Here is a 225,822-nt window from a genome sequence, read left to right as displayed (position 1 = left end):
TCCAACGAGGCGGAAGTGCAGGCGGAGCCGCTGGATACGGCCAGTTCTTTCACGGCCATAATCAGGCTTTCGCCTTCGACGAAGTTGAAGCTCACGTTGAGGTTGGTGGGCACGCGCTGTTCCAAATCACCGTTGATATACACTTCTTCGATGCCTTCAATGCCTTTTAGGAACAGTTCGCGCAGTTTGAGGGCATGGGAGCGGTCTTGCTCCAATTCTTCGCGGGCAAGGCGGAAGGCTTCGCCCATGCCGACGATTTGGTGGGTGGCCAAGGTGCCCGAGCGGAAGCCGCGCTCGTGGCCGCCGCCGTGCATTTGGGCTTCGAGGCGCACGCGCGGTTTGCGGCGCACATACAGGGCGCCGATGCCTTTGGGGCCGTAGATTTTGTGGGCGGAAAGGCTGAGCAGGTCGACTTTGGCGGCTTCCACGTCAATCGGGGTTTTGCCGGCGGCTTGGGCGGCATCGACGTGGAAGACGATTTTGTTTTCGCGGCAGATTTCGCCGATGGCGGGAATATCTTGGATCACGCCGATTTCGTTGTTGACCCACATCACGGAAATCAGGATGGTGTCGTCGCGGATGGCGGCTTTGAGTTCGTTTAAATCAATCAAGCCGTTTTCCTGCACGCCCAGATAGGTTACTTCAAAGCCCTGGCGTTCGAGTTCGCGCATGGTGTCGAGCACGGCTTTGTGTTCGGTTTTCACGGTGATGAGGTGTTTGCCTTTGCTTTTGTAGAACTGCGCCGCGCCTTTGATGGCGAGGTTGTTGGATTCGGTGGCGCCGCTGGTGAACACGATTTCTTTGGCGTCGGCGTTAATCAGTTTGGCGATTTCGGCGCGGGCGTTTTCTACCGCTTCTTCGGCCGTCCAGCCGAAGCTGTGGCTGTTGGAGGCGGGGTTGCCGAACTGTTCGGTTAAATAAGGAATCATTTTGGCGGCCACGCGCGGGTCGACGGGGGTGGTGGCGGCGTAATCGAGGTAAATCGGGGTTTTGATGGTCATGGTTGGGTTCTTTCTTGATTTATGGGTTTTTAATGAATGTGGGTGTGGGAGAAGTCCACTATTTGGGCATGACCGGCGTTTTTGCGGTCGATAATGCTTTGCAGGGTAACGCTGCTGAGGTAGTTGTGGATGGTTTTGTTTAAGTTTTCCCACAGTTCGTGGGTAAGGCAGGGCGAGCCTTTGTGGCAGTCGGCCTTGCTGCTGCATTGGGTGGCATCCAAACAGTCTTCGGCGGCGGCGATGATTTGGGCGATGTTGATTTCGGTTGCGGGGGCGGCCAGAATGTAGCCGCCGCCGGGGCCGCGCAGGCTTTCCACCAGCTCGGCGCGGCGCAGCTTGCTGAAAAGCTGTTCTAAATAGGAAAGGGAAATATGCTGCCGCTCGCTGATGGCGCTGAGCTTCACGGCGCCGTTTTGGGCGTTGAGCGCCAAATCTATCATGGCGGTAACGGCAAACCGCCCTTTTGTGGTGAGTCGCATGGCAGTTGTTGGTATTGTGGTGGTTGTGTCCGGCGGATTGTCTAATATCTGAGTGTTTTAGTCAAGTATATGTTTTCAGACGGCCCCGGGTGTTTGATATATCCGGCAGCTTGGTGTAAATTGATAAAAGTTCTCAAATGGCGGCAGGGTTAAGGCCGTCTGAAAAGTATAAATAAATCAACATGGTTTTTAAGGTGGAGACTAAGATGAAACGTGATTTGAGCAAGATGACCTGCATCGAAGACCTGCGCCGCGTTGCCAAGCGCAAGGTGCCGAAAATGTTTTACGACTATGCCGATTCGGGTTCGTGGTCGGAAACCACTTACCGCGAAAACACTTCGGATTTCAAAAACATAAAGTTCCGCCAGCGCGTGTTGGTGGATATGGAAGGCCGCAGCCTGGCCACCAAGATGATCGGGCAGGATGTGAAAATGCCGGTGGCCATCGCGCCGACGGGCTTTACCGGTATGCAGCACGCCGACGGCGAAATTCTGGCCGCCCGCGCCGCCGAAAAATTCGGCATACCGTTTTCGCTTTCCACCATGTCGATTTGTTCGATTGAGGATGTGGCCGAAAACACCAGTGCGCCGTTTTGGTTTCAGCTTTATGTGATGCGCGACCGCGAGTTTATGGAAAACCTGATTAAGCGCGCGCAGGCGGCGAACTGTTCGGCGCTGATTCTTACCGCCGATTTGCAGGTGCTCGGCCAGCGCCACAAAGACATCAAAAACGGCCTTTCGGCGCCGCCGAAACCCACGCTCGCCAACTTAATCAATCTGGCCACCAAGCCCGAGTGGTGCCTGAAAATGCTCAACACCGAGCGGCGCACGTTCCGCAATATCGTCGGCCATGCCAAAAACGTGGGCGATTTGTCGTCGCTTTCTTCGTGGACTTCCGAACAGTTCGACCCGCGCTTAAGCTGGGATGACGTTGCACGCATCAAGGATTTGTGGGGCGGCAAGCTGATTATCAAAGGCATTATGGAGCCGGAAGATGCCGAGCTGGCCGTGAAGAGCGGGGCGGACGCCATCGTGGTTTCCAACCACGGCGGCCGCCAGCTCGACGACACCGTTTCCACCATCAAAGCCCTGCCCGATATTGTGGGCGCGGTGGGCAGCAATATCGAAGTGTGGCTCGACAGCGGCATCCGCAGCGGGCAGGATATCCTCAAAGCGTGGGCGCTCGGCGCGCGCGGCACCATGATAGGGCGGGCCTTTCTCTACGGCTTGGGCGCATACGGCGAAGAGGGCGTAACCCGCGCGCTGGAGATTCTATACAAAGAAATGGATATTTCGATGGCATTTACCGGCCACCGCGATATTCATCATGTAAACAAAGATATTCTGGTAAAAGGCACTTATCCCGAAGCGGATTGAGTGAAGTTGCCGAACAGGCCGTCTGAAAAGATTTTTTCAGACGGCCTGTTAATGTTTTGGCTGTTATCAGCCTCATCTACAGATTTCTTTAAATAAACCTGTAAAAAATTAAAGCAAAACATTAACTGTTGGTAAATAAAACATGTTATATTTAGCAAAAATTTATGCAGAAAACCTGAACATCTGCCGGGCGCATATTTCTAAAGCTGCGCACCGGCTTACACAGAAGCCACGATATGACTGCCGTTTCCGATTTGATCCGTTCCGATATTAAAGCCTTAACCGCCTACCAGGTGGCCGATTTGCCTGAAGGCTTTATCAAACTCGATGCAATGGAAAGCCCTTACCATCCGTTTGCAGACGATGAAGCATTATTAAACGAATGGTTATGTTTGCTGAAAAAAGCGCCGATACATCTTTATCCCAACCCCGCAACCAGCGGCCTTCAGGCGGTTTTGCGCGAAGCGTTCGGTATTCCGCAGGCGGCCGAAATTGCGTTGGGTAACGGCTCCGACGAACTGATCCAACTGATTACCATGCTGCTGGCCAAGCCCGGTGCGGCTATGCTGGCATTGGAGCCGAGCTTCGTGATGTATAAACACAATGCCGCTTTGTTCGGCATGGATTATATCGGCGTGCCGTTGAACGAAGATTTCACGCTGAATCTGCCGGCGGTGCTGGATGCCGTTGAAACGCATAACCCCGCGCTGGTTTTTATCGCCTATCCGAACAACCCCACCGGCACAGGTTTTAAGCGCGAAGAAGTGGAAGCCGTTATCCGCGCCGCCAAGGGCTTGGTGGTGGTGGACGAAGCTTACGGCGCGTTCAGCGGCGACAGCTTTCTGCCGCAGGCGGGCAGCATTGAAAATCTGGTGGTGATGCGTACCATCAGCAAAATCGGCTTTGCCGGCCTGAGAGTGGGCTATGCCTGCGGTTGTGCGGCGGTTATGCGCGAATTGGCGAAAATCGTGCCGCCCTACAATATGAACCAATTGTGTTTGGCAACGGCGAAATTCGCCCTGCAACATGCGGACAAAATCGAACGCACCACCGCCGCCCTGAAAGCCGAGCGCGAACGCCTGTTTCAAGGGCTGTCTGCCATAGGCCGTCTGAAAGCCTTTCCAAGCGAAACCAATTTCGTTACCGTGCGCGTGCCCGATGCCGACGGAGCGCACGAAACCTTAAAGCAAAATAAAATCCTGGTGAAAAAACTGCACGGTTCACATCCGCTGCTGGCCCAATGCCTGCGCCTGACCGTAGGCTCGCCGCAGCAGAACGATGCGGTTTTAAACGTTATCCGTGATTTATATGTTTAAAAAGCCGTTTGATAATGTTTTCAGACGGCATACCGGTTCGGCGTTAACGTGTTAACCCGATTTCATTAAATAAATATTGTTTGAATAGAAGGTTTGAATGATGAACAAAACCCAACTCCACCTGCACAACCTGCAACTGCTGGTTAAAGAAGCCGGTTCCATGGCCGAATTGGCACGCCGCTGCGGCTACGATAATTCCGCCTCGCTCTCGCAAATCAAGCGCCGCTTGGAGCAGCAAATCGAAGACGAAAACGGCCGCGGCATCCGCCCCTCGCTGTTGGCGAAACTCGAAGCCGGCATGGGCAAGCGCAAAGGCTGGATGAACCGCGAGCACGATCCCGAAGAAGAGCAACGCCGCAAAGAAGCCGCCGCCGCCCGTGCAGCGGCAGCCGAACAGGCGGCATTCTCCGCGCCTGCGCCCGCGCTCGATTTCAGCCATGCCGAAGGCCGTGTGGCCGTGGTCAGCCGCAACACTTGCGAAACCCAGATTACCGTGGCCATCAATCTCGACGGCACGGGCAAAAGCCGTTTCGATACCGGCGTGCCTTTCTTGGAGCATATGCTTGACCAAATCGCCCGCCACAGCCTGATCGACATCGACATCACCTGCAAGGGCGACCTGCATATCGACGACCACCACACCGTTGAAGACATCGGCATCACCTTCGGCCAGGCATTGAAACAGGCATTGGGCAACAAAGCGGGCATCCGCCGCTACGGCCATGCCTATGTGCCGCTCGACGAAGCCTTAAGCCGCGTGGTAATCGATTTGTCCGGCCGCCCCGGCTTGGTTTACAACATCGAATTCACCCGTGCCCTGATTGGCCGGTTTGATGTGGATTTGTTCAGCGAGTTTTTCACCGGCTTGGTCAACCACAGCATGATGACGCTGCATATCGACAATTTAAGCGGCAAAAATGCCCACCACCAAGCCGAAACCGTGTTCAAAGCCTTCGGCCGCGCCCTGCGCGCAGCGGTAGAGTTCGACCCGCGCATGGCCGGGCAGATGCCTTCCACCAAGGGCACGCTCACCGAAGAATAAACGGCCGGGTTTGCCGGATGTGAAAGCGTCGGGCAATATACGCAAACCGCCGGATGGGCCGTGAAGCAAAACGGCGGTTGTTTTTCCATACCCGGACTTACCCGGGTATGTTGCTGTTTGAATAAGACAAGGCCGTCTGAAAAGATTTTTTTCAGACGGCCTTGTTGCCAACCGAAACAGCGGTTAGTGGATGCTGCCTTTCAGCACCACGCGGCTGTTCCAAGTGCCGATGTGGCATTCGTATTGGTTGCCGCCGACGGTTTGTTTGTCGAAGTAGCTGGTAACGCGCACAGCCCGTTTACCTTCGCGGGCAGCGGTGGATTGGAAGCGTTTCACCGTGTTCAAAAACGCGCGTTGGCAGGTTTCTTCAGGGGTTTTGCCTACGGCGTTGGCCACTTGGCGGGATACCAGCGTTTTGCCGCCGGGATTGCCGTAAGACACGGAAATATTGGCATCCAACACTTCTTTGGCTTCGGCGGAATTCAATGCGGCGGAAGCCGAGCACATATAACCGTCGTTTTTGCCTTTGTTGTTGATTTTACGGCCTTCGCCGATGCTGCGGCAGTTGCTGCCCGCTGCGGCTTTTTCGGCTTTGGTTTGTTTCGGTTCGGCGGAAGCCTGTTGCGAAGTGCCGCTGCTGGAGCAGGCTGAAAGTGCCAAAGCTGCGGAGCAGGCCAGAAACAGGGCGGAAAGATGTTTAGCCATAAAACGTTCCTTTTCGGTGTAAATGTTTTAGAAATAGGGTGTAACGGTGTAAAGCTGTGTAATTGTACTTTATATTGTTTGAATACACCAAGCTTTAACGGGTGGTTTTTCAGACGGCCTCTGGCCGGCGTGAAACAGCCGGTTTATGTTTTTGGATAGCGTTTAAAAGGTTTCGTCGTGCCGCAGATAGCGCCATTTGCCCGGCGGCAGTCTGCCCAGTTTCACTTTGCCCATGCGGATGCGCTTGAGGCCGGTTACGCGCAGGCCGACCAGTTCGCACATGCGGCGGATTTGGCGTTTTTTGCCCTGCTTTAACACAAAACGCAGCTGGTCTTCGTTTTGCCATTCCACCTTGGCGGGTTTGAGTTTTTCGCCGTCCAGGCTTAAGCCGTGGTTGAGCAGCCTTAAGCCTTCTTCATCCAACTTACCGCGCACGCGCACGAGGTATTCTTTTTCGCTGCCGCTGTTTTCGCCGATAAGCTGTTTGGCGATGCGGCCGTCTTGTGTGAGCACCAACAGGCCGACCGAGTCGATGTCCAAACGGCCGGCGGGGGCGAGGCCGAATTTGTGTTTTTCGCTGAATTCGATGCGGCTGTCGTCGCCTTCCCAGCGGTTTTCGGGGGTGATCAGCTCAGCGGCGGATTTGTAGCCTTTTTCGGCCTGCGCGCTCACATAGCCCACGGGTTTGTTGAGCAGTATCGTTACCCGCTGCGCCTGTTTTTCATGTGCCTGTTTGTTGAGGTCGATGCGGTCGGCGGGGGTAACTTTTTGGCCGAGCACGGCGGTTTTTCCGTTCACTTTCACCCAGCCCTGCTCGATATAGCTGTCGGCTTCGCGGCGCGAGCAGAGGCCGAGTTCGGCCATGCGTTTGGAAAGGCGTAGGGGTTCTTGCGGGGAGTGGGGCATTTCAGACGGCCTGTTCGGTAAAAATAGTTATTTTATAGTGGCTTAAATTTAAAATAGTACAGCGTTGCCTCGCCTTGCCGTACTACCTGTACTGTCTGCGGCTCGGCGCCTTGTCCTATTTTAAATTTAAGCCACTATATTATAGCCGAGAAGCAGTTGCCGTTTTTGTTTTCAGACGGCCTTTTCCCTTTATATACCGTTATCGGCTATAATCCGAAACCCTTTACAGACAGATAATACAGAAGGAAGCGCTATGTCCCGTTTTTACCCGCACCCGATTATCGCCCGCGAAGGCTGGCCGTTTATCGGCGGCGGCCTGATTGCCAGTGTTTTGATAACTTTGTGGGCAGGTTGGTGGTCGCTGCCTTTCTGGCTGTTTACCGTGTTTGCATTGCAGTTTTTCCGCGATCCGGCGCGGACGGCGCCGCAGGATGCGGATGCGGTGTTAAGCCCGGTCGACGGCCGCATCGTGGTGGTGGAGCGCGCGCCCGATCCTTACCGCCAAGTGGAGTCGCTGAAAATCAGCGTGTTTATGAACGTGTTTAACGTGCACTCGCAACGCTCGCCCATCGACGGCACGGTAACGGCGGTGGAATACACGCCGGGCAAGTTTGTCAACGCCGATTTGGACAAAGCCAGCACCGAAAACGAGCGCAACGCCGTTTTGGCCACCACCCGCAGCGGCCGCGAAGTAACCTTCGTGCAGGTGGCGGGCCTGGTGGCGCGGCGGATTCTGTGCTACACGCAGACGGGCGACACGTTGCGCCGCGGCGAGCGTTACGGCTTTATCCGCTTCGGTTCGCGCGTCGATGTTTATCTGCCGACCGACGCGCAGGCGCAGGTGGCCATCGGCGACAAAGTCAGCGCCACCGAAACCATTTTGGCGCGCCTGCCGTTAACCGCACCGGAAGCGGTTGAAACGCAGCCCGCCGCAGCAGCAACGGTTGCGGCCGACATTGCGGACTATCGTGCGCAAGCGGAAGTTACTGCAACGGAAGCTTTGCCCCGCGCCGAAGTGGCGCAAACCGACATCGAAGCCTCTGCCGAGAAAGTGCGTCAAGCGGTTGAGAAAGAGTTTGGCACTTAACGCTTTAAAACAGGATTAAAATGTTCAACAGGCCGTCTGAAAAGGTGTTTCAGACGGCCTGATGTTTTCTTTCGGTATCCGCTTTGCTATCGTGCCGCAACACCTTTTATCGGCTTGAAAAATGTTCGCCATACTCGGGCCAACCCCGAGTATCTTTTTTTGGTTTTCATAAATTTTTCAAGAAAATGGACATTCGTGCCAAGCCGTCGTATGACGGTGGTTGGATATTTCAGGCGGCTGCGACAGAGTTTGCAAAGGTTTCGGCGAATAAAAATCGGCATTGTAAACAGGCCGTCTGAAAAACCTTTTCAGACGGCCTGAGTTTTTATTCTGCCTGATCAGGCAGCTTCTTTTTTCGGCCTGAACGTGGGTTTCAAACGGATATAAAGCGTGCGCTTGGCAATGGCGACGGTTTCGCCGTTTTTATCGAATACGCGCACGGGGATTTCGGGCAGGTATTTTTCGCCGTTTTTGGTGTGTTCGTAAATATCGTGCAGCATTTCGTCGGTGATGCGGCATTCGATAAACACCGCGCCGCGGCCGGGTTTGATAAAGTCGATATGGGCGGATTTGTCCCACACATAATACCGTTTGCCTATCATGCCGTTGAGCATGGCCGAGTAGGATGCGTCGGTTAGGGCGAACAGGCTGCCGCCGAATTGCGCGCCGTGTACGTTGCGGGTGCTCGACCAGTCTTTCAGGGTGGCCTTCATATAGCGGAAATCGTCGGAAAGCTCGGTGATGCGGATGCCGCTGAAAAAAAGCGGCGGCCAGAAGTTCAGCATCAGGCGCGTCCAGCGGGCGCTGTCGGTGCGTATTCTCATTTGAAACATGGTGGTGGTGCGGGCAGTGGTCGTAACGGGTTGCGGGTTTTCAGACGGCCTGAGCAACTTGCAAAGGCCGGGCCTTATTCGTTATCGGTTTTAAAAAATATTTTGCCGGTTTGCAGCGCATTGCCGTCGGCATCGGTTAAAGGGGTTTCTGCGGCGGAAAATTTAATCACGGCCAGATTGGCGCTGCCGTTGCCGGTTAAAGCGCTGTTGATGATGATGCCGGCTTCTTCGCCGCCGCTGTGCACCGCCACGCCGGCGGCTTCGAGCGAGGAGCTTTCGAGTACGGCCAAACCGCGTTTGACCTGGCCGCGGTATTGGGCGCGGGCGATGATTTCCTGCCCGGGGTAGCAGCCTTTTTTGAAATGCACGCCGCCGATGGTGTGCTGGTTGAGCATTTGGGCGACGCAGCTTTCGCTGGTGGCGGCGCTGATCCACGGATAACCGCTTTCGATTTCGTGCAGGTTCCAAGCGTTTTCAGCAGCGGCGTCGTATGCGGGCAAATCTGCCGCCGCGCCGATTTTCAGACGGCCTTGATGGGGCAGGGCGATGGTCCATACACCGTTGTTTTCTTCTGCGGCAAATGAGAGGGCAGGGCTGGCGGCAGGTTGCGGCGGGGTTTGCGGCGGCAGTTCGCAGGCGGCGGCAAAATCAGGCAGCGGCTCAAACACGGCTTTGGCGCGCAAAACAAACATACGCAGGCGTTTGGTTACGGTTTCGGCCAAATCGGCGGCCAGCGCCAGCAGCAAATCGTCGCCGCGGTTGAGCACCAGCATATTAGCAATCACGCGGCCTTTGGGGGTATTGTAGGTGGCGTAACAGGCCGAACCGGGTGGCAGATTGTTGATGTCGTTGGAAAGCTGGCCGTGCAGAAAGGCGGCGCGGTCGTCGCCGGCAACGCGGATCAGGCTGAAAAACGGTAAGCGGGTTTGCATGGCGGAAATCCTTTGTGTGCAGCCTGCATTTTAACTGCTGCGCTGTGCGGCTTAAAGGGGGCGGGCTGTTTTATAGCCTTTCAAAATAAAAATGATACAGCGCTGTTCCGCCTTGCCGTGCTGTTTGTACTGCCTGCGGCCTTGCCTCGTTTTTATTTTGCAAGGCTGTATCACCGTGGGCGCGAAAAAATCTTTGTTTGCCGATGCCTTATTTAAACGGCGGTCATAACCGTGCTCTGTTAAAATAGGGCAGATTTCCTGCGTTTTTCAGACGGCCCGGTCAGTTTATGTTTGCCATTCTTTCCATCACCGCTCCGGTGTTCATTATTATCGGCATGGGTTATTTTGCCGCCCGTTTCGACTTTTTTTCCCGCGAACAGTTTGCGGGTATGGGTAAGTTTGTTGTCCGCATCGGTATGCCGATGCTGGTGTTTTCGGCGATTGCCACGCGCCCGATTGCCGATGTGCTGAAAGCCGATTACCTCTACGGCTATGCGCTGGCATCGCTGCTGGCGTTTCTGGCGGGCTGGCTGGTGAGCCGTTGGCGCGGGCAGGATAAGGTGTTGGCGGTGCTCAACGGTTTGGGCACGGGTATGTCGAACACAGGTTTTATCGGCTATCCGCTGCTGCTGATGGCGGTGGGTACGCCCGCCGGTGTGTTTTTCGCCATGAATGCGCTGATTGAGAATATTCTGATTCTGCCGCTGATGTTCGTGTTGATCGATCTGGCCAAAGGCGGTCATGCCGATATTGCCGCCACTTTGCTGCGAATCGCCAAAAACCTGCTGAAAAATCCGATTATTATGGTGCTGCTGATTGCGCTGGTGTTTGCCGTCGGCAATATCCATGTGCCGGCGGTGCTGGAAAAACTCAGCACCATGCTGGCTTCAGCCACTTCGCCGCTGGCGCTGTTTGTGATCGGCAGCAGCCTGTATGGCTTGGAAATACGCGGCAATATCAAAGACATCAGTTTTATCGCCGCAGGCAAGCTGCTGCTGTTCCCTGCGTTGGTGGTGGCTTGTTTGTGGCTGTTCGGCGCGGATAAAGACACGCTGTTTGCCGGTGCATTGCTCGCCAGCGTGCCGATGGCGAGTATGTATGCCATTTTCGGCCAGCAATACGGTTTCGAGCGCCAAACCGCTGCCGCGATGCTGGCGGTAACGATAATTTCGTTTTTTTCGGTGTCGCTGGTTTTGCTGCTGGGGCATTGAAATGCCCACGTTGTTTTCTTTCAGACGGCATAAAATTGCGGTAAGCCTTTGGCGGATGTGGGTTTGCTGCTTTTATCCGTTTTGTCAACCGGTTAAATTTCTTTATCCACATAGGCCGTATCGGATGAAACGACCGCTGCCGCCTGAATGCTTGACAACTTAAAAATCATCATAACTTTTTGATAAATATAAACTTTACATTTGGGCTTAAATTTTGTGCAACCATGGCCGAAGCCCGATTTTTCGGGGAAAATACGCTGATTTCACAAACTTTCCACAAAGTTATCCACAGCTTTTGTGGGCAAACCGTAAAGGCTTGATTGGGTTTGTGTTTAAATGTTTGTCATAAAAAATCAAGAGGGAGAAAACAAACCGTTTGCCTTGGGTCGGGAGCAAAAAAAAGCGGGCAAAAGCCCCGCTTTTTTACATTGGTATGAAACCGCTGCGGTTAACGCTCTACCCAGTCGCCTTTAATCGGCCGTGCATAATAAGCAAGCACGGCAATCATGCACACTTCGATGGATACCGACCAATAAATATGGCCGAGAAATTCGCTGACATGTTCCGCTGCGTTGAGGTTCCACATCCAGCCTACCGCGCCGTCGGCATAGGCGGGGTTGCGGAAACCGAACATCGGAATCAGCAGCCCGTGCATCACCACGGTAATCAGAATGCCGTAAAACGCGCCGTACCACAGGCGGATTTTCGGCCAATACACCGAGCCCCACACATAAACAAAGGCGAACACGAAACTGAACAGCCAGTGATAAAGCGTTACCGCACCTAATACGCTGTTGCCCTGATACACATAATCGAGCGAATGCTGGTTGAAGCCGAGCCAGCCCAGCCAAGCGTCGATATTGGCGCCGGGCGGGGAAATTTCGCCGGGCATACGCGGCGGCATATTCACTTCGGAACCCCATTTCACCAGCGAGCTGAAAAAGCCGCCGATCAGGGTGGTCCAAAGAATTACTTTGCGGTTGGTTGGGGAAGCGCATAATTTGGTCATACTTTAAAGTCCTTTTTGTGGTAATTATTCTCATTTATGACTGGTCAAGAAAAAATAAGTTTCCGTGTGAGGTTGAGACCTTTGCAAAACCCTCAGATGTGGATGCAGTTCAAGGCGTAGCAGCACAGCGAGCGCAGACATATCAAGTAGATAGGCAAGCGAGCGAGCAGCGCACAACGAAGAAATGCGCCGCAGATGAGGGTTTTGCAAAGGTCTCAGGCCGTCTGAAAGCGGAAGGATGCCGGTTGTTTAATCTAAAGCAAACAGAAAAGCATGGCGGCTTGACAGCCGGATAAAAAAACGGCGCCAACCGAAAACACCGGTTGGCGCCGCTTTTGCAGAAAGGGTTTTGGAAAATTTAAAACGTTTCGCTCTCGCTCTAGGTATGAAGCGAAATAAATATTTTCAAGTTAGGGCAGGGTTTTGACAGGCTCCGGGGTGTGCTCAGGTTTTCGGCAGGGTAACGCCGGTTTGCCCCATATATTTGCCGTTGCGGTCTTTATAAGAGGTTTCGCACACTTCGTCGCTTTCGAAAAACAGCACCTGCGCCACGCCTTCGCCGGCGTAGATTTTGGCGGGCAGGGGGGTGGTGTTGGAAAACTCCAGCGTAACGTAGCCCTCCCATTCCGGCTCGAACGGGGTAACGTTTACGATGATGCCGCAGCGGGCGTAGGTGGATTTGCCCAGACACACGGTTAACACGTTGCGGGGAATACGGAAATATTCCACCGTGCGCGCCAATGCGAAAGAATTGGGCGGGATGATGCAGCAGTCGTCTTCCACCGTAACAAAGTTTTTCGGGTCGAAGTTTTTCGGATCGACGATGGTGCTGTTGATGTTGGTGAAAATCTTGAATTCGTTGGCGCAGCGGATATCGTAGCCGTAGCTCGACGTGCCGTATGAAATGATTTTACGGCCGTCGATTTCCTTTACCTGGTTAGGTTCGTAAGGTTCGATCATGCCGAACTCTTCGCTCATGCGGCGTATCCATTTGTCGGATTTGATGCTCATAAGGTTCTCTCAATTTGATTGCAAAGGTCTCAGGCCGTCTGAAAACATATTCTACCGTTAAACGCGTGGTTTTTCAGACGGCCGTGTTTTATTCCTGCCAGCCGCCCAGATAGCCCGCCAGTTCTTCCAGCATAGTGCTTAACGATTCGGTCATCAGAATCTGCGAGGCGAAAGCCAGGCTGGCCGCATCGTCGCCGTGGCCTTCGGCTTCTTCCTGCAATACGTCGAGATACTGGATGCGCTTGAGCGTGAAATCCTGCGTGAGCACAAACGCAATCTGTTCGCGCCACACCAAGCCCAGTTGGGTAACGGTTTTGCCGTTTTTAACGTGTTGGACCACTTCGTCGGCGGTTAAATCCTGCTTCGACACTTTCACCACCGGCGCCACATCGCCCGTGCCTTTCAGCTCGCAGTCGCTGTCCAGCTCGAAACCGCCCTCGGCGGCGCCCTGCAACAGCCAGCTCGTCATCAGGCTGCCCGGCGACTGTTTGGTGTTGGGCAGGCTCGCTTCCAAGCCGCCCAGTGCTTCGCGCAGTTTGGTGAGCATGCCTTCGGCTTTGGTTGCGGAGGCATTGTTCACAAACAGATAGCCGTGTTTGGTGTCGAAAACGGCCTGTGTGCGGCTGCTGCGGGTAAAGGCGCGCGGCAGCAAATCATCGGTAATCTGTTCTTTTAATTCCTGCTTTTCTTTACGGCCCACATTGCGCGCTTCGGCGTTTTGAATCTCGGCCACGCGCTCTTCCAGAATATCGCGGATAACGCCGGCGGGCAGCACCTTTTCTTCTTTTTTCAGCGCCACGCGCCAGGTGTAATCGGCGGGAAACACCGTTTCGGGCGAAAACGCCACCGGTGCGGCAAAGCCTTCGCTGAACCAGTCCAAACCCGAGCAGGGTGTGAACTGCGCTTCGGCCAGTTTGTTCGCCAGCGTTTCAAGCTCGGGCAGTTTGTTTTTGTTTAAAGGATAAAAGCTGATTTGTTTGAACCACATGGCATTTCTCTGAAGTGAAACCGCCGCATTATACAGCAGGCAAAGGCCGTCTGAAAGGCCGCGCCGCCCCGCCTGATTGACAAGCACAAACGGCATCGGTATAGTGCGCGCTTCGGTTACGCGCCCATCGTCTAGAGGCCTAGGACACTGCCCTTTCACGGCGGCAACCGGGGTTCGAATCCCCGTGGGCGTGCCAGTTTTCAGGAAAATCCGCTTGAGTTTTCAGGCGGATTTTTCTTTTTGTCTATTTTAATCATATTGTTATATGGTTAATTCAATGGTTTGTATCAAATCTTCATTTGTTGTTTATTATCTTGATTTATCCTGACTTATGGGTATGATTGCATCCGTTTTGCAACCAACTTTGCAACCGGATTATGGCATCTTTTACAAAAAAATCTAATGGTTCTTGGCTTGTGCAGGTTAGGCATAAGGCTAGCGGCGGGCGGGCGGCTTTTAATAAGTCGGCTGTGTTTGCGCGCAAGGTGGATGCGCAGCAATGGGCGGCGAAGGTCGAAGCGGAGTGGCAGGCGTTTCGGGCGGGGATTACGCCGTCTGTGCCGTTTTCGGATTTGCTGATACGGTATCGTGATGAAGTATCGCCCGGTAAACGCGGGTATAAGAATGAAATCAATGTGATTAATCGGGTGTTGGCTACGCCGCTTGCCGCTGTGATGCTGCCCGATTTGTCGGATTTGCAATTTAAGATGTGGGCTGACGAACGTCTGAAAGAAGTGCAGCCGGCCACGGTGCGGCGGGAATGGAATGTGTTGTCTGCGGTGATGACGGCGGCGGTAAAAGACTGGCGTATGTTGCCGGAAAACTTTTTGCTGCGGTTGCGCAAACCCGATGGCAGCCCGCCACGTACCCGGCGGGTTTCGGCGGCCGAAATTGACGCTATTTGCTATTGTGCGGGGTATTCTGCTGGTTGCGTACCTGAAAAGCAGGTGCAGCGCGTGGCGGCGGCGTTTTTGTTTGCGCTGGAGACGGCCATGCGTGTGGGGGAGATATTGGGGTTGCAGCCTGAAAACGTGCATTTGGATAAAAGGTATGTGCATCTGCCGACCACGAAAAACGGGCAGGCGCGCGATGTGCCGTTGTCGGGTCGTGCGGTGGCGATTTTAAAACAGGTGGCGGATTCGCACGGCGGGCGCACGGTGTTTGGTGTTACAAAGGGATCGTGCGACAGCCAATTCCGCAAGCTGCTGGATATGGCGCAAATAGACGGCCTGCATTATCATGATTCGCGGCGCGAAGCATTAACGCGGCTTGCCAAGATTTATCAGCCGATGGAGCTTGCGAAAATCAGCGGCCATAAGGATTTGCGCATTCTGCTGAATACGTATTACGCGCCAACGGCAGAAGAGTTGGCGGCGAAGATGCCGGAATAAGAAAGGCCGTCTGTTTTCAGACGGCCTTTTTTTACTGTAATAAGAAAGGTTAGGTTTAATTTAATACATTATGCAAAGCTGATGCTTAAATGCTTTCCCAGCTTTTCTGCTGCTTTTTCCAAAAAATCAATTTTGGTATTGTGACGCAAATCTAACAAGCGGTCTATTTGGGGCATGTGTACATCTAGACGGCGTGCCATTTCTGCTTTTTTTACACCTTGTGCGATCATTTCGTTAAGCAGCAATACTTTTGCAGTTTCCAAGGCGGGTAAGGTAACGGTGTCGCTTCCTTGTTCCGCTGATGGCAGCGGAATAGCGCGCCGATCTTCAAAGTAGCCATCGAGTGCGCACAACAAACCATCTAATGCTTCGATTGCTGCCGATTCTTTATCTTCACCCACGGCCACCGCTTCGGGAATATCGGGAAACGTAACTAAAAAAGTTCCGTTATCGTCCGGGGTGAGTTCGTAGCGATAAGATAACATATTAGTCCTTTAAGTAAGTTGAGTGATGAGATTGTAGGGTAAGCCCTTTCGGGCTTACCTTTACTTAAGGTTCAAGTCTTTTTTGATTTTTTTTACCAAGCCTGAGCCGATTTCTTTACTGCCGTGGTTTGGAAAAACCGATGTTCTATCACCTAATCTGATTAACTGATGGCTTCCGCGTTTTTGCGTGGTGAACTCTACACCTTGAGAGATAAGCCATCGTCTAAATTCACTGTATTTCATTTAACCTCCTTTCTTATGTACAGTGAAAGGAATGATACAACAAAAATGTTGTATTTGCAATAGCTTTATAACATTTTTGTTGTATTTATATCAGGAAAGGCCGCCTGACAACAGACGGCCTTTCGGTTTACCAGCTGCGGGCGCAATCGTTGATAAGACGTTGCAGTTTGGTCAGCTCGTAAACGGCGGTGGTTAATTCGCTTTTGCCTAGGTTACGGTTTTCTTCGTTGTAGTCGTAGTTTTCGGCGGCGGTAACGACAACGTGCAGGATATTGTCCATTTCATCCAACGCCGCTTGAATGATTTGCTCTTTATCCTGTTTGGTTTTACCGCTTGGGTGAAGCAGCAGTGCGCCGATATGGCTGCGGCAGCCGTGGTATAGGGCGTCGCGGTCGGGGTGCGCTGTTTCGGTGGGCGTGGCGGCAGGTTTTGCCGGCTGCGGCGGCAACCCGGCAGGGCGGTTGAAGCTGTATTTTTCGGCGTTTTTCAGACGGCGTATTTCGGGGTGTTTTTCCATAATCTGCTGCGGCATCATTTCCACCAGTTTGCGGATTAGGGCAGCCAGTTGGTAGAAATCCAAGTCGAAACGGCGTTTGCCGGTGAGTGCGCGGATTTGGTCGTTGAGGCTGGGGCCGCAGTAGGCTTTGGCCAAGGTGTTTTCTATGCTGGCGATGATGTCGAACATTTCCCGATTGGCTTCCATGTTGGCGGGGGTAGGTAGTGCGGGGCGTTGCGGCAGCGGTTTGTTGAAGTGGGCGTTTAATACCTCGAAGCATTCGGCTTGGTATTGTAGTAGCCGTTCGCGGATTTCGGGTTTCACGCGGTTAACGTCTATGCCGAACAGCCAGCCGTTTAGGTATTCGATAGGTAGGCAGGTAGTTTCATAGCTTTTACCGTCTGATGCAGTTGCCTTTATCATACAGGCAACTGAATTTAAAACTTGATTGCGTTGGATTTTTTGCCGTTGTGCTTCCCAGTCGATGCCGATGTTTTCGCAAATCGGCTTCATGGCGGCGTAGTGGGTTTGGTTTTGGGTGAATACGGGTACTGTTTGACCGTGGAAAGTGATGTTTTGAACTTGGTTCATTTGAAGTTTCCTACTGAAAGTTTTCTAAAATGCCCTTACGGGCGGCCACGCGGTTAGAAACCCTTCAGTAGTAGGGCGGACTTATTCCCCTTTCGGGTATTGTATTCGTCGCCCGCGCGGCCATAGAAAACTTCGGTTTTATCGAAACACAAAACACAAAGGAAACCAATAGAAACTATGGATACAAAAACGCCGCATTAACGGTGCGGTTCCGCTACTGAAAGTGGTTTCTACGCCACATGGTGTGTAATTTAAAGATGAATAAACCGCTTGTCAAGTGTAATTTTGTTTGGCATGATAACAATTTCTTAACAATTACATTACAAAGGTGGGTGTGATGAAGAAGGTTTTAGTATTTTTGCTTGGCTTTTTTCTTACTGGGGCTTACGCGGCCGATTCTTTGCCCGTGGTTAAAAAACGCATTGCTTCAAAGATGCGGGCTTGTATGCTTGATACGTCAACGGGCGGTAATTCTTATGTAAATGTATGCCGCCTTGAGGCGGCTGAAAATTTTGAAAAAGCAGCTTGGGGATATGCTGAAAATAATCTTGTTTTGGAGTTAAAGGAGGGTTATGAAGAGCCTGATGTTGTGCAAAATAATTATGTGAATGATATTGCATGGTTTAGGGCAATCTTATCTACCTGTAACAGTTTTGAGGCATCTATTAAGCCGAGTTCGTGGCAAGATTCTTATCATGTCGCTTGCCGTTTGTATTGGGCGAGACAAGCGGCAGAATATTTTTATAGGCCGTCTGAAAAGGAAATAAAGGCATCTGTTAATCGGAGTTGGAGTAAAACAGTTGATGATTGGATAAGAAAAGAAATATATTGACTAATGGCCGTCTGATATTCAGACGGCCTGTTTGTTACTGCTTCCTGCTGTGGATATATTTAATCACATCTCCGGCAATCCAGCGGCGGGATTCCTGCTTTTTGCGCCGGTCGGTCAGGCTGACTGGCTTGGGAAAATCGGGGTGTGATACGATTTCGCGGTAGGTGTGCTGGTAGCTTAATCCCATTAAGTCGGCGATGTCTTGGGTGTTGATCAGGATGCTGCTTTCTTTGGTCAGCCCGGCAAGGTGTGATTTTTTTGCTGTTGTTTCGAGCGTTTCCAGCTTTTGCATAATGGCTTTATAGGTTTCGGTTGTCATTGTTGTTTTCCTTCGCTTAATGGCGTAGACAACGGCTGCCAGTGTGTCGCTTTTAGGATGTCACCCGCGAAATTTACAAATGTTTTTTCCGGCAGGTTAAAGAAAGCCTGTTCCGCACCTGAATTGCCATCTACGGTTTCCCAAACAAGTACATATTGATCGTCTTCTGTGGGCAGTTTTTCTTCTACGCTAATCCACCCGCCTTGCTTGGCGGCGTGTTCTTTGGCGGCCATCCAGCCGAGCCGTGCGTCGAACCGCTCTACTTCCCATCTGAAATCGTCATCTTTGGCTGCTTTGGCGTTGAACCACTCTTCAAACGCCTGCTTTTCTTTTTCCAGTTGTTCGTTTGTCATTTTATTTTCCTTGTTCCTGTTTTATCCGTTTGTTGTGTCTGTATGCGATGTCGCTGATTACGGGTTCGCTGTTTTTAAACGCCTGCATGTAGTGCGAGTAGTTGGCTATGCCGAGCATGGCTTTAAACTTTTCGCAGCTTTGGGTTAGGTGGGTTAATTCGGGGCCGGTGGCGATAAAGCGGCCGCGTTGTTTTTTGCGTTCGCCGATGGCGTCGATGATTTGGGTGGTTTTGTTTAAGGCATCTTCGCAGGCCGTCTGAATTTCGAGCCTTGCCAGCATGTCGGTTTCGGGGTTGTCGCTGTATTTGTCCAGTCCGCGTAATACGCCTAGCAGGTGGATATACAGATAATGGTTTTCGATCAGGTGCCAAAACTGTGCTTCGGTGCATGTGCCGGTGCGGATGGCTTCGACGGCGGCGGCATAGGGTGCGGTGATGCTTGCTATTTCTTCGCTGCTTACCGGCTCTTTGCTGGTGGCGGCTTTAATGAGTATGTGCATCGGTATGCCGGTGTTGCTGTATGCGCGGTGTTTGCGGGGGTTGTAGCGTTTGCGGGGTTTCATGGTTGGTGCCTGTTTAGGGTTTCTATCAGGTTTTCTTTGGCGATGATGTCGCGGTGCTGCATTTCTTTTATTTCGTGCCATTGTGCGATGCGGTGGGCTGTATCTGCGCTTATGGTTTGGCAGCCTGCCAGCAAGGCGGTTAGGGCAAGGGCGGTTAGTTTGTGGTTAGTGGTCATTTGGATATGCCTCCGCATCACCATTGAAAAATTGATAATCCATCTCTTCGTATGCCTTTTCCGCTTGAATCACTTCGGCGATCGCGCGGGATTCTGCTGCGCTGATTAATTCGGCTGTGTTGTCGTTGGTTGCCGGGTTGGCTTGGGCGTATTGCTTTGAGGCCGTCTGAATGGCTGCGCTGGCGGTTTGTGCGCTGCATTTGCCTAAGATTGCAGCGATGCCGAACAGTATTAGGGCGATATAGGTGCACAGTGCGGTTTGGGCTTTCATAGGTATTTTCTTTCTTTGTAGGTTTTGGGGTTTTCGGCCTGCATGATGGCAATCAGGCGTTGTTTGTATCGTGCTATGGCTGAGGTTTCCGTTTGAGGGAATGTTTTGGCGTGGGTGCGTTTTATGGTGCGTTTCACTTTGCCTTCCCTGTTTACTTTTTGCTCGGTGCTTTGCAGCGATATGGTTACGGTTTGTTCGCGTTTGTTATAGGTTTCTACCAGCGTTTGCATGATTTCCCCCTTGTGCTTAGGCCGCTTCGATAACGGCTTGCAGGTCGTTTTCGGTCAGGTAGGTTAGGGCGCGTTTGCAGGCGTTGATTTTGGTGTTGTGGGTGGGCGGCAACTCTATGATGGTGTCGCCCCAGCCGTTGGTGATGGCGCATCCGTATGCGCTGTTTTCTTCGGTTACGTTGATAACTAAGCTGTGTGTTTCGATGGTTTGCATGGTTTTCCCCTGCGGTGGCCGTCTGAAAAGTGTTTTTCCCGGTTGTTTTCAGACGGCCTGTTGGTTAAGGTCTGCCGAAATAGATGTCGATGTCGGCAAAGGCGTCTTGCAGGGTTTTGGCGATGTCTGCGGTGGCCTGTTCGATCACGGCTTCAATCTGCTGCAATTCGTAACACAGCACTAATGCACCGCTGTTTTTGTCGATGCGGAATTTCAGCAATGCTTCGACGAAGTAGGAATCGCCGCCTTGGAACGGGGTAAAGGCGATGGCGAAACGTTCAAACGCTTTCAGGTTAGTTTCCGTTTTGCCGGCATCTTCGCTTTGGAAAGTGAAATTAATGCGGCCGTCTTGCTCGCGGTAGCCTTGCTTAAAGGTGGTTTTTTCGGTGTATTCAAGGTTTAGTGCGAAATCCAGCACTTCGGCGGCAGTGGGGTAAACGGCGTTTTCGTTATCGGGGTTTTTCGATACGATGTCTCGGGCGCAGTTGGTTAAAAATGCGGCAAATTGCGCCTGATTCATTTTTTCGCCGGTGTTGTCCAGCCATTTTTTTGCGGCAGGCGTGTGGCGCGGCGAATAAAAGGCGCGGTGATCTCCCCAATCGGCATCTTGTGCGGTGTTGCCGTCGATGATGGCGGTAACTTGGATGTTGCCGTTTGTGAAGTCGGCATCAATAAAAATCTGCGTGCCGTCTTGTTGGTGCTTTTGCACATACTTGATCAGGCTGGCGGTATCGTGCAGTTTCACCAGTTCTGCTTTTCGCAAAGGTTTGTCGAGTAATTGCCTTTCAAAGCTGAAATCCCATGAATCTTTTCCGTTGGGGTAGAAGATAACGGGCATGCCGTTTTGTGCGTATGTGATTACCGGTTGTTTGGCTGCGCTTAATGCGGTTTCGATGATGTTTTGCTGTTGTTTTTCCATTTCGGATTTTCCTGTTTAAAGGTTGGTGGATTGAGCGGGGATATTCCCCGCCCGGGTTATTTGTTGTTGGCGGCTAATTTCAGCGGGGTTTTTTCGCCGTTTCCCGTGCCCTTCAGATTGAGCGTTCCTTGGGCAGGGTCGTCGGCTTGGATGTTGCCGTCTGGCGTGGCAAATACGATGCCGCCTTCACGTTTTTCTTTCGGCAGTTTGCTGGTAACGTTGTGGCTGATTTTTACCGTGCCGTGTTGGATGTTTTGCAGCTGGATTTTCAGCTTCACGGTGATGTCGGCCTGTTTGCCGTGGGCCAATACGGCGCGTACCGCTTCGGCCATTGCTTCGCCGAGTTCTCGGTCGAGCCAGCCGCTGTTTACGGTGGGAATTTGTTGGCTGGCTAAGGCAAATTTTTTCTCTTCGGTTTTCATGATGGTTTCCTTGGTTGGTTGGGTTTGATGCCGTTGCTTAATCGGCATGGTTGGTTACAGCCTTTAAGGCGAATTCAAAATCATTCCACGCAGCTACACCTTCTGCGGTTATGCAACTGGCGGCAAAATTGATTGTGGGAATGAAGTGTTTTTTTAAATCAGCGGCGGTGGCTGCTAGGTGGGTGAGCCTCTCGTATTCTTGCTTGCTGATATTGATTTGTTCTTGCATGTTGTTTCCTTTGTGTTTTGTGTTTCGATGTGTGAATATTACCTAAGGGGAAAATAAATTACAATACCCAAAGGTAAATATTTTTATTTGTATTTGATTTTTAATGTGATTTAAATTTCCTTTGGGTAAAATTAAGGGTAGGAAAAGGCCGTCTGAAAAATGTATTTCAGACGGCCTTTATTAAATTGAAGAATAATTAGGAAGTTTTATATATCCATAAAGTCCAGCGGCAGCACTTTCCAGAATTTGCCGTGTACGGTTAATTGCTCGTATTCTTCGGGTGTGATTTGGAAGTCGGATTTGGCATAGGCGGGGTTGTCGCTGGTTACGAAGATTACCCCGCCTTTGCCCCGCGCCAACCGTTTGATATAGGTGTAGCCCTGAAAGGTAATCAGATATACGCCGCTGTTTTGGAACTCGGTTACGTCGGTTTTGATCAGCGTGACCGAGCGGCGCGGTATGGTCGGCTCCATGCTGTCACCGTCGGGCGGGCAGAGTTGTACGCCTTTCATGTTGGTGGAGCCAAGCAATTCTTGTAAGGCACTATTCGGTATTTCAATTGAACGGAGCAGGTCGGGCGCGTCTCCGTTGATATAGCCATGCCCGCATGATGCAGCTACGTCGAAAATGCGGAAAGTTGTTGTATCTTGGTTTTTTGATGTCATTACTGTCAGTATTTGGCTGCCTTCGCCATCCATCCATGCTTTAGTTACGCCGAAAGCTTCAACAATAATATCGAGCATGTCGTCGCCAATCCGTTTTCTGTGCGGATTGTCTTCTTCGTACAGCATCCTTGACACATAGGATGCGGAACGACCGAGCCTGTCGGCCAGTTCGCTTATTCTTCCGTTGCATACGGTGTCTTTGAGTTCTAGCAGACGTTGTCTGCGGTATTCGTATTTATCCATTCCTGTATTTTCCTGTTTTTATACCCTAGGGTAAATTCCCTATAGGTATTGATTTTAGTTTTACCTTTAGGTAAAATGACAGAAACAGTAACAGGAGTGCATATGTGCAAAATTGATTTCAGCCCGTTGCGCTTGCATTTGAAGGGTTTGAGCAATGAAGAGAAAAATAAATTTGCTTCGGATTGCGGAACCAGCCTCGGATACATGCGAAAACGGATGTCTTTAAACAGGCCGTTTGGTTTTTTGATTGCGAAAAAAATTGCTGAAAAAGGGGTTATGACACCCCAGCAATTAAGGCCGAATGATTATGAAAACTATATTTGGAGTTGATTTGTAACTAGTCAAACATCGTTTTAGCCCTTTTCCGCCATTCCCTGATACACAACACGCCGCATCGGGGTTTTTACCACCTGCCTTGTCCTTATAGGGGGGGGCAGGCTTTTTTTATGCCTAAATTTAGTAAGGCCGTCTGAAAATGAAGAAATTGGATTTTAAATCAGTTGCTGATGCTGCTCTTAATGCCGCCGATAATTTGTTGGCGGAATGGCTGCCCGGCGGCAAATATAAAGGCCATGAGTTTTTTGCATTAAATCCAACCCGTGCCGACCGGCATTTGGGATCGTTTGCCGTTAATACGCATTCCGGTGCGTGGGCAGACTATGCCACCGGTGATGCGGGCGGCGATTTAATCAGCTTGTATGCCTACCTGTTTACCAACGGTAATCATGGCGACGCATTTCGGGCCGTGGCTGATCGGCTGAATATTGGTAATTTTCAGCCTGTGCAGCGGGTGGAATGGGACGGTACGCCGAAAACGGGTAATGCTAAATCCAAGCGCGACAGCTGGCGGCCTGTGGTGCCGTTTGATGAAGAGCGTTTGCTTCATTTAAGCGGTTCGCGGGCATATTCTTTTGCGTGCAACGGGCGCGAAGAAGGTTTACGGGCGGTATACCGTGATGCCGAAGGCCGCCCCTTGTGTGTAGTGCAACGGTTTATTGAGCCGGGCGGCGGCAAGTCGGATTACCCTTTCTCGTGGTGCAAAAGCGCGGAAGGTGTGCAGCAATGGTGTAACCGGCGCGTTAACGACCCGCAGCCGTTATTCGGTTTGGATGCGCTGGCGGCGCATCCTGATTTTCCGGTGCTGGTGGTTGAAGGCGAAAAATGTAAGATTGTGGCCGATGCCAGCGGGTTGTTGGGCGGCTGGGTAGTGGTGTCGTGGCTGGGTGGTTGTAACGGCTGGAAAAAGGCGGATTGGCAGCCGCTGTCGGGTAGGAATGTGGTGCTGTGGCCTGATTGCGACAGCCAACGCGAGAAATTGACCAAAGCGGAAGCGGCGGCGGGCATCGACCCTCACAGCAAGCCGTTTTTGGCCAAGGCGGCGCAGCCCGGCTTTAAGGCTATGGCGGGTATCGCCGAAAAGCTGGCCGGTTTGGACTGCTCCGTGCGTATGGTGCAGATTCCCGAACCGGGTGTGTGGCCGTGCGGTTACGATATTGCAGATGCTTTTGCCGATGGCGGCAAACTGATAGACCCTGTGGCGGCTTTGGCCGATTCTGCCCTTATCCCGTGGCCGTCTGAAAATGCGGAATCTTTCCCGCACCTTTCTGATGATGAGCGCGTGCGCGAAACGACGCACGCGGCAAATGAAGGGGGAGCGGGGGCGGATTATGCCGAAAACAACGGCTGGCGGGATGATGAGTTGGCGGAATCTGATGATGAAATGCACGGTTTGATGGCTGATTTGTTGGAAAATTACAGCCAAATCGGTTTAAAAATGAAAGCGGTTAACCTGATAACGGGCGAAACTTTTACACGCTCGCAAATGGAAAAAATATTTACCAAGTTTGCGGTTAATGCTTGGTTTAATTCGCCGAGCCGTAAAACGATGGCTGAATTTCAGGCGGAGATCACCATTAAGCAACGCCGTTTGGAAGCGTTGGCGGAATATGACAATTTCGGCGGTATGATTGACCGCTACATCTATCTTGACGGTACAACCGATGCGTTTGATGTTGCTTTGGGTAAGATTGTTTCGCTGGCTGCGGTTAAGGCGGCGTTTCCGGAACAATGCGAGAATTGGCAAAAATCGTCGGCGCGGAAGGTGTGCCCGATGAGCAATTATGTTTTTGAGCCTGCCTTGCCACCCGGTATCAGTTATACCGAGGATGGCGAAAAGGTTAAATTTATCAATATGTTTAAGGGTTTGCCGGTTAAATCTGATGAACCTGATATGCTGTTTCCGTCTGAAACCCCGCTGGAGAAAATCAAGGCGGCTTATCCCAAATGCAAGCATATTATCGGCCTGATTGAGCATCTTTGCGGCGGCAACGGCAGGATGTCGGGCGATGTGACGGAATGGGTTTTAAATTGGTTGGCCTGCCGTTTCAGATGGCCGCAACGCAAACCGGCTACGGCTTTGGTGTTTATTTCCGAAACGCAGGGGGTGGGTAAATCGACGCTGGGCAATAAGGTTTTGAAAGAGTTGTTTGGTGATTATTTTGTGAAACTCAATCAAAATGCACTGGAAAGCCAGTTTAATGCACCGTTTCAAAACAGGTTGGTAACGGTGTTCGAGGAAATCAGCCCGTCTGACGAACGCAAAAACGTTATCGGCAAGTTTAAGGATATGATTACGTCTGAAACCATTATGATTGAGCGTAAAGGCAAAGACCCGCTGGAATATTCGGACTACAATTCGTTTTTGGTTTTTTCAAATGACGAAAAAGCGATACCTATCGAAGCAAACGACCGCCGCTTTATGGTGATGGAAATCCGGGAAAAGTTTTCTGATGCGCAATATGAGGCATTGCAGGCGGAAATCGATGCGGGCGGCATTCAGGCGTTTGCTGATTTTCTGTTTGCCTTGCCGTTGCAATACACGGCAGGTTATCAGCGGCAGGATAATGGCGGCAATATCCGCATGGTGCCTGTGCGGGCAACGTTTACGCCGCATACCAAGCCATTGCCAACTCCGATTAAAAACCGCATGATCGGGCTTAATAAATCGGGATGGGAAGCGTTTTTCGATGATTGGTATCAAGGCGAGCTTGGTTTGCCGTTTATAACCTGTGCCGCCGCGGATTTGTGGGCCGTTTATAAGGCGTGGTGTGCGGATACCAAAACTTTCAGCATGACGCAAAAGAATTTCTACGCCAGCATAGCCAAACGGTTGCAGGATATACGCACCCGTGTTAAGGTTGACGGAATTGAAAAACGGCTGCGGATTTTTATCGTGCCGCATTCGTGGATGAGCAAGCGCGATCAGGATAGATACCCGGAGCCGAATACGGGGGCAGTATTTAACGGTGATTCAAATACAATTAATAAGGCTGATTATTTCGGCAGACAAATATCAGCATTTAATGCGGCGGCCAGTGTTGATTTGCCACATTTGAAAAATTTGTAACACTTGTCCATATTTCTACCCCACTTGTCCACACTTGACCATACTTTAGGACAGGCTGAAAGCCTTTAAATTCGGCACTTGTCCAACTTGTCCACCTTTTTTGAAGTTCTATACGCGCGTGATAAAAATCATGCGCGTATTTTTTACTAGTGCTTTTTTTGATATTTATTTTTTATCACACATGCGGAGTATAAAAATTACTATGGACAAGTTGGACAAGTGCCGAATTTAAAGGCTTTCAGCCTGTCCTAAAGTATGGTCAAGTGTGGACAAGTGGGGCAAAAATATGGACAAGTGCAACATATTTGTTTTGGATGCTGCGATTTGATAAAATCAAGCCTTAATAAACAAAGCCCTGCAATAAATTAAGACGGGGCTAATGGCAAAATCCGTGCGGCGTGGAAAGCACGGGAAATGACAATAGACGGACTTTTAGAATATTGGGCGCGGTGGGCTACGGCGCGTGATGATGGGGGGCTGGGTTATGGTTCCAGTCGGTTGAATGTTTTGATGGGTGGCGGTGTGGCCTGTGGCAGTGGCAACAACCTGCCCTATGGTATTGATGGTGATGCTGTTGCAATGACGGTAAATAACTATATCGCAAGACAGCGGCCTGTAATGGCGGCAATAATCAAGCAAGAGTATTTGCACGGCGGCAGTCAGACGATTAAGGCGCAAAGAGTATCTCAACAGTGTGGCGTGATGGTTTCAGCGCAAAATTACCGTGTAACCTTGCATCGAGCCGTAAAAAAAATGCAATTACACCCTGAAATTGCCATGTTGTTGCAAAAATTATCTTGACACGGTTGTAACATTTGAAGTTTAATTGTGCTAAAGCTGTTTTTCGTGCGTCTGCGAAAAGCGGCTTTTTTATTGTCATTATCCTTGTGTGCTGTCTGAATCCTTTTCAGACGGCCTTTTCTTTGGTTTTTTATGGCGGTTGATGTAAGGGTGGATTTAAGCCGGGTGTATAAGCGGCTTGATGATATTCACAAACGGCAGCTTCCGTTTGCGGCCAAGAATGCGCTGAATAAAACCGCCGAAGCTGTGATTTCGGGTGAGCAGTCTGAAATGCAGACGGTGTTTTTTAATCCGACGCGCTGGACAATGAATAGTCTTTTTGTTCAGCAATACGCGCAAAAAGAAAATTTAACGGCTGTGGTCGATTTTAAAGACGGCGGCGGCAATCGCAGTGCGGGTAAATATCTTTCTGCGCAAATTCACGGTGGTAGCCGGCGAATAAAAGCGGTTGAATCTTTTTTTGTGGCAAAAGGCTTGATGCCGGCGGGGCATCGTATTGTGCCGGCGAAGGGTGCGCGGTTGGATAGGCACGGCAATATCACATTGACCGCATTTCGGTCGATGGTGCGCGGCGTTTCAGACGGCACGCATTTCGTGCTTCACGCTCAGCGAGGAAAACTTCCGCCCGGGTTGTATAAGCGGAAACGTCGTGGTGTAACGCCTTTATTGGTTTACGTTTCTGCGGCGGATTACGATAAATTGTTTAAATATTTTGAAACGGCGCAAAGGGTAGTTGATGATGAATGGGAACGGATTTTTGCTGCGGCCCTCGATCATGCTTTGGCAACCGCCCGTTAAGGTACTTCCGGCATTCCTGATATCGCGGGTAATTCGCGCCTCGTTTTTTGTTAAGCGACAGGGTGTGTTGGCTTCCTTACTTGGTTTGGTGTTATTTTTTTGTTTGTTGTGTGTAGTTGGTTTTTCATGATTTGGCGGTCGGATTTTTCCGACCGCTTTTTTTAAAAGTGTATTTCAGACGGCTTGTAAGGCGGGTTTGTTTTCATTCCTTTGCTTATTCCGCTGCGCAGGCCGTTTGAAGTGCATTTTGGAACTTGGATATGCTGGTAAACAAAAGACAGTTGTCCGAGATTTTAGGCGTTTCCGAAAGGTCGTTGACGGAGTGGCAGAAAGAGGGCTTGCCCGTTGCCAGTTACGCCGACAATCGCGGGCAGGCAAACGAATATGAGAGCGGAGATGTTATCCGCTGGATGATTCAGCGCGAATTGGAGCGTTTGAACAAAGAAAAGCCGCGCGATCGGCTCGACCGGCTGAAAGCCGATGCTATCGAGCTTGATATTAAAGAGCGAACGGGAGAGCTTGCCCCTGCCGCATTGTTTGAGCGGGCTTGGAGCGACCACATACTGGCCGCCCGTACCGAGTTTTTAACCATGCCGGATATGCTGGCTACGGAATTGAGTGCAGTATTGGGGGTTGCCGTCGATCCTGATGTGATTGCCATGTATATCAACCGTGCATTGGAAAAGCTGGCCAATTACGGAGATGAAAATGATGCAGACGACAGCAGCGGCCACGATGCAGGCGCGGATGGCTGAAACCGTTGCCCGCGTTATGCGGCAGGCGTGTCAAAAATGGCAGCCGCCGCGTAAAGTACAAACGCGGGATTGGGCGAACCGATACCGTTATTTGTCGAGTATCGAAGCCGCGCGCCCGGGTAAATACGTTTTGGGCGTAACCCCGTATCTTGAGTGGGAAAACAGCCCGCTTGATGCGTTGGACGACCCTAATGTGCAAGTGATTTGCTGCCAAAAATCGGCGCAGGTGGCGTGGACTTCAGGGGTATTGGGTAACTTTTTGGGCAAGACCATTGATGTCGAACCCAGCCCGATACTGGTTTTATTTCCGAAAGAAGGCGCGGCCAAAGAATACATGGACGAAAAATTCACGCCGATGGTGGAAGCAACACCCGCCCTGCGTGAAAAAGTCGATACCCGTATCCGCGCGCAAGGGCAGCGGCAGTTGTTTAAGAAATTCCCCGGCGGATTTTTAAAACTGGTGGGCAGCAACAGCCCCGCCAGTGTGAAATCATCGCCCGTGCCGATTGTGTGCGTGGAAGAGCCGGACGACTGTAACCTAAACCTGCGCGGGCAGGGCGACAGTATCAAGCTGGCGAAAGAGCGCACCAAAACCTACCGCCGCCCCAAAATCGTATTGGGCGGCACGCCGACTATTGCGGGTGTTTCGACGATTGCCGCCGAAATGGAGCTTTCAGACAAGAGGGTGGGTATGGTGCCGTGCCATGAATGCGGCGAAGCGCACGCCTTGAGCTTTGATTATTTGAGCTGCGACGAAGACCCGAACGGCAACCATCCGGTATTCGGGAAAAAATTGCCCGAAACGGCGCATTACACCTGCCCGCATTGCGGCGCGGGGTGGAACGATATGCAGAAAAACCGCAATGTGAAGCGCGGTTGGTGGCAAGCCACTGCCCCGTTCCACGGCACGGCGGGTTTCTACCTGAACGAGCTTTACAGCCCGTTTCCGGGAAGTGTGTTTTCGGAGTTAATGAAAAAATGGCTGACCGCCCAGCATGAAATGGATAACGGCGATATCGCCCCCATGATTGCGTTTGTCAATTCATCTATCGGCATCCCGTTTGAAATGACGAATGACGGTATAAAAGAAGACGAATTGGCGGAGCGCGGCGAAGACTACGAAGAAAACACCGTGCCGCGCGGCGGCTTGCTGCTGACGATGGGTGTTGACGTGCAGCACGACCGCTTGGCCATCATCATCCGCGCATGGGGCCGCGGCGAAGAAAGCTGGCTGGTTTGGTGGGGAGAACTCCACGGCAACACGGTTGACCCAAAATCCGACGTGTGGCGTAAACTGGCGGAGATGATTTTTCAGACGGCCTACCGCCATGAAAGCGGAGCCGGCATGAAAATCGCCGCCGTGTCGATAGACAGTTCGGACGGTAACACCTCCGACGCGGTTTACGGATTCGTTCGTGCCTGCCGTGGTTACAAACAGGTTAACGTTATGGCGGTTAAGGGTAGCGTTAACCCCGATAAGGAGGTTTTCAGTAAAGCCCGTGCGATTGACCTTAAGCACAAAAACACCAAGGCCGACAAATTCGGCGTGCAGGTGTATAGCGTCGGCGTGAGCCGTGCCAAAGATTTGTTAATCGACGAACACGCCCGAATCAACCTTGAGGGCGGCGGCCCGGGGCGGATGCACTTTTATAAAGACGTGCGTGCCGATTACTGCGGCCAGCTTTTGAGCGAAATCAAAGTGCCCAGCCGCATGAACAAGCACAAAAAGGTGTGGCAAAAGAAAGTGGGCGTGCGCAATGAGGCGTTGGACTGCGAAGTTTATGCACTACACGCGGCCCGATCGCTGGGCACGCATACCATGTCTGCCGCACGGTGGGCATTGTATGAAAACGCCTTGCTGCAATCGGAACTATTTGCCGAGCCTAAGCCTGCCGAAGCCGAAAGGCCGTCTGAAACGGCACATACGCAAACCGGAAACGGGTATGCGGCAGTTGGCAGAAAGCGCAAAGGCAGCAATTTCGCCACGAATTTTTAAACAACAAGCCGTCTGAAATTTCAGACGGCCTTTTATGGAGGTTAAGCGTTAACCGTACATCGCCTGAAAAACGCTTTTCTGCTTTTTATTTTTATCTGACTGGGGGCTGATACGGCGTGCCCCGCCCGTGAATGTAGCGCAGGGATATACCGAACCTGCCGTCTTGATAAATCGGTACAACCAAACAGGCCGTCTGAACAGCAGATTTCAGACGGCCTGTTGCATTTAACCATGCCATGAAACAACAGATTTTAGACTACATCCGCATCCATCCCGGCTGTACTTCCACGGGCATTAATGCCGCCGTGCGTAATAAGGCCAGTAGTACGGATTGGATACAGACCCGCGCCGAACTGGACGAGATGGTACGCGCGGGGGAAATCGAAGAGCGGTATTACCGCGGCATTATTACGTTTTATGCGAAAGATACACCATGAAAGATAACATCAACCCCAATCACTACCGCACACAGCCCGTTGAGTGTATCGAGTTTACGCGACACCTGAATTTCTGCCTTGGCAATGCCTTTAAATATATTTGGCGTTATCAGGAAAAAAACGGTCTTGAAGATTTGAAAAAGGCCGAATGGTATTTGCAGCATCAAATGAGCGAAGAACCGATTTACGCCGAATTGGACAACGATTTGTGGGTTAAAGGTGTGGAGCAGTTGCACGAATGTGATTTCAACGCACATCATGCATCTGCCCTGTTGAATATTTGGGCGGGTGCTTTTAACGATACAGGGCGCGAACTGCCCGCCGCGTTGAAATATGTGCGGAATTTAATTTGTGGTTATGATTGAAAGGCCGTCTGAAATGAATCAGCAATATACCGTTGAGCTTGAAGAAGCCCGCGAAATCGTGAAAACGCTGAAACAGGCTTACAAAGATCATATCGGCAGCCGTGGCCTGACCAAGCGTTATAGAATCAAAGACCGCGAAATGGAATTTGCCGATGCGGCAGATGTGCTGAAACAACTGCGCTTTTGGCAAAACGAAGTGCAAAGGCTGGAAACGGCAGTAGGAGAGCGGCCAAGCCGCGCGCGGCGCATCATTTCGCGTTTTTAGGGAAAGATTATGCCAACCAATCAACCAACCGTGCAAAAGCGCGGTTTTTTTTCGCGCATGTTCGGCAAAAAGTCAACGGAGCCGAAATCAGGCAACCGTCGCAGCTTTGCCGGGGCAAGGCCGTTTGGGTCGCTGAAATCTTGGCAGCCGCAAAACTGGTCGGCCGATGCGCTGGCCCGCACCGATTTGGACAAATTGCGCGCCCGCGCCCGCAGCCTTGCCCGCGATAACGACTATATGCGCAAGTTCTTGCAGATGGTCGAAAACAACATCGTTGGCCGTGAGGGATTTTCCTTGCAGATGCGTGTTCCGATGGATACCAGCGACAAACCCGACACGTTGGCCAACCGTGCCATCGAAACGGCTTTTTACCGCTGGACTCGGCGCGGGGTGTGTGATGTTACCGGCACATTGTCTTTTGCTGATGTGCAGCGGCTGTTGTTACGCTCGGTTGCCCGCGACGGCGAAGCGCTGGTGCGGCATATCGGCGGATTTGATAACGGCTACGGCTACGCCGTGCAGGTGCTGGATATCGACCGGCTCGATACCGATTACAACAGACCTGCGCAATACGGGCAAAACGCCGTGCGTATGGGCGTGGAATTAAACGAATACAGCCGACCCGTTGCTTACTGGCTGCGCACCACGCATCCGGGCGAAAGCCATTTAACGGCGCAGGTAGGCAATCTGCGCGAGCGTGTGCCGGCGAGTGAAATCAGCCATATCTACCTGCGCGACCGCCCCGAACAGCGGCGCGGTTTCCCGTGGGTGGCATCGGCGATTATCGGCCTGCAAAACTTGGGTGGTTATCAGGAAGCGGCGATTATTGCGGCGCGTATTGGTGCTTCCAAAATGGGCTTTTTCAAACAAACCGAAGAAGCCGATAACTTTTTACCGCCGATTGACGGCCAAGAGCAGGATAACGGCCGCGGCGGGGTGGATTTAATTGATTCAGCGGAGCCGGGAACGTTCCACGAATTGCCGCAGGGTTACGACTTCACGCCGTTTAATCCCGACTACCCGCACGCAAATTACGACGCATTCGTTAAGGCGAGCCTGCGCGGTATTGCCAGCGGTATGGGGGTGGCTTACCACTCTTTGGCCAACGACCTTGAGGGTGTTAATTTTTCCAGCATCCGTAGCGGGACGCTGGAAGAGCGCGACGCATGGATGGCTTTACAAAACTGGTTTACCGAAGCGTTTTTGTACGACGTATTTGACCGCTGGATAGCGGCGGCCCTCTTGAAAGGTGCGATTAAAACCGCCTCCGGCAATGCGCTGCCCGCTGCCAAGCTGGATAAATTCCGAAACCATCAATGGCAAGGCCGCCGCTGGGCATGGGTTGACCCGCTGAAAGATATCAACGCCCATAAAGAAGCAGTCGCTTTGAGTGTTAAATCCCGTCGCGCCATTGCCGATGAATTGGGCGTGGATTTTGACGACGTAGTGGCGCAAATAGAACAGGAAAACCAGCTTTTGGCCGAGAAAGGCATATCGGTGCAAAGGCCGTCTGAAACCCTAACACAGGAAAACCAAGATGACGAATAAAACCGAAAAACCGGATAAATCCAAATTGCAGAATCAGAGCCGATTTGCCGTTTTTCAGCGTGAAAGTGTGGATACCGAAAAGCGAACTGTAGAAGTAGCCTTTTCCAGCGAAGAGCCGGTAGCGCGGTGGTATGGCGATGAAGTGTTGAGCCATGATGCGGGGGCGGTAGATTTAAGCCGCCTGAATGACGGCGGCGCGGTGCTGTTTAACCATGATTGGGATAAGCATATCGGTGTAATCGAGCGTGCATGGATTGATGCCGATAAAAAAGGTCGTGCGCTTATCCGCTTCGGCCATAGCCCGCGCGCCGACGAAAAATGGCAGGACGTGCAAGACGGCTTGCTGCGCCATATCAGCGTGGGATACAACATTTCTGATCTTAAGCAGAGTGTGGAATCTGAAAAGCTGACGTTTACCGCGATGCGCTGGCAACCGTATGAAATCAGTTTTGTAACCGTGCCTGCCGATACCACCGTCGGCGTAGGCCGTAGTGTTGAACCCGTGCCGTCTGAACCTGCGGCAACCCCTGAAAACCCTGTTGATAACCCCGAATCCGATAAAGGAAACAGAAGTATGAGCAAAGAGCAAAACACCTCAGCGGCTGTTGTAGCAGCCGACCCCAACAACACCGCCGAGCGCGGTATGCAAGACGAACGCGCCCGCGTATCCGGCCTGCTGGCCATCGGCCGCGCCTACGAGTCGCATGGCGGCGTGGCGTTGGCGGAAAAAGTGATTTCTGAAGGCGGTAACGAAGCGCAATTACGCGCCGCCATCATGGAAAACATGAAAACCACGCCCACGGTAACGTCTGACGATATCGGCATGAATGAAAACGAAAAACGCGAGTTTAGTTTGCTGCGCGCATTGGGTGCGGCATCTAAAAATGATTGGTCGAATGCCGGCTTGGAGCGCGAAGTATCGCAAGAGCTAGCCAAGCGTTTCGGGCGCGATGCGGCGGGTTTCTTTGTGCCGACCGATTTGTTATCCGCCCGCGCATACAGCAAGGGTACGGCGGCCAACGGCGGCCATACCGTTGCCAACGAATTGCGCCCCGATCTGTTTGTGGAAATGCTGCGCAACCGTTTGTCGGTGGCGCAGCTGGGTGCAACCGTGTTGGACGGCTTGGTTGGTGATATCACCATTCCCAAACAGCTTACCGGCAACAGCGTAACGTGGGTGGATGAAAACGGCGCGGCGTCTGAAAGCAATGCTACGTTCGGCCAATTCAGCCTGAAACCGAAAACCGTTACGGCAAATACCGAATTGAGCCGCAAGTTTATTCTGCAAAGTTCGCTTTCCGCTGAACAGTTTGCCCGCGCGGAACTGATTAAATCAATGATGCTGGGCATCGATTTGGCGGCCATTGCCGGCACGGGCAGCAGCAACCAGCCAACCGGTATCCTGAATACCAACGGTATCGGTACGGTGGCTATTGATACCAACGGCGGTGAGCTGGAATGGAAACATATTGTCGCTTTGGAAACCGCTATTGCCGCCGCCAATGCCGATTTGGGCGATTTGGCTTACCTGACCAACACCAAAGTCCGCGGCCAGCTGAAAACCAAGCTGAAAGCCGACGGTGTGAGCGGTTACATTTGGCAGGACGGCGAAACGCCGTTAAACGGCTACCGTTGCGCGGTATCTAATCAAGTGCCTTCCAACCTGACTAAAGGCAGCGCAAGCGGTAAATGCAGCCCGCTGATTTTCGGCAACTGGGCTGATTTGATTATCGCGCATTGGGGCGTGTTGGATGTGATTGTTGACCCGTACACCCAAAGCAATAAGGGTGCGGTGCGTATCACTACCCTGCAAGACGTGGATATTGCCGTGCGGCACGCCGAATCGTTTGCTGCGATTAAAGATATCGTTACCGGCTGATTTAACGGCTGATTTTCAAACCGGCGGCAGGCCGTCTGAAACTTTCAGGCGGCCTGTTGCATTGATGGAGCTTAAATAATGAGTACACGTTGGATTAAAACAGCGCGCGATATTTTTGCCGGTGGCGAAGTAATCAAGGCCGACACGCCGACGCAAGTGCCGGTGCATATTGCCGATGCGTTGATCAGTCAATTGTTTGCAGAAGAAACTGAAGCACCGAAAAAATGCGGCGGCAAACAGGGTAACGGCGACAACAAACAGCCTGATGGCAATCCCGAAGGCGATAAACAGCCCGAAGGCGGCAAACAGCCCGAAGGCGGCGAAAATGTTTAAAGAGCCTTTGGGCGTATTTACCAATCTTGCGGATTTCGGCGAAACCGTGCAAATTGGCGGTGTGGAAGTGCCGGCGGTGTTCGACCGTGAATACGCGCCCGACGGCGCATACGGTTTTGCGGTGGGCAATGCTGATCCGCGGCTAATCGTTGCCGAATCGTCGTTGCCTGAAAACACCAAGTCGGCTGTGATTAACGTGCGCGGTGTTGAATATACTGTGGCGGAAATCGCGCTCGATGGCACGGGTATAGCCGTTATCCAGTTGCGGAGTAAGCAGCATGAAACACCAACTTACTGAAATCCGCGAAGCGGCGGCGGCCTTGCTGAAAACCAAGTTTCGGCGTGTGTATCACAACCGCGCCATAGCCCCTGCGCAGTCGGAACTGCCTTGCGTGGTGGTTTATATCGACGGCAGGCGCAGCGAGCGGAAAGGTATCAGCCCTGTCTACCGCCATGATGTTCGGTTGGTGGTGATGTTGTGCGTGCAGGCAAACGAAAGTGCCGATACAGTGGCCGAATCGATGCTGAAAGAAGCGGAAACGCTGTTTTTCAAACATCCCGATTTGCAGTTGCAACAATTTGAAATCGAAGCCTTTGAGCCTGAAAACCTGCAAATTGCCTATGATGACAGCGGCGAAAAAGTAACCGCCTACTATCAGCAAGTTTGGCATTTGGTTTGTTTTGAATCAGTTGAGGCCGTCTGAATTTTCAGACGGCCTTTTGTTTTTCCGCCCGCCTTTGTGTGGGCTTTTTTATTGGAGTTTACCTATGGCTTTGACCTTACCGAATGGCGCGACCGTCCATATTGGCGAGCTGGATACCGAGAAAAAGGTAACAGTTGCCACAAATGCAGCAGAAGCGGTGCTGACTGCCAACGCGCACGGCCTGCAAAACGGCGATTTTGTGCTGCTGACAAGCGGCTGGGGCGAATTGAGCGGGCGTGTGTTTAAAGTGAGTGGTATTACTACCAGCACTTTTAACCTCATCGGCATCAATACGACCGACGTTAACAAATTCCCTGCCGGCGGCGGTGTGGGCACGGTTCGCAAAGTTAAGAAGTGGACGCAGCTTACCCAAGTGCTGGACTTCACTACTTCTGGGGGCGACCAACAGTATTGGGATCACGGTTTTTTAGAAGATGATTACGACCGCCAAATGCCGACCACGAAATCGCCGATGTCGATTCAGATTGCTGTTGGCGACGATGTAACGTTGCCCGGCTATCAGGCAGCTTTGGAGGCGAGTAATTCCGGTCTTGAGACGCCTATGTTGGTGCGCTTGAAAAAAGGCGATCAGATTGCCTATATCGGCTATTTGTCGGTCAATGAAACGCCGACGATGACCCGTAACGAAGGCATGAAAATCAACATAGCGTATGCGTTGACGGGTAAGTTAAACCGTTACGCGGCATCTTAAACACAGGGCGGATTCCCGCCCTTTTGTTGGAAACAAACATGAATAAATTGAAATTGAAACCCGATGCAACTTTTAAGCATACCGTGATGATTCCCGTGGCCGGTTCGCAAGATGGCGCGGCAGTGGAATTTGATTTTAAGCACCGCGGCGCGGAAGAAATGAAAGCCTTTTGGGAAGGTTTGGACGACAAGCAGAATATCGACGTGGTGATGGATATTGCGTTGGGCTGGGATTTGCAGGAGCCGTTTAACCGCGAAAACGTGTTAATCATGTTGGACAATTACCCGATGTCGGGTGCCGTAGTGATTGCGGCCTACCAAGACGAAATATTTAAAGCCCGCGTGGGAAACTGACCGCCGCCGCGCGTGCCATGTATACCGAAACCACATCCAAAGCCGAAATGGATGCGTTCGGTTTCGGCGAAGACGACTACGGCGAAGAAGACGTGGTGGGCGTGTGGCCGTGCAACTGGCAGGCGGTGCAGCTTTTCGGGGCGGTATCGACGCAATGGCGTGTCGGTTTCGGCGGTGTCTACGGTTTGGATTATCAGGCGTTGGCGGCGGTGATGGATATGCGCGGCATTAAGCGCAAACGCCGTGGCGTATTGTTTGACGATATTCAGATTATGGAAGCCGAAGTTTTGGCGATGTGGCGGGAAAAAGAAAATGGCTGATTCAAAAATTGTCATATCTGCCGACGTTTCCGGCGTGGAACGCGGTGTAGATAAAGCGAAAAAATCACTGCATACCTTGGGCGGCGCGGGGCAGAGAGCGGGCGCACAGGCGGCGGCGGGAATCGACAAAGTTGCTGCGGGGGCGGATGGCGCTGCCAAAGCGGCCGATGCGGCGGCAAAGCGTGTAGAGCGCAGCAGCCGAGCATTGGAAAACAGCATCAAGCGCGATATCGCACTGCTGACTGCCGGCGGAAAAGCCAGCCGCGAATATTACGAAGCGTTGGCGAACCAGCGCGGCGTAGATCAATCCCGCCTTGACCCGCTGTTGAAACAGCTTGATGCGCTGAATGCCAAAACCAAGCGTAACACCATTTCTCAAGGCCAGTACAACAATGCCTTGCGGCAGGTTCCTGCGCAGCTTACCGACGTGGTAACCCAGCTTGCGGGCGGGCAGAATCCCTTGCTGATTGCCTTACAGCAAGGCGGACAGTTGCGCGATTCGTTCGGCGGCTTCGGCACGATGTTTAAGGGTTTGGCGTCGGTGATTACGCCCGCGCGCCTTGCGATGGCCGGAGCAACGGGTGCGGTAGGCGCGTTGGCGTATGCCATGTACAAAGGCGGAGAAGAATCCCGTGCCTATCAAAACGCCTTGATTTTGGCCGGAGAGAGCGCGGGTATTTCGGCAGGCCGTCTGCAAGATGCCGCCGACGCGGCGGGTAAAACCACCGGCAGTTATGGCGATGCGCGCGAAGCCGTGTTGGCATTCGTGAAAAGCGGTGCCGTCGGCGCGGAAAACTACCGACAGTTTGCCGAATCGGTAACGCTGCAATCACAGGCAACCGGAGACAGTATCGGCGATTTGGTTGAGAAATACACCGAAATCGCCAACGACCCGCTGAAAGCCGTGGTTGCTTTGTCGCGCACCTATCAAAGCATGACTGCGGACGTGTACGCCCAAGTGAAAGCCTTGCAGGAACAAGGCCGCGAACAAGAGGCGGTGGCATTGGTGCAAAAGAAATACGCCGCCGAATCCGCCGAAATGTCCAAGCGCGTGATTGAAAACTTGGGCTTTATCGAGCAAGGCTGGCTGAATATTAAAAACGCGGCTTCCGGTGCGTGGGAAGCCATGAAATCGGTAGGGCGAAAACAGACTTTGCAGCAGCAGCTTGCCGACGTGGAAAAACGGCTTTCAGCGGGCGGCGCAGTGCTTGGCGGCAGCGGGCTTTACGGTGGTCTGTATCAAACCTATTCGCCTGCCGAGAAAAAACGCTTGGAAGCTGAACGCGAACGAATCAAGCGTGAAATAGAAATCGAAGATGCGGTGGCGTGGGGCGAAAAGTATTTGGCCGACGCGGGGCGAAAGGGTGTAGAAGCGCAGGATTATTTTATGCGCTTGACCACGCAGAATTTAAGTAAGGAGCAACGGCGCGTTGAAGAGTTGACCGAAGCCCGGAAGCGTCTCAATGATTTGCGCAACTCCGGAGCCAGCCGTGAATCAGTGGCTGCGGCGGAAAAAGAAATCAAGCTGCTGGAAAAACGCCATGATGCGGAAAGGTTGTCCGAATCCAAGCGCGGCAGCGGCAAAGGCAGCAGCTTGAGCCAAAACCAGCAGAAATTGGCCGCGCTTGCGAAAAAATACGGCGAAGACCCTGCCAAATGGCTTGCGTTGTATCAAATCGAGAGTGCCAGCGGTAAAGACCTGTTGAATGAGAAATCGGGTGCGTTGGGGCATTTCCAAGTAATGCCGCAATATCTGCGCGATTACGGCTTGACCAGGGCGGGCGCATACGATTTGGAAAAATCGTTCTTAGCGGTACGAAAGCACCATGCTGCACAGAGTGCCAAGCTGCGCCGTCGGCTCGGGCGCGATTTGACGGCGGGCGAATACTATTTGGGCCATCAACAAGGCTGGGGCGGTGCTGCGGCTTTATTGTCCAATCCCGATAAAAACGTGATTGATGCGCTGGCTACCATCATGAGCCGCGGCAGGGCGCAGGCGGCGGTATCGCAAAACGGCGGCAACCGCCACATGACGGCGCGGCAGTTTGCCGATTTGTGGATTAAAAAGGCCAACGATTTGCAGCGGCAGTTTGCTGAAAAAGGGCACGGCAGCTTGGATTCGGCGAGTGCGGGCGGTTTCGGTGCGTTTGAGCCGTCGGCGTTTGACAAATGGGCGGAAAACTTTAACCAACGCATTGAGAAAGCCAAAATCCAAGCCAAATTGCAGATGGAAAACTTCGGTAAAACCATTACCGAGCAAGCCAATCTGTTGTCTTTGCCTGAATTTAAAACGTGGGATGAAGCGCGGCAGAAAGAAGCGTTGGAAGCGGCCAAAGCGGCCGATGCGCAAACCGATTTGAATAAGTCGGTGGCCAAGTATCTCGAATTGGTGTCGCAGTTTGCCAAGCCTTCGGGGGTGGTGGATTTTGCGGCGGAATTGGAGTTGGCTAACCGTGCCTTGTCTGAAGGGCTGATTGATTTGGAGCAATACGCGCACTGGTTGGAGCGTATTAAGGGGCAGAAATCTATTGACCCTGAAATCATGAAAATGCCGGAGGAAACGCCGTTTCAGAAATGGGTTGCAGATGCCCAAAACAGTGGCAAGAAGATGCAGGATGTTTGGGTGTCCGCTTTGGGTGGTGTAACAGATAATATGACGGAATTTTTCACTGGCCGCCGTGCTGATTGGCGATCGTTTTTGGTGGATATTCTGAAAATGATTGTCCGCATTCAGGCCGCTAAGTTTGCGGCGGGTATTATTACATCTGCAACCGGCGGTGCCCCTGCCGGCTGGGGAACCAACGCTAATATATCCAATAATCTTTTTGCTGATGGCGGCTATACCGGCCACGGCGGAAAATACGAGCCTGCGGGCATCGTGCATAAAGGCGAGGTGGTATTCAGCCAGCGCGATGTGGCGCGGCACGGCGGCGTGTCGGCGGTGGAGCGGCTGCGTCTGAAAGGCTATGCTGAAGGCGGTGCGGTGGGGTTTCCCGCATTCCGGTCGCCGCGCGGTGTGGCGGGCGGAGCCAATATCACGGTCAACATTACTGTGCAAGGTGGCGGCGAAGATACCGAAGGCCAAGTGAAGCGCGGAGTGGAAGCGGGAATGCTGCAAGCCTTGCGTGCGGTATCCAGAGAAGAAATCGCCAATAGTTGGCGGCCGGGCAATATCAGTTACAACATGGCAAAGGCCGTCTGAAATTTTCAGACGGCCTTTTGATTGGGTGTGAATATGTCAAAACAAACATTCCGCTGGCGGGTTGATTCCGCCGCGTCGGTAACGCACAAGTTTGCCGTGCGCACGGTTAAATTCGGCGACGGATACGAGCAGCGGCAGGCAACGGGTTTAAGGCCGAAAATGCAGATGTGGGACGTGCAGTTATCCGGCAGAAAAGAATTGCTTGAAGAAATCAAGGCGTTTTTGGATGCGCGGCGCGGCGTGGAATCGTTTTACTGGCAGCCGCCCGGCAGGCCGCGTTTGCTGGTAAAAACCGCCGACGAATACCGCGAAACGCACAAAGGCGGCAAGGTTTACCAGCTTGCCGTGAAATTTGAAGAGGTGTTGGCATGAATGCGCGTATCAATCAGTTGTCCGGTGTGATGCTGAAAGCATTAACCGCTGCCGAGCAAGATGTGTTGGTGGATTTGTGGGAAGTGGATTTCCGCGCTTTGGGCGGGCAGGTGCATTACTTCTGCAATCAGGTTAACGAAAAATCGCAAGCCGTTGTATGGAAAGGGCAGGCTTACGAGCCTTACCCTATTCAGGCCGACGGTTTTGAGCTGACGGCGCAGGGTGCGGGCAACCGCCCGCGCCTCACGGTATCCAACATCATGGGCTTTGTAACCGGCGCGGCGGAGCAATACAACCATTTTGCGGGTGTGGCGGTAACGCGCCGCCAAACCTACGCAAAATTTTTAGATGCGGCCAATTTTACGGCGGGCAACCCGCAGGCCGACCCCTCACAGGAAATCGTGTCGAAATATCTTGTCGAGCGGTTGGTGTCGCTGACGGCGCAATCGGCGGTATTTGAGTTGGCCGCGCCGTCTGAATCCGATGGTGCGGTGATACCGTCGCGCGTGATGCTGGCCAACGTTTGCTGCTGGCAGTATCGCGGCGAAGGATGCGGCTATACCGGCCGCCCCGTGGCCGACCGTTTCGATATGCCGACCAACGACCCGAAAAAAGACGATTGCAGCCGCGGGCTGCTGGGTTGTAAGGCGCGGTTCGGGGAAGGTGCGGTATTGCCGTTCGGCGGTTTTCCGAGTTCGGATAAGGTGTTGTCATGATAAAACTTAATGATGTTGTGGTCGATCACATCAACCGCCACGCGCTGGAGTGCGAGCCGCGCGAAATGTGCGGATTTGTGGTGCAAACCGAATCGGGGCAGATGTTTTTCCCTTGTGTGAATGTTGCGCCCGACCCGAACGAACATTTTGCGGTGTTGCCTGATGATTGGTTTGCCGCCGAAATGCTCGGCGAGATTGAAGCAATCGTACATTCGCACCCGAACGGCGCAGTTTTCTTATCCCCTGCCGACCGTTTGAGCCAAGTCAATACCGGCCTGCCGTGGATTTTGTACACGCAAGGCCGTCTGAAAACATTCCGCTGCTGCCCGCCGTTGCGCGGGCGTGTTTTTGAGTATGGGGAATACGATTGCGGTGCGTTAGTGCGCGATGCGTACATGTTGGCGGGAATTGATTTGCCCGACCACGGGCGCACGGATTTGTACGGCGATGCCGAAAATCAGCAACTGGTTAAACACATTGAGGCTTGCGGTTTTTTGCCGGTTTCAGACGGCAGTTTGCAGGCGGGTGATGTGTTTTTAACCTGCACATCGGGCCGTGCCGATCATGCCGCGCTGTATTTGGGCAACGGCGAAATGCTGCATCATGCCTACAACCAATTGAGCCGCCGCGAGCCATATAACGCCTTTTGGCGCGATTTCACGCATTCGGTGTGGCGGCATCCGCAATGGGAGCCTGCAATGATACAGGCAATCGAAAACGATTTGGTGTATTCGGCGGGATTATGATTACAGTTTGTTTATACGGCGGCCTGCGCAAATACGGCCGCCGTTTTGATTTGCACGCGGAAACGCCCGCCGAAGCCCTGCACGCGCTGTTTGTGCAGATTCAAGGCTTGCGGCAGGCGATTCGGGACGGTTTGTTTCAGGTGCGCTTCAAAGGGCAAGACCAAACCGAAGAGAATATCGAAAGCAATTTCAGACGGCCTGACAGCGGCATTCTGCATATCGTCCCGCGAGTGGCGGGTGCGGGCAAAGCTGGGCAGGTTATCGGTGGTGTTGTATTGATAGTGGTTGGTGCAGTCTTATCCTATACGGGTATTGGTGGGCCTATTGGCGGTTATTTGATTAATGCGGGTGTAGGTTTGTTGATAAGCGGCGTGGCGCAGATGCTGACCAAGCAGCCGAAATTGGATACCGAAAAACACGGCGTGCAGCAAAGCCGCAATACGTCGTTTTCCAATTTGGACAACACGGTGGCGCAAGGGCGGCCGGTGCCGTTGGCTTACGGTTTGGTGTATGCGGGTAGCCGTGTGGTGTCTCAAGGTGTCGAATCGCGGCGTTTGGAAACGTCGGGCGATGCGGTGTTGACCGACCCGACCGCCCGCGATGTAACGCTGGATATCGAAAAGAAATTTGTTACCGGCAAGGCGGCCACCGCGCCGAACGGGCAACGCTACAACACCGATTTTGCGAATGATTCGGTGCGGGCGCGTAATTATATATCTGTTTTGAAAAAGGTTTAGAAAATGGGCGGTAAATCAGGCGGCGGCGCACGCACTCCTTACGAAGCACCGAATACGTTAAGCTCGGCGCAAAACCTGCGCATTATCGATGCGGTGAGCGAAGGCGTGGTATCGGGTTTTGCCAACGGCAACGATGCGCCCTTGAAAAGCGTGTTTTTCAACGATACGCCCGTGCAAAATGCCGACGGCAGCTACAATTTCCACGGCGTAACGGCGTATTTCCTGCGCGGCGGGCAGGATCAGGCGTATGTGCCCGGATTTGACGGCAGCGAACGCACGGTGGCGGTGTCTGCCCAAGTGAAAAAGAATACGCCCGTGGTGCGCGGCATTTCAGACGGCCTTGTGAACCGCATCCGCGTAACGGTGGGCGTGGAGCGCAACGTATCCGTGCAGGATAACGGCGATGTGTTGCCGGCCAATACATCGTTGTTGGTTGAGTTGGTGGGCGCAAACGGTGTATCGGCCTCGCAGGTGGTTGCGTTTACCGAAAAAAGCAGCGGTGCGTATTATCACGATGTGGTGTTTGACAGCCTGCCGCCCGTGCCGTTTAATCTTCGTGTGTCGCGGGTAACGGCAGACAGCAACAGTGATAAGGTGTCTAACAAAACCTTTTTTGCGTCGTATGTGGAAATCGTCGATGCCAAACTGTGCTATCCGCATACCGCCGTAGCCGCCCTGAAAATCGATTCCGACCAATTCGGCAATCAGGTTCCGCGCCGCAATTACCTGCTGAAAGGCAAAATGGTTAAGGTGCCGGCCAACTACAACCCCGAAACCCGCCAATACAGCGGCCAAACGTGGGACGGCAGCTTTAAAACGGCGTGGACGAACAATCCCGCATGGGTGTTTTACGATTTGCTGACGAATCCGCGTTACAGCACCTTGGCGGGTCGTCTGAAAGTATCGGATATCGACAAGTGGAGCCTGTATCAGGTTGCCCGCTATTGCGACGAGCTTGTGCCGGACGGTTTCGGTGGACAGGAGCCGCGCTTTGTGTGCAATGCGTATATAACCGATGCGCGGCAGGCGGGGGAATTGCTTACCGACTTGGCCAGTGTGTTTACCGGTCTGCCGGTTTGGAACGGCAATCAGGTATCCGTGGTATTGGACAGCAACAGCGACCCTGTGGCGCAATACAGCAACAGCAACGTGGTGGACGGCCTGTTTTCATACAGCGGTGCGCCGCTGAAATCGGTGCATACCGCCGTGCATGTGCAGTATCTCGACAAGCACGACGGCTACCGCGCCAAAACCGAATACATTGCCGATGACGAAGCCATCAAACGCTACGGCCTGAATATCAAGCGGGTGGCGGCGTTCGGCTGCGATTCGCGCGGGCAGGCGGCGCGTTTCGGGGCGTGGACGCTGCAAACCGAATTGCGCCAGCAAAACACGGTAACGTTTACCGTTGGGCGCGAGGGATTGCGCCATCTGCCCTACGATATTATTCAAGTGATGGATAACGATTATGCGGGCGCCGAATTGAGCGGCCGCATTGCGGCGGCGGCAGGCAATACGGTAACGTTGGATCGCGAAGTGCAGGCAACGGTTGGTATGACGTTGCATATCGCGTCTGAAAACGGCGTGGTGTCGGCAAAAGTGGCAGCGGTTAATGCTAAAAACCAAGTGCGGCTGGATAAACCTTTGGTGGCCGATGCGGGCGCGGTATGGGTTTTGTCCGGCAAAGTAAAGCCGCGGCTTTATCGTGCTATCGGCATCAAAGAAAACACCGACGACGGCACTTATACCATTACCGCATTGCTGCACGACCCGCAGAAATACGGTGTGGTGGACGGTTGGGCGAATTTCGACCGCCAACGCCACACCTTGCATAATGTGCAGCCCGAGTTAATCAACGCCAACCTGAAAACCGAAAACGGCGCGGTGGTGATTACTTGGGACAACCTTACCGCCGACGGCACGGTGTTGACCTACGATATCAAGCTGTATAAAGACGGCAAGGTTTACCGCCATATCCCTGATGCCGAAACGCCCGAAATCAAGCTGCAAGGTTTGCCTAACGGCAATTACAAAGCGGAAATCCGCGGCAAAAATGCGCGGGGCGTGTTGTCTGAACCGTTGGTAAAGGCATGGTCGATTGATTACAACGTTACCGGTTTGCGCTGCACGCCTAAAACGCTGGCGATTGCCGTAGATTGGGTGTTGCCGCAAACAGTAGTGTCTGAATTGGTATCAGAACTGTGGTATAGCCGCAGTAGCGATTTTCAGACGGCCTCTAAGCTCGCAAGTCTGCCCTATCCGCAAAACAGCTATCAATTAACGGGTGTCGGTGTGGCCGATACCTATTATTTTTGGGTGCGTATGGTGGACGCAGCCGGTAACACGGGCGAATTTACCGCTGCGGTGCGCGGGCAGGCCGATAAAGACCCAGCGCCGATTGTGCAACAAGTGCAAGGAGCGATTGGCAAATCTGCCTTAAGCCAAAGCCTGATTGCATCGTTAAACAGCGATATGGCCGGCGCGGCAGAATCTGCGGCGGCGAAGGCGCAAATCGCGGCGGCGGTAGATGCTTCAAACAAAGTGGCGGCCGAAGCTGCCGCCCGGCAGCGGGCATTGCAAGCCGAAGCATCGGCCCGTAGTGTTGCCATACAGGCCGCGGCAAACAAGTCGGCGCAGGATTTGACGGCCAAAGCGGCTGAAATCGGTACGCGTATCGGTGCCGTGGAAAATGTTAACGCTACTCAAGCACAACAAATCAGCACCGTTACCGCTGCGCAGGCCGATACGGCAGCGGGTTTAGAAACCGAAAGACGGGCGCGGGCGGACGGCGATAAAGCCGCCGCCGCCGCGCGGGAAACGCTTGCTGCTAGAGTTGCAACGGCGGAAGGAAATATTACCAAAGAAACACAGGCGCGCGTATCTGCTGATAATGCACAGATAGCCGAAACCAATGCCTTGAAAACTCGAGTGGGTAATGCAGAAAGCGGCATTACCCGCCTACAACAAACGGTAGCGGATCAAGACCGTGCTACGGCTACGCAGCTTAACGCAATCACGGCCGGCCTGAACAACTTGGGCGGTGTGAATCTGTTGGTGGATAGCGAGTACATTAAGATGGGTGCATGGAACTCGTCCAGTCAGCTATCTGCGTCGGCATTTAGAGGTCGGCGTCTTATCCGTCTATCCCCTAAATCAGATGGAGTGGCACAAATTGGTGTTGTGCAATTGGCTGAAAAGGGTCTGACTAGGCTGGTTGCCGGATTTCAGTACACGTTATCTTTTAATGTGCAAGGGACAGCAGGCTTTTCTCGCAGTGGTTTAAATTACATCTATTTGGTTCGCGATGCTGCCGAAGGAGGCAACCACCGTTTAGAAGCTGTAAGTATTACGTCGAGCTTAAACAACCGTGTAAAACTGACGTTTACCTCACCCTTTACCAGTAATACGGTTCGTTTGCTGATTGCCGCGGCGGGTACGTTTGCCGCTGATGACTGGTTCGCATTCCACAGTGTGAAACTGGAGCGCGGGTCGGTTGCAACGGATTGGTCGGCCACGCCTGACGACTTGGATGCGGCGGTGTCGGCTGTTGATGCGGCACTGACCGAATACAAGCAGGCGCAGGCAACGGTTAATAAGGCGCAAACCGATGAAATACATTCAGCTCGGTCGGCGGTTGCTGCAAATGCGGCTGAAATCCAAACGCTTAAATCGACCAAGGCAGACAGCAACCGAGTTGCTGCGCTTGCCCGCGAATCCTTGCAAAGCGAGTGGAAAGGTTATGCAGATGAATTAAATAATGTTGAGTATGTAAACCAGCAAAACATAGCTGATTTACGCACGCCGGGCTATTTTGCAGCCAAATCCAAAGGTACTTACAAAATGTTGATTTTGTCTGATTTTGTGGGTATTGCAGGTTATGGCTTTTTGACGATCGAAACGGTTAATGCTTTTGGCGCATCGACGCATGTAACTCAACGGGCGGTATCTTCAAACGGCGGTATCTTATGGACGCGGTCGGGCAGAGATGCCGAAAACTGGAATGCTTGGGTGCGGTCGGAATCAACGGCGGGCGCGGCTGAAAAGGCCGATGCAGCCAAAACGGCGGCAATAGCCGCTGCGGCGGATGATGCCCAACGCAAGGCCGATGCAGCCAAAACGGCGGCAATAGCCGCTGCGGCGGATGATGCCCAACGCAAGGCCGATGCAGCCAAAACGGCGGCGGAGCGCGCGGCGCAGGCAAAAGCTGATGCAGCAAAGGCGCAAGCCATTGCGGAAGCCAGCGGTGATGCCACAAGTAAAGCCAATGCGGCCAAAGCCCAAGCCATTGCGGATGCTGCGGCCAAAGATGCGGTGCTGAAACAGCAGGCGGCGGCGGATGCCCAAGCTAAGGCTGACAAAGCCAAGGCGCAAGCCATTGCGGAAGCCAACCGCTTAAACGGTTTGACGGATGCAAAAGTTACCCGCCTGCAACAAACGGTAGCGGATCAAGACCGTGCTACGGCTACGCAGCTTAACGCAATCACGGCCGGCCTGAACAACTTGGGCGGTGTGAATCTGTTGGTGGATAGCGAGTACATTAAGATGGGTGCATGGAACTCGTCCAGTCAGCTATCTGCGTCGGCATTTAGAGGTCGGCGTCTTATCCGTCTATCCCCTAAATCAGATGGAGTGGCACAAATTGGTGTTGTGCAATTGGCTGAAAAGGGTCTGACTAGGCTGGTTGCCGGATTTCAGTACACGTTATCTTTTAATGTGCAAGGGACAGCAGGCTTTTCTCGCAGTGGTTTAAATTACATCTATTTGGTTCGCGATGCTGCCGAAGGAGGCAACCACCGTTTAGAAGCTGTAAGTATTACGTCGAGCTTAAACAACCGTGTAAAACTGACGTTTACCTCACCCTTTACCAGTAATACGGTTCGTTTGCTGATTGCCGCGGCGGGTACGTTTGCCGCTGATGACTGGTTCGCATTCCACAGTGTGAAACTGGAGCGCGGGTCGGTTGCAACGGATTGGTCGGCCACGCCTGACGACTTGGATGCGGCGGTGTCGGCTGTTGATGCGGCACTGACCGAATACAAGCAGGCGCAGGTTACTAAAGAGCAAGCAACTGCTAACCAAATAAGCGGCTTAAAAACCCGTCTTGGCACGGCAGAAGCTACGGTTGATCAAACCAGTTCGGCGGTCGCCACGTTGGGAGGTAAAGTGCAAGCGATGTACTCGCTGAAAACCGAGGCAGTAAGCGGTGGGCGGCGTGTTATATCAGGCTTGGCTTTGGGTGCAGACGGCCAAACCGGCGATAGTCAGGTGTTGGTCTATGCCAATAAATTTGCGATTGTTGACCCGGCCAGCAAGTCTGTGCAAACGCCGTTTGTGGTAGTAACCGAAAACGGTAGAAGCAAAATGGCATTGGATGGCGATATGATTGCCAGCGGTTCGATACATGGTAAGCATTTGGTGGCAGGGGCTGAAATTCAGTCTCCTGTTATTACTGGCGGCCGGGCATCTTTTGGTAACGGCAGATTCATAGTTGATGAAAACGGCTGGGTTTCCATCAATGGAAACGACAGGGTCGGTCTGAAAATGAACAGCGATGCGATAGAGGTTTATGATGAACATGGTCACTTAAAAATCAGAATCGGGAAATTGAGATAAATGTCTGAATACGGTATAGAATTTTTTAGCGGCGGCAGGCGGTTTAACCTGCAACAGTCCGCCCATGTGTGGGGAACGTGGCAAGGAACGGTGGAAACGGGAAATAATGATTTCATACCTGCCCGTTCTGTGCGGCCGGTGCCAAGTTGGGGCGGTACTGCCGTACATGGCACGCTTCATTCTTCGCCGCCTGTAAGAAGCAATCATTTTTCGGTGTTCGGGGTCGGCAGTCACAGGCTTTGGCACAGTTGCTATCATCTAATCGGCGGTGATGTCGGTCGTTATCCCGGATGGTGGTCGCCGTATGCCGGCGCAACAGTTCCGGGCTTGGCATCCGTGTATCACGAAGACAGCGGTTTTTTATACAGTGATACGGGTGATGCTTTTTTTTCGCCGCCCCGGTGTGTGGTGGGTGAAGTAAGCGATACCGGCAATGTATTAAATGGTGCAGGCGGCTACGGGGTGCAGCTGGGCGGTATCAACATTACAGCCAACCGCCGCATCATGCGGCTTGTTGCTTCCGGCCGCACTACCCATCATTCAAACGGTATTCACTCGTTCACTTTCCGTTGCACTACATTAGGCTTTGCTGTGTATTTCGCGCCGCTGGAAGCGGATGTGCCTACACGGCAGTCATTTGTGAGGGATGCGGGCGGCGGGCTGTATGAAGCGTTTTTTGTCGGTGCAGGCTGTAATGTGGCCGTCTACGAAATGAAGTCGGGATTAAACGGCGAATCGTACGGTATTCAGATTTTCAACGGCGAGCAGGCGGTTGCAATGGAAAGCGGCGACAAACTGATGATTCCCGAACAGGACTTGTATATTCCGCCCGCCGACCCCGGAACAATATACGACTTGGGCGGATATTCGCCGACCCGTATGGTCAATATGCACTGTATCCGTTATGCAATGCGGGTTTCGCCGCAGGAGAGACGGGTGGATGTGTGGCGGGATTGTGTGTTTTATGACCGCGCGGCGGGTCGTTTGCGCTATCAATTGCGCCACGTTCATACTTTTCACACTAATGATCATATCGTATCGGCGATGGACTGGGCGAGACCGTGGCGCGATCATGCCAAACTGTATACGCAGCATATTGCAACATCGGTGGGCGTTATCGACGCTTCAACTGCATTTTAAATCAATGGTTTGATGAACGGCCGTCTGAAATAGTTCAGACGGCCTTTTTTATAGAAAGGAGCCATCATGGCAAAAGCTAAACAGCAAATAGTTTTGGGCATTAAGCATGAAGTTTTGGATGAAGAAACAGACGTATTGACCGAATTCCACGTTGTGCGCCACGTATCTTTGGATTTGACCAATAATTACCATAGCGTGTCGTTAGACAGTTATTCGCATCAAAGCACTTATGATCGCGGCGGGCGGCCTGTTGGCAGCATCCAATTCAACTTATCGGGCGGCGTGCCGCGTGGTGTTGATGTGTTGGATTGGGCGTATAAAGCAATTGTTGCGCCTGTTGCCGATGGTGCGGTAGATGTTTACGGCCAGCCGCAAACGGGCAATAAATTTACCGGTGCGGAATTGGTTTATGCCGATTTGCCCGATGTGCAGGCAGCCGAATAACCCGCTTAGGCGGGTTTTTTAATGCCCGCCTGTTTTGGAGCAACAAATGAAAAACACATTAGATGCAACGGGAAGCGGTATCAGCCTGATAGGCAGTTTCACATGGATTTTTGCTTGGTTTAAGAGCATTGATTGGTTGACAACGGTCGGGGTGGTGGTGGCGGTGGGCGGCTTCCTTATGAATATGTATTACAGCCGCCAGCGCAACCAACGCGAAGCGCGCGAAACCTTAATCCGTGAAGAAGCGGCCAAACGCGAGCAGCGCAAACACGACTTGGAAATGTTGCGCTACGAATTGGAAATTAAGCGGTTGGGGAAAGAAAATGCAAAACAAGACTAAGGTTTGGGTAGGCTTGTTATCGGCCTCAATCGTCGCTATTGGTGGCATCAAAGCCCATGAAGGATACCGCGCCAAACCATATTACGATATAGGGCGTGTGGCAACGGCGGCATACGGCAGCACGGTTTACGAAGACGGCACACCCGTGAAAATCACTGATCCGCCTGTAAGCCGTGAGCGGGGCGAAAAAATGTTGCGTGCGCATGTGTCCAAAGACGAAGCCAAGCTGAAGGCCATGTTGCCCGGGGTCAAGTTGTCACAAGCGGAATACGATGTGTATGTTGATTTTGCCTATAACTTCGGCACGGAGCGATTCCGAACATCGTCGATGCGCCGCGAATTACTAAAGGGCGACCATATCGCAGCCTGTAAAGCCCTGTTGAAATACCGTTTTGCAGCGAAACGCGATTGCAGTAAGCCCGCTAATTGGGGGCCTAGGGGTTGTAAAGGCGTTTGGACGCGGCAGCTGAAACGCTATCACAAATGTATGGAGGCAAATACATGATTCATTTGCTTAAATATTGGAAGCCGGCAGCTATTATTTTAATGGTTGTTGTATTTGCGGTGTCTTGCCAAGTACAAAAATCAGGCACAAAAGCCAAAGTAGATGTGGCATACGAGCGCGGCTATGATGTTGGCTATCAACGGGCCACGCTCGAAATTGCCGGCCGTCTGAAAGATGCGGCCATCAAGCAGGCTGCCGAAGCGCGCGAACGGGAAAAAAAAGCAAGGGAATCATTTGCCCGCAAACAAGCTAATATCGAAAAGGAAAAGCAACATGCAGAAACTGTTATTACTGATTTGCGCCGTGAGCTTAGCCGCGTGCAGAAACACGCAGCGGCTGCCCGAAATCAAAGTAGCCGCCGAAACCTGCCCGCAGCCGATAAAGCCGCCGGCGCGCCTGATGAAATCGCTGCCAAAGGCTGGATATTATTCGCAGAAAGCGCAGCAAGATATGCTGAATTGGCAGAAATAGCAGATCGGCAGCGCAATGATTTGGCAGAGTGGCAGGCATACGGTACAACCGTAGCCGGAGAGTAGCGGCAGGCCGTCTGAAAATGTGTAATTTACAGATTTACACCATGTGTAAATTTGGGATTATGTGTTTTCAGATGGCCTTTTTTTGTTTGTGTTATATTGTTTATCTTAAATTAAGATGCAATTTAATTGCATTTTTTGATATATAGGTTTTTGAATTTAATTTAATTTAAGAATCCCCGTGGGCGTGCCAAGTTCTTTTTAAGAACCGTCAACCGCCGTTTTCCGAAAAGGCCCCGCAAAAAATGCGGGGCTTTCGTTTTGCGGGCGCAAAGGGCGGGTCGGTGTGTTCAAAGCCGCAGTCTGCGGTTTGCCGCCTTGTATCAAAAAATAATTTTATTGGCTATAATCTCGGTTTTCAGACGGCATTGTCAGGCCGCCTGAAAAATATCCGCAACCAACCCGGCCAAAGCCCGCCTGAAACCCTAACCATGCACATATAAGATGTGTGCATCATTAGTGTTTTAGCGGCGGCGGCCCTAACCGAAAGGCATAGAATGTTTAACAAACACGTTAAAACCTTCCAATACGGCGAACAAACCGTAACCATCGAAACCGGCGAAATCGCCCGCCAGGCCGCCGCAGCGGTAAAAGTGTCGATGGGCGACACCGTCGTGCTGGTGGCCGTTACCGCCAACAAAGACGTTAAAGAAGGCCAAGACTTCTTCCCCCTCACCGTAGATTATCTCGAGCGCACCTACGCCGCAGGCAAAATCCCCGGCGGTTTCTTCAAGCGCGAAGGCAAACAGAGCGAAAAAGAAATCCTTACCAGCCGCCTGATCGACCGCCCCATCCGCCCGCTGTTCCCCGAAGGCTTCTACCACGATATCCAAGTGGTGGCGATGGTGGTTTCCGTTGACCCCGAAATCGACTCCGACATTCCCGCCATGATCGGCGCATCCGCCGCCATCGTTCTGAGCGGCGTGCCGTTTGCCGGCCCCATCGGCGCCGCCCGCGTGGGTTATGTGAACAACGTTTATGTGCTTAACCCCACCAAAGCCCAGCTTGCCCGTTCGCAAATGGATTTGGTGGTAGCCGGCACGCAGAAAGCCGTGCTGATGGTGGAGTCGGAAGCGCGCGAGCTGCCCGAGCACGTGATGCTGGGCGCGGTGGTGTACGGCCACGAGCAGATGCAGGCCGTGATTAACGCCATCAACGAGCTGGCCGACGAAGTGAACCCCGAAGTGTGGGATTGGAAAGCGCCCGAAACCGACAGCGCGCTGGTGGAAAAAATCCGCGAAATCGCCGGCGCCACCATCGCCGAAGCGTTCAAAATCCGCCAGAAACAAGCCCGTTCGGCCAAACTCGACGAAGCATGGGCCGCCGTGAAAGACGCGCTGATTACCGAAGAAACCGACACCTTGCGCGCCAACCAAATCAAAGGCATCTTCAAACAACTGGAAGCCGATGTGGTTCGCGGCCAGATTCTCGACGGCCAGCCGCGCATCGACGGCCGCGACACCCGCACCGTGCGCCCCATCAACATCCAAACCGGCGTGTTGCCGCGCACCCACGGCTCGGCCCTGTTTACCCGCGGCGAAACCCAGGCGCTGGCCGTTGCCACTTTGGGCACCTCGCGCGACGAGCAAATCATCGACGCCTTGAGCGGCGAATACACCGACCGCTTTATGCTGCACTACAACTTCCCGCCGTATTCCACCGGCGAAGTCGGCCGCATGGGCGCGCCCAAACGCCGCGAAATCGGCCACGGCCGCTTGGCCAAGCGCGCGCTGGTGGCCGTGCTGCCTTCTCCCGAAGAGTTCAGCTACACCATGCGCGTGGTTTCCGAAATCACCGAGTCTAACGGTTCCTCTTCCATGGCTTCCGTGTGCGGCGGTTGCCTGAGCCTGCTCTCGGCCGGCGTGCCCCTGAAAGCGCACGTTGCCGGTATCGCTATGGGTCTGATTCTCGAAAACAACAAGTTCGCCGTATTAACCGACATTTTGGGCGACGAAGACCACTTGGGCGACATGGATTTCAAAGTGGCCGGCACCACCAACGGCGTAACCGCGCTGCAAATGGACATCAAAATCCAGGGTATCACCAAAGAAATCATGCAGATTGCTTTGGAACAGGCCAAAGAAGCGCGTATGCACATTCTGGCTCAGATGAAAGAAGCGGTTGACGGCCCGCAAGAGCTGTCGGCCCACGCCCCGCGCCTGTTTACCATGAAAATCCACCAAGACAAAATCCGTGATGTTATCGGTAAGGGCGGCGAAACCATCCGCGGCATTACTGCTGAAACCGGCACCGAGATCAACATCGCCGACGACGGCACCGTAACCATCGCCGCCACCACCGCCGAAGCGGGCGAAGCGGCGAAGAAACGCATCGAAGAAATCACCGCCGAAGTGGAAGTGGGCAAGGTTTACACCGGCACGGTGCTGAAACTGCTCGACAACAACGTCGGCGCCATTGTTTCGGTGATTCCCGGTAAAGACGGCTTGGTGCACATCAGCCAAATCGCCCACGAACGCGTGCGCAACGTGAGCGACTACCTGCAAGTGGGCCAAACGGTAAACGTGAAAGCGGTGGAAGTGGACGACCGCGGTCGCGTGCGCCTGTCTATCAAAGCCCTGCTGGAAGCTCCCGCACAAGCGGCCGCTCCCGCCGAGGAATAACGGGTTAACCGCTTAAGTGCGGAACAGGCCGTCTGAAAATGTTTTTCAGACGGCCTGTTGTTTTGCAGAATATGGGTGACGTGTTAAACAATTACGTCATACTCGGACTTGATCCGAGTATCTGTTATTTCTTGATATACAAAAAGATACCCGGGTCAAGCCCGAGTATGACGAAAGTGTCGTTAAAGCATCGCTCAAGTGCGGAGTATGGCGCACGGCTTCAGGCTTGCAAAGTTTTCAAATGTTACGCCAGCACTTCCACCTTGTCGCCCACGGCCACGCTGCCGGTATCCAATGCCACCATGTTTACGCCGAAAATGGCTTTGCGGGTTTTGGCCAACGTTTTCAGCGGTTGCTGTTGCGGATGTTTTTCGCCGCTGGTCAAATCCACCGTAGTCATCACGCAGCGGGTGCAGGGCTTGAACAGTTCGAATGCCACCGTGCCGACGGCGATGCGTTTCCAGCCTTCTTCTTCGTAAGCCTCCGTGCCGTCGAACACCAAGTTGGCGCGGAAGCGGCGCATTTCTACGGGCGTTTCCAAACTGCCGTTCAGCGCCTGCAACGAAGCCGTGTTGGCCAGCAGATAAGGTGCGCCGTCGGCAAACGACAGCGGCGTTTGCGAATAATCCAATATGCGTGCGCTGCGGCTGCCGAGCCAGTTTAAGCGGCAAGGCGTACCGATTTTTCCGCTCAGCCAGGCATCGGCGCGTTCGTCGCCGTGGTGTGCGGCGAAGGTGTCTTTCCAAACCGAAACTTCGCCGGTGCGGTTGAAACTGTTGTGGTAAACGGTGAGGCTGCCGCCGTCGGGCGCGGTTAGTTTGAGGCCGTCTGAAACCGGCTCGGCCTGCCAGAGCAGCAATTGCGGAAACTGCCGTGCGGTTATGAAGTGCCCGTCGGGCGAGCTGAGCAGCCATTCCCGGTCGTGCGGCAGCCCTTCGGGGCGGATTTCGGCGCGATCCACCGAAATGCCGCGCATGGATTTGACCGGATAGTAAGTGATTTCGATCAGTTTCATGACGGTGCCTTGTAATCGGAAATATGTTCCGCCAATCATACATGATTTGCAGCGCTTCAGGCCGTCTGAAAATAATTCACCAACAAAACAATATCTTTAAAAAGTTTTTTCAGCGCCGCTGCAAAAGCGCTTGCCAAAGCCGGCGAAGGCGGGCATAATACGCGCTTCTTTCAGCCGGTATAGCTCAGTTGGTAGAGCAGCTGACTTGTAATCAGAAGGTCCCGAGTTCGACTCTTGGTGCCGGCACCATATTAAAAACAGCCTGACCCCAGCGGTTGGGCTGTTTTGCTTTGGTTGCAATTTGCCGGAAAACCCCATAATATGCCCCGTCTTAACCCAGAGGCCGTCTGAAACATGATTACCGTCAACACCCTGCAAAAAATGAAAGCCGAAGGCGAAAAAATCGCCATGCTTACTGCCTACGAAGCCAGCTTCGCCGCGCTGATGGATAATGCCGGCGTAGATGTTTTGCTGGTGGGAGATTCGCTCGGCATGACCGTGCAGGGGCACCAATCCACTTTGCCCGTTACCCTCGGCGATATGTGCTACCACACTGCCGCAGTGGCACGCGGCACGAAAAACGCCATGATTATCAGCGACCTGCCGTTCGGGGCCTACCAGCAGAGCAAAGAGCAGGCGTTTGCCGCCGCGGCAGAGCTGATGGCCGCCGGCGCGCATATGGTCAAGCTCGAAGGCGGCGTGTGGATGGCCGAAACCACCGAATTTTTGCAGTTGCGCGGCATTCCCGTGTGCGCCCATATCGGCCTCACGCCGCAGTCGGTGCACGCGTTCGGCGGCTATAAAGTGCAGGGCAAAGGCGACAAAGCCCAAGCCCTGCTCAACGATGCCGCAGCGCACGACCAAGCCGGTGCGGCGCTGGTTTTGATGGAATGCGTGCCCGCCGCTCTGGGCAAGCAGGTAACCGAAAGCGTGCGCTGCCCCACCATCGGCATCGGCGCGGGCGCGGATTGCGACGGCCAAGTGCTGGTGATGCACGATATGCTGGGCGTGTTCCCCGGCAAAACCGCCCGTTTCGTGAAAAACTTTATGGAAGGGCAAACCAGCATTCAGGCAGCCGTGGCGGCTTATGTGGCGGCGGTGAAAAACAAAACCTTCCCCGCAGCCGAACACACGTTTTAATTTTTTCAGACGGCCTTTCTGAACGCTTCAGGCCGTCTGAAAATTTTTCAGGAAAAACCTATGCAAATCATCCACACGATTCACGAATTGCGCGAGTGGCGCAAAAACGCCGGAACGGTTGCTTTCGTGCCGACCATGGGCAATCTGCACGAAGGCCATCTGGCGCTGGTGCGCGAAGCCAAACAGCGCGCCGGCAACGTGGTGGTGAGCATCTTCGTCAACCGCCTGCAATTCGGCCAGGGCGAAGATTTCGACAAATACCCGCGAACCTTGCAGCAGGATGCCACCAAGCTGGAAAACGAAGGCGTGGCCGTGGTGTTCGCACCCGACGAAAAAGAGTTGTATCCCAATGTGGAGCAGCGTTACAACGTGGAGCCGCCCAACCTGCAAAACGAATTGTGCGGCAAATTCCGCCCCGGCCATTTCCGCGGCGTGGCCACCGTAGTAACCAAGCTGTTCAATATCGTGCAGCCCGATGCGGCCTGTTTCGGCAAGAAAGACTACCAGCAGCTGGCCGTGATTAAAGGTTTGGTGGAAGACCTCAACATCAACATCGACATCGTGCCGGTGGATACCGGCCGCGCTTCAGACGGCCTCGCCCTTTCCAGCCGCAACCAATATTTAAGCGAACAGGAGCGCGCCGAAGCCCCCCGCCTTTACCGCGAACTGCGCGCCATCGCCGATGCCGTCCGCAGCGGTAACCTCGCTTATGCCGTGCTCGAACAGGCCGCCGCGCAACGCCTCGGCGAAGCCGGCTGGACGGTCGATTACATCGAAGTGCGCCGCGCCGACGATTTGAGCGTTGCCCACGCGGGCGACAAAAACCTGGTGATACTCGCCGCCGCGCGTTTGGGCGGCACACGCCTGATCGACAACATCGAAGTGCATTTGGGCTGATTTATAGTGGCTTAAATTCAACACGTACAGCGTTGCCTCGCCTTAGCTCAAAGAGAACGATTTTGTAAGCCGCTAAAGCGGCAACAGAATCGGTTCCGTACTATCTGTACTGTCTGCGGCTTCGTCGCCTTGTCCTATTCTGAATTTAAGCCACTAGGTCCGCCCGCAATCGAAAGGCCGTCTGAAACGTTTCAGACGGCCTTTTGATTATTTTTTTGCGCCCGCCCTTGATTTTCCGTTTAGTATCATTACTTCAAAATCTATTAAAAGCACCGCCTTCCGGGGCGGGTGCATGAACAACATTTACACTAAAACAGAAAGCAATTATGGCAACCGAAAAAAACTATTACGAAATACTCGGCGTGTCTAAAGATGCGGATATTGCCGAAATCAAAAAGGCCTACCGCAAACTGGTGCGCCGATACCACCCCGACGTCAGCAAAGACCCCGACGCCGACCAAAAAACCAGCGAAGTCAACCTCGCCTACAACACCCTGAAAGACCCCGAAAAACGCGCCGAATACGACGAAATGCTCGCCAACCCGTTTAAAGCGCGGCAGCAGGCTGGCGGCGCGGGGCAGGGCGGGTTTGAAGGCTTCGGCGGATTCGAGGGCGGTTTCAACCCGGGCGCAGACGGCTATCAGTATTACCATTTCGACAGCAGCCGTTTCGGCGAAGGCCAGCCCTTCGGCAGCGGCGACTTCCGTTTCGACGACATCTTTTCCGCTTTCGGCCAAGCGCAGCAGCGCCGCGCGTCGCGCCCGAGCGGGCCCGTGCAGGGCGAAGACCAACACGCCGAACTCAGCATAGACATTGCCGCCGCCTATGCGGGCAGCGAGCGCAGTTTAAGCATTGATATGCCCACGCTCAATGCCGACGGCCACATGGCCTACGAGCGCAAAACCCTGCATGTGAAAATCCCCAAAGGCATCAGCGAAGGGCAGCAAATCCGCCTGCGCGGCCAAGGGTTGCCTGGATTTAACGACGGTGCCAACGGCGATTTGTATTTGAAAGTGCGCTTTCACGAATCGGAAAACCTGTATGTGAAAAACGGCAAAGACGTTTACCAGCGCATCGACGTGATGCCGTGGACGGCGGCCGCAGGCGGCAAAATGGAGGCGGCCACCCCCGCAGGCCGTCTGAACATCAATATTCCCGCCAACAGCCGCACCGGCCAAAACCTGCGCCTGAAAGGCAAAGGCATTCCGGCCAAAGAAGCGGGTGATTTGTATTTGACCGTCAACATCGTGCTGCCGCGCGCCGATAGCGAAGCCGACCGCACCGCCTGGCAGAAACTGGCGGAACATTACGGAGTGAAAGGATAAACCATGAACCAAGAATACGATGTACAGCTAACCTTCAACGAAATCGTCCGCGCCTGCAACGACGACCGCGATTGGGTGGTGAGTGTGATTGAAGAAGAAATCATTTCCGTGAGCGGCCGGCCCGACGAAGCCGTGTTCAGCGGCTTCCAGCTCGCCCGCCTGCGCCGCGCCCGCCGCATCAGCCGCGATTTTGAAGCCAGCATTCCCGCCACCGCGCTGATTATGCAGCTTTTAGACGAATTGGAAAGCCTGCGCAAAAACCGTTCCGGCCAATAAGCATTTTGCGGAGCCGGGCAAATATCAGGGAAACAGGGAAAAGTTGGCCGGTATTTTTAAAACCCCTTTTCCATGCTCGGGCTTGGCCCGGGCATTTTATTGTTTCAAAAGAAATGGCAGATGCTCGGATTAGGCACGAATGTGACGGCAGATATTATGTAGTAAATATCGGGGGAACTGATAAAACTGCTATAAGGCGGCGGGCTGTCGCGGTAGCGGTTTTTTTTATTGGGTGTGCAGAGAGGTTGGCCCGATTTCGGGCTTGGCATATTGATTTTTTCTGATGGTGAAGTAAAATCCGTGAAAGCAAATTCACAAAGGAAGCATCATGAGCAACAAACTGACGGCCCCCGCCGAGCTGCCCGCAGAAGACGATTTGCGCGCCGTGCTGGCCTACAATATGCGCCTTTTCCGCGTGAACAAAGGTTGGTCGCAAGAAGAGCTGGCGCGCCGGTGCGGGCTGGACCGCACTTATGTTTCGGCGGTGGAACGCAAACGCTGGAATATTGCTTTATCAAACATCGAAAAAATGGCGCTCGCCCTCGGCGTGCCCGCCTACCAGTTGCTGCTGCCGCCGCAGGCGCGGCTGGATATGATGGGGTAGGGCGCAGTCGGATGCGGAAGCCGCAAAGATAATTCAGGCCGTCTGAAAGGTTTCAGACGGCCTGAAATTTTTGCAAAAATACCTTAAAAGGCCATCTGAAATGTTTAAATTCCGTCATTCCCGCGTAGGCGGGAATCCAGATGGTAAAGTTGAAGTATTGATTAAACAAACACTTGAATGATAAACGTCTGGATTCCCGCCTACGCGGGAATGACGAAGAATAGGTATTTCAGACGGCCTAAACGACTTGCAAAGGTCTCGGCCTGTGGTTTTTACAAGCCGTTTCGGTATTTTAAAGTTTTGCGTCATGCCCGGGCTTGACCCGAGCATCTGTTATTTTTTTGAACAATAAGATACTAGAGTCAAACCCGAGTATGACGGTGTTTTTGGGGCGTTTCAGACGGCCTTAAGGCATTTTTGGCAAAGCCATCGGCCTGAATATATTTTGCAGGCTTTGGCGTTATTCCCACTCTTCATCGTCGTTCCAGCCGTTTTTCAGAGCGGTTTGGATGATGTCCATATCGAAACCCCGATAGGCGAGAAAGCGCGCCTGCTTTTGTTTTTCTTTCAAATCGGCGGCGGGGGCTTTGAACTTTTTGCGCAGCACGGCCACGGCGGTTTGCAGTTCGCTGTCGCGGTCGGGCAGGAAACTGCGCGCGGTGTCTTCGCTCACGCCTTTGGCCTGCAAAGCCTGTTGCAGGCGCAGGCGGCCGTGTTGGCGGCTTTTGCTGTGCACGTAGGTTTCGGCGAAACGCTCGTCGGACTGCCAGCGGCGTTCGGCCAGTTCGTTTAAAAGCAGCTCGAGTTCTTCTTCGCTTTCGGCGTGCGGGGCGAGCTTGCGTTTGAGTTCGGCGCGGCTGGTTTCTTGGCGGGAAAGAATGTCGAGGGCGCGGGCGCGCAGGGATTTTTGCGGTTTCATTGCGGGTTGGAAAAGGGTTTTTCAGGAGTGTTTGAGATGCTACTTTAATATTCAACAATTATTTTTTACTGATTTTATAAGTTATTAATCTAATTGATTATTTTATTGTGTCATTTTTAATAGATACACTTGTTTTAAACAGATTTTGCTTGACTTTCAGGCAATACCCGTTTTGTTATTTTACGTTAGTTTTCAGACTGCCTTATAGCGTTCCGGCTGATAGGTTGTTTTGTTTTTGTAAAGATTAAAGGCTATAACCGCCAGCTTCCGCATAATGGCCGTAATAATGACTTTCGGCTTTTTCTTCTTTTGTTTCAGCCGTTTTACAAATTCGGGAAAGTATCCGCGAGCATAAGCAACCATTGCAGGCATAAATAACGCAGCCCTTAAACGCCTGTTGCCAAAACGGGTTATGCCACTTTTGATATTAACACTGGTTCCCGACTGCCTTTGTTGCGGACTTAATCCGGCAAAGGCGACAAATTGAGCGGCGTTTTTAAATGTGCCGGATAAAAGATGATTGGTTAATATGGCCGCTGCTAATTTCCCAACCGAAGGAATGGTAACAAGGCCGTCTGAAACGTCTTTCAGTTCGGAATGTTGCATGACATTTTCTATTTCAAGCTTCACTAAGTTAAGCTGTTTTTGAATATGGATGATGTGTAGGAAAAGGTCGGGTTGTTTACACAACAGGTTGGGAATGAAGCCTGTAAAACCTCAAAAGGGGTGTCGCCTTTCAGGCTCTTGTGGGGCTTGACGGTTATAAAAGTTAACAAAACGACATAACTCTTTTTGCCGGTGCGCCGAATCCTTAAACGGATACTTGTCATGCCACATTTCCATTAAGGTACGGATAACCCGCTCGGCTTTACCATTGGTTTGCGGCCGGGCAACACGGGTGAATTTTTGGCTTATGTTGTTTTGCACACAGGCAATGCCAAACGGGTGCTCCGCATTGCCACGATATTCGACACCGTTGTCGGAATAGGCGCATTCGATGGTATAGGGACAACAATCTATCACATCGCGCAAAAGAAATTTGGCTGCGCTGGCTGCTGTACGGTCCGGCAATATTGCAGCATACAGCTCGCGGGAAAAATCATCAATGGCAACAAACAGATAATCCCGAGGGTCGGTTGCTTTTTGGTTTTGTAGCAAAGGCAGCCGTTTGGTATCGAAATGAACCGTTTCGCCGGGATAGGATTTGTTGTAACGCTTTGCCTGTTTTTTGAGTTTCTCTTCGATTTCCCGCTCAACTTTGGCCGGGCGTTTCATGCCGTATTTGGATGGATGTTCATGCAGTATTGTCTTTCAAATACTGTAAACAACGCTAGCTTTTCCTACATCTCAGGCCGTCTGAAAAAACGCGCGAACGCTTTCAGACGGCCTCCGAATGCCGTTGCGGCAGCCAACCTAAATCGCAAAATCAATCAGCTCGTTTTGCGAGAAGATATAAATCTGCTTGGGCGAAAGCGCGATGTTTTGGCCTTCGGCCAAGCCGAGGCGCACGGCGTCGCTGTCGGCGAAAGTGATGTGTACGTCTTGCCTGCCTTCTTTCACGGTAATGTGGGTAAGTGCGCCGGCGGGGTGGATTTTTTCGATGCGGGCGTTGAGCATGGGCGCGGTGCCGGCGGCGGCTACCGTCCATTCGTGGGGGCGCACATAGCCTATGGCGGTTTGCTCCTGCCATTTGCGGGCGGCGTCGAGCGGCCAGGCAAAACCGTTGTAGTGCCACGCGCCTTTTTCGATGCGGCCTTCAAAGGCATCGGTTTCTCCCAAAAATTCGGTTACGAAGGCGTTTTCGGGTTTGCGGTAGAGGCTCTCGGCGGTGCCGATCTGCTCGATTTTGCCGTGGTTCATCACCACGATCTGGTCGGACACTTCCAGCGCTTCTTCCTGATCGTGGGTAACGAGTATGCTGGTGATGCCCAATTCGTGGTGGATGTCGCGCAGCCAGGTGCGCAGTTCTTTGCGCACTTTGGCATCGAGCGCGCCGAAAGGCTCGTCGAGCAGCAGCAGTTTGGGGGAAACGGCGAGTGCGCGGGCAAGCGCGATGCGCTGGCGCTGGCCGCCCGAAAGCTGGTGCGGGTAGGCTTTGGCCAGATGGGCAAGCTGCACGAGTTGCAGCAGCTCTTCGACTTTGGCACGGATTTGCTCTTTCGAGGGGCGTTCGCCGCGCGGCAATACGGTGAGGCCGAAGGCAACGTTGTCGAACACGTTCATATGGCGGAAAAGGGCGTAGTGCTGGAACATAAACCCCACTTTGCGTTCGCGCACGTGTTTGCGGGTAACGTCTTGGCCGTCGAACAGAATGGCGCCGTTATCGGCGTTTTCCAAACCGGCGATGATGCGCAGGAGGGTGGTTTTGCCGCAGCCGGAAGGACCGAGCAGGGAAACCAGCTTGCCGGTGGGCACTTCGAGACTGATGTTTTTGAGGGCGTGGAAACTGCCGAAATGTTTGTTTAATTTTTGAATGGTAATGCTCATGCGCGGTTCCTTTCGGCGGCGGCAAGTTTGCGTTCTTGAATGCGGGTGATGATGTTTTGCAGCGCCAGCGTGGCCAGGGCGAGCAGGGCGAGCACGCCGGAGAGGGCGAAGGCGCCGGTGAAGTTGTATTCGTTATAGAAAATCTCCACCAACAGCGGAATGGTGTTGGTTTCGCCGCGGATATGGCCGGAAACCACGCTCACGGCACCAAATTCGCCCATGGCGCGCGCGTTGGTGAGAATGATGCCGTAGAGCAGCGCCCATTTGATGTTGGGCAGGGTAACGCGCCAAAACATCTGCCAGCCGCTCGCGCCCAAAATCAGCGCGGCCTGCTCTTCGCTGTCGCCCTGCGCCTGCATCAGCGGAATCAGCTCGCGTGCCACGAAGGGAAAGGTAACGAACAGCGTGGCCAGGATAATGCCGGGAATGGCGAAGATAATCTGTATGTCCTGCGCTTCAAGCCAGCCGCCGAGGGCGGTGTGCGCGCCGAACAGCAACACGAACATCAGGCCTGCCACCACGGGCGACACGGAAAAGGGCAAATCGAGCAGGGTGGTGAGAAACTGCTTGCCGCGAAAATCGAAACGGGTGAGCAGCCAGGCCATGGCAATGCCGAGCACGGCGTTAACGGGCACGACGATGGCGGCGGTAATCAGCGTGAGTTTCACGGCAGACCAGGCTTCGGGATCGGTTATCGACTGGACGTATAAATCCCAGCCGCCTTTCAAGGCTTCGTAAAACACCGCCGTTAACGGCACCACCAGCATCAGCAGCAGAAACGCCAGCGCGACGGCGGTGAGCGTGAAACGCAGCCAGCGCGGTTCGGTAAGGTTGGGGTTGGAAGTGTAGGTTTTCATGATTCAGGTGTTTTTTTATGGTTTGTGTGCCGGTAAGGCCGTTTGGGTAAAAGGCCGTCTGAAAAATAATTTGCGGTTTTTCAGACGGCCTCGGTGTCGGTTAAGCCTTCGCCCCCGCCCGTTTGCTCAAAGCCCATTGGCCTGCGTTTAAAAGAAACAGAATCGCAAACGAAATCATCAGCATAAACAGCGCCACCGCCGATGCGCCCTGCACGTCGAACTGTTCGAGCTTGCCGGTGATAATCAGCGGCAGAATTTCGGAAACCATCGGGATATTGCCCGCAATAAAAATCACCGAGCCGTATTCGCCGGTGGCGCGGGCAAACATCATGCCGGCGCCGGTGAGCAGGGCGGGGGTGATTTCGGGCAGCAGCACGCGGCGGAACACGGTGAGGCGGTTGGCGCCAAGCGTAGCGGCGGCTTCTTCATATTCGGCCGACAATTCTTCCAGCACAGGCTGCACCGAGCGCACGATAAACGGCAGGCTCACCACCACCAGCGCAATCCAGATGCCGACGGGGGTGAAAGCGATTTTGATGCCCAAGGGCGCAAACAGGCTGCCTATCCAACCCTGCGGCGCATACAGCGTGGCCAGCGCAATGCCGGTTACGGCGGTGGGCAGCGCAAACGGCAGATCAACCAGCGCGTTTACCAGGCTTTTGCCGGGAAACTCATAACGCACCAACACCCACGCCACCAGCGTGCCGAACACGATATTGGTGAGCATGGCGTAAAACGACATCCGCAAACTCAGCCACACCGCGGCCAAAACGTTAGGCTCGGAAATGGTTTGCCAAAACGCCGTCCAGCCGATTTCGCCCGCCTTCACGGCCATCATTGCAAACGGCAGCACAACCAGAAGCGACAGGCACAACACGGTCAGGCCGAGGCTGGTTTTGAAACCGGGTAACACGCTGGGGGTTTTGAGTAATAGCATAATCGGGCGGCAAACAAGCGCAATAAGGGAAACGGCGCTACTTTATCGAGGCCGTCTGAAAAAGGGAAAGAATGGTTGGTTTTAATAAAAGATGATTTCGTTATAACAAGCGGCGGTTTGCCCGGCATCCCGCGGATAGAGACCTTTGCAAAACCCCCATCTGCGGCGCATTTCTGCGTTGTGTGTTTATGCCCTTTAGGATACTGCCCGCTCGCTTGCCTGACTACATGTTATGTCTGCGCTCGCTGCGCTGCTACGCCTTGAACTGCATCCGCATCTAGGGGTTTTGCAAAGGCCTCGGATAATGTTTTCAGACGGCCGCTTGGTCTATAATAGCGGCCTTTTTCCGATTCAAATATGGTTATGATGATGAACAGTCCGCCGCCCCGGGCCGAATTCAAACGCGGTGTGAAAGATTGCCTGCCGGTGATTATCGGCATGTTGCCGTTTGCGCTGATTTTGGGCGTGCAGGGCGGGCAGAAAGGCATGAGCCCGCTGGAAATGTCGATGATGACCGGGCTGAATTTCGCCGGCGGCTCCGAGTTTGCCGCCGTGGGGTTGTGGGGCAGCCCGCTGCCGGTGCTGCTGATTATCACCGTAACCTTTATGATTAACAGCCGCCATATCCTGATGGGCGCAGCGCTCACGCCTTATTTGAAAGACCTGCCGCTGAAAAAAGCCCTGCCCGCGCTGTTTTTTATGACTGACGAAAGTTGGGCGATGAGCCTGGCCGATATCCACAAACGCAAACAGCTCGGCCTGCCGCTGTTCAGCCTGCCTTATTATATGGGTGTGAGCCTGACGCTTTATGTGGTGTGGGTGGCGTTTACCGGCATCGGTGCGGCGGTCGGCCCCAAATTCGGCGATGTGGAAGCCTGGGGCTTCGGCATGGCTTTCCCCGCTGTGTTTCTGGTGCTGCTGCGCGGTTTGTGGAAAGGCTTTGCCGCCGCCCGCCCGTGGCTGGTGAGCTTGGTGGTAGCTGCGGCGGTATATCTTACCGTTGACGGCGCGTGGTATGTGCCTGCGGGCGCGGCGGCAGGTTTGCTCACCGCTTATTTTTTCGGGGATAAAGTGGGGGATAAAGCATGATTTCGTGGGCTTCGTTCCTCACCATTATGGGTATGCTGGCGGTTACTTATTCCACCCGCCTGATCGGATTTTTCGCCCTGCGTAACCGCACGCTGGGCAAGCGGGCGGCGGCGGTGATGGAAGCTGCGCCGGGCTGTGTGCTGATTGCCGTGATCGCCCCGCATTTCGTATCCGACAAACCGCACGAGCTGGTTGCGCTCGCCATCACGCTGTTTGCCGCCAGCCGTTGGGGTATGCTGCCCACGGTGTTGATTGCGGTGGCTTCGTCGGGAGTGTTGGGTTATTTAATGAAGTAATTCAAAAAGTACAAGCAAACGCCAACAAAAGGCCGTCTGAAAACCGTAAATGTTTTCAGACGGCCTTTTGTTAAAAAAGCGTTTGTTTTAAAAGCATTTATACCGTATGCAGCAAATCCCAACCGAATTTACCGATTAACACGCACAACAGCGCCATAAAGCCGTAGCGCAGAAAACGGCTGCCGCCGCGTATTGCCAAGTGCGTGCCCACCAGCCCGCCGCACAGGTTGGCAGCGGCCAGCGGCAGCGCCCATGCCCAAACGATGTGGCCGTTGGGCACGAAAAACGTGAGTGCGGCCAGATTGGTGGTGAGGTTGATCACTTTGGCCGAGGCGGTGGCGGTGAGGAAGTCGTAGGCGAAAAAGCGCACGAACACAAACGCCAGCAGGCTGCCGGTGCCGGGGCCGAACAGGCCGTCGTAAAAGCCGATGAGGGCGCCGAAAAACAGCCCCCATGCGGTTTCTTTGCGGCTGAGCTGCGTGGTGCGGGCAATCTGCCCCAAATCTTTTTTGAAAAACGTGTAAACGAACATCACCGCCATAATCGCCAGCATGGCCGGTTTGATGTAGTGCACGGGCAGATAGGCCACCAGCTTGGCGCCGCTGTAGGAAGCCAAAAAAGCCAGCACGGCGGCGGGCAGCAGCATTTTCCACGGCACGCGGATTTTGCGGACGAACTGTATCGAGGCGGTAAACGTGCCGCTGAACGAGGCGAATTTGTTGATGCCCATCACCGAAGTAACGGGCACGCTGTTGGGCAGGGTGTTGAACAGGGCGGGAATCTGCAATAAACCGCCGCCGCCCACCGCGGCATCCATCAGCCCGGCCAGAAAGCCGATGACGAGAAGCGGGATAAGGTGGAAATCCATGATGTTTTCGGTGTTGTTGTTATGGTGTGTTGCGGCGCAGGCAAGCGGTTGCTTCTGATTGCGCGGAGCAGGCGGGAGTATGACGGAGTTTTCAAAAAAATGATACGGTTGCTTCAGCTGCTTTAAAAGCAAAAGGCCGTCTGAATGCTTTCAGACGGCCTTGAGGATTATTTGCTGCGGTTAATCATAGAAGGCGAGTATTTGCCCGCTCGTTCGGTAACCCGCTGCTGCAAAGCCTGTTGGCTGCCGGGCGTGCCGTCTTCGCAGAATGCGCGGAACAGGGGGCCGCGGACGGGGTCGGCGCCGCTGAGAATCGAACCTATGCTTTTCCAGCTGCCTTTGCTTGGCGCAATCCAGCGTTTGTTGACCGTATCGCCGTAACCGAACACTTTATATGACGAACGTTTGCTCTCGCCGCCGAAAGAAGAGGGCGAGCAGTAAATGCCTTCGGCGGTTAAGTTGTCGTGCCCCTGTTGCGACTGCACATTCAACACATAACGAATCGTGCCGTCTGGCGCGCGGCTGATGCTGTCGAGCAGGATTTTCGGCTGTTTGCCGAAATCGTTGCCCACATAAATATCGAACCAGCCGCCGCTTTTCGTGTCGGGAAAAGCGGGCAGGGCAACATCGGCTTCTTTGAATTCGCGCGCCGCTTTTTCGGCTTCGCTTTCCTGATAGCGGGTGTTTTCGAGGGTGTCTTTATCGTGGCGCGGGGCGGCGGAAACTTGCAGGGCGGTTGCGGCCAGCGCAAGCAGCAGAATACGGCGCATAAGGCTCTCCGTGGGTTGGAAACAGCCGCCATTGTAAGGTGGCGGGCAGGCGGGTGCAACGGCGCGCGGCGGCGGCGGGCGTTTTTTACGCAGCTTAGCATATGCTTGCAAATAGGGCTGGCCGTCTGAAAACTGCAGACAGAATTTAGTGGGTTAACACAAAAAACTGAATTTTTCAGACGGCCCTAGCAGCATTACACAAAATATCCCGAATGCGCCAATTCAGGCGCGTTTTATGCTAAAATGGCGCGAAATTTTTTCTATGAAATCACTATCCCGCTATGACCGACGCAACCACACGCAACGACCATCATTTCGCCAAAGAAACCCTCCCCATCAGCCTTGAAGAAGAAATGCGCCGCAGCTACCTCGATTACGCCATGAGCGTGATTGTGGGGCGCGCGCTGCCCGATGTGCGCGACGGCTTGAAGCCCGTGCACCGCCGCGTGCTGTATGCCATGCACGAGCTGAAAAACAACTGGAACAGCGCTTATAAGAAGTCTGCCCGTATCGTCGGCGACGTGATCGGTAAATACCACCCGCACGGCGACATTGCGGTTTACGACACCATCGTGCGCATGGCGCAGGATTTTTCGATGCGCTATGTGTTGGTCGACGGCCAGGGCAACTTCGGCTCGGTGGACGGCGACGGTGCGGCGGCGATGCGTTACACCGAAATCCGCATGGCGAAAATCGCCCACGAAATGCTGGCCGACATCGAAGAAGAAACCGTTAACTTCGGCCCCAACTACGACGGCAGCGAAAGCGAGCCGCTGGTGTTGCCCACCCGTTTCCCCGCCTTGCTGGTTAACGGTTCTTCAGGCATCGCCGTGGGCATGGCCACCAATATTCCGCCGCACAACCTGCCCGACACCATCGATGCCTGTCTGAAACTCTTGGCCGAGCCGCAAACCGACATCGACGAACTCATCAACATCATCAAAGCCCCCGATTTTCCCACCGGCGCCACCATCTACGGCCTCTCCGGCGTGCGCGAAGGCTATAAAACCGGCCGCGGCCGCGTGGTAATGCGCGGCAAAACCCATATCGAGCCCATCGGCAAAAACGGCGAGCGCGAAGCCATCATCATCGACGAAATCCCCTATCAGGTGAACAAAGCCCGCTTGGTGGAAAAAATCGGTGAACTGGTGCGCGACAAGGTATTGGAAGGCATTTCCGATTTGCGCGACGAATCCGACAAATCGGGTATGCGCGTGGTAATCGAACTGAAGCGCAACGAAAACGCCGAAGTGGTGCTCAACCAGCTCTACAAACTCACCCAGCTGCAAGACAGCTTCGGCATCAACATGGTGGCCTTGGTCGACGGCCAGCCGCGCCTGTTGAACCTGAAGCAGATTTTGAGCGAGTTTCTGCGCCACCGCCGCGAAGTCGTTACCCGCCGCACTCTCTTCCGCCTGAAAAAAGCGCGCCACGAAGGCCATATCGCCGAAGGCAAAGCGGTGGCCTTGTCGAACATCGACGAGATGATTCAGCTCATCAAAGAATCCGCCGACGCGCCAGAAGCCAAAGAAAAACTGCTGTCGCGCCCGTGGCAGTCGGGCTTGGTGGGCGAGATGCTGTCGCGCACCGATTTGGATATGCAGATGGCGCGCCCCGAAGGTTTGCCCGCCGGTTTGGGTTTGCAAAGCAGCGGTTATTTCCTGAGCGACATTCAGGCCGATGCCATTTTGCGCATGAGCCTGCGCAACCTCACCGGCCTCGACCAAGACACCATCGTGGCCGACTACAAAACCATCATGGGGCAGATTATTGATTTTCTGGATATTTTAGCCAAACCCGAACGCATCACCGCCATCATTCACGAAGAATTGGAAGAAATCAAAACCAACTTCGGCGACGGGCGCCGCAGCGAAATCAACCCCTTCGGCGGCGACATTGCCGACGAAGACCTGATTCCACCGCGCGAAATGGTGGTCACGCTTACCCACGGCGGCTACATCAAAACCCAGCCCACCACCGATTATCAGGCGCAGCGCCGCGGCGGACGCGGCAAACAGGCCGCAGCCACCAAAGACGAAGACTTTATCGAAACCCTGTTTGTGGCCAACACCCACGATTATCTGATGTGCTTTACCAATTTCGGCAAATGCCACTGGATTAAGGTGTACAAACTGCCCGAAGGCGGGCGCAACAGCCGCGGCCGCCCGATTAATAACGTGATCCAATTGGACGAAGGCGAAAAAGTGAGCGCCATCATGGCTGTGCGCGAGTTCCCCGAAGACGAATACGTATTCTTCGCCACCGCGCAGGGCATGGTGAAAAAAGTGCAGCTTTCCGCCTTCAAAAACGTGCGCGCGCAAGGCATCAAGGCCATCGCCCTCAAAGACGGCGATTCGCTGGTGGGCGTGGCCAAAACCTCCGGCACCAGCGACATCATGCTGTTCTCCAACCTCGGCAAAGCCATCCGCTTTAACGAATACTACGAGCGCAACGGCGAGGCCGACGATTTGGACAACGAAGATTCAGACGGCCTCGATGCGGAAGCCGAAACCGAACACGACGAAACGGACGGCGCCGATGCGCCCGTGCTGAAAGGCAACGGCGTGCGCCCGTCCGGCCGCGGCAGCGGCGGCCTGCGCGGTATGCGCCTGCCCAAAGGCGGCCGCATCGTCAGCCTGCTGGTTTCCGCGCCCGACAACACCGAGCAACAGGTGCTCACCGCCACGCAAAACGGTTACGGCAAACGCACGCCGATTGAGGATTACAGCCGCAAAGGCAAAGGCGGGCAGGGCATCATCGCCATCGACACCGGCGAGCGCAACGGCGAATTGGTAGCCGCCACGCTGGTTAACGAAAGCGACGATTTGATGCTGATTACCAGCGGCGGCGTGTTAATCCGCACCAAAGTCGAGCAAATCCGCGAAACCGGCCGCGCCGCCCAAGGCGTGCGCCTGATCAATCTCGACGAAGGCGAAACCTTGGTGAGCCTGGAGCGGATTGCCGAACCGGAAGAAGACGAAGACGTGCTCGCAGAAGGCGAAGGCGTGGAAAACGAGAGTGAAAACGCCGAAACCGAATCTGCCGCTGAAGATGTTGCCGGTGATGACGGGCAAGCGTAAACGGTAAGCGGCAGTTATTATCAAGGCCGTCTGAAAACTTGTTTTTCAGACGGCCTTTTGTGTCAATAACTATTTAATAGTCAATCAATCTAAGAAAAAGTACGCACGTCATACTCGGGCTTGACCCGAGTATCTTGTTAGTTTTCAGTAGTTTTTAAGAAAGTGAGATACTCGGGTCAAGCCCGAGTATGACGGAACGGTTACTAAGTAAGTGGTTTAATGATGGGCAGCAGCCAGTATCAAGGCCGTCTGAAAACCGTTTTTCAGACGGCCTTTTGTATCAATATTAATGGGTTGATGTGCCTTGCCTTTTACTCAAATAACCAGCCACAACACCACCGGCAGCGTTATCATCGCCAACAAGGTTTGCAGGCTGATGATGCTGGCCATCAAAGCATGGTTGCCGCCGAGCATTTTGGTGAGCGCATAAGCGCTCGGCGCGGTGGGCAGGGCGAAAAACAGTGTGATAATCTGGCGTTCCAAACCGTCCAGCCCGGCGAGCGTGCACAGCAGATAAGCCGCAGCCGGCGCGGCAATCAGGCGCAGCAAGCTGTTGGCGGCGATTAGGGCATAGTCTTTCTTATCGGCCATAAAAGTCAGACCCGCGCCGATGCACAGCAAACCCAGCGGCAAACTGGCCGACGCCAACAGTTTGATAAAGTCTTTCAGCCCCTGCCAAAGCGGCAGTGACAGCAGGTTAAACGCCAGCGCCACCACGCAGCTGATAATCAGCGGGTTTTTGATGATGTTCAACACCATAATCCGGACGGAAACGTGTTGGTGATGGCTGAGCGACAACACCGAAAACACATTAATCAGCGGAATCGAAAACGCGATAATCAGCGAAAACAGCCAGCCCCTGCTCTTGAAATACCGCCACGCTCAAGGCCAAACCGATGTAGGTGTTGAAGCGGATCAGGCTCTGAACATACACGCCTAAATTTTTTTCATTGATTTTAAAAAGAAATTTGCACAGATAAACCGCCGCAAACAACAGGCTGACAACGGCGAGTGCGGCGAACAGGCTGCTTTCAAACACGCCCAGCCCGATATCGGCGCCAGACAGACTGGAAAACAGCAGCGCGGGGAACAGAAAATAATAATTCAGCTTGTCGATGGAAAGCCATGTTTCGTGGGGGATAAACCGGTAGCGGTTGAGCAAAATGCCGCTGATGATGCACAAAATCAGCGGTATCAGGCCGGTAGCGATTAAGGCGAGCATGGCGGTTTTCCCAGGAAAGAAGATTTTTTGAGTTTAATCAAATCGGCCGGGCAGGACAAGACGGTTCACTATGCCGGATAAGTTTTTACAAGAGACAGAAAATGGTAAACGAAACGCGCAATATCCAATCGGTTGAACGGGCGATGTATCTGTTGGAACAAGTGGCGGCAGCGGGCGGGCGCGTGCGCCTGAATGATTTGGCCGAACAATCGGGGGTGAACAAAACCACGCTGCACGGTTTGCTGAACACGCTTTGCGCCCTCGGCTACATCGGGCGGGAAGGCAAATATTATGTATTGGGGCTGCGCTTGCGCGAAATCGCCCAGTTTTTGTCGGACGAAGACGAAAAGCTGCGTTTGCATTTTCGGGCTTTGGTTGAAAAACTGCACCATAGCAGCGGCGAAAACGTTTATTTGGCCGTGCCCTGTGGCACCCGCGGTTATCTGTATATCGATTTTTTGGGCAGTGGAGATTATTTCAAAGGCGTCAGCCCGCGCGGGCGGCGGGAGGGCCTGACCACTTCGGCCATGGGCAAGGTTTTTCTGGCCAATATCCCCGAAATGGCCCGCAGCTTGAGAAGGGCGGAAAAACTGCCGCCGGAAATAGGCGCGGAATTGCAGCAAATATCGGCATGCGGTTATGCCTTGGATTTGGAGGTGGCGGAAGCAGGGCTGAACGCATTTGCGGTTCCCTTGCGGCGCGACGGCAGAACGGTGGCGGGCGTTTCGGTGGCCGGGCCGGCGGAAAACCTGCCTCAAAAGCGCTTGGTTGCTTTGGCGGAAGAGGTCATGCGCTGGGTGGCGGCTTTCCAATAAAATCCGAACAGTTAGGGATTTGGCCGTCTGAAAGAATAAGCCTGTCTGAAAACATAAGAGACCTTTGCAAAACTCCCATCTGCGGCGCATTTCTGCGTTGTGTGTTTATGCCCTTTAGGGTACTGCTCGCTCGCTTGCCTAACTCTATGTTATGTCTGCGCTCGCTGCGCTGCTACGCCTTGAACTGCATCCACATCTGAGGGTTTTGCAAAGGTCTCATAAAGTTTGACCATGTCGAATTTTAAGCGGTTTTTCAGACAGGCCTATTTTTTCAGACGGCCTTTTTCGGTAATCTGAAGCCGTGTGCGATACGCATATGGTCAATTAAAAAGTACTCGCGTCATACTCGGGCTTGACCCGAGTATCTCAAGACTTGCTGAAACTCAAGATACTCGGGTCAAGCCCGAGTATGACGGAACTGTTACTAAGGCTATATAACACAAACCTAAAACCATCTTTAAAGGAGAAAACCGATGGCACATATGGAAATGCCCGCCGACGTAGGTGCAACCATCAAAGCAACCAAACAGCAATTGAAAGCCGCATTGCCCGATTACAAACGGGTGTTCGACGAAGTGGAAGCCGATATCCGCGCGCAAGTGGAGGAAATCAAAGCCATACGGGCCTCGGGCGGCAACCCGATTCCCCAGCTTCAGGCCGACGACATCGTTAACGGTAACATCACCGCCGAACAAATCGCCGATATCCGCAAGCGCGGCTGCGTGATTGTGCACGGCGTGTTCGACCGTGCCGCCACCGAGCAATGGAACCGCGACATCGGCGAATATCTCGACGGCAATAATTTTGAAGAAGCGCTGAAAAACGCCGCCGAAGACAATTATTTCGGCACGCTTAACGAAGGCAAGCCGCAGATTTACGGCGTTTATTGGAGCAAACCGCAGGTACTGGCGCGGCAGGACGAGCGCATGAAGAAAGTGCAATGCTTTCTCAACGGCTTATGGAAAACCGAATCCGGAGGCAAACAACATTTCGACCCCGACAACATCATCTCTTATGCCGACCGCGTGCGCCGCCGCCCGCCGCGTTCCAAACCGCTGGGCCTGTCGCCCCATGTCGACAGCGGCACCATCGAGCGCTGGCTGGATGAAAATTTCCGCTACGTTTACCGCAACGTGTTCAACGGCAACTGGCGCGAATACGACCCGTTCGACGGCGACGGCCGCACCGAAGTGCGCGAAATCCCATCGCCCGCCAATGCCTCGATTTTCCGCACCTTCCAAGGTTGGACTTCGCTGTCGCCGCAGCGCACGCATGGCGGCACCTTGAAACTGGTGCCGGTGGCCAACGGCATGGCGTATATCTTGCTGCGCGCCTTGCAGGACGACGTGGCCGAAGACGATTTTTGCGGTGCGCAGCCCAAGCGTGCCTTAGGTGTTTTCGAGCAATGGCACGGCCTCTTGCTGGAAGCCGAATGCCCGATTCCCGATATGGAAGCCGGCGATTGTGTGTTTTGGCATTGCGATCTGGTGCATTCCGTCGAAGCGGAGCACAACGGCGAATTCGACAGCAATGTGATGTATATCGGTGTGGCGCCGCGCTGCCCGAAAAACGAAGCCTATCTGGACGGCCAGTGGACTGCGTTTGTGGAAGGCAAATCGCCGCCGGATTTCGCCGCCGATGACTTCGAAACCACCTTCAAAGGCCGTGCCACCGAGGCGGATTTAACCGAGTTGGGTAGGGCGCAGCTGCAAAGATAACGGTGCGGTAACCAAGTGTCAGGCCTGTCTGAAAACCGGTTTTGCTGGTTTTCAGACAGGCCTGATATTTTTGCAACACTCATTGAGGCCGTCTGAAATGTTTGATTCCGTCATACTCGGGCTTGACCCGAGTATCTGTTATTGCTTGTGGAACAGAGAGATGCTCGGGTCAAGCCCGAGCATGACGCAAAGGTTTAAAGATGTTGGCAGGAATTTTGCAAAGGTTTTAGGATGCCTGTCTGAAAGAATAGGCCGTCTGAAAGAATGCCTGTCTGAAAAAAATATAGCCCCGATCGTTTGGCCGCAACCGCTCAGACGGTATCAATACATCAAACGCTTACAAAATTACCGGCCGGGCTATTTTTGATTGCCGGTTTAAATTCTGCTTACACCGTGCAAAATAATCCGCCCGAAGTTTTCAAATCTTTGCCGCTAATAAGGCCGCCAAACGGTCGGTTGCCGCTTCGGCGTCTGCCAACGATTGCACCAGCCGCTCGTCGGCAAATTCGTCATATTCGACGGCGATGCCGTGCTGTTCGGTAATGCCCAAATAACTTAAAGCGGTGAATACCGAAGGCTCGACATGGTTTTTGCCGTACATTTTGCCGCCGTCGTAACCGTAGTCGCCGCGGGCGCTCAGCAGCACCACACGTTTGCCCATGTCCGCCAGCAGCGGCCAGTAAGGATCGCCGGAGCGGTTGCGGTCGAAGCCGAAAGTGCGGCCCACGCGCACGATGTTGTCTATCCATGCTTTGAACTGGGCGGGCGGGCCGAAGTTGTACATCGGCACCCCGGCCACAATCAAATCGGCGGCCAAAAGTTCATCAACCAACGTATCACTTTCGCGCAAAGCTTCGCGCATCGTTTGATCGCGGTAGCTTTCGGGCGTGAATGCGGCGCGTATCCATTCGCCGCAAACGGGTGAAGGCGGGTTTTGGCCGACATCGCGGTAAATCACGCGGGTGTCGGGGCGGTGTTGCAGCCATTGCCGCACAAAACGCGCGCTCAGGCGGCGGGTGTGCGAGCCGTGTGCATCGGTGCCGGAAAGGCCGCTGCGGGCGCTGGCATCAAGATGGAGCAGGGTGGTCATAATGAATCCTTTCAGATGAATATAACTTGTTTGTTTGGTTATTATCCGGTTTGCCAAACAAGCAAACAAACGATATATTCTCAAGCAATAAATAACTTATATTCATCTGTTGTGATGGCAGAACCATTAAATTTTCGTAACAGTTCCGTCATGCTCGGGCTTGACCCGAGTATCCCGAACTTGTCTGAAACTTGAGATACTCGGGTCAAGCCCGAGTATGACGTGTGTACTTTTTCTTAAGTTGATCAAATAGATGGCCAGAATCCTACCTTCGCTCGATGCCCTTTATGTATTCGAGGCTGCCGCACGCTTGGGCAGTTTCAAAGCGGCGGCCGAATCGTTATCGGTGAGCGCCACCGCGGTCAGCCACCGTATCCGTGCGCTGGAAGAGGCTTTGGGGTGTGCGTTGTTTGTGCGCAGGGTGCGCGCGGTGGCATTGACTGCCGAAGGAGAGCTGCTGCTGGCGGCGGTAACGGAAGGTTTGGACGGTATTTCCGCCGCCATCGAGCGCATCCGCAGCGGCGGCCGTACCAAAGTTACGGTGTCGGTAACGCCGGAATTCGCCGCCAAATGGTTGGTGCCGAAGCTGGCGGATTTTCAGACGGCCTGCCCTGGAATCGATTTGCACGTTCACGCCTCATATGCTGCGGCAGATTTGAATGGTGGTGCGGCGGATTTGGCCGTGCGCTACGGCGGCGGCACGTTTGCGGGCGCAACGGCCGAGCCGCTGTTTCAGGAATGTTTCGCACCGGTGGCTGCGCCGTGGCTGAAGCGGAAGCTGCCGGCAGATGCCGCGCAATGGCCGTTAATCCACCTAAACTGGTATCTGCCGCAGCAGCAAGCGTTCGATTGGCCGGCATGGGCGGAGCAGGCGGGATTGCCGCCGGCGTTGTTCCGGCACGGTACCCGTTATTCGGACGGTACGCATGCCGTGCAGGCGGCGGTGGCGGGGCATGGCGTGGCTTTGCTCGGCCTGCCGCTGCTGGCCGAAGAATTGCGTTTGAATTTGCTGGAAGTGGTTGCGGAGCCGGTTTTGCACGGCCAGTTTTATTATGTGTGTATGCCCGACAAACGGCAGGTTGGCGCGGCGGTGCAGACGGTGAAAAACTGGTTGCTGAAGTCGGTTGTTTGAAAGGCTTTAGGCCGTCTGAAAGTTTTGGCTGCGCAGAAACTGCGTGCCGCTTGCTTTCAGACAGGCCTGTGGTTTGTGTTTCAAAACCTGCGTCATACCCGGGTCTGACCCGGGTACTTTTTGTTGAAAAAGAAAAACGGATATTCGGATTGAGCAACATCCCGATATTTCTGCGGCTACATATTGCCCACCAGCGCATACACCATCGTGCCGATGTAGTTGCCGATGATGTAACCCACTGTGCCGATTACCAAAATCGGCCCTACCAGCGTGCGCCAGCCTTTGCCGATGGCCAGCGCGGCGGCGGTGGTGGGGCCGCCGATATTGGCATTGCAGGCCAGCATGATTTCTTCGATGCCGAATTTCAACAGCTTGCCCGCCAAGAGAGTAACCAGCAGATTGGTCAGCGCGACGGTGAGGGTGAACACGAACAATAGCGGTGCGTTTTGGATAATCAGCGGAATCGACGCGGGGATGCCGATGACAACGAAAAACAGATAAATGCAGTAGGCGCCGAGCTCTTGGCTGCCGCTGAGTTTGGCTACGCCTTTGCGGCAGAACACAATGGCGGCGAAGGTGAGGGTGGTGAGCAGCAGGTATTTGTCCGTTACCAAGCCGATCAGCATATCCAAGACGATGTGTTCGCTGCTGCCCAACACGGTTTTCAGCCATTTGGAAACGGTGAACGACACCGCCACCAACAGTATCGACGCACCCAAAGACAAAGCGATGCTTTGCAGCGACATGGCTTTCGGCTGTCAATAAGCGGCGGCTTGGTTTTGGTTTGAGCCGTTATTGCTGTTTTCAAGCGCATCCTGATGCGGACTGCCCCAAAACCGGCGCACGGCGGGCAGGGCGGGCAGTGTCATCAGAATAAAGAAATAACAGGCCATCATCAGGTTGTCGGCCACGATGGTGGCGGCGGTGATGCTTTGGCTGGGCTCGAGTTTGGCGGTCATGGCGGCGAAATTGACCCCACCGCCGGTATAGGAAGCGGCGATCATGCCGGAAATTTTATCCAGCTCGGGAATATGGCGGTGCAACATGGCAAAGCCCAACAACACACCCAACACGGTGCCGACGGAGCTGATCAGGAAAATCAGCAGCAGCCGCCCGCTTTCTTTCAACACGGAATGCAGATCCAACTGGAACAGCAGCAGGGGAATCGCCAACGGCACGATATAGCCCCACACCGCATCGTAAACGGGTGATTCCGTGGGGATCAGGCCGAGGTTGGAAGCAGCAAGCGCAATCAGCAGCGCAATTACGGCACCGGGCACTTTCGCCGCCCAGCGCACGTTTTGCTCGATAACGATCGCCGCAGCGGCGGCGAGCATGATAAACGCCCATAGTAACAAATGGTTGTCGGCGGCAATCAGCGGCATGATGGTTCTCCTTTCTGCGGCGGTGTAAACATAAGGTTTTTTTGAGGTGCGGCAATTTTTCAGACGGTCTGAACAGCTTGCAAAGGTTTCGGCCTGGGTTTCTCACGCCGTATCAGATAGAGCTGCCCGGCCTGTTTTTATTTTGTTTCACTATACAAGCCGGGCTGCAATCTTTGCAATACTTGCATTAGCGGCTTTTGCAAAACGACCTTGAGGCCGTCTGAAATGCTTAAATGCCGTTATTCCCGCCTATTCGGAGAGAGCGCAGCGGGCTTGCGAAGCTAATAACGGCATTTGGTAGGCCAAACGGGCTTAAATATTTTTAAAGGTCTACATACAAAAGGCCGTCTGAAACGTTTCAGACGGCCTTTGATTGATGATAGCGGTTGTCCGGTTACAGCTGCTTCAAGCGGGCGATACGGTTGTCTAAGGTGGGGTGTGTGCTCATTAAAGAATCGCGCGCTTCGCTGGCGATGCCCATGGCGGTCATTTCTTTGGGCAGGTCGCTGGCGTTGCCTTTCAGGCGTTGCAGGGCGGCGATCATTTTGGGCGCGCCTACCAAGCGGGCGGCACCCGCATCGGCACGGTATTCGCGCTGGCGGCTGAACCACATCACGATGAAGTTGGCCAAAAAGCCGAACACGATTTGCAGCACGATGCTCACGAGCATATAAGTGCCTTGCGAGGTTTCGCCGTTGCCGCTGCGCGCCACGATGCCGGAAACCACGCGGGCAAGAAACACGACGAAAGTGTTGACCACGCCTTGAATCAGCATGAGCGTAACCATATCGCCGTTGCCGACGTGGGCCATTTCGTGTGCAAGCACGGCCTCCACCTCATCGCGGGTCATGTTGTCGAGCAGGCCGGTACTCACGGCCACCAAAGAGTTGTTTTTGCTGGCGCCGGTGGCGAAGGCGTTGGGTTCGGGCGAGTGGTAAATCGCTACTTCGGGCGTTTTCAGGTTCCACTGGCGGGCTTGGTTTTCAACGGTTTGCAGCAGCCACGCTTCGGTTTCATTGTGCGGCTGGGTAATCACTTCTGCGCCGACCGAGCGTTTGGCGATGGTTTTGGACATCAGCAGCGAAATGATTGAGCCGGTAAAGCCGACAACCGCCGAATAAATCAGCAGACTGACCATGTCGTTGGAGTTGGCGCTTACCCCGAGTATGCTCAGAATGATGCTGATAACGGCCAAAACGGCGATGTTGGTTAGCAAAAACAGAAAGATGCGTTTCACAGGTTTTCCTTTGATAGTGCGGTTTGTGTTGTTGTTTTCCGGTTTTTTCGTTCCGAAGAACGCGGTTATTGTCTCAAAAAGCCTTGATACCGCAAAGATACGGTATGGCAAAGGTATGCAAATTTGTGAATAATTTTAAACGGTTTGATTAACAGATAAAAGGTATTCGTGAGGCAGGACGGAAAAAGGCCGTCTGAACGCCTGTTTAGGATTGTTCAGACGGCCTGTAAACGGCGGCAGGGCCGTTTTAAATCGTGCTTCTGTGGGCAACGCGAACATGGGTGTTGTAGTTGTTGCCTTCTTCGTCGTATTGGGGTTTGAAGCCTTTCAGAATCACGTTGATGTTGTGTTCTTTGGCGAAGATGTTGGCAAAGTCTTCAATCAGCTCCAAAACGTCGCTGGCGATGTAGGAAGAGCGTTCGGCGTTGATGGTGATTTGGGAGTGCGGGCAGACATTTTTCAGGGTTTTCTTGATTGCGGCCTTGCACGGCAGCGTTTCAATCGGGACAGCGATGGTGATACTGATAGCTGCTGCCGAAGCCTGAAAAGTCGGAAAAGGTAGCCAGGCAGGCGGATTCCTGCAAGGTATGCGGCATAGTCAGTTACACCGGCTGGCCGGAGGGAATGGATGGGCTGCTGTCTGTTGAGATAATGAAAATGCCGTCTGAAATTTCAGACGGCATCATCGTTTTCAAATAAACGCTATTCGAAATCAAGCGGTTTGCTCGTCGGCTTTATAGCCTTTGGTAGCAAAGAACAGGATATACAGATAGCAAAGGGTAGGCACGAAGAACGATACCAACAGGCCGATGTGGTCGGCAAAGAAGCCTTGCACCACAGGCACGATTGCGCCGCCCACAATTGCGGTACAGATAATGCCCGAAGCCGCACCGGTAAATTTACCCAAGCCTTTAGTGGCCAGAGAGAAGATGGTCGGGAACATGATCGAGTTGAAGAAACCGATCAGCAGCAGCGACCACATGGTGATAAAGCCGCCGCCGGCCAGAATGGCGATAATGGTTAAAGTGATGGTGGAAATGGCGTTGAATGCCAGATATTTGTTGGGTGCGATTTTGTTCATCATGGCAGAGCCGATGAAACGGCCTACCATTGCGCCGCCCCAATAAACCGACAGATAGAATGCACCAGTGGTGTGGTTGAGGCCGGCGGCCACTTCCAGCACGTTAATCATCAGCGAGCCGATGGCTACTTCGGCGCCCACATAACAGAAGATGGCGGCGGCACCGAGCACCATGTGTTTGTATTGCCAAACGCTGGTTTTACCGTCGTGGTTGTGTTCGGTTTCTTCTTCGGCGATTTTGCGCGCGTCGGGCAGGTGGAGCATTTTCACCACCACGGCCAGCAGAATCAGAAAGCCGGCCAAGCCCAGATAGGGAATCTGCACCGAAGAAATGCGCTCGGCCTCGCTGGCGGTGGCGTCCACGAAAATCAGCATCGCGCCCAGCGGCGGGGCAATCATGGTGGCCAGCGAGTTAAACGCCTGAATCAGCGTGAGCGTGGCGGACTCTTTGCCCGGTTTGGCCAGCAGGGTTACATAGGGGTTGCCTGCAACCTGCAACAGCACGATGCCCGAAGCCAAGATAAACAGCGCGCCCAAGAAAATCGGGTAAGAGTGGCTGCCGGCGGCGGGGTAAAACAGCAGGCAGCCCACGGCGGCAATCAGAAAACCGCCGATAACGCCGTTTTTATAGCCCACTTTTTCCACCAGTTTGCCCATCGGAATCGACATCACGGCATAGGCGGTGAAGAAGCAGAACTGAACCAGCATCGCCTGAGTGTAGGAAAGCTTGAAAATTTCTTTCAGGTGGGGAATCAGGATGTCGTTCATGCAGGTGATGAAACCCATCATGAAAAACAACGTGGTCAACACCGACAACGCGAAGTTGTTGTTTTGTTGTGATTGCGCAGACATATCAATATCCTCGTTGAGATTTAAAATGGTGATAATTCTTTTAAGATATTCAGCAGTTTTATTGATGATTCATCTTAAAAGAAAGCGGCAGATAATACCGATATTCCAATATTATGAATACTGTTATTTTGCTACATTTACCACCTTGCAAACAGGCCGTCTGAAAGACGTTTTTTCAGACGGCCTGATTCTTCAGCACTCTCCCGCTTTGTCGCAATTGGCGTTGCGGTAGAGGCGGATCAGGCGCTCGGTCGAGCTGTCGTGCTGCTGCACGTCGGTTTTGCCTGTTAATTCGCCCAAAATGGTTTTGGCCAGCTGTTTGCCCAGTTCGACGCCCCATTGGTCGAAACTGTTGATGCCCCAAATCACGCCCTGCACGAAGGTTTTGTGTTCGTAGAGCGCAATCAGGCTGCCCATGTTGCGGGGGTTGATTTTGGTCATCAGAATGATGTTACTGGGGCGGTTGCCCGAAAAGGTTTTGTGCGGCACCAGCGCTTCAATCTTCGCCTGATCCAAGCCTTGCGCTTCGAGTTCGGCGCGCGCTTCTTCGGGGGTTTTGCCGCGCATAAAGGCTTCGGCCTGCGCAAACACGTTGGCCAGCAGGATTTCGTGGTGGCCGGGCAGGTTGCTGCGTTTTTCGAGTGAGGCAATCAGGTCGATGGGGGTGATGTGCGTGCCTTGATGCAGCAGCTGGAAGAAGGCGTGTTGGCCGTTGATACCGGTTTCGCCCCAGATAATCGGTGCGGTTTCGTGCGCCACGGGCTGACCGTCGAGCGTTACCTGTTTGCCGTTGCTTTCCATGTCGAGTTGCTGGATAAATTTGGGCAGGCGGTGCAGGTGTTGGTCGTAGGGGGCGATAACGTGGCTGCCGCCGCCGTAATAGTTGATATACCAGATGCCGATCAGCGCCAGCAGCACGGGCATATTCTGCTCCAACGGGGCGTTGGCGAAGTGCTGGTCCATCAGGTGGGCGCCGTTGAGCATTTCGATAAAGTTTTCTTCGCCCAAAAACAGCATAATCGGCAGGCCGATGGCGGACCACAGGCTGTAGCGGCCGCCCACCCAATCCCAGAATTCAAACATATTGGCGGTGTCGATGCCGAATTCGGCCACGGCTTTTTTGTTGGTGGACACGGCGACGAAATGTTTGGCAATCGCGGCTTCGTCGCCGGCGTGTTTCAAAAACCATTCGCGCGCGGTCAGGGCGTTGGTGAGCGTTTCTTGGGTGGTGAAGGTTTTGGAGGCGATAACGAACAGCGTGGTTTCGGGGTGCACTTTTTCGAGCACGTCGCGCAGTTGCGAGCCGTCCACGTTGGAAACGAAGTGCATGCGCATCCGCGGGTGGCCGAAGGGTTTGAGCGCGGTGCACATCATCAGCGGGCCTAAATCGGAGCCGCCGATGCCGATATTGACCACGTCGGTAATCACTTGGTTGGTGTAGCCCAGCCATTCGCCGCTGCGCACTTCGTGGGTGAATTCGCCCATGCGGTGCAGCACATGGTTCACTTTGGGCATCACGTCTTCGCCGTCGACTTCGATGGGCGAATTGGTGCGGTTGCGCAAGGCGATGTGGAGCACGGCACGGTTTTCGGTTTCGTTGATTTTTTCGCCGTGGAACATCTGTTTGATGCGTTCGGGCAGGCCGGCTTCACGCGCCAGTTTGAACAGCAGGTTCAGCGTTTCGTCGGTGATGCGGTTTTTGGAATAATCCAGCGTGATGCCGCCCACTTCGAGCCAGTAGCGTTGGGCGCGTTCGGGGTCTTGCTCGAACATTTCGCGCATATGCAGGCCTTTGGTGGCGTCGAAATGTTTCCAGAGTTCCCGCCAAGAAGGCAAATCCTGTAAATGTTTCATGATTCTGAGTCCTTGTCTTTATCGTATTCCAAATGTTTGCTGTGAATGCTGCGTTTGCTCTTTTGCAGTTGCAGGCTGGCGGTTTCGCCCAAACGCAGGGCCAGGCCGATGGCGAGAATGTCGATAACGGCCAATTGCAGCAGCCGCGAAACCATCGGCGTGTAGAGTTCCACGTTTTCCTGCGAGGCGATGCTCAGCACGCAGTCGGCCAGTTGCGCCAGCGGCGAGCCGGAACGGGTAATCGCAATCACCGCCGCGCCGTTTTCTTTGGCGATGCTCACCGCATCGAGCAGCTCGATGGAAGAGCCTGAGTTGGAAATCACCACCAATACGTCGTGGTTGCTCAACACCGAGGCGGCCATCAGTTGGATGTGGGTGTCCACATAGGCCACGGTGGAAATGCCGAAACGGAAAAACTTATGTTGCGCGTCTTGCGCCACGATGCCCGAGTTGCCCACGCCGTAAAATTCGATGCGGCGGGCATGGGTGAGCATGGCAATGGCGGTTTCCAGCTCGGTTTCTTTCAAAAAGCGGCGCGCGCCGAGTATCGAGGCGGCGGCATTGCTCAACACTTTTTCCACCACGCTGGCCATGTCGTCGTCGGCGTTCAATTCTTCGTGCACATAAGGCATGCCTTCGTGGCCGATGCTGGCCGACAGCGCCAGTTTGAATTCGGGCAGCCCTTTATAGCCCAGGCTGCGGCAGAAACGGATAACGGTGGGCTGGCTCACCGAGGCGCGCTCGGCGATTTCGGCCACGGCGGCATGCACGAACCATTTGGGCTCGGCCAGTGCCGATTCGGCCACTTTGCGTTCGGCACCTGATAAATCGGTTAGTGATTCGCTGATTTTGCTTAACATAGTGTGTTTTCCAAATAAATGTTGTTTTCCGGATAATTGTTCTTATTGAGGCAGTTGGTTTTTTCAGACGGCCTCTGCGGTTTAATTTAGGCCGTCTGAAAAACACCGTATGTTTTTCTTGTTTGTTGCGTTTGTTTTATGGTTTCCCGGCTTATGCGTTTGAGGCGGATTTGCCCGCACCGCCCAGCGCCGCAGTGTTGTTGCAGCGCCCTTGCAGGTGGTTGGACAGGGCTACCGCCGCGCCGTGGATGCCGGGGAATTTGCTCAGCACCACATACACGGGAATCGCCGCCAGATAGGCATCGAAACGGCCTTTGTTTTCAAAGCGGCTGCGGAACGGCGAATATTTGAAATAGTCGATAAAGCGCGGAATGATGCCGCCGCACAAATACACGCCGCCGCTGGCGCCCAGCGTTAAGGCCAGGTTGGAAGCGACCGTGCCGAGCATGGCGCAGAAAATATCCAGAGCCAGCCGACACAGGGGCGAAGAACCGCTCAATGCCTGCTCGCTGATTTCGGCGGGGGTGAGTTTTTGCGGTTTCACGCCTTCTTTAATAGCCAGTGCTTCGTAAATCAGTGTCAGGCCGGCACCGCTCAAAAAGCGTTCGGCGGAAACGTGGCCGTATTTTTTCTTGGCAAACTGCCAAATCATCACTTCGGCATCGTCAAACGGCGGAAAGCTCACGTGGCCGCCTTCGCCCGCCAGCGGCACCCAGCCGGTATTGCTCGGAATCAGGCCGCTCACGCCCAAGCCGGTGCCGGGGCCGAGCACGGCTTTTGGGGCGTTGGCAACGGGTTTCGAGCCGCCCACCTGCACCAATTCTTCGGGCGCCACCTGTGTAATCGCCAATGCCTGCGCGGTGAAGTCGTTGAGCAGAATCAGGGTTTCCAAACCGAGCGACTGGCGGGTGGTTTCGATGGAAAACGCCCAATGGTGGTTGGTCATCTGCACCCAGTCGCCCATGATGGGGTTGGCGATGGCGATGGCGGCATGGCTGATTTTGGGGCTGCCTGCGCGTTTCAGGTATTCGCGTGCGGCATCGACAATAGTGTCGTAATCGTTGCACGGCAGCACTTCCACTTTTTCGATCTGCTGCGGTGCGGTTTCCAATGCGAAGCGGGCGTTGGTGCCGCCGATATCGGCCACCAGTCGCGGCCATTCGACGGTTGCGGTTTGAGGCTGCTTGGTGGTGGTTTTATTCTGCGTAGTAGACATGGCAGTTTACCTTTTCGTGGTTGAGTATATAGCTGGTGGGGTAGGTTTTGCTGGGTGCGGCGGCGGCTTGGTCGAACACCGCTTTTTTCTCTGCGCCGCCGATGGCCAGAAACACGGCGGGGGTTTGTGCGATAGCCGCCAGCGTCATGCTTACGCGCTCGTGTGGGGCGGTAACGGGCGTGGTGTGCAAAAGCGGCACGGTGTTGGCTTCGTCCAAGCCTTTATCGAGCTGCGGCGCTTGCGGAAACAGCGATGCGGTGTGGCCGTCGCCGCCCATGCCCAACACCAGCACATCGGGCTGGCGGTAGTGTTGCAAGGCCGTCTGAACCACGGCTTCGGGCTGCAAACCGGCTTCGGTTTTGCCTGCCTCCACCACGGGAATCCATTGTGCGGCGGCGGCTTGGTTTTGCAGCAGATATTCGTGCACCAGACCGGTGTTGCTGTCGGCATGGGTGGTAGGCACGATGCGCTCGTCTACCAGCGTGACGCCGATGTTTTGCCAAGCCAGGTTTTTTTGCGATAAGGCCTCGAAAAAGGCGATGGGCGAACGCCCGCCCGGCACGGCCAAAACGGCGCTGCCTTTTTTGTCGAGCGCCTGTTGCAAGGCGGCGGCCACGGCATCGGCCAATGCGGCGGACGCGGCGGCGGCATTGTCAAATGAGTGCCATTGGTAAGCCATAATTTTCTCCTGCTTTCTCAAATATGGTTTTCAGACGGCCTCAATCGAATCGGGGCTGATCAAACCGGAAGGCCGTCTGAAAAAACGTTTACTGCTCTTCGTGCCATTTGTCGCCGTTGCGCGCCAGCAGCTCGCGGGCGGCTTCGGGGCCCCATGAATCGGCGGCGTAGCCGTGAGGCGGAGTGGGGCTGTTTTCCCAGTTTTCCATAATCGGCATCACCCATTCCCAAGCGGCTTCCAACTCGTCGCGGCGGTTGAACAGCGCCAGCTTGCCGTTGATCACATCAAGCAGCAGGCGTTCGTAGGCTTCGGCGCGGCGGCCTTGGATTGCTTTGCCCATGTCCACGCTCAGGGCGGTAAGCTCCACTTTGTTGCCCGCGCCGGGGGTTTTTACCTGCGTGTAGAGGCGCACCGATTCGGTGGGCTGCAATTCGATTACCAAACGGTTGGGCGCAGGTTGGCTGTTTTCAAAAATATGGTTGGGCAGGTCGCGGAAATTCAACACGATTTCGGCCACTTTGCCGGCCATGCGTTTGCCGGTGCGCAGATAAAACGGCACGCCGGCCCAGCGCTCGTTGTTGATTTCGGCTTTCACGGCCACATAAGTTTCGGTGCGGCTGCCGGCGGGCACGTTGTGTTCTTGCAGATAGCCGTTCATGCCTTTGTTTTCGGTGTATTGGGCGCGCACCACGTTGGCATCCACATCGGCGGAGGTTAGCGGTTTGAGTGACTTGATTACTTTCAGTTTTTCGTCGCGCACGTCGTCGGCATCGAGGCTTTTCGGCGCTTCCATCGCCGTCATGCACAGCATCTGCATCAGGTGGTTCTGCACCATGTCGCGCAAGGCGCCGGTGATGTCGTAAAACTCGCCGCGCTCTTCAACACCCAACTGCTCGGCGATGGTAAGCTGCACGCTTTTCACATATTTGTTGTTCCACAGCGGTTCGAACACGAGGTTGGCGAAACGCAGCGCCAGCAGGTTTTGCAGCGCTTCTTTGCCCAAATAGTGGTCGATGCGGTAAACCTGCTCTTCTTTGAAATAGCGGGCCACGTCGGTGTTGATTTCTTGGGAAGATTTCAAATCGGTGCCCAGCGGTTTTTCAAGCACGATGCGCACGTTGCCGCCGTTTAAACCCACATTGGCCAGTTCGGCGCAGGCAGGGGCGAAAAATTTCGGTGCGGTGGAAAGGTAAACCACCACGTTGTCGGTTTCTTTGCGCGCTTTTACCGTGTCGGCCAGCGTTTTGAAATCGTCGGGATTGGTTACGTCAACGGTTAGATAGTGGATGCGCTTGATGAAAGATGCCCATGCTTCTTCGCTGAAATTCTGCTTGATGTGGATTTTGGAATTGGTTTCCACTTTTGCGAGAAACCCAGCGGTGTCCAGTTCACTGCGGCTCACCCCCAAAATACGGCCTGCGGGGTGGAGCAGCCCGGCCACATGCGCCTGATAAAGGCAGGGCAGCAGTTTGCGCATGGCCAAGTCGCCGGTTGCACCAAATAACACCAAATCGAAGTTTGTTTGAGTATTCATCATTTCTTCTTTCATCAAGGTTTATCTTTGAAAATCATCTGCTGCCCGCGCGGAAAATATGTACATAGAATTACATATCCTGCGCCCATCGGCTGTAATCCGGATAAAATACAGCGCAATTGCACTGAAATTGGGTAGCAATCCTACACGGCACTACACGTTTTGTCTATGTTGTTTTGGATAAAAGTTGACCTAAGTAAACATATAGCCCGATTTCAAGCGCCATTTTGTTACAAAACTACGAAACAAAGTTTGACTTAGTTCAAGCATTATTTTGTAACTTAACTACAAAACTATATTATAATGCGTGCAAAGGCTTTCAGACGGCCTCAAGCGTTTGAAATCAAGAGCCAAATACACAACAAAAGCAGCACATCCGAGTTGAAGAAACACCGCCGACCACCACCACGAAAGGCAGGCCACCATGACCACCCTCCATCCCAAACTTGCCGCCATCACCGAGCGCATCATCGAACGCAGCCGCCCCACGCGCGAAGCCTATTTGGCGCGCATCCGCGCATTCAAACAGCAGGGGCGCGTCGAGCGCGACCAACTGGGCTGCTCCAATTTGGCGCACGGCTATGCCGCCATGCCTAAAACCATCAAAATCGAAATGCTCAAACACAGCGTACCCAATTTGGGCATGATTACCGCCTATAACGATATGGTTTCCGCCCACCAGCCGTTCAAAGATTTTCCCGACTGGATTAAAGACGAAGCGCAAAAACACGGTGCCACCGCCCAAGTGGCCGGCGGCACGCCCGCCATGTGCGACGGCATCACGCAGGGCTACGAAGGTATGGAATTGTCGCTGTTTTCGCGCGACGTGATTGCCATGAGCACCGCAGTCGGCCTGTCGCACCAAATGTTCGACGGCGCGCTGTTTTTCGGCGTGTGCGACAAAATCGTGCCCGGCCTGATGATAGGCGCGTTGAGCTGCGGCCATATCCCGGGGATTTTCGTGCCGGCCGGCCCGATGACCAGCGGCATCGGTAACAAAGAAAAAGCGCGCACCCGCCAGCTGTTTGCCGAAGGCAAAGTCGGCCGCGACGCGCTGCTCGAAAGCGAAATGGGTTCCTACCACAGCCCCGGCACCTGCACCTTTTACGGCACCGCCAACTCCAATCAAATGATGATGGAGATGATGGGCGTGCACCTGCCCGCCGCCGCATTCTTCAACCCCTACACCCCGATACGCGAAGCGCTCACCCGCTATGCCGCCGCCCATTTGGCCGAAGGCATCAGAAACCAAACCGCCAAACCCATCGGTGAGATGCTCGACGAAAAATCGTTTATCAACGGCATTATCGGCCTGATGGCAACGGGCGGTTCCACCAACCACACCATGCACTTAGTGGCGATGGCGCGCGCCGCTGGCATCATTCTCAATTGGGACGATTTCGACGAAATCTCTTCGATCGTGCCGCTGCTGATCCGTGTTTACCCCAACGGCCAGGCCGATGTTAACCACTTCGCCGCCACCGGCGGACTGCCGTTTGTAATCCGCGAGCTGCGCAACAACGGCCTCTTGCACGACGACGTGGAAACCGTGATGGGCCGCGGCATGGAAGCCTACACCAAAGAGCCGTTCCTGATCGACGGCAAACTCGAATGGCGCGATGCCGTGGCCGAAAGCCGCGACGAAGACATTTTGCGCCCGTTTTCACGCCCGTTCTCACCCGACGGCGGCCTGCGCCTGATGAAAGGCAACATCGGCCGCGGCGTGATTAAAGTATCCGCCGTGAAAGACAGCCAGCGCATTATCGAAGCGCCCGCCATCGTGTTTAACGACCAAAAAGAAGTGCTGGCTGCATTCGAGCGCGGCGAATTGGAGCGCGACTTCGTGTGTGTGGTGCGCTTCCAAGGCCCGCGCGCCAACGGCATGCCCGAACTGCACAAACTCACACCGCCCTTGGCGATTCTGCTCGACCGCGGCTTTAAAGTAGCGCTGCTTACCGACGGCCGCATGTCGGGCGCATCCGGCAAAGTGCCCGCCGCCATCCACATGAGTCCCGAAGCGCTGCTCGGCGGCGGCATCGGCAAAATCCGCACCGGCGATTTGATCCGCTTCGATTCCGTTACCGGCGAGTTGGCCGCACTGGTCGACGAAAAAGAATGGGCCGCGCGCGAAACCCCCGAGCCGGATTTGAGCAAAAACACCCACGGCATCGGCCGCGAACTGTTTGCCGGTTTCCGCAGCATCACCGGCAGCGCCGAAACCGGCGCCATGAGCTTGGGCGGCGATTTTTCTTAAATAACAAGCCCGCAAAGATTTTCAGACGGCCTAACGCTATATATTCAGGCCGTCTGAAACCGATATTTACTTAAACTGTTCTGATTGGAGCAACCACATGAACCCACGCGACATCCTTTCCGCAGGCGCCGTTGTCCCCGTGATGGCAATCGACGACATCAACACCGCCGTTGATCTGGCGCACGCTTTGGTTGAAGGCGGCATTCCCACCCTCGAAATCACCTTGCGCACCGAACACGGCCTCAAAGCCATCGAACTGATTAAAAAAGAAGTGAAAGGCGCGATTGTGGGCGCGGGCACCGTTACCAACCCCGACCAGCTCAAAGCAGTTGAAGACGCGGGTGCCGTGTTTGCCATCAGCCCCGGCCTGCACGAATCGCTGGCAAAAGCCAGCCACAACAGCGGTATTCCGCTGATTCCCGGTGTGGCCACTCCCGGCGAAGTACAACTTGCGCTCGAGCACGGCATCGACACCTTGAAACTGTTTCCCGCCGAAGTGGTGGGCGGCAAAGCCATGCTCAAAGCCCTCTACGGCCCTTACGCTCATGTGCGTTTCTGCCCCACCGGCGGCATAACCCTCGAAAGCGCGCCCGAATACCTCAAACTGCCCAACGTGTTATGCGTGGGCGGTACATGGCTCACCCCTAAAGAAGCCGTGCAAAACAAAGACTGGGCAACCATTACCCGTTTGGCAAAAGAAGCCGCGGCATTGAAATAAGCACCGGTTTCTATATATCGAAAGGCCGTCTGAAAAATATTCAGACGGCCTTAGTTTTGCCCTGGGGAATCATTTGAAATTGCAAATCTTAACCCTTTTATGCATATTTCTTTAATTAATATAAACAAATAATTTTTTAGAAAATTTAATTATAAAATTTCAATTATTAGTTTTACGAAATACAAAATTCTAAAAATTTTAATATTTTTAATATAACGGCAAAGCCGGTGTTAAAGAAATGCTTTGACGATTGTCAACAATTTAGGTATTTTATAGCCCCGCGCCTGTTTTACCGGCCAACAATACTAACAAACCCGTAAAAGCGCCCGAAATTATAAACCCCTCTCAAATAAAGGCCCACTACCATGACCATGTTATACGACCGTACATTAGAACGAGAAAACTGCGGTTTCGGCTTGATTGCCAATATCGACGGTGTCCAGAGCCATAAAGTCGTCCGCAACGCCATTTTGGGTTTGTCGCGCATGCAGCACCGCGGCGCGATTCTGGCCGACGGCAAAACCGGCGACGGCTGCGGTTTGTCGATTCAGATGCCGGAAAGTTTTTTCCGCACGGTTGCAGAAGAGGCCGGTTTTTCATTGGCGCAGAAGTTTGCCGTGGGGCAGATTTTCCTGCCGCAAGACAGCATCGAGGCAGAGCGCTGCATCGGCATCATCAACGAAGAATTAATCCGCGAAACGCTGGGCGTGGCCGCTTGGCGCGAGGTGCCGACCAATCCGGCGGTGCTCGGCTCGATTGCCTTGGCGGATATGCCGCAAATCAAACAGGTGTTTATCAACGCGCCTTCCGGCTGGCGCACGCAGGATTTGCAGCGCCGCCTGTTCGTTACCCGCCGCCGCATCGAAAAACGCATCAGCCACCCCGATTTCTATATTTGCAGCTTTTCCAACCAAACCGTGATTTACAAAGGTTTGTGTATGCCTAAAGATTTGCCCAAGTTTTATCTCGATTTGGGCGATTTGCGCATGCAGTCTGCCATCTGTTTGTTCCACCAGCGTTTTTCCACCAACACCCAGCCGCGCTGGAAATTGGCGCAGCCTTTCCGCTATCTGGCGCACAACGGCGAAATCAACACCATTTCCGGCAACCGCGCGTGGGCGCGGGCGCGGGCGTATAAATACCACACGCCGCTGATTCCCGATTTGCAGACCGCCGCGCCGTTTGTCAACGAAAGCGGTTCGGATTCCAGCTCACTGGATAATATGCTGGAAGTGTTCGTGTGCGGCGGCATGGACTTGTTCCGCGCCATGCGTCTGCTGGTGCCGCCCGCCTGGCAGCAAAACCCCGATATGGACGACGATTTGCGCGCTTTCTACGACTTCAATTCCATGCACATGGAGCCGTGGGACGGCCCCGCCGGCATCGTACTTTCAGACGGCCGTTACGCCGCCTGCAACCTCGACCGCAACGGCCTGCGCCCCGCGCGTTATGTGATTACGCAAGACCGCCTGATTACCATTGCTTCCGAAGTGGGCATTTGGGATTACGCGCCCGACGAAGTGGTGGAAAAAGGCCGCGTCGGCCCCGGCCAATTGCTGGTCATCGACACCAAAAACGGCAAGCTGCTGCATTCTGCCGAAATCGACAACGAATTGCGCGCCCGCCATCCTTACCGCGAATGGCTGGATAAAAACGTGCAGCGCCTGATTCCGTTTGAGCAGCTGCCCGACAACGAAGCCGGCGAATCGGCCATGAACGCCGATATGCTGGCCGTGTATCAGAAGCAGTTTCTCTATGACCGCGAAGAGCTGGAAAGCATCGTGCGCGTGTTGGGCGAAGACGGGCAGGAAGCCGTCGGCTCGATGGGCGACGATACGCCGTTTGCCGTGCTCTCCGAGCGTCCGCGCCTGATTTTCGACTATTTCCGCCAATATTTCGCGCAAGTAACCAACCCGCCGATCGACCCCTTGCGCGAAGCGCACGTGATGAGCCTCGCCACCAGCATCGGCCGCGAGATGAGCGTGTTTTTCGAAGCCGAAGGCATGAGCCACCGCGTGAACTTCAAATCGCCGGTGCTGCTGTATTCCGATATGCAGCAACTGCTGCGCCTGCCCGAAGCGCATTACAAACACACCGTGCTCGATGCCACTTATTCCCCCGACAGCGGCCTGAAAGCCGCCGTGGAAGCCCTGTGCAACCAAGCCGAAGAAGCCGTGCGCAGCGGCACCGTGCTGCTGGTGGTTTCAGACAGGCATATCGCACAAGACCGCCAGCCGATTCCGTCGGCCTTGGCGGTGGGCGCGATTCAAAACCGCTTGGTGGCCGCCAATCTGCGCTGCGACGCCAACATCATTGTGGAAACCGCCGAAGCACGCAACCCGCACCATTTCGCCGTGCTGATCGGCTTGGGCGCCACCGCAGTGTATCCGTATCTGGCGTATGAAAGCCTGGCGCAGATGGTAAACGCCGGCGCGATTGCCAAGCCCTTGCGCGTGGTAATGGCCAATTTCCGCAACGGCATCAACAAAGGTTTGTACAAAATCATGTCGAAAATGGGCATTTCCTGCGTATCGTCCTACCGCTGCGCGCGCCTGTTCGAATTGGTGGGCATGAACAAAGAAATCGTCGATTTGTGCTTCCCCGGCATCACCAGCCGCGTGGAAGGTGCGTCGTTCGCCGATTTGCACGAGCAGATTTCCGCCACCCGCAAACGCGCGTGGCGCCGCAGCCAAGGCGTTGACGCCGGCGGCCTGCTGAAATTCAAACCGCAGGGCGAATACCACGCCTACAACCCCGAAGTGGTCAACACCATTCAGGCGGCGGTCAACAGCGGCGACTACGCCAAATACCGCCTCTACCGCGATGCCGTTAACAACCGTCCGGTAACCACCATCCGCGACATGCTGCGGCTGAAAACCGAAAACTGCACGCCGATTGCCCTTGAGAAAGTCGAGCCGTCTGAAAACCTGTTCAAACGCTTCGACAGCGCGGCGATGTCGATCGGCGCATTAAGCCCCGAAGCGCACGAATCGCTGGCCATTGCCATGAACCGTTTGGGCGGCTATTCCAACTCCGGCGAGGGCGGCGAAGACCCGAAACGCTACGGCACCGAAAAAGTGTCGCGCATCAAACAGGTGGCGTCCGGCCGCTTCGGCGTTACCCCCGCTTATCTGATGAGCGCCGACGTGATTCAGATTAAAGTGGCGCAAGGCGCGAAACCCGGCGAGGGCGGCCAGTTGCCCGGCGATAAAGTAACGCCTTATATCGCCCAACTGCGCTACGCCGTGCCTGGTTCCACTCTGATTTCACCGCCGCCGCACCACGATATTTATTCCATCGAAGACTTGGCGCAGCTGATTTTCGACCTCAAACAAATCAACCCCAAAGCCCTGATTTCGGTGAAACTCGTGTCGCTGCCCGGCGTCGGCACCATCGCCACCGGCGTGGCCAAAGCCTATGCCGACCTGATTACCATCGCCGGCTACGACGGCGGCACCGGCGCCTCGCCCTTATCCAGCGTGAAATACTGCGGCTCGCCGTGGGAATTGGGCCTGGCCGAAGCGCAACAGGCTTTGGTTGAAAACAACCTGCGCCACAAAGTGCGCCTGCAAGTGGACGGCGGCCTGAAAACCGGCCTCGATATCATCAAAGCCGCCATTCTCGGCGCCGAAAGCTTCGGCTTCGGCACCGGCCCGATGGTGGCGCTCGGCTGCCGCTACCTGCGCATCTGCCACCTGAACAACTGCGCCACCGGCGTCGCCACCCAAGACGACACCCTGCGCGGCAAGCATTATCACGGCGATGCCGAAAAAGCGATGAACTATTTCCGCTTTATCGCTCAAGACGTGCGCGAAATTCTTGCCGAACTCGGCGTGGAAAAACTCACCGACCTGATCGGCCGCACCGAACTCTTGGAAATCATCGAAGGCAAAACCGCCAAACAGCGCGGGCTGGATTTGGCCAAACTGCTGTACTCGCCCAAAGTGCCCGACGGCAGCGCGCGTTATTGCACGCAAAACAACACCCCGTTCGATAAAGGCCGTCTGAACGCCGAGATTGTGCGCGAAGCGCAAGAAGCGCTGGAAAACGGCAGCGGCACCGACATGAGCTTCGACATTTCCAACCTCGACCGCAGCGTCGGCGCCGCACTCTCCGGCATCATCGCCCAAGCGCACGGCAACCGCGGCAAAACGGGTCAAGAATTCAACATCAGCCTCAACGGCACCGCCGGCCAAAGCCTCGGCGTGTGGCTCGCAGGCGGCGTGAACCTCGACCTCACCGGCGATGCCAACGACTATGTGGGCAAAGGCATGGCGGGCGGCCGCATCGTCATCAAACCGCACAACGGCGTCGCCTTCAAAGCCGAAGACGCCGCCATTGCCGGCAACACCTGCCTTTACGGCGCCACCGGCGGCGAACTCTTCGCTTCCGGCCGCGCGGGCGAACGCTTCGCCGTGCGCAACTCCGGCGCACTGGCCGTGGTGGAAGGCATCGGCGACAACGGCTGCGAATACATGACCGGCGGCGTGGTGACCATTCTCGGCAAAACCGGCATCAACTTCGGCGCGGGTATGACCGGCGGCTTCGCCTACGTGCTCGATGTGGACGGCAAATTCAAAGGCCGAATCAACCCCGAAATGGTCGAAGGTTTGGGCATCACCGATCTGCCCACCCATCAGGAACACCTGCGCGGCCTGATCGAACGCCACGTCGAGCTGACCCACAGCCGCATCGGCGAGCGCATCTTGGGCGATTGGGAAAACCACGTCGGTAAGTTTGTGCTGGTGAAACCGAAAGCCAACGATGTTAACGCGCTGCTCGGCCACAAACGCCGCACCGTGATGGAATTGCGCGAAGTAACGGCGTAAAGTAAGCGTAGGTCGGGCATTGATGCCCGACTTAATTGGCTGAAATGCCTGTCTGAAAAAATTTTCAGACGGCCTTATCGCAGTAGGTTGGGTCGAAGACCCAACAAGAACATTGAGCAAATAATCATGTTGGGTTTTCAACCCAACCTACGCTTGCTGGTGAAACCGAAAGCCAACGACGTCAACGCGCTGCTCGGCCACAAACGCCGCACCGTGATGAAATTGCGCGAAGTAACGGCGTAAGGATTTTCAGACGGCCTCAAAGGCTACCTGAAAGGCCGTCTGAAAATGATTGGTCGGGCATCAATGTCCGACTTACTGGCTTGCCAACCAAGCAGATATGGTACAGGAGAAACTGCATGACACAACTGACATTGGAAAAATTCACCGCAGCCGATTTTGCCGATTATCGGCAACTCGTCGGCAATGCCGAGGTGATGGCGATGATTACCGAACGCGCCTTGCCGGAGCACGAAGCGCGGGCGGATTTTGACAAACTGTTGGCCAACAATGCGTTGCATCCGCTGTTCGGCAGCTTCAAGGTACGGGATGCGGCAGGGCGGTTTTTGGGCTTGGGCAAGCTTACGCTTGAATCCGCCGACAGCCGCGAGGCCGAGCTGGGCTATATGCTGTTGCCCGAATACTGGGGCAAAGGATGGGGCGGGCGCATTGCCGCCCAATTGCTGGCCTTGGCGCAAACACAAGCACTGGATGGCATTTTTGCCATCATCGACCCGGCCAATGTGGCCTCACGCAAAATTCTGACCAAGCACGGCTTTGTGCATCGGGAATACAAAGATTTTGACGGCTTGCCCGGCGAAATCCTGTATCGCAAAACCGTTGGAGTGCCGTAGGTCGGGCATTTATGCCCGACACAATATTCCGAACTGATACTGTCAGGATTAATACCCGACCTACCGACTCGTGCACCCGGTTGAAGCCCGGATTGTCAAACCCAACACAAAACACAAGGCCGTTTGAAATGCCTGTCTGAAAACTTTTCAGACGGCCTGAAAACCCAAAAATACAAAACCTCAAGGAACAAACCATGTCCCGTGAAAATGTTTACCAATTTATCGACCTGCCGCGCGTTGATCCGCCGAAAATCCCTCTGAACACGCGCAAAACCGCGTTTGTGGAGATTTATCAGGCGTTTACCGATACGCAGGCGCAATCGCAGGCCGACCGCTGTTTGGCGTGCGGCAACCCTTATTGCCAAAACAAATGCCCGCTGCACAACAATATCCCCAATTGGCTGAAACTGGCCAACGAAGGGCGCATCATCGAAGCGGCCGAATTGGCGCATTCCACCAACACCCTGCCCGAAGTGTGCGGCCGCGTCTGCCCGCAAGACCGCCTGTGCGAAGGCGATTGCACGCTGAACGCGGAATTCGGCGCGGTAACCATCGGCAATGTGGAAAAATACATCACCGAAAAAGCCTTTGAAATGGGCTGGAAACCGCAGGTGGGCGATGTGCCCGCCAGCGGCAAAAAAGTGGCGGTAATCGGCGCCGGGCCGGCCGGTTTGGGCTGTGCCGACGTGCTGATCCGCAACGGCGTGGCGGTTACCGTGTACGAGCGTCAGCCGGAAATCGGCGGCCTGCTCACCTTCGGCATTCCGTCGTTCAAGCTCGAAAAAGATGTGATGAGCCGCCGCCGCGAGCTGTTTGGCGACATGGGCATTGAGTTCAAACTGGGCGTGGACATCGGCAAAGACATCACGCTGGCCGAATTGGTGCAGCAATACGACGCGGTATTTTTGGGCGTGGGCACCTATCAGGGCATGAAGGCCGAGATTCCCAACGAAAATGCCGAGGGCGTGTATTCGGCGCTGCCGTTCTTAATCGGCAACACGCAAAACCTGCTCAATCTCGATGCGCCCGATTATGTGAGCATGGCCGGCAAGCGCGTGGTGGTGCTGGGCGGCGGCGACACGGCGATGGACTGCGTGCGCACTTCAGTGCGTCAGGGCGCGGCGGAGGTTACCTGTGTGTACCGCCGCGACGCGGCCAATATGCCGGGCAGCAAAAAAGAATACACCAACGCCAAAGAAGAGGGCGTGGGCTTCCAGTTTAATGCCCAACCGGTTGAAATCGAAGCCGAACCGCTGGCGGTGCACACCGATCAAAACGGCAAGGTTAGCGGCATCAAAATCGTGAAAACCCGCATGGGCGAGCCGGACGAAAAAGGCCGCCGCCGCGCCGAAATCATCGAAGGCAGCGAAGAAGTGATTGCCTGTGATGCGGTTATCGTGGCCTTCGGTTTTGCACCGCACGCCATGCCGTGGCTGGCTGACGTGGGCGTGAATGTGGACGGCAAAGGCCGCATCGCCGCCGAAGGCCGTCTGAAACAGCAAACCGCCAACCCGAAAATTTTCGCCGGCGGCGACATCACCCGCGGCTCGGATTTGGTGGTGACCGCCATTGCCGAAGGCCGCGACGCGGCGGAAAGTATTATGGAATATTTGGAAGTGTAACAACGGTGAAACAGGGGCTTCGGCCTCTGTTTTGTTTCTGTTATCATCTGTCGGTTGTAATTGTTCAAACCGCCAGAAAGGATCAAACATGAAAGTCGCCATCGTCGATTACGGCATGGGTAATCTGCATTCGGTGCTCAAATCGGTGCAGGCCGCGCAAAAGCTGGCGGATGTGAACGCGCAAATCGTGCTCACCGACCGCCCCGAAGAAGTGTTTGCCGCCGATAAAGTAGTGTTTCCGGGGCAGGGCGCTATGCCCGACTGCATGGCCGCGCTGCAACGCAGCGGCTTGGGTGAAGCGGTTTCAGACGGCCTGAAAAACAAGCCTTTTTTCGGCATCTGTGTGGGCGCCCAACTGCTGTTCGACCACAGCGAAGAGGGCGATACCGCCGGTTTGGGTTGGTTTGCGGGCGATGTGAAGCGTTTTGCGGCCAACCGCCGCGATGCCGAGGGAGGCAAGCTCAAAGTGCCGCATATGGGCTGGAACACCGTGCATCAAACGCAGGCGCATCCGCTGTTTCAAGATGTGCCCCAAAACACCCGTTTCTATTTTGTGCACAGCTACTATTTCGCCCCCGCCGATAACGGCATTGTGCTCGGCACCAGCGAATATCCGAACGAATTTGCCTGCATCGTGGGCAAAGACAACGTGTTCGCCACCCAGTTCCACACCGAAAAAAGCCATGACGGCGGCCTGCTGCTGCTGCGTAATTTTCTCCGCTGGAACGGTTAAAATTGTGTAAAATACAGCCTTTTCAGACGGCATCGAGGCCGTCTGAAAACATGAAAAATACCAGGAAATAAAATGCTGCTGATTCCCGCAATCGATTTGAAAGAAGGCCGCTGCGTGCGCCTGAAGCAGGGCCTGATGGATCAGGCCACCGTGTTTTCCGACAACCCGGCCGAAACCGCGCTGCATTGGTTCAAACAAGGCGCGCGCCGCCTGCATTTGGTGGATTTGGACGGCGCCTTCGCCGGCAAACCGAAAAACCTCGAAGCCATCGGCGGCATTTTGGAAGAAGTGGCCAAAGAGATTCCCGTGCAGTTGGGCGGCGGTATCCGCGACTTACAAACCATCGAAAAATACCTCGATTTGGGGCTGACCGATGTGATTATCGGCACCGCCGCCGTGAAAAAACCCGAATTCGTGCGCGAAGCCTGCAAAGAATTCGCAGGGCACATCATCGTGGGTTTGGATGCCAAAGAAGGCATGGTTGCCATCGACGGTTGGGCAACCGTTACCGAGCACCATGTGATTGATTTGAGCAAACGCTTTGAAGACGACGGTGTCAACAGCATCATCTACACCGACATCGGCCGCGACGGCATGATGAGCGGCGTAAACATCGAAGCAACCGTCAAACTGGCCGAAGCCGTGCGGATTCCCGTGATTGCCTCGGGCGGGCTGACCGATTTGAACGATATCCGCGCCTTATGCGCCGTAGAAAAAAGCGGCGTGGCCGGTGCCATCACCGGCCGGGCGATTTACGAAGGCAGCATTGATTTTGCCGAAGCGCAAAAGCTGGCCGATTCGCTTACGGGGCAATAAGCAGGCCGTCTGAAACGGTTGCCGCGATCCGGCGGAAAACGTAAAAATATTTCAAACACAGATTGTTTTTTTATTAAAAAAAGGGGTAAAACCATGTTCCAAGCATTTGTTTTGGGCTTTTGGACGCTGTGGTCGTCCAGCCGCGATATCCGCGCTATCAGCGAAGGGCTGGCCTTCACCATCATCAGCATATTAATCAGCATGGGTATAGATTTCGCGTTGCCGCAGATTGACGGGCAGTGGTGTGCGGTGATGGGCATTTTATGGGCCTATGCTTCATTGCTGTTCGCCGTCGTCAACCGCGTTGCCGGCAGCTTTATGAGCACAATGGTGCTGGCCGCCGTGGGTGCAATCGGCTATTACCAGCTCTTCGAGCGCCTGCCTGCCTGGGTGGCGGGTTTGGCGGTTTGACAAACCGTTTTCCGGAAGCACACCTGAACTGCTTGGCAAAATAATTTTGGAGACAAGTATGAAGATTGCAATGCTGTCCAGAGTGGTGTTTCTCGGCGGTGTAACAAATTATCTTATTGATTTAACTGAAGAGCTGATAAAAGAAGGGCATGATGTTTATCTGCTTTCTTACGGCGCCCGCTATAAAGAATCAAAAGAAAACATGGGGCAGTTCAACCGCCTGCTCGACACGGGAATCAAGTTTATCGAAATAGATTTTCCGATTAATAAAACCAGCAAGGCGGTTTATGTATTGAACTTGATCCGCAGTATTTTGGCGTGCAGAAAAGCCCTCAAAAAGCACCAATTCGACATCATACATATCCACACACCGATATTGTCGCTCGTGCCGAAGTTTTTGGGGTTGAAATTCGTGCGCACCCGGCACGGTATGGATAACAAATATCCGATATTGGATTACCGGGCAAGCAAAGAGATTGCCATCAGCAGCGAGATTTACGATATGCTGAAAAACCGTTATCAATACGGCGATAAAGATTTATATCTGATTCATAACGGGGTTTCTAAAGAAAAATATTATAAAAATCTGAGCGATGGCGAAAAAGAAACGCTGAAGCGCAAACACGGCATTTCAACCGGCAAGGTGGTTATCGGATTGGTTGCCTCATTCGAATATAACAAAGGACACGACATTCTGCTGGATGCCGTCGACGGCCTGCCGCCTGAAATAAAAGAAAAAATTGAAATTGTGTTTGTCGGCTCTTCGGCAGAAAGCCAAATCAACAGCGTGCAGCAGAAAATACGCGATATGGGTTTAACCGAAATGGTGAAAATCCTGCCGTTCCAGCCGCTCACCGAAATCTATCCGATGATAGACATCATGGTGCTGCCTTCGCGCGTAGAGGGGTTCGGCTTGGTGGTGATTGAAGCGATGCTGATGGGGTGTTGTGTGGTTCGCAGCAACACGGGCGGGGCTTATGATCAGATTGAGCACGGAAAAACCGGCTATATTTTCGAAAACGGCAACATCGAGCAATTTAGGCAATATTTGCACGAGCTGGTTAGCGATCCGGAAAAAAGAGCCGCGTTTGCCGCAGCAGGCCAGCAAAAAGCATTGGCATCGTTTACCAGCGAAGTTATGGCAAAAAAAACATTGGGCGTGTATAACGATTTGCTCGGCGGTAACTAAACGCCAATAATGAAACCGGCCTTCAAATATTTTAGATTGAGCGCACCGGCGTTTAGCCGCACCAACCAAGGCCGTCTGAAAACACCCGTGCCGTTTTTTTCAGACGGCCTGTTTCGGGAAACACAACATGGCATTAGCAAAACGCATCATCCCCTGTTTGGACGTTGACAACGGCCGCGTGGTCAAAGGTGTGAATTTCGTCGGCCTGCGTGATGCGGGCAACCCCGTCGATGTGGCCAAACGCTACAACGACGAAGGCGCCGACGAATTGACCTTTCTCGACATTACCGCCAGCAGCGACAACCGCGACACCATTCTGCACGTTATCGAAGATGTAGCCTCGCAGGTATTTATCCCGCTAACCGTCGGCGGCGGCGTGCGCAGCGTGGCCGATGTGCGCCGCCTGCTCAACGCCGGCGCCGATAAAGCCAGCATCAACACCGCCGCCGTTACCAACCCCGATTTGGTTAACGAAGCGGCCGGTTTTTTCGGCTCGCAGGCGATTGTGGTGGCGATAGACGCCAAAGCCGTCAACCCGGAAAACACCCGTTGGGAAGTGTTTACCTACGGCGGCCGCAAACCCACCGGCATTGATGCGGTGGAATGGGCGAAAAACATGCAGGCGCGCGGCGCGGGCGAAATCCTGCTCACCAGCATGGACAGGGACGGCACCAAAGCCGGCTTCAACCTGCCGCTTACCCGCGCCGTTTCCGAGGCGGTGGATATTCCCGTGATTGCTTCCGGCGGCGTGGGCAACGTGCAGCACCTGATCGACGGCGTGAAAGAAGGCAAAGCCGATGCGGTGCTGGCGGCCAGCATTTTTCATTTCGGCGAAGTGGGCATACACGAAGCCAAACTGGCTATGCGCGCCGCCGGCATCGAAGTGCGCTTATAAGCCTTAAAAAAACATTATCAAACGTATTTTATTCAAGGCCGTCTGAAAACGGTTTCTGCAACACGTTTGCAACCGCAAAACCGATATTCAAACCGCTGCAATCTTTCAGACGGCCTGCAACCGATTCAAAAAAAGGATAACAACCATGCCAGCCTACCGCTCCAAAACCTCCACTCACGGCCGCAATATGGCCGGCGCCCGCGCATTGTGGCGCGCCACCGGCGTGGCCGACGAAGATTTCGGCAAGCCGATTATCGCCATCGCCAACTCGTTCACCCAATTCGTGCCCGGCCATGTGCACCTGCACGACTTGGGCCAAATGGTTGCCCGCGAAATCGAAAAAGCGGGCGGCTTGGCCAAAGAATTCAATACCATCGCGGTGGATGACGGCATCGCCATGGGCCACGGCGGTATGCTCTACAGCCTGCCCAGCCGCGATTTGATTGCCGATTCGGTGGAATATATGGTGAATGCCCACTGTGCCGACGCGCTGGTGTGCATTTCCAACTGCGACAAAATCACCCCCGGTATGTTGATGGCCGCCATGCGCCTGAACATCCCCACCGTGTTTGTTTCCGGCGGGCCGATGGAAGCGGGTAAAGTGATCGGCGTGGCCAATATCGTTGACGGGCGCAAGCTCGATTTGGTCGATGCGATGGTCGATGCCGCCGATGATAATGTCAGCGACGAAGAAGTTGCCGCGGTAGAACGCTCCGCCTGCCCCACCTGCGGATCGTGTTCGGGCATGTTTACCGCCAACTCGATGAACTGCCTTACCGAAGCGTTGGGGTTGTCGCTGCCCGGCAACGGTTCGCTGCTGGCTACCCACGCCGGCCGCAAAGAGCTGTTTCTCGAAGCGGGCCGCTTGATTGTGGAAATCACCAAACGCTATTACGAACAAGACGATGCGAGTGTGCTGCCGCGCAGCATCGCCACCAAAGCCGCGTTTGAAAACGCCATGAGTCTTGATGTAGCGATGGGCGGTTCCACCAACACCGTGCTGCACTTGCTGGCTGCCGCCAACGAAGCAGAAGTGGATTTCAGAATGGCCGATATCGACCGCATCAGCCGCCAAGTGCCGTGTCTGTGCAAAGTCGCCCCCGCCACCCAGAAATACCATATGGAAGACGTCCACCGCGCCGGCGGCGTGATGGGCATTTTGGCCGAACTCGACCGCGCCGGCTGCCTGCAAACCGATGTTTCCACCGTGCACGCGCCCACGCTGAAACATGCGCTGGAACAATGGGATGTGATGAATCCCGCCAACGAAGTGGCACACGCGCGTTACAAAGCCGCGCCCGGCGGCGTGCGCACCACCCAAGCGTTTTCACAAAACCGCCAATGGCCGAGCTTGGATTTGGACCGCGAAAACGGCTGTATCCGCAGTAAAGAATTTGCTTATTCGCAAGACGGCGGCTTGGCCGTACTGTTCGGCAACATCGCCGAGCGTGGCTGTGTGGTGAAAACCGCCGGTGTGGACGACAGTATCTTGAAATTCACCGGCCGCGCCCGCGTGTTTGAAAGCCAGGACACTGCCGTGGCAGGCATTTTGGACAACCAAATCGTGGCCGGCGACATCGTGATTATCCGTTACGAAGGCCCCAAAGGCGGCCCCGGTATGCAGGAAATGCTCTATCCCACGAGTTACCTGAAATCGAAAGGTTTGGGCAAAGCCTGTGCCTTGCTCACCGACGGCCGTTTTTCAGGCGGCACTTCCGGCTTGAGCATCGGCCACGTTTCTCCCGAAGCAGCCGAAGGCGGTGCCATCGGTTTGGTGCGCGAGGGCGATACCGTCGAAATTGACATCCCCAACCGCAGCATCCGCCTGGCCGTATCCGATGAAGAACTGGCCAGCCGCCGCGCCGAAATGGAAGCGCGCGGCGCAAAAGCATGGCAACCAGAAAACCGTGACCGCCACGTTTCCGCCGCCTTGCGCGCCTATGCCGCGATGACCACTTCCGCCGACACCGGCGCCGTGCGCGATGTAAGCCAGGTGGAGTGCAAATAACCGCAAAATAATAGCGAATCAAAAACGGGCGTGCTTTTTAAAGAGCCGCCCGTTTTTTGTGATTGGGATTGGGGAATATTTTCAGACGGCCTTTAGGGAGTGTGGTCAGAAAGCGTTGTGGCGGTATTTTTGGTTAAAATCCGCATCTGCGGCGTTCAAAATGCTCGCAAGATGTTCAATCTTGCTGTGCTTTTTGCCTTGCATACGCGGCTTTTGTCTCAAAAAACCGCTTCGCCGGTCAATTGTCAACAGACACTAAGGTAGTTTTGCAAAGGTTCCAGTCTAAACTGATTTAGTAGCGGTTAAACCTGCTCCAGCCCGCGCAGGATGCTGCATTCGGGGCTGTCGTTTCCCCCGCAGGCATCGTGCCAGCCTTGCAGGGTGGCGAGCATGGTTTGCAGGGTGGCGATTTTTTCGGTGAGTTCGGCGATATGTTGTGCGGTTAAGGCTTTTACTTCGCAACTGGTGCGGTGCGGGTCGGCCTGTAGGCGCAACAGTTTGGCGGTTTGCGCCAGAGAAAAGCCTACTTCGCGGGCATGGCCGATGAAGCGCAGGCGGTCTAAATCGCCGGGGGAATAGTGGCGGTAGCCCGATTCGGTGCGGTGGGCGGGCGGCAGCAGGCCGTTTTTTTCGTAATCGCGTATTTGTTTGGCGGATAAACCGGTAGCTTTGGCCGCTTGGCTGATGTTCATTCCGGCTTGACTTTCACTCAGGGTAAAGGTTTATAGTGCCACTGTCTGTTTGGCAGGGCAAGTCAAACAAACCCCGAATGTTTTCAGACGGCCTGTTGATTTTTGAAGTTGACTGTCTGCTGCCAACCTCGGCATTTTCCAACACCTTAAACATTAAAGAGGAAAAACTATGTCCGACCATCATGATCATTCCCACACATCAAACAAGAAAGTGCTGCGGGTTTCGCTGCTGCTGATCGGTTCGTTTATGCTGGTGGAGGCGGCGGCCGGGTGGCTGACCAACAGTTTGGCGCTGCTTTCCGATGCCGGGCATATGTTTTCCGATGCCGCCGCCATTGCGCTTTCTTTGGCGGCTTTCCGCTTCGGCGAGCGGCCGGCCGACAGCAAACGCAGTTTCGGGTATCAGCGTTTTGAAATTATCGCCGCTGCGGCCAATGGCATCACCTTGCTGCTGATTGCCGTGTGGATTGTGGCCGAGGCGGCAAACCGTCTGCTAAACCCGCCTGAAATCGCAGGTACTTCCATGCTTGCGGTGGCTGCGCTTGGCTTGGCCGTTAATATCGTGGTGGCTTGGTATATGCTGAAAAATTCGGATACCGAAGGCAACATCAATATGCGCGCCGCCTATTTGCACGTGTTGGGTGATTTGCTCGGTTCGATCGGTGCCATTGCGGCGGGTGTGTTGGTGCTGGCATTCGGCTGGACATGGGCCGACCCTGCCGTCAGCGTATTGATTGCGCTGTTAATCGGCAGAAGCGGTTGGGGCGTAACCAAAAACAGCCTGCATATTTTGATGGAAGGCACACCGTCGGGCACGGATATGGATCAGGTGGCCGCCGATATCCGCAATATCGAAGGCGTAGCGGGCGTACACGATATCCATGCTTGGACGATCACCAGCCGCAAACACGCGCTCTCGTGCCATATTGTGGTTGACGGTGCTTTAAACGTGGCCGAGGCCTACCAAATTACCCAAGCGGTGGAGGTAGCCGTGCAGCGGCACGGCATTGCTCATGTTACCGTGCAAACCGAACCGCCCCAGCACGGGCATGAAGAACACGGCTGTTCGGCTGCGGAAAGCGGTGATACGCACCATCATGAACACCATCATCATCACGGACATACGCATTAAATCATTAAATATAGCCAATCGATTTAAGAGAAACTACACACGTCATACTCGGGCTTGAGCCGACTATCTCATGTTGCTGAAATTTAAGATACTCGGGCCAAGCCCGCGTATGACGGAAACGGTTACCAAGTAAGCGGTTTAACTATAATTAACTATAATTACAGAAACCTTATGCCAAACGGCAAAGGCCGTCTGAAAACCTTCGGCGGCGCAGATATTGCGCTGCTGCGGTTTCAGACGGCCTGTTTTTTGCAAAGCCTTAAATGTGGGCATTAGCAGAAATTAGCGTGAAGGGCGGGCACTTTTGCCTGCACCGCCTGCCGGTTTTTTCTTACCGAAAGTGCCGCTGCCGGTTTTTTTCGCTGCGAATTTTTTATCACCGTGCTTTTTGCCTTCGAATTTTTTCTCACCGGTTTTTTTGTCGCCAAACCTGCGCTCGCCCCAGCCGCCTTTGCCTTTGGGTTTGCCTGCGGGTTTGGCGCGCTTGCGGGTGGGTTCCATGCCTTCGATGGTCATTTCGGGCAGTTTGCGGGTGATATATTTTTCGATTTTGTGCACTTTCACATATTCGTTCACTTCGGCAAACGTAATCGCCAAGCCGGTGCGGCCGGCGCGGCCGGTGCGGCCGATGCGGTGTACATAATCTTCGGCCTGTTTGGGCAGGTCGTAGTTGATAACGTGGGTGATGGTGGGCACGTCGATACCGCGCGCGGCCACATCGGTGGCAACCAGGATTTTGCAGCGGCCCTTGCGCAAATCCATCAGCGTGCGGTTGCGCCAGCCCTGCGGCATATCGCCGTGCAGACAGTTGGCGGCAAAGCCTTTTTCATACAGTTCGTCTGCCAACACTTCGGTCATGGCCTTGGTGGAGGTGAAAATCACGGCTTGGTCGATATTGGCATCACGCAAAATATGGTCGAGCAGGCGGTTTTTATGGCGCATGTCGTCGCAATACAAAAGCTGCTCTTCGATTTTTCCTTGCTCGTCAACACGTTCCACCTCCACCACTTCGGGGTTTTTGGTGAGCTTGCGGGCGAGTTTGCCTACCGCGCCGTCCCAAGTGGCGGAAAACAGCAGGGTTTGCCGGGTTTCGGGGGTGGCGGCAACGATGGTTTCGATGTCGTCGATAAAGCCCATATCGAGCATACGGTCGGCTTCGTCGAGAATCAGCACTTCAAGGCGGCTGAAATCCACTTTGCCGCTGTCCATCAAATCCATCAGACGGCCCGGGGTGGCCACAATCAAGTCGATGGGCTTGGAAAGGGCGCGGATTTGATAGCCGAACGAAGAGCCGCCCACAATGCTCACGGTGCGGAACCATTTCATGTTTTGGGCATAAGTGAGGGCGTTTTTTTCTACCTGCGCCGCTAATTCGCGGGTGGGCGTGAGCACCAATGCGCGCGGGCCTTTGCCGGGTTTGTCGCTACGGCGGGTCAGGTGTTGCAGGGTGGGCAGAAGGAAAGCGGCGGTTTTGCCGGAGCCGGTTTGGGCAGAGGCCATGATGTCGCGGCCTTCCAAAGCATGGGGAATAGATTGTGCCTGCACGGGTGTGGGCGATTCGTAGCCCGCGCTCAAAAGGGCGGATAAGATGTTTTTATCGAGGTTTAAGTCGGCGAATTTTACAGACATGGTTTTCCTGAAAGGAACAACAACGCATTCCGTCCGAACGTTTTCAGACGGCCTTGAAGCATGGGATAACGTATTTATTTACTAATGAAAAAGATGTACGCAAGGTTGTCGCAAGCCCTACGGCTTGTGGTTAACATCGGCGACAACCTGCAAATATGCCCTTAAACGGAGCAAATCATGTCAGAAAGCTTTTTAACGGAAAGCTTGAAAGATATACGAAGTTGGCTGAAGACGATGGCTTCAAAAAGATGAACGGCGGATAATATAGAAACCGCCGGGTTTGGTCAAGAAAATATTGGATACGGTATGGTTTTGCCGCAAGGGCGGGTGAGGCGGGCGGTGTTCCGCCGAAACGCCGTTTCAGGTTTTAAATCTCCGCCAATCAATATCTTTACTTTGCTTTTGCAGGCAGAGCGGTTATAATAAGCAAATTTTTCAGTTTTCACGAAAAATGGCCCTGCGGCCATTTTTTTGTTTTCGGAGCACTATGGATATTCAAACAATTCTCGATAAAACCCTGCCCGGCTTGGGTTACGAGCTGGTGGATTTCGAATTGACCGCGCAAGGCGATTTGCGTGTGTTTATCGATAAAGAAGGCGGTATCACCGTGGAAGACTGCGCCACCGTGAGCAACCATTTGAGCCGCCTGTTTATGGTGGAAGACATCGACTACAAGCGCTTGGAAATTTCCAGCCCGGGTCTCGACCGCCCGCTGAAAAAAGCCGCCGACTTCGTGCGCTTTGCCGGGCAGCAGGCCAAAATCAAAACGCGCCTGCCGATAGACGGCCAAAAAAACTTTATCGGCCGCATCGAAGCCTGCGAAAACAATACCGTGCGCATTTCGTTCGACGGCAAAACCGCCGAAATCGGGTTGGACAATATCGACAAAGCCCGCCTGCGCCCCGAATTTAAATTTTAAAAATATCGTTATAACGGAGAATTAAAAAAATGAGTCGTGAAATGTTACAACTGGCCGAAGCGCTGGCCAGCGAGAAAAACGTAGATTCCGAAGTGGTGTTTAACGCGCTGGAGTTCGCGCTGAGCACCGCCGCCAAGAAAAAAGCCAGCCGCGAGCACATGGACGTGCGCGTGGAAATCAACCGCGACACCGGCGAATACAAAACCTTCCGCCGCTGGCTGATTGTGGCCGACGAAGACTATACCTATCCGGACGTAGAAAAAACCATCGAAGAAATCCAGGAAGAAATCCCCGGAACCACCATCCAAATCGGCGAATACTACGAAGAACAGCTGGAAAACGAAGGTTTCGGCCGCCAAGCCGCGCAAACCGCCAAACAGATTATTCTGCAACGCATCCGCGATGCCGAGCGCGAACAGATTCTCGAAGAATTTTTAGCGCGTAAGGAAGACATCGTGATGGGCACCGTGAAACGCGTGGAGCGCCACGGCACCATTATCGAAATCGGCAAACTCGACGCGCTGCTGCCGCGCGACCAAATGATTCCGCGCGAAAACTTCCGCAACGGCGACCGCGTGCGCGCGCTGTTCCTACGGGTGGACGAAATCGGCAATTCCGGCCGCAAGCAGGTGATTCTGAGCCGCACTTCGCGCGATTTTCTGGTGAAATTGTTTGCGATGGAAGTGCCCGAAATCGAAGACGGTCTGCTTGAAATCAAAGAAGCGGCCCGCGATCCCGGCCACCGCGCCAAAATCGCCGTGAAAGCCAACGACCAGCGCATCGACCCACAAGGCACCTGTATCGGCGTGCGCGGTTCGCGTGTGAACGCCGTAACCAACGAGCTGGCAGGCGAGCGCATCGACGTTGTGTTGTGGTCGCCCGAAACCGCGCAGTTCGTGATCAACGCCCTTTCGCCCGCCGAAGTAACCCGCATCCTGATTGATGAAGACAAACACGCCGTTGATGTGATTGTGGCTGAAGACCAGCTGGCGCTGGCCATCGGCCGCGGCGGCCAAAACGTGCGTTTGGCGGCCGATTTGACCGGTTGGCAGCTGAACATCATGACCGTGGCCGAAGCCGAAGAACGCAATGCGGCCGAAGACGAAGCCATCCGCAAGCTGTTCACCGAACACCTGAATGTTGACGAAGAAACCGCCGATGTGCTGCTTCAGGAAGGTTTCGCCACCTTGGAAGAGGTGGCCTACGTGCCCGCTGCCGAGTTGCTGGAAATCGAAGGTTTCGACGAAGCTACCGTAGAAACGCTGCGCAACCGCGCCCGCGATGCCATTCTCACGCTGGCCATCGCTTCAGAAGAAAAGCTCGACGATATCGACGAAGATATGCGCAACCTCGAAGGCATCGACCAGGAAATGCTGCGCGACCTTGCGCAGGCAGGCATTACCACCCGCGACGATTTGGCGGAGCTGGCCGTTGACGAGCTGATCGAAATTACCGGCGTGAGCGAGGAAGAGGCCAAACAAGTGATTATGGCCGCCCGCGAACACTGGTTCACCGAAGAAAACTGAGGGGGTAAAGTATGAGTAACACAACCGTAGAACAATTTGCCGCCGAACTTAAAAAACCCGTGGAAGACTTGCTGAAGCAGCTTGCCAGTGCCGGCGTAAACAAAAGCAGCGGCAGCGACAGCATCACTTCCGACGACAAACAGCAATTGCTGGCCTACCTGAAAAAATCGCACGGCAGCGACAGCGGCACCATCAGCATCAGCCGTAAAAAAGCCGAAGTCAGCACCGTGGGTGGTGTGCAGGTGGAAACCCGCCGCCGCAGCCGCAAAGTGGTGATTCCGTCGGCCGACGATCTGGCGGCCGAAGCGAAAGCCAAAGCAGAGCAGGCGGCGCAGGAGAAGCAAGCCGCCGAAGCGGCGGCGCAGGCCGAACGCGAAGCGGCCGAACGTGCAGAAGCCGAAAAAGCGGCCGCCGAAGCGCAGGCCCAAGCCGAGGCCGCCCGCCTGCAAGCCGAGCAAGAAGCCCAGGCAGCGCAACAGGCGCAACAAACCGAGCAGGAAGAAAAACCGGTTCAGACGGCCGAAACAGAAACAATTTCGGAAGAAGAAAAACCGGCCAAAGGCAAAAACAAAGAGCAAAAACAACAGCAGCCTGCCGCCGTCCGCCCTGTGGTGAGTGCAGAGGAGCAGGCGCAGCGCGACGAAGAAGCCCGCCGCGCCGCCGCTATGCGTGCCCATCAGGAAGCATTGCTGAAAGAAAAGCAGGAACGGCAAGCCCGCCGCGAAGCAGCCAAGCTGCAAGCACAGCAGGAGGCGAAAGCGGCCAAGGAAGGCAAAGCGGCGGAACAGCGTTCTGCCAAGCCGTCTGAAAAAGCACCGCTTTCGGCCGTATCGTCGGGCAAATCCGAATTTTCGGCGCGCTCGAAAAAAGACGAACGCCACAACCGCGACGACGTGGAAAGCCGTCCGCGCGGCGGTAAAGGCGGCAAAGGCCGCGGCCAAAATGCCGCTCAGGAAGAGCGCGTGCGCGGCGGCGGTAAAAAAGGCAAAAAACAGCTCAAGCTGGAGCCGAACCAACACGCCTTCCAAGCACCGACCGAGCCGGTGGTGTATGAAGTGCTGGTGCCCGAAACCATTACCGTAGCCGATTTGGCGCACAAAATGGCGGTGAAGGGCGTGGAAGTGGTGAAAGCCCTGATGAAAATGGGCATGATGGTTACCATCAACCAATCCATCGACCAAGACACCGCCCTGATTGTGGTGGAAGAGCTTGGCCACATCGGCAAACCCGCAGCCGCCGACGACCCCGAAGCCTTCTTGGACGACAATGCCGAACAGGCGGAAGCCGAACAACTGCCGCGTCCGCCGGTGGTTACCGTGATGGGCCACGTTGACCACGGCAAAACCTCGCTGCTCGACTATATCCGCCGTGCCAAAGTGGTGCAGGGCGAAGCGGGCGGCATCACCCAGCACATCGGTGCCTACCACGTGGAAACCCCGCGCGGCGTGATTACCTTCCTCGATACGCCCGGCCACGAAGCGTTTACCGCCATGCGTGCCCGCGGCGCCAAAGCCACCGACATCGTGATTTTGGTGGTGGCCGCCGACGACGGCGTGATGCCGCAAACCATCGAAGCCATCGCCCACGCCAAAGCGGCGGGCGTGCCGATTGTGGTGGCGGTGAACAAAATCGACAAAGAGGCCGCCAACCCCGAGCGCATCCGCCAAGAGCTGACCGCACACGAAGTGGTGCCCGACGAATGGGGCGGCGATACCCAGTTTGTCAACGTATCGGCCAAACAAGGCATTAATATTGATGCCCTGCTCGAAGCCGTGTTGCTCGAAGCCGAAGTGCTGGAGCTGACCGCCCCCGTAGATGCACCCGCCAAAGGCATCATCGTGGAAGCGCGTCTCGACAAAGGCCGCGGCGCAGTTGCCACCTTGCTGGTGCAGAGCGGCACGCTGAAAAAAGGCGATATGCTGCTGGCAGGCACGGCCTTCGGCAAAGTACGCGCGATGATGGACGAAAACGGCAAGCCGATCGACGAAGCAGGCCCGTCTATCCCCGTGGAAATTCTGGGCTTGTCGGACGTGCCCAACGCCGGCGAAGATGCGATGGTGCTGGCCGACGAGAAAAAAGCCCGCGAAATCGCCTTGTTCCGCCAAGGCAAATACCGCGACGTGCGTTTGGCCAAACAACAGGCGGCCAAGCTGGAAAATATGTTCAGCAACATGGGCGAGGGTCAGGCACAATCGCTGTCGGTGATTATCAAGGCCGACGTTCAAGGCTCTTACGAAGCTTTGTCGGGCAGCCTGAAAAAACTTTCTACCGACGAAGTGAAAGTCAACGTGCTGCACAGCGGCGTGGGCGGCATTACCGAAAGCGACGTCAACCTGGCGATTGCTTCGGGCGCGTTCATCATCGGCTTTAACGTGCGTGCCGACGGCTCCGCCCGCAAGCTTGCCGAAACCGAAAACGTGGAAATCCGCTACTACAACATCATTTATGATGCCATCGACGACGTAAAAGCCGCCATGAGCGGTATGCTGGCGCCGGAGCAGAAAGAACAGGTTATCGGCTCGGTGGAAATCCGCCAGGTTATCAGCGTATCGAAAGTGGGCAACATTGCCGGCTGTATGGTTACCGACGGTATCGTGAAGCGCGACGCCCATATCCGCCTCATCCGCAACAACGTGGTCATCCACACCGGCGAACTTGCTTCGCTCAAGCGCTTCAAAGACGACGTTAAAGAAGTGCGCATGGGCTACGAATGCGGCCTGATGCTGAAAAACTATAACGAAATCATGGAAGGCGATACGCTGGAAGTGTTTGAAATCGTTGAAGTGGCGCGTTCGCTGTAACAGTTGTTTGACAACGACAAAAGGCCGTCTGAAAATTTTCAGACGGCCTTTTCGCTTGATACAGGGCGCGCGTTCAATTGCAGACTATCTTAACCGCCAGCCCGCCTTTCGAGGTTTCGCGGTATTTCGCGTTCATGTCTTTGCCGGTTTCATACATGGTTTCGATTACTTTGTCCAAATCCACGCGCGGGGTGCCGGTGCGGCGCAAGGCCATCCTGGCGGCGTTGATGGCTTTTACCGAGCCGATGGCATTGCGCTCGATGCAGGGCACTTGCACTTGCCCGCCCACGGGGTCGCAGGTTAAGCCCAGATTGTGTTCCATGGCGATTTCTGCGGCGCAGCACACTTGCTGGGGTGTTCCGCCGAAAATTTCGGCCAGGCCGGCAGCGGCCATGGAGCAGGCGACACCCACTTCCCCTTGGCAGCCGACTTCGGCGCCGGATATGGAAGCGTTCATTTTGTAAAGCGAGCCGATAATGCCGGCGGTGAGCAGATAGCGGTTGACCGTGTCTTGCGTGAGCGGGGCGACGAATTGGTGGTAATACATCAGCACGGCGGGCACGATGCCGCATGCGCCGTTGGTGGGTGCGGTTACCACCCGCCCGCCCGCCGCGTTTTCTTCGTTGACGGCGAGGGCATACATATTGACCCAGTCGATAATCTGCATCGGGTCGTTTTGGAGCGATTGGTTGGCCGAAAGCCAGCGGTGCAGGCTGTTGGCGCGGCGGACGACTTTCAACGGCCCGGGCAGCACGCCTTCGGCGGATAAGCCGCGTTCGATGCAGTCGGACATCGTCTGCCAGATATATTGCAGATAGGCGTTCACTTCGTCTTTACCGCGCAGGGCGGCTTCGTTGCGGAACATCAGGCCGGAAACCGAAATGCCGTGGTCGTTGCAGTGATTCAGAATATCCGCCGCGCTTCGGTAAGGGTAGGGCACGTTGGGCGGTTCTTCTTGGGCCGAGTTAAAGTCGTTTTCGTTCACGACAAAACCGCCGCCGATGGAATAATAGGTTTGGCGGCAGATTTCGCGGCCGTCTGAAAAAGCGGTGAGGGTCATGCCGTTTTCGTGCAGCGGCAGAAATTCGTTGTGAAACACCATATCTTCATGGTATTGGAAACGTATGCTCTGTTTGCCCAATGCGATTGCCAACCTGCCGCTTTCTTTGACGTCGGCGATAAAGGTCGGAATCAAATCAATATCTACGTTGTCGGGAGAATAGCCGGCCAACCCCATGATAATGGCGGTATCCGTACCGTGTCCCAAGCCGGTAAGCGAAAGGGAACCGTATACGTCTACGCGGATATGGTCTGTGTCCTGCAAGCGCCCTTGGCGGATTAAATCGTCTATGAATTGTTTCCCTGCCTTCATTGGTCCCACTGTATGCGAGCTGGAGGGGCCGATGCCGACTTTGAACATATCGAATATGCTGATCATAATAAGGCTGCCTATTTTTTATATCGGACGGGTGTGTCTGGCCGTGGTTTAGAAAATCAAGCTGTAAACAATGTTGGAAATGGCAACTATACCCATGACGACGACGAAAATATTGCTGGCTTTTCCGCGGAAACGCTGCATGGCCGGTACTTTCCGGATGGCATACATGGGCATGATAAAGAGTATCATGGCAATAATGGGGCCTCCTAACGACTCAATCAAGCCTAAAATGCTGGGATTTAGGATGGCAACCACCCATAACGTTATTAAGAAAAACACGGCTGAAAAAATATTCAGTTTCTTGTGGTTGACACCCGTATAAGCCGAACCGCCGGTATCCCGTTTTATTTTGATATACAGACCCTCCAAGCCTTCTCTTGCCCCCATGTAGTGCCCGAAAAACGAGCTGGTAATAGCCAGAAAAGCAATCAGCGGCCCGAAATATGAGATATATGGATTATCGAATTTATTGGCAAGGAAAGACAAAATGGAAATGTTTTGCTGTTTTGCGGCGGCCAGATCGGATGGTGTCAGTGTCAGTACGCAGCTGAACACGAAGAACATAACGAATACCAACAATACCGTTGAAGTACCGTATAAGGATTTGCATACGTGTTTGTCCGTCAACTCCGGATCTTTGTATTCACGTTGCTGCGATAAGGTAAAAGAAGAAATAGCGGGCGAGTGGTTAAATGAAAAAACCAAAACCGGAATCGTAATCCACAGCGTATTCAAAAACATGGCGGTATCTGGCATTTGGGTGAGCGTTGATGTGTTCCAATGGGGAATCAAATAAAGTGACAGGAAAAATAAAATCAATACAAGCGGATACACCAGCCACTCGGTAACTTTCAATACTATCCGCTCACCCAGCAGCAAAATGCCGATTAAAGCGGCAATCAGTACCAGCGACAGCAGCGTGCGCGGAGGGGCGGCCATACCGAGCTGGTTGACGATAAAAGAATCCACGGTATTGGTAATGCCGTTACCGTAGATGAGTAAGATGGGGAATATTGCAAAAAAGTAGAGCAAGGTAATCAGCTTACCTGCGGTCGGGCCGAAATGTTCCTCGACCACTTCTGTAATATCGCTGCCGGGATTCGAGGAAGACAATACGAAACGAGCCAGCCCGCGGTGGGCAAAATAAGTCATCGGCCCGACGATGATTACCATGACGACGAGCGGCCAGAAACCGTTCATGCCGGCATTAATCGGAAGAAATAATACACCGGCGCCTACTGCTGTGCCAAACAGGTTTAGAAGCCACGCCAAATCGAATTTATTCCACTTTAGAGGGGCTTCTGGAGGGGGATTTTGAAGGCTCATGAGCTATACTCCTATAATAAAAACCTTGTTTTCAAATGAAAAATCAAAGTAGCGGGATGTTGTTTACCTGCTGCATCATAAGAGTTATTGCCCGTACCGTAAAATGATTGGCATAAAATTGATGATTTTGTTGATTTAGTCAAAATTTGTAGCGGAAATATGTGTTTTTTTAATTAGCTTGAATTAAAATACCCAACTCAGCAAAAGGATTCTTGGCACTATCAAAATTTATTGACGATAAAATGGCTTTCTTTCATTTACTTTGGGGCTGTTCTAGGGTATGTTGACAATTGGCCAGCAAAGCGGTGAAGTCTGTCGACATTCAAGTTTTTAGTGCGCCTTATCCCATGACTAGATATCCTTGCCGATGACCGGCAGGCAAACAAACTCAAGACGATTGGCATGTGTGCAGAAAAAACGGCCAATCTTTTGCCGCCAATATTTATCTTGCAGTTACCCTGTTGAAAATAAGGTAGATATGAATGTGGACAGGCTCTACAGCTTAGGGTTCCGTGTATGTTATATTTTTCAGACGGCCTCACGGCGCAATCATGGCGCGTTTCGCGGATTCTATCAAGCAACGGCATAAGCAGATCGGATACGGCGCCGTTCCGATATATAATACCGCACCGCAATCTCCCCGCAAGCCGCAAGCCGAATATGAACAAACTGATCCGCCAAGAAATTTTCGAGCGTTTCCGCGCCGCCAACCCGCATCCCACCACCGAATTAAACTTTAACAGCCCGTTCGAGCTGCTGATTGCCGTGCTGCTTTCGGCGCAGGCCACCGATGTGGGCGTGAACAAAGCCACGGCGAAACTTTTCCCCGTTGCCGCCACGCCTCAGGCCATGCTGGATTTGGGTTTGGAAGGCGTGATGGAATACACCAAAACCATCGGCCTTTATAAAACCAAATCGAAACACATCATCGAAACCTGCCGCATCCTGCTGGATAAATACAACGGCGAAGTGCCGCAAACCCGCGAAGAGTTGGAAGCCTTGCCCGGCGTGGGGCGAAAAACCGCCAATGTGGTGCTGAACACGGCTTTCGGCCAGATGGCGATGGCGGTGGACACGCATATTTTCCGCGTTGCCAACCGCACCAAAATCGCGCCGGGCAAAAACGTGCGCGAAGTGGAAGACAAACTGATGAAGTTCGTACCGAAAGAATTTCTGCTCGATGCCCACCATTGGCTGATTCTGCACGGCCGCTACACCTGCAAGGCGCAAAAGCCTTTGTGCGAACGCTGCATTATCAACGATTTGTGCGAATATCCGGCCAAAGCCGTGCCGTAACGTTTTATTGCCCGCAGGCCGTCTGAAAAATATTTTCAGACGGCCTGTTTGCTGCCGCAGAATCAGTTAGATTATATGGGCACGAACGGGTAGAATATGAAACACAGTGGCTTAAATTCAACACATACAGCGTTGCCTCGCCTTGCCGTACTTAATCTGTACTGTCTTCGGCTCGGCGCCTTGTCTGTGTTGAATTTAAGCCACTATAAAATAGCTTTCGCCCAAACCGCTTTTCTTATTGAAAAATTTAATTTATGACTACCGAAAACCGCCGCCCGCTTTCTTCCCGCAACAGCCGTTTCGCCCAATCGTTTGCCCATTGGCTGGCGGCAAACAAAGTGCTCACGCCCAATCAGATTTCCTGTTTGGGCATGGTGTTTGCCGCCATCGGCGCGCTGCTGCTGGGTTTCAGCACACAGCCGCTTGCATGGGTTATCACGGCGGTGATGGTGCAGTTGCGTTTATTGTGCAATCTGTTTGACGGCATGGTGGCGGTGGAAGGCGGTTTGAAAACGCCTGCGGGCGATTTGTTTAACGAACTGCCCGACCGCTTTTCAGACAGTGTGCTGCTGATTGCGCTGGGTTATGCGGCGGGCTGGCCCGCGTGGGGCTGGCTGGCGGCATTGCTGGCGGCGGGCACGGCTTATATCCGCGTGTTCGGCGGTAGTTTGGGGCTGCCGCAGAGTTTCCGCGGGCCGATGGCCAAGCAGCACCGCATGGCCGTGCTCACCGCCGCCTGCCTGCTGGGCGCGCTGGAAATGTATTATTGGCAAAGCGTTTATGTGTTGCGTGTTGCCCTGTTGGCGGTAGCCGCAGGCAGCGCGCTGACGTGTTATTACCGTATCCGCGATATGGCCGGACTGTTGAAAAACCGCTGACATCAGGCCGTCTGAAAGAAGCGGCCAATTGTGTTTTCAGACGGCCTGAAGGCAGTTTGCAAAGGTCTCGGCCTTTAATTTCTGTATAACGGCATACGCACCGATGCCGCAGCGGTAAAACGAAGATTTCGTATAGCGGGAATCCAAAAGGGAGAAACATGGAATTTCTGAAAAAACATCTTGCCTGGTTAACCGACCAGGGTTTGTGCCTGTTTGTGTCGTTTTTAACCGGCGTGAGGCCGAAAGCGGCAGGCAGTCTTGCTTTCAACCCCGAGAAAAAAGTGTATTACGCCAACCACGGCAGCCACGGCGATTTCGTGTTGGTGTGGATTTCGCTGCCGCGCCGCTGGCGTATGCGCGTGCGGCCGGTGGCCGGTGCCGACTATTGGCTGACCAACCGCCTGAAGCGTTTCATTATCAGGCGCGTGTTCAATGCCTTGCTGATTCCGCGCGCCGGCGGCAACCCGCAGGCGGTTACGGAGCAGATGACCGAAGCGCTGCAAAACGGCGATTCGCTGATTATTTTCCCCGAAGGCACGCGCAACCCCGATGACGATGTGGTGCTGCTGCCGTTTAAAAGCGGTATCTACCACTTGGCGGCGGCCAATCCCGATGTATGTTTTGTGCCGATGTGGATCAACAACATCAATCATGTGCTGCCCAAAGGCACGTTTCTGCCCGTGCCGCTGCTGTGCGACGTGAACATAGGCGAAGCCGTGCGCCTGCACGAGGGCGAAAGCAAAGAAGCCTTCTTAAAACGCAGCCGCGATGCCTTGCTCTCGTTGGCGCCGCCCGAAAAACAACAGGCATTCAAACAAGAGGAGGATGCGGCATGAACCCGTTTGTTTCCACCGTTTCCCCGCATATTCCGCCGCAGGCCGGCTGGATTTTCACAGGCATATTCGCCGTGCTGGTGTTGGCCAGCGTTATCGGGCAGTGGCTGAAACGCAAAAAAGGCACGGGCAACGCCACCATCGCCAACCTCAACGCCCGCGTGTATGCGTGGTGGGTGATGACGCTGGTGCTGCTGCTGGCTTTCTGGTTCGGCAAAACCGGCACCGTGGTTTTGTTCTTTTTGATTTCGTTTGCCGCCCTGCGCGAATTTCTCACCTTGGTTTATAAACGCCGCAGCGACTATAACGTGATGCTGGTGTGTTTTTATGTGTTGCTGCCCGTGCAGTATTATTTCGTTTACACCGAATGGTACGGCATGTTTTCAATTTTTATTCCTGTTTACGGCTTTTTGCTGCTGCCGATTATCGCCAGCTTGAGCGGCAAAACCGAAGATTTTCTGCAACGCACCGCCAAAACCCAATGGGCGGCGATGATTGCCGTTTTCTGCCTGTCGCACGTTCCGGCGTTGATGAACCTGCGCTTGGAAGGCTTTGCACCCGGGCAAAATGTGCTGCTGCTGATTTTTATGATAGGCGTGGTGCAGTCGAGCGACGTTTTACAATATATTTGGGGCAAAACCATAGGCAGGCGCAAAATCATGCCCGCTCTCTCGCCTTCTAAAACCGTGGCGGGCACGGTGGGCGGGATTGCCTCGGCCACGCTGCTGGCTGTGCTGATGGCGCCGATTACCCCGTTCACCGCCTGGCAGGCCGGCTTAATCGGTTTGATTATCTGCCTGATGGGCTTTTTCGGCGGCCTGGTGATGTCGGCCATCAAGCGCGACCACGGCGTGAAAGACTGGGGCAATATGATTCAAGGCCACGGCGGTATGCTCGACCGTGTGGATTCCATCTGTTTCGCCGCACCGGTGTTTTTTCATATCGTGCGGTATTTTTGGAACGGTTAGCAGGCGTTATAAAAATGCGTTCAGGCCGTCTGAAAAGGTGATTTGAAGCCTTTCAGACGGCCTGAATACATTTTGGCAAAGGTTGTTCTACAGTTGCCGTTACGGTTTACTGCCCGCGTAAAAACAGCGCGTCCAATTCTTTCAGCGTGAGTTTCACCCAAGTGGGGCGGCCGTGGTTGCATTGGTTGCTGCGCGGGGTGTTTTCCATATCGCGCAACAGGGCGTTCATTTCGGGCAGGGTCAGACGGCGGCCGGCGCGGATGGAGCCGTGGCAGGCCATGGTGGAGAGGATTTGGTTTTCGCGCGCTTCGATTGCGCGGCTGCTGCCGACTTGGGCGATTTCGCGCAGCATGTCGCGGGCGAGGGCGGCTACGTCGCTTTTGCCGAGCATGGCGGGCACGGCGCGTACGGCGATGGTGTTGCCGCCCATGTCAGAGAGTTCCAATCCGAACGGACGCAGGGCTTCGGCGTGGTCGGCGAGGGCGGCGGTTTCTTCGTGGCTGGCCTGAAAGGTTACGGGCAGTAGCAGGCGCTGGCTTTGCAGGCTGCCGAGCTGTTCGCGCTGGGCTTTCATTTTTTCGTAGTTCACGCGCTCGGCGGCGGCGTGCATATCGATGAGCAGCAGGCTGTCTTCGGCTTGGGCGAGGATATAGATGCCCAACAGTTGGGCGATGGCGAAACCCAAAGGCGGGCTGTTTCCGGCCTGTGCCGCTTCGCCGTTGCCAGTGTCGCGGGCGGTTTGGTGGCCGTCTGAAAAAGCAGGCGGCATATCGCTGCCGAAGCGCGCCTGCTCGAATTGGCTTAATTCGATATCGTCGTCGGTTTCGGTGCGGCGGTAGAGTTCGGCATAGGTGTCGAGTGCGGAGCGGCTTTCCTGTAACGACAAGCCGCGCTGCGCGGGCGCACGGGCGGCGGAATAGGGTGCGGGTGCGGATTTTGCGCCGCCGAAGCCGCCGAAAGTTTGCTGTTGCGGTACGGCTTGCTGGCCGCTTGGGGTTGAACCGTGCGGGAACGATGTTTCCGAAAGGTTTTCCGGGCTTTCAGACGGCCTTTGGGTTGCCAGCCCCAAAATGCTGCCTGCGTTGCCGACGCTTTCGGTTTGGTCGGCGCGGGTGGCGGCCAGCGCTTTATCGAGCGTGTGGAACACGAGCTGGTGCACGGCCTGGCTGTCGCGGAAGCGGATTTCGGTTTTGGTGGGGTGCACGTTGACATCCACGGCTTCGGGCGGCAGGTCGAGAAACAGCACAAACGACGGGGTAACGGCGTTATGCAGCACGTCGCGGTAGGCTTGTTTCACGGCGTGCAGCATCACTTTGTCGCGCACGAAGCGGCGGTTGACGAAACAGTATTGTTTGTCGGCGCGGCCTTTGGCAAAAGTGGGTTTGGCGATGGCGCCGTAGAGACGCATGGCGCCTGCGCCGCTGTCGATTTCTATGGAGGCCGTCTGAAAATCTTCGCCGACGATGGCGGTAATGCGCTCGGCCAGGCTTTGTGCGGGCAGTTTGAAGATGTTTTTGCCGTCGCGCTTGAGTGAAAAGGCGATGTGCGGGTGCGCCAGCGCGAGGCGCTCGAGCATGGTGGCGCAATGGGCGTATTCGGTGTTTTCCGATTTTAAAAACTTGCGCCGCGCGGGGGTGTTGAAAAACAGTTCGGCCACTTCCACGGTGGTGCCGACGGGGTGGGCGGCGGCGGCGGGGCTGCTGAGTTTGCCGTCTTCGGCCTTCACTTGGTTGGCATGCGCGCTATCGGGCGTGCGGCTGGTAAGCGTGAGGCGGCTCACCGAGGCGATGCTGGCCAGGCCTTCGCCGCGGAAACCCATGCTGGCAACGTGTTCCAAATCGCTGAGGGTTTGGATTTTGCTGGTGGCGTGGCGGTGCAGGGCGAGGGCGATATCGTCGGCGTGGATGCCACTGCCGTTGTCGCTCACGCGGATTTGGCGTATGCCGCCGCCGGAAAGCTCCACTTCCACCGCCGTGGCGCCTGCGTCTATGCTGTTTTCAACGATTTCTTTCAGCGCATTGGCGGGGCGCTCCACCACTTCGCCGGCGGCGATTTGGTTGACAAGATGGTCGGGCAGGGCGGCGATGCGTTTCATGTGCGGCTTTCTGTTGCAAAGTTGGAACGGGTGGGCGGATTATAGCGCAAAGGCCGTCTGAAAACTTTCAGACGGCCTGAGAGGCGGTTGTTTGCGCTTAATTGCTCAACACGTCCACGCCTTTGGGCGGCGTGAATGAGAACGCGCTGCGCGCGAGGTTGGGTTTCATGTTGACATTGTTGAAACGGATGGTGGTTTCGTTGCCGAAGCTGTCTTTCAACTGCATGGCGGCCAGCGCGTCGCCTTTGAAACCGATGCGGATATATTGGTAGCCCGCGTTGTTTTTCTTGGGCAGCGCGCGGACATAATCAATGCCGCCGGCAGAGCCGTCTTCTTTCAGCGAATAGCTGCTGTCGAGCGCGGATTTGTTAGACAGAATCGCGGCGGGGCTGTCGCCTATGGTTTGGTCTTGCGACGATTTGGTTACCTGCGCCAAATCGACGTCATAAAGCCAAATGGTTTTGCCGTCACCCACGATGGTTTGCTTGTAGGGGCTGGTATATTGCCATTTAAACAGGCCGGGGCGCAGAATCTGGAACGTGCCGTTGGTGGTTTGGGTTTTCTTTTTGCTCTTTACGGTTTGGGTAAAGCTGCCGCTGATACCGTCGGCATCGGCGTTGAATTTTTTCAGCGCATCGATTGCGCCTGCGTGTGCGCTGCCGATGCCTAAGGCAAGCATAGCGGCGAAAGTGGCGAACATTTGTTTTTTCTGCATAGTGAAATATTCCTTTCAGGAAGAAAATCAATCTGATTCCCGCAGATTGGTAAGGCATATCTTAAGCCTTCGGGCGGGAAATACAATACTTTGGTGTGCCGCAAAACACGGCTTGTTCCTGTGTAAAGGCCGTCTGAAAACCTAAATGCTTATAGGCAGGCGCAAAACGGCCCGCTGTTTAACCTGAATTTAAAGCCCGTTTACCGTTATAATGTATCACATGAATACAACACAATCCGTTTTTCCCGCGCTTTTATCTGCGTTAAACGAATGCGATCCTGAAGCAAAATGCCGTTTAACCGATGAAATATCTGCCGCTTTTTCAGACGGCCTGCTGGATAACGCGCCCGCAAAAGCCCCCGAAGATTTCCGTTTCGCCGGCCGCCCGGCCAAGCCCGCGCTGGTGCCGGCCAATGCCGTGCGCCCGCGCAAAATGAATACGCCCGAAGGCTACGCGGCGATGCTGCACGCGATTTGCCACATTGAGTTCAACGCCGTGAATCTGGCGCTCGATGCGGCCTACCGCTTCCGCACCCTGCCCGAAGCGTTTACCGCCGACTGGATCCGCGTGGCTCAAGAAGAGGCCGGCCATTTCAGGCTGATGCGCGCGCGTTTGCAGGCGCACGGCTTCGATTACGGCGATTTCGAGGCGCACAACCATCTGTGGGATATGGCCTACAAAACCGCGTTCGATCCGCTGCTGCGCATGGCGTTGGTGCCGCGCGTGCTCGAGGCGCGCGGGCTGGACGTTACCCCCGCCATCCGCGCCAAAGTCGCGCAAAAGGGTGACGCCGAAACCTGCGCCGTGCTCGACATTATCTATCGCGACGAGGTGGGGCATGTGCAAATCGGCAACCGCTGGTACCGGCACTTGTGCGCCGAGCGCGGTTTGGAGCCGGTAGCGTTGTTCCGCACGCTGATTTCGCGCTACGACCTGTTTATCTTCAGGGGATATGTAAACATCGAAGCACGCGAACGGGCGGGCTTCAGCCGCTTCGAACTGGATATGCTGGAAGACTTCGAGCGCGGGTTGAAGCGGGAATAAGCTGATACGAAATAGGCTTTTAAATATATAAACAACACGAAGATTTCCAACATTTTTTGGTGATTAACAGAAAGGTTCCTTTCCAAAATTTCAGGCCGTCTGAACGTTTCAGACGGCCTGTTTACGAGACAGGGTAAAACCGGATTATTCGGGAATGCGCAGTTTTTGGCCCGGGTAGATTTTATCGGGATGGCTCAACATGGGTTTGTTGGCTTCGAAGATTTTCATATATTTGTTGGCATCGCCGTAGTATTTTTTAGAAATGGCCGACAGCGTGTCGCCTTTCACCACGTCGTGATATTGCGCTTCGGCGGCGGCGGGGAATTGCAGGTTGTTTTGCACGCCCGATACGCCGGTTACGTTGCCTGCCGCCAAAACGGCTTTTTCGGCGGCTTCTTGCGAAGGTGCGTTGCCGCTCAGGGTTACCTGGCCGCTGGCGCCGTCGAATGCCACGCTCAAGCCGCTCAGGCCCAGATTTTGTTGTTCGATATAGCTTTGGATGGCCGCCGCCGCTTTGGCGTTGAGGTCGTCCACATTGGCCGCAGCGGCAGCCGCCACTTCCTGTTCGTCTTTGCCGAACAGTTTTTCGCCGGCGTTTTTAATGAAGCTGAATAAGCCCATGTTTTGCTCCTAAAAAATATGGTTTGGAAATGCCGTGTAAACGGGCGGCGTTATGATACTGCATTAACGCAACGCTTAAGATAAAGATACCGTCCAACCGTTGCAGATATTACCCGCTTTTACAAATTCAGACGGCCTCTTGGCAATATTGCTACAATAGTGCGTGTTTTCACCCCTAACCAACGGTCATGAACGGCGACGTTACCCTGTTAACCTTACTTCTGCTCGGCTTTTTCGGCGGCGGCCACTGCGTGGGCATGTGCGGCGGATTAAGCAGCGCGTTTGCCCTGCAACTGCCGCCGCATATCAACCGTTTTTGGCTGATTGTGCTCTTGAATGCCGGCCGTGTTTCCAGCTATGTGCTGATCGGCGTGCTGTTGGGCCTGCTCGGCCAAATCGGAATTTCGCTCGACCAAACCCGCTGGCTGCAAAACGGCCTGTTTGTGGCGGCCAATGTTTTGCTGTTGCTGCTGGGGCTTTATCTGGCGGGTTTGTCTTCGTGGGCGGTGAGGGTCGAATCGCTGGGCAAGCCGGTGTGGAAGCGGCTCAACCCGCTGATGAACAGGCTTCTGCCGATACGCAGCGTGCCGGCCTGTTTCGGCGCGGGTATGCTGTGGGGCTGGCTGCCGTGCGGTTTGGTGTACAGCGCGTCGCTCTATGCCTTGGGCAGCGGCAGTGCGGTGCGGGGCGGGTTGTATATGCTGGCTTTTGCGCTGGGCACGCTGCCCAACCTGCTGGCGATGGGCTGGTTTGCCGCGCAGTTAAAAAACGTGTTGCAGCAAAAGCCGCTGCGTTTGGCGGCGGGTTTGCTGGTGGCCGCTTGGGCGGTGTGGCAGTTGGCGGTGTTTTTCCGGGCCGTCTGAAAACGTGTGCCGTTTTGAGATTTCATTTATATTATAATGCGTACTTTTCCCGCGCTTAAAAAACCATGAAAACCGTAGAAAAAAACATGCTGGTGCTGCACAGCGCCGAACAGATGTTCGAGCTGGTCGACAGGGCGGAAGATTATCCGCAGTTTCTGCCGTGGTACAGCAAAACCGAAATCATCGAGCGCAGCGGCAACGAGCTGAAGGCGCGGCTGTTTATGGACTATATGGGCGTGCAGCAATCGTTTGCCACCCACAACCACAACGTGCCCGGCCGTGAAATCCGCATTAATCTGCTCGAAGGGCCGTTTAAAGCCCTGCACGGAACATGGAAATTCATTCCGCTGGGCGACGACTGCTGCAAAATCGAATTCAAGCTGCAATACGATTTTTCGAGCGCGTTGCTTTCTACCCTGATTTCACCCGTATTCAGCCACCTTTCGGGCACGTTGGTGGACGCATTCGTGAAAGAGGCCAACCGCCGCTATGGTTGAAATCGAAATCGCTTACGGCACGGCGGAAAAGCAACTGCTCCAAACCCTGAGCGTGCCGGCGGGCACAACCGCCCGCGAAGCCGTGCTGCAAAGCCGCATTGCGCAAGAATTTCCCGAAGCCGACGTGCAAAACGCGCCGTTGGGCATTTTCGGCAAAGCGGTGAAAGACCACACGGTGCTGCGCGATAAAGACCGCGTAGAAGTTTACCGCCCCCTGCTTATCGATCCCAAAGAAGCCCGCCGCAAACGGGTTGAAGCAGAAAAAGAAAACTGAGTTTTATATAGGAAACAAAGGCCGTCTGAAAATGTTTCTTTTCAGACGGCCTTAACAATACGATATGCCGCAAATAAAATTAATCGCAGGGCTGGGCAACCCCGGCACCGAATATGCCCAAACCCGACACAACGCGGGCTTTTGGTTTATCGACGAGTTGGCTTGGGCTTGGAAGGCCGCGCTGAAAGAAGAAAAAAAATTCTTCGGCGAAACCGCCAGAGTGGCGCGCCCCGAAGGCGACGTGTGGCTCTTGAAACCCAACACTTTTATGAACCGCTCGGGTCAAGCCGTGGCCGCATTGGCCTCGTTTTACAAAATCAAGCCCGAAGAAATCTTGGTGGTGCATGACGAGCTTGACCTCCCTTGCGGGCGCATCCGCTTCAAACTCGGCGGCGGCAACGGCGGCCACAACGGTTTGAAAGACATCCAAGCCAGGCTCGGCACCCCGAATTTCTACCGCCTGCGTTTGGGCATCGACCACCCCGGCGACCGCAATTTGGTGGTGGGCTATGTGCTCAACAAGCCCAGTGCGGAAGACAGGCAGTCAATCGAAGAAGCCATCGCCAAATCCCTGCAAGGGCTGCCGTTGGTTTTGTCGGGCGAGTGGGAAGAAGCGGTGCGGTTTCTGCACAGCAAGTGAGTGTTTTGTTTGAGCGGATAAAACAGGCCGTCTGAAAACGGATAACGCGGTTTTTCAGCGTTAAAAGTTTTCAGACGGCCTAAATGAATTTTGTAAAGGTCTCAGGCCGTCTGAAATGCCCAACTGTTGTCATACTCGGGCTTGACCCGAGTATCTCTTTTTTCTAAGTAAAGCAAACAGATGCTCGGGTCAAGCCCAAGCATGACGCAAATGTTTTAAGGTATCGAAAAGAGTTTTGGAAAAGCCCCGGCCTGAAGTTTTTGAAAGGTTTCGCCTTTCTTATTTCACCCACGGGGCATCATAGTCGGTTTTGGCGTTTTTGTCGGGCAGTTGCGGCCCTTCGCCCACAAACCACACGGGCGGATAAACCTTTTCGGCGGGCTGTGCCGGTTGTGCCGAAAAGTCCTCCAGCAGGCGCTTGTATTCACCGGATTGCTGCAACAGGGCGCGTGCGGCGGATTTCAAATCGTTGATGTCGTTGTGGGGCAGGTAAAACGTGGTGGGGATGTTCAACACGTTTTTACGCAGCTGCGATTCGGGCAGGTCGCGCAGATTGAGGCTCACGAAATACATGCTGCGCTTTTGGCCGTCGGGCTGTTTGGCGGCGTTTTCGTTCCATTGGTCGACAAAAGCACGGAAGCGCCGCAGCGATTCCTGCGAGTATTTGTCGATGGGAATATCGACGATGGCGGCCACCACGTCGGCAAAGCCCGGGATAGCGGGCGATTGGTCGATACGGCTGGTAATCTGGTTTTGCGCGTTTACGTTGATAATCACGATGCGGCGGATATTTTCTGCGGTTACTTGTTTTTGCAGGGCCTCGCTGGAGCGCACGTCAACGATATCCAACACGCCGCGCAGGCCGAGGTTGTCGGTGAGGCCGCCGTCGAGCAGGTGGATATACGGGCGTTTGATGCTGTCGTTATATTGGCTGTGGTAAGTGCGGGTAAGCTCCCGGCGGGTTTGCTGCTGCAATTTGCCCACTTTGTCGTTGGTTAACGTGTGCCGCAAGCGTTCGGGCAATACATAGCCGCAGTTGCCGCCGTTGTTGTTGAGCGTAATCGGGCTGAAGATCAGCGGCACGGCGCTGGAGGCGGCCACGGCGCGGGCGATGCGCAAATCGGACAGGTTCAGGCACATGGCGTCGAAGTGTTCCTGAATGAAATCCAAACGGCTGCCTGCCGCCATATCGGTGGCAGAAATAACGGCAAACGGGCCTTTGCGGCGTTTGTCGAGATCGTCGAACGTGGCGTTGCGGAACAGGGTGTTTTCAAACTGCTCTTGCAGCAAATCGCCGCGGCCGTATTCGGGCGAGGTGATGCGGGGCAGGTTGGCAAACGAAAATACCTGTTTGGTAAACTGGCGCTGGAAATTCTGCTTTAAAAAGCGGCGTTCAAACGCGGGAACGGTTTCTTTGCCGTGCAGCGAAAAATAGGCCGCCAGCACCGAACCGCCCGAAACGCCGTAAACCAAATCGACGCTTTCGAGCAGGCTCTGCTCTTTGCCGCCGAAATTGATTTTCTGGCGGTTCAATTCTTCCAACACGCCGTAGCCCAAAGCCGCTGCCCGTGTGCCGCCGCCGGAAAACATCAGCACCACGAAAGTATCGTCGGCTCTAGAGCGGTCGAAGTTTTTTTCGAGGCGGTAGCCTTTTTCGGTATCGACGGTTTGAATGGTTTGCAGGGGTTGGTATTGCACCAGTGCGCACGACGACATCAAAAAAGCGGCCGATGCGGCCAGATATTTTTTCAGGCCGTCTGAAAAACGCATGTGTTTGCCCGTCATTTCGTTCCGTATCCTTTGAATCAAATGTATATAGTCAATCAACAGTATCTTGATTTTCAAAAAATTTTGAGATACTCGGGTCAAGCCCGAGTATGACGAAACTGTTAGTGGGTAAGTGGTTTAACTATGAGTGAATCAAACTATGAGTGAATCAAATGTAAAAAAGCAGCCCGGGCTGCTTTGTGCTTGGTTTTATTCGGTTTCTTTATCCGGCTGTTGTGCGTCCGCTTTTTCGCCGATTTTTCCCTCTTTCCCGCTCAACAGGTTGCTGATATTGCTTTTATGCCGGTAAAGCACCAAAAGGGCGATAACAACCGTCGACAAAACCCACGAAGGGTAGGGCATAAAGAAATAGGCTGCCAGCGGGCTGATAACGGTGGCCACCAGCGCCGCCAGTGAAGACACTTTAAAGCCGAAAGCCATCATCAGCCAAACGGCGGCACAAACCAAAGCGGTCGGCCATGATAATGCGAGCAGCACGCCCAAAGCGGTGGCCACGCCTTTACCGCCTTTGAAGTTGAAAAACACCGGCCACATATGCCCCACCAGTGCGGCCACGGCAACCAAAGCAATGGTGGCCGGATCCAGCCCGAGCGGTTCTTGCAGCCATTTTGCCAGCAATACGGCAACCAAGCCTTTGAGCGCATCGCCCAACAGAGTTAAGGCCGCCGCTTTTTTCTTGCCGCTGCGTAAAACATTGGTGGCGCCGGGGTTGCCCGAGCCGTAGGTGCGCGGGTCGGCCATGCCGTAAAATTTTGACACAATCACCGCAAAAGAAAGCGAGCCGATTACATAACCGGCCGTTACAACCAAGAAATTAAACATTACAGCAACTTTTGTTTTAGAATGGAAAACTGATTTTAACGTGAAAACGGCGCAACTGAAAATGGATAAAATTTTTTTACACGGCATGAAAGCCGAAACCTTGATCGGCGTGTACGATTGGGAGCGCGAGCAGCCGCAAACCCTGCTGTTGGATCTGGTTGTCGGCGTGCCTGAAAAATCGGGTGCGGACGACGATATCAACAATACCGTACATTATGCCGACGTGTGCGAAGCCGTACGCGCCAGCCTGAAAAACCAGCGTTTTTTGCTGCTCGAAGCATTGGCGGAACACGTTGCTGATTTGGTATTGTCCGACTTCGGCGCACTATGGGTGCGGGTGAGGATTGTGAAGCCCGGCATTCTGCCCGATGTGCGCGAAGTGGGTGTGGAAATCGAACGCAGCGCCGATTGAAAAAAATCAAACCGTTTTTCAGACGGCCTTTGCTAAATTTTCACGGTGCGCCATATCCGGGCCGTTTGTAAGTTTATCGGCCGTCTGAAAACAACACCGTATTATATTCACCGTTTTTACAGATTCCCCTGCCTATGAATACCCAGCCGCATCCGATACAAACCGTTACTCTGGCCTTTACCGGCGCGTCGGGCATGCCCTACGGCATCCGTCTGCTCGAATGCCTGCTGCAAAGCGGTAAAACCGTGTGGCTGCTGTATTCCCAAGCCGCGCAAGTGGTGGCGCAGCAGGAGGCGAACCTTGCCCTGCCGTCGTCGCCCGCCGCCTGCCAGGCGTTGTTGTGCGAAAAATACGGCGTTTCGGCGCAGCAGTTGCGGGTGTTCGGCAAAGACGAATGGTTCGCGCCGCCGGCTTCGGGCACCAACCCCGCCGATGCCATGATTATCTGCCCGGCCAGTATGGGCGTTGTGGCGGCGGTGGCGCATGGTACTTCCGACCATTTGATCGAACGCGCGGCAGATGTGTGCCTGAAAGAGCGCCGTCCGTTGGTGGTGGTGCCGCGCGAAGCACCGCTGTCGGCCCTGCACCTTGAAAACCTGCTCGCTCTTGCCCGTTTGGGTGCGGTTATCTTGCCGCCTTCGCCAGGGTTTTACCACCATCCGCAGTCGGTCGGCGATTTGGTGGACTTTGTGGTGGCGCGCATTCTCGACCAACTGCGCATACCGCACATGTTGATGTCGAAATGGGGAGAAAAATAAAATGGAAGGATTACAACAATTTATCGCCATGATTGCTGCATTTGCGCAATGGATATTGACAATTCTCGACGCTTTGTTTTAAATTGCCGCCCATGAACACTTCAAACATTCGCCCCTTTGCTTATTTTTATTGGTACCACACAAACGTGCGGTACTTTTTTGCGCTTGTCTGAAATGCCAGATAAACTTTAAGCAAACGCGAAACAGAGCCGCCCGAATTTTCAGGCGGCTTTTTGTTGGTTTTAAAAATCCGCCGCCTGTAAACAGATGAAAAATACCGAACAGGAGCAAAACATGAAAACCGCCGCCTTACACACCGCCCAAACACAACCCGCCGCCTTGCACCGCTGCCATCTGATTGTTGACGGCAACACCCACCGCAGCGATTTATGCGCTACCGGGCTGCCGCAAACCGACGGTATCCAAGTGAGCGAGGCATTGTTGCCGCAAATCCGCACCGTTGCCACACTGATTGCCGCCATGCGCCATGATTTCGACAGCCGCAGCCCGGATGTGTTTACCGAAGAAGCCGATTGGTTCGCCGCCCGCATCATTGTTTTGGGCGTGCGCCGTTTTCATCTCGACGTTACCCTCACGCCTATGCTCAAACTGGCCAACCGCCGCGCCGCCGCTTTTGCCGCCCGCCACAAACTGCCGTTTGTGCCCGCCGAAATCCGCATGAGCTTGCACGCAGGCCGCCCTGCCAACCTGCTGATTGCCGAAACAGAATTGAGCCTGAGTGATTGCGGCAACATCGTTGCCAACAGTTTGGCATTGAAAAACCGCTTGCCTGTTTTTGGCATGCCACACTTGAAAAGCGGCGGTGTTTGATAGGCACCATAGCCGCAGTTAATCGGAATCGACATCTTCCGGCCGGGCGGGTATAAATATAAAGGTATAAAATAGCCGCTTTGCCGTAAAGGCGTAACACGCAGTTTTTCAGACGGCCTCACCATGATGTAACCGATATGACCGATACCACCGTTTCCACACCGTTTCCGCCTGCCGAAGGCGCGGTGCCGCGCAGCGATATTTCCGATGTGCCGCAACACGCGCTGCACCAAACCGTTTATTCTGCCGGCAGTTTTTTCCAAGCAGATTTTCTGCCGCAGGAATGTGCGGCCGCCCTGCATGTTCCCGCAGCAGGCGAAACCAATTGGCTGCATTTTGTCGGCATCAACGATATTAATGTGTTGCAACCGTTGCTGGCGCCTTACGATATTCACGATTTGGTGCTGGAAGACATTCTCAGCCGCAAACAGCGCCCTAAAATCGAGGATTACGGCCACTATGTTTTTATTGCCGCGCGGGTGTATCAATACAACGCAGGCAAGTTGCAATCGGATCAGGTTTACCTGATTGCGGGCAAAGATTTCGTGTTTACTTTCCAACAGCGCCCGCTGGGGTTGTTCAGCAGTATCCGCAAGCAGATGGCCGACAGCCGCTGCGATATCCGCAACAAGCCCGCCGCTTTTCTCGCCTACCGCATTATCGACCGCCTGATAGACGATTATTTCATCACGCTCAACCAATACGACCATCGCGTCGAAGCCATCGATAAAACCCTGTTTAACGCCAACATCGACAACAACGAGCTGCTCGGGCGCATCCACCGCCTCAAGCGCGACGCCGTGCGGTTGAGGCGAACCCTGCAACCGCTGCGTGATGTGCTTTACCGTTTGGCGCACGGCGATTTCACTATTTTTCAGGGCGAGGCGGGCATTTATCTGCGCGATGTGTATGACCACACCGTGCAGTTAACCGAATCTTTGGATGCCTCGCGCGATACCGTTGTGGGCATGATGGACGTGCATTTGTCGTTCCAATCCAACCGCTTGAACCAGCAGATGCGCGTATTGACCGTGATTACCATTCTGTTTATGCCGCTAACCGTAATCACCGGTATTTACGGTATGAATTTCGACAATATGCCCGAACTGCATTGGCGTTACGGCTATTTTATGGTGCTCGGCCTGATGGCCTTGGTGATTGTGGGCCTGTTAACCTTTTTCTCACGCAAAAAATGGCTGTAAGTTTTTTTCAGACGGCCTCGGATATTTAAAGAAAGCACAATATGAACACACACACTGCAACAGAATTCCAACATGAATTACAGATGTCGGTATTGATGACGCCCGACATGGCCAATTTCAGCGGCAACGTGCACGGCGGCGACCTGCTCAAACTGCTCGACCAAGTGGCCTATGCCTGCGCCAGCCGTTACAGCGGCCACTACTGCGTAACCCTTTCGGTGGACAAAGTTACCTTCAAAGAACCGATTTATGTGGGCGAACTGGTTACTTTTTTAGCCAGTGTCAACCATGTCGGCCGCACCTCGATGGAGGTGGGCATACGCGTGGAGGCGCAGAATATCCGTGAACGCACCGTGCGCCACACCAACAGCTGTTATTTCACCATGGTGGCGGTGGAAGACGGCAAGCCCGTGCCCGTGCCGCCGTTGGAATTGAAAACCGAGCAGCAGCACTGCCGTTTCGAGGCAGCCGAACAGCGCAAAGCCCTGCGCCTTCAAGCGGGCAGTATGCCCGGCTGCAACGCCTGCGGAGAGTAATAGCTGCCCCGCTTTAAAAATAATTACAGCGTTGGTTCACCTTGCCGTACTATTTGTATTATCTGCGGCCCGCCGTTTTATACTTATCTTAAATTGGATTAGCTATAGGGCGCCGGTTTATGCGTATTTTTATTTCTTTTTTGACAGGGCCGTCTTTTCAGACGGCCTTTTTTACGGTTAAAGCCGGCGAGATTCGGCTAAATTTGCCTTTTGTCAAAAGGCGGTTACAGGATTTGTTTACAATGTTGTTTAATAACACAACCGACTACCAACAAAAAAGGCAGACAATATGGACATCATTCAAACCGATGTGGCGATTGTGGGCGCAGGTGGTGCGGGCTTGCGGGCGGCGATTGAAATCGCGCGCGCCGCACCCGATAAAACCGTACACCTGATTTCCAAAGTTTATCCGATGCGCAGCCATACCGTGGCGGCGGAAGGCGGTTCGGCCGGTGTAGTGCGCGACGACGATTCGCTCGAAAACCACTTCAACGACACCGTTTCGGGCGGCGACTGGCTGTGCGAGCAGGATGTGGTGCAGTATTTTGTCGAACACGCCACCGAAGAGATGATTCAGATGGAACACTGGGGCTGCCCGTGGTCGCGCCTGCCCGACGGCCGCGCCAATGTGCGCCGTTTCGGCGGCATGAAAATTCCGCGCACGTGGTTTGCCGCCGACAAAACCGGCTTCCATATGCTGCATACTTTGTTCCAAACCTCGATGCAGTATCCCAACATCAAACGCTTGGACGAACATTTCGCGCTTGATTTGTTAATTAATAACGGCGAATTGGCCGGCGTGTTGTGCTACGGCCTACAAGAAGGCGTGGTGCGCGCGGTACAGGCGAAAAGCGTGATCATCGCCACCGGCGGCGCAGGGCGCGTGTTCGCTTTCAACACCAACGGCGGCATCGTAACCGGCGACGGCATGGCGATGGCCTACCGCCACGGCGTGCCGCTGCGCGATATGGAATTCGTTCAATACCACCCCACCGGCTTGCCCGGTTCGGGCATTCTGATGACCGAAGGCTGCCGCGGCGAAGGCGGTATTCTGGTAAACAAAGACGGCTACCGTTATTTGCAGGATTACGGCTTAGGCCCGGAAACGCCTATCGGCGAGCCGAAAAACAAATATATGGAACTGGGGCCGCGCGACCGCCTGTCGCAGGCGTTCTACCACGAATGGAAAGCCGGCCGCACCATCAGCACGCCGCGCGGCGATGCGGTGCATTTGGATTTGCGCCATCTGGGCGAAGACTTCATCAATGAGCGGCTGCCGTTTATCCGCTCGCTGGCTCAGAAATTCGTCGGTGTCGATCCCGTGCACGAGCCGATTCCGGTGCGCCCGACCGCACACTACACCATGGGCGGCATCGAAACCAACCAGCGTTGCGAAACCCGCATCAAAGGACTGTTTGCCGTAGGCGAATGTTCGTCGGTGGGCCTGCACGGCGCCAACCGTTTGGGTTCGAATTCGCTGGCCGAGCTGTGTGTATTCGGCAAAGTGGCGGGTGAAGATGCGCTGAAACACGCGCAAACCGTCGGCAGCGGTTTGAGCCGCGAAGCGTTCGCCGCGTTGGCAGAGCAGGCTTACCAACCGTTTGCCGAATTGAAAAACCGCACCGGCGGCACCGAGAAACCGGCCGACATCCGCCGCGAACTGGGCGCGATGATGGAGGCAGAAGTGGGCATTTACCGCAGCGCCGAAAACGGTGCGCGCGCCAAAGCCGCCATCCGCGATTTGAAAGCGCGCTATCAGAATGTGCGCGTAACCGACCATTCCGACACGTACAACACCGATTGGCTCACCACCATCGAGCTGGGTTATCTGTTGGATGTGGCCGAGGCGATGATTTATTCCGCCGATGCCCGCACCGAGTCGCGTGGCGCACACCAGCGTTTGGATTTCCCCGAGCGCGACGACGAAAACTTCCTCAAACACACCCTGAGTTTTTACCGCGGCGGCCAAGAACCCCCGCAGATTGAATACAGCAGCGTGTTAATCACCAAATCGCAGCCCGCCAAACGGGTTTACGGTGCAGAAGGGGAGAAAAAATCATGAGCAATACCATCAAACTGGAAGTGATGCGCTACCGCCCGGGTGTCGACGAAAAACCGTGGCCGCAGGTGTTCGATATCGAATGGACGCAGGATATGTCGATTTTGGACGCACTCGCGCTGGTGAAAGACGATTTCGAACCGGAGCTGGCCTACCGCTGGTCGTGCCGCATGGAAGTGTGCGGCTCGTGCGGCATGGTGGTCAACGGCGAACCCAAACTTGCCTGTTCCACTTTCGTGCGCGAATATGCTGCGGTAGGTAAAATCACCGTGGGCGCGCTTGATCAGTTTCCCATCGAAAAAGATTTGATTGTGGATGCCGATCCGTTTATCGCAAAACTTGAGTCGGTCAAACCCTACATCATCAATAAAAACCCGCGCGCGCTGGCCGATAAGGAATACCGCCAAACCCCTGCCGAGCTGGCCAAATTCAAGCAATACACCATGTGTATCAATTGCATGCTGTGTTATCAGGCCTGCCCGCAGGTGGGTTTGAACGCCAATTTTCTCGGCCCAGCCGCCACCGCGCTGGCGCACCGCTACAACCTCGACAACCGCGATACCGGCAGAGCCGGACGCTTTAAAGTGATGAACGGCGAGAATGGTATTTGGCCATGCACGTTTGTGGGTTACTGCTCGGAAGTATGCCCGAAACACGTCGATCCCGCCGGCGCCATCCAGCAGGCCAAAGCCGCAGCTGTGCCGTTTTGGGCATTGTCCAACCTGAAAAAAGAGGAGGCATAATATGAGCCGCAAACCTTATACCGCCAAGCAGCCGGCCAATTGGTATATGCAAAACCGCTTTTTCAAACTCTATATGCTGCGCGAGCTGACCAGCGTGCCGGTGGCATTTGCCGCCCTCAACCTGTTTTGCGGCTTGGCTTCGTTGGCCGGCAGCTTTGATGCGTGGGCCGGCTGGGTGGAAATGCAGACAAGCCCGCTGGTGGTGCTGTTTAACCTGTTGGCCGTTGCCGCTGCCTGTTTCAACAGCAAAACTTGGTTTGAAGCCGTGCCCAAGGCGATGCCGATACAGAAAGGCGAAAAATTCGTGCCTGCCGCGGTATTGGTGAAAGCCAGCTGGGGTGCGTTTGCCGCTGTGTTCGTGGTGTTGGTGTTACTGGTTGCCGTATTGGCCTGACAGAGGAGCAGAATGATGAGCAACAAACACATGAAGCCTTTGTATTGGGGCATTTTCTCAGCCGGCGGCACCGTTGCCGCCATCATCCTCGCACCGGTGCTGGTGGTGCTGTGCCTGCTGCTGCCGTTCGGCATATTGGGCAGCCCGGCCGAGTTTTACGACAGCGTGCACGGTTTTGTGAGCAACAAATTAGTGTATCTGGTGTTGTGTGCCGTGGTGTTTACCATCTTGTGGCACGGCGTACACCGTTTCTACTATATTCTGCATGATATGCACGTTCATGTGGGCAACCGCACCCGTTTGGGCTTTTATGCCTTTGCCGTGGTGATGTTTGTGTTTACTTTGCTCAAAGGCTGGTTTTAAAGCCTTTTGGTAAAAGTGATGCAAAGGCCGTCTGAAACTTTCAGACGGCCTTCTTCGTTTAATGGTGTGTTTAAACCAACTGTTCGCCCCAATGCAGTTTTTGGCGCAGGGTTTTGTAGTATTGGTAATCGGTGGGGTGCAATACGCGCAGCGGATGGCGGTAGCGGTGGATTTTGATGCGGTCGAAAGTATGGATATCGATAAACGACTGGCCGTCGAAATGGGCGCGGGCATCGCCGCCTTTGGTAACCAATATTTCGATTTCGCAAGTGTCGGCGACGGCAATCGGGCGGTTGGTCATGGATTGCGGGCAGATGGGCACCAGCGTGAACGCACGCAGGCTGGCCTGCATAATCGGGCCGCCGGCGGCGAGCGCATAGGCGGTGGAGCCGGTGGGGGTGGAAACAATCAGGCCGTCCGAGCGTTGGGTGTAAACGAATTCTTTGTTGATAAACACTTCGAATTCAATCATTTGGCCCGCACCGCCGCGCGATAACACCACATCGTTCAAGGCCAGCGAAGTGGTAACGGCCTCTCCGTCGCGGATCAGGGTGGTTTCGAGCAGAATACGTTCTTCGGGCAGGTATTTTCCCGAGAGCATGCCGTTGAGTATCGGAGTCATGTTTTCGCGCGGCACTTGGGTGAGAAACCCCAAATGCCCCTGGTTGACACCGATAACCGGCACGCGGAAAGGAGCGATGATGCGCGCCACCGACAGAAACGTACCGTCGCCGCCCAATACCACCACCAAGTCGCATTTTTTACCGAGGCTGCCCTTATCGAGAATATGGCAGCGTTCCGCATCTTCGGCGCAGGCGGAACCGTCGTGCAGGCTGGCTTCGTCGAGGTAAATATCCAGTTTTTTTTCGTGCAGAAAATCCACCAGCGTGTGCAGGGTTTCCTGAATATGCGGCGTTTGGGGGCGGGTAACGATGCCTATATGTTTGAATTGGCTGATCATGGCACGGTGCGGACTGAGTAAGAACCTCGGATTATAGCGGGTTTTGCGGCTGCGCTGAAAGTGCGTGTAGTTTCAAACGGCAATCTGCGTTGCGGCAGGTTTGCCAAAGGCCGTCTGAAAAGAGTCAATCGTTCCAAAGCTGCCGTTGTTGCCCCTCGGGCGTCAAATGGCCGACACCGATACCGATCAGGCGGAACGCATCATCGGTTTGCGGCGGTACCCGTGCCAGCAAAGTGTGTGCCGCCTGCAACAGCGCAACAGAGTCGGGCAGGGGGGAAGAATAAGTCAGCGAACGGGTAATGATGCGGAAATCGGCGGTTTTCAACTTGAGCGTTACGCTGCGGGCCGCCACTTTTTTACGCCCCATCTGCCGCCACAAATCTTCGGCCAAATGAGGCAAATGCCCGGCCGCTTCAATCAGCGGCAAATCTTCGGGCAGCGTGATTTCGGTGGAAATCTGCAAACGTTCGCGGCCGGGCTTGACTTCGCGGTTGTCGTTTCCGCGCGCCAAATCGTATAAGCGGTAGCCGTAGCGGCCGAAATGGTGCAGCAGTTCGCCGCGTTCGAAGCGGCGCAAATCACCGGCGGTGCGCATACCCAGCGCGTGCATTTTATGCAGCGTTACCTTGCCCACGCCCGGAATTTTTTCCAACGGCAGTGTTTCCAAAAAAGCCGCCACCTTCTGCGGAGGCAGCACGAACTGGCCGTCGGGTTTGCGCCAGTCGGAAGCGATTTTGGCTAGAAATTTGTTCGGCGCTACACCCGCAGAAGCGGTCAGCCCGGTTTCCTGCCTGATTTCGGCACGGATCATGCGCGCTACCTCGCCGGCATAAGGGATATTTTGGAGATTCCGGGTAACATCAAGATAGGCTTCGTCGAGCGACAATGGCTCGATTAAATCGGTATGGCGAGCAAAAATCACATGAATCTGCTGCGAAATGCGGCGGTATAAATCGAAATGCGGCGGAATATACACTGCCTGCGGGCAAAGCCGCTTGGCCGTCGCCACCGCCATCGCCGAACGCAGGCCGAACTGCCGCGCCTCATACGAAGCCGCGCAAATTACCGAGCGCGGTCCCTCCCACGCTACCACTACGGGCTTGCCGCGCAGGCGCGGCTGTTCGCGCAGTTCTACCGAAGCATAGAACGCGTCCATATCGATGTGGATGATTTTGCGGGTTTCCATGGGTTTTTATAGATAACGGCCGGAAAATAAGGCCGTCTGAAAAATACGGCAGGCGTTATTGTAACCTTTTTACGGCTGCTTGCTTTATCTTTGCAAGCCCGTTATAATTTCGCGTTTTCCAACCTTGCCTTCTGCTTTTCGCATGGCCGAAGGCTGTTTTAAACCGTAAGGAGATAACATGCGTCATTATGAGGTTGTGTTTATCGTTCACCCTGATCAAAGCGAGCAAGTGCCCGCCATGGTTGAACGTTATAAAACCATGATTACCGAAGCCGGCGGCAAAATCCACCGCCTTGAAGATTGGGGCCGCCGCCAACTGGCTTACCCGATCAACAAAATCCACAAAGCACACTATGTTTTGATGAACATCGAAACTTCGCCCGAAGTGGTTGATGAGCTGGAAACTGCTTTCCGCTTCAACGATGCCGTTCTGCGCCATCTGACCATCAAAACCAAACACGCCGTAACCGAAGCCTCTCCGATGCTGAAAGACGAAAAGTCTAAAAACCTGCTCGAAGGCGGCAGCGCGGCTAAAGAAGAAACCGCCGAAGCGTAATCTAAAGATTGGATAATCTTTTTACCCTTACCGCACAAATTGCCCGATGCAGCGAACTGCGATATACGCCCGCCGGCATTCCCGTTTTAGATATTGTGCTGGTGCACGAATCCTGGCAACGGGAAAACGGGCAGCAATGTTTGGTGAAGCTCGAAATGCCCGCCAAAATCATCGGTAAGGATGCGCTCAGTTGGCAGCACCGCGAACAAACCGTAGTCGAAGTAAGCGGTTTTCTGGCACAAAAAAGCCAGCGTTACAGCAAACCGGTGCTGCGGATACAAAACATTAAAGAATATAAAGGTTAAACGACATGGCTCGTCAATCATTCAAACGTAGAAAATTCTGCCGTTTCACGGCTGAAAAAATCCAAGAAGTCGATTACAAACAAGTAGATTTGCTGAAAGACTTCATTTCCGAAAACGGCAAAATCATTCCGGCACGCATCACCGGTACCAAAGCGCACTACCAGCGCCAATTGGCTACCGCTGTGAAACGCGCCCGTTTCCTGGCTTTGCTGCCTTACACCGACCAACATAAATAATTTACGGAGATTCACACCATGCAAATTATTCTGTTAGAAAAAATCGGTGGCTTGGGCAATTTGGGCGACGTTGTAACCGTGAAAAACGGTTATGCCCGCAACTTCCTGATTCCCTCAGGCAAAGCCAAACGCGCTACCGAAGCCAACATGAAAGAATTCGAAGCGCGCCGCGCCGAGCTGGAAGCCAAACAAGCCGAAATTTTGGCCGATGCCAAAGCCCGTCAGGAAAAACTCGACGGCCAAACCGTTACCATCGCGCAAAAAGCCGGTGTTGACGGCCGCCTGTTCGGTTCCGTTACCAACGCCGACATCGCCGCCGCCATCGTTGCTTCAGGTGTCGAAGCCGCCAAATCCAACGTACGCCTACCCAACGGCCCGCTGAAAGCTGTAGGCGAATACGAAGTTGAAGTGGCGTTGCACACCGATGCCGTTGCAACCATCAACGTTACCGTAGTGGCTGCTGCCGAGTAAAAGGCTGTTTGATCACATATCATCAAGGCCGTCTGAAAAGTTTTCAGACGGCCTTTTATATTGTGTTGCATGATTTCAAAAAACGTTACCGAAGCTGCATGGAAAACGATGGGGTTCTGAATATTATCAATTCGAGGCCTTGGCAAAACTCATGCCGGTATTTTAAAACCTGAGACCTTTGCAAAGGTCTCAATCTTTGTGCAGTGCTCGTGATTGAACCGAGCATCTTTTTATTACAAAAGAAACAGCAGAGATTCGGTTCAAGCCCGAGTATAACGGTGCGCAAACTTTGAGTGGTTGTTTTAGGATTTTGTAAAGATTCTATCCATGACGATTTTCATGTCATTAAAACACGCCGGAATATCATGAATATTCCGGCGTGTTTTGCTTTTAAAACCGGCTAAGAAGAGGCCGTCTGAAAAGTGGGAACCGTTACTGCTTGGCAGCTTCGACTTGAATATTCAGCTGTACGTTTTTGCTCACGCCTGCCGAAACCAAATAGTCCATACCCCATTTGGTGCGGTCGATAACGGCTTCAAAGTCGCCGCCGCACACTTCGGTTTTCAGCATGGGGCTTTGATAGCAGTTGAATTTGGTGGCTTTCAAGGTAACGGGTGCGGTTTTACCCAACAGAGTGAGGTTGCCGGTTACCGAGCTGACTTTGTCACCCTTGAAATTGAAGCGGGTGGACTGGAAGCGGATTTCCGGGTATTGAGCAACATTGAATAAGTCGGCGCTTTTCAGGTGATTGTCGAACTGGGCGTTGTTCGAGCTGATGGTATTAGCGGGAATTTTAATGTCGATAGAGCCGGTTTTGGCTTTGCGGTCAAACTGCATATTGCCGCTTAAATTATAGAAACCGGCGGTATTGGTGCTGGTGCCGAAGTGGTCGATGGCGAAGCGGGCATTGGCATGGTTGCTGTCGATTTTATAGGCAGCAGCGGCGGCAGTTGCCGTTGCAACAGTTAAACAAAGGGCCAGTAGGGCTTTTTTCATGGCAGTCTCCGAAATGGAAAGTTGAAATGGGAACGGTTATCGTAACACAAAAAGGCTCGGGAAACGTTTCGTATGGTTTGAGGCTTTGTTAAAGCCTGTTTGATGATGGCTAGGGTCTTAAAAAAGCGGCCGGCTGAGATGGGGATGGGCTATTAAAATTGAGATCTTGATAAACCTTTGTTATTAATTGAAATATTCATATTTAAATTGAAATTAAAAAAACTTCTGAAAATTTATTTTTGTTAATAAGTGTATGATTGTTGACAATCGTTTGGGTGATGTGGAACTATAGCGGAGGCTGCAAAGGCAGTAAAAGCCGCTGCGGATATTAACATTCTACTTTTGTCTGAGTTTTCCAAGGAGTAACAACATGGTAACCAATACACTTAAACCGCTGGGCTTGGCTTGTTTGCTCGCATTATCGCTGGCAGCCTGCGGCGGCGGTGACAAAACGGCCGGAGCCGCCCAAGAAGGTTCTTCGGCACCGGATCAAGCAGCAGCGGCAGGCAGCACGATTGATAAAATCAAGAAATCAGGCACCATTGTTTTGGGACACCGCGATGCGTCGATTCCGTTTTCTTACATTGCGGACAACCCCAACCAACCCATCGGTTATGCCCACGATTTGCAGTTGAAAGTGGTTGAGGCGCTGAAAAAGAACCTGAATCTGTCTGATTTGAAAGTGCGCTATAACCTGGTTACTTCGCAAAACCGCATTCCTTTGGTGGTAAACGGCACGGTGGATTTGGAGTGCGGTTCGACCACCAATAATCTCGAGCGCCAAAAGCAGGTTCAATTTTCCAACAACTTCTTCGTAGTCGGCACCCGCTTGCTGACCGATAAGGCTACAGGCATCAAGGATTATGCCGATTTGAAAGGCAAAACCGTGGTAACCACATCGGGCACCACTTCCGAACGCCTGTTGAAAGAATACAACGATAAAAACAAAGCGGGTATCAATGTGATTTCGGCCAAAGACCACGGCGAATCGTTTTTGATGCTGCAAAACGGCCGTGCCCAAGCCTTTATGATGGATGATGTGCTGTTGGCCGGTGCGCGTGCGAAATCGGCTGATCCTGCCAAATGGGAAATCGTCGGCACACCGATGTCGTATGAGAATTACGGCTGCATGATGCGCAAAGGCGATGCCGAGTTCCAAAAGGTGGTTAACGATACGCTCTCGGAAGTGTTCAAATCGGGCGAAATCAACAAAATGTACACCCAATGGTTCGAACAGCCGATTCCGCCGAAAAACGTGAATATGGAATTCCCGATGTCGGATAAGATGAAAGAAATCATCGCCAATCCGAACGACAAAGCGGCCGACGAATAATCATGGCCGATATCGTGTGAAACAGAAGAGGCCGTCTGAAACTGTTTTCAGACGGCCTCTCTCGGTAGGAACGCATTATGAATTATGTTTGGAACTGGGGCGTTTTGTGGGACAAAACAGGCATCGGTAATGAAATCTACCTCAATTGGGTGATTACCGGCCTGCTGTGGCTGTTTGCCATCGGCGCGGTGGCTTGGACGATTGCGATGGTGTTGGGCACGCTCTTGGGCATTATGCGCACGCTGCCGCATAAAGGCCTCAACCGTATCGCTTCGGCTTACGTTACGCTTTTCCGCAATGTGCCTTTGCTGATTCAGCTTTTTATCTGGTATTACGTTATCCCCAATTTTTTCCCCGAAGGTTTGAAGCAGTGGTGGTTTTTCGGTTTGGCACCGAACACTTCGGCTATGATTTCGGCCAGCGTGGGTTTGGGTTTGTTCACCGCCGCGCGGATTTGCGAACAGGTGCGCACGGGTATCCAGGCTTTGCCCAAAGGGCAGGCGCAGGCAGCTTATGCTTTGGGTTTCCGCACCAAGCAGGTATATAAAGAAATTTTGCTGCCGCAGGCATTCCGAACCATTCTGCCGCCGCTGGGTTCGGAACTGACCAACTGCTTCAAAAACGCCTCGGTTGCTTCGCTGGTGGGCGTTTCGGAATTGATTTCGCAAGTTAAAACCATTGCCGAATACACCCAGAGCAACCTGGAAATCTACACTTACGCCACTTTGATCTATATGGCGGTCAACGTTACGCTGCTGATGTTGATGACCCGTTTGGAACGCCGCCTGCGCGTGCCCGGTTTGATGTCGGAGGGTAATAAATAATGTTCGGATTGAGTATGAGCGAATTATCCGCCGCCATGCCCGGCCTGATGCAGGGCTTGGGCGTAACTTTGAAACTGCTGGCCTTCGGTGTGGTGGGCGGCATCGTTATCGGCACACTTCTGGCTCTGGCGCGGTTGTCGAAATTCGGCTGGTTGTCGTTTCTGGCCAAAACCTATGTTAACTATTTCCGCTCCGTACCGCTCTTGCTGGTGCTGATTTGGTTTTATTATGCCGTGCCGATGATGTACAGCCTGATTACCGGCGATTATTTAACCATCGATGTGGCTTTCGCTTCTTGTGCGGTGGCATTTATGCTGTTTGAAGCCGCCTATTTTTCGGAAGTGGTGCGCGCCGGTATCCAGTCGATTTCCAAGGGCCAGTTTAACGCCGCCTATGCGCTGGGCATGACCTACGGCCAAACCATGCGCTTGGTGATTCTGCCGCAGGCATTCCGCAAAATGCTGCCGCTGATTTTGCAGCAGAGCATTATTCTGTTTCAAGACACCACCCTGGTGGCGGCTATCGGCTTGGTGGATTTCTTCCGTGCCAATTATGTGCGCGGCGACCTGATGAACCTGCTGACACCTTATATTCTGTTGGCCGGAGCCGTTTATTTCGTGATTAGCGCAGTAGCCATGTTCGGCGTGAAAAAACTGCAACAAAGGTTAAAAGTATGAGTAACAAACCCATGATTGATATTCAAGGCGTCAACAAATGGTATGGCGATTTCCAAGTGCTGACCGATTGTTCGACATCGATTCAGAAAGGCGATGTGGTGGTGGTGTGCGGCCCTTCGGGCAGCGGCAAATCCACTCTGATCAAATGTGTGAACGGGCTGGAGCCGTTTCAGAAAGGCGATATCGTGGTGGACGGCACGTCGCTGGCCGACCCGAAAACCCATTTGCCCAAGCTGCGCAGCCGCGTCGGCATGGTGTTTCAGCATTTCGAGCTGTTTCCCCACCTGTCGATTAAAGACAATTTAACCGTGGCGCAAATCAAAGTGCTCGGGCGCAGCAAAGAAGAAGCCGAAAAGAAAGGCTTGGCCTATCTCGACCGCGTGGGTTTGAGTGCGCACGCACACAAGTTTCCCGCCCAGCTTTCAGGCGGCCAGCAGCAGCGCGTGGCGATTGCCCGCGCACTGAGCATGGATCCGATAGTGATGCTGTTTGACGAGCCGACTTCCGCACTCGACCCGGAAATGGTTCAGGAAGTGCTGGACGTAATGGTGGGTTTGGCCAAAGAAGGCATGACCATGATGTGCGTTACCCACGAAATGGGCTTCGCCCGCCAAGTGGCCAGCCGCGTGATTTTCATGGATCAGGGCCGCATTGAAGAAGACACCACATCCGAAGCCTTCTTCACCACGCCGCGCGGCGAGCGTGCGCAGCAGTTTTTATCGAAAATTCTGCACCACTGAGAGAATAGGCGTTTTCAGACGGCCTGAGATCTTTGCAAAATTGAAAAAACATCACAAAAAATTTATTTCCCGTCATTCCCGCGTAGGCGGGAATCCAGTCGTTTTTTCATAAGTTATTGAAATAAAATACTTGATAGTTTAAAAGCTGGATTCCCGCCTACGCGGGAATGACGGAATCTAAGCATTTCAGACGGCCTCAAGGTGTTTTTGCAAAGGTCTCGGCCTGAACGGCTTGCAAAGGGCAAGGCCGTCTGAAGTATCTACGCAAAACGAAAAGCGGGCAAAAAGCCCGCTTTTCGTTTTGCATGGGAAACGGCGCAATAAGCCGAAGTATGCCTATTTCACAATCGTTACGTTGCGGATAACCACGGGCTGCACGGGAATATTCTGATGGTAGGCTTGATCGGTGGTTTTCACTTTGGCGATTTTGTTTACCACGTCCATGCCCGAAATCACTTTGCCGAATACGGTGTAGCCGTAACCTTGAGTGGTTTTGCTTTTGAAATTTAAAAAGTCGTTGTCGGCCACATTGATGAAAAACTGGCTGGTGGCGGAATTCGGATTGGCCGTGCGCGCCATGGCGATGGTGCCGACGGTGTTTTTCAGGCCGTTGTCGGCTTCGTTGGCGATGGCTTTTTCGGTGGCTTTTTGAGTCATATCGGGCGTAAAGCCGCCGCCTTGGATCATAAAGCCGTCAATCACGCGGTGGAAAATGGTGCCGTTGTAAAAACCTTTGTTGGCATAAGCAGCAAAGTTGGCCACGGTTTTCGGGGCTTTTTTTTCGTCCAGTGCCAGCTCGATTTTGCCCATGTTGGTGTCGATAACCGCGCGGGTTTCGGCTTGTGCGGAAAAGGCGGCGGCCAAGGTCAGGCCGGTGAAGATGAGTTTGGATAATTTTTTCATAAGGCTTCCAAAAAAATTATATAGTGGCTTAAATTTAATACGGACAAGGCGAGGCAACACCTTATGTGTTGAATTTAAGCCGCTACAGATTGTTTGTGAACGGCGGCATTATCGTAGTTTTCTATGCAATTTGCAGTAACCGAAATGTAAAAAGGCCGTCTGAAAACGTGAACCACCCCGTATATTGGCCGGAATGCAACATTTTGCCAAGCAAGCAGGATTGGCGTTTTGAAAACGGCCCACCTTCGGGCGGTTAGCTTATTTTTTCGGATTGGTATAACATAGGCCGTCTGAAACCAATGATTCAAAGGGAAAATCATGAGTGATACGCAGCATATCAGCGCGGCAGAAAAGGCCGAAATCTTATCGGAAGCCTTGCCGTATATCCGCCGTTTTTCCGGCAAAACCATCGTGATCAAATATGGCGGCAACGCCATGACCGACCCGCAGTTGAAAGAAGGGTTCGCCAAAGATGTGGTGCTGCTGAAACTGGTGGGCATCAACCCCGTGATCGTGCACGGCGGCGGCCCGCAGATTAACGATATGCTCAACAAAGTGGGCAAAGAAGGCACGTTTGTGCAAGGTATGCGCGTTACCGACAGCGAAACCATGGATATTGTGGAAATGGTGCTGGGCGGCCATGTAAACAAAGAAATCGTGTCGCTGCTCAACCAGCACGGCGGCAAGGCCGTGGGTGTTACCGGCCGCGACAGCCATTTTATTCGCGCCAAAAAACTGTTTATCAACACGCCCGAGCGTAACGGTGTGGACATCGGCCAAGTGGGCGTGGTGGAAAGCATCGACTGCTCGCTGGTTAAAAGCATCATCGCTTACGGCCACATTCCCGTGGTCGCCCCTATCGGCGTGGGCCGCAACGGCGAAGCCTTCAACATCAATGCCGATTTGGTGGCGGGCAAGCTGGCCGAAGAGTTGAACGCCGAAAAACTCTTGATGATGACCAATATCACAGGCGTGCTCGACAAAAACGGCAACCTGCTCACCAACCTCACGCCGAAACGTATCGACGATTTGATTGCCGACGGCACGCTCTACGGCGGTATGCTGCCGAAAATCAGCTCGGCGGTGGAAGCGGCGATAAACGGCGTGAAAGCCACCCACATCATCGACGGGCGCGTGCCGAATGCGCTGTTGCTGGAAATCTTCACCGATTCGGGCATAGGCTCGATGATTTTGGGTGCGGAGCGTGGAGAATAGGGTAGTTGTGTTGAGAAAAGGCCGTCTGAAAATTTTCAGACGGCTTTTTGCTTATTTGGAAAACAGTTTGATAGGAAAGGCGGTAAATTACCGCAGGCAGGCATTCAGCCAATATTGCCGTTGCGACGGCGTGAGCAGTTTGTAAAAACGGTGTTGGATGGATAATTCGTCAACCGCAAACTCCATGCCGGAAAGATAACGGTTTTCTACATAATCGCGCGCATCATCGGCATTGAATTTGTCGCTGGAAAGGATTTTGATAATATCGCGGCGGCGGTTTTTATTCACACGTTCGTCTTTGCGCAAGGCTTTTTCGATGGCTTTTTTGTATTCTTTTCGGATATTGCGCAATTCGTTGGTTTGGGCATGGCTCAATCCCAGCGGGCGCACATCGCAATTGGGGTGGAAATCGTCAAGACGGGTCATCGGGGAGGCTTGGGCATAGGTTGCGCCCAAAAGCAGCAGGCAGCCGCCAATTGCGGCAGCTTGCAGCAGGAGGTTAGATTTTATTGTGATAAGCATATTGTTTTCCCAAACTTCAATACCCGCAAAATATTAGCGGATATGTATGTGAAGCGCGGTATAATCACGGTTAACATTCGTTAATGACAAAGAAATTTTATTTAAAACTTGTTTTGAAAACAGTATATTGTAATTGATGGTATTGTAATCGGCGTGATTTGAACTTTTCAAATCAGAGGCCGTCTGAAACAAAAAACACTTAAAGGAAAACCAATCGTGCAACAGTTCCGTATCGCTCCGAGTATCTTATCGGCTGATTTCGCCCGTTTGGGTGAAGAAGTTACACGCGTTATCGAAGCGGGCGCCGACCTTATCCATTTCGATGTGATGGATAACCATTATGTGCCCAACCTGACTTTCGGCCCGATGGTGTGCGCCGCCCTCAAACCTTACAGTACCGTGCCGGTGGACGTGCACCTGATGGTGGAGCCGGTAGACGATTTGATACTGTCTTTTGCCAAAGCCGGAGCGGACATTATCACGTTTCACCCCGAAGCAAGCCGCCATGTCGACCGTAGCCTGAGCCTGATTAAAGATTCCGGCTGCCAGGCCGGGCTGGTATTGAACCCTGCCACGCCGGTTTATGTGTTAGAAAACGTGCTCGACAGGCTGGATATGGTGTTGCTGATGTCGGTTAACCCCGGTTTCGGCGGGCAGAGCTTTATTCCGCAAACGCTGGTGAAAATCCGCCAAGTGCGCGATTTGCTCGATATGTATGAAGGTGAAAGCGGTCGAAAAATTGCACTCGAAGTGGACGGCGGCATTAAAACCGACAATATCGCCGCCGTTGCGGCGGCAGGTGCAGATACGTTTGTGGCCGGCTCGGCGATTTTTGGCCAAGCCGACTACAAAGCCGTTATCGATAAAATGCGGCAGGAATTGGCCTCGGCGTTTTCTTGAAGGTGTTGCGGATTTATTTTTTCAGACGGCCTGAGATCTTTGCCAAATTTGTTTGGGCATTTTGAGAGCAAGATCTTTGCAAAATACCTTAAGGCCGTCTGAAATGCCTAAACACCGTCATACTCGGGCTTGACTCGAGCACCTACTATTTCTTTTAAAACAATGAGATGTTTGGGTCGGATTGCAGGCTTGGCAATTCAAGAAACAAAAAGATACCCGGATAATCCGGGTATCTTTTTTAGATTAAGGTTTTCTTTACGGTGCCTGCCGCAACACGGGTTTTAAGCCTGTTTGTTCCAACGTTCGATAGATTCTTTAATCACCGCTTTGGCTTCTTCCACATCGCCCCAGTGTTCAACTTTGGTGGAGCCGGGTTTTTTCAGGGCTTTATAATTGTTGAAGTGGAACTCGATTTGCTTGATTAATTGCTGCGGCAAATCGGCCAAGCTGTTGTAGGCATTGCCGTTGTTGCGGTCGTCGGCGGGCACGCACACGATTTTGTCGTCCACTTCGCCGTCGTCAACAAACTTCATCACACCGATGATTTTCGCTTCTAAAAATACGCCGGTGGCCAAAGGCTGCTCGGTAACCAGTAAAACATCCAACTCGTCGCCGTCTTCATCGAGGGTTTGCGGGATAAAGCCGTAGTTGGTGGGTTTGGCAAAGATAGCGGGTTCCACGCGGTCGAGCTGGAAAGCACCCAGTTTGCGGTTCCATTCGATTTTGTGGTTGCTGCCTGCGGGAATTTCGTTCACAACATTGATGATACCGCCGTCCACGTCGCCGGGAGTGAGGATTTTGTTGAAATCAGCCATGATGTTTCCTTTTTCAAATCGGTTTAAACGGGCGTGAGTATAGCACCGCTTGGCTGTTTATAGCGAAGAAACCTCACAGCTTTAGCCGCTGTTTACCGCTTTTTTATTTTGAATAACTATCCAAACCGCCGCTCCGCGCCTTCGGCTATAATAAACGGCTTTCCCAAACGCTAAGGCCAAACCTATGAACGACTACACCGATATGATGCCGTCTGAAGACCGCGAAGTGAGCGCGTTGTCGCTGCCGCCGCACTCTATGGAGGCGGAGCAGTCGGTGTTGGGCGGCCTGCTGCTCGAAAACGCCGCGTGGGACAGAATCGCCGATGTGGTCGGCACCGAAGATTTTTACCGCCACGAACACCGGCTGATTTTCCGCAGCATTGCCAACTTGATTAACGAAAGCCGCCCCGCCGACGTGATTACCGTGCAGGAGGCTTTGGAGCGCAGCGAAGAGCTGGAGGCCGCCGGCGGGTTCAACTATCTGATTACTTTGGCGCAAAACACCCCTTCGGCCGCCAATATCCGCCGCTATGCCGAAATCGTGCGCGAACGCTCGATTATGCGCCAGCTAGCCGAAGTGGGCACCGAAATCGCCCGCAGCGCCTACAACCCGCAAGGCCGCGACGCGGGGCAGCTTCTCGACGAAGCCGAAAACAAAGTTTTCCAGATTGCCGAGAGCACGGCCAAATCCAAACAGGGCTTTTTGGAGATGCCCGCGCTTTTGAAAGAAGTGGTCGAGCGCATCGATATGCTTTATTCGCGCGACAATCCCGACGAAGTAACCGGCATTGCCACCGGTTTTATCGATTTGGATAAAAAAACCTCCGGCCTGCAACCGGGCGACCTGATTATCGTGGCCGGCCGGCCGTCTATGGGTAAAACCGCGTTTTCCATCAATATCGCCGAGCACGTTGCGGTCGAATCCAAACTGCCCGTGGCCGTGTTTTCTATGGAAATGGGCGGCGCGCAACTGGTGATGCGTATGCTCGGCTCGGTGGGCAGGCTCGACCAGCACGTTCTCAAAACCGGCCGTTTGGAAGACGAACATTGGGGCCGTCTGAACGACGCCGTCGTCAAGCTTTCCGACGCCCCCATGTTTATCGACGAAACCCCTGGCTTAACCGCGCTCGAGCTGCGCGCCCGCGCCCGCCGCCTTGCCCGCCAGTTTAACGGCAAGCTCGGCCTGATTGTAATCGACTATCTGCAATTGATGGCAGGCTCCGGCCGCAGCGACAACCGCGCATCCGAGCTGGGCGAAATTTCCCGCTCGCTCAAAGCTTTGGCCAAAGAGCTGCAAGTGCCCGTGATTGCTTTGTCGCAATTGAGCCGCACGGTGGAACAGCGCACCGACAAACGGCCGATGATGTCCGACCTGCGCGAATCCGGCGCCATCGAGCAAGACGCCGACCTGATTATGTTTATGTACCGCGACGAATACTACAATGCCGAAACCCAGTTTAAAGGTTTGGCAGAATGTATCATCGGCAAACACCGCAACGGCCCCACGGGCAAAGTGTTTCTCACCTTTATCGGCCAGTTCACCAAATTTGAAAACGCCGCCTACGTGCCCGATGCCGCAATGATGGAAGATTGATACAGATTTCCGCCGCCAAGTAGGCGGATTTCATATTTTATTAGGTATGCCGCCGCGTTATCGTTTACAATAATCAACGAAAATAAACAAAACTGCCAAAGAGCAGGGCCGAATAAACGGGGGCATGATTGCACAATCGCAGATTAAACACCCGTGGCCGGCTGCGGGTGTTTTTTATGGCATTACCGCTTAAATATTAATCAGCCTATATCAGGCCGTCTGAAAAACAGATTGAATATTTAAAAAAACACATTACCCAAACAACGTCGTCAGGTTTGCTCATGCGTTCAAAATACCAAGGTTTCACCTTAACCGAGCTGTTGATCGTGATTGCCATTGTGGCAATTATGGCCGCAATAGCCTTTCCCAATATGAGCCAATGGATAGCCTCCCGCCGAGCCGCCAGCCAGGCGGAGCAGGTGGCCAATCTCCTGCGCTTCGCCCGCGGCGAAGCCGTCCGTTTGAATCTGCCGGTTTATGTTTGCCCCGCACAAATTAAAGTGGACGGCAATCCCGATCTCTACTGCAACACCGCCCATGCAGGCAAAGGCATGGTGGCATTTGCCGACACCAACAAAGACGGCAGTTACACGCGTAACACCGATATTGATTTGCGCACCGTTATTTTGAACGCACAAAATGAAGAGCGCACCAGCTACCAGTTCAATACCTACAACTTCAGCGGCACAAAACAAAACAGCAATACCGTGTGGGCATTTTACCCTAATGGCACATTCGGCCACGCCGCCGCCACAGACGGCACATTCACTATAGGCGGCGGTTTTGTCAAAATTGCCGCTACCGATGCCGCCGCAAAAGACGACAACACCAAAGCATCGCGGGCTTCGATTTTGTTGATAGACAGCAGCGGCAGGGTGCAGAAATGCGAAAGCGGAGCCACAGGCACAATTGCCAAACTGTGCAAATATAAAGATGAATAACCGTTGCCTTAAACTAAAAGATACGGTTTCACCCGAGCACTAACCCTTAAATAAAAACCGCATGGGGAAAATATGCGCAAAACTTTATACCCGAACCATCCACACACAAACGCCGCAATCTGCACACCGGCGGGCAGTAAAGGCCGTCTGAAACAAAGCCAAAGCGGCATGACGCTGGTTGAAGTGCTGGTGGCCATGTTCGTATTGGCCGTCGGCGTGCTGGCATTGCTCGCCACCCAATTGCGCACCGTATCCAGCGTGCGCGAAGCCGAGAGCCAAACCGTTGTCGCCCAAGCAGTACAGAACTTGATGGAGGGAATGCAGATTAACCCGACTTTGTCGGTAGAAGTAGGTGTAAATGGAGAAGAAACGGGCTGGGTTAGAAAAAGATATGATGCAATTATTACTGGAGCAAGGGCATTAAGTTATAGAAATTCGAGAATCAATAATAAAACAGTGCGCAAATGTGTAACCAGTGGATGGTGTCAGCAAGATACGGCTACAAATATGGATAAAAGGGATTTGTTATTAGATCAATTGGGGCGTTTTGAAGATGCGTTAGCTCGAGCTTTGCCAAATGCGGATATTAAATACACCATTTGTAACGACACAACAGGTAGGGCGATGGCGATTGCGGCTAATGGTAGCACACAAACCAATTGTACAGGCGGGGATGGTGATCCTTTATTCATTAAAGTGCTTTGGCAGGTCGATACGGAAAAAGCAAATGAAAACACGTTAAATAGTAATGCAAGTAATAACAATAAGTTGGTCTATACTTATGAAGCACGTATGCCAGACTAATCAGATGACAGAGCGAATATGAAAAACAAAAAATATTACCCGCTGATTACGGGCGCGCAAAATATCAAGGGTTTCAGCCTGATAGAATTTTTGGTGGCCAGCGCATTAAGCATGATTGTCTTGGTGGCCGTGAGCAAAGGTTATTTTACCGCCCGTCAGTTAAATAATGCCGCCGACAGCCGTATGAACACACAGCAAGATTTGCGTAATGCCGCCAATATGGTGGTGCGCGATGCCCGTATGGCAGGTGGCTTCGGTTGCTTCAATATGATGGCCGATATTGAGAAACATACCGAAACTATAGGTAGCGGAAGTGCGGTAGTAGTAAAAGCCAAAAAGGGCAGCAGAACCATTAGTGATAAAAATACAAATACCTCCGGTAGTGAAGCTTTCAGATTGGAGAACGATGCCGACAACCTGATGCCTGTCCGCAGTATTGCTAGAGCTGATTTTAGTCCGGCAGGTTTTGCAGCTTCTTCTGATGCTTTGGTCTTTATCTATGGCAGTGAAAATCCTTCGGTAGGCGAACCTTTGGTGTTTAGCACATGCAACGCTTTGGTTCGACCGGCAGATGATAACCGGCCTGCGGCAGCAACCATTAAGAGCGAATTGGGCGGAGCAACGGTAAACGATAGTGAAATTTCCGTTTTGCGTTATGCCGTACATGCGTACGCAACCGGCTCTATCGGCGGACAAACAGGTTTCTTCCGTTTCCAGTTGAATGGGGATTCATGGGGTAACCCCCAATTGTTGGTAAGTGGTGTTACAGGGGCAACTTTCAGATATCTCTATGTTAATAATTGTCCTGATGGGGCAGGGCATACTGAAACTTTCCAATACTCAACCGAGTTGAATAGGGTTCCTGCTTTTGTGCGCATCAATCTGAACGGGGGCGCAGCGAATGCCAATCAAATCTACACTATCGACGCAACAATAAGGGGAGGAAACACATGCGCCAACCGCAGCCTTTCATAATTTCTACACCTAAATCGGCACAACAGGGTTTTTCACTGTTTATTGTGCTGATGGTGATGATTGTGGTGGCATTTTTGGTAGTAAGTGTAACGCAATCGTATAACACCGAGCAGCGTATCAGCACCAACGATGCCGACCATAAATATGCCACCACCTTGGCAGAAACAGCTTTGCGTACAGGTGAGAGCAGAATTGCGACAGCCGAATTTGAAAACAGAGTAACTTTTTCACCGAATTGTACCGATGCTTTATGCAGCCCTGCCAATGCAACAGCCGGCACTTTCGGGGATATTGTTGTTCAAGCGGAAACAGGCGGCGTAGCTGCTTGGGAGCGCGTTACCTGCGGCAATAATAACAGCTCGTGCCTTGACACCAATGGCAGGGCGGTAACGGTTGCAGGTGCTAGAACCAACCCCCGTTATATTATCGAATATATCAGCACCCAAACCGACGGCACGGTTATTTATCGCGTAACTGCTAAAGCATGGGGCCAAAATAGTAATACGGTAGTGATTTTGCAGTCTTATGTTGCTGCAAGTTAAGGGGAAGTATGAAACCGAAACGGCAAACACAAGGTTTTACCTTGGTTGAATTGATGATTGTGGTGGCCATTATCGGCATTCTCGCTGCAATTGCTTACCCGTCGTATAACCACTATATCGAGCGCGGACATTTAACCGATGCTCACGCGGAATTGGTGGATATCAATAACAATATTAAAACCAAGCGGGTAAGTGAACCCGGTTCGCTATCTTCGCAAACCGATTTGGAAAGCCACATATCCGGATTATTTAAAGAACCGGATTTGGTTGCCCGCTACGATATAACCGTGGCCATGCCTGACGCAGCCAAAAGTTCGCGCTATAACTTGGTGGTTACGCCGAAAGCAACTAGCGGTTATACCTTGGCGCTGTGGATGAACAGCATTGGTGAGGCTTACCGATGCCAAGATGCTGATTCCGCACAAGCTTATCTCACCACGGGGAAATGTGAGCAGATTGGCGGTAAAAAATAGGGATAGATATTGAGTCAGGCCGTCTGAAACATTAAGTTTTCAGACGGCCTTTAAGATATTTTTGCAACAACCCCAACTGTCGCTTTATTGGTGGGGGAATTAAGCATTAAACAGCCACGGCTGCGAGGCTTTGCGCTTTTCTTCAAATGCTTTGATTTCACCGGCGTGTTGCAGGGTGAGGCCGATTTCGTCGAGACCGTTTAACAGGCAGTGTTTGCGGTGTTCGGTAATGTCGAAAGTAAATGTTTGGCCGCTCGGTGTGGTCAGGGTCTGTTTTTCCAAATTAATGGCCAACCGGTAGCCTTCGTTGGCTTCTACTTCTTTAAACAGTTGGTCGACTTCTTCTTCGCTCAACACAATCGGCAGCAGGCCGTTTTTGTAGCAGTTGTTGAAGAAAATATCGGCAAAGCTGGGGGCGATTACGGCACGGAAACCGTAGTCGTCGAGTGCCCACGGGGCGTGCTCGCGCGAGGAGCCGCAGCCGAAGTTTTTACGGGTAAGCAGAATCTGCGCACCTTGGTAGCGCGGCTGGTTGAGCGAAAAATCGGGGTTGAGCGGGCGTTTGCTGTTGTCCATGCCCGGCTCGCCGTGGTCGAGGTAGCGCCATTCGTCGAAGGCATTGGGGCCGAAGCCGCTGCGTTTGATGGATTTTAAGAATTGTTTGGGAATAATGGCGTCGGTATCGACGTTGGCGCGGTCAAGCGGGGCAACCAGTGCGGTGATTTGCGTGAATGCTTTCATGTTCGTACTTTCGGTTTGAAAAATACCCCCGCAGTAACAGCGGTTGCGGGGGTGAAGATATTTGATGCTGTTGAATTAGTGGGCGTGGCGGTCGGCGGATTGCTCAAGCTTGTCGCCGGCTTTGGATACGTCTTTACCGAAGCCTGATACAGTGTTACAGGCAGATAATAAAGTCATGGCGGCCAATGCGGCCAATACGAGTTTTTTCATGTTTTAGTCTCCATAATATTTGAAAGTACAAGCAATAGGCATTGCTGTGCTTGGTATCATGCCAAAGTTTGTTCTAAAAAACAATTTTCCGAAACAGGCCGTCTGAAAGTTTTTCAGACGGCCTGCATATCTTTACAAACTGCGCACATCGGTAAAATGGCCGACAACTGCGGCGGCGGCGGCCATTGCGGGGCTAACCAAATGGGTGCGCCCGCCATTGCCTTGGCGGCCTTCGAAGTTGCGGTTGGAGGTGGAGGCGCAACGTTCCTGCGGCGCGAGACGGTCGGCATTCATGGCCAGGCACATCGAGCAACCCGGTTCGCGCCATTCGAAGCCGGCTTCGGTAAAGATTTTGTCCAAGCCTTCGCGCTCGGCCTGCTCTTTTACCAAGCCGGAGCCGGGCACCACCAATACGCGGCTGACGTTGGCGGCCTTTTGGCGGCCTTTGGCTACGGCGGCGGCTTCGCGCAAGTCTTCGATGCGGCTGTTGGTGCAGGAGCCGATAAACACCACGTCAACGGGAATTTGGTTTAACGGGGTGTCGGCGGTCAAGCCCATGTATTCCAGCGCGCGCTCCATGCCGCTGCGTTTGACCGGATCGGCTTCGTTGGCAGGGTTGGGCACTTTGCCGTTGATATCGAGCACCATTTCGGGCGAAGTGCCCCAAGTAATCTGCGGTTCGATGTTATCGGCATCGAACTCGTAAACTTTGTCGAAAACCGCGCCTTCGTCGGACACCAGCGTTCGCCAGTAGGCAACGGCTTTTTCCCAATCTTCGCCTTTGGGGGCGAGCGGTTTGCCTTTCACATAATCGATGGTGGTTTGGTCGACCGCCACGATGCCGCTGCGCGCACCGGCTTCGATGGCCATGTTGCACAGGGTCATGCGGCCTTCCATGCTCAGGCTTTGAATCGCTTCGCCGCCGAATTCGACGGCATAGCCGGTGCCGCCGGCGGTGCCGATTTGGCCGATGATGTATAAGGCCACGTCTTTGGCGGTAACGCCGGGCTTCAGACGGCCGTTTACCTTAATCAGCATGGATTTGGATTTTTTGGCGGTAATGCACTGGGTGGCCATGGTGTGTTCGACTTCGGAAGTACCGATACCGTGCGCCAGCGCGCCGAATGCGCCGTGGGTGGAAGTGTGCGAGTCTCCGCAAACCACGGTCATGCCGGGCAGGGTGGCGCCCTGTTCGGGGCCCATCACGTGCACAATGCCCTGACCTTTGTCTTTAAACGGAAAATAAGCCAGCGCGCCGAACTCTTTGATATTGCTGTCTAGCGTATCGACTTGCAGTTTGGAAATCGGGTCTTGGATGCCTTTGTCCCAATCGTTGGTGGGGGTGTTGTGGTCGGCGGTGGAAACCACGCTGTCGATGCGCCACAGTTTGCGGCCGGCCATTTTCAGGCCTTCGAAGGCTTGCGGGCTGGTAACTTCGTGCACAAGGTGGCGGTCAATGTAGAGAAGAACGGTGCCGTCTTCTTCTTCGCGAACAACGTGGCTGTTCCAAAGTTTGTCGTAAAGGGTTTGCGGTTTCATGGTTTGTGCTTTTGTTATCAAAGAAAATATCGCATGATGGTAGCGATTTGCGGGGCGGAATGCAAGCAAAATGTCTAAAAAATTGTTTGACGTGGTTTTTTGCTGGAATCGGCTAAAAATTTTGGACATTTTGTCTTGTTTATAACTTAGTATACTATCGATAAACCATCTTGGTGCTTGTATAGGCCGTCTGAAAAACCTATCATGCGGGGGTTAACGATTTTTAATTTAGGTGGAAACCATGTCGCTGCCCGTGATGTCTAGCACTTATATTGCACAACTTCAAGAATTTGAAAGAAAAATCTTAAGCAATCAAACCAAAATCGAAGCTTGGTTCCGCCAGCAGTGGGCGCAGCACAAGCCGCCTTTTTACGGGTCGGTCGATATCCGCAACGCCGGCTATAAAATGGCTTCAATCGATATGAACCTGTTTCCGGGCGGTTTCAACAACCTGAATCCGAATTTTATCCAACTGGCGGCGCACGCCGCGCAAGACGCGGTCGAGCGTTCCTGCCCGCAGGCCAAGTCGGTGCTGATTGTGCCCGAAAACCATACCCGCAATACGTTTTATCTGCAAAATGTGTATGCGCTGGCCAATATTCTGCGCTCGGCGGGCTTTGAAGTGCGCTTGGGCAGCCTGAACCCCGAAATTACCGAAGCCACCGAGTTTGAAACTGCGCTGGGCGATAAAATCCTGCTCGAGCCTTTGCAACGCACCCGCGAACGCGTGCATCTGGCCGACGGCTTTTCGCCCTGTTTGGTGTTGTTGAACAATGATTTATCGGCCGGTGTGCCGGAAATTTTACAGGGCATCGTCCAAACCGTGCTGCCGCCCCTGCATGGCGGTTGGACCACCCGCCGCAAAACCGCACACTTTGCCGCCTACGACCAAGTGGCCGCCGAATTTGCCGAACTGCTGGGCATAGACGTGTGGCACATCAACCCGTATTTCGAGCAAATCGGCGGCCTAGACTTTCAGGAGCGCGAAGGCGAAGACGCGCTGGCCGAAGCGGTGGAGCGGATGCTGGCGAAAATCCAAGCCAAATATGATGAAAAAGGCATTGCCGACAAGCCTTTTGTGATTGTGAAAGCCGATGCGGGCACTTACGGCATGGGCGTGATGAGCGTGAAATCGGCCGACGAAGTGCGCGGCCTGAACCGCAAAAACCGCAATAAAATGGCCAAAATCAAAGAAGGCTTGGAAGTGAGCGAAGTGATTGTGCAGGAAGGCATCTACACTTATGAAACGCTCGACGGTGCGGTTTCCGAACCGGTGGTGTATATGATGGACCGTTTCGTTATCGGCGGCTTTTTCCGCGTGCACGAAGGGCGCGCCAACGATGAAAACCTGAATGCGGGCGGCATGGTGTTCGTGCCGCTGAACCAGGCGATTCCGGTGGCGGGTGCGGAAGAGGGCAGCGAAGAGCGCTGCAAACGTGTGTTCGCCCAATGGGATTCGCTGGGCGTGCCGCAAACCAATTCCGCCAATCCGGATTGCGAGTGCAACCGCCTGTATGTGTACGGTGTGATGGCACGCCTGTCGTTGCTGGCCGCTTCGCTGGAATTGGTGCAAACGGCCGGGTAAGGGCAATTTATTTAATTAAAGTGTTGCGCTTAATAAATATAAGCAGGCCGTCTGAAACGTTCAGACGGCCTGTTTTATTATGCTGATTTCTTTTGTTATGGTATAACATATTGAATTTCTACAATAAATTTGACGCATAAGAAAGTTTGCTCTATAAACGGAAGCGTAGTAACGTCCAACAAACAATTTTGAGAGGATAAAACATGAAAGCAATGGCTTATTACGGTGCGGGTGACATCCGTTTTGAAGAAAAACCCAAACCGCAGATCATCGACCCCACCGATGCGGTGGTGAAAATCGTGAAAACCACCATTTGCGGCACCGACTTAGGCATTTGGAAAGGCAAAAATCCCGAAATCGAGCCGGGGCGCATTCTCGGCCACGAAGGCATCGGCATCGTTGAAGAAGTGGGTTCGGCAGTAAAAAACATTAAAAAAGGCGATAAAGTTATCATTTCGTGCGTGAGCAAATGCTGCACTTGCGACAACTGCAAGGTTCAATTGTATTCGCACTGCCGCAACGGCGGCTGGATTCTTGGTTATATGATTGACGGCACGCAGGCCGAATATGTGCGCACGCCTTATGCCGACAACAGCCTGATTCCGCTGCCCGATAATGTGAACGAAGAAGTGGCGCTGCTGTTGAGCGATGCACTACCCACCGCTCACGAAATCGGTGTGCAGTACGGCGATGTGAAACCGGGTGACACCGTATTTATCGCCGGCGCAGGCCCCGTGGGTATGTCTGCATTATTGACCGCGCAGTTATACAGCCCCTCGGTACTGATTGTGTGCGATATGGACGAAAACCGCCTGAAACTGGCGAAAGAATTGGGTGCCACCCACACCATCAACCCGGCCTCCGGAGATGTGGCCAAACAGGTTATCGATATCGTCGGCGAAGACGGCGTGGATGTAGCTATCGAAGCGGTGGGCATTCCCGCTACCTGGAATATGTGCCAAGATATTGTGAAACCCGGCGGCAATCTGGCCGTGGTGGGTGTGCACGGTGTGCCGGTTGATTTCAAACTGGAAAAACTGTGGATCAAAAACCTCACCATCACCACCGGTTTGGTTAACGCCAACACCACCGAAATGCTGATGAAAGCGATTTCGGCCAGTTCGGTGGACTATACCAAAATGCTCACCCACCGTTTTAAATTCAGCGAGCTGGAAAAGGCCTATGATGTGTTCAAACACGCTGCCGAAAACGGCGCGATGAAAGTGGTGCTGGTTGCAGACTAAGCTCTGCCCATCATAATGTGAAATCTGCTTGAGAGGCCGTCTGAAAATAAGGTTTCAGACGGCCTCGATTGTTTGCGCGGCTTGAATAAAGTTCACTGTCAAAACATTTTATTGTAAATAATTTGTTTTTTTAACATGCGACCGGCTTTTCGTAAAAAAATATTAGCATTTCCTTTCGATTTTTTGGAAACTTAATAAGGCGAAGCCACTCTGACTACACAATGCAGCTCATTCTGCATCTTTATGGCTTTATGCCGTTCATGCCTGCCCGTCCCTTCACGGGCGGCTGAAAACCATTCCAATTGAAAGGATTTGATTCATGAAAAAAGTATTAATCGCTGCCGCTTTCGCAACCCTGGCCCTGACCGCTTGTTCCAGCAACAAAGACAAAGCGCCCGAAACTACCAACATCACCGTTGAGCAAGCTCTGCAAGAGTGCCAGCAAACCGTGGGCAACACCCAAGACCGCGCTGCTTTCGATGCCTGCATGAAAGACAAAGGCTTCGAGCGTCCGGCTGCTGCCGCTACCGCTCCTGCGGCTCCCGCTGTGCCTGCGGCTCCCGAAGCTCCTGCCAAGCCTGCTAAACCTGCCAAATAAGAAGCGCGTTTACACTTAGGTTGAAAAAAACGGCTGCTTGGGCAGCCGTTTGCTTTTGTGCCGGCGGTATAAAACAGACTCATCTGTTTAAACCGGCGGCATTTTATCGGAATATCTGCGTAACCGACTGAACTTTACCGCAGTATTGCTATCCTAATTAAAAGCTTTTCGGAACAGAGCCGAAAACGTTTGCATATTCTTACCGAAATAAGGTTGGTAAAAAAACGCATTCAAGGCTACAATCGGCAAGTGTTTTCCCGAATATTTCAAAACCATAATAACGGAGTATAAAAATGACCGCTAAAGGGCAAATGTTACAAGATCCTTTTTTGAACGCTTTGCGTAAAGAGCACGTGCCGGTTTCCATTTATCTGGTAAACGGCATCAAACTTCAGGGGCAGGTTGAATCGTTCGACCAATATGTTGTGTTGTTACGCAACACCTCGGTAACGCAAATGGTTTACAAACACGCCATTTCCACCATTGTTCCGGCACGCGCGGTGAGCTTGCAGCACGAACACAAACAATCTCAGGCCGCAGCCCCCGTTCAAGTGGAAACCCAACAGGCTGCCGAATAAGGCAGGCATAAAAAATACCTTACCGAATCCGACACGGTAAGGTATTTTTTATTACGCTGTTTTTCAGACGGCCATGCGATGCTGTTAAACAATATTCTGCCTTTCACTCACGATTTACTGCGCCGCAGCATCCGCCCCGGCGAAAGCGTGCTCGACGGAACCGCCGGCAACGGCCACGATACCTTGCTGCTGGCCGAGTGCGTCGGTGCGAAAGGCAAGGTGTGGGCGTTTGATGTGCAGGAGCAGGCGCTGGCACAAACTGCCGCCCGTTTGGCGGATGCCGACATACAGGCGCAGGTGGAGTATGTGTGTGCGGGGCATGAAACATTGGCGGAATATATCGGCGAACCATTGGCGGCTGCGGTGTTTAATTTCGGCTGGTTGCCCGGCGGCGACAAAACGTTAACCACCCAAGCCGACACCAGCATACGCGCCTTAAATGCCGCATTGGCGCTGTTGAAGCCGGGCGGACTGCTGGCAGCGGTACTCTATCCCGGTCATGATGCCGGATATAGAGAGGCAAATGCCGTGGAAGCATGGGCGGAGGATTTGCCACAACGGCAATATGCCGTGTTGAAATACGGTTTTATCAACCGCAAAAACCGGCCGCCTTATTTGCTGGCGGTCGAAAAATTGCAGGCCGGAGTGTGAGCGGCATATATAGCCAGTTGATTTAAGAAAAATGCATACGCTATACTCAGTCTTGACCCGAGTATCTTGAGTTTCAGCAACATTGAGATACTCGGGTCAAGTCCGGGTATGACTGAACTAAGTGGTTTTGCGATATGTCCGTAAAGTCTTTCCGGCACCAAGAGGCCGTCTGAAACGATTTTCAGACGGCCTTTGCTTTTATATATTTGGAAGTTATTAAGGTTGCGTTAATTTAACTGCGGTTAAATGGTGCACCATTCAAGCCGTTTTGATTGAAAGCGGTTACAAACGGTTTTGGCGGTAGCGGTCGATCAGCTGTTTGGCCTGTGTTTGTGCTATGCCGAAATGCTTGGCCGTTTTGCGGATATTGTCCAACTCGGTTTCGGAGAGATTGGCCTCAAGCCACGGTTTGGTGGCGGCGTGGCGGCATACCTGCTCGAAATAGGCTTTGCTGCGTGCTTTGCCGCGCGACCAAGCGAGTAGCGCCAGAAAAACGCAGAATGCGATTAAAACGGTGTTGGTAACGGCAAATGCAGACATGGTTTTCTCGTGTGGGTGTTCAGACGGCCTCTTCGCGAATTATATAGCGGATCAATATTTTCCGGTATGCGGAAAACCGGTTCGTTATATAGCCGCACTAAATATAGCCGAACCTGTGGCCGCCCGCTGCGGGCGTAAAACCGCTGCCGTTAGGGAACTTGGCACGTTTTCATTTGCCATATGCAAATAAACCCTGCCCGGCGGTGCAAACAACGAAATATAGTGCGTCAACGGCAGTTTGCTGTTGGGGCGGAATAATGTGGATTTAACCAAAGGAACCATAATGAAAATTTATTTAGCTTTAATTTCTGCTGCTGCTTTAACTTTGTCGGCCTGTTCGCAAGAGTCGGCCGCACCCACCGCATCTGCACCGACCGCGCCGGCTGCATCTGATGCTGCGCCTGCCGCCGTTTCTTCTGCCGACACGGCCTGTCAAACGGTGATTGAGGCCGGCGACGATATGAAATACAACAAAACCGAAATCAACATCAGCAAAAGCTGCAAGGAATATACCATCACTCTGAAGCATATGGGCACCATGCCCAAAGCAGCCATGGGGCATGACCTTGTGATTGCGAAATCCGAAGATGTGGACGGTGTGGCCAAAGACGGCGCAACCGCGGGCGCTGAAAACGACTTCATCAAAGCAGGCGACGAGCGTATTATCGCCAACACCAAGCTGATCGGCGGCGGTGAAGAGGCCACGATTAAAGTGGACACCGGCAAATTTTCAGCCGGCAACAAATATGAGTTTTTCTGCACCTTCCCCGGCCATTTGGCGATGATGCGCGGTACGGTGAATTTGGTTGATTAACCTGCGGAATACAAAACGGCCTGAGCGTTTGGCAAGCTGCTCAGGCCGTTTTTTCATGCCGGATATTTGCAGATTATTGCCGTGCGGTTATCATGGGGCATACCCTGCTGACCGAGGCCGTCTGAAAACATGAAAAGAGCGTTTATTTTAAGCGACTGCGAGCCGCCACAATGCGAAGAAAAACCTTATGCGTTGCTTACCGCCAATGTAACCAAAGGCCACCACTTCATCGCGCAGACCGAGCAGCGCCAGCATGCGTTCAACCGCAATGTGAATCCGCAAAACCAAAACGTTTACCGCTTTTCGCTTTCCATGTTTCAAAAGCCCTATAAAGGCTCGGCCGAAAGCGTGAACATCGAAAACAATCTCGAAGCCAACAATCTCTATACGCTGTCGTTTGTGGAAGGCAACGGCGGCAGCCAATACAATCTGGAAAACTGGTTCAGCCGCCACGAAAGCGGCTATGAAGATGCCTGTAACTTTCTGCGCACCATCCGCAGCGGTAGGCAGCAGGCGCCGCAGGCATTATGGCGGGTGTTGCAGCTGAAATTGTTGGGTATTTTCCGAAATCCCTACTGCCACAACACGTTGCTCGCCCACGGCCTGCACCAAGCCGTGTTGTCGCAACTGCCCGAAGTGGGCAGCGAGTTCGTTACCCTGATTGCGCAAAGGCCGCAGCCGCGGCTGGCGCGCATATTGAGCACGTTTGCATTTTCGCCCGAAGGCTACACCCGCTGGCTGGCCAACCTCTACGGCATGCTTAGCGACGGCGTGATGCAGCCTTCTTTGTTTGAACGGCTGTTCGGCACATTGTTTGCCGAACCTGATGCGGTGAAAATCGAGCTGTTCCGCTACGACGGCGAGCATGAATGCTGTTTTTTTGCCGACACCGGCTTCTGCCAGCAAACGTCCAACCAAACATTCACCGTGGGCGTGAGCATTGCCGCCGATATGTTTGCGGTGGTGCATATGCCGCGGCAGCGTTGGCAGGCGGTGGCGCAGAATTTTGCCGACCATGTTCCGCCGCCTGCGGCGGAAGTAACCGTGTTCGACGGCAACCAGCGCCAGCGCGTTACCTACAACCGTTTGTGCGTGCGGCAGGCGCGCGAAGCGGTGTACGGCAGAAGCAGCCGCAAAGAAGATTATTTTCGTGAATCCGCCTGAAGTTTCAAACCGGCCAAATTTTTTTCAGACGGCCTAAATAATATCCACGCACACGATTTCACCGCACAAAGATTTGCCCGCTTCGCTCAAGTGTGCGGGTTTGAAGGCGGCAAATGTGTAAGTGATATCGGCACGGAACGCAGCATTATCCGCTTCGCCAGTATCGCCGTTCAAGCCCGTGGGTATGTCCAACGCCACTTTCAGGCCGTCTGAAAGATTAAGCAGGCGGCAGACGGCGGCAACGGAATCGGGCAGGCTGCCGGTAAAGCCTGTGCCGAAAATGCCTTCGATAACCACATCGTAGGCCGCTTTCAGACGGCCTGCCGATATTTCGGCGTCAACAAATCCGATACCGCCCAAACCGGCTAAGCGTTTGAGATTGAGTTCGGCCAGCGGCGACAAATCCCTGCCCAGCGCAAACGCAACGTCAACCTGCCAGCCGTGTTGCTGCAACACCCGCGCCATCACCAAACCGTCGCCGCCGTTATTGCCTTTGCCGCACACCACCAGCGCGCGGCCGGCTATCGGCAGCCGACGCAGCAAATCGGCGGCGGCGCGCTGGCCGGCGTTTTCCATCAGTTGTTCGAAACTCGTGCCCGCCTCCACGGCGGCCTGTTCGTAGCGGCGCATTTCGGCGGCGGTATAAACTTTCATGGCATTGCTCCCTGTGAAAACAACCGAGGCCGTCTGAAAACATTTCAGACGGCCTCGGTATTGTAATATAGGGGCAAGCGGCGTGCCGAAACCTTTGCAAACTGCGGACAATAAAAAAACCGGCATCAAGCCGGAGATTTTTTATTCGAATGGTGCCCAGGAGAAGACTCGAACTTCCACACCCGTGAGGATACTAGCACCTGAAGCTAGCGCGTCTACCAATTCCGCCACCTGGGCCAATCTGTTGTTGTAAAGCAAAGCAGGGTTGAAAACCTATGGTGCCCAGGAGAAGACTCGAACTTCCACGCCCGTAAGGACACTAGCACCTGAAGCTAGCGCGTCTACCAATTCCGCCACCTGGGCTTTGCTTTAATCTTTGCTTTCGGTTAAAGTGCTAACCGCAAAGAGATGTGCATTATATATTTAACTCAAAGATTGTCAATCATAGAAATGAAGAAAAATACTAAGTTACTCAGTTTACGTGAGAAAGACCCGTTTTTAGCGCGTGAGCGCCAACGTTACGAGCACCCGCTGCCCAGCCGTGAGTGGGTTATCGAATTATTGGAAAGCGAAGGCGTGCCGCTGCAAATTGCCGCATTAGCGGGAAAACTGTCGATAACCGACGAAGAATACGAATTTTTCGAGCGCCGCATCAAAGCGATGGCGCGTGACGGCCAAGTGCTGATCAACCGCCGCGGCGCGGTGTGCGTGGCCGACAAATTGGCGCTGGTGAAATGCCGTGTCGAAGCGCATAAAGACGGCTTCGGTTTCGCCGTGCCGCTGGTTCCCACCGGAGAGGGCGACTTCGTGCTCTACGAGCGCCAGATGCGCGGGCTGATGCACGGAGATATCGTTACCGTACGCCCCGCCGGTACCGACCGCCGCGGCCGTCGCGAAGGGCAGGTGCTGGATATCGTTGAGCGCGCCCAAAAACAAGTGGTGGGTCGTTTTTATGTGGAGCGCGGCATTGCCATTTTAGAGCCGGAAGACCGCCGCCTCACCCAAAGCATCGTGCTCGAGCCTGAAGGGCTGGCCGAAATGAAGCCCGAATCGGGGCAGGTGGTGGTGGCCGAAATCGAGAGCTATCCCGACGGCCACCGCCCGGCCGTGGCCAAATTAATCGAAGTGTTGGGCGATTATGCCGACAGCGGCATGGAAATCGAAATCGCCGTGCGCAAGCACCAATTGCCGCACATTTTCAGCGAAGCCTGCCAACAGGCGGCCGCCAAGATTCCCGACCGTGTCCGCCCGCAGGATACCAAAGGCCGCGTCGATTTGCGCGGCCTGCCGCTGGTAACGATAGACGGCGAAACCGCACGAGATTTCGACGATGCCGTTTATGCCGAAAAACAAGGCCGCAACTTCCGCCTGGTGGTGGCGATTGCCGACGTGAGCCATTATGTGCGCCCCGACGACGCCATCGACAAAGATGCGCGCGAACGCGCCACCAGTGTGTATTTTCCGCGCCGCGTGATTCCCATGCTGCCCGAAAATCTCTCGAACGGCATCTGTTCGCTCAACCCCGATGTGGAGCGCTTGTGCATGGTGTGCGACATGGTGGTAACGTATGCCGGCAACATCAAAGAATATAAGTTTTACCCCGCCGTGATGAAATCGCACGCCCGCCTCACCTACAACCAAGTTTGGAATTGGATAGAACAGGGCGGCGATTATCCGCACAAAGCGCAAATCGACACCCTATACAAACTGTTTAAGATTTTGCAGAAAAAACGCCACCAGCGCGGCGCGGTGGAATTTGAAAGCATCGAAACACAGATGATTTTCAACGATAACGGCAAAATCGAACGCATCGTGCCGGTTGTCCGCAACGATGCCCACAAACTGATTGAAGAGTGTATGCTGGCGGCCAACGTGTGCGCGGCAGAGTTTTTATTGAAAAACAAACACACTTCGCTGTTCCGCAACCATTTGGGCCCCACGCCCGAAAAACTTACCACCCTGCGCGAACAGCTCGGCCTGCTCGGCCTGCATTTGGGCGGCGGCGACAACCCCGCCCCCAAAGACTACGCCAAACTGGCCGAACAATTCAAAAACCGCCCCGATGCCGAACTCTTGCAAGTGATGATGCTGCGTTCGATGCAGCAGGCCGTTTATGAGCCGGATAACCACGGCCACTTCGGCCTGGCCTATGAAGCCTACACCCATTTCACTTCGCCCATCCGCCGTTATCCCGATTTAACGGTCCACCGTGCCATCAAGGCCGTGTTGAAGCAGGAAAAATATAAGCCCGAATCATGGCAGGCGTTGGGCGTGCACACATCGTTCTGCGAACGCCGCGCCGACGACGCCAGCCGCGATGTTGAAAATTGGCTGAAAACCTACTATATGCGCGACAAAGTGGGCGAAATGTTTGAAGGCCGCATTTCAGGCATGGCCAACTTCGGCATTTTCGTTACGCTCGAAGGCATCCATATCGAAGGCATGGTGCACATCAGCGATTTGGGCGAAGACTATTTCAATTTCCGCCCCGAAATCATGGCCATGGAGGGCGAACGCAGCGGTGTGCACTTCAATATGGGTGACCGCGTAACCGTTAAAGTGGTGCGTGCCGATTTGGACACCAGCAAAATCGACCTTGCCTTAATCAGCGGAGGCGAAGTGCCGAAAAAGCGTGGCAAAAAAGCCGCCGTTCAGACGGCCTCTGCCAAAGAAACCGCCAAAAGCCGCGGCAAAAGCGTAACCATTAAGCCGAAGGCAGAAAAAAACGCCAAAACCGCCGCTAAAAATACTTCGGGCAGGAAAAAGCCGGCAGTAACGAAAAGCAGTAAAGCGGGCACCAAACGCAGCAGTAAAAATAAGGCGTAGATTTAGTGGTGCAATATTAGAGGCCGTCTGAAAAACAAGTGTTGTTCTTGTTTTTCAGACGGCTTTCTGACTGATATTCCTAACGTCATTACGCCTGTGCCTGTTTGAGCCGCAGGGTAAAACGTTCCAGAAAGTGCAGCATCAGTTCGCGGTCGTGTTCGGCCAATTCCGACATCATCAGATGCAGATGATGGGTTTTGTCGAACAGGCGCGGGCTGCCGTCGGCGATGAGGTCGGCGGCGGTGCATTGGAAAATCTCCGCCAACTCCATCAGCCGCGCAACATTGGGCATAATCAGGCCGCGTTCCATGCGCGATACGGCTTCGTTGCCGATTTGTAGGATTTCGGCCACCTGTAAACCGCCGCCGAGCTGTTCCCCGATGCGCTGCTGCATTTCGAGGACTTCGGCCCCTCCAACGCGCGCCATATTCTGGTGCAAAACCGCGATCAGTATCGGATTTTCAACGACGATATGCAGGGCACCGGTGCGATTGTGATGGCGGCGGTGATTTCCGGTTTGAAAGTGACCAAACAGAGCTTTGCCGAACAGCGCCTGCTGGTGTACGGTGCAGGCACGGCAGGCACCGGCATGGCGGATCAGATCAGCGCGGCGATGGAGCGCGAAGGCTTGAGCCGCGAAGAAGCGAAAAAACGCGTGTGGCTGATCGACATCAACGGCCTGGTGACCGACGATATGCAGGATTTGCCCGATTACCAGCAGGAATACGCACGCCCCGCCGCCGAAGTGGCCGCCTGGGCGCGTGAAAAAGGCAAAAACGGCGACAAAATCGGCTTGTTGGAAACCGTGAAGCAAATCAAGCCCACCATTCTGATCGGCACCTCCACCGACCACGGCGCATTCAACGAAGCGGTGGTGAAAGCCCTGGCCGCCGGCGTGGAGCGGCCGATTCTGCTGCCGCTGTCCAACCCCACCGAGCGCATCGAAGTGATGCCGGAGGATGCGGTACGCTGGTCGGACGGCAAGGTGCTGATCGCCACCGGCATTCCCGTGCCGCCCGTGGCGTACAACGGCGTCAATTACTAGATCGGCCAAGGCAACAACGCTTTGCTCTATCCCGGCTTGGGCCTCGGCATCATTGTTTCCGGTGCCAAACACGTCACCGACGGCATGCTGCTGGCCGCCGCCGAAGCGGTGGCCTCGCAAGTGAACCCTACCGATTTGGGTGCATCGCTGCTGCCGCCGGTCGATAATCTGCGCGCTTCTTCCGCTACCGTGGCGGTGGCGGTGGCCAAACAGGCGGTCAAAGACGGCGTGGCGGCGAAACCGCACGACAACTGGGTGCAGGCCGTACAGGATGCCATGTGGCAGCCGGTGTATCCGAAACTGGATATTTAACACGCATCGAGACCGTCTGAAACCTTTCAGACGGCCTTATGGTATTTTGCCTGTCTGAAAAGCAGTTCATTTTACAAAGTTGCCCGCTTCGATATACTGCCAAGCATCAGTCAAAGCACTACCGGAATTCGACAGAAAGCATAAATCATGTGGACTTTTTTGCGGCAGCGTTTGCAGCAGCACGGCTGGCCCAGGCAGATTTACTATCAGCAGGCATGGCTGGGTGCGCCTGCGCTGCTGCTGGTGTTGCTGCTGGCGGCGGAGTGGGACGACAAGGCGGTGATGGTGATGGCCGGTGCGGCGTTTTCCACCGCTTTTGGTGCGGCGCACGCGCTGGGCCGTTCCCGCTGGGGCGCCATGACGGCTGCCTGCGCCGGTATGGCACTGGCGGGTGTTACCGGCTCGCTGATCGGCGGTCACGGTTTGCCGGTGTTTGCTGTGGCGGCGCTGCTGACGGCGGTTTGCGCCGCCTTGAGCAGTTACAACAGCAGCTGGTGGTGGGTGACGCTGCAAACCGTCTGTGCCTATCTGATTGCGGGCTATTACCCGAGCGACTGGCAAGCTGCCTTGCCGCGCGGCGGTTTGATGTTGGCCGGTGGCGGCATACAGATTCTGTTTACCGCGCTGACGGCCCGCTTTTTCACCCGCCATTCTCCGCCGCTGCCGGCCAAACCTGCGCAGCGGCTGCCGGCGAATATGTTGTGGCGTTTTTCGCTTGCTGCTGCGGTGGCGGTAACCGCCGCTTTGTGGATGGCGCGCCATATCGGTTTAAGCAACGATTATTGGGCGGCGATAGCCGCCGTGATGATTTTGCGTCCGGAAGCCGCTGCCACCGTCTCCCGCAGCCTGCACCGCATGGTCGGCACCGTAGCGGGCTGCGCCTTGGCCACGCTCACGGTGTACCTGCTGCACGACAGCCTGCCGTTGATGATGCTGGCCACGACAGTGTCCGCCGCCACGGCCTTGGCCGTGCAGCGTGCCCAATACGCCTTGCTGACCGCCGCCATATCCGCCACCATCGTGTTTCTGTTCGCCATCGGCCACGGCGATCCGCTGGCCGCCACCGAACACCGCATCGAAGCCACCCTGCTCGGCGGTGCGGCGGCGCTGGTGTCGGGCTGGCTGTTCGGTATTCTGGGCCATAACGAAAAAGACAGGGACAGCGGCCAATAGCCGAACGGAACCGGTTTTACTCGGCAGCAATGTTAACCAGATAAAGAAACGGGTACTGTGCTGAGACTTCTGCAAACCGCCATCTGCGGCGCATGGTTGTTGTGCGCCGCTACGCCCTGAACGGCATCCGCATCTGGAGGTTTTGCAAAGGTTTCAGGCCGTCTGAAATGCCTGTCTGAAAACGATTACCGAATATTGACAACCCATATCTCACAGCGAAAGCCATTCATGACACTCAAACACCTGCCGCTGTTTTGCGCCGTTATTCTTACCGGCATCGCCGCCGGCTTGGGCGCTGCGGCACTGACCTGGTTGATCCACGGCATCGAATATCTGGCGTTCGGCCACAGCGAAGCGCAATTGCGCATCGTTACCGAAGGCACCACGCCGCAACAGCGCATTATCGCCATGCTGGCGGGTGGCGTATTGGTGGGTGCCGGTTGGGCGCTGCTGCAAAACAAAGGCCGCCCGCTGGCAGCGATTGGTGCCATGGTGGCGGGCAGCGGCAATGGCCGGCGTCCCCCGCTGCCGGAAAGCATCGCACACGCCGTATTGCAGATTGCAGCGGTCGGCTGCGGCGCACCGGTCGGGCGCGAGGTGGCGCCGCGCGAACTGGGGGCGCTGTTCGCCACCCGTATTGCCGAACGCGCCGGTTTGGACGGCGAAACGCGGCGGGTGCTGGTGGCCTGCGGTGCGGCGGCCGGGCTGGCGGCGGTGTATCATGTACCGTTTGCGGGTGCCTTGTTTGCGTTGGAAATTTTGCTGGGTGTGTTTTCCGCCTATTATGCCGCCATCGCGCTGGCGGTGTCCGCCGTTGCCGTATGGGTGGCGCGCATCGCGGTATCTTCCGAAACCTTTTACGAAGTCGGACAAATGGGCGGCGGCACCACCGAAATCGTGCTCGCCATTATGATCGGTGCGGCTGTGGCGGCACCCGCCGAATGGTTCCGGCGTTCGGTCAAGCGTGCCGAACAGCGGCGATGCAGCGGCAAACGGCTATTGTGGACGCTGCCGGCGGCGTTTCTGCTGACCGCCGTAATCGCTGTTTGGCTGCCGCAGATTTTGGGCAACGGCCGCTCCGCCGCGCAAACCGCCTACTGGGGAACCGGCTTGGGCATTGCCGCCGCTTTGCTTATTGCCAAAACCGGCGTGGTTTTGCTCTGTCTGCGCAGCGGCGCCTACGGCGGCACGCTTACCCCGGGCTTGGCCATCGGTGCGCTCGCCGGCTTGTGCCTCGGCCTGTTGGGGCAGATGGTTTGGCCAACGCTTGACCCGACCGCCGCCGCACTGGCCGGCTCGGCGGCATTCCTGGCGGTGTCGATGAACGCCCCGCTGACCGCGTTCGCACTGGTGGTCGGCTTTACCGGCCAAAATTTCGACGCCTATCTGCCGCTTTCCTTCGCCGTAGCCGCCGCGATGGGCGTTGCCCGTTGGATGCCGTCTGAAACGGTGCGGTAATGTTAAATATTGCGACAATTTCCAACATAATTAAGCAATTCAAAAAATATTCATTCTGTATTTTTAAGTTGCATGTTTCTTGAAACTGGTATGTAAGGTTTATTTGCTCTTGAACATGACGGTGTCGTCAATGCATACACCGTTGGGGAGATTGCAGACCGCCGGGCGTTCTTTAAGCTGCACAGTGCTTGCAAACGCTGTTACAATGCACCTTTGCCTTATTATCTTGATTAAATGCCATGTTTGTAGCCGTAGAAAAATACAAAACACCCGCTAAAATTTTATTGGGCTTGATTGCACTGACTTTCGTTGGTTTCGGTGTCAGCACCGTAGCCGCCCCCGGCTCGGATTATATTGTTAAAGTTGGCGGCCAAAAGGTTAGCGAACACCAATTAAACACGGCCGTGCAGAATATGCAGGCCGCCGGCGGCAGCGAATCGCGTGATGCGGTATTCAATGCGTTGGTGCAGCGAGCCTTGCTGACCGAAGGCGCGCGTGAAATGGGTATTTCCGTTTCGCAGGAGCAGCTTAAGCAGATTATTGTCGACGAACCCAGTTTTCACGACCAAAACGGTAAATTCAGTCAAAACATCTTCAACCAGTATCTGAACCAGCGCCAAATGTCGGAAGACCAGCTGATTGAAGAAATCCGCAACGAATTTGCGGTAAACAACCTGATCAGCTTGGTTAATAACGGCAATCTGGTTAGCGATGCACAGGCCAAGCAGCTGATTATGGCCACGCAGGCCGAGCGCACCGTGCGTTCAGTATCATTCAGCCCCGAAGCGTTTGTGCAGCAAGTGAAAACAGACGATGCCGTGCTGAAAAAATATTATGATGCCAATAAAAAAGACTATGTGATTCCGCAAGCGGTTAAAGTGGAGCATGTGGCTTTGAATATTCAAGATGTGGCCAAACAGCAAACCGTGAGTGAAGAAGAGTTGAAAAAAGCTTTCGAGCAGGAAAGTGCATCAGCCAAACCCAAGCGCGAAATCGCCCATATTCTGTTTACCGTGCCTCAAGATGCACCTGAAAACGTGAGGGCAGCCGCTAAAGCAGAGGCCGAAAAAGTATTGGCCCAGCTTAAAGCCAACCCGTCTAAATTCGCCGCACTGGCCAAACAGTATTCACGCGACGAGGCATCTGCCACCAACGGCGGTAATCTGGGCTACTTGCCTCAAGACGGCGGTTTGCTGAAAGAATTTGAAGACCGTGCCTTTTCGCTCAAAAAAGGTGAGATCAGCGAAGTGGTTCAGACGGCCGCCGGCTACCATATCATCACCATTTTGAATATTCAGGACAAACCTTCATTCGAGCAGGAAAAAGCCCGTTTGGAAGCGGAGTTGAAACAGAAAAAAGCCGCAACAGCCTTTAACGAAGCCAAAGAAAAATTGGCCGAAGAAGCATTCAACAACCCCGGCAGCTTGGCGGAAGTGGCCAAGAAAACCGGCTTGAAGCTGCAAGCTCCCGCAGATTGGCTCACCAAAGAAAACGGTAAAGCCGCCGGCATGCCCGATAATCTGATTAATGCTATTTTCAGCGATGATGTGATGAAGAAAAAGCATAACTCAGAACCGATTACTGTTAATGAAGGTTTGGTGTGGGTGGTGCGTGCGAAAGAAGTTCGCGAGCAAAAAACACAACCGTTTGAAGAAGCGAAAAATTTCGTGAAAGCAGACTATTTGCGCACAGAAGCTACCCGTTTGGCGGAAGCCAAAGCCAAACAGGTGCTGGCAGATGTACAAAAAGGTAAAGCCGCTGATTTGAAATGGTCGCCGGTTTCACAGTTGACTGCCGAACAGGCGCGCCAGTCTATGCCGCCGGAGGCTTATGCACAGCTGATTAAAGCCCGACCCGAAAACGGCAAGCCGGCTTATGTGTTGTTGTCGAACCTGCCTGCGCCGGTGTTGGTGGAGGTACAGGCTGTTAAAACACCTGAAAACATAACGGAACAATTAAAACCCGCCAAGCTGGCGTTGGCAGAAAGCCAAAGCAATGCTTCTTTCAGCGCATTGGTAAGTTATCTGGGCAGTACCATCAAGCAAACCCAAGGGGCGCAAAAAGTGAACCCTGAACAACAATAAAAAGCGTATAAAAACACAGAGGCCGGTTGATTTCTGCCTCTGTGTTTTTTTATGGAGGGTTTTCAGACGGCCGGAATATGGGCTTCATATCGTTTCGCGTAATACGGGTTATTGTTAAACACGATGAGCCAAATAGGAAAAATGTTTTTATAATAATGATTTGACAAGCCGGTGGAAATATCTGTTCAGACGGCCAAATGGCTTACCTTAATCAGAAAGAGAGCTGAAATATGAATATCTTATTGTTAAATGGTGGCAAAGCATTTGCCCATAGCCACGGAGAACTTAACCGCACCTTGCACGAAACCGCCCGTATAACATTGGCTGCTATGAGACATCAGGTGCGCGAAACCGTTATCGACCAAGGTTATGATATCGAAACCGAAGTCGAAAACTTTTTGTGGATGGATGCCGTTATTTGGCAGATGCCCGGCTGGTGGATGGGCGAGCCATGGATTGTTAAAAAATATATTGATGAAGTATTTACCGCCGGGCACGGCAAACTGTATGCCAGTGACGGGCGCCATCGTACCGATCCCAGCAAAAACTACGGTAAAGGCGGTTTGCTGCAAGGTAAAAAACATATGTTGTCGCTCACTTGGAATGCACCCATTGAAGCTTTCAACGAACCTGCTGAATTTTTTGGCGGCGTTGGTGTAGACGGCGCTTATCTGCATTTCCATAAAGCTAACGAATTTCTCGGCATAGAACCGCTGCCCACTTTCATCTGCAATGATGTGATGAAGGCACCGGATGTACCGAAATTTATTGCTGATTATCAGGCACATCTACATCAAGTGTTTGCCTGAAAATAGGTTTGACTCGAATATCTACTATTTTTTGAAACAAGAAGATACTCGAATTGAGCCATAGTATGGCATAGGGGTTTTGTGTGTCGGCATGAATTTTACAAAGAATTCAAGCTCTTATATATGGCAGGCCGTCTGAAAACAAAATACCCGATGAAAACCATCGGGTATTGTTTTGATTGTATGAGTTTATATCAACAATAATCAGCTGCCCATCAGTTTCAGACGTTGACCCGGTGTAACCGTGCGGGTATTGCGGTTCCAACGGCGGATGTCGTTTACATCAACATTAAAGCGGCTGGCAATCGTGTTAAGCGTATCGCCTTTGCGCACGGTATAAGAAACGTTACGCACGGCATTGCGTTGTGTAGAGGCGGCGGTTACTTTCAACACTTGGCCTTTGCGGATACTGTTGCCTTTGATATTGTTAACAGTAATCAAATCGGCTACGCTTAAGTTATAACGCTGGGAAATATTAAATAAGGTGTCGCCGGTTTCTACTCGGTGGGTGTTATTGGCCTGTTGCGCAGCAGCATTGGCCCGGGCCAATCGTGCTTCAGTGCGTTGTTGCTGTTTTGCGCGGCTGACAACAATGCGGTCAACACGGGCTTTGTTGGCGGTTTCGTCAGCCTCCAGTTGGGCGAGTGTGTTTTTAATGCTGTTTGCAGTATTCAAACGCTGTTGTTCTGCATCATTAACCAGCGCCAGCAAAGGATCTTCAGATTGGGCTGCCTGAGGTGCGCGGTTGGGCAGGGTAGTGCTGTTTACTGCAACATCCGCAGGTTCGTCGGAAGGTGCCGGTTGCTCGGGCGCGGGTGTTGCGGAGGTTTGTGTGGGTAAAGGAAGCGGTTCTGCAATAGCTACTGTGGAGGCTTCAGGTGATTGAACGGTGGCAAGATCAACCTTTTCTATTTTAACGGAATCAGCTTTTGCAATTGCGGTATCTGCTTTTTCCGGGAGCTGATTGGGTGCAACCAGTGAGGCCGCAATAGAAATCGGTGCGGGCGAGGCATTGCGTTTTTCAACAGCAGGTTTTGTTTGGCCTGCCAAAATGGCGATCGGAGCCGAGCTGGATTCGGCCACCTTGATATCGGAGCCGTTAATTTGTTTCAGCGAGGCAACGTTGGTGTTGTAGCTGTTCGGCAGCGGGCTGCTTTCGGTTTCGGTACGTACATAATTGAAGTCGTTGCCGCCGTCTTTAAGACTGTTTTTGGCCACCAAAAGATTACGACCCGAATTGAGCGAATCGCTGTTGGTGTTATTCAAACGTTTGAGTTCGGCTACGCTCATGCCGGCTTCGGCGGCAATACGGTTCAGGCTGGTTTTGCCGCCTGCTGTGTAAACATTCCAAGAAAGCAGTTCGTCGGATTTGGCATTACGGTAATTTTTCTCGAATGTGGAGGTGGCGTGAGCCGGCAACAGCAGTTTGCGGTTGGCTTTCGGTACGAAAACGGGAGCGTTGAATGCCGGGTTCAGTGCCAAAAATTCACTTTCGCTGATATTCGCCAAACGTGCGATAGCACTAGTATCGATAGGTTTGTCGACATCTACAGCCTTGAAATAAGGTTTGTTTTCGATATCGCTCAAGCCCATGCCGAAAGCCTGCGGGTTTTTCACAATATTGCGTACGGCAAGAAGTTTGGGCACATAATTGCGGGTTTCGGCGGGCATCCGCAGATTTTCATACACCGGCTCCAAGCCTTGCGCGCGTGCGCGGTTGATCGCACGGCTTACGTTGCCTTCACCCCAGTTGTAAGCAGCCAATGCCAACGACCAGTCGCCGAACATGCCGTGCAGGTATTCGAGATAGTTTAATGCGGCATTGGTAGCGGCATAAACATCATGGCGGCCGTCATACAAGGCTGTGCGCTCCAAACCGAAGTGGCGGCCGGTGGCGGGCATAAACTGCCATAAGCCCGATGCGCCGACATGTGATTTGGCTTTGGTAACGAATGCGCTTTCGATAAAGGGGAGCAGGGCGATTTCGGCGGGCATATTGCGCTTTTTCACTTCGTTCGCAATATGATACATATAGGGTTTGCTGCGGTTGATGGTGCGGTCGAAATAGGCACGGCTGGCAGAAAATTTGTTTTCGTGGCTACGCACCAAATCGGAATTGACTTCGGCCATACGGAAATCTTTGCGCATAGCATTCCACAAACTGCCTGATGCAAGGTTGTTTTGGTTTCTTTGCTCTTGATCGAGTAGTGACGAATTCAAACGCATCATTGCCATACCTGCTGTTTGACTGGAGGGGGCTGCGTGGGTGTATGCTGCACCTGAAACTGCCGATACGCCGGTAACGGCTAAGGCTATAGATTTTAGTTTGGCCATAGTCTTGATAAATTCCGGGATAGTGATTTTGAATGTAAGGGATAGTAATATTTTAAGGGCATGAAGTCAAGAAATTATCAGGAAATATCTGAAGCAATTGAAATGCTTACTGTATAAATCATATCAGATGAAAGAATTTTTACAGGTATATTTTATGTGCTGTTATGATTGTTTATAAACAAAATAAGGTTCGGACGGCGTGAATTTCGAAATGTTTGACAGATGGTTTTTAGAAACAGCTGCTGGTTGTTATATTGCTGATTTAGAAAGAATTTTTTTTAATCGATTTCCAATCCGTAATAGTTTGCAGGTGGCTGTTCAGGCAGGCATGGGCGGATGGCTGAAGCCGTCCGGTACATGGCTTTGCAACGTCCGTGATTTTTATATGGAAGCGGGCGTGTGGGCATGGGCCGATGAGTCGGTAGATATATTATTAATGCCGCATACGTTGGAATGCAGCGGTGCTCCCCATATTACGCTTGCCGAGGCCTACCGTGTGCTGAAACCGGAAGGCAGGATAGTGTTGACGGGGTTTAATCCTTATTCTCTATGGGGATACAGCAAATGGTTCGACGGCAGATTGCTGCCTGCTAAAAAGCATTGCCTGCCTTTGCCGACACTGAAAGAAAATGCAAAAGCGTTAGGTTTTGAAATCGCTTTCGGCCAATTTATGGTTTACGTTCCGCCTTTTGAGCACGAACGGTTGCTACGGCTTTGCCGTTTTATGGAAGCGGCAGGCAACCGCTGGTGGCCGCATGCCGCAGCGGTATATGGATTGGTGTTGCATAAACATGTGGCAGGAATGCATATATTGCCGGAATACGAACAAGCCCTTCAGGATGAGCGTGAAATGATACTGGGGATGGCGAGAATAAAAAACCGCACAGGATAACTAAATAATATACCGACCGGCCGTTGGTGTTGCCTGCATGCCGGTTTGGCGGCGTTGCAGCGTGAGGCCGTCTGAAAGTGTGGGCAGCCGTTTCATTGTTGTGCAGTAAAGGCATTATGGAAAACATAAGGGTAACCCGCAAACGGCTTAATGGTGTAAGAATACAACATTATCCGCCAAATTTATCCTTGCATAACTTAACATATGGATACATTTCTTTTGATTGGTTATAATTACAACGTTGATACTAAGAACAAATAAACAATAAAAAAGCCCGGTAATTACGCGGGGGATAACCGATTAACAAGGATGTTTGTCATGGAACCGCTTCTCACTTTGCTTCTGATTGTTTTCTGCATGTTGCTGCCGATAATGGTTTATAAACGGTTGTTGGCCGGAAAAAGGCAATATCTCAAGGCTTTTTCACAAATTCAAATCCAGCTCAAACGCCGCCACGATATTATTCCTTCTTTGGTGGATGTTTCTAAAGATTATCTCAACCACACGCCTGCCGTTTTAAAGGCGGTAACTTCTGCCCGTGCCCGTGCAGAAGTGGTTTTGCTGGCTGCATCGGCCAATATTGATGAAAGTTCGCTTGCTTCTTTGGGTGCGGTGGAAACCGAGTTGAATGCGGCATTGCGCCATTTGCAGAGTGTGATTGCAAACTACCCCGAATTGAAGTCGGAGCCGGATATCCGCCGCTTAATCGAGGCATTGGACAATGTGGAAAGCCGGGTGGCGGCAGCACGCCAAACCTATAATGATTCGGCCGTTTCCTACAATACCATGCGCCAATCATTTCCGGCCAATGTGTTGGCCGGATTTCTCGGGCACAACAGAAACGCCGCTTTATTGAAGTTTGAAGACAATACCGCTATCGGTATCAGCCCGCGTGTTTTGATGTAGTTTGCGACAACCGATTATCAAAGATAAAGCAAACCGCCGGTTTCATCTATTTTCGGATGTCCGGCGGTTGTCTTTGTTTTTATGGTGTGCATTTCATACGGCCCGAGCCTCCTTAAGGCCGTCTGAATGCTTAGATTCTCGCAAGTCCGCTGCGCCATTCCTACGTAACGGGCTTGCGAAGCTAATGATGGAAATCAGACTTTTGGGATGGTCTGACTTTGCAAAGACCTAGCCCTGATACGATACCGATATGGTTGTGTCCTTTTACACCCGCTATCCGAAAAAGCTGCACTTTATCAGCTATAATACGCGTTTCATTTTATCGCCGGCCGACGGAAAAGGCCGTCTGAAAAGCCGTGAAATTTGTTCGAAACTACCGCCGCTGGTGGCGTTATCACACGCTGCAACGTGATTCGGCGCTGCCCGCGCATACGCTCGATTGCCCCGAGTGCGGGCAGCGTATGGCGCTGCCGCGCTTGTGGCAGGGGCAGGAAGCGCATTGCCCGAACTGCGGCTACGAAGTGGTGGAGGTGGAGAAAAATCCCTATATCGCACCTTTGGCCTATGCAAGCGCTTCGTTGGTGCTGATGGCTTTTGTGTACAGCATGATGTTTGTTACGGTAACGATGGCGGGGGTAACTTCGATTCTGTCGCTGCCTGCTATGATGAAGCGCTTGGTGTTGCTGGATTTCGGCTTTTTGGCCGAAGTGATGTTTGTGCTGACTTTCGGCACGCCGCTGCTGTTTTTGCTGCTGTGTATCTATGTTTATTCGGCGTTGTGGCGCGAGAAAGTGTATCCCGGCCTGCTGTATGCCACGCGCACACTGGTTCGGCTGCGCCATTGGATTATGGTTGATGTGTTTTTTATTTCAACGCTGGTGGCTTATATCAAGCTCTCTTCTGTGGCGAAAGTGGAATTCGGTGCGGCGTTTTATCTGATGTTTGTGCTGGCGGTGATGCTGATCCGTACGTCGGTTTCGATTCCGCAACATTGGGTGTATTACAAAATCCACCGTATGTTGGGCAGGGATGCGGTTCAGACGGCCTCCGAAGGGCGTATCTGTTGCAGCCGCTGCTTGTATTTTCGCGGGCGTGAAGAAGCAACCTGCGGGGTGTGCGGGGCGGATCTATATGACCGCCGGCCGAAAAGCTTGAGCGTTTCCACCGCTTTTCTGATTGCGGCGATGCTGCTGTATGTTCCGGCAAACGTGTTGCCGATTATGATTTCCTCTAACCCGACCACGGTACAGATCAACACGATTTTCAACGGTATCGTGTATATGTGGAACGACGGCGACAAGCTGATTGCGGTGATTATTTTCAGCGCCAGCATTTTGGTGCCGGGGGCGAAAATCGTGCTGCTGCTGGTGCTCAATATCAGTGCGCGCTACGGCCTGCCCGCCGGTGCACGCACCATGCAGCGGCTCTACCGTTTCACAGAATCCATCGGCAAATGGTCGATGATCGATATTTTTGTGATTATCATCTTGATGAGTGCGTTCCACACCTATGTGGCGCGGGTGGTGCCGGGGCAGGCAGCGGTGTATTTCTGCCTGGTGGTGCTGCTGACCATGCTTTCCGCCTATTTTTTCGACCCGCGCCTTTTGTGGGACAAAGCGCATTCTTTTGAACAATCTGCAAACAGGCCGTCTGAAAACGTGCCGGCAAACCAATCTGAATGATGAGTAACGACAACAATAAGCAACCTGCCTATCAGCCCGTTCCGGCTGTGGTGCGTAAAACCAACGTATTTACCTCGGTTATCTGGCTGATTCCGCTGATCGCCCTGATTGCAGGCGGCTGGCTGTTGATGAAAGACATCCGTAACCGCGGGCCGGAAATCACCTTGCTGATGGACAGCGCCGACGGTATCGAAGTGAACAACACCGTAGTGAAAGTGTTGAGCGTGGAAGTAGGGCGCGTAACCCGCATCCGCCTGCGCAGCGACCAAAAAGGCGTGGAAGTTACCGCCCGCCTGACCGCCGATGCGAAAGACATGATGCGTAAAGACACCCAGTTTTGGGTGGTGAAACCGCGTATCGACCAAAGCGGGATTTCCGGCCTCAATACACTGGTTTCCGGCTCGTATATCGCTTTCACACCCGGCAAAAGCGAAGAAACCGAAGAGCGTTTCGAAGTGCTCGATATCCCGCCGATTGCCGCCATCGGGCAAAACGGCCTGCGCCTGAAACTCATCGGCCTCAACGATAAAATGATAGGCGCCGGCAGCCCCGTGCTGTATGAAGATTTCAGCGTGGGGGTGGTGGAGAGCGCCGAATTCAACCCGAAAGACCAAACCGTTAACTACACCGTGTTCATTCAAAGCCCCAACGACAAACTGGTGGGCGAAAACAGCCAGTTCTGGCTGCAAAGCGGCATCAATATCGAAACCACCGGCAACGGCATACGGGTAGATTCCGCGCCTATTCCCGCCTTGCTTTCGGGCGCCATCTCGTTTGCCTCGCCCACCGGCGGCGACAAAGGCAAACCCGCTGTAAATGACGACACTTTCGAGCTTTACAATAACCGTAGCGAAATCGACAACCTGCCGACCGAACGTTCACTTTATTACACCGCCTTTTTCAAACAAAGCGTACGCGGCCTGATGAGCGGTGCGCCGGTTGAATACAAAGGCATCAACATCGGTGCCGTGGCCGACGTGCCTTATTTCGCCCAAAACGACAGCCTCAAACTGTTTGAAAACGGCTGGATTCCCGTGCGTATCCGCATCGAGCCCGAACGCATGGAGCTTAATGCCGGAGCCCAAAGCCGCGAATATTGGCAAAACCAGTTTCAGACGGCCTTAAGCAAAGGCTTAACCGCCACCATTGCCAGCAACAACCTGTTAACCGGCAGCAAAATGATAGAGCTGGACGACAGGCCGTCTGAAAGCGCCAAGCTCAAACCGTTTGCCGACTATAACGGCAACGTCGTTATCGCCACCCGTGGCGGCGGCCTCGACGATTTGCAGGCACAACTGGGCAGCCTGTTAGAAAAATTCAACAAACTGCCGCTGGAAAATACCGTGGGCGAATTGAACGGCTCGCTGCGCGAACTGAAGGCCACCCTGAATTCCGCCAACGCCTTAATCAGCAAGCCGCAAACGCAGAACATCCCCAACGAACTGAACCAAACCCTGCGCGAGCTGCGCCAAACCCTGCAAGGCGTATCGCCGCAATCACCGCTTTACGGCGACGTGCAGAGCACTTTGCAGAGCATCGATAAAACCTTGAAAGATGCGCAGCCCGTGATCAATACGTTGAAAGAAAAACCCAATTCGCTGATTTTTAACAGCAATGCCAAAGACCCGATACCGAAAGGAAGCCGCTGATGCGCAAATGGATAATGATAGGCGCGCTGGCCGCCCTGAGCGCGTGCAGCACCCCCGCCACCCAATATTTCACGCTGCCCGACAGCCAATACAGCCACCCCGCCAAAAGCGGCAGCGAAATCGCCGTGCGCGTGTATCTGGCCGAGCCGCTCAATAACGGCGGATTGGTCTATCAAACCGATGCCTACCATGTGAACTTCGCCCGCAACCATTTATGGGCTGGCTCGCTGGATAACGCGCTGGCATCCGGTTTCAGCAACAAACTCAACCGCATCGGCGGCCGCCATATCTTCGTGCCTGCCGCAAGAAGCAGCAGTACGCAAATACTGAAAATTTATGTGGAAGCGTTTCAGGGCAGTTACCAAGGCAAAACATTGGTAAGCGGCTATGCCTTGTGGCCGAACGGACAAAGCCGCCCTTTCCACGTTGAAACACCGCAAAACGGCGACGGTTACACAGCCATGGTCGAATCGTTGAATCAGGGCTTGGAAAAGGCGGCTGCGGCGGTAGTTTATTGATATATAAATATAAACTTATAAAGAGTGGTAATGGCAAAATAGGCCGTCTGAAAATTTGTTTTCAAATCATTTCCGTCATACTCGGGCTTGACCCGAGTATTTTTACTATGAAAGGCGAGCCACTCGGGTTAATCCTGAGTATGGCGGAAGTTTAGATATTTTCAGACGGCCTGAGCGAGCTTTGAAAAGCTCTGATCTGGTTGTTAAATTGAATATTCAACAAAAGCAGGCAAGGTTTCACTTTGCCTGCTTATTTGTTATTAAGAGGCTTTTGAAGTCGGGAATTTTTATAACGATATGTTTTCAATGAAAATATCAAGCTTACTGTCAAGCAAGCTCATGGCGCAGGGTCCACCAGCAGCACGCGTGCGTTCGGGGTGTGCCACAGCAGTTTGGCGGTTTGGCGCAGGCGGGTTTGGATGATAGTTCGGTGCAATTCGGGCAGGCGGCTGAGGTAGCGGGCATCACCGTAGCGGCGGTGGCTGGCCGCCAGTCGCTCCAGCCATATTTCGGGGTTTTGCTGCCGTTTGGCTTCCTGCTCGATAAACAGCTGTTGCAGGTTGTCGGCTTCGGTTTTGCTGATGTTTTCGGGCAGGCGCTCCAACACTTGCTGGGCGGTTTGCCATGCTTCGGCCGCTTGGGCGGGGGGCGTGCTGAAAAACAGGTTGCTTTCCACGCGGTTATAAACGGGCTGCAGCAGGGCGGTGAATTTTACGCCGTAGGTACTTTGGTTGCGGCTGCGCAGTTCGTCTTTCAGGCGGGCGTTGGCGAGGTTGACCAGCAGCGGAATCTGCTCGGAAGTATCGGGAGTCCAGTCGTAGAAAGGCTGCCAAGACCAAGCGTTGATGTCGGTGCCGCCGGTGTCGTTAATGGCGGCGCGGCGCAAAGTGGCGCCTGTTAAAAGTTCGGTCGGGCGGTTTTCGACGGCGCGGCGCGGAATATCGGCCAGATATTGCACCAGCAGCGGTTTGATTTTTTCAGACGGCATATTGCTGACGACATAATACGTTGTGGGTGCGGAGGCAAGTTGCCGCCATCGTTGAAGCAGAGCGGTTTGGGTTAGCGCGCGGATTTCCCCGCTGTTTTGCGCGCGGCTTTCGGGGCGGCCGTAGCGCAGCAGTTCCAATTCCTGCTCTTGCCGTCCGGGCACGGATTGCAGGTAAACGGGGTGGCGCAGGGCGGCGGTTTCAAGCGTGCTTTGCCAGTGTTCGGCGGCGGGGTCGGTTTGGCGGCTGCGGTAAAGTTGCAGCAGGGCTTCGAGTGTTTGCTGCGGCGCTTGGATATCGGTGGTTTGGCGGTCGCTTTCAAGGCGGTAGCGGTAAGCGATGCCTTGCTGTTGCTGCCATTGTTTGAACGATTGGCTGCCGAAGTTGGCGGGGGCGGAGCGGGAAACCACATCGGCCGCCAACTGTGCCTGCCACGCACTGAAGCTGTTTTGTTGGTAGCCGCCGTCGGTCACGGCTCTGAAATAGATTTTGCTGCCTGCCACGGCTTTTTGCAGCAGCACGGCTTTGTCTCCGTTGCTAAATTGCAGGTAGCTGACTTTATTGTGGTTGTCGAAACCTTCCGACATCAGCCTGCCTTGCCCTTTGTGTTGCGGGAAAGCGGTTGTTGCGGTTACGGCGTTGCTCGCGGCGGTCGGGGCTGTTTCCGGCCGGTTGCGTTTGGATTCGGCTGCCGCCGGGGCAGGCCGGGGCGGTTGGCCGGCAAGGGCGGGAACGCCTTCGGGGGCTTGGATGATGGTGAGGCGGTCGGGTGCGTTCAGCCATTCGGCAATGCGTTTGTTAACGGCGGCGGCGCTGATGCGGTAAAGTTGGCCGCGTTCGACGGCCTGGTTGTCGGGCGTGGGCACGGGCTTGCCCGCCAACACGGTGTCGTCGGCCAGTTGCACGATGTGTGGCAAATCGTCGGGTAGTGCGGGAACGGTGCGCATATGGTTGTGCAGCACTTTGCGGTAGGCGGCGGTTTCTTCGTCGGTGGCGGGCTGTTGTTTGATGTTTTCTATGGTTTGGCCGAGCAGGTTGAGTGTTTCTTGCTGTGTATCTGCGGCGGCATCCGCATAAAAGCCCAGCGAACCGGTTTGTTTGCCGATGTTGCCGAGTTTGAAAGAGACGGGCTGCCCCATGTTTTGCAGGCGGTGGTTGATGGTATGGGCGGCAAAATTGTCGAGCAGGCGGTGGTAGTATGCCTGGCTGCCGCTGCTTTGCGACGGGGCGTTGTTGAAACGGTAAACCAATGCCAGTTTGGTTTCGGTATTGTCTTTATCGTGCACACGGGCGGTGCGCGGCGTATCGGTGAGTTTGGGTTCGTATTCGCCGGCGGTGCGCTCGGGCAGGGTGGTGGGTTTCAGACGGCCTAAGTGTTCTTCGATGGCGACGGCGGTTTTTTTGGGGTTGAGATCACCCGCAACCACCAATACGGCGTTGTTGCTGCCATACCATGTGTTGTGGAAGCGGTTGGCCGTTTCTGCCTGCGCGGTTTCGATGGCGGTTTTGCTGCCGATGGGGGCATAGCGCGCGCTACGGGAGCCGCTGTGCAGCAGGGCGTGGTGTTGCCGGCTTAAGCGGTGTTGCAGGGTTTGCTGGCTGCGCCATTCGCCCAGCACCACTTGCTGTTCTTTGGCCCAATCGGCGGCGGAAAAGGTTTGCGGGGTGAGAATCTGCCGGTAAACGGCTAAGGCGTCTTTAAGCTGCCGCCTGCCGTAGGGCGGCGTGAGCATGTAGCGGGTGTGGTGGTAGCCGGTTTGGGCATTGTAGTGCCGCCCCATCTGCCAGCCTTCGGCATTGAGGTAACTGCCCAAGCCTTGCGGAAATGCGGGGGAACTTTGGAACACCATGTGTTCGGTGATATGGGCGATGCCTTCTTCGCCGTCGTTTTCGTCGGCGGTGCCTGCGTTGATTTGCAGGCGCAGCACCAGGCGGCGGTCGGCGGAAGGCACTTTGAAAATATGGTAGGCCAAGCCGTTGTCGAGCCTGCCTTCGATATATTCGGCCTGGCCTGCGCACGCAGCGGCGGCTGTGAAAACTGCTGCGGCGAACAGCAGCAAACGCGAAAGTAAGAGCATATTGTAATGTGTCGGTTTAAGGCCCGGCGGCATACGGCGGGGCGGTATTTTTATAGGTTTGCGCGGCACGGAAGGATTGCCGATGGCAAATGTGGTTGCTTTGAAACTGCCTTAAACTGCATCCGCATCCGGCTTTTTTGCAAAGACCTCATTATGCCTGTTTTTAATTATATTGAATACACAAGGCCGTCTGAAAACAAGAAATTACGGTTTTCAGACGGCCTGATGCAACCAATTAACCAACATTTCTGCCTGCCGCATCAGGCACTCAGCTGCGGAAACAGGGCTTTCAGGCCGGCCACGATGATTTCCACCGATACCGCGGCCAGCAGCATCCCCATGATGCGGTTGAGAATGGTGAGGCCGGTGTCACCCAGTTTTTTGCTCACACGGGCGGCGGCCATTAGCACGATATAGCAGATCAGGCTGATAATCAGGCCGGCCGCCAGAATAGACAGGGTGTCTTTATAGTGTTTGGCGGCCGAGGCATAAATAATCACGGTGGAAATGCCGCCCGGGCCTATCATCATGGGAATCGCCAGCGGCACCACGGCGATGGCACCGATGCTCTGCATCTGTTTGGGGCGGATGGTGATATCGTTGCTCTCGTCGGTGCCGACATCGGGTTTGGCAGGGTTGTTGCCCTGGTTCATCATCGAAATGGCGATGAGCAGCACCAAAATGCCGCCGCCCACCTGAAACGCGCCGACGCTGATGCCGAACAGCCGCAGCATCACGCCGCCGGTGAGGGTGAAGGCGGTGATGGCAATCAGCACGGTGAGCGAAGCCACCTGCGCCACTTTGCGCCGCTCGCGCGTGCTCAGGTTACGGGTGAGGTCGAGATAGATCGACAGTGCGCCGAAAGGGTTGATCAGCACCATAAATGCCAGAATCAGCTTGCCGATTTCCATGCCTATCATGGGGTTTTCCTTTTATTGTATCGGGAGGAAACGCTTTCAGACGGCCTCCGGAATGCAGAGGCCGTCTGAAAAATATTTAAACGGGTTTGTTGTCTGTCAGCGCCGCTGGTTGCTGATGCCCATCAGCAAAGCCAACACCACCATAATCGACAGCGTGGCGGTGCCGCCGTAGCTCACCAGCGGCAGCGGCACGCCCACCACGGGCAGAATGCCGCTGACCATGCCCATGTTGACGAAAGCATAGCAGAAAAACGTCATCGTGAGTGCGCCTGCCAGCGTGCGGCTGTATAGCGTTGGGGCTTTGGCGGCGATATAGAGGCCGCGCCCGAGTATTAGCAGATAAATCACCAGCAGCAATATATTGCCGATTAAGCCGAATTCTTCGCCGTAAACGGCGAAAATAAAGTCGGTGGTGGCTTCGGGGATATAGTCGAGATGGGTTTGCGTGCCGTTGAGCCAGCCCTTGCCCCAAACGCCGCCGGAGCCGATGGCTATCATCGACTGCAAAATATGGTAACCCGCACCGAGCGGGTCTTTGGTGGGGTCGAGCAGGGTGAGCACGCGCGTTTTCTGATAATCGTGCATGCCGTAGTTCCAGATCAGCGGCAGCGCGGCCACAAAACCGATAACGGCGGCAAAAATCACTTTCCACGGCAGCCCGGCAAAAAACACCACAAACAGCCCCGAAGCCATAATCAGAATGGCGGTGCCGAGGTCGGGCTGTTTCAGAATCAGCGTGCCCGGCACCAGCACCAGCGCGATGGCGGCCAGATAGTGATACCAGCGCAGCGACATTTCATAACGCTGGAAAAACCACGCCACCATCATCGGCAGGCCGATTTTCATGATTTCAGACGGCTGGATACGCACCACGCCGATATCAAGCCAGCGTTGCGCGCCGTTGACGGTAACGCCGAAAAAATGCACGCCCAAAAGCAGCACCACGCCGGCGATATACATGGGCGGGGCGAACACCGCCAGCGTTTGCGGGTGGGTTCTGGCGATAAACCACAGCAAAACAAAGCCCAATACGGTGTGCAGGGTTTTGTTTTCGAGTTGGCCGATGTCTTGGCCGTCGGCGGAATAAAGCAGAAACAGGCTCATGATGTAAACCGCCAGCATGGCGTAAAACAGCCACGGATCCATGGGTTGCCATATGGCACGTTTGATTCTGCCGGGCAAAGTGTCTTCGTTGATATTCAAGGTGCTGCTCCTGAGGCCGTCTGAACGTTGCCGGCGACGCCGTAGGCTTGTTGGAACACCGATGCCGCAGGCAAAGAGGTGGGGGCGCCGGTTACGGTTTGCGGGGTGTTTTCCTGCTGCACGGCGGAGGCGTCGGCAGGTTGGGCGACGCCGGCCGGGGCTTGGCCTGCTTTCAGAGTGAGCAGGTAATAGTCGGTTAAGCTGCGCGCCAACGGTGCGGCGCTGGCGCCCCAGCCGCCGTTTTCCAGCAGCACGGCGATGGCGATTTGCGGTTTTTCCACCGGCGCGAACGAAATAAACCAAGCGTGGTCGCGGTGTTGTTCGGCCAGTGCGGCGGCATTGTAGCGCGCGCCCTGTTTGATCTGCACCACTTGTGCGGTGCCGGTTTTGCCGCCCATGGTGTATGGCAGGCCCTGGCCGATGCGGTAGGCAGTGCCGCCCGGTTGCAGCACTTTGGCCATCGCTTGCTTAACGTATTCGAAATTGCTCTGTTTGAACGGAATGCTGCGTTCGGGTTTGGGGTCGATCAGCGTGATTTCGCGCCGCTCGTGGTCGAGCAACTCTTTAACCAGATGCGGGCGGTACACTACGCCGTCGTTGGCGAGCGAAGCGGTGGCATGCGCCATTTGCAGGGGCGTGTAGGCGTTATAGCCCTGGCCTATGCTCACCGAAACCATTTCGGAAGGATGCCATTCGCGCGCTTTCGGGTCTTTCGATTTGGCGAAACGTTTGGCTTTCCATTCGCGCGAGGGCAGAATGCCTTTGTATTCGTTGGGCAAATCAATGCCGGTGGGCGAACCCAAACCGAATTCGGCCAGATAAGGGTCGGTTTTGTCGATACCCAGCTCGTAGCCCAAGCGGTAGAAGAATGTGTCGGACGATACTTGAATCGCTTTGCTCAGGTTGGCCGAGCCGTGGCCGCGGCGCACCGAATCACGGAACAGGTGGCGCGAGCCGGGAATGCTCCATGCACCGGGCGCGGGCACCACCGTGGTTTGGGTGATTTTGCCGCTTTCGAGCAAGGCCATGCCCATAAACGGTTTGAAGGTGGAGCCGGGCGGATACAAACCTTGCGTAACACGGTTGATGAGCGGGCGCTGCCAATCTTCGTTGAGCGCTTTCCAAGTGTCGCTGTCGATGCCGTCGATAAACAGATTGGGGTTGAACGAGGGTTTGGATACAAACGCCAGTACGCCGCCCGTTTGCGGGTTGAGGGCGACAATCGCGCCGCGCCGGCCGTTCATCAGGCGGTCGGCTTCTTGCTGAAGGCGGATATCCATAGCCAGCCGCAGCGTTTGGCCGGTTTTGGCGGGCACGGTTTTCAACACGCGCACCACATGGCCGTAAGCGTCTTTTTCCACTTCCTGATAACCTGGCGCACCGTGAAGCTGGCGTTCGTAAAAGCTTTCCAAGCCAGACTTGCCGATGTGGGTGCTGCCGCGGTAGAGCGAAACAAGGTCTTCTTCTTCGAGCTTTTGCTGGTCGCGGTCGCTGATGCGGCCGATGTAGCCGAGAAAGTGCGCCGTTAATTCGGGATAACGGTAGTTGCGGAACGTGCGCGCGTTGATTTCCACGCCTTTGAAACGGTAGAGCTGGGCGGAAAGTCGGGCGGCTTCGTCGGGTTGCAGTTTGAGCTTGAGCGGAATATTTTCAAAAGAACGGTATTCGGCACGGAATTTTTTAAAGCGCTTCAAATCGCCGGCGGTGATGTCCACATATGCCCGCAAGGCTTCGATGGTGTCGTCTATTTTGCCTTCGATTTCGCCGGGCATGATTTCAAGCGAATAAGCGGGATAATTGCTGGCTAGCACCACACCGTTTGCATCGACGATTTCCCCGCGTATCGGCGGAGTGGGCACCAGAGAAATGCGGTTGGTGTTGGCTTGGGCCACATATTCGTGGTGTTTGAACACTTGCAGATACACAAACCTGCCCAAAAGCACCGCAAACAGAACCACCATCAATGCAAACGCCAATGCCAGCCGCAACACGAAATCGCGTTGCCGGCTGGCCACATCGTGATCGTGGCCGGTGTATTGGTAGAGGTTGTTATCCATCAGCGTAAACGGCGGGAGTTAAGCAGACCGAGCATGATTTTGCTCAACAAAGGCCACAGCAGCGCGCCGACGAACGGTGCGGCAAAGCCCTGCCAGTCGGCGAAGCGGTGATCGTGCATCAGGCGCACCAAAGCCATCACGGCCTGATTGCAGAGCAGGGCGCCCAACACCGCTATTGCCTGTATGCCGTGGCTGTGCACCATAATCTGCCGTTGCCGCTGCTGCACCAAAAATACCATCACCATATATGACAACGCATGCTGGCCGAGCGGCGCAGCGGTGCCGACATCGGCCAGCAGGCCCACGATAAACGCCGTGCCCACACCGACCGATTGGGGTTTGTATAACGCCCAATAAAGCAGCACCAGCGCGGTAAATTCGGGCAGCCAGAAAAACGTTTCAAACGGAAACGGCATAAAATCCAGCAACATGGCAAGCACGAAGCCGGATACGATAATGCGCTTTGGCACGCGGTTGTGAAACTCTTCGAAATCAGTCATGGCCGGGATTAAGGGCAGGTGGCTGTTGTTGCGGCAGCACCAACACATGTTTGCTGCTTCTGAACCCCGAAAGCGGTTTCAGGCCGACGCGGTAATAAGGCGTGCCCGCCGCGCGGGAAACCTGTTCCACTTTGGCCACGGGAATGCCTTCGGGATAAACACTGTCGAGGCCGGAAGTGAGCAGAAGGTCGCCGGGGCGCAAATCGGCATCGGCGGGGAAATAGCGCAGGCTGACCGCGCCGCCGCTGCCGTAAAGCAGGCTGCGCACGCCCGTGCGCGCCACCATCACGGGCACGATGGTTTTGCTGTTGGTGAGCAGCGTTAATTCGGCGCTCAAAGGCTGCACCTGCGTAATCTGGCCGATTAAGCCGTTTTGGTCGATAACCGCGTCGCCTTCTTTCAAGCCGCTGCGACTGCCTTTGTTAACGATTAATTTGTCGGACAGCGGATCTTTGCTGTTTGAAATCACTTCCGCACCGCCGGTGATGCTGATACCGCTTTGTTGCAGGCCGTATAGCTTCTTCATTTCGGCCAGTTCGCGCGTTTGCAGCTCGGAACGGGCGGCCAGCAGTTTCAGACGGCCGTTTTCTTCGCTCAGGCGTTTGTTGTCGGCCATGAGATTGGCCTGCGACTGCATAAACCCGCTCACATAACGGTAAAGGTTTACCGGCTGGTTGGCCAACCATTGCAGCGGGTAAAGCGCCGTAGCCGCATAGCCTTTGGCGTGCTGCACGGCGGCATAGCGGTTGTCGAGCAGCATCAGCGCCACGCTGGCAATCGCCAGCACAATCAGCTTGCTTGCGGGTTTGACGCCTTTTTTGGCAAAGTTTAATGAAGGTTCGGACATATTTTCAGACGGCCTGTCTGCGGTTTACAAAATCGGTATTGTATTAGGGATTGACCACAAAAATCGAATTCAGTTTGCCGATCATATCCAAAGCCTTGCCCGAACCGCGCGCCACACAGGTAAGCGGATCTTCGGCAATCATCACCGGCAGGCCGGTTTCTTCGGCCAGCAGACGGTCCAAACCCTTAAGCAGCGCACCGCCGCCGGTGAGCACCAGACCGCGCTCGGCTATATCGGCCCCCAGCTCGGGCGGCGTTTGTTCCAAAGCGTTTTTCACCGATTGCACGATTTGGTTGAGCGGCTCGGTTAAAGCTTCCAGCACTTCGTTTGAGCTGATGGTAAACGCGCGCGGGATGCCTTCGGCCAAGTTGCGGCCTTTCACTTCGATTTCGTTCACCTCCATGCCGGGGAAGGCGGAGCCGATTTTGGTTTTGATTTCTTCGGCGGTAGCCTCGCCGATCAACATACCGTAGTTGCGGCGCACATAATTGATGATGCTCTCGTCAAACGCATCGCCACCCACACGGATAGAGTGCGAATACACCACGCCGGAAAGCGAAATCACGCCCACTTCGGTGGTGCCGCCGCCGATATCCACCACCATGCAGCCGGTAGGCTCTTCAATCGGCAAACCCGCGCCGATGGCCGCCGCCATCGGCTCTTCAATCAGGTTCACGCTCGATGCGCCCGCCGCCAAAGCCGAATCGCGGATAGCCTTGCGCTCCACCTGAGTCGAACCGCAGGGCACGCAAATCACGATGCGCGGCGCGGCGGCGAAGCGGCTGTTGTTCACCTTTTTGATAAACTGTTTGAGCATTTTTTCGGTAACGTTGAAATCAGCAATCACCCCGTCTTTCATCGGGCGTATCGCTTGGATGCTGCCCGGTGTGCGCCCCAGCATTTTCTTGGCTTCGGTGCCCACGGCCAAAATCGCGCTTTTGCCGTGCGCGGCATCGTTCTGCATGGCCACCACCGAAGGCTCGTCCAGCACAATCCCCTTGTTGCGTATATAAATCAAAGTGTTGGCCGTACCCAAATCAATAGCCAAATCGTTGGAGAAATAGCGGGTGAGAAAGCGAAACATAGACATTTCCTGATGCAGATATAGTTGTTAACGATAAAAGAGAATGGCGGCACGGCTTTTTCAGACGGCCTTTTATTATTAAAATGCCTAGAAATCACCATGCCGAAAGATTGGGTTTCGGTTATAATCGCCCGCTAAACGGAGCAATAACCGGATAAACGCGTAATAATACCCCAGTTTCGGTATTTGCAGAATTAATTTTAAGGATTTTTTATGGTACTCACCCTGAGCGATGTAGAGAAAATCGCCCGTCTTTCCCGCCTGAGCCTTACCGAAGCGGAAAAAGCACAAAACCTGAAAGAATTGAATGACATATTTTCGTTAGTGGAAAAAATGCAAACGGTGGATACCGACGGCATAGAGCCGATGGCACACCCGCACGAAGTTGCCCTGCGCCTGCGCGAAGATACCGTAACCGAAACCGACCGTGCAGCCGAATACCAAGCCGTTGCCCCCGAAGTACGCAACCGTTTGTATATCGTTCCCCAAGTAATTGAAGAGTAATTGAGAAGTTTTCAGACAGGCATTTCCCCCAAACAAATGCCTGTCTGAAAACCGCAAATATTATCCGATTCACAAGATAGAACCATGACCGCCTACACCCTCAAACAAGCCAGCGAACTGCTGCAAGCAAAAAAAATCTCCGCCGTTGAGCTGGCGCAGGAATATCTGGCCGCCATCGATGCCAAAAACCCCGCCATCAACGGCTACATCACCTTAGACAAAGAAAAAACCTTGGCCGAAGCGAAAGCCGCCGATGCGCGCATTGCCGCCGGTAACGCCACTGCGCTGACCGGTGTGCCGGTTGCCTATAAAGACATTTTCTGCCAAACCGGCTGGCGTTCGGCCTGCTCGTCCAAAATGCTCGATAACTACGTATCGCCGTACACCGCCACCGTGGTGCAAAACCTGCTCGATGCCGGTATGGTTACGCTCGGCCGCACCAATATGGACGAATTCGCCATGGGCTCCACCAACGAAACCTCGTTTTACGGTGCCACCAAAAACCCGTGGAATTTGGAAAATGTGCCCGGTGGCTCATCCGGCGGTTCCGCCGCCGTGGTCGCCGCCCGCTTGGCACCGGCCGCACTCGGTTCCGACACCGGCGGCTCCATCCGCCAGCCCGCCTCGCACTGCGGCATCACCGGCATCAAACCCACCTACGGCATCGTTTCCCGTTTCGGCATGGTTGCCTATGCCTCCAGCTTCGACCAAGCCGGCCCGATGGCGCAAACCGCCGAAGACTGCGCGATTTTGTTAAACAGCATGGCAAGTTTTGATACGCGCGATTCCACCAGTTTGGAACGCGAAAAAGAAGACTACACCCGAGATTTAAACCAACCGCTCAAAGGCTTGAAAGTCGGTCTGCCGAAAGAATACTTCGGCGCGGGCAACAGCGCAGATGTTCAGACGGCCTTACAAAACACCATCGATTTGCTCAAGGCACAAGGCGCCGAAATGGTGGATGTGAGTCTGCCGCAAACCGAGTTATCCATTCCCGCCTATTATGTGCTTGCATCAGCCGAAGCCAGCACCAACCTGTCGCGCTACGACGGGGTGCGCTACGGCCACCGCGCCGCCCAATTCGGCGATTTGGAAGAAATGTACAGCAATACCCGCGCCGAAGGCTTCGGCAGCGAAGTGAAGCGCCGCATCATGATCGGCACTTATGTATTGAGCCACGGCTATTACGATGCTTATTACCTGAAAGCGCAAAAACTGCGCCGCCTTGTCGCCAATGATTTTCAGACGGCCTTGCAGCAATGCGACGTGATTCTTGCCCCCGCCGCGCCGACCACCGCGCCCAAACTCGGCAGCGACATCCACGACCCGGTGCAAATGTATTTGAGCGACATCTACACCATCGCCGTCAACCTCGCCGGCCTGCCCGCGCTGACCTTACCCGCCGGTTTCGGCTCAGACGGCCTGCCCGTGGGCGTGCAGTTAATCGGTAATTATTTTGCCGAAGCCAAGATTTTAGGCGTGGCGCATCAGATGCAGCTGAATAGTGATTGGCATAGCAAAATGCCGACGTGAAACACGGCTGGCCGTCTGAAAAATGAATTTGTTTTTCGATACCCACTTGGCCGAAGGCTATAAAAGTGCATCACAAATCATCAGAGTGTTAACGGAAAGCTGGATGGGTGCGCAAGTTTATTGCCCGAATTGCGGTTGCAAGCCGATTCAGAAGGCAGCCAATAACCGTCCGGTGCAGGATTTTTTGTGTGCTATATGCAATGAACAGTTTGAATTAAAAAGCAAAAAAGCAAAAACTGCTGGCAAAAAGATTAATGACGGCGCTTATCAAACTATGATTGAACGCATTCAGGCCGATGACAACCCGAATTTCTTTTTTTTGTCGTATAGGAAAGAGGATTATTCTGTACAGCAACTGATGCTGGTACCGAAACATTTTATGACGGTTGAGATGATTATCCGTCGCAAGCCGTTACCGCCAACAGCAAAGCGGGCGGGCTGGGTCGGTTGCACGATAGACTTAAGTAAAGTGCCCGAGAGCGGCAAAATTCTCTTGATTCAGCAACAGCAGGTTGTTGCCCCTGAAACAGTACGCGCCCAATGGCAAGCAAACTTGTTTTTACGGCAGCAACAAAGCAACGGAAAAGGTTGGTTACTGGCTATTATGAAATGCTTGGAGCAATTGCCTGAAACATTTGATTTGAAGCAGATTTATGCGTTTGAAGCAAAATTGGCTCTACAGTTTCCTAAAAACAAACATGTTAAAGATAAAATCCGCCAGCAGTTACAAATTTTGCGTGATCAGGGCGTGATTGAGTTTTCAGCCCGCGGGCAGTATCGGAAATCTAAATCGTCTTAAAGATAAGATATATTAAATATATTTTAATATTCAATTGGTTAAATTTTAGAGAAAGACCCCTATGACTTGGGAAACCGTAATCGGACTGGAAATCCACGTCCAACTGAACACGCAATCGAAAATTTTCAGCGGCGCATCAACTGCATTCGGCGCCGAGCCGAATGCACACGCCAGCGTGGTGGAGTGTGCGCTGCCGGGCGTGCTGCCGGTAATGAACCGCGAAGTGGTGGAAAAAGCCATCAAACTGGGGTTGGCCTTGGATGCCAAAATCAATCAGAAAAACGTGTTCGACCGCAAAAACTATTTTTATCCCGATTTGCCTAAAGGCTATCAAATCAGCCAGTTGGATCTGCCGATTGTGGAGCACGGCAAGCTGGAAATCGTGGTGGGCGATGAAGTCAAAACCATCAACGTTACCCGCGCGCATATGGAAGAAGATGCCGGCAAATCAGTACACGAAGGCTTGAACGGTGCCACCGGTATCGACTTGAACCGCGCCGGCACGCCGCTATTGGAAGTGGTGTCAGAGCCGGAAATGCGTTCCGCCGCCGAAGCAGTGGCATATGCCAAAGCCTTGCACGGTTTGGTTACTTGGCTGGACATTTGCGACGGCAATATGGCCGAAGGCTCGTTCCGCATCGATGCCAACGTATCGGTGCGCCCCAAAGGCCAGTCTGAATTCGGTACGCGCCGCGAGATTAAAAACCTCAATTCGTTCCGCTTTTTGGAGCAGGCGATTAATTACGAGGTGGAAAGCCAGATCGAAATCATCGAAGACGGCGGCAAAGTGCAGCAGGCCACCATGCTGTTCGATCCCGACAAAGGCGAAACCCGCGTGATGCGCCTGAAAGAAGACGCGCACGATTACCGCTATTTCCCCGATCCCGACCTGTTGCCGGTGATGATTTCAGACGGACAGATGCAGGCGGCCAAGGCAGCGATGCCCGAATTGCCGAAAGAAATGGCTGCCCGTTTCGTGGCCGATTACGGCGTGAGCGACTACGACGCCCGCTTGCTGACCGCCACCCGCGCCCAAGCCGCTTTTTTCGAGCAGGCTGCGCAACAAAGCGGGCAGGGCAAGTTAACCGCCAACTGGATGAACGGCGAGCTGGCGGCCACCTTGAACAAAGAAGGTTTAAGCCTGTCTGAAAGCCCGATTCAAGCCGACCGCTTGGCCGGTTTGGTGGCGAAAATCGCCGACGGCACCTTGAGCAGCAAATTGGCCAAACAGGTATTCGAAGCGATGTGGGGCAGCGATTTGAACGCCGAAGCCATTATCGAACGCGATGGCCTGAAACAGATGACCGATACCGGCGCCATCGAGAAAATCATCGACGAAGTATTGGCCAACAACGCCAAGTCGGTGGAGGAATACAAAGCGGGCAAAGAAAAAGCGTTTAACTCGCTGGTCGGCCAGGTGATGAAGGCCAGCAAAGGCAAAGCCAACCCGCAGCAGGTGCAGGAATTGATGAAGGCGAAATTGGCCGGTTAGCAGTTAGACCGAGATATTTACAAAAATATCTTAAGGCCGTCTGAAATGGGTTTCAGACGGCCTTAATAATATATTGCGGTATGGTACCGTTAAACCCGCACGATGCGCTGCACCTGCGGGATGACGTGCAGGGCGCGGATAATGTCGTTGAGCTGCTCGGTGTTTTTTACTTTCAGGAAGAATTTGAACTCGATAAATCCTTCCGTGCCGGGTTGTTTCTGCGGTGTTTCCACCGATTCGATATCGGCACCCGATGATGAAATCGCCTGAGCCATCGAAGCCAGCAGGCCGCGGGTGTCGCGGGAGCCGACCACCAAAGTGGCGCGGAAACTTTGGTCGGTGATGCTTTCCCAATCGGCATCGAGCTGTTGGTCCGGGTCGGCTTTCAGCATATTTGGGCAGGTGTCGCGGTGGATAACCAGCCCTTGGTCTTTGATCAGCAGGGCGCGGATGGCATCGCCGGGCAGGGGTTGGCAGCATTGTGCCAAATGCACACGGCCGGTTTCGCCGCCGTTGATTTTAATCGGGCTTAAGCGCACTTCGCCGCCGAAATGCTCGCCGGCAAGCTCGGCAATGTGCATGGCTACGGTAACGGGCAGGGTATGGCCCATGCCGACGTTATAGAGCACGTCTTCAAACGTGGTTTGCTTGTTGTTGAGGTCTTCCAGATATTTTTCTTTAAGGCCGTCTGAAAGCAGGATATTTTGCGGCAGCAGGCTGGAAAGGGCTTTTTGCAGCAGGTTTTCGCCCAAAGTTACCGCATCTTTGCGGTTCATATTTTTGATGTAGTTGCGGATGGCGCTGCGGGCGCGGCTGGAAACGGCGAAATTGAGCCAGGCCGGGTTGGGTTTGGCTTGCTCGGAAGTGATGATTTCCACCGAATCGCCGGTTTTCAGTTTGGTGCGCAGCGGCATCATGGTATTGTTGATGCGGGCTGCCACGGTTCGGTGGCCGATGTCGGTATGTACGGCATAGGCAAAGTCGATAGGGGTGGCGCCTTTGGGTAGTGCCAGAATTTTTCCTTTCGGTGTAAGGATATACACTTCATTGGGGAATAGATCGACTTTAACGGCTTCAAAAAACTCCATGGCGTTGGCACTGCCGGCCTGTAGGTCGAGAATGTTTTTCAGCCAGCGGTTGGTGTGCAGTGTGGCCTGATCGACGGTGCTTTCGCCGGATTTGTAGATCCAGTGCCCGGCCACGCCGCCTTCGGCCACGGCGTCCATTTCCCAAGTGCGTATCTGCACTTCGATGGGCAGGCCGTAGGGGCCGACCAGCGTGGTGTGCAGGCTTTGGTAGCCGTTGCTTTTGGGGATGGCGATATAGTCTTTGAAGCGGCCGGGCTTGGGTTGATACAGGCTGTGCAGGGCACCGAGTGCGGCATAACAGGCGGGAATGCTGTTCACAATCACGCGAAAGCCGTAAATATCCATCACATCGGCGAAACGCAGGTTTTTGGCCTGCATTTTTTGGTGGATGCTGTAAAGGTTTTTTTCGCGGCCTTTGATTTTGGCTTCGATATTGGCGTCAACCAAGCGCACGCTGAAAGCACGCAATACTTTGCCGACCACGTCGCGGCGGTTGCGGCGGCTGGCCTTCATGGCTTTTTGCAGGGTTTCGTAGCGGCGCGGGTGCAGGTTTTGGAAAGATAAATCCTGCAATTCCTGATAGGCGTTGTTCAGGCCGATGCGGTTGGCGATTTGGGCATAGATTTCCAGCGTTTCCTGCGCGATGCGGCGGCGCTTTTCGGGGCGCATCGAGCCGAGCGTGCGCATATTGTGCAGGCGGTCGGCAAGCTTTACCACAATTACGCGCACGTCTTTGGTCATGGCCAGAATCAGTTTGCGGAAGCTTTCGGCCTGATGTTCGGCCTGGCTGTTGTATTCGAGTTTTTCAAGTTTGGAGAGACCGTCGACCATTTCGGCGATGGTTTCGCCGAATTCGGCGGCCATTTCGAGCTTGGTAACGCCGGTGTCTTCAAGTACGTCGTGCATCACGCCGGCACACAGGCCCTGTATGTCCATATGCCACACGGCCAGTTGCGTGGCCACCGCCAGCGGGTGGGTAATGTAGGGTTCGCCGCTTTTGCGGGTTTGGCCGTCGTGGGCGTGAAAAGCGAAGGCGCAGGCTTTTTCAAGCTGTTCCTGCTCTTTGCCGTTCAAATAGGAAGCCGTGCGGAACAGCAGGTTGCGGGCTTCGGCCGTTAACGGGTCGTATGGGGCGGTGGGTTGCGGCGCACGCATTCAGACGGCCTTGTGCGGTTATTTGCTGCGCTTGAGCAGCTCTACGCCGATTTCGCCGGCGGCGATTTCGCGCAGGGCGGTAACGGTGGGTTTGTTGTTGCGAACATCGTCAACCAGCGGTGCGGTGCCGTTTTCGAGCTGGCGGGCGCGGCGGGCGGCGGTGAGGGTGAGGTCGAAGTGATTGGGGATTTTGGTAACGCAGTCTTCTACGGTGATTCGTGCCATTTTGTCGGATGCTTTCTCGTTATGAACGGTTAAAAAGAAAATAAGGGCATATTGTCGCTGTTTTTTAAGAATTTTCCAACAGGTTTTCAACAAACAGCCGTTGTGAGGATTGTTTGAGGCGGTGCGATTTGATGATGGAAAGCAAATCGGCCTCGGCCTCGGCCAGATCGTTGTTTACGACAACATAATCGAATAAAAACGCCTGCTCGATTTCGCGGCGGGCTTTGCTCAAACGTTTGGCCACTACTTCGGGGCTGTCGGTGCCGCGGCCGGTTAACCGTTCGGCCAAAACTTTAAACGAAGGCGGCAGAATGAAGATGCTGCACACATCGGGCCATACGCGGCGCACTTGTTCGGCGCCTTGGATGTCGATTTCCAAAATCACGTCGTAGCCCTGTTCGCGCAACAGGTTCACGCCTTCCACGCTGGTGCCGTAATAATTGTCGAACACTTTGGCGTGTTCGAGAAAAGCGCTTTCGCCGATTAACTTTTCAAATTCTGCGGTACCGACAAAATAATAATGGCGGCCGTGTTCTTCGCCTGTCCGGGGTGCGCGGGTGGTGTGGGAGACCGATACGCGGATATCGTCGTGGTGTTGGGTAAGGCGGGAAACCAGCGTGGTTTTGCCGGTGCCGGAGGCGGCGGAGATAATGAAAATATTGCCTTTGGATGATGCTTGCATGGTAACGGGCCGGGAGGGAAATTGCCGCTTATTATGCCACAGCGGCAGACGGGGCGACAACGGGCGCCAAGCTTTGCTACAATTATCAGTTTGTTGGTTAACGAATTGAGGACAAGGTCGATATGTTGATTCATCCCGATGTGATGGGCGTGGGCAAGCTGTATGAAAAAATCCGCAAAGTGCCCGACTGGCCGAAAAAAGGCATTTTGTTTCATGATATTACGCCCGTATTGCAAAGCCCCGAATATTTCCGCCTGTTGGTGGACCTGTTGGTTTACCGCTATATGGGGCAGAAAATCGACGTGGTGGCCGGTTTGGATGCGCGCGGATTCATCATCGGAGCGGCTTTGGCCTACCAGTTGAATGTGGGTTTTGTGCCTATCCGCAAAAAAGGCAAGCTGCCGTTTGAAACGCTGTCGCAAAGCTATGCGCTGGAATACGGCGAAGCAACGGTGGAAATCCATACCGATGCCGTTCAGAAGGGCGCACGCGTGTTGTTGGTGGACGATTTGGTGGCCACGGGCGGCACCATGCAGGCGGGCATTGAATTAATCCGCAAACTCGGCGGCGAAATCATCGAGGCGGCGGCGATTTTGGAATTTACCGACCTGCCCGGCGGGGCCAATATCCGCAACCACGGTGTGCCGCTGTTTACGCTTTATCAAAACGAAGGCTCTATGCCCGCTTGATAACTTTGTTTCGGCACAACGTTTTTTAAATGAAGTAAGGCCGTCTGAACGTTTTCAGACGGCCTTTGTTTGCGAAGCGTTATGCGGGCTTAGAATTTGTATTCGATTTGGCCGCGCACCACGTTTACGTCTTGCTTGTTGCTGCCGACGGTGGCGTTAACCTGTTTGCCGTGCAGGTAGAAAGCATTGAGTTTGAAGTTTTTATAGGGAACGTAGTTGAAGCCGATTTGTGCGCCTTGTACGTTTTTGCTGTAGTCCTCAACCGAAGAAATGCCCGACATCGCACCGACGCGGCGCAGGTTGAAGAACACGTCGTAAGAGTTGCGGACTTCCCATTCGGCTTTTTTGAATCTCACGCCGGTAAAGATGCCGTCGGGCGATACTTTTTTGCCTGCGCTGTCTTTCACACCGGTGAGGTTGGAACGGCTGTAGGCGGCCATTGCGCTCCAGTCGTCATTGATTTTCACGTCGGCGCCGATTTCGCCGAAGAGGGCGTTTTTACGGCTGTTATCAGGCTGTTTCACGTCGTTCAGGTAAACCGCAGTAGCGCCCACATTCACTTTATCGGTTACGGGAATCACGGTTTGTGCAGACACCATCATTTCGCGGCGCACTTCCACGCCCCACGGGTTATCGTTCAAGTGTTTGGTTACGCGGGCAACGGCCACTTTGGTGGGGTATTTGTAGTCGAAAAACAATTCTGCGCCGGTTACTTCGTTGTCGAGAATGCGGCCGTATGAAGAGAATGCGCCGAATTTACCCACGCGGGCTTTGACTTTGTCGTAAACCGTGCCTTCGGCGTAAAGCTTGTTCATGGGCACATCGTGGTCGCCGTTGAACTTGCCGGTTTCCAAATCGATTTGCGGCTCGATTTGGGTAACGATTTTCCAGTCTTTATAAACGCGGGCGGAAAACCATAAATCGGCGTTCAGATGGCTGGCGGTGTTGTTTTTGGCGTTGTCTTCGGTTGCGTAGTTGGCCGCGGTGTCGCCGGAGTCGGCGCGGACGCGGATGGTGCCGTGGGCGCCGAAACGGTCGGGGATAACGTTGTAATCGCTTGAGGCGCGTTTTGCACCGGCGTTCACATAATCATCGGTAGTGGCCAATGCGGCCGCTGTGTTTGCTGCCAAAACAGGGGCGGCGAAGAGGGAAGCACATACGAAAGGCAGGATTTTTTTGGGTTTCATATCATTCATTCTCCAAAAGTTGGGTAAACGGCTGCATCAGAATTATTAACAGGTGAAACACTTCCCCCGAAGTATTCCGAGCCTTGTTTGCCAAGGCTTTTTACAGTGTGCAGTTGCTGTTTTTTGTTAAATGACATCGGTGTCATTTTTATAATTTAAAAAACGGTTGCGTTTTCAAACCGTTTTTTAAACTTTTTTTATGGCGGCTATCGTATTGAAAACAAGTGTTGTCCGTCAAGCGGTTTAACGGTTGGCAAAGCGGGATAGGGCGGCTTTATTGACTTGAATCAATGTAAAAAAATTTCAATGCCGGCCGCATGGTTGGCGCTGGATACATCTGGCCGTCTGAAAAAATATTCCGATTGCCTTGCAGCCTTTTTCAGACGGCCCTGAAACAGAATCCGCCCGAGTGCAAATATGCTATAATTTCATACTTTATATCTTTATATTCGCGAAGGTTTACATTAAATGATTTCTACCAACGGCATTACCATGCAGTTCGGCGCCAAGCCGCTGTTTGAAAACGTGTCTGTGAAGTTCGGCGAAAGCAACCGCTACGGCCTGATCGGTGCCAACGGTTCGGGCAAATCTACTTTTATGAAAATCCTCGGCGGCGACTTGGAGCCGACCAGCGGCGAAGTGGCCATCGAAAACGGCGTGCGTTTGGGCAAGCTGCGCCAAGACCAATTCGCCTACGAAGATATGCGTGTGCTCGACGTGGTGATGATGGGCCACACCGAAATGTGGGCGGCGATGACCGAACGCGATGCGATTTACGCCAACCTCGAGGCCACCGAAGACGACTACATGAAAGCTGCCGAGCTGGAAGCCAAGTTCGCCGAATACGACGGCTATACCGCCGAAGCGCGTGCCGCCGAGCTGTTAAGCGGCGTGGGTATTGAAGAAGCATTGCACAACGCCCAAATGAGCGAAGTCGCCCCGGGCTTCAAACTGCGCGTGTTGCTGGCGCAGGCGCTGTTTTCCAAACCCGACGTTTTGCTGTTGGACGAGCCGACCAACAACCTCGACATCAACACCATCCGCTGGCTCGAAGGCGTGCTCAACCAATACGATTCGACCATGATCATCATCTCGCACGACCGCCACTTTTTGAACGAAGTGTGCACCCATATGGCCGACGTTGACTACAACAGCATCACCATCTACCCGGGCAATTACGACGACTACATGCTGGCTTCGGCCCAATCGCGCGAGCGCGCTATGCGCGACAACGCCAAAGCCAAAGAGAAACTGCAAGAGCTGCAAGAATTCGTGGCGCGTTTCTCGGCCAACAAATCCAAAGCCCGCCAAGCCACCAGCCGTCTGAAACAGGCCGACAAAATCAAATCCGAAATGGTGGAGGTGAAACCCTCAACCCGCCAAAACCCGTATATCCGCTTTGAAACCGACGAAAAATCCAAGCTGCACCGCCAGGCCGTGGAAGTGGACGGTTTGGCCAAGCGCTTTGAAAACCCGTTGTTCAAAAACCTCAATTTTATTCTCGAAGCAGGCGAGCGCCTGGCGGTTATCGGCCCCAACGGCGCGGGTAAATCCACCTTGCTGAAACTGTTGGCCGGTGCGTTCGACAGCCAATATTCGGACGGCCTCACCGCCGATGCAGGCAGCATCAAATGGGCGGAGAAAGCCAATGTGGGCTATTACCCGCAAGACCACGAAAACGATTTCGATGTGAACATGAACCTGACCGAATGGATGCGCCAATGGGGGCAGGAAGGCGACGACGAACAGGTTATCCGCGGCACACTCGGCCGTTTGCTGTTCGGCAGCAACGATGTGGTGAAACAGGTGCAGGTGCTCTCGGGCGGCGAAAAAGGCCGTATGCTCTACGGCAAGCTGATTCTGCTGAAACCCAACGTGCTGATTATGGACGAGCCGACCAACCATATGGACATGGAAAGCATCGAATCGCTGAACATGGCGCTGGAAAAATACAAAGGCACGCTGATTTTCGTGTCGCACGACCGCCAGTTCGTGTCTTCACTGGCCACCCAGATTATCGAGCTGGATGGCAAAGGCGGCTACGAACACTATCTGGGCGACTACGAAAGTTATTTGGAGAAAAAAGGCCTGGTGTAATGCCGGTGCCGAATATCCGCGCGAGCCTTTCAAACACTTGCGCCATACCCGGGTCAAGCCCGGCTATGGCGTGAATACTTTTCAAGCCGATACGGATTGCACAAAGGATAAAAGGCCGTCTGAAATATTTTCAGACGGCCTTTATGTTTTATACCGGCAAAACCGTTAAACCACGGCTTCTTCTTTCTGCTTCTGCGGTTTGGCCAGATTTTCGCGGCTCAAGCCGAACATCAGCAGCAGCGGGCTGGCCACCAGCACCGAAGAGTAGATGCCGAACACGATGCCGATGGTTAAGGCCATGGCAAAGCCGTGCAGCGCGGCGCCGCCGAAAATCAGCATCGAAAGCACCATCGCCTCGGTAGAGCCGTGGGTGATGATGGTACGGCTCATGGTGGCGGTGATGGCATTGTCGATAATTTGCGGCACGGTTTTATTGCGCATCTGCGGTTTGCGGAAGTTTTCGCGGATACGGTCGAATACTACCACCGATTCGTTCACCGAATAGCCCAACACAGCAAGGATACCTGCCAGCACGGTTAGCGAGAATTCCCATTGGAAGAAGGCGAAGCAGCCGAGAATAATGATCACGTCGTGCATATTGGCGATAATCGCCGAAACGGCAAAACGCCACTCGAAGCGCACGGAAAGATAAATGATGATGCCGACAACCACCATGCCCAACGCCAGCAGGCCGTTGGTTACCAATTCGTCGCCTACCTGCGGGCCGATAAATTCGACTTGGCGCAAGGTAACGTCGGGGCTGTCTTGTTTGAGCAGGTTCATCACGTTGTTAGACAACTGGGCCGAAGGCACGCCTTCTTTGTTGGGCAGGCGGATCATAATATGCCGGTTGGTGCCCAAGGCTTGCACCTGAACGTCGCCCAGCTTGAGCGTGTCGAGCCGTTCGCGCATTTTGTTAACGTCGGCACCTTGCTGGTATTGCACCTCCATTACCGTGCCGCCGGTAAACTCGACCGAAAAGTTCAAACCTTTTGTAACCAGAAAGAATACGGCTGCGATAAAGGTTACCAGTGAAATAAACGTTGTGAGCTTACCGTAGCTCATAAACGGGATGTCGCGTTTGATTTTGAATAATTCCATATTGCTTACTCCTTACCGGCCGTTTCGGTTTCGGGTTTCCACACCGAGCCGATAGAAATGCTTTGCAGTTTGCGGCGGCGGCCGTACCACAGGTTAACCAGCGCGCGGAACACCACAACCGACGAATACATCGATGTGAGAATGCCCAAGCAGTGCACCACGGCGAAGCCGCGCACGGGGCCGGAGCCGAAAATCAGCAGGGCGATACCGGCAATCAGCGAAGTGATGTTGGAATCGACGATGGTTGCCCAAGCGTGCTGGAAACCCAAGTTAATCGCCTGCTGCGGCGGCGCGCCCGCACGCAACTCTTCGCGGATACGCTCGTTAATCAACACGTTGGAGTCAATCGCCATACCCAGCGTTAAAGCCAGCGCGGCGATACCGGGCAGCGTTAACGTGGCTTGCAGTGCCGACAGAATCGCAATCAGAAAGAGAATGTTGGTGGTGAGCGCGATGGTGGAAAATACGCCCATCAGGCGGTAATACACCACCATAAACGCAGCAACCGCAGCAAAGCCCCACAGCGTGGAGTGGAAGCCTTTGGAGATGTTTTCTTTACCCAAAGAAGGGCCGATGGTGCGCTCTTCCACGATTTCCATCGGGGCGGCCAGCGAGCCGGCGCGCAGCAGCAGCGAAGTGTCGTTAGCTTCGGCGGTGCTCATGCTGCCGGAAATCTGTACGCGGCCGCCGGTGATGGCGGAGCGGATAACGGGGGCGGTAACCACTTCGGCTTTGCCTTGGTCGATTAACACCATCGCCATGCGTTTGCCCACGTTTTGAGCGGTGAGGTCGGCAAAAATATTGCCGCCGGTGCTGTCGAGGTTAATGTTGACGGCGGGTGCACCCATTTCGTCGAAGCCGGGTTGGGCATCGTTGATGTTGTCGCCGGTCAGCTCAACCTGTTTGTTTACCAACGTGGGTTGCGGCTGCTCGCCAGCGCTGTAAAGCAATTCGTAGCCCGCCGGCACGTTGCCCGCCAAGGCCGCCTGAACTTGGGCGGGATCGTCGGAAACCATGCGTACTTCCAAGGTGGCGGTGCGGCCGATAATATCTTTGGCTTTGGCGGTGTCCTGCACGCCGGGCAGCTGCACCACGATGCGTTCCGCACCCGACTGCTGAATCACCGGCTCGGCCACGCCCAATTCGTTAACGCGGTTGTGCAGGGTGGTGATGTTTTGCTTGAGCGCGTCGGTGCGCACTTTGTTGAGCACCTCCTGCGAAAGCGACAGCACCAGGTTGTTGTCCTGCGGAGTCAGCGTGGCTTCGGGGAAATAATTGCGCAGCTGCGGCAGCGCTTTCTGTAAATCGGCGCTGTCTTGAAACGGCACGATCAGGCTGTTTTCGGTTTGGCGCACGGTGCCGATGCGGATTTTCTGGCGACGCAGTTCGCGGCGGATGTCGCCCGAATAACGCTCGAAAGTTTTCTGCATGGCGGCTTTCATGTCCACCTGCATGGTAAAGTGCACGCCGCCGCGCAAGTCCAAACCCAAAAACATCGGGTTGGCTTTGATTTTGGCCATCCATTCGGGGCTGTCGGCCAGGAGGTTGAGCGCGGTGATATAGCCTTCGCCCATGGTGTTTTCGATTACGTCGCGGGCTTTGAGCTGGGTTTCGGTGTCTTTGAAGCGCACTTTCAGCGAATTATCGGCCACAAACATGCCGTCGGTTTGAATGTTGGCGGCTTTGAGGGCGGCGGCCACACGCGCTTCGGTTTGGTCGTTAATGATGATGGATTGTCGGTTGGTGGATACCTGCACCGCCGGGGTTTCGCCGAACAGGTTGGGCAGGGTGTAGATGATGCCCAAAATAATCGTGGCGGCAATCAGCAGGTATTTCCAAAGCGGATAACGGTTCATGTTAAACCTTTATTTTATAAATACAAACAGCCGCAGCACGAATGCGGCGGCTTTTAAGGCGGCGGGCTTACTCGACTTTGCTGGCGATGGCGTTGCGTTCCACTTCAACTTCCACGCCGCGCGCGATTTCCACGGTGAAAAACTGCTCGCCCACTTTGTTGACCGTGCCTTTGAAGCCCGAAGCCAAAATCACTTTGTCGCCGCGTTTCAGCTCGGCAATCATCGCTTGGTGGGTTTTGAATTTCTTTTGCTGCGGGCGCATAATCAGAAAGTAGAACACCACCAGAATCAGCACCAGCGGGGCGAACTGCATCAGCATATTGGGTTGGGCGGCATCGGCGGCATAAGCAAAATCAATCATATTGTCCATTCCTTAACTTGTTGGCGGGTGGCAAACCGTTTGGATTGCCGTCGGAAATAGGCTATTCTAAAGGGCAGGGCGGATTTTTCCAAGAAGTTTCCGTATGGATTAACCATAAATTGCTCAAAGGCCGTCTGAAAAACCACGCTGCGGCATTGAAAACGGGAAACACGGCAATGAACATCATTAAATACATACGCACCAAATTGCGCCGCCTGTTCGGCCGCAAGGCCAAAACGGCATGGATCAGCCATCCGCTGTTTTTGCTGCACGAGCCGGGCACGGGCCATCCCGAATCGCCGCAGCGGATAGCGGCTATTGAGGCGGAGCTTGAAAAACAAGGCATTAAGGGCGTTATGCAGGCCGTGCAGGCGCCCGAAGTAGCCGACAAACAATTGGCTTTGGTTCACCCGCGCAAATATTTGCGTTTTTTAGAATCGGTGCAGCCGCCTGCCGGTAAAATCTACCGGCTCGACGACGACACAGTGATGAGCCACGAATCGCTGCACGCCGCCCGCTATGCCGCCGGCGCGGTGGTGAAAGCCGTGGAAATGGTGATGAAAGGAGAAGCTTTCAACGCTTTTTGCGCCGTGCGCCCACCCGGCCACCATGCCCAAACCGACAAAGCGGGCGGTTTCTGCCTGATCAACAATGTGGCCGTGGGCGCCATGCACGCCATCGCCAATTTCCGCCTGCAACGCATTGCGGTGATTGATTTTGATGTGCATCATGGTGACGGCACGGCGGAAATCTTTAAAAGCGACCCGCGTATTTTGTTTTTAAACAGCTTCGGCGAAGGGCTGTATCCGTTTCCCGAAACCGGCTCCGAGCCGACTCCAAACAGCGTCGACATTGCCTTCGCTCCGCACACCGGCAGCCGGGTGTTCCGCACAACGGTGCGCGAGCAATGGCTGCCCCGCTTGCAAGATTTCAAGCCCGAACTGGTGCTGCTGTCGGCGGGTTTCGATGCCCACAAGCAAGACGAAACGGGCCGTTTGAACCTGCACGAGGCTGATTTTGCCTGGCTGACCCACAAAATCATTCAGTCTGCCGAGAGCGCCAAAGGCCGCGTGGTATCGGTGCTTGAAGGCGGTTACACCTTGGAAAGCCTGGCCGCATCGGCAGCCGCACATCTTTATGTTTTGGCCGGGCTGGGCAAGCCCGAATGCGCGGTTAAATACGACCGGCACTTGAAACGCGGTTCGAAAGAAAATCCGAAAGAGCAAAAGCAAAAATAAGTTTCAGACGGCCCGAGACCTTTGCAAAAAAGCCATCTGCGGCGCATTTCTGCGTTGTGTGCTGCTCGCTCGCTTGCCTATCTATCTGATATGTCTGCGTTCGCTGCGCTGCTACGCCTTGAACTGCATCCACATCTAGCTTTTTTGCAAAGGTCTCGGCCTGCGAAACGTGCAGGCCGTCTGAAATGAATGTTTGGTTTTTCAGAATATTTTGCTTTATTGCACGGTATTGCATAACGTTATAACTTTTCGCTATATCTAAAGCTGTTCTGCTTATTTCCCTTTATCAGCGTTTTTTGATAATGTGCCGCTTTGATTTTCAATATTATTAAGAAGGAAAAAATCATGGCACGTTTAACCGTACACACCGTCGAAACCGCTCCCGAAGCCGCCAAACCGCGCGTGGAAGCCGCGCTGAAAAACAACGGCTTTCTGCCGAACTTAATCGGCGTTTTGGCCAACTCGCCCGAGGCGCTGGCGTTTTATCAGGAAGTGGGCAAGCTCAACGCTGCCACCAGTCTGAGCGCGGGCGAAGTGGAGGTGGTGCAGATTATCGCCGCCAAAACCAACGAGTGCGGTTTCTGCGTGGCAGGCCACACCAAACTGGCCACTTTGAAAAAACTGCTTTCCGAACAAGCAATTGCCGCCAGCCGCGCGGTTGACCCCGCCGCGTTTGACGATGCCAAACTTTCCGCGCTGGCCGCGTTTACCGTGGCCGTGATGGCCAACAAAGGCGCGGTTTCCGATGCCGAACTGCAAGCCTTTCTCGCTGCGGGCTACAACCAGCAGCAGGCGGTGGAAGTGGTGTTGGGTGTGGCGCTGGCCACCCTGTGCAACTACACCAATAATCTGGCCAAAACCGAAATCAACCCCGAATTGAAAGATTTCGCTTAAAAGGCAGACATGATAGGCCGTCTGAAAAGTTTTCAATGTTTTCAGACGGCCTATCCGCTTGCCGTATTTCCATATCCTCTTTTTCGGAGAACCCCATGTCCCGCGAAACCCTGCTGCAAAATATCGCCGACCTCGTGCAAACCGACCTTGTTCCTTTGGTGGAAGACATCGACCGCAAAGGGCTTTACCCCGAAGATTTCCTGCGCAAAGCGGGCGGGCTGGGCGGCTTTGCCTGCGTGGGCAGCGAAGCCGAAGGCGGCAGCGGTTTGGGTTTGGGCACGCAGATTGCCGTGTTGCGCGAAATCGGCAAGGCCTGCGGCGCCACCGCCTTTTCGGCATGGTGCCAAGCCGCCTGCGCCTGGTATCTGCACCAGACGCCCAATCAGGCGGTAAAACGCTACCTGCCCGACGTGTTGGGCGGCAAAGTGCTGGCGGGAACGGGGATGTCGAACACCGTCAAACACTTGGCGGGCATCGAGGAGCATCTGCTTCAGGCGGTGGAAACCGAAGGCGGCTACACCGTAAACGGCATGCTGCCGTGGGTCTCCAACCTCGGCGAAGACCATATTTGGGCTAATACCGCGCAAACCGGAGGAGGTTATGTGATGTTTATCACCGGCGCCGCGCGCGAAGGCGTGTCGCTGATTGCCTGCCCCGAGTTCTGCGCGCTGGAAGGCACGCGCACGTTTGCGATTAAGTTCGACAACGTTTTCGTGCCGCATGAAGACGTTTTGGCCGCGCCCGAACAGTTCGCCGACTTTATCAAAACCATCAAAGCGGGCTTTATCCTGCTGCAAATCGGCATCGGCGCAGGCATTATCGACGGCTGCCTGCACGAAATCGCGCTGGCCGACGTGGGCAGCGAAACCAATTATTTCTTAGACCACGGCCGCGACGCGCTGCAAAAGCGCCATCAGGCCCTGCTGGCGAAAACCATGAAACTGGCCGACGAAGCCTACCTCAACCAGGCCAATATGCTCGAAACCCTGCAAACCCGCGCCGACGCTTCGCAACTGTGCCTCGACGCATCGCAATCGGCCGCCCTGCACGCCGGTGCCAAAGGCTATTTGATGTCCAGTCCCGTGCAGCGCCGCCTGCGCGAAGCCATGTTCGTCGCCATCGTTACCCCCGCCTTGAAACACTTGCGCAAAGAAATCAGCGATTTGGAATTTATGGGCGGCGACGAATTTTCGATTTAAACCAACCGGATAAGGCCGTCTGAAAACAATAAACAATGTTTTTTCAGACGGCCTGGCCGACAAAACCTCCTTCCTGCAAAGCAGAGATAAAGTCAATTAGTTTGATAATAGAGCACACGTCATACTCGGGCTTGACCCAAGTATTTTGAGTTTCGACAACAATAAGATACTCGGGTCAAGCCCGAGTATGACGGAACTGCTCCCGACACGACACGCAAGGCAAAACCATGACCGCCGCACTTTCCGTTGACAACCTTTCCCTCGGCTACCAAGAGCAAGGCCGTCTGAAAACCATTCTGCAAGATTTTTCCCTCACCGTGGCGCAGGGCGAGCTGGTGAGCCTGCTCGGCCCCAGCGGCGTAGGCAAATCTTCGCTGCTGCGCGTGCTGGCGGGGCTGAACCGCCCGCTGCAAGGCAGCGTTTCGCTGTTGGGCGAAAACGTGGAAAAGCCGCACCCGCGCGTAGGCTTCGTGTTTCAGACGGCCTCTCTGCTGCCGTGGCTGAACGTGCGCGACAACGTTGCTTTCGGTTTGGACTTCAAAAAACAGCCGCATATCGGCAAAGCCGAATTGAAATGCCGTGTGGAAGACGCGCTGGCCGAAGTGGGGCTGAGCCATGCGGCCGACCGGTTTCCGGCCGCACTTTCGGGCGGCATGGCGCAGCGCGTATCCCTTGCCCGCGCGCTGGCGCGCCAGCCGCAGGTGCTGCTGCTCGACGAACCGTTTTCCGCGCTCGACGAAGTGATCCGCGCGCAAATGCAGGATTTGCTGCGCGAAATCGTGAGCCGCCACCAAACCGCCGCCGTGATGGTAACGCACGACATCGACGAAGCCCTACTGGTATCCGACCGCATCGTGTTAATCGGCCAAACCCCCGGCCGCATCCTCGGCACCTGGCAGCCTCAGCACGCCTTCCCGCGCCACGACAAACTGTGGGAGATGAACGCCATGCGCGGCGAAATTTTGCAGTCGCTGCATCACGCGCAGCAATACAGTATGCAGGCCAAAACGGTGGATTTTGTGATTTAGATTGCGTTTTCAAACATGACAGGCCGTCTGAAAGCCGATAAAAGCCGTTTCACACACCGCATTCATTCAAGATTGATACAAAGACCTTATGCACACCCGCCGCGATTTCCTCAAACTTTCCGCCTTATTCGGCGCCGCTGCCGCGCTGCCGCTGCTGCAAGCCTGTTCCAAACGCGCCGCCGCCGATCCAAACGCACCGCTTACCATCGGCTACCTGCCGATTCTCGACGCCACGCCGCTGTTGGTGGCGCACGGCACGGGGCTGTTCCGGCAAAACGGCGTGGAAACCGTGAAACCTGTTTTGTTCCGCTCTTGGGCAAGCCTGGTGGAAGCGTTTTTAAGCGGGCAGGTGAATTTGATTCACGTACTCTCGCCGATGAGCGTGTGGATGCGCTACGGCAGCCAAGCCCCCGTTCGCGCGCTGATGTGGAACCACACCTGCGGCTCCGCGCTGACCGTGCGCCCCGACATTCAAAGCGTGGGCGATTTGCAGGGGCAGACGGTGGCGATACCGTTTTGGTATTCGATACACAACGTGATTGTGCAGCAGATGATACGGCGGGCCGGTTTGCAGGTGGTGGAGAAAAACCCGCGGCAGGGTCAGGTGCGGCTAACGGTGATGCCGCCTTCGGATATGGTGCCGGGGCTGGCTTCCAAGCAGATTGCGGGCTTTATCGTGGCCGAGCCGTTTAACGCGCTGGCCGAAGCCAAGGGTGTGGGCAGGGTGCTGCGCTTTTCGGGCGATATTTGGAAAGACCACGCCTGCTGCCTTTCGATGATGCACGACCACGATATCCAAAACCGCCCCGAATGGGTGCAAAAGGTGGTTACTTCGCTGGTGCAGGCCGCCGCATGGGCGAAAAGCCACCGCATCGAAACCGCCAACCTGCTGGCCAAACAGGGCGTGCAGAAATACACCCCGCACGATGCGAAAGTGTTGCGCAGCGTGTTGCAGCCCGAGCCGGTGGCGTGGGGCAAATATGAACGCGACGGCGCCATCAGGCACCTTGATTGGCATCAGAAGCGCATCGATTTCCAACCTTACCCGTTTCAGTCGTATAGCGAAATGCTGGTTACGCTGTTGCAGCAAACCCATCTGGCGGGCGTGAACACGTTTTTGCAGGCGTTGAACCCCGCCGAAGCGGCGAAAGAGCTGTTTGACACGCGCTTTGTGGAAGCGGCGTTAAGGCCGTCTGAAATGATGCAGGTGTTCGGCTTGCAGGGTTTAAATAGGAAAGAAGTGTTTGAAATCTGAGGCCGTTTGAAATAACAAACCCCGTTTGTTTACCGGCAAAATCTTAAACGCAATATCTTGCTTAACAGCCGTGCGTGCCGTGCCAACCCTGCGGTGCGGTATGCGGAATATTTTCAGACGGCCTCCAAGCAAAAGGCAGCAGGCCGTCTGAACACATATCATTGGAAATAAAAGGAAAACCATGAAGTCAAACAACTATCTGCTCGGTGGATTAGGGCTGCTGGCCTTGCTGGCCGTTTGGCAGGCCGGTGCCGTGCTGTTGGCGCAGAATATGCCGCTGGCCAACCTGCTCGCACCTGCGCCGGCGTTGGGCAATCTCGGCGTTCTGCTTTCAGACGGCCAGTTGTGGCCGCATATCTGGGCGAGTTTGCAGCGCGTGTTTGTGGGCTTGTTTTTCGCGCTGCTAATCGGCGTGCCGGTGGGGTTTGCGTTGGGGCTGTCGCCCAAAACCGAGCAGGCCGCCAGCCCCGCTTTCCAGTTTCTGCGCATGATTTCGCCGCTTTCGTGGATGCCGGTGGTGGTGATGCTGTTCGGCATCGGCGATGCGCCGATTTATTTCCTGCTTGCCTTTGCCGCCGTGTGGCCGATTATCCTCAACACCGCATCGGGCGTGAAAAACATCAACAAACAGTGGCTGGAGCTGGGGCGCTCGCTTTCGGCCACCAAGGGCGAAATGCTGTTTAAAATCATGTTGCCCGCAGTAACCGGCGATATTCTGAACGGCCTGCGGCTGGCCATCGGCATCGTGTGGGTTGTGCTGGTGCCGTGCGAAATGCTGGGCGTAAACGAGGGGTTGGGTTATTTTATTCTCGATACCCGCGACCGTCTGGCTTATTCGGAGCTGATGGCCGCCATCGTGTTAATCGGCTTAATCGGCTGGGCGCTCGACAGCGGTTCGCGCAAACTGGGCAACTGGTGGAAGCACGGTTAACGGCGTCCGCCGACTTGATATCGATGGAAATACGGCGGCTTACCGGATTCAAGAATCCCGTTGGCGCAAAAAACATTTGATTTCGGGTTTGCAACAGCAACAATGCGGGCGTTCCAACAAAGCTTACAGGCCGTCTGAAAACATTTTCAGACGGCCTGTTTGTTACCACTTCAAGGGTTTAAGCGTAGAACGCGTAAGCCCACAAAGCAACGAGGAAGATACAGAGGATATTCAGCAGCAAACCCACGCGCATCATATCTTTCTGTTTCACCAACCCTGTGCCGAACACGATGGCGTTGGGCGGGGTGGCAACCGGCAGCATAAAGGCGCAAGAGGCGCCGACGCCGATCACAAACACCATCACTTCTTTCGGCAGCCCCATTTGCGTGGCCACGCCGGCGAAAATCGGTACCAGCAGCGCGGCAGAGGCGGTGTTGCTGGTGAATTCGGTTAAGAAGATGATGAAAGTGGCCACGATGAAAATCACAATCAGCGGATGGGCCAAAGCAAAAGTGGTGGCAACCTGTTGGCCGATGGCTTCGGAAGCACCGGAAACCTGCATCAGATTGCTCAGGCAGATACCGCCGCCGAAGAGCATCAGCACACCCCAGTCGGTATTGCGGGCCACTTCTTTCCAGCGCGCCACGCCCAACACCACCACGGCAACGGCGGCAGTCAGCGCAACAACGGTGTCGGGGTTGGAAATGCTGAATACGTCTTTGATTTTCGAGCCGAATATCCACGCGGTGGCGGTGGCGATGAAAATCAGCATGGCCAGCACGCGGTGCAGCGTCCACGGAATATGTTCGGCTTTTACTTCCACGCGCTCGCTCAGATTGGGGCGCAAAATGATATAGAGTGAAAACAGCATCAGCGGCAGCATCAGCAGCATCATGGGCAGGCCCATTTTCATCCAGCCCATAAAGTCCAGATCCAACGCTTTGGCGGCGATGGCGTTGGGCGGCGAACCGACGATGGTGCCCAAACCGCCGATGCTCGCGCAGTAGGCGATGCCGAGCAGCACGAACACAAAGGTTTTGCGCTCTTTTTCTCTATCAAGGTGATCCATCATACCCATGGCCAGCGGCAGCATCATGGCGGCGGTGGCGGTGTTGCTGATCCACATCGATAAGAAAGCGGTTACGAAAAACAGCATCAACACCGCCACTTTCATATTGCCGCGCGAAAGCGAAATCAGCCATACGGCGATTTTGCGGTCGAGCCGCTGCATATGCAGGGCTGCGGCGAGTGCGAAGCCGCCGAAAAAGATATAGATAATCGGGTCGGAAAAGCTGCTCATGGCCTTTTTGATGTCCATGTCGGGGAAGCCCAACAGCACGGACAGCAGCGGCACCATCAGCGCGGTTACGGTGATGTGCACCGCTTCGGTAAACCACATAATCGCCACAAACACCAACACAGCAATGCCTTTGTTGGCGTTGGTGTCGTAGGGCAGGATATGGTAGATGCCGAAGCTGACGATGGCTGCGATAATGGCGGTGAACAGGCCTTTGAAATCGGTTATCGGTGCCTGCGCGCTGAGCAACTCGATGTTTTCGGGTCGGTTTTTATCAGGAGTCATGGTGTAGTTTCCTGTTTGTTGGAAAATAGGTTGGCGGGGGTGCCGCCGGACGCTGAGATTGGAAAGGCAGTATAAGTGTAAGCCGATGTAGCTGTAAAGAATCTGTAAACAAACCTTTCCGGCAAAGCACCTGCGCCCTTGCTTTTTCAGACGGCCTTCGCTATAACCGCCCTTGTTGTGCAATATTACGGCGGCAATAAACAGAAAGTGTAAAGTATGGACACAATCCAATCACACCCGCACACCCTGCGTTATTTATGGCTGCTGGTTTTGGCGGCGGCTTCGGTGCTGATGATTACCATGGGCATCAGGATGTCGCTGGGGCTGTTTGTGCAGCCCATGGTGCGCGATACCGCTTTGAGCATCACCGGTATCAGCTTTGCAATGGCGGTAACGCAGCTGATGTGGGGCGTATCGCAGCCGCTGACCGGCGCGCTTGCCGACCGCTTCGGCGCATGGCCGGTGATTTTTTGGGGAACGCTGCTGCTGGCCGCCGGTTGCGCGCTGGTGCCGTGGCTGCCTACCACTTGGGGACTGACCCTAACGGTGGGCGTGATGATTGCCTTCGGGGCCGGGGCGGGCAGCTTTTCGATTCTGATGAGCCAAGTGGCCAACAAAGTGCCGCCGCAGATGCGCGGCACGGCTTCGGGCATCGTGAACGCGGGCGGCTCGTTCGGGCAGTTTCTGTTCGCACCGGTTGTGCAGGGGCTGATTTTCCTGCCTGCCGCCGGCTGGCGCGGCGCGATGTATGCGCTGGCGGCCATCAGCCTGCTGGTGATTCCCGTTTCGCGCTGGCTCACGCGCGGCGATGCCGATGCTGCGGTTCAGACGGCCTCTGCGGCAAACAGCGGCCAAACTTTAAAACAGGCTTTGGCGCAGTCGTTTAAAGACCGCAGCTATATTCTGCTGCATCTGGGCTTTTTCACCTGCGGCTTCCATATCGCCTTTCTGGTAACGCACCTGCCTTCCGAAGTGGCGTTGTGCGGCCTGCCGCCCGCCGTGGCTTCGTGGTCGTTGGCGATTATCGGCCTCACCAATGTTATCGGCAGCCTGATGGTAGGGTGGGCGGTCGGCCGCTGGCGCAGCAAATATCTGCTGTTTTGGATGTATGGCTCGCGTGCACTGCTGATTGCGGCATATCTGGCCATGCCACGCACCGACGTAACGTTTTACCTGTTCGCAGCAGGGCTGGGGTTAACGTGGCTGGCCACCGTGCCGCCCACCGCCGCCATCGTCGGCAAACTGTTCGGCATACGCTATTTGGCCACTCTGTTCGGCTTAACCCTGCTGTCGCACCAAATCGGCGGATTTTTCGGCGCTTATTTGGGCGGCTGGGCCATCACGGCATTCGGCGATTACGGCTGGATGTGGTATGCCGACATGGCGCTGGCCGCTGCGGCAGCGTTATTGAACCTGCCGATTCGCGAAAGCAAAGTACAGCGTGCATAGCAATAAGCGGTTGTGCCAGATAAACTGAGATTTAAATTATTGGCATATAGGTGTAGGAAATTCCAGCGTTGTTTACACTTTCCGTTTTTTGCATGCAGGCCCATTTTGGGATTTTTGAGGGTTGTCAAGAATGCCGAAAGGCGCGGCGGAGCCGCATCGTTCTTGAGAATGCTCAAAAATCACGAAACCATCATTCCAGCAAAAAATAAAAGTCGTTTAGCATAAAAAGTGTAAACAACCCGACCTTTTCCCACACTTCAGGCCGTCTGAAAATAATATTTCAGACGGCCTGAAGCCTTTGAAAGCCTTATCGTTTTTTAAACATTTGAATCATATTCGGCTTCGAATGCCGACCGGATTCCAACATCACTGCCCGCTGCCTGCCTCGTCATCAAGCTGTTTGAGCCAAGCGAGTTTTTCGGCGATTTTGATTTCGAGGCCGCGCGGCACGGGTTGGTAGAAATCCGGCTCGGCCAGGCCGTCGGGCATATAGCTTTCGCCGGCGGCGTAGGCGTGCGGCTCGTCGTGGGCGTAACGGTATTCGCGGCCATAGCCCAGTTCTTTCATCATTTTGGTGGGGGCGTTGCGCAGATGCACGGGCACTTCGTCGCTGGCGTTGTTTTTCACGAAGTCGCGCATTTGGTTGTAGGCCGTGTAGCCGGCGTTGGATTTGGCGGCGGCGGCCAGATAGAGCACAGCCTGCGCCAGCGCGAGTTCGCCTTCGGGCGAACCCAAGCGCTCGTAAGTGGCGGCGGCCTCGTTGGCAATCTGCATGGCGCGCGGGTCGGCCAGGCCGATATCTTCCCAGGCCATGCGCACGATGCGGCGGGCTAGGTAGCGCGGGTCGGCGCCGCCGTCGAGCATACGGCAAAACCAATACAGCGCGGCATTGGGGTGGGAGCCGCGCACAGATTTGTGCAGGGCGGAAATCTGGTTGTAAAAGCTCTCGCCGCCTTTGTCGAAGCGGCGGATTTGTGCGCCTAGGCTTTCGGCGAGAAACTCGGGAGTGAGTTCGTTCAGGCGGCGGGTGGCGGCTGCGCGCAGCAGTTGTTCCAACAGATTCAGCAGCCGGCGCGCGTCGCCGTCGGCGGTGTTGCACAACAGTTCGCGGGCATCGCCGTTAATGGCAAAGCCTTGGTAATCGGGCAGGGCAAGCACTTTATCAATCAGTTGCTGCAAATCCTGCGCCGAGAGCGGCTGCAACACATACACCTGCGCGCGGCTCAATAGGGCGGGGTTGACTTCGAACGAAGGGTTTTCGGTGGTGGCGCCGATAAAGGTAAGCAGGCCGCTTTCCACATGGGGCAGAAACGCATCCTGCTGGGCTTTGTTGAAGCGGTGTACTTCGTCGACAAACAAAATCGTCGAGTGCCCCTGTTGCAGGGCGGTTTCGGCTTTCAGAATGGCTTCGCGGATGTCTTTCACACCCGAAAACACGGCCGACACGGGCAGAAACTGGGCGTTGAAACTCTGTGCCAAAATCCGTGCCAGCGTGGTTTTGCCCACGCCCGGCGGCCCCCACAGCAGCATGGAATGCGGCTTGCCGCCTTCCACCGCCATCCGCAGCGGTTTGCCTTCACCGATTAAGTGCTGCTGGCCGATAACGTCGTCGAGCGAGTGCGGGCGCAGGCGTTCGGCGAGCGGGGCGTCGGGCTGGCGGGAGAACAGGTCTAGCATGGTTGCTTTTTCATCTAATAGAATAGACAGTTCAATTCTAGCAAACTATCTAAAAACACACAGCTTAAGAAGGGTAATTATCTTGCCTTAGGCATAATATCTATATATCGAGGATTCATAATTTGTAAAGAATTTGCATTAATAACGACACAGTAATCAGCTATTTTTTTACTTTCTTTATCTCCCTTATCATTGCGTACGGTAGCAGGGCAAAATACTTTGGTATTGCCTAAATTCCAAGCCATATATCCATATAATGCATTATTCCGCTTCTCCGGCCGGGTTGAACAATCAGACTTCTTTTCTTCACCGGTTTTAATCTGTTCATTTAATAATGCAGAACAGCTAAAGTTTTGTTTCAGCCTGCGCAGATCCATTTTATCGATACCATTTATTTCTTGGCGGCCATTGTTTCTTTGGAAATTATTATGCAGCAAGTACCATGCAGCATGTTGAGGAGTTTCAACAAAGCGTATAGGAATCAACATGCGTAAAGCAAAATTATTCGACCACATTGCAGCTAATAAGATTATCAAAATCGAAAAAACAAAAGGAGTGGCAAAAATAATTTTATTGTTTTTATTGTTTTTATTGTTTTTAGAATATGATGATAAATACTCTATTGCTACACAAATATTTATAAATAATAATACACAGAAAATAATAACAAATAAATATTGTGTCATTCCTTCAGGCAGCCATGTTGCTGTTGAAAGCATGCTTAAAACTTGAATGGGTGCCATACCTAAAGTAGAAAATGCAATAGGAAGCAGATAGATGAAAAATTCTTTACAAGAGTACAATGGGTTAGATTTTATACATGAATTTTTTTGATCGGTTTTACGTTTGAAAGCAATCCATGAAATTATATAAATAATAATATAAGTAATAATAGGAGAAAATAGCATTGCCCACATCGATGTCGTTATAACCCAATTTGGTAATTCTTTTTCACAACAATCATATAAAATAATTGCAATGATAAGACATAGAAAGATAAGCAAGGGAAAAGATAGAATAAAAATTAACCATGATTTTCTGATGCGGTTAATAAAATTATTTTTCTCAATATCCGATAAGAATGAAAGAAAGCTGTATGGTGTCGCAAATCCAATAAGAAATAAGAATAAAAACACGCCTAAAACAACTAATATTGCAGACAGGCTGGAAGGATTGCTTATAACTTCTGCAAAAACACTTGGCTGTTGAATGAAATCTAAATAATTGTTTGTTAAAAAACCACCTAATATTATACTAAACGGTATAAGGCCTGTTAGTATTTTTACTGCTATTGTCAGATGATCAACGAAATCTATTTTTTTAGATTTATACATTATCAATTACTCCTAATTTGAAGGATATATAGTTATTCGTTACGAAGTTTTCCCGCATTATAGCGTGTAAGCCGCAGCCCGATGCGGTACAATAGCGCCTGTTTTGTTTCAGACGGCCTTCCGATGATGAAAACCGAACGCGAAAAAATGCTGGCGGGTATGCCGCACAATGCTTTGGAAGCCGGTTTGGCTGCCGAGCGCGACCGTGCCAAAGAGCTGCTGCACGACTACAATATTTGCACCCGTCCGGGCGATACGGCTGCGCGCGAAGCGATTATCCGCCGCCTGTTCGGCAAGGCGGGTAAAGATGTTTTCATCACCCAGCCGTTTTATTGCGACTACGGCACCTATATCGAAGTGGGCGACGGCTTTTACACCAATTTCAACTGCACCATGCTCGATGCGGGCGGTATCACCATCGGCAACGGCGTGCTGCTGGCGCCCAATGTGGGGCTTTACACCGTTGGCCACCCGCTCGATGCGGATTTGCGCGCCCAAGCCTATGAAGACGCCAAGCCGATTGTAATCGGCGACAATGTATGGATAGGCGCGCAGAGTATTATTCTCGGCGGCGTAACCATCGGTAACAACACCGTGGTGGCCGCGGGCAGTCTGGTTTGCAAAGATCTTCCCGCCAACGTTTTGGCAATGGGTGCTCCCTGCCGCGCGGTGCGGGAAATTACCGACGAGGATAGGGCGGCCTACCTGGCCAGAATCCGGGCGGCCGGATAAGAATTTTTACCACTTGTTTGAAAAAGGGAAATCATGAAAAAAATCATTGCATTGCCGTTTGCCTTGCTGCTCGCCGCCTGTGCCGCCGACGGCAATATGAACAGCGGTTTTGGGGTGGGCAACTCTTTGATCACCGCAGCGGTGGACAACCAATGCCGCACCGAGCTGAACAAACGCAACGAATGGCGCATGATCGCGCTGGCGATGACGGCCGAAAAACAGCAGGAATGGGAAGACAAAATCTGCGGCTGCGCCAGCGAAGAAGCCCCCAACCAGATGACCGCCAACGAAATGGTGCAGATCGTCAATCCCGCCACCCGCACGCAGGCCGTGGCCTCGGTAACCGCCAAAACCGTAACCGCCTGCATGAAGCGTTTATACCGTTAATAACCTTTTCAGACGGCCTGTTCGCATGCAACAGGCCGTCTGAAAACATTTGAAACATTTGATGCCGTTTGGCGTGTTTACCCGATTATTTATTTAAGAAACAGAGTCATGAAATATATCAGCACCCGCGGAGCCACCGCACCCAAACCGTTCAGCGAAGTATTATTGATGGGGCTTGCGCCCGACGGCGGCCTGATGCTGCCCGAACACTATCCGCAAATAGATGAAGCCACCCTGCAAAAATGGCGCGGCCTGAGCTATCCCGAGCTGGCGTTTGAAATCATGAGCCTGTTCGTTACCGATATTCCCGCCACCGATCTGCGCGACATCATTAACCGCACCTACACCGCCGAAACTTTCGGCAGCGCCGAAATCACACCCGTGCGCACGCTTTCAGACGGCATCAAAATCCAGGCGCTTTCCAACGGCCCCACGTTGGCGTTTAAAGATATGGCCATGCAGTTTTTGGGCAATGCGTTTGAATATGTGCTGGCCAAAGAAGGCAAACAGCTCAATATTCTCGGTGCCACCAGCGGCGACACTGGCTCCGCCGCCGAATACGCCCTGCGCGGCAAAAAAAGCGTCAACGTGTTTATGCTTTCGCCCGACGGCAAAATGAGTAGCTTCCAGCGCGCGCAGATGTTCAGCCTGCAAGACGAAAACATCCATAACATCGCCGTTGAGGGCATGTTCGACGACTGCCAAGACATCGTGAAAGCCGTGCAAAACGATGCCGGCTTCAAAGAGAAATACCACATCGGCACCGTCAACTCCATCAACTGGGGGCGCATCGTGGCGCAAGTGGTGTATTACTTCGCCGGCTACTTCAAAGCCACCGACAACAACGCGCAGAAAGTGAGCTTCTGCGTGCCCAGCGGCAACTTCGGCAACATCTGCGCCGGCCACATCGCCCGCCAAATGGGCCTGCCCATCCGCCGCCTGATTGTCGCCACCAACGAAAACGACGTGCTCGACGAATTTTTCAAAACCGGCGCCTACCGCCCGCGCACCGCCGAACACACCCACGTTACCTCCAGCCCCTCGATGGACATTTCCAAAGCCTCCAACTTCGAGCGCTTCGTGTTCGACCTGATGGGCAGAAACGCAGCGGAAATCCAAACATTATGGGCAGAAGTCGGCAGTGGCAAAGGTTTCGACTTGGCGGCGAAACTGCAAGAAGCGCACGAAAAATACGGCTTTGCCTCCGGTAAAAGCAGCCACCGCGACCGCTTGGAGACCATCGCCGAAGTTTACCGCACCGACGGCGAATTAATCGACCCGCACACCGCCGACGGCGTCAAAGTGGCGCGCGAAGTGCGCGAAGCGGGCGAAACCATCGTCTGCCTCGAAACTGCCCTGGCCGCCAAGTTTGAAGACACCATACACGAAGCCGTAGGCAGCGTAACCGTACCGCGCCCCGCCGCGCTTGCAGGCTTGGAGCAACTGCCCCAACGCGTAACCGTGGTGCCCAATGATGCGGAAGCGGTGAAAAACATTATCCGCACAACCTTGGATAAGGCCGTCTGAAAAACGCCCTGCCGGGCAAACATTGTGATGAGAAATGTTTTTGTTTAGAATGCCGTATTTTTAATCAAACAGAGACCTTTGCAAAACCCCTAGATGTGGATGCAGTTCAAGGCGTAGCAGCGCAGCGAGCGCAGACATAACATAGAGTTAGGCAAGCGAGCGAGCAGCACACAACGAAGAAGTGCGCCGCAGATGGGGGGGGTGGATAGGTCTCAAACAATGATTTTTCAGACGGCCTTGGGGCCGTCTGAAACCGTATTTCATTTTTATCGTTCTCAAAAGAAAGTATCCGAATGGCAGCGTTCAACACCCAAACCGTTCTTTCCGTACACCATTGGACGGATTCCTACTTCACCTTCACCTGCACCCGCGACGATTCTCTGCGTTTTGAAAACGGCCAGTTCGTGATGGTGGGCCTGATGGTGGACGGCAAACCGCTGATGCGCGCATACAGCGTGGCCAGCGCCAACTGGGAAGAACACCTCGAATTTTTCAGCATCAAAGTGCCCGATGGCCCCCTGACCAGCCGCCTGCAACACCTGAAAGTGGGCGACGAAGTTTTAGTGAGTAAAAAACCCACCGGCACCCTGATTTGCGGCGACCTGAACCCCGGCAAAAACCTCTACCTGCTCTCTACCGGCACCGGCATCGCCCCGTTTTTGAGCATCACCAAAGACCCGGAAGTTTACGACCAGTTTGAAAAAGTGATTCTGGTGCACGGCGTGCGCTACAAAAAAGATTTGGCTTATTACGACCGCTTCACCAAAGAGCTGCCCGAACACGAATATCTGGGTGAACTGGTCAAAGAAAAACTGATTTACTACCCCGTGGTATCGCGCGAAGAATACCCGCACCGCGGCCACATCACCGACCTGATGAAAAGCGGCAAAATGTTCGCAGACATCGGCCTGCCGATGATGAACCCCGAACACGACCGTGCCATGCTGTGCGGCAGCCCCGCCATGCTGAAAGACATCAGCGCGGTGTTGGACGAATTCGGCCTGAAGGTTTCGCCGAAAATGGGCCAGCGCGGCGATTACCTGATTGAGCGCGCGTTTGTGGATCAATAATTAGCATTCGCAAGCATCAGGCAAAATCTGTCGGCAGCTTGTCCAAACCCCTGCCGTTATAAAACCACTTCCGTCATACTCGGGCTTGACCCGAGTATCTGTTATTTCTTTTGAAACAAAAAGATGCTCGGGTCAAGCCCGAGCATGACGTAGAGGTTTTAAGATGCTGAAAGGAATTTTGCAAAGGTTTCAGGTTTTTTAGTTGGTAATTTGAATTTTCCAAAGACATCAGGCCGTCTGAAACATTTCAGACGGCCTGATTGCTTTAAAAACGCCTTTATTAAAGGTTAACGTTTAAAACGTTTTCCTGCAAAGCCTGCGAGGCTTGTTCGTCGGCGTGGTAAGAGCTTCTGACCATTGCGCCGATGGCGGCGTTGGTAAAGCCCATTTCGTAGGCTTCCTGCTCGAATGTTTTGAATTGTGCCGGAGTAACATAGCGCAAAACGGGCAGGTGGCCGTCTGAAGGTTGCAGGTATTGGCCGACGGTAATCATTTCGATGTTGTGCGCGCGCATATCGCGCATGATTTCGCGCACTTCTTCGTCGGTTTCGCCCAAGCCGACCATAATGCCCGACTTAGTGGGGATGTCGGGCTGCATTTCTTTATAGCGGCGCAAGAGTTCGAGCGAGTGTTGGTAATCGGAACCGGGGCGAGCCTGTTTGTAGAGGCGCGGGTGGGTTTCGAGGTTGTGGTTCATCACGTCGGGCGGGGTTCGGGAAAGAATGTCCAAGGCGATGTCGAGGCGGCCGCGGAAGTCGGGCACTAGGATTTCGATTTTGGTTTGCGGGCTTTTTTCGCGGATGGCGTTGATGCAGTCGGCGAAATGCTGGGCACCGCCGTCGCGCAGGTCGTCGCGGTCAACCGAAGTAATGACCACATAGCGCAGTTTCATGGCGGCTACGCTTTCGGCCAGGTTTTTCGGTTCGTTGGGGTCGAGCGGGTTGGGACGGCCGTGGCCTACGTCGCAGAAAGGGCAGCGGCGGGTGCAGATGTCGCCCATAATCATAAAGGTGGCGGTGCCTTTGCTGAAGCATTCGCCGATATTGGGGCAACTGGCTTCTTCGCACACGGTGTGCATTTTTTGATCGCGCAGAATGTTTTTGATTTCAAAAAATTTCTTGCCTGTGGGCAGTTTGGCGCGTATCCATTCGGGTTTTTTCAGCTTTTCTTCCAGCGGCACTACTTTGATGGGGATGCGTGCGGTTTTGGCGGCGCCTTTGTGCTTGACGCCTTGGGCGTTGTTTGATTTGACGGTTTCGTTGTTCATGGCTGATATTCCGGGTTAACGGTTAGGGTGCCGGCCGGCAGGGTTTGTGCCGGTGGTGTACGGCCGTATTGTAAAGCATAAGCCCAGTCGGTGCGGTGTTCTTTTTGTGCTTTGGTAACGGCAGCTTCATGGGGGTAGGGCACGGTAAAGTGTTCGGTCGTCCAAATGTTTTGCCGTTTGTCAATTATGGCGTAGCGTGCGTGGGGCGAGCCGCATTCCACCACATGGGGCGGTTGGTCGTCCTCATAGGCTTGCAGGCCGACGCTGCCGGGGTTAACCAGCAGCATATCGTCGATATGGATGCTGCGCGGTATATGGGTGTGGCCGCAAGCGATAACGGCGGCGCTGGCATCGCCCAAACGTTGGCGGATTTCTTTTTCGGCAGACAAAACCGTCCGGCCGTTCACGATGGATTCCATCAGATAAACCTTATCGCCGTGCGGGCTGCCGTGGCAGAGCAGGATATCTTCGGTTAACGGCAGGATGGCGGGCAGGGCGGCCAGCCACGCCCATTCCGGCTGCCCCAGTTGCAGGGAGGTGAAACGGTCGGAAAGGCTTTGTTTGGCGGCAGACTGGGTGAGCAGTTGGCGTTCGTGGTTGCCTGCAACCGTCGGCCAGTTTTCGGCCATGAGAAATTGCGCCGTTTCCTGCGGCCACAGAGGACCGGAGAGGCTGTCGCCCAAATTGGCCACGGCATCGCAACCACGCCGGCGGATGTCGGCTGCAACGGCTTCCAAGGCCGGCAGGTTGCCGTGTATGTCGGAAATCAGGGCTAAACGCATGGCGGTTTCAATAATCTTTGGGACGTTGGTGGGAGGAGGGCGGTTTTGCCGTGCCCCGCTTGTTAATGCCTGTTGGAGGCGATGGTTTTCAGACGGCCTCTGCTGCCGATGGTTCCAGTTTTTGCTGTAAATGTGCGGTCAGCTTTCCGGCCACCTCGGCAAGCGGCGGGCAGGGTGTGAGAAAATCGGCCATCTGCACCATTTCCATGCCTGCGTAGCCGCAAGGATTGATTTGCAGAAAAGGCGATAAATCCATATCAACGTTCAATGCCAGGCCGTGATACACCGAGCCGTTTTTAATCCGTAACCCCAAAGAGGCGATTTTGCGCCCGTTTACATAAACGCCGGGGCGTTGCGGGTCGGCGGCGGCGGCGATGCCGTATTCGGCCAACGTGGCGATAATGCTGTTTTCAAGGGCGCTCACGATATTGCGCACACTGGTTTTGCGGCGTTTGAAGTCGATTAGCGTGTAAACCACCAGCTGGCCCGGGCCGTGATAGGTGATTTGGCCGCCGCGATCAATCTGCACCACGGGTATGCTGCTGTGCAGCAGCAGGTGTTCGGGCTTGCCCGCCAAGCCTTGCGTGAACACGGGCGGGTGTTCGACCACCCACAGTTCGTCTTCTGTGTGGTCGGTGCGCCCGGCGTTAAAGGTTTTCATGGCCTCGAACACGGGTTGGTAGTCAGTCAGGCCCAAGTGCACGGTTTTCATGTTACAGCACCATTTTCACCAGCTCGTGGCCGGTGAGTTCGCGGTAGATATTGTTCAGCTGTTCTTGATTCTGCACATTGGCCGCTTCCACGGTTGCGCCCAGATAATTGCCTTTGCTGCTCGGGCGCACGCTGATGTGGTACGCCTGGGTTTCAGGCGCGTGCTTTTGCACGCAGGCGAGCACCAACGAAGCAAATTCGGGGTGCTGAACCCCCATCACTTTAATGGTGAAGTTGCAGGGAAATTCGATTAAAGAAGTGTTTTGTTCGGACATGGTGTTTCCTTAAAAAGGCTAATCAGGCCGTCTGAAAAAATTTTTCGCTTTTCAGATGTAGGAAATGGTCGGGTTGTTTACACAACAGGTTGAGAAAAATAAGCCTGTAAAACCTCAAAAGGGGTGTCGCCTTTCAGGCTCTTGTGGGGCTTGACGGTGTTATAAAAGTTAACAAAACGACATAACTCTTTTTGCCGGTGTGCCGAATCCTTAAACGGATGCTTGTC

218 protein-coding genes, 4 tRNA genes and 6 pseudogenes (1 of these 228 only partly in view) are annotated in these 225,822 nt (G+C 53.9%); 137 read left to right on the top strand and 91 right to left on the bottom strand.

The annotated features are described in order from the left end of the window. Both NQ012_RS01145 and iscR read right to left on the bottom strand, forming a co-directional pair. Positions 1-1,001: the 5' portion of an IscS subfamily cysteine desulfurase gene (locus NQ012_RS01145; RefSeq protein WP_257065628.1), read on the bottom strand. Its footprint begins 214 nt before the window's first position; the window shows 1,001 of its 1,215 coding nt (coding positions 1-1,001); it begins with the start codon at positions 999-1,001; its stop codon lies off the left edge, out of view. A 29-nt stretch (positions 1,002-1,030) separates the two neighbouring features. Then, positions 1,031-1,480 (bottom strand): Fe-S cluster assembly transcriptional regulator IscR, encoded by a 450-nt coding sequence (iscR, locus tag NQ012_RS01140; protein WP_257065627.1) that lies wholly within the window; start codon positions 1,478-1,480, stop codon positions 1,031-1,033. Between the two features lie 206 nt (positions 1,481-1,686). Here iscR and NQ012_RS01135 point away from each other — a divergent pair, with 206 nt between their 5' ends. The 3 genes from NQ012_RS01135 to hisB all read left to right on the top strand — a co-directional run bounded on the left by NQ012_RS01135 (position 1,687) and on the right by hisB (position 5,214). Continuing rightward, positions 1,687-2,856: an alpha-hydroxy acid oxidase gene (locus NQ012_RS01135; protein ID WP_257065626.1), complete on the top strand. Its 1,170-nt coding sequence runs from the start codon at positions 1,687-1,689 to the stop codon at positions 2,854-2,856. Positions 2,857-3,092: 236 nt separating this feature from the next. After that, positions 3,093-4,172, top strand: a complete 1,080-nt coding sequence (hisC, locus tag NQ012_RS01130; protein ID WP_257065624.1) for a histidinol-phosphate transaminase — start codon at positions 3,093-3,095, stop codon at positions 4,170-4,172. Between the two features lie 100 nt (positions 4,173-4,272). Then, entirely contained in the window at positions 4,273-5,214 is a 942-nt protein-coding gene (gene hisB / locus NQ012_RS01125; RefSeq protein ID WP_257065806.1) for an imidazoleglycerol-phosphate dehydratase HisB, read from the top strand. A 183-nt stretch (positions 5,215-5,397) separates the two neighbouring features. Here the strand turns inward: hisB and NQ012_RS01120 are convergent, their stop codons facing one another. Both NQ012_RS01120 and NQ012_RS01115 read right to left on the bottom strand, forming a co-directional pair. Next, the gene (locus tag NQ012_RS01120) at positions 5,398-5,919 is read right to left on the bottom strand and encodes a hypothetical protein (protein ID WP_257065622.1); all 522 of its coding nucleotides are present in this window, start codon (positions 5,917-5,919) and stop codon (positions 5,398-5,400) included. Between the two features lie 162 nt (positions 5,920-6,081). Next, positions 6,082-6,825 carry a pseudouridine synthase gene (locus NQ012_RS01115; RefSeq protein ID WP_257065621.1) on the bottom strand — a complete coding sequence of 248 codons (744 nt, stop codon included), beginning with the start codon at positions 6,823-6,825 and terminating at the stop codon, positions 6,082-6,084. Positions 6,826-7,078: 253 nt separating this feature from the next. Between NQ012_RS01115 and NQ012_RS01105 the strand changes: the two genes are divergently transcribed. Beyond that, entirely contained in the window at positions 7,079-7,912 is an 834-nt protein-coding gene (locus tag NQ012_RS01105) for a phosphatidylserine decarboxylase (RefSeq protein WP_257065620.1), read from the top strand. A gap of 338 nt (positions 7,913-8,250) precedes the next feature. Here the strand turns inward: NQ012_RS01105 and NQ012_RS01100 are convergent, their stop codons facing one another. Together NQ012_RS01100 and ygfZ are read right to left on the bottom strand one after the other, a co-directional pair. Further along, complete coding sequence (locus NQ012_RS01100) at positions 8,251-8,802, bottom strand: DUF4442 domain-containing protein (protein WP_257065619.1); 552 nt, start codon at positions 8,800-8,802, stop codon at positions 8,251-8,253. A gap of 17 nt (positions 8,803-8,819) precedes the next feature. Next, positions 8,820-9,677 (bottom strand): CAF17-like 4Fe-4S cluster assembly/insertion protein YgfZ, encoded by an 858-nt coding sequence (gene ygfZ / locus NQ012_RS01095; protein ID WP_257065617.1) that lies wholly within the window; start codon positions 9,675-9,677, stop codon positions 8,820-8,822. A 287-nt stretch (positions 9,678-9,964) separates the two neighbouring features. On the opposite strand from ygfZ, the gene NQ012_RS01090 reads away from it, so the two are divergent. Further along, a complete protein-coding gene (locus tag NQ012_RS01090; protein WP_257065616.1) occupies positions 9,965-10,888 on the top strand; it encodes an AEC family transporter in 924 nt (307 codons plus the stop codon). A gap of 448 nt (positions 10,889-11,336) precedes the next feature. On the opposite strand, the gene NQ012_RS01085 is transcribed toward NQ012_RS01090, so the two are convergent. Further along, a complete protein-coding gene (locus NQ012_RS01085) occupies positions 11,337-11,897 on the bottom strand; it encodes a YagU family protein (RefSeq protein WP_257065615.1) in 561 nt (186 codons plus the stop codon). A 17-nt stretch (positions 11,898-11,914) separates the two neighbouring features. Between NQ012_RS01085 and NQ012_RS01080 the strand changes: the two genes are divergently transcribed. Further along, a complete protein-coding gene (locus NQ012_RS01080) occupies positions 11,915-12,193 on the top strand; it encodes a hypothetical protein (RefSeq protein ID WP_257065614.1) in 279 nt (92 codons plus the stop codon). Between the two features lie 148 nt (positions 12,194-12,341). Here the strand turns inward: NQ012_RS01080 and dcd are convergent, their stop codons facing one another. Both dcd and NQ012_RS01070 read right to left on the bottom strand, forming a co-directional pair. Further along, positions 12,342-12,908: a dCTP deaminase gene (gene dcd, locus NQ012_RS01075; protein WP_085365974.1), complete on the bottom strand. Its 567-nt coding sequence runs from the start codon at positions 12,906-12,908 to the stop codon at positions 12,342-12,344. Positions 12,909-12,996: 88 nt separating this feature from the next. Then, positions 12,997-13,896 (bottom strand): recombination-associated protein RdgC, encoded by a 900-nt coding sequence (locus tag NQ012_RS01070; RefSeq protein ID WP_257065612.1) that lies wholly within the window; start codon positions 13,894-13,896, stop codon positions 12,997-12,999. Positions 13,897-14,016: 120 nt separating this feature from the next. On the opposite strand from NQ012_RS01070, the gene NQ012_RS01065 reads away from it, so the two are divergent. Then, a tRNA-Glu gene (locus NQ012_RS01065) sits at positions 14,017-14,092 on the top strand. 274 nt (positions 14,093-14,366) lie between these two features. Further along, positions 14,367-15,287, top strand: coding sequence for a site-specific integrase (locus NQ012_RS01060; RefSeq protein ID WP_257065611.1), 921 nt, complete (start codon positions 14,367-14,369; stop codon positions 15,285-15,287). Between the two features lie 68 nt (positions 15,288-15,355). Here NQ012_RS01060 and NQ012_RS01055 read toward each other — a convergent pair whose 3' ends face one another. The 3 genes from NQ012_RS01055 to NQ012_RS01045 all read right to left on the bottom strand — a co-directional run bounded on the left by NQ012_RS01055 (position 15,356) and on the right by NQ012_RS01045 (position 17,102). Further along, complete coding sequence (locus NQ012_RS01055) at positions 15,356-15,772, bottom strand: type II toxin-antitoxin system HicB family antitoxin (RefSeq protein WP_257065610.1); 417 nt, start codon at positions 15,770-15,772, stop codon at positions 15,356-15,358. 60 nt (positions 15,773-15,832) lie between these two features. After that, positions 15,833-16,015, bottom strand: a complete 183-nt coding sequence (locus NQ012_RS01050; RefSeq protein ID WP_257065609.1) for a type II toxin-antitoxin system HicA family toxin — start codon at positions 16,013-16,015, stop codon at positions 15,833-15,835. A 127-nt stretch (positions 16,016-16,142) separates the two neighbouring features. Continuing rightward, positions 16,143-17,102 carry a phage antirepressor N-terminal domain-containing protein gene (locus NQ012_RS01045; protein WP_257065608.1) on the bottom strand — a complete coding sequence of 320 codons (960 nt, stop codon included), beginning with the start codon at positions 17,100-17,102 and terminating at the stop codon, positions 16,143-16,145. Between the two features lie 337 nt (positions 17,103-17,439). On the opposite strand from NQ012_RS01045, the gene NQ012_RS01040 reads away from it, so the two are divergent. Further along, positions 17,440-17,934: a hypothetical protein gene (locus NQ012_RS01040; RefSeq protein ID WP_257065607.1), complete on the top strand. Its 495-nt coding sequence runs from the start codon at positions 17,440-17,442 to the stop codon at positions 17,932-17,934. A gap of 34 nt (positions 17,935-17,968) precedes the next feature. Here the strand turns inward: NQ012_RS01040 and NQ012_RS01035 are convergent, their stop codons facing one another. The 11 genes from NQ012_RS01035 to NQ012_RS00985 all read right to left on the bottom strand — a co-directional run bounded on the left by NQ012_RS01035 (position 17,969) and on the right by NQ012_RS00985 (position 22,537). Beyond that, positions 17,969-18,253 (bottom strand): helix-turn-helix transcriptional regulator, encoded by a 285-nt coding sequence (locus NQ012_RS01035; protein ID WP_257065606.1) that lies wholly within the window; start codon positions 18,251-18,253, stop codon positions 17,969-17,971. Next, the gene (locus NQ012_RS01030) at positions 18,250-18,606 is read right to left on the bottom strand and encodes a DUF551 domain-containing protein (RefSeq protein ID WP_257065605.1); all 357 of its coding nucleotides are present in this window, start codon (positions 18,604-18,606) and stop codon (positions 18,250-18,252) included. The genes NQ012_RS01035 and NQ012_RS01030 overlap by 4 nt, the downstream gene beginning before the upstream one ends. 1 nt (position 18,607) lies before the next feature. Continuing rightward, positions 18,608-19,168, bottom strand: coding sequence for a hypothetical protein (locus NQ012_RS01025; RefSeq protein ID WP_257065604.1), 561 nt, complete (start codon positions 19,166-19,168; stop codon positions 18,608-18,610). Next, positions 19,165-19,344 carry a hypothetical protein gene (locus tag NQ012_RS01020; protein WP_257065603.1) on the bottom strand — a complete coding sequence of 60 codons (180 nt, stop codon included), beginning with the start codon at positions 19,342-19,344 and terminating at the stop codon, positions 19,165-19,167. Before NQ012_RS01020 ends, NQ012_RS01025 begins: the two co-directional genes overlap by 4 nt. Further along, positions 19,334-19,615, bottom strand: a complete 282-nt coding sequence (locus NQ012_RS01015) for a hypothetical protein (RefSeq protein ID WP_257065602.1) — start codon at positions 19,613-19,615, stop codon at positions 19,334-19,336. Before NQ012_RS01015 ends, NQ012_RS01020 begins: the two co-directional genes overlap by 11 nt. After that, entirely contained in the window at positions 19,612-19,845 is a 234-nt protein-coding gene (locus tag NQ012_RS01010) for a hypothetical protein (RefSeq protein WP_257065601.1), read from the bottom strand. Before NQ012_RS01010 ends, NQ012_RS01015 begins: the two co-directional genes overlap by 4 nt. A gap of 16 nt (positions 19,846-19,861) precedes the next feature. Next, on the bottom strand, positions 19,862-20,059 hold the full coding sequence (locus NQ012_RS01005; RefSeq protein ID WP_257065600.1) for a hypothetical protein: 198 nt from the start codon (positions 20,057-20,059) through the stop codon (positions 19,862-19,864). 64 nt (positions 20,060-20,123) lie between these two features. Next, positions 20,124-20,978 carry a DUF2303 family protein gene (locus NQ012_RS01000; RefSeq protein WP_257065599.1) on the bottom strand — a complete coding sequence of 285 codons (855 nt, stop codon included), beginning with the start codon at positions 20,976-20,978 and terminating at the stop codon, positions 20,124-20,126. A 56-nt stretch (positions 20,979-21,034) separates the two neighbouring features. Continuing rightward, positions 21,035-21,400, bottom strand: coding sequence for a hypothetical protein (locus NQ012_RS00995; RefSeq protein WP_257065597.1), 366 nt, complete (start codon positions 21,398-21,400; stop codon positions 21,035-21,037). Between the two features lie 37 nt (positions 21,401-21,437). Beyond that, positions 21,438-21,629, bottom strand: a complete 192-nt coding sequence (locus NQ012_RS00990; protein WP_257065595.1) for a hypothetical protein — start codon at positions 21,627-21,629, stop codon at positions 21,438-21,440. A gap of 206 nt (positions 21,630-21,835) precedes the next feature. Next, on the bottom strand, positions 21,836-22,537 hold the full coding sequence (locus NQ012_RS00985; RefSeq protein ID WP_257065593.1) for a LexA family transcriptional regulator: 702 nt from the start codon (positions 22,535-22,537) through the stop codon (positions 21,836-21,838). Between the two features lie 102 nt (positions 22,538-22,639). Between NQ012_RS00985 and NQ012_RS00980 the strand changes: the two genes are divergently transcribed. The 29 genes from NQ012_RS00980 to pnp all read left to right on the top strand — a co-directional run bounded on the left by NQ012_RS00980 (position 22,640) and on the right by pnp (position 54,178). After that, a complete protein-coding gene (locus NQ012_RS00980) occupies positions 22,640-22,867 on the top strand; it encodes a hypothetical protein (RefSeq protein WP_257065591.1) in 228 nt (75 codons plus the stop codon). A gap of 145 nt (positions 22,868-23,012) precedes the next feature. Further along, a complete protein-coding gene (locus tag NQ012_RS00975) occupies positions 23,013-25,943 on the top strand; it encodes a DUF5906 domain-containing protein (protein WP_257065589.1) in 2,931 nt (976 codons plus the stop codon). Positions 25,944-26,357: 414 nt separating this feature from the next. After that, on the top strand, positions 26,358-26,744 hold the full coding sequence (locus NQ012_RS00970; protein ID WP_257065588.1) for a molecular chaperone DnaJ: 387 nt from the start codon (positions 26,358-26,360) through the stop codon (positions 26,742-26,744). Positions 26,745-26,876: 132 nt separating this feature from the next. Next, positions 26,877-27,542, top strand: a complete 666-nt coding sequence (locus tag NQ012_RS00965; RefSeq protein WP_257065587.1) for a hypothetical protein — start codon at positions 26,877-26,879, stop codon at positions 27,540-27,542. 260 nt (positions 27,543-27,802) lie between these two features. Then, positions 27,803-28,297, top strand: a complete 495-nt coding sequence (locus NQ012_RS00960; RefSeq protein ID WP_257065586.1) for a terminase small subunit — start codon at positions 27,803-27,805, stop codon at positions 28,295-28,297. Further along, entirely contained in the window at positions 28,251-30,293 is a 2,043-nt protein-coding gene (locus NQ012_RS00955; RefSeq protein WP_257065585.1) for a phage terminase large subunit family protein, read from the top strand. Before NQ012_RS00960 ends, NQ012_RS00955 begins: the two co-directional genes overlap by 47 nt. Positions 30,294-30,529: 236 nt before the next feature. After that, a complete protein-coding gene (locus NQ012_RS00950; RefSeq protein WP_257065584.1) occupies positions 30,530-30,730 on the top strand; it encodes a hypothetical protein in 201 nt (66 codons plus the stop codon). Continuing rightward, positions 30,727-31,095: a DUF3310 domain-containing protein gene (locus tag NQ012_RS00945; RefSeq protein ID WP_257065583.1), complete on the top strand. Its 369-nt coding sequence runs from the start codon at positions 30,727-30,729 to the stop codon at positions 31,093-31,095. The genes NQ012_RS00950 and NQ012_RS00945 overlap by 4 nt, the downstream gene beginning before the upstream one ends. 13 nt (positions 31,096-31,108) lie before the next feature. Beyond that, the gene (locus NQ012_RS00940) at positions 31,109-31,360 is read left to right on the top strand and encodes a hypothetical protein (protein ID WP_257065582.1); all 252 of its coding nucleotides are present in this window, start codon (positions 31,109-31,111) and stop codon (positions 31,358-31,360) included. 9 nt (positions 31,361-31,369) lie between these two features. After that, a complete protein-coding gene (locus tag NQ012_RS00935) occupies positions 31,370-32,908 on the top strand; it encodes a phage portal protein (RefSeq protein WP_257065581.1) in 1,539 nt (512 codons plus the stop codon). Beyond that, entirely contained in the window at positions 32,898-34,787 is a 1,890-nt protein-coding gene (locus NQ012_RS00930) for a phage major capsid protein (RefSeq protein ID WP_257065580.1), read from the top strand. The genes NQ012_RS00935 and NQ012_RS00930 overlap by 11 nt, the downstream gene beginning before the upstream one ends. A 78-nt stretch (positions 34,788-34,865) precedes the next feature. Further along, positions 34,866-35,120: a hypothetical protein gene (locus tag NQ012_RS00925; RefSeq protein ID WP_257065579.1), complete on the top strand. Its 255-nt coding sequence runs from the start codon at positions 34,866-34,868 to the stop codon at positions 35,118-35,120. Next, entirely contained in the window at positions 35,113-35,418 is a 306-nt protein-coding gene (locus tag NQ012_RS00920) for a head-tail joining protein (RefSeq protein WP_257065578.1), read from the top strand. The genes NQ012_RS00925 and NQ012_RS00920 overlap by 8 nt, the downstream gene beginning before the upstream one ends. Beyond that, entirely contained in the window at positions 35,399-35,824 is a 426-nt protein-coding gene (locus NQ012_RS00915) for a hypothetical protein (RefSeq protein WP_257065577.1), read from the top strand. The genes NQ012_RS00920 and NQ012_RS00915 overlap by 20 nt, the downstream gene beginning before the upstream one ends. A gap of 64 nt (positions 35,825-35,888) precedes the next feature. After that, positions 35,889-36,536, top strand: a complete 648-nt coding sequence (locus NQ012_RS00910; RefSeq protein WP_257065576.1) for a phage tail protein — start codon at positions 35,889-35,891, stop codon at positions 36,534-36,536. 38 nt (positions 36,537-36,574) lie between these two features. Further along, complete coding sequence (locus NQ012_RS00905; RefSeq protein WP_257065575.1) at positions 36,575-36,889, top strand: phage tail assembly chaperone; 315 nt, start codon at positions 36,575-36,577, stop codon at positions 36,887-36,889. Between the two features lie 17 nt (positions 36,890-36,906). Next, entirely contained in the window at positions 36,907-37,209 is a 303-nt protein-coding gene (locus NQ012_RS00900; RefSeq protein WP_257065574.1) for a DUF1799 domain-containing protein, read from the top strand. Then, entirely contained in the window at positions 37,202-40,411 is a 3,210-nt protein-coding gene (locus NQ012_RS00895) for a phage tail length tape measure family protein (RefSeq protein ID WP_257065573.1), read from the top strand. The genes NQ012_RS00900 and NQ012_RS00895 overlap by 8 nt, the downstream gene beginning before the upstream one ends. A gap of 33 nt (positions 40,412-40,444) precedes the next feature. Next, complete coding sequence (locus NQ012_RS00890) at positions 40,445-40,783, top strand: phage tail protein (protein WP_257065572.1); 339 nt, start codon at positions 40,445-40,447, stop codon at positions 40,781-40,783. After that, on the top strand, positions 40,780-41,499 hold the full coding sequence (locus NQ012_RS00885) for a phage minor tail protein L (RefSeq protein ID WP_257065571.1): 720 nt from the start codon (positions 40,780-40,782) through the stop codon (positions 41,497-41,499). Before NQ012_RS00890 ends, NQ012_RS00885 begins: the two co-directional genes overlap by 4 nt. Then, positions 41,496-42,245 (top strand): C40 family peptidase, encoded by a 750-nt coding sequence (locus tag NQ012_RS00880; RefSeq protein ID WP_257065569.1) that lies wholly within the window; start codon positions 41,496-41,498, stop codon positions 42,243-42,245. The genes NQ012_RS00885 and NQ012_RS00880 overlap by 4 nt, the downstream gene beginning before the upstream one ends. Beyond that, a complete protein-coding gene (locus NQ012_RS00875; RefSeq protein ID WP_257065566.1) occupies positions 42,242-42,982 on the top strand; it encodes a tail assembly protein in 741 nt (246 codons plus the stop codon). Before NQ012_RS00880 ends, NQ012_RS00875 begins: the two co-directional genes overlap by 4 nt. A 3-nt stretch (positions 42,983-42,985) precedes the next feature. Further along, positions 42,986-48,595, top strand: a complete 5,610-nt coding sequence (gpJ, locus tag NQ012_RS00870; protein ID WP_257065564.1) for a TipJ family phage tail tip protein — start codon at positions 42,986-42,988, stop codon at positions 48,593-48,595. After that, positions 48,596-49,735 (top strand): hypothetical protein, encoded by a 1,140-nt coding sequence (locus NQ012_RS00865; protein ID WP_257065563.1) that lies wholly within the window; start codon positions 48,596-48,598, stop codon positions 49,733-49,735. Positions 49,736-49,801: 66 nt separating this feature from the next. Continuing rightward, positions 49,802-50,179, top strand: coding sequence for a hypothetical protein (locus NQ012_RS00860; protein WP_257065562.1), 378 nt, complete (start codon positions 49,802-49,804; stop codon positions 50,177-50,179). 46 nt (positions 50,180-50,225) lie between these two features. Next, positions 50,226-50,519, top strand: a complete 294-nt coding sequence (locus NQ012_RS00855; RefSeq protein ID WP_257065561.1) for a holin — start codon at positions 50,226-50,228, stop codon at positions 50,517-50,519. After that, positions 50,503-51,024, top strand: coding sequence for a glycoside hydrolase family protein (locus NQ012_RS00850; protein WP_257065560.1), 522 nt, complete (start codon positions 50,503-50,505; stop codon positions 51,022-51,024). The genes NQ012_RS00855 and NQ012_RS00850 overlap by 17 nt, the downstream gene beginning before the upstream one ends. Next, a complete protein-coding gene (locus NQ012_RS00845; protein WP_257065559.1) occupies positions 51,021-51,560 on the top strand; it encodes a hypothetical protein in 540 nt (179 codons plus the stop codon). The genes NQ012_RS00850 and NQ012_RS00845 overlap by 4 nt, the downstream gene beginning before the upstream one ends. A 494-nt stretch (positions 51,561-52,054) precedes the next feature. Beyond that, positions 52,055-54,178, top strand: a complete 2,124-nt coding sequence (gene pnp / locus NQ012_RS00840) for a polyribonucleotide nucleotidyltransferase (protein WP_257065558.1) — start codon at positions 52,055-52,057, stop codon at positions 54,176-54,178. Positions 54,179-54,422: 244 nt separating this feature from the next. Here pnp and NQ012_RS00835 read toward each other — a convergent pair whose 3' ends face one another. Then, entirely contained in the window at positions 54,423-55,193 is a 771-nt protein-coding gene (locus NQ012_RS00835) for an MOSC domain-containing protein (protein WP_257065557.1), read from the bottom strand. Positions 55,194-55,366: 173 nt separating this feature from the next. On the opposite strand from NQ012_RS00835, the gene NQ012_RS00830 reads away from it, so the two are divergent. From NQ012_RS00830 to NQ012_RS00805, 6 genes are all read left to right on the top strand, one after another. Then, positions 55,367-55,442 (top strand) — tRNA-Thr (locus tag NQ012_RS00830). A 105-nt stretch (positions 55,443-55,547) separates the two neighbouring features. Continuing rightward, a complete protein-coding gene (panB, locus tag NQ012_RS00825) occupies positions 55,548-56,333 on the top strand; it encodes a 3-methyl-2-oxobutanoate hydroxymethyltransferase (protein ID WP_257065556.1) in 786 nt (261 codons plus the stop codon). A gap of 60 nt (positions 56,334-56,393) precedes the next feature. Then, entirely contained in the window at positions 56,394-57,230 is an 837-nt protein-coding gene (gene panC / locus NQ012_RS00820; protein WP_257065555.1) for a pantoate--beta-alanine ligase, read from the top strand. 326 nt (positions 57,231-57,556) lie between these two features. Beyond that, positions 57,557-58,555, top strand: coding sequence for a DnaJ C-terminal domain-containing protein (locus NQ012_RS00815; RefSeq protein WP_257065554.1), 999 nt, complete (start codon positions 57,557-57,559; stop codon positions 58,553-58,555). A gap of 3 nt (positions 58,556-58,558) precedes the next feature. Beyond that, positions 58,559-58,831: a chaperone modulator CbpM gene (locus tag NQ012_RS00810; RefSeq protein WP_257065553.1), complete on the top strand. Its 273-nt coding sequence runs from the start codon at positions 58,559-58,561 to the stop codon at positions 58,829-58,831. Positions 58,832-59,159: 328 nt separating this feature from the next. Further along, entirely contained in the window at positions 59,160-59,435 is a 276-nt protein-coding gene (locus NQ012_RS00805; RefSeq protein ID WP_257065552.1) for a helix-turn-helix domain-containing protein, read from the top strand. Between the two features lie 460 nt (positions 59,436-59,895). Here the strand turns inward: NQ012_RS00805 and recX are convergent, their stop codons facing one another. From recX to cysT, 6 genes and pseudogenes are all read right to left on the bottom strand, one after another. Then, positions 59,896-60,354: a recombination regulator RecX gene (recX, locus tag NQ012_RS00800; protein ID WP_257065551.1), complete on the bottom strand. Its 459-nt coding sequence runs from the start codon at positions 60,352-60,354 to the stop codon at positions 59,896-59,898. Positions 60,355-60,546: 192 nt separating this feature from the next. Continuing rightward, entirely contained in the window at positions 60,547-60,960 is a 414-nt protein-coding gene (locus NQ012_RS00795) for a transposase (RefSeq protein WP_257065549.1), read from the bottom strand. A gap of 23 nt (positions 60,961-60,983) precedes the next feature. Next, positions 60,984-61,641 (bottom strand): annotated as a pseudogene (locus NQ012_RS00790) (integrase core domain-containing protein); the annotation flags it as partial. Between the two features lie 126 nt (positions 61,642-61,767). Further along, the gene (locus NQ012_RS00785) at positions 61,768-62,841 is read right to left on the bottom strand and encodes a sulfate/molybdate ABC transporter ATP-binding protein (RefSeq protein WP_257065547.1); all 1,074 of its coding nucleotides are present in this window, start codon (positions 62,839-62,841) and stop codon (positions 61,768-61,770) included. Beyond that, entirely contained in the window at positions 62,838-63,698 is an 861-nt protein-coding gene (cysW, locus tag NQ012_RS00780; RefSeq protein ID WP_257065546.1) for a sulfate ABC transporter permease subunit CysW, read from the bottom strand. The genes NQ012_RS00785 and cysW overlap by 4 nt, the downstream gene beginning before the upstream one ends. Before the next feature lie 100 nt (positions 63,699-63,798). Continuing rightward, positions 63,799-64,635: a sulfate ABC transporter permease subunit CysT gene (gene cysT, locus NQ012_RS00775; protein ID WP_085365512.1), complete on the bottom strand. Its 837-nt coding sequence runs from the start codon at positions 64,633-64,635 to the stop codon at positions 63,799-63,801. Positions 64,636-64,780: 145 nt separating this feature from the next. On the opposite strand from cysT, the pseudogene NQ012_RS00770 reads away from it, so the two are divergent. The 3 genes and pseudogenes from NQ012_RS00770 (at position 64,781) to NQ012_RS00760 (ending at position 66,020) form a co-directional block, all read left to right on the top strand. Then, positions 64,781-65,002, top strand: a pseudogene (locus tag NQ012_RS00770) (hypothetical protein). Further along, complete coding sequence (locus NQ012_RS00765) at positions 65,002-65,724, top strand: AzlC family ABC transporter permease (RefSeq protein WP_257065804.1); 723 nt, start codon at positions 65,002-65,004, stop codon at positions 65,722-65,724. Before NQ012_RS00770 ends, NQ012_RS00765 begins: the two are co-directional and overlap by 1 nt. Continuing rightward, positions 65,721-66,020 (top strand): AzlD family protein, encoded by a 300-nt coding sequence (locus tag NQ012_RS00760; protein ID WP_257065544.1) that lies wholly within the window; start codon positions 65,721-65,723, stop codon positions 66,018-66,020. The genes NQ012_RS00765 and NQ012_RS00760 overlap by 4 nt, the downstream gene beginning before the upstream one ends. Positions 66,021-66,117: 97 nt before the next feature. Here the strand turns inward: NQ012_RS00760 and NQ012_RS00755 are convergent, their stop codons facing one another. Then, on the bottom strand, positions 66,118-66,888 hold the full coding sequence (locus NQ012_RS00755; protein WP_257065543.1) for a sulfite exporter TauE/SafE family protein: 771 nt from the start codon (positions 66,886-66,888) through the stop codon (positions 66,118-66,120). A gap of 167 nt (positions 66,889-67,055) precedes the next feature. After that, positions 67,056-67,658 carry a CNP1-like family protein gene (locus NQ012_RS00750; RefSeq protein WP_257065541.1) on the bottom strand — a complete coding sequence of 201 codons (603 nt, stop codon included), beginning with the start codon at positions 67,656-67,658 and terminating at the stop codon, positions 67,056-67,058. A 281-nt stretch (positions 67,659-67,939) separates the two neighbouring features. Between NQ012_RS00750 and gyrA the strand changes: the two genes are divergently transcribed. Beyond that, complete coding sequence (gene gyrA / locus NQ012_RS00745; RefSeq protein ID WP_257065540.1) at positions 67,940-70,738, top strand: DNA gyrase subunit A; 2,799 nt, start codon at positions 67,940-67,942, stop codon at positions 70,736-70,738. A 315-nt stretch (positions 70,739-71,053) separates the two neighbouring features. Here gyrA and NQ012_RS00740 read toward each other — a convergent pair whose 3' ends face one another. Continuing rightward, positions 71,054-71,539 carry an AEC family transporter gene (locus tag NQ012_RS00740; protein WP_373566623.1) on the bottom strand — a complete coding sequence of 162 codons (486 nt, stop codon included), beginning with the start codon at positions 71,537-71,539 and terminating at the stop codon, positions 71,054-71,056. A 10-nt stretch (positions 71,540-71,549) separates the two neighbouring features. Further along, the gene (locus NQ012_RS00735; RefSeq protein WP_257065539.1) at positions 71,550-71,960 is read right to left on the bottom strand and encodes an AEC family transporter; all 411 of its coding nucleotides are present in this window, start codon (positions 71,958-71,960) and stop codon (positions 71,550-71,552) included. Between the two features lie 101 nt (positions 71,961-72,061). Between NQ012_RS00735 and NQ012_RS00730 the strand changes: the two genes are divergently transcribed. The 3 genes and pseudogenes from NQ012_RS00730 to NQ012_RS00720 all read left to right on the top strand — a co-directional run bounded on the left by NQ012_RS00730 (position 72,062) and on the right by NQ012_RS00720 (position 74,493). Continuing rightward, a complete protein-coding gene (locus tag NQ012_RS00730; protein WP_257065538.1) occupies positions 72,062-72,775 on the top strand; it encodes an IclR family transcriptional regulator in 714 nt (237 codons plus the stop codon). 64 nt (positions 72,776-72,839) lie between these two features. Further along, a pseudogene (locus NQ012_RS00725) lies at positions 72,840-73,004 on the top strand (lipoprotein signal peptidase). 244 nt (positions 73,005-73,248) lie between these two features. Continuing rightward, on the top strand, positions 73,249-74,493 hold the full coding sequence (locus NQ012_RS00720; protein ID WP_257065537.1) for a DUF1479 domain-containing protein: 1,245 nt from the start codon (positions 73,249-73,251) through the stop codon (positions 74,491-74,493). Between the two features lie 418 nt (positions 74,494-74,911). Here NQ012_RS00720 and NQ012_RS00715 read toward each other — a convergent pair whose 3' ends face one another. Then, on the bottom strand, positions 74,912-75,583 hold the full coding sequence (locus tag NQ012_RS00715) for an FMN-dependent NADH-azoreductase (protein ID WP_257065536.1): 672 nt from the start codon (positions 75,581-75,583) through the stop codon (positions 74,912-74,914). A 253-nt stretch (positions 75,584-75,836) separates the two neighbouring features. Here NQ012_RS00715 and NQ012_RS00710 point away from each other — a divergent pair, with 253 nt between their 5' ends. After that, positions 75,837-76,715 carry a LysR substrate-binding domain-containing protein gene (locus tag NQ012_RS00710; RefSeq protein WP_257065535.1) on the top strand — a complete coding sequence of 293 codons (879 nt, stop codon included), beginning with the start codon at positions 75,837-75,839 and terminating at the stop codon, positions 76,713-76,715. Positions 76,716-76,891: 176 nt separating this feature from the next. On the opposite strand, the pseudogene NQ012_RS00705 reads toward NQ012_RS00710, so the two are convergent. From NQ012_RS00705 to zwf, 9 genes and pseudogenes are all read right to left on the bottom strand, one after another. Continuing rightward, positions 76,892-78,052, bottom strand: a pseudogene (locus NQ012_RS00705) (DUF819 family protein). Positions 78,053-78,494: 442 nt separating this feature from the next. Beyond that, positions 78,495-79,337: a protease HtpX gene (gene htpX / locus NQ012_RS00700; protein ID WP_257065534.1), complete on the bottom strand. Its 843-nt coding sequence runs from the start codon at positions 79,335-79,337 to the stop codon at positions 78,495-78,497. Positions 79,338-79,584: 247 nt separating this feature from the next. After that, complete coding sequence (locus NQ012_RS00695; RefSeq protein ID WP_245945464.1) at positions 79,585-79,728, bottom strand: hypothetical protein; 144 nt, start codon at positions 79,726-79,728, stop codon at positions 79,585-79,587. A gap of 321 nt (positions 79,729-80,049) precedes the next feature. Further along, a complete protein-coding gene (locus tag NQ012_RS00690; protein WP_257065532.1) occupies positions 80,050-81,270 on the bottom strand; it encodes a sugar MFS transporter in 1,221 nt (406 codons plus the stop codon). 192 nt (positions 81,271-81,462) lie between these two features. Then, positions 81,463-83,124 carry a glucose-6-phosphate isomerase gene (pgi, locus tag NQ012_RS00685; RefSeq protein WP_257065531.1) on the bottom strand — a complete coding sequence of 554 codons (1,662 nt, stop codon included), beginning with the start codon at positions 83,122-83,124 and terminating at the stop codon, positions 81,463-81,465. Then, a complete protein-coding gene (locus NQ012_RS00680; RefSeq protein WP_085366307.1) occupies positions 83,121-83,984 on the bottom strand; it encodes an SIS domain-containing protein in 864 nt (287 codons plus the stop codon). Before NQ012_RS00680 ends, pgi begins: the two co-directional genes overlap by 4 nt. 151 nt (positions 83,985-84,135) lie before the next feature. Further along, a complete protein-coding gene (locus NQ012_RS00675; protein WP_257065529.1) occupies positions 84,136-85,200 on the bottom strand; it encodes a glucokinase in 1,065 nt (354 codons plus the stop codon). Continuing rightward, positions 85,181-85,879, bottom strand: coding sequence for a 6-phosphogluconolactonase (gene pgl / locus NQ012_RS00670; RefSeq protein WP_257065527.1), 699 nt, complete (start codon positions 85,877-85,879; stop codon positions 85,181-85,183). Before pgl ends, NQ012_RS00675 begins: the two co-directional genes overlap by 20 nt. 88 nt (positions 85,880-85,967) lie before the next feature. Next, entirely contained in the window at positions 85,968-87,413 is a 1,446-nt protein-coding gene (zwf, locus tag NQ012_RS00665; protein WP_257065526.1) for a glucose-6-phosphate dehydrogenase, read from the bottom strand. A 424-nt stretch (positions 87,414-87,837) separates the two neighbouring features. On the opposite strand from zwf, the gene edd reads away from it, so the two are divergent. The 11 genes from edd (at position 87,838) to ilvD (ending at position 103,742) form a co-directional block, all read left to right on the top strand. Next, positions 87,838-89,667, top strand: a complete 1,830-nt coding sequence (gene edd / locus NQ012_RS00660; RefSeq protein ID WP_257065525.1) for a phosphogluconate dehydratase — start codon at positions 87,838-87,840, stop codon at positions 89,665-89,667. A 97-nt stretch (positions 89,668-89,764) separates the two neighbouring features. Then, entirely contained in the window at positions 89,765-90,385 is a 621-nt protein-coding gene (locus NQ012_RS00655; RefSeq protein ID WP_257065524.1) for a bifunctional 4-hydroxy-2-oxoglutarate aldolase/2-dehydro-3-deoxy-phosphogluconate aldolase, read from the top strand. Between the two features lie 365 nt (positions 90,386-90,750). Continuing rightward, positions 90,751-95,214 carry a glutamate synthase large subunit gene (gene gltB, locus NQ012_RS00650; protein ID WP_257065523.1) on the top strand — a complete coding sequence of 1,488 codons (4,464 nt, stop codon included), beginning with the start codon at positions 90,751-90,753 and terminating at the stop codon, positions 95,212-95,214. A 359-nt stretch (positions 95,215-95,573) separates the two neighbouring features. Continuing rightward, positions 95,574-96,068: a GNAT family N-acetyltransferase gene (locus NQ012_RS00645; RefSeq protein WP_257065522.1), complete on the top strand. Its 495-nt coding sequence runs from the start codon at positions 95,574-95,576 to the stop codon at positions 96,066-96,068. A 194-nt stretch (positions 96,069-96,262) separates the two neighbouring features. After that, positions 96,263-97,690: an FAD-dependent oxidoreductase gene (locus NQ012_RS00640; RefSeq protein WP_257065521.1), complete on the top strand. Its 1,428-nt coding sequence runs from the start codon at positions 96,263-96,265 to the stop codon at positions 97,688-97,690. Between the two features lie 88 nt (positions 97,691-97,778). Next, positions 97,779-98,423, top strand: a complete 645-nt coding sequence (hisH, locus tag NQ012_RS00635; protein ID WP_257065520.1) for an imidazole glycerol phosphate synthase subunit HisH — start codon at positions 97,779-97,781, stop codon at positions 98,421-98,423. Between the two features lie 72 nt (positions 98,424-98,495). Further along, positions 98,496-99,239 carry a 1-(5-phosphoribosyl)-5-[(5-phosphoribosylamino)methylideneamino]imidazole-4-carboxamide isomerase gene (gene hisA / locus NQ012_RS00630; RefSeq protein ID WP_257065519.1) on the top strand — a complete coding sequence of 248 codons (744 nt, stop codon included), beginning with the start codon at positions 98,496-98,498 and terminating at the stop codon, positions 99,237-99,239. Between the two features lie 93 nt (positions 99,240-99,332). After that, positions 99,333-99,650 (top strand): multidrug transporter MatE, encoded by a 318-nt coding sequence (locus NQ012_RS00625; RefSeq protein ID WP_257065518.1) that lies wholly within the window; start codon positions 99,333-99,335, stop codon positions 99,648-99,650. Between the two features lie 58 nt (positions 99,651-99,708). After that, positions 99,709-100,839, top strand: a complete 1,131-nt coding sequence (locus NQ012_RS00620; protein ID WP_257065516.1) for a glycosyltransferase family 4 protein — start codon at positions 99,709-99,711, stop codon at positions 100,837-100,839. A gap of 127 nt (positions 100,840-100,966) precedes the next feature. Next, positions 100,967-101,734 carry an imidazole glycerol phosphate synthase subunit HisF gene (gene hisF, locus NQ012_RS00615; protein WP_257065514.1) on the top strand — a complete coding sequence of 256 codons (768 nt, stop codon included), beginning with the start codon at positions 100,967-100,969 and terminating at the stop codon, positions 101,732-101,734. 145 nt (positions 101,735-101,879) lie between these two features. Further along, positions 101,880-103,742, top strand: coding sequence for a dihydroxy-acid dehydratase (ilvD, locus tag NQ012_RS00610; protein ID WP_257065512.1), 1,863 nt, complete (start codon positions 101,880-101,882; stop codon positions 103,740-103,742). Between the two features lie 302 nt (positions 103,743-104,044). Here ilvD and cueR read toward each other — a convergent pair whose 3' ends face one another. Then, on the bottom strand, positions 104,045-104,434 hold the full coding sequence (gene cueR, locus NQ012_RS00605) for a Cu(I)-responsive transcriptional regulator (protein ID WP_257065511.1): 390 nt from the start codon (positions 104,432-104,434) through the stop codon (positions 104,045-104,047). Between the two features lie 169 nt (positions 104,435-104,603). Between cueR and NQ012_RS00600 the strand changes: the two genes are divergently transcribed. Further along, positions 104,604-105,566, top strand: a complete 963-nt coding sequence (locus tag NQ012_RS00600; RefSeq protein WP_257065510.1) for a cation diffusion facilitator family transporter — start codon at positions 104,604-104,606, stop codon at positions 105,564-105,566. Positions 105,567-105,848: 282 nt separating this feature from the next. Here NQ012_RS00600 and NQ012_RS00595 read toward each other — a convergent pair whose 3' ends face one another. Beyond that, a complete protein-coding gene (locus tag NQ012_RS00595; protein ID WP_257065508.1) occupies positions 105,849-107,195 on the bottom strand; it encodes a DEAD/DEAH box helicase in 1,347 nt (448 codons plus the stop codon). Between the two features lie 487 nt (positions 107,196-107,682). Between NQ012_RS00595 and rimP the strand changes: the two genes are divergently transcribed. From rimP to infB, 3 genes are read left to right on the top strand one after another with little or no spacing between them, the layout of a single operon-like run. Beyond that, complete coding sequence (rimP, locus tag NQ012_RS00590; RefSeq protein WP_257065506.1) at positions 107,683-108,114, top strand: ribosome maturation factor RimP; 432 nt, start codon at positions 107,683-107,685, stop codon at positions 108,112-108,114. 29 nt (positions 108,115-108,143) lie between these two features. Beyond that, positions 108,144-109,640 (top strand): transcription termination factor NusA, encoded by a 1,497-nt coding sequence (gene nusA, locus NQ012_RS00585; protein WP_085366322.1) that lies wholly within the window; start codon positions 108,144-108,146, stop codon positions 109,638-109,640. Between the two features lie 11 nt (positions 109,641-109,651). Then, positions 109,652-112,441, top strand: coding sequence for a translation initiation factor IF-2 (gene infB, locus NQ012_RS00580; protein ID WP_257065504.1), 2,790 nt, complete (start codon positions 109,652-109,654; stop codon positions 112,439-112,441). Between the two features lie 73 nt (positions 112,442-112,514). Here the strand turns inward: infB and NQ012_RS00575 are convergent, their stop codons facing one another. Together NQ012_RS00575 and NQ012_RS00570 are read right to left on the bottom strand one after the other, a co-directional pair. Next, positions 112,515-113,879, bottom strand: coding sequence for an L-serine ammonia-lyase (locus NQ012_RS00575; protein ID WP_257065503.1), 1,365 nt, complete (start codon positions 113,877-113,879; stop codon positions 112,515-112,517). Positions 113,880-113,927: 48 nt separating this feature from the next. Then, a complete protein-coding gene (locus tag NQ012_RS00570) occupies positions 113,928-115,205 on the bottom strand; it encodes an HAAAP family serine/threonine permease (RefSeq protein ID WP_257065502.1) in 1,278 nt (425 codons plus the stop codon). Positions 115,206-115,865: 660 nt separating this feature from the next. Between NQ012_RS00570 and nth the strand changes: the two genes are divergently transcribed. The 4 genes from nth to NQ012_RS00550 all read left to right on the top strand — a co-directional run bounded on the left by nth (position 115,866) and on the right by NQ012_RS00550 (position 119,180). Further along, entirely contained in the window at positions 115,866-116,501 is a 636-nt protein-coding gene (gene nth / locus NQ012_RS00565) for an endonuclease III (protein ID WP_257065501.1), read from the top strand. Positions 116,502-116,755: 254 nt separating this feature from the next. After that, on the top strand, positions 116,756-117,379 hold the full coding sequence (locus NQ012_RS00560) for a CDP-alcohol phosphatidyltransferase family protein (RefSeq protein ID WP_257065500.1): 624 nt from the start codon (positions 116,756-116,758) through the stop codon (positions 117,377-117,379). Between the two features lie 158 nt (positions 117,380-117,537). Continuing rightward, positions 117,538-118,215: a lysophospholipid acyltransferase family protein gene (locus NQ012_RS00555; RefSeq protein ID WP_257065497.1), complete on the top strand. Its 678-nt coding sequence runs from the start codon at positions 117,538-117,540 to the stop codon at positions 118,213-118,215. Beyond that, positions 118,212-119,180 carry a phosphatidate cytidylyltransferase gene (locus NQ012_RS00550; RefSeq protein ID WP_257065496.1) on the top strand — a complete coding sequence of 323 codons (969 nt, stop codon included), beginning with the start codon at positions 118,212-118,214 and terminating at the stop codon, positions 119,178-119,180. Before NQ012_RS00555 ends, NQ012_RS00550 begins: the two co-directional genes overlap by 4 nt. A 106-nt stretch (positions 119,181-119,286) precedes the next feature. On the opposite strand, the gene mutL is transcribed toward NQ012_RS00550, so the two are convergent. Both mutL and lolA read right to left on the bottom strand, forming a co-directional pair. Continuing rightward, complete coding sequence (mutL, locus tag NQ012_RS00545) at positions 119,287-121,275, bottom strand: DNA mismatch repair endonuclease MutL (RefSeq protein ID WP_257065494.1); 1,989 nt, start codon at positions 121,273-121,275, stop codon at positions 119,287-119,289. A 97-nt stretch (positions 121,276-121,372) separates the two neighbouring features. Beyond that, entirely contained in the window at positions 121,373-121,990 is a 618-nt protein-coding gene (gene lolA, locus NQ012_RS00540) for an outer membrane lipoprotein chaperone LolA (RefSeq protein WP_085364841.1), read from the bottom strand. Positions 121,991-122,210: 220 nt separating this feature from the next. Between lolA and NQ012_RS00535 the strand changes: the two genes are divergently transcribed. Next, the gene (locus tag NQ012_RS00535; RefSeq protein ID WP_257065492.1) at positions 122,211-123,035 is read left to right on the top strand and encodes a ferritin-like domain-containing protein; all 825 of its coding nucleotides are present in this window, start codon (positions 122,211-122,213) and stop codon (positions 123,033-123,035) included. Between the two features lie 144 nt (positions 123,036-123,179). Here NQ012_RS00535 and lysM read toward each other — a convergent pair whose 3' ends face one another. Continuing rightward, on the bottom strand, positions 123,180-123,656 hold the full coding sequence (gene lysM, locus NQ012_RS00530) for a peptidoglycan-binding protein LysM (RefSeq protein ID WP_257065491.1): 477 nt from the start codon (positions 123,654-123,656) through the stop codon (positions 123,180-123,182). Between the two features lie 188 nt (positions 123,657-123,844). On the opposite strand from lysM, the gene NQ012_RS00525 reads away from it, so the two are divergent. From NQ012_RS00525 to pth, 4 genes are all read left to right on the top strand, one after another. Further along, positions 123,845-124,519, top strand: a complete 675-nt coding sequence (locus tag NQ012_RS00525) for a sulfite exporter TauE/SafE family protein (RefSeq protein WP_257065490.1) — start codon at positions 123,845-123,847, stop codon at positions 124,517-124,519. A 65-nt stretch (positions 124,520-124,584) separates the two neighbouring features. After that, positions 124,585-125,016 (top strand): type II toxin-antitoxin system RatA family toxin, encoded by a 432-nt coding sequence (locus NQ012_RS00520; RefSeq protein ID WP_257065489.1) that lies wholly within the window; start codon positions 124,585-124,587, stop codon positions 125,014-125,016. Beyond that, positions 125,009-125,290: an RnfH family protein gene (locus NQ012_RS00515; protein WP_257065488.1), complete on the top strand. Its 282-nt coding sequence runs from the start codon at positions 125,009-125,011 to the stop codon at positions 125,288-125,290. Before NQ012_RS00520 ends, NQ012_RS00515 begins: the two co-directional genes overlap by 8 nt. A gap of 64 nt (positions 125,291-125,354) precedes the next feature. Beyond that, positions 125,355-125,930, top strand: coding sequence for an aminoacyl-tRNA hydrolase (pth, locus tag NQ012_RS00510; RefSeq protein ID WP_257065487.1), 576 nt, complete (start codon positions 125,355-125,357; stop codon positions 125,928-125,930). A gap of 279 nt (positions 125,931-126,209) precedes the next feature. On the opposite strand, the gene NQ012_RS00505 is transcribed toward pth, so the two are convergent. Beyond that, positions 126,210-127,715 carry a patatin-like phospholipase family protein gene (locus NQ012_RS00505; protein ID WP_257065486.1) on the bottom strand — a complete coding sequence of 502 codons (1,506 nt, stop codon included), beginning with the start codon at positions 127,713-127,715 and terminating at the stop codon, positions 126,210-126,212. A 192-nt stretch (positions 127,716-127,907) separates the two neighbouring features. Next, a complete protein-coding gene (plsY, locus tag NQ012_RS00500) occupies positions 127,908-128,540 on the bottom strand; it encodes a glycerol-3-phosphate 1-O-acyltransferase PlsY (protein WP_257065485.1) in 633 nt (210 codons plus the stop codon). A 61-nt stretch (positions 128,541-128,601) separates the two neighbouring features. Here plsY and folB point away from each other — a divergent pair, with 61 nt between their 5' ends. The 9 genes from folB to frdD all read left to right on the top strand — a co-directional run bounded on the left by folB (position 128,602) and on the right by frdD (position 135,838). Further along, complete coding sequence (gene folB, locus NQ012_RS00495; RefSeq protein ID WP_257065484.1) at positions 128,602-128,952, top strand: dihydroneopterin aldolase; 351 nt, start codon at positions 128,602-128,604, stop codon at positions 128,950-128,952. A 134-nt stretch (positions 128,953-129,086) separates the two neighbouring features. After that, positions 129,087-129,710 carry a flavin prenyltransferase UbiX gene (locus tag NQ012_RS00490; RefSeq protein ID WP_257065482.1) on the top strand — a complete coding sequence of 208 codons (624 nt, stop codon included), beginning with the start codon at positions 129,087-129,089 and terminating at the stop codon, positions 129,708-129,710. Between the two features lie 294 nt (positions 129,711-130,004). Further along, positions 130,005-130,541 (top strand): hypothetical protein, encoded by a 537-nt coding sequence (locus NQ012_RS00485; RefSeq protein WP_257065481.1) that lies wholly within the window; start codon positions 130,005-130,007, stop codon positions 130,539-130,541. A gap of 137 nt (positions 130,542-130,678) precedes the next feature. Beyond that, on the top strand, positions 130,679-131,743 hold the full coding sequence (corA, locus tag NQ012_RS00480) for a magnesium/cobalt transporter CorA (RefSeq protein ID WP_257065480.1): 1,065 nt from the start codon (positions 130,679-130,681) through the stop codon (positions 131,741-131,743). Positions 131,744-131,784: 41 nt separating this feature from the next. After that, the gene (locus tag NQ012_RS00475; protein WP_257065479.1) at positions 131,785-132,279 is read left to right on the top strand and encodes an acyl-CoA thioesterase; all 495 of its coding nucleotides are present in this window, start codon (positions 131,785-131,787) and stop codon (positions 132,277-132,279) included. 289 nt (positions 132,280-132,568) lie between these two features. Further along, on the top strand, positions 132,569-134,341 hold the full coding sequence (frdA, locus tag NQ012_RS00470; RefSeq protein ID WP_257065478.1) for a fumarate reductase (quinol) flavoprotein subunit: 1,773 nt from the start codon (positions 132,569-132,571) through the stop codon (positions 134,339-134,341). After that, positions 134,338-135,081, top strand: a complete 744-nt coding sequence (locus tag NQ012_RS00465) for a succinate dehydrogenase/fumarate reductase iron-sulfur subunit (protein ID WP_257065476.1) — start codon at positions 134,338-134,340, stop codon at positions 135,079-135,081. Before frdA ends, NQ012_RS00465 begins: the two co-directional genes overlap by 4 nt. 1 nt (position 135,082) lies before the next feature. Next, positions 135,083-135,475 carry a hypothetical protein gene (locus NQ012_RS00460; protein ID WP_257065475.1) on the top strand — a complete coding sequence of 131 codons (393 nt, stop codon included), beginning with the start codon at positions 135,083-135,085 and terminating at the stop codon, positions 135,473-135,475. Between the two features lie 12 nt (positions 135,476-135,487). Continuing rightward, positions 135,488-135,838 carry a fumarate reductase subunit FrdD gene (gene frdD / locus NQ012_RS00455; protein ID WP_257065474.1) on the top strand — a complete coding sequence of 117 codons (351 nt, stop codon included), beginning with the start codon at positions 135,488-135,490 and terminating at the stop codon, positions 135,836-135,838. A gap of 70 nt (positions 135,839-135,908) precedes the next feature. Here the strand turns inward: frdD and NQ012_RS00450 are convergent, their stop codons facing one another. Continuing rightward, on the bottom strand, positions 135,909-136,799 hold the full coding sequence (locus NQ012_RS00450) for an NAD(+) kinase (protein ID WP_257065473.1): 891 nt from the start codon (positions 136,797-136,799) through the stop codon (positions 135,909-135,911). A gap of 124 nt (positions 136,800-136,923) precedes the next feature. Continuing rightward, positions 136,924-137,985 (bottom strand): DNA polymerase IV, encoded by a 1,062-nt coding sequence (dinB, locus tag NQ012_RS00445; protein WP_257065471.1) that lies wholly within the window; start codon positions 137,983-137,985, stop codon positions 136,924-136,926. A gap of 178 nt (positions 137,986-138,163) precedes the next feature. Here dinB and rpsF point away from each other — a divergent pair, with 178 nt between their 5' ends. The 4 genes from rpsF to rplI are packed head-to-tail and all read left to right on the top strand — an operon-like array spanning position 138,164 to position 139,553. Then, the gene (gene rpsF, locus NQ012_RS00440; protein WP_085364860.1) at positions 138,164-138,541 is read left to right on the top strand and encodes a 30S ribosomal protein S6; all 378 of its coding nucleotides are present in this window, start codon (positions 138,164-138,166) and stop codon (positions 138,539-138,541) included. Between the two features lie 8 nt (positions 138,542-138,549). After that, positions 138,550-138,846: a primosomal replication protein N gene (priB, locus tag NQ012_RS00435; RefSeq protein ID WP_257065467.1), complete on the top strand. Its 297-nt coding sequence runs from the start codon at positions 138,550-138,552 to the stop codon at positions 138,844-138,846. A 5-nt stretch (positions 138,847-138,851) separates the two neighbouring features. After that, positions 138,852-139,082, top strand: a complete 231-nt coding sequence (rpsR, locus tag NQ012_RS00430) for a 30S ribosomal protein S18 (RefSeq protein WP_003678863.1) — start codon at positions 138,852-138,854, stop codon at positions 139,080-139,082. An 18-nt stretch (positions 139,083-139,100) separates the two neighbouring features. After that, entirely contained in the window at positions 139,101-139,553 is a 453-nt protein-coding gene (gene rplI / locus NQ012_RS00425) for a 50S ribosomal protein L9 (protein ID WP_085364862.1), read from the top strand. A gap of 432 nt (positions 139,554-139,985) precedes the next feature. On the opposite strand, the gene NQ012_RS00420 is transcribed toward rplI, so the two are convergent. Further along, positions 139,986-140,549, bottom strand: coding sequence for a YceI family protein (locus NQ012_RS00420; protein ID WP_257065458.1), 564 nt, complete (start codon positions 140,547-140,549; stop codon positions 139,986-139,988). 370 nt (positions 140,550-140,919) lie between these two features. Between NQ012_RS00420 and NQ012_RS00415 the strand changes: the two genes are divergently transcribed. The 4 genes from NQ012_RS00415 to NQ012_RS00400 all read left to right on the top strand — a co-directional run bounded on the left by NQ012_RS00415 (position 140,920) and on the right by NQ012_RS00400 (position 144,123). Then, on the top strand, positions 140,920-141,882 hold the full coding sequence (locus tag NQ012_RS00415; RefSeq protein ID WP_257065457.1) for a glutamate/aspartate ABC transporter substrate-binding protein: 963 nt from the start codon (positions 140,920-140,922) through the stop codon (positions 141,880-141,882). 77 nt (positions 141,883-141,959) lie between these two features. Continuing rightward, the gene (locus NQ012_RS00410) at positions 141,960-142,706 is read left to right on the top strand and encodes an amino acid ABC transporter permease (RefSeq protein WP_257065456.1); all 747 of its coding nucleotides are present in this window, start codon (positions 141,960-141,962) and stop codon (positions 142,704-142,706) included. Between the two features lie 14 nt (positions 142,707-142,720). Further along, the gene (locus NQ012_RS00405) at positions 142,721-143,383 is read left to right on the top strand and encodes an amino acid ABC transporter permease (RefSeq protein WP_257065455.1); all 663 of its coding nucleotides are present in this window, start codon (positions 142,721-142,723) and stop codon (positions 143,381-143,383) included. Further along, positions 143,380-144,123, top strand: a complete 744-nt coding sequence (locus tag NQ012_RS00400) for an amino acid ABC transporter ATP-binding protein (protein WP_425451630.1) — start codon at positions 143,380-143,382, stop codon at positions 144,121-144,123. The genes NQ012_RS00405 and NQ012_RS00400 overlap by 4 nt, the downstream gene beginning before the upstream one ends. Positions 144,124-144,459: 336 nt before the next feature. Here the strand turns inward: NQ012_RS00400 and NQ012_RS00395 are convergent, their stop codons facing one another. Next, positions 144,460-145,026: a peptidylprolyl isomerase gene (locus NQ012_RS00395; protein ID WP_257065454.1), complete on the bottom strand. Its 567-nt coding sequence runs from the start codon at positions 145,024-145,026 to the stop codon at positions 144,460-144,462. A 318-nt stretch (positions 145,027-145,344) separates the two neighbouring features. On the opposite strand from NQ012_RS00395, the gene argB reads away from it, so the two are divergent. Then, entirely contained in the window at positions 145,345-146,241 is an 897-nt protein-coding gene (gene argB, locus NQ012_RS00390) for an acetylglutamate kinase (RefSeq protein WP_257065453.1), read from the top strand. Positions 146,242-146,328: 87 nt separating this feature from the next. On the opposite strand, the gene NQ012_RS00385 is transcribed toward argB, so the two are convergent. Beyond that, positions 146,329-146,763, bottom strand: coding sequence for a Spy/CpxP family protein refolding chaperone (locus tag NQ012_RS00385; RefSeq protein ID WP_257065452.1), 435 nt, complete (start codon positions 146,761-146,763; stop codon positions 146,329-146,331). 216 nt (positions 146,764-146,979) lie between these two features. On the opposite strand from NQ012_RS00385, the gene rpe reads away from it, so the two are divergent. Then, positions 146,980-147,663 (top strand): ribulose-phosphate 3-epimerase, encoded by a 684-nt coding sequence (rpe, locus tag NQ012_RS00380; RefSeq protein ID WP_257065451.1) that lies wholly within the window; start codon positions 146,980-146,982, stop codon positions 147,661-147,663. A 281-nt stretch (positions 147,664-147,944) separates the two neighbouring features. On the opposite strand, the gene NQ012_RS00375 is transcribed toward rpe, so the two are convergent. Further along, the gene (locus NQ012_RS00375; RefSeq protein WP_257065450.1) at positions 147,945-148,478 is read right to left on the bottom strand and encodes an inorganic diphosphatase; all 534 of its coding nucleotides are present in this window, start codon (positions 148,476-148,478) and stop codon (positions 147,945-147,947) included. Between the two features lie 184 nt (positions 148,479-148,662). On the opposite strand from NQ012_RS00375, the gene dnaB reads away from it, so the two are divergent. The 6 genes from dnaB to NQ012_RS00345 all read left to right on the top strand — a co-directional run bounded on the left by dnaB (position 148,663) and on the right by NQ012_RS00345 (position 153,807). Continuing rightward, a complete protein-coding gene (dnaB, locus tag NQ012_RS00370) occupies positions 148,663-150,072 on the top strand; it encodes a replicative DNA helicase (RefSeq protein WP_257065449.1) in 1,410 nt (469 codons plus the stop codon). Positions 150,073-150,353: 281 nt separating this feature from the next. After that, positions 150,354-151,013 carry a GspH/FimT family pseudopilin gene (locus tag NQ012_RS00365; RefSeq protein ID WP_257065448.1) on the top strand — a complete coding sequence of 220 codons (660 nt, stop codon included), beginning with the start codon at positions 150,354-150,356 and terminating at the stop codon, positions 151,011-151,013. 72 nt (positions 151,014-151,085) lie between these two features. After that, a complete protein-coding gene (pilV, locus tag NQ012_RS00360; protein ID WP_257065447.1) occupies positions 151,086-151,817 on the top strand; it encodes a type IV pilus modification protein PilV in 732 nt (243 codons plus the stop codon). Between the two features lie 18 nt (positions 151,818-151,835). Beyond that, positions 151,836-152,792 (top strand): PilW family protein, encoded by a 957-nt coding sequence (locus tag NQ012_RS00355; RefSeq protein ID WP_257065446.1) that lies wholly within the window; start codon positions 151,836-151,838, stop codon positions 152,790-152,792. Further along, on the top strand, positions 152,768-153,334 hold the full coding sequence (locus NQ012_RS00350) for a pilus assembly PilX family protein (protein ID WP_257065445.1): 567 nt from the start codon (positions 152,768-152,770) through the stop codon (positions 153,332-153,334). Before NQ012_RS00355 ends, NQ012_RS00350 begins: the two co-directional genes overlap by 25 nt. Positions 153,335-153,342: 8 nt before the next feature. Then, positions 153,343-153,807 carry a PilX family type IV pilin gene (locus tag NQ012_RS00345; RefSeq protein ID WP_257065444.1) on the top strand — a complete coding sequence of 155 codons (465 nt, stop codon included), beginning with the start codon at positions 153,343-153,345 and terminating at the stop codon, positions 153,805-153,807. Positions 153,808-153,906: 99 nt separating this feature from the next. On the opposite strand, the gene leuD is transcribed toward NQ012_RS00345, so the two are convergent. The 3 genes from leuD to leuC form a co-directional block, all read right to left on the bottom strand. Continuing rightward, positions 153,907-154,548, bottom strand: coding sequence for a 3-isopropylmalate dehydratase small subunit (gene leuD / locus NQ012_RS00340; protein WP_257065443.1), 642 nt, complete (start codon positions 154,546-154,548; stop codon positions 153,907-153,909). Between the two features lie 75 nt (positions 154,549-154,623). Continuing rightward, complete coding sequence (locus tag NQ012_RS00335) at positions 154,624-154,758, bottom strand: entericidin A/B family lipoprotein (RefSeq protein WP_257065442.1); 135 nt, start codon at positions 154,756-154,758, stop codon at positions 154,624-154,626. A 132-nt stretch (positions 154,759-154,890) separates the two neighbouring features. After that, entirely contained in the window at positions 154,891-156,297 is a 1,407-nt protein-coding gene (gene leuC, locus NQ012_RS00330) for a 3-isopropylmalate dehydratase large subunit (protein WP_257065441.1), read from the bottom strand. A gap of 241 nt (positions 156,298-156,538) precedes the next feature. Between leuC and gshA the strand changes: the two genes are divergently transcribed. The 5 genes from gshA to NQ012_RS00305 all read left to right on the top strand — a co-directional run bounded on the left by gshA (position 156,539) and on the right by NQ012_RS00305 (position 160,953). After that, complete coding sequence (gene gshA, locus NQ012_RS00325; protein ID WP_257065440.1) at positions 156,539-157,882, top strand: glutamate--cysteine ligase; 1,344 nt, start codon at positions 156,539-156,541, stop codon at positions 157,880-157,882. Positions 157,883-158,085: 203 nt separating this feature from the next. Next, positions 158,086-159,126, top strand: coding sequence for a zinc-dependent alcohol dehydrogenase family protein (locus NQ012_RS00320; RefSeq protein WP_115336313.1), 1,041 nt, complete (start codon positions 158,086-158,088; stop codon positions 159,124-159,126). A 319-nt stretch (positions 159,127-159,445) separates the two neighbouring features. Then, positions 159,446-159,724 (top strand): hypothetical protein, encoded by a 279-nt coding sequence (locus NQ012_RS00315; protein ID WP_257065439.1) that lies wholly within the window; start codon positions 159,446-159,448, stop codon positions 159,722-159,724. Between the two features lie 293 nt (positions 159,725-160,017). Then, a complete protein-coding gene (gene hfq / locus NQ012_RS00310; RefSeq protein WP_085364882.1) occupies positions 160,018-160,302 on the top strand; it encodes an RNA chaperone Hfq in 285 nt (94 codons plus the stop codon). 78 nt (positions 160,303-160,380) lie between these two features. Further along, a complete protein-coding gene (locus NQ012_RS00305) occupies positions 160,381-160,953 on the top strand; it encodes a class I SAM-dependent methyltransferase (protein WP_257065437.1) in 573 nt (190 codons plus the stop codon). Between the two features lie 282 nt (positions 160,954-161,235). Here the strand turns inward: NQ012_RS00305 and NQ012_RS00300 are convergent, their stop codons facing one another. Next, entirely contained in the window at positions 161,236-161,493 is a 258-nt protein-coding gene (locus tag NQ012_RS00300) for a hypothetical protein (RefSeq protein ID WP_257065435.1), read from the bottom strand. A 283-nt stretch (positions 161,494-161,776) separates the two neighbouring features. Between NQ012_RS00300 and azu the strand changes: the two genes are divergently transcribed. After that, on the top strand, positions 161,777-162,307 hold the full coding sequence (gene azu / locus NQ012_RS00295; protein ID WP_257065434.1) for an azurin: 531 nt from the start codon (positions 161,777-161,779) through the stop codon (positions 162,305-162,307). Positions 162,308-162,436: 129 nt separating this feature from the next. Then, positions 162,437-163,471, top strand: coding sequence for a hypothetical protein (locus NQ012_RS00290; RefSeq protein ID WP_257065433.1), 1,035 nt, complete (start codon positions 162,437-162,439; stop codon positions 163,469-163,471). A gap of 33 nt (positions 163,472-163,504) precedes the next feature. Here the strand turns inward: NQ012_RS00290 and NQ012_RS00285 are convergent, their stop codons facing one another. The 3 genes from NQ012_RS00285 to NQ012_RS00275 all read right to left on the bottom strand — a co-directional run bounded on the left by NQ012_RS00285 (position 163,505) and on the right by NQ012_RS00275 (position 164,488). Beyond that, positions 163,505-164,125: an NAD(P)H-hydrate epimerase gene (locus tag NQ012_RS00285; protein ID WP_257065432.1), complete on the bottom strand. Its 621-nt coding sequence runs from the start codon at positions 164,123-164,125 to the stop codon at positions 163,505-163,507. 150 nt (positions 164,126-164,275) lie between these two features. Continuing rightward, a tRNA-Leu gene (locus NQ012_RS00280) sits at positions 164,276-164,362 on the bottom strand. Positions 164,363-164,401: 39 nt separating this feature from the next. Then, positions 164,402-164,488 (bottom strand) — tRNA-Leu (locus tag NQ012_RS00275). Between the two features lie 87 nt (positions 164,489-164,575). Here NQ012_RS00275 and rnr point away from each other — a divergent pair. Beyond that, on the top strand, positions 164,576-166,951 hold the full coding sequence (gene rnr / locus NQ012_RS00270; RefSeq protein ID WP_373566621.1) for a ribonuclease R: 2,376 nt from the start codon (positions 164,576-164,578) through the stop codon (positions 166,949-166,951). A gap of 88 nt (positions 166,952-167,039) precedes the next feature. Here the strand turns inward: rnr and NQ012_RS00265 are convergent, their stop codons facing one another. Next, positions 167,040-167,378 (bottom strand): helix-turn-helix domain-containing protein, encoded by a 339-nt coding sequence (locus NQ012_RS00265; RefSeq protein ID WP_257065428.1) that lies wholly within the window; start codon positions 167,376-167,378, stop codon positions 167,040-167,042. A 45-nt stretch (positions 167,379-167,423) separates the two neighbouring features. Between NQ012_RS00265 and maeA the strand changes: the two are divergent. From maeA to NQ012_RS00240, 5 genes and pseudogenes are all read left to right on the top strand, one after another. Continuing rightward, positions 167,424-168,308, top strand: a pseudogene (gene maeA, locus NQ012_RS00260) (oxaloacetate-decarboxylating malate dehydrogenase). Between the two features lie 147 nt (positions 168,309-168,455). After that, positions 168,456-169,481: an FUSC family protein gene (locus tag NQ012_RS00255; protein ID WP_257065427.1), complete on the top strand. Its 1,026-nt coding sequence runs from the start codon at positions 168,456-168,458 to the stop codon at positions 169,479-169,481. 228 nt (positions 169,482-169,709) lie between these two features. Then, the gene (locus tag NQ012_RS00250; protein ID WP_257065426.1) at positions 169,710-170,939 is read left to right on the top strand and encodes a chloride channel protein; all 1,230 of its coding nucleotides are present in this window, start codon (positions 169,710-169,712) and stop codon (positions 170,937-170,939) included. Positions 170,940-171,178: 239 nt separating this feature from the next. Beyond that, a complete protein-coding gene (locus NQ012_RS00245; protein WP_257065425.1) occupies positions 171,179-173,023 on the top strand; it encodes a SurA N-terminal domain-containing protein in 1,845 nt (614 codons plus the stop codon). A 230-nt stretch (positions 173,024-173,253) separates the two neighbouring features. Further along, positions 173,254-173,832, top strand: a complete 579-nt coding sequence (locus tag NQ012_RS00240) for an NAD(P)H-dependent oxidoreductase (RefSeq protein WP_257065423.1) — start codon at positions 173,254-173,256, stop codon at positions 173,830-173,832. Between the two features lie 204 nt (positions 173,833-174,036). Here the strand turns inward: NQ012_RS00240 and NQ012_RS00235 are convergent, their stop codons facing one another. Next, the gene (locus tag NQ012_RS00235) at positions 174,037-176,166 is read right to left on the bottom strand and encodes a lytic transglycosylase (RefSeq protein ID WP_257065422.1); all 2,130 of its coding nucleotides are present in this window, start codon (positions 176,164-176,166) and stop codon (positions 174,037-174,039) included. 211 nt (positions 176,167-176,377) lie between these two features. Here NQ012_RS00235 and NQ012_RS00230 point away from each other — a divergent pair, with 211 nt between their 5' ends. From NQ012_RS00230 to NQ012_RS00210, 5 genes are all read left to right on the top strand, one after another. Beyond that, positions 176,378-177,058 carry a class I SAM-dependent methyltransferase gene (locus NQ012_RS00230; RefSeq protein ID WP_257065799.1) on the top strand — a complete coding sequence of 227 codons (681 nt, stop codon included), beginning with the start codon at positions 176,378-176,380 and terminating at the stop codon, positions 177,056-177,058. A gap of 318 nt (positions 177,059-177,376) precedes the next feature. After that, on the top strand, positions 177,377-177,964 hold the full coding sequence (locus tag NQ012_RS00225; RefSeq protein ID WP_257065421.1) for a LemA family protein: 588 nt from the start codon (positions 177,377-177,379) through the stop codon (positions 177,962-177,964). A gap of 356 nt (positions 177,965-178,320) precedes the next feature. Then, positions 178,321-179,646, top strand: coding sequence for a paraquat-inducible protein A (locus NQ012_RS00220; protein ID WP_257065420.1), 1,326 nt, complete (start codon positions 178,321-178,323; stop codon positions 179,644-179,646). Then, complete coding sequence (pqiB, locus tag NQ012_RS00215) at positions 179,646-181,295, top strand: intermembrane transport protein PqiB (protein WP_257065797.1); 1,650 nt, start codon at positions 179,646-179,648, stop codon at positions 181,293-181,295. The genes NQ012_RS00220 and pqiB overlap by 1 nt, the downstream gene beginning before the upstream one ends. Next, positions 181,295-181,813 (top strand): PqiC family protein, encoded by a 519-nt coding sequence (locus tag NQ012_RS00210; protein WP_257065418.1) that lies wholly within the window; start codon positions 181,295-181,297, stop codon positions 181,811-181,813. The genes pqiB and NQ012_RS00210 overlap by 1 nt, the downstream gene beginning before the upstream one ends. A 337-nt stretch (positions 181,814-182,150) precedes the next feature. Here NQ012_RS00210 and NQ012_RS00205 read toward each other — a convergent pair whose 3' ends face one another. The 7 genes from NQ012_RS00205 to NQ012_RS00175 form a co-directional block, all read right to left on the bottom strand. After that, entirely contained in the window at positions 182,151-184,877 is a 2,727-nt protein-coding gene (locus tag NQ012_RS00205) for a M16 family metallopeptidase (protein ID WP_257065417.1), read from the bottom strand. Between the two features lie 260 nt (positions 184,878-185,137). Further along, on the bottom strand, positions 185,138-185,797 hold the full coding sequence (locus NQ012_RS00200) for a MarC family protein (protein ID WP_257065416.1): 660 nt from the start codon (positions 185,795-185,797) through the stop codon (positions 185,138-185,140). A gap of 96 nt (positions 185,798-185,893) precedes the next feature. Then, entirely contained in the window at positions 185,894-186,943 is a 1,050-nt protein-coding gene (gene rodA / locus NQ012_RS00195; protein ID WP_257065796.1) for a rod shape-determining protein RodA, read from the bottom strand. A 53-nt stretch (positions 186,944-186,996) separates the two neighbouring features. Then, a complete protein-coding gene (gene mrdA, locus NQ012_RS00190) occupies positions 186,997-189,057 on the bottom strand; it encodes a penicillin-binding protein 2 (protein WP_257065415.1) in 2,061 nt (686 codons plus the stop codon). Next, entirely contained in the window at positions 189,057-189,557 is a 501-nt protein-coding gene (gene mreD / locus NQ012_RS00185) for a rod shape-determining protein MreD (RefSeq protein ID WP_257065413.1), read from the bottom strand. Before mreD ends, mrdA begins: the two co-directional genes overlap by 1 nt. Beyond that, on the bottom strand, positions 189,550-190,404 hold the full coding sequence (mreC, locus tag NQ012_RS00180) for a rod shape-determining protein MreC (RefSeq protein WP_257065412.1): 855 nt from the start codon (positions 190,402-190,404) through the stop codon (positions 189,550-189,552). Before mreC ends, mreD begins: the two co-directional genes overlap by 8 nt. Positions 190,405-190,447: 43 nt before the next feature. Continuing rightward, the gene (locus NQ012_RS00175) at positions 190,448-191,488 is read right to left on the bottom strand and encodes a rod shape-determining protein (RefSeq protein ID WP_085364806.1); all 1,041 of its coding nucleotides are present in this window, start codon (positions 191,486-191,488) and stop codon (positions 190,448-190,450) included. A 213-nt stretch (positions 191,489-191,701) separates the two neighbouring features. Between NQ012_RS00175 and gatC the strand changes: the two genes are divergently transcribed. The 4 genes from gatC (at position 191,702) to gatB (ending at position 195,816) form a co-directional block, all read left to right on the top strand. Continuing rightward, positions 191,702-191,992: an Asp-tRNA(Asn)/Glu-tRNA(Gln) amidotransferase subunit GatC gene (gatC, locus tag NQ012_RS00170; RefSeq protein ID WP_257065409.1), complete on the top strand. Its 291-nt coding sequence runs from the start codon at positions 191,702-191,704 to the stop codon at positions 191,990-191,992. A gap of 84 nt (positions 191,993-192,076) precedes the next feature. After that, on the top strand, positions 192,077-193,525 hold the full coding sequence (gene gatA / locus NQ012_RS00165) for an Asp-tRNA(Asn)/Glu-tRNA(Gln) amidotransferase subunit GatA (RefSeq protein ID WP_257065407.1): 1,449 nt from the start codon (positions 192,077-192,079) through the stop codon (positions 193,523-193,525). A 22-nt stretch (positions 193,526-193,547) separates the two neighbouring features. After that, positions 193,548-194,324, top strand: a complete 777-nt coding sequence (locus NQ012_RS00160) for a DpnI domain-containing protein (RefSeq protein WP_257065406.1) — start codon at positions 193,548-193,550, stop codon at positions 194,322-194,324. 61 nt (positions 194,325-194,385) lie between these two features. After that, on the top strand, positions 194,386-195,816 hold the full coding sequence (gene gatB, locus NQ012_RS00155; RefSeq protein WP_257065405.1) for an Asp-tRNA(Asn)/Glu-tRNA(Gln) amidotransferase subunit GatB: 1,431 nt from the start codon (positions 194,386-194,388) through the stop codon (positions 195,814-195,816). Positions 195,817-195,905: 89 nt separating this feature from the next. Here gatB and NQ012_RS00150 read toward each other — a convergent pair whose 3' ends face one another. From NQ012_RS00150 to gmk, 3 genes are all read right to left on the bottom strand, one after another. Beyond that, positions 195,906-198,059, bottom strand: coding sequence for a RelA/SpoT family protein (locus NQ012_RS00150; protein WP_257065404.1), 2,154 nt, complete (start codon positions 198,057-198,059; stop codon positions 195,906-195,908). Between the two features lie 18 nt (positions 198,060-198,077). Further along, positions 198,078-198,284 (bottom strand): DNA-directed RNA polymerase subunit omega, encoded by a 207-nt coding sequence (rpoZ, locus tag NQ012_RS00145; protein WP_085365679.1) that lies wholly within the window; start codon positions 198,282-198,284, stop codon positions 198,078-198,080. A 64-nt stretch (positions 198,285-198,348) separates the two neighbouring features. Continuing rightward, positions 198,349-198,966, bottom strand: coding sequence for a guanylate kinase (gene gmk / locus NQ012_RS00140; protein ID WP_257065402.1), 618 nt, complete (start codon positions 198,964-198,966; stop codon positions 198,349-198,351). Positions 198,967-199,088: 122 nt separating this feature from the next. Here gmk and NQ012_RS00135 point away from each other — a divergent pair, with 122 nt between their 5' ends. Next, complete coding sequence (locus tag NQ012_RS00135; protein ID WP_257065401.1) at positions 199,089-199,655, top strand: adenine phosphoribosyltransferase; 567 nt, start codon at positions 199,089-199,091, stop codon at positions 199,653-199,655. Between the two features lie 89 nt (positions 199,656-199,744). Here NQ012_RS00135 and NQ012_RS00130 read toward each other — a convergent pair whose 3' ends face one another. Next, positions 199,745-200,842, bottom strand: coding sequence for a hypothetical protein (locus NQ012_RS00130; RefSeq protein ID WP_257065400.1), 1,098 nt, complete (start codon positions 200,840-200,842; stop codon positions 199,745-199,747). A 468-nt stretch (positions 200,843-201,310) separates the two neighbouring features. Between NQ012_RS00130 and NQ012_RS00125 the strand changes: the two genes are divergently transcribed. Then, positions 201,311-202,939 (top strand): ABC-F family ATPase, encoded by a 1,629-nt coding sequence (locus tag NQ012_RS00125; protein ID WP_257065398.1) that lies wholly within the window; start codon positions 201,311-201,313, stop codon positions 202,937-202,939. A 165-nt stretch (positions 202,940-203,104) separates the two neighbouring features. Here NQ012_RS00125 and secF read toward each other — a convergent pair whose 3' ends face one another. From secF to yajC, 3 genes are all read right to left on the bottom strand, one after another. After that, complete coding sequence (secF, locus tag NQ012_RS00120) at positions 203,105-204,040, bottom strand: protein translocase subunit SecF (RefSeq protein ID WP_257065396.1); 936 nt, start codon at positions 204,038-204,040, stop codon at positions 203,105-203,107. 5 nt (positions 204,041-204,045) lie between these two features. Next, a complete protein-coding gene (gene secD / locus NQ012_RS00115; protein WP_257065395.1) occupies positions 204,046-205,896 on the bottom strand; it encodes a protein translocase subunit SecD in 1,851 nt (616 codons plus the stop codon). 67 nt (positions 205,897-205,963) lie between these two features. Next, positions 205,964-206,257, bottom strand: a complete 294-nt coding sequence (yajC, locus tag NQ012_RS00110) for a preprotein translocase subunit YajC (RefSeq protein WP_257065393.1) — start codon at positions 206,255-206,257, stop codon at positions 205,964-205,966. A 176-nt stretch (positions 206,258-206,433) separates the two neighbouring features. Between yajC and NQ012_RS00105 the strand changes: the two genes are divergently transcribed. The 7 genes from NQ012_RS00105 to NQ012_RS00075 all read left to right on the top strand — a co-directional run bounded on the left by NQ012_RS00105 (position 206,434) and on the right by NQ012_RS00075 (position 212,802). After that, a complete protein-coding gene (locus NQ012_RS00105; RefSeq protein ID WP_257065392.1) occupies positions 206,434-207,495 on the top strand; it encodes a histone deacetylase family protein in 1,062 nt (353 codons plus the stop codon). Positions 207,496-207,516: 21 nt separating this feature from the next. After that, on the top strand, positions 207,517-207,684 hold the full coding sequence (locus NQ012_RS00100; RefSeq protein ID WP_257065391.1) for a lipoprotein signal peptidase: 168 nt from the start codon (positions 207,517-207,519) through the stop codon (positions 207,682-207,684). 156 nt (positions 207,685-207,840) lie between these two features. Continuing rightward, a complete protein-coding gene (locus NQ012_RS00095) occupies positions 207,841-208,389 on the top strand; it encodes a carboxymuconolactone decarboxylase family protein (RefSeq protein ID WP_257065390.1) in 549 nt (182 codons plus the stop codon). A gap of 95 nt (positions 208,390-208,484) precedes the next feature. After that, a complete protein-coding gene (locus NQ012_RS00090) occupies positions 208,485-209,588 on the top strand; it encodes an acyl-CoA dehydrogenase family protein (RefSeq protein ID WP_257065389.1) in 1,104 nt (367 codons plus the stop codon). A gap of 227 nt (positions 209,589-209,815) precedes the next feature. Next, a complete protein-coding gene (locus NQ012_RS00085; protein ID WP_257065388.1) occupies positions 209,816-210,616 on the top strand; it encodes an ABC transporter ATP-binding protein in 801 nt (266 codons plus the stop codon). An 88-nt stretch (positions 210,617-210,704) separates the two neighbouring features. Beyond that, positions 210,705-211,871, top strand: coding sequence for an ABC transporter substrate-binding protein (locus tag NQ012_RS00080; RefSeq protein ID WP_257065387.1), 1,167 nt, complete (start codon positions 210,705-210,707; stop codon positions 211,869-211,871). 181 nt (positions 211,872-212,052) lie between these two features. Beyond that, complete coding sequence (locus tag NQ012_RS00075) at positions 212,053-212,802, top strand: ABC transporter permease (RefSeq protein WP_085365551.1); 750 nt, start codon at positions 212,053-212,055, stop codon at positions 212,800-212,802. A 178-nt stretch (positions 212,803-212,980) separates the two neighbouring features. On the opposite strand, the gene NQ012_RS00070 is transcribed toward NQ012_RS00075, so the two are convergent. After that, a complete protein-coding gene (locus tag NQ012_RS00070) occupies positions 212,981-214,384 on the bottom strand; it encodes an SLC13 family permease (protein WP_257065385.1) in 1,404 nt (467 codons plus the stop codon). Between the two features lie 216 nt (positions 214,385-214,600). On the opposite strand from NQ012_RS00070, the gene NQ012_RS00065 reads away from it, so the two are divergent. Then, positions 214,601-215,833 (top strand): MFS transporter, encoded by a 1,233-nt coding sequence (locus tag NQ012_RS00065; RefSeq protein ID WP_257065384.1) that lies wholly within the window; start codon positions 214,601-214,603, stop codon positions 215,831-215,833. A gap of 366 nt (positions 215,834-216,199) precedes the next feature. On the opposite strand, the gene NQ012_RS00060 is transcribed toward NQ012_RS00065, so the two are convergent. Next, on the bottom strand, positions 216,200-217,510 hold the full coding sequence (locus NQ012_RS00060; protein WP_257065382.1) for a replication-associated recombination protein A: 1,311 nt from the start codon (positions 217,508-217,510) through the stop codon (positions 216,200-216,202). 77 nt (positions 217,511-217,587) lie between these two features. Further along, positions 217,588-218,844: a hypothetical protein gene (locus tag NQ012_RS00055; protein ID WP_257065381.1), complete on the bottom strand. Its 1,257-nt coding sequence runs from the start codon at positions 218,842-218,844 to the stop codon at positions 217,588-217,590. 123 nt (positions 218,845-218,967) lie between these two features. Between NQ012_RS00055 and NQ012_RS00050 the strand changes: the two genes are divergently transcribed. The 3 genes from NQ012_RS00050 (at position 218,968) to thrC (ending at position 221,490) form a co-directional block, all read left to right on the top strand. Continuing rightward, entirely contained in the window at positions 218,968-219,576 is a 609-nt protein-coding gene (locus tag NQ012_RS00050) for a sugar O-acetyltransferase (RefSeq protein WP_257065380.1), read from the top strand. Between the two features lie 33 nt (positions 219,577-219,609). Next, entirely contained in the window at positions 219,610-219,963 is a 354-nt protein-coding gene (locus tag NQ012_RS00045) for a hypothetical protein (RefSeq protein ID WP_257065379.1), read from the top strand. A 108-nt stretch (positions 219,964-220,071) separates the two neighbouring features. Then, positions 220,072-221,490: a threonine synthase gene (gene thrC, locus NQ012_RS00040; RefSeq protein WP_257065378.1), complete on the top strand. Its 1,419-nt coding sequence runs from the start codon at positions 220,072-220,074 to the stop codon at positions 221,488-221,490. 60 nt (positions 221,491-221,550) lie between these two features. Here thrC and NQ012_RS00035 read toward each other — a convergent pair. After that, positions 221,551-221,697 (bottom strand): annotated as a pseudogene (locus NQ012_RS00035) (lipoprotein signal peptidase). 86 nt (positions 221,698-221,783) lie between these two features. On the opposite strand from NQ012_RS00035, the gene NQ012_RS00030 reads away from it, so the two are divergent. Continuing rightward, positions 221,784-222,560 carry a ferredoxin--NADP reductase gene (locus tag NQ012_RS00030; protein WP_257065377.1) on the top strand — a complete coding sequence of 259 codons (777 nt, stop codon included), beginning with the start codon at positions 221,784-221,786 and terminating at the stop codon, positions 222,558-222,560. A 280-nt stretch (positions 222,561-222,840) separates the two neighbouring features. On the opposite strand, the gene lipA is transcribed toward NQ012_RS00030, so the two are convergent. From lipA to NQ012_RS00005, 5 genes are all read right to left on the bottom strand, one after another. Then, a complete protein-coding gene (lipA, locus tag NQ012_RS00025) occupies positions 222,841-223,827 on the bottom strand; it encodes a lipoyl synthase (protein WP_257065376.1) in 987 nt (328 codons plus the stop codon). Beyond that, on the bottom strand, positions 223,824-224,609 hold the full coding sequence (locus NQ012_RS00020) for a metallophosphoesterase family protein (RefSeq protein ID WP_257065375.1): 786 nt from the start codon (positions 224,607-224,609) through the stop codon (positions 223,824-223,826). The genes lipA and NQ012_RS00020 overlap by 4 nt, the downstream gene beginning before the upstream one ends. Positions 224,610-224,697: 88 nt before the next feature. After that, complete coding sequence (gene lipB, locus NQ012_RS00015; protein WP_257065374.1) at positions 224,698-225,321, bottom strand: lipoyl(octanoyl) transferase LipB; 624 nt, start codon at positions 225,319-225,321, stop codon at positions 224,698-224,700. A gap of 1 nt (position 225,322) precedes the next feature. Next, positions 225,323-225,595 (bottom strand): YbeD family protein, encoded by a 273-nt coding sequence (locus NQ012_RS00010; protein ID WP_257065373.1) that lies wholly within the window; start codon positions 225,593-225,595, stop codon positions 225,323-225,325. Between the two features lie 77 nt (positions 225,596-225,672). Next, a partial coding sequence (locus NQ012_RS00005) for an integrase core domain-containing protein (protein ID WP_257065795.1) occupies positions 225,673-225,822 on the bottom strand: 150 nt, incomplete at its 5' end.

It is taken from the genome of Neisseria dentiae (assembly GCF_024580525.1).
In the GTDB taxonomy this organism is placed as follows: Bacteria; Pseudomonadota; Gammaproteobacteria; order Burkholderiales; family Neisseriaceae; genus Neisseria; species Neisseria dentiae_A.
Note: the sequence above shows the minus strand (reverse complement) of the source record. Positions and strands in the feature narration are given on the sequence as shown.

Coding starts and splice junctions, on each gene's coding strand:
- NQ012_RS00645 (WP_257065522.1), top strand. CDS start 95,574: ATGACACAACTGACATTGGAAAAATTCACCGCAGCCGATTTTGCCGAT.
- NQ012_RS00535 (WP_257065492.1), top strand. CDS start 122,211: ATGAATACAACACAATCCGTTTTTCCCGCGCTTTTATCTGCGTTAAAC.
- recX (WP_257065551.1), bottom strand. CDS start 60,354: ATGAAACCGCAAAAATCCCTGCGCGCCCGCGCCCTCGACATTCTTTCC.
- NQ012_RS00900 (WP_257065574.1), top strand. CDS start 36,907: ATGTATACCGAAACCACATCCAAAGCCGAAATGGATGCGTTCGGTTTC.
- dnaB (WP_257065449.1), top strand. CDS start 148,663: ATGAACGACTACACCGATATGATGCCGTCTGAAGACCGCGAAGTGAGC.
- NQ012_RS00975 (WP_257065589.1), top strand. CDS start 23,013: ATGAAGAAATTGGATTTTAAATCAGTTGCTGATGCTGCTCTTAATGCC.
- cysW (WP_257065546.1), bottom strand. CDS start 63,698: ATGAAAACCTACACTTCCAACCCCAACCTTACCGAACCGCGCTGGCTG.
- NQ012_RS00925 (WP_257065579.1), top strand. CDS start 34,866: ATGAGTACACGTTGGATTAAAACAGCGCGCGATATTTTTGCCGGTGGC.
- zwf (WP_257065526.1), bottom strand. CDS start 87,413: ATGAATACTCAAACAAACTTCGATTTGGTGTTATTTGGTGCAACCGGC.
- cueR (WP_257065511.1), bottom strand. CDS start 104,434: ATGAACATCAGCCAAGCGGCCAAAGCTACCGGTTTATCCGCCAAACAA.
- NQ012_RS01115 (WP_257065621.1), bottom strand. CDS start 6,825: ATGCCCCACTCCCCGCAAGAACCCCTACGCCTTTCCAAACGCATGGCC.
- NQ012_RS00465 (WP_257065476.1), top strand. CDS start 134,338: ATGAGCAATACCATCAAACTGGAAGTGATGCGCTACCGCCCGGGTGTC.
- NQ012_RS00575 (WP_257065503.1), bottom strand. CDS start 113,879: ATGATCAGCATATTCGATATGTTCAAAGTCGGCATCGGCCCCTCCAGC.
- NQ012_RS00490 (WP_257065482.1), top strand. CDS start 129,087: ATGAATACCCAGCCGCATCCGATACAAACCGTTACTCTGGCCTTTACC.
- rpsF (WP_085364860.1), top strand. CDS start 138,164: ATGCGTCATTATGAGGTTGTGTTTATCGTTCACCCTGATCAAAGCGAG.
- NQ012_RS00795 (WP_257065549.1), bottom strand. CDS start 60,960: ATGCAACATTCCGAACTGAAAGACGTTTCAGACGGCCTTGTTACCATT.
- rpsR (WP_003678863.1), top strand. CDS start 138,852: ATGGCTCGTCAATCATTCAAACGTAGAAAATTCTGCCGTTTCACGGCT.
- secF (WP_257065396.1), bottom strand. CDS start 204,040: ATGGAATTATTCAAAATCAAACGCGACATCCCGTTTATGAGCTACGGT.
- ilvD (WP_257065512.1), top strand. CDS start 101,880: ATGCCAGCCTACCGCTCCAAAACCTCCACTCACGGCCGCAATATGGCC.
- NQ012_RS01005 (WP_257065600.1), bottom strand. CDS start 20,059: ATGCAAACCATCGAAACACACAGCTTAGTTATCAACGTAACCGAAGAA.
- NQ012_RS00690 (WP_257065532.1), bottom strand. CDS start 81,270: ATGTCTGCGCAATCACAACAAAACAACAACTTCGCGTTGTCGGTGTTG.
- NQ012_RS00205 (WP_257065417.1), bottom strand. CDS start 184,877: ATGCTCTTACTTTCGCGTTTGCTGCTGTTCGCCGCAGCAGTTTTCACA.
- NQ012_RS00230 (WP_257065799.1), top strand. CDS start 176,378: ATGTTTGACAGATGGTTTTTAGAAACAGCTGCTGGTTGTTATATTGCT.
- hisH (WP_257065520.1), top strand. CDS start 97,779: ATGAAAGTCGCCATCGTCGATTACGGCATGGGTAATCTGCATTCGGTG.
- pnp (WP_257065558.1), top strand. CDS start 52,055: ATGTTTAACAAACACGTTAAAACCTTCCAATACGGCGAACAAACCGTA.
- NQ012_RS00895 (WP_257065573.1), top strand. CDS start 37,202: ATGGCTGATTCAAAAATTGTCATATCTGCCGACGTTTCCGGCGTGGAA.
- NQ012_RS00885 (WP_257065571.1), top strand. CDS start 40,780: ATGAATGCGCGTATCAATCAGTTGTCCGGTGTGATGCTGAAAGCATTA.
- NQ012_RS01000 (WP_257065599.1), bottom strand. CDS start 20,978: ATGGAAAAACAACAGCAAAACATCATCGAAACCGCATTAAGCGCAGCC.
- NQ012_RS01025 (WP_257065604.1), bottom strand. CDS start 19,168: ATGAAACCCCGCAAACGCTACAACCCCCGCAAACACCGCGCATACAGC.
- NQ012_RS01020 (WP_257065603.1), bottom strand. CDS start 19,344: ATGACCACTAACCACAAACTAACCGCCCTTGCCCTAACCGCCTTGCTG.
- NQ012_RS00235 (WP_257065422.1), bottom strand. CDS start 176,166: ATGGCCAAACTAAAATCTATAGCCTTAGCCGTTACCGGCGTATCGGCA.
- NQ012_RS00625 (WP_257065518.1), top strand. CDS start 99,333: ATGTTCCAAGCATTTGTTTTGGGCTTTTGGACGCTGTGGTCGTCCAGC.
- pgi (WP_257065531.1), bottom strand. CDS start 83,124: ATGAAACATTTACAGGATTTGCCTTCTTGGCGGGAACTCTGGAAACAT.
- NQ012_RS00150 (WP_257065404.1), bottom strand. CDS start 198,059: ATGCGTGCGCCGCAACCCACCGCCCCATACGACCCGTTAACGGCCGAA.
- NQ012_RS00105 (WP_257065392.1), top strand. CDS start 206,434: ATGAACATCATTAAATACATACGCACCAAATTGCGCCGCCTGTTCGGC.
- NQ012_RS00940 (WP_257065582.1), top strand. CDS start 31,109: ATGAATCAGCAATATACCGTTGAGCTTGAAGAAGCCCGCGAAATCGTG.
- NQ012_RS00915 (WP_257065577.1), top strand. CDS start 35,399: ATGAAACACCAACTTACTGAAATCCGCGAAGCGGCGGCGGCCTTGCTG.
- NQ012_RS00855 (WP_257065561.1), top strand. CDS start 50,226: ATGAAAAACACATTAGATGCAACGGGAAGCGGTATCAGCCTGATAGGC.
- NQ012_RS00505 (WP_257065486.1), bottom strand. CDS start 127,715: ATGACGGGCAAACACATGCGTTTTTCAGACGGCCTGAAAAAATATCTG.
- NQ012_RS00080 (WP_257065387.1), top strand. CDS start 210,705: ATGCACACCCGCCGCGATTTCCTCAAACTTTCCGCCTTATTCGGCGCC.
- NQ012_RS01120 (WP_257065622.1), bottom strand. CDS start 5,919: ATGGCTAAACATCTTTCCGCCCTGTTTCTGGCCTGCTCCGCAGCTTTG.
- NQ012_RS00960 (WP_257065586.1), top strand. CDS start 27,803: ATGCTGGTAAACAAAAGACAGTTGTCCGAGATTTTAGGCGTTTCCGAA.
- NQ012_RS00065 (WP_257065384.1), top strand. CDS start 214,601: ATGGACACAATCCAATCACACCCGCACACCCTGCGTTATTTATGGCTG.
- NQ012_RS00515 (WP_257065488.1), top strand. CDS start 125,009: ATGGTTGAAATCGAAATCGCTTACGGCACGGCGGAAAAGCAACTGCTC.
- NQ012_RS00030 (WP_257065377.1), top strand. CDS start 221,784: ATGGCAGCGTTCAACACCCAAACCGTTCTTTCCGTACACCATTGGACG.
- NQ012_RS00550 (WP_257065496.1), top strand. CDS start 118,212: ATGAACCCGTTTGTTTCCACCGTTTCCCCGCATATTCCGCCGCAGGCC.
- NQ012_RS00890 (WP_257065572.1), top strand. CDS start 40,445: ATGTCAAAACAAACATTCCGCTGGCGGGTTGATTCCGCCGCGTCGGTA.
- argB (WP_257065453.1), top strand. CDS start 145,345: ATGAGTGATACGCAGCATATCAGCGCGGCAGAAAAGGCCGAAATCTTA.
- pth (WP_257065487.1), top strand. CDS start 125,355: ATGCCGCAAATAAAATTAATCGCAGGGCTGGGCAACCCCGGCACCGAA.
- NQ012_RS00835 (WP_257065557.1), bottom strand. CDS start 55,193: ATGAAACTGATCGAAATCACTTACTATCCGGTCAAATCCATGCGCGGC.
- leuC (WP_257065441.1), bottom strand. CDS start 156,297: ATGAAACCGCAAACCCTTTACGACAAACTTTGGAACAGCCACGTTGTT.
- gyrA (WP_257065540.1), top strand. CDS start 67,940: ATGACCGACGCAACCACACGCAACGACCATCATTTCGCCAAAGAAACC.
- NQ012_RS00135 (WP_257065401.1), top strand. CDS start 199,089: ATGTTGATTCATCCCGATGTGATGGGCGTGGGCAAGCTGTATGAAAAA.
- NQ012_RS00130 (WP_257065400.1), bottom strand. CDS start 200,842: ATGAAACCCAAAAAAATCCTGCCTTTCGTATGTGCTTCCCTCTTCGCC.
- hisC (WP_257065624.1), top strand. CDS start 3,093: ATGACTGCCGTTTCCGATTTGATCCGTTCCGATATTAAAGCCTTAACC.
- NQ012_RS00945 (WP_257065583.1), top strand. CDS start 30,727: ATGAAAGATAACATCAACCCCAATCACTACCGCACACAGCCCGTTGAG.
- gatB (WP_257065405.1), top strand. CDS start 194,386: ATGACTTGGGAAACCGTAATCGGACTGGAAATCCACGTCCAACTGAAC.
- NQ012_RS00375 (WP_257065450.1), bottom strand. CDS start 148,478: ATGGCTGATTTCAACAAAATCCTCACTCCCGGCGACGTGGACGGCGGT.
- NQ012_RS00125 (WP_257065398.1), top strand. CDS start 201,311: ATGATTTCTACCAACGGCATTACCATGCAGTTCGGCGCCAAGCCGCTG.
- hfq (WP_085364882.1), top strand. CDS start 160,018: ATGACCGCTAAAGGGCAAATGTTACAAGATCCTTTTTTGAACGCTTTG.
- thrC (WP_257065378.1), top strand. CDS start 220,072: ATGAAATATATCAGCACCCGCGGAGCCACCGCACCCAAACCGTTCAGC.
- pilV (WP_257065447.1), top strand. CDS start 151,086: ATGCGCAAAACTTTATACCCGAACCATCCACACACAAACGCCGCAATC.
- NQ012_RS00420 (WP_257065458.1), bottom strand. CDS start 140,549: ATGAAAAAAGCCCTACTGGCCCTTTGTTTAACTGTTGCAACGGCAACT.
- NQ012_RS00395 (WP_257065454.1), bottom strand. CDS start 145,026: ATGAAAAAATTATCCAAACTCATCTTCACCGGCCTGACCTTGGCCGCC.
- azu (WP_257065434.1), top strand. CDS start 161,777: ATGAAAATTTATTTAGCTTTAATTTCTGCTGCTGCTTTAACTTTGTCG.
- nusA (WP_085366322.1), top strand. CDS start 108,144: ATGAGTCGTGAAATGTTACAACTGGCCGAAGCGCTGGCCAGCGAGAAA.
- NQ012_RS00160 (WP_257065406.1), top strand. CDS start 193,548: ATGAATTTGTTTTTCGATACCCACTTGGCCGAAGGCTATAAAAGTGCA.
- hisF (WP_257065514.1), top strand. CDS start 100,967: ATGGCATTAGCAAAACGCATCATCCCCTGTTTGGACGTTGACAACGGC.
- panB (WP_257065556.1), top strand. CDS start 55,548: ATGATTACCGTCAACACCCTGCAAAAAATGAAAGCCGAAGGCGAAAAA.
- NQ012_RS00255 (WP_257065427.1), top strand. CDS start 168,456: ATGTGGACTTTTTTGCGGCAGCGTTTGCAGCAGCACGGCTGGCCCAGG.
- lipA (WP_257065376.1), bottom strand. CDS start 223,827: ATGAACAACGAAACCGTCAAATCAAACAACGCCCAAGGCGTCAAGCAC.
- NQ012_RS00400 (WP_425451630.1), top strand. CDS start 143,380: ATGAGTAACAAACCCATGATTGATATTCAAGGCGTCAACAAATGGTAT.
- NQ012_RS00385 (WP_257065452.1), bottom strand. CDS start 146,763: ATGCTTATCACAATAAAATCTAACCTCCTGCTGCAAGCTGCCGCAATT.
- NQ012_RS00060 (WP_257065382.1), bottom strand. CDS start 217,510: ATGCTAGACCTGTTCTCCCGCCAGCCCGACGCCCCGCTCGCCGAACGC.
- ygfZ (WP_257065617.1), bottom strand. CDS start 9,677: ATGCAAACCCGCTTACCGTTTTTCAGCCTGATCCGCGTTGCCGGCGAC.
- NQ012_RS00075 (WP_085365551.1), top strand. CDS start 212,053: ATGAAGTCAAACAACTATCTGCTCGGTGGATTAGGGCTGCTGGCCTTG.
- NQ012_RS00930 (WP_257065580.1), top strand. CDS start 32,898: ATGACGAATAAAACCGAAAAACCGGATAAATCCAAATTGCAGAATCAG.
- NQ012_RS00845 (WP_257065559.1), top strand. CDS start 51,021: ATGATTCATTTGCTTAAATATTGGAAGCCGGCAGCTATTATTTTAATG.
- NQ012_RS00875 (WP_257065566.1), top strand. CDS start 42,242: ATGATTACAGTTTGTTTATACGGCGGCCTGCGCAAATACGGCCGCCGT.
- panC (WP_257065555.1), top strand. CDS start 56,394: ATGCAAATCATCCACACGATTCACGAATTGCGCGAGTGGCGCAAAAAC.
- NQ012_RS01050 (WP_257065609.1), bottom strand. CDS start 16,015: ATGAAATACAGTGAATTTAGACGATGGCTTATCTCTCAAGGTGTAGAG.
- lipB (WP_257065374.1), bottom strand. CDS start 225,321: ATGAAAACCGTGCACTTGGGCCTGACTGACTACCAACCCGTGTTCGAG.
- mreD (WP_257065413.1), bottom strand. CDS start 189,557: ATGACTGATTTCGAAGAGTTTCACAACCGCGTGCCAAAGCGCATTATC.
- NQ012_RS00010 (WP_257065373.1), bottom strand. CDS start 225,595: ATGTCCGAACAAAACACTTCTTTAATCGAATTTCCCTGCAACTTCACC.
- NQ012_RS01085 (WP_257065615.1), bottom strand. CDS start 11,897: ATGACCAAATTATGCGCTTCCCCAACCAACCGCAAAGTAATTCTTTGG.
- cysT (WP_085365512.1), bottom strand. CDS start 64,635: ATGCTATTACTCAAAACCCCCAGCGTGTTACCCGGTTTCAAAACCAGC.
- mrdA (WP_257065415.1), bottom strand. CDS start 189,057: ATGGATAACAACCTCTACCAATACACCGGCCACGATCACGATGTGGCC.
- NQ012_RS00980 (WP_257065591.1), top strand. CDS start 22,640: ATGTGCAAAATTGATTTCAGCCCGTTGCGCTTGCATTTGAAGGGTTTG.
- NQ012_RS00070 (WP_257065385.1), bottom strand. CDS start 214,384: ATGACTCCTGATAAAAACCGACCCGAAAACATCGAGTTGCTCAGCGCG.
- NQ012_RS00985 (WP_257065593.1), bottom strand. CDS start 22,537: ATGGATAAATACGAATACCGCAGACAACGTCTGCTAGAACTCAAAGAC.
- NQ012_RS00315 (WP_257065439.1), top strand. CDS start 159,446: ATGAAAAAAGTATTAATCGCTGCCGCTTTCGCAACCCTGGCCCTGACC.
- NQ012_RS00460 (WP_257065475.1), top strand. CDS start 135,083: ATGAGCCGCAAACCTTATACCGCCAAGCAGCCGGCCAATTGGTATATG.
- NQ012_RS01015 (WP_257065602.1), bottom strand. CDS start 19,615: ATGAAAGCCCAAACCGCACTGTGCACCTATATCGCCCTAATACTGTTC.
- pqiB (WP_257065797.1), top strand. CDS start 179,646: ATGAGTAACGACAACAATAAGCAACCTGCCTATCAGCCCGTTCCGGCT.
- NQ012_RS01035 (WP_257065606.1), bottom strand. CDS start 18,253: ATGACAACCGAAACCTATAAAGCCATTATGCAAAAGCTGGAAACGCTC.
- gatC (WP_257065409.1), top strand. CDS start 191,702: ATGGTACTCACCCTGAGCGATGTAGAGAAAATCGCCCGTCTTTCCCGC.
- NQ012_RS00955 (WP_257065585.1), top strand. CDS start 28,251: ATGATGCAGACGACAGCAGCGGCCACGATGCAGGCGCGGATGGCTGAA.
- NQ012_RS01010 (WP_257065601.1), bottom strand. CDS start 19,845: ATGCAAACGCTGGTAGAAACCTATAACAAACGCGAACAAACCGTAACC.
- NQ012_RS00365 (WP_257065448.1), top strand. CDS start 150,354: ATGCGTTCAAAATACCAAGGTTTCACCTTAACCGAGCTGTTGATCGTG.
- NQ012_RS00850 (WP_257065560.1), top strand. CDS start 50,503: ATGCAAAACAAGACTAAGGTTTGGGTAGGCTTGTTATCGGCCTCAATC.
- NQ012_RS00710 (WP_257065535.1), top strand. CDS start 75,837: ATGGCCAGAATCCTACCTTCGCTCGATGCCCTTTATGTATTCGAGGCT.
- NQ012_RS00345 (WP_257065444.1), top strand. CDS start 153,343: ATGAAACCGAAACGGCAAACACAAGGTTTTACCTTGGTTGAATTGATG.
- NQ012_RS00680 (WP_085366307.1), bottom strand. CDS start 83,984: ATGTTAAGCAAAATCAGCGAATCACTAACCGATTTATCAGGTGCCGAA.
- NQ012_RS00475 (WP_257065479.1), top strand. CDS start 131,785: ATGAACACACACACTGCAACAGAATTCCAACATGAATTACAGATGTCG.
- NQ012_RS00405 (WP_257065455.1), top strand. CDS start 142,721: ATGAGCGAATTATCCGCCGCCATGCCCGGCCTGATGCAGGGCTTGGGC.
- rnr (WP_373566621.1), top strand. CDS start 164,576: ATGAAGAAAAATACTAAGTTACTCAGTTTACGTGAGAAAGACCCGTTT.
- NQ012_RS00620 (WP_257065516.1), top strand. CDS start 99,709: ATGAAGATTGCAATGCTGTCCAGAGTGGTGTTTCTCGGCGGTGTAACA.
- leuD (WP_257065443.1), bottom strand. CDS start 154,548: ATGAAAGCATTCACGCAAATCACCGCACTGGTTGCCCCGCTTGACCGC.
- NQ012_RS00520 (WP_257065489.1), top strand. CDS start 124,585: ATGAAAACCGTAGAAAAAAACATGCTGGTGCTGCACAGCGCCGAACAG.
- NQ012_RS00860 (WP_257065562.1), top strand. CDS start 49,802: ATGGCAAAAGCTAAACAGCAAATAGTTTTGGGCATTAAGCATGAAGTT.
- NQ012_RS00305 (WP_257065437.1), top strand. CDS start 160,381: ATGCTGTTAAACAATATTCTGCCTTTCACTCACGATTTACTGCGCCGC.
- NQ012_RS00595 (WP_257065508.1), bottom strand. CDS start 107,195: ATGTCTGTAAAATTCGCCGACTTAAACCTCGATAAAAACATCTTATCC.
- NQ012_RS00950 (WP_257065584.1), top strand. CDS start 30,530: ATGAAACAACAGATTTTAGACTACATCCGCATCCATCCCGGCTGTACT.
- NQ012_RS00600 (WP_257065510.1), top strand. CDS start 104,604: ATGTCCGACCATCATGATCATTCCCACACATCAAACAAGAAAGTGCTG.
- NQ012_RS00905 (WP_257065575.1), top strand. CDS start 36,575: ATGAATAAATTGAAATTGAAACCCGATGCAACTTTTAAGCATACCGTG.
- rpoZ (WP_085365679.1), bottom strand. CDS start 198,284: ATGGCACGAATCACCGTAGAAGACTGCGTTACCAAAATCCCCAATCAC.
- NQ012_RS00050 (WP_257065380.1), top strand. CDS start 218,968: ATGATGAAAACCGAACGCGAAAAAATGCTGGCGGGTATGCCGCACAAT.
- rodA (WP_257065796.1), bottom strand. CDS start 186,943: ATGGATCCGTGGCTGTTTTACGCCATGCTGGCGGTTTACATCATGAGC.
- gatA (WP_257065407.1), top strand. CDS start 192,077: ATGACCGCCTACACCCTCAAACAAGCCAGCGAACTGCTGCAAGCAAAA.
- NQ012_RS00210 (WP_257065418.1), top strand. CDS start 181,295: ATGCGCAAATGGATAATGATAGGCGCGCTGGCCGCCCTGAGCGCGTGC.
- NQ012_RS00175 (WP_085364806.1), bottom strand. CDS start 191,488: ATGTTTCGCTTTCTCACCCGCTATTTCTCCAACGATTTGGCTATTGAT.
- mreC (WP_257065412.1), bottom strand. CDS start 190,404: ATGTCCGAACCTTCATTAAACTTTGCCAAAAAAGGCGTCAAACCCGCA.
- NQ012_RS00715 (WP_257065536.1), bottom strand. CDS start 75,583: ATGACCACCCTGCTCCATCTTGATGCCAGCGCCCGCAGCGGCCTTTCC.
- NQ012_RS00415 (WP_257065457.1), top strand. CDS start 140,920: ATGGTAACCAATACACTTAAACCGCTGGGCTTGGCTTGTTTGCTCGCA.
- NQ012_RS00750 (WP_257065541.1), bottom strand. CDS start 67,658: ATGCGCCGTATTCTGCTGCTTGCGCTGGCCGCAACCGCCCTGCAAGTT.
- NQ012_RS00990 (WP_257065595.1), bottom strand. CDS start 21,629: ATGCAAGAACAAATCAATATCAGCAAGCAAGAATACGAGAGGCTCACC.
- NQ012_RS00045 (WP_257065379.1), top strand. CDS start 219,610: ATGAAAAAAATCATTGCATTGCCGTTTGCCTTGCTGCTCGCCGCCTGT.
- rimP (WP_257065506.1), top strand. CDS start 107,683: ATGGATATTCAAACAATTCTCGATAAAACCCTGCCCGGCTTGGGTTAC.
- NQ012_RS00090 (WP_257065389.1), top strand. CDS start 208,485: ATGTCCCGCGAAACCCTGCTGCAAAATATCGCCGACCTCGTGCAAACC.
- plsY (WP_257065485.1), bottom strand. CDS start 128,540: ATGTTTAATTTCTTGGTTGTAACGGCCGGTTATGTAATCGGCTCGCTT.
- mutL (WP_257065494.1), bottom strand. CDS start 121,275: ATGAAACGCATCGCCGCCCTGCCCGACCATCTTGTCAACCAAATCGCC.
- NQ012_RS00785 (WP_257065547.1), bottom strand. CDS start 62,841: ATGAGCATTACCATTCAAAAATTAAACAAACATTTCGGCAGTTTCCAC.
- lysM (WP_257065491.1), bottom strand. CDS start 123,656: ATGGGCTTATTCAGCTTCATTAAAAACGCCGGCGAAAAACTGTTCGGC.
- NQ012_RS00265 (WP_257065428.1), bottom strand. CDS start 167,378: ATGGCGCGCGTTGGAGGGGCCGAAGTCCTCGAAATGCAGCAGCGCATC.
- NQ012_RS00450 (WP_257065473.1), bottom strand. CDS start 136,799: ATGATCAGCCAATTCAAACATATAGGCATCGTTACCCGCCCCCAAACG.
- lolA (WP_085364841.1), bottom strand. CDS start 121,990: ATGCAGAAAAAACAAATGTTCGCCACTTTCGCCGCTATGCTTGCCTTA.
- NQ012_RS00880 (WP_257065569.1), top strand. CDS start 41,496: ATGATAAAACTTAATGATGTTGTGGTCGATCACATCAACCGCCACGCG.
- hisB (WP_257065806.1), top strand. CDS start 4,273: ATGAACAAAACCCAACTCCACCTGCACAACCTGCAACTGCTGGTTAAA.
- NQ012_RS00865 (WP_257065563.1), top strand. CDS start 48,596: ATGTCTGAATACGGTATAGAATTTTTTAGCGGCGGCAGGCGGTTTAAC.
- gshA (WP_257065440.1), top strand. CDS start 156,539: ATGTCGCTGCCCGTGATGTCTAGCACTTATATTGCACAACTTCAAGAA.
- rplI (WP_085364862.1), top strand. CDS start 139,101: ATGCAAATTATTCTGTTAGAAAAAATCGGTGGCTTGGGCAATTTGGGC.
- NQ012_RS00935 (WP_257065581.1), top strand. CDS start 31,370: ATGCCAACCAATCAACCAACCGTGCAAAAGCGCGGTTTTTTTTCGCGC.
- NQ012_RS01030 (WP_257065605.1), bottom strand. CDS start 18,606: ATGACAAACGAACAACTGGAAAAAGAAAAGCAGGCGTTTGAAGAGTGG.
- NQ012_RS00320 (WP_115336313.1), top strand. CDS start 158,086: ATGAAAGCAATGGCTTATTACGGTGCGGGTGACATCCGTTTTGAAGAA.
- NQ012_RS00085 (WP_257065388.1), top strand. CDS start 209,816: ATGACCGCCGCACTTTCCGTTGACAACCTTTCCCTCGGCTACCAAGAG.
- NQ012_RS00095 (WP_257065390.1), top strand. CDS start 207,841: ATGGCACGTTTAACCGTACACACCGTCGAAACCGCTCCCGAAGCCGCC.
- hisA (WP_257065519.1), top strand. CDS start 98,496: ATGCTGCTGATTCCCGCAATCGATTTGAAAGAAGGCCGCTGCGTGCGC.
- NQ012_RS00225 (WP_257065421.1), top strand. CDS start 177,377: ATGGAACCGCTTCTCACTTTGCTTCTGATTGTTTTCTGCATGTTGCTG.
- NQ012_RS00560 (WP_257065500.1), top strand. CDS start 116,756: ATGACTACCGAAAACCGCCGCCCGCTTTCTTCCCGCAACAGCCGTTTC.
- NQ012_RS00995 (WP_257065597.1), bottom strand. CDS start 21,400: ATGAAAACCGAAGAGAAAAAATTTGCCTTAGCCAGCCAACAAATTCCC.
- yajC (WP_257065393.1), bottom strand. CDS start 206,257: ATGATTGATTTTGCTTATGCCGCCGATGCCGCCCAACCCAATATGCTG.
- NQ012_RS00250 (WP_257065426.1), top strand. CDS start 169,710: ATGACACTCAAACACCTGCCGCTGTTTTGCGCCGTTATTCTTACCGGC.
- nth (WP_257065501.1), top strand. CDS start 115,866: ATGAACAAACTGATCCGCCAAGAAATTTTCGAGCGTTTCCGCGCCGCC.
- NQ012_RS01070 (WP_257065612.1), bottom strand. CDS start 13,896: ATGTGGTTCAAACAAATCAGCTTTTATCCTTTAAACAAAAACAAACTG.
- NQ012_RS00355 (WP_257065446.1), top strand. CDS start 151,836: ATGAAAAACAAAAAATATTACCCGCTGATTACGGGCGCGCAAAATATC.
- NQ012_RS00555 (WP_257065497.1), top strand. CDS start 117,538: ATGGAATTTCTGAAAAAACATCTTGCCTGGTTAACCGACCAGGGTTTG.
- NQ012_RS00285 (WP_257065432.1), bottom strand. CDS start 164,125: ATGAAAGTTTATACCGCCGCCGAAATGCGCCGCTACGAACAGGCCGCC.
- NQ012_RS01105 (WP_257065620.1), top strand. CDS start 7,079: ATGTCCCGTTTTTACCCGCACCCGATTATCGCCCGCGAAGGCTGGCCG.
- secD (WP_257065395.1), bottom strand. CDS start 205,896: ATGAACCGTTATCCGCTTTGGAAATACCTGCTGATTGCCGCCACGATT.
- folB (WP_257065484.1), top strand. CDS start 128,602: ATGGATAAAATTTTTTTACACGGCATGAAAGCCGAAACCTTGATCGGC.
- NQ012_RS00815 (WP_257065554.1), top strand. CDS start 57,557: ATGGCAACCGAAAAAAACTATTACGAAATACTCGGCGTGTCTAAAGAT.
- NQ012_RS00730 (WP_257065538.1), top strand. CDS start 72,062: ATGGTAAACGAAACGCGCAATATCCAATCGGTTGAACGGGCGATGTAT.
- NQ012_RS00335 (WP_257065442.1), bottom strand. CDS start 154,758: ATGAAAAAACTCGTATTGGCCGCATTGGCCGCCATGACTTTATTATCT.
- NQ012_RS01040 (WP_257065607.1), top strand. CDS start 17,440: ATGAAGAAGGTTTTAGTATTTTTGCTTGGCTTTTTTCTTACTGGGGCT.
- NQ012_RS00910 (WP_257065576.1), top strand. CDS start 35,889: ATGGCTTTGACCTTACCGAATGGCGCGACCGTCCATATTGGCGAGCTG.
- frdD (WP_257065474.1), top strand. CDS start 135,488: ATGATGAGCAACAAACACATGAAGCCTTTGTATTGGGGCATTTTCTCA.
- NQ012_RS00290 (WP_257065433.1), top strand. CDS start 162,437: ATGAAAAGAGCGTTTATTTTAAGCGACTGCGAGCCGCCACAATGCGAA.
- gltB (WP_257065523.1), top strand. CDS start 90,751: ATGACCATGTTATACGACCGTACATTAGAACGAGAAAACTGCGGTTTC.
- NQ012_RS00675 (WP_257065529.1), bottom strand. CDS start 85,200: ATGTCTACTACGCAGAATAAAACCACCACCAAGCAGCCTCAAACCGCA.
- iscR (WP_257065627.1), bottom strand. CDS start 1,480: ATGCGACTCACCACAAAAGGGCGGTTTGCCGTTACCGCCATGATAGAT.
- NQ012_RS00200 (WP_257065416.1), bottom strand. CDS start 185,797: ATGATAGGCATGGAAATCGGCAAGCTGATTCTGGCATTTATGGTGCTG.
- NQ012_RS00810 (WP_257065553.1), top strand. CDS start 58,559: ATGAACCAAGAATACGATGTACAGCTAACCTTCAACGAAATCGTCCGC.
- infB (WP_257065504.1), top strand. CDS start 109,652: ATGAGTAACACAACCGTAGAACAATTTGCCGCCGAACTTAAAAAACCC.
- NQ012_RS01135 (WP_257065626.1), top strand. CDS start 1,687: ATGAAACGTGATTTGAGCAAGATGACCTGCATCGAAGACCTGCGCCGC.
- NQ012_RS00640 (WP_257065521.1), top strand. CDS start 96,263: ATGTCCCGTGAAAATGTTTACCAATTTATCGACCTGCCGCGCGTTGAT.
- corA (WP_257065480.1), top strand. CDS start 130,679: ATGACCGATACCACCGTTTCCACACCGTTTCCGCCTGCCGAAGGCGCG.
- NQ012_RS00020 (WP_257065375.1), bottom strand. CDS start 224,609: ATGCGTTTAGCCCTGATTTCCGACATACACGGCAACCTGCCGGCCTTG.
- NQ012_RS01055 (WP_257065610.1), bottom strand. CDS start 15,772: ATGTTATCTTATCGCTACGAACTCACCCCGGACGATAACGGAACTTTT.
- NQ012_RS00525 (WP_257065490.1), top strand. CDS start 123,845: ATGAACGGCGACGTTACCCTGTTAACCTTACTTCTGCTCGGCTTTTTC.
- NQ012_RS00755 (WP_257065543.1), bottom strand. CDS start 66,888: ATGGATTTCCACCTTATCCCGCTTCTCGTCATCGGCTTTCTGGCCGGG.
- NQ012_RS00055 (WP_257065381.1), bottom strand. CDS start 218,844: ATGTATAAATCTAAAAAAATAGATTTCGTTGATCATCTGACAATAGCA.
- NQ012_RS00245 (WP_257065425.1), top strand. CDS start 171,179: ATGTTTGTAGCCGTAGAAAAATACAAAACACCCGCTAAAATTTTATTG.
- NQ012_RS00655 (WP_257065524.1), top strand. CDS start 89,765: ATGAACCCACGCGACATCCTTTCCGCAGGCGCCGTTGTCCCCGTGATG.
- pgl (WP_257065527.1), bottom strand. CDS start 85,879: ATGGCTTACCAATGGCACTCATTTGACAATGCCGCCGCCGCGTCCGCC.
- NQ012_RS00720 (WP_257065537.1), top strand. CDS start 73,249: ATGGCACATATGGAAATGCCCGCCGACGTAGGTGCAACCATCAAAGCA.
- NQ012_RS00970 (WP_257065588.1), top strand. CDS start 26,358: ATGACAATAGACGGACTTTTAGAATATTGGGCGCGGTGGGCTACGGCG.
- NQ012_RS01090 (WP_257065616.1), top strand. CDS start 9,965: ATGTTTGCCATTCTTTCCATCACCGCTCCGGTGTTCATTATTATCGGC.
- gmk (WP_257065402.1), bottom strand. CDS start 198,966: ATGCAAGCATCATCCAAAGGCAATATTTTCATTATCTCCGCCGCCTCC.
- frdA (WP_257065478.1), top strand. CDS start 132,569: ATGGACATCATTCAAACCGATGTGGCGATTGTGGGCGCAGGTGGTGCG.
- NQ012_RS00735 (WP_257065539.1), bottom strand. CDS start 71,960: ATGCTCGCCTTAATCGCTACCGGCCTGATACCGCTGATTTTGTGCATC.
- NQ012_RS00240 (WP_257065423.1), top strand. CDS start 173,254: ATGAATATCTTATTGTTAAATGGTGGCAAAGCATTTGCCCATAGCCAC.
- NQ012_RS00300 (WP_257065435.1), bottom strand. CDS start 161,493: ATGTCTGCATTTGCCGTTACCAACACCGTTTTAATCGCATTCTGCGTT.
- NQ012_RS00920 (WP_257065578.1), top strand. CDS start 35,113: ATGTTTAAAGAGCCTTTGGGCGTATTTACCAATCTTGCGGATTTCGGC.
- NQ012_RS00805 (WP_257065552.1), top strand. CDS start 59,160: ATGAGCAACAAACTGACGGCCCCCGCCGAGCTGCCCGCAGAAGACGAT.
- NQ012_RS00760 (WP_257065544.1), top strand. CDS start 65,721: ATGATTTCGTGGGCTTCGTTCCTCACCATTATGGGTATGCTGGCGGTT.
- NQ012_RS00965 (WP_257065587.1), top strand. CDS start 26,877: ATGGCGGTTGATGTAAGGGTGGATTTAAGCCGGGTGTATAAGCGGCTT.
- NQ012_RS00410 (WP_257065456.1), top strand. CDS start 141,960: ATGAATTATGTTTGGAACTGGGGCGTTTTGTGGGACAAAACAGGCATC.
- gpJ (WP_257065564.1), top strand. CDS start 42,986: ATGGGCGGTAAATCAGGCGGCGGCGCACGCACTCCTTACGAAGCACCG.
- NQ012_RS01045 (WP_257065608.1), bottom strand. CDS start 17,102: ATGAACCAAGTTCAAAACATCACTTTCCACGGTCAAACAGTACCCGTA.
- NQ012_RS00485 (WP_257065481.1), top strand. CDS start 130,005: ATGAAAACCGCCGCCTTACACACCGCCCAAACACAACCCGCCGCCTTG.
- dinB (WP_257065471.1), bottom strand. CDS start 137,985: ATGGAAACCCGCAAAATCATCCACATCGATATGGACGCGTTCTATGCT.
- edd (WP_257065525.1), top strand. CDS start 87,838: ATGACCACCCTCCATCCCAAACTTGCCGCCATCACCGAGCGCATCATC.
- NQ012_RS00350 (WP_257065445.1), top strand. CDS start 152,768: ATGCGCCAACCGCAGCCTTTCATAATTTCTACACCTAAATCGGCACAA.
- NQ012_RS00765 (WP_257065804.1), top strand. CDS start 65,002: ATGATGAACAGTCCGCCGCCCCGGGCCGAATTCAAACGCGGTGTGAAA.
- dcd (WP_085365974.1), bottom strand. CDS start 12,908: ATGAGCATCAAATCCGACAAATGGATACGCCGCATGAGCGAAGAGTTC.
- NQ012_RS00570 (WP_257065502.1), bottom strand. CDS start 115,205: ATGAGCCTTCAAAATCCCCCTCCAGAAGCCCCTCTAAAGTGGAATAAA.